Raw genomic sequence first — 230,686 nt, forward strand, 5'->3', positions numbered from 1 at the left:
AAGTGCCTCCAGAGTCAAATGATCGGGCAATATATCCGTTCGTTCCAGTGATATAGAGAACAGATGGAGCAAATAGGTAAAAGCCGGTAATTGCTTCGGAGGTCTGCGCAGGAACTGGAACCCAAGTCGTTCCTCCGTTTGATGTTCGAAACATTTTCCCTGAATAGGAACCCAGATAGCCAAAAGATGTATTCCAATAATCCATTCCCAGAATATCTACTTCTTCTGGAACAGGCCTATACACTAGGCTGCTGGCGCCATTGCTTGTAATATAATTTGCGCCTTTTTCACCAGAAATATGCCCTGCACGATCTGTTTTGAAATCTGTTCCACTGAAATCATTTCGAATTCCTGCCAGCCGCTGACTATAACTACTTCCGGCATTGGTAGAAGAAATAAGGTAACCATCCTGACCTACAGCAAACACCAAATTACTGCCTGGCTTGAAGGCCAAAGCTCGTAGGTTTCTACTATTTGTAGCTCCCAAATTTGCTTTGCCAAAAGAAGCAGCAGAATTAGTAGATCGTAGGGCAGTGGCCATATTTCCCACTATACTTACTATTCGAATGTCCACTGGACTAATGGCTACCTTTTGCAAGTCAGTGAGTACTGGAGAATTCTGTATAAGCCAAGTTTCACCACCATCCAGCGTTTTTATTATAGTTCCTCCCGCTCCTACAGCATAGCCAATTTCTGCGGTGGAAAAAGCTATTCCATTAAGATTTGTGGATAAACCTGCGTTCAAGGAGGTCCATTGATTCCCTCCATTATAGGTTCTCATAATCAAGCCTTGGTTTCCTGCCACATAAGCGGTGTCAGCATTCAAAAAAGTGATCTCATTCAAGCTTCGGCTTGTTCCAGAATTCAGCTTTGTCCAAGTCTCTCCTTGATTTGTAGAAAGCAAAATTTCTCCTCCATCCGATGTAGCCAGTATTTTATCTTTAGAAGAAATAGCTACGCTGGTCAAAGTATGGAGTGTTCCGGATGGTACTTGAGTCCAGCTAGCACCAGCATTTGTGGTTTTGAGGATTAGTCCATTTTCTCCTACCGCAATGCCTGCCTTATCGTCCCAAAAGCGAATATCCAGCAATTTCCCTTCAAAACTCACCTCAAGCTCTTCCCAACTGATTCCTCCATCTGAGCTGCGAATTATAAGGTTTTCGCCCACTGCGAATCCCAAATCTTCATCCAGCCAAGTGATTGATTCAAAGTCTAAGCCCCAGCTTTGCATCCTAGTCCAGGTTTGGGAGAAAAGCTGAGTGCTAAGCATCATCCCGAATAAAAATAGACCTAGTGTTTTTCGCATGAGCATAATTGAGATAAGCAAAAATAAGTTATTTCATCGCTTCTCAAAGGAGAAGCATGCAGGACCGCTGAATGAATTGCTTAGAATCGAAGAATCAACAGAGAATCTAAGCAATGATTTGTAGTTTTATATATTCCTTAATTCATAACCTCATGAAGCAACTAGTATCTTTTCTCATCCCAGCTTTACTATTGATGGCTTGTGGCTCCCGAGAGCGTATTTCAAAAGATGTTTTTGATCAGGTGAATAAATCTATGGAAGCAAAGAAACTTTCTGATGCTCAAATCATTCAGGAAGCAATGATCTGGGGAGATTCGATCAGCACCGAAGCACAGCAGCTACTTATGCAAAATCTTCACACAAAGGTGAACGAAAATGGCTATGCAGAGGCCTTAGAATTTTGTAATATCAATGCTGTACCTATTATAGAAGAGCTAGCAAATACATACGGAATATCAATTCGTAGAACTTCTACACGTGCTAGAAATCAAGCTAATTTACCTACCGCAGACGAAGTTCCGCTGCTGGAAGCATATCAATATAATGTGGAAAACAATATAAAAAATGAATCAAATATACAGGCTATAGCAGAGGGAGATGTATTACTGTATACTAAAGCGATTGTCATTTCCTCAGAATTTTGTTTGGCTTGCCATGGAGTTCCAACAAAGGATCTAGAAGTTGACGTTTTAAGTAAAATAGATTCTCTTTATCCGGAAGATTCAGCGAGAGATTTTGGTCTTGGAGATTTGCGAGGAATCTGGTCTTTGGAAATTCCAAAAAAAGCAGTGGTGAATAGACTATAGCAATCGATTGAAATGAGTAAAAACATCAATTTTTGCTAATTTATTTCCCAGCCTTCTTTTGATATAATCAAACAATTATCCATTTATTCTAAAAATAATACAAATGTGTGCGGTTATGATTATAGGTTTGTCCATGATACGTCAAAATACAGTCAATTTTATGCGATAAACAGTTTGCTTTTCTTAATGCATAGGGGGACATTAGAATGTTAAAATCTATTAAATAACAATAAACCCCTATGCCAATGAGAAACTTTACTCATTTAAAGCTATTCAGCATGACATTAATTTTTTGTCTAGGACTGATTAGCACAACATTCGCCCAGACCCAGGAGGTGTCTGGTGTCATAATTTCAGGAGAGGATAATTTGCCTCTGCCTGGTGCCTCCGTCCTTGTAAAAGGCACAACAAATGGTACCGTCACAGATATTGACGGTAAGTTTACCCTTAGCGTTTCTGGACCAGATGACGTATTAGTCATGTCATTTATTGGCTTCACGCCGATGGAAGTGACAGTTGGTTCGCAGACTAATTTTGAATTCACCTTGCTACCTGATACAAAATCTTTGGAAGAAGTAATTGTAGTAGGTTATGGTGAGCAGAAGAAGGAAACTATTACAGGTTCTGTTGCCACAGTAAAAGGTAAGGAACTAACCAAGTCTCCAGCTCTGAATTTATCAAACTCTATCGCTGGTCGTATGGCTGGTGTGGTTGCTGTAAACAGAGGTGGTGAGCCAGGTTATGATGGATCTGGAATTCGGATTCGTGGTTCCAATACATTGGGTAACAACTCAGCCTTGGTAGTAATCGACGGAATTCCTGACAGAGCAGGTGGTCTAGAAAGACTTAATCCAAATGATATCGAGAGTATTTCGGTATTGAAAGATGCATCAGCTGCTATCTACGGATCTAGAGCTGCAAACGGTGTAATTCTAGTAACTACCAAAAGAGGTGCTACCGGTGCTCCTGAACTGACTTTTCAAGCAAACTTAGGATGGGCTCAGCCAGCATTGCTTCCAAAACTGGCAAACGCACCTGAGTATGCAAATGCGCTGAATGAGTTAAATATCTACGAGCTTCCTACTGATGAGTGGGCTGCTGCAAATGAAGCGTACAAGCAGAACGGAGAATATGTTAGACCAAATGGTCAGATTAGATCTGCTCCCTACACACCAGAGGAAATTGAATTGTATAAAAACGGTTCTGATCCGTGGAACTACCCTGACACTGACTGGTATGGTGAAACACTTAAAAATTGGTCTCCTCAGAGTAGATACAATCTACAATTAGTAGGTGGTGGTGAGAATGTGAAGTACTTGACTTCCTTAGGTTACCAAGATCAGGATGCATACTATAAGGATGCCGCTACTGGATACCAACAGTATGACTTCCGAATCAACTTAGATGCGAATATCAATAAGTATATGAAAGTAGGCTTGGGTATTTTAGCTAGAGAAGAAGTAAGATCCTTCCCAACTCAATCTGCAGCTGCGATCTTCCGTATGTCGATGAGAGGTAAGCCAAACCAGCCTGCATACTGGCCAAATGGCAAGCCAGGTCCAGATATCGAAAACGGTCAAAACCCAGTAGTAATTACTACAAACCAAACTGGATACGATCGTGACAAGCGTGACTATATCCAGTCTACAGGTACATTGGAGATCAAAATTCCTGGAGTAGAAGGATTGAAATTCACTGGTACAGCCGCTATTGATAAATACATCAGAGCGACTAAAAGATGGCAAATTCCATGGACCTTGTATGAAAAAGGTAATGGTTTCGAGGATGATGGAGTTACTCCAGTATTGGTACCAAGTAAAAGAGGTCCTGCTGAACCAAACTTAAATGAGTCTACTAGCCAGCAATTGAATGTGCTTTTGGGTGGGGTTATTAATTACGATAAGACGTTTAATGATATCCATACACTAAATGTAGTAGCTGGTGTCAACAGAGAAACAATCGACGGAAATAATTTCAATGCCTATAGAAGATTCTTTATCTCTACTGCTATTGATCAAATGTTTGCTGGTGGTGATCTTCAAAAAGATAACGGTGGTGGAGCATTTAATAGAGCTCGTTTGAACTACTTCGGTAGAGTAGCTTATAACTACAAGGAGAAATATCTTGCAGAGTTCCTATGGAGATACGATGGTTCATATATCTTCCCTGAAGACACGAGATTTGGTTTCTTCCCAGGATTGATGTTAGGATGGGTTGTTTCTGAAGAAAATTTCTGGAAAAACTCACTTGGTAAAACCTTTGACTTCTTCAAAATCAGAGGTTCTTGGGGTCAGCTAGGTAATGATCAGATTGGTGAATACCAGTATCTTTCTACTTATGGCTTTAGCTCTTATATCGTTGGTGGAGCAGAAACAAAGACACTTTATGAAACAAGAGTTCCTAATGAAGCAATTACATGGGAAATTGCCAACAACTCTAACTTAGGTTTTGAAGGACAGTTCCTTGAAGGCAAAATATTCTTCGAGTTTGATTTGTTCTACAACAAGCGTACAAATATCCTTTGGCAGAGAAACGCTTCAGTGCCACAATCAACAGGTCTAAATCTACCAGCTGAAAATATTGGAGAAGTAGAAAACAAAGGCTTTGACTTGAATCTAGGCATAAGAGGTGGAAAAGGAGAATTCCAGTATTCTGCAAGTGTAAACGGAGGTTATGCCAAGAACAGTATTTTGTTCTGGGATGAAGCTCCAGGAGCTCCTGAGTGGCAGAGATCTACTGGCAGCCCTATGAATACAGGCTTAGTTTACCAGTATGATGGAGTATTCCCAGATCAGCAATCAATCGATGCTGAGACTATTGACTACTCAGCTATTACCAATAATTTACGTCCTGGTGATATGAAGTATAAGGATTACGATGGTGATGGAAAAATCACTCCTGATGATAGAGTACGTATGGACAATAACAACATCCCTCTATTCCAAGGTGGAATTAACTTAAACGCCAACTGGAAAGGATTCGACGTTTCTATCTTGTTTCAAGGATCATTGGGAGCAAGACAGTATATCAGTGCAGGTGAGTCAGGAAACATAGGTAATTATCTTTCTGATATCTATGACAACAGGTGGACTATCGATAACCCTAGCAGCACAGATCCAAGACTTGCTAATAGAAACGATCAGTATTATTCTTCAGGAAATACATATTGGTTCAGACCATCTGATTACATGAGATTGAAAAACTTAGAAATTGGATACAACATTCCAGCTCATATCACTGAGAAGATTGGAGTCAAAAATGCCCGTTTTTACGTAAACGGATTGAACTTGATCACTTGGAGTAAGACGAAGGTATATGATCCAGAGTCTGACGCTTCAACAGGTCAATATTACCCACAAGCAAGGGTAATCAACACTGGTCTTTCTGTTTCATTCTAAAAAACTCAAATAATGAAAAGAAATATAAAACACATAGTAATAATGCTTACAGCATGCTTTACCATTGCAAGCTGTAACAGTGATTTTCTAAATACAGAACCCCTAGGTGAGATATCGCAAGCTGCGGTATGGACTGACCCATCTTTAGCAGAAGCTTTCGTAATTGGGATTTATCAAGGATTTGGAAATGGTGGATTTGACGAGCAAATGCTCGCATCTCTCTCTGATGAGGCAATGTTTACACACCCAGGACGTGGTATTACCACAGTCACTGAGGCGAGAGTAAATGCAGCTGATTTAGGTTGGGTGAATAACACCTATAGCTGGGCTAACATGTACAGCTATATCCGTAGAGCTAATATTGCCATAGCAAACCTTTCAGACCCACAGTTTGAAAATGATGGGGGAATAGTAGACAAACTACTAGGTGAAGCAAAGTTCATGAGAGCTTACTATTATCATCAATTAGCTAGATACCATGGTGGAATTCCCTTGGTGGATAAGCCTTATGGATTGGGTGAAGATACTTATGACCTAGCCAGAGCTACATGGGAAGAGACCATCAACTTCATTGTAACAGATCTAAATGACGCAGCAGCTTTATTGGAAGGTAAGTCTAAGGTAGATGGTAGAGCTACAGATATTGCAGCTTTAGCCTTGAAAGCCAGAGTGCTATTGTATGCAGCAAGTGATTTGCATGATGGCCCTACTGCCAGTTCTAATTCTACGCTTTTGGCTTCTTATCCTAATCTTGATCTAGTAGCATATCCAAGTGGCAATAGAACTGAAAGATGGCAAAAAGCTCAAGATGCTGCGAGAGCAGTATTAGAAAAGGCAAGTGGAAATAATTTGGGTTTGTCTGAGCCTGTTTCACACGAGATAGGTATCCAGAATTACATCGACAACTCAATGGCCAGAAATGGTGGTGAGCAAGAGATTATTTTGGGTAGATATTTCATCAACATGAAGCAAGAAAATGGTGGTCGTCAAGGTCTTTTCAACGGACCAAATGGCTATAACAACTGGGCAGGTAACTCTCCAGTACAATTGCTAGTAGATGATTATGAGATGATGGATGGTACTAGATTCGACTGGTCCAACCCTGATCAAGCTTCTGCACCTTTTGAGAATAGAGATGCGCGTTTCTATGCTTCCATTCTGTATGACGGAGCTCAATGGAAACCAAGATCCACGGCCAACCAGCCTAAGGATCCATTGGGTCAAATTCAAGCTGGTACCTATGAAGTAACAGACGCTTCAGGAGCTAAAGTGACTCACTTTGGTTTGGATACTAGAAATAGTTCTATCGAGGATTGGAATGGTAGCTATACTGGATATTATACCAGAAAATTCGTAGACGCAGATCCTACTATTGTTGATCAGAATACTTGGCAAGAAGTGCCATGGCCTATTATTAGATTTACTGAAGTGGTTCTAAATTACGTAGAAGCTTCACTGGAATTAGGTCAGGAGGACGAAGCAAGATTCTGGTTGAATAAAATTAGATTCCGTGTTGGACAACCTGCTGTTACTGAGACTGGAGATGCTTTGGTAGCTCGATATAGAAATGAAAGACGTATCGAAATGGCCTATGAGGAGCAGAGATACCATGATACGCGCCGTTGGATGATTGCTGAGGAAACCCTAGGTCGTAAAGCAAACATCATCAACATTACCGGTACACTTAAGCCTGGTAAAACTCTATCTACCTATAGGTATGATACCGAGTACTACGACTATGAGTACAAGGTGCTTCCAATTGACCCAGGAAAAGAGAACAGAATTTGGTTAGATAAAATGTTCTTTGTGCCGATAGCTCGAAGTGAGATGAATCGTAATCCAGCTCTAGTCCAAAATCCTGGAATAGACTAAAAAATAATTTTCTTTTAATTTTTGATCTAAGCCATCTCATTTGGGATGGCTTAGATTATTTTAACATATGATCAACCGGAATTTCATAGCAGTTTTGGGGCTCAGTTTACTACTGTTCTCTTGTTCTGAACCAGACAACAGCAATCAGTCTGAAAATCCCTCAATTTCAAATACTCCTCCTCTCTTTCATCTTTTGGCCCCTGAACAAACAGGAATCACTTTTTCCAATAGAATAGAAGAGACTCTCAACCTCAATGTCCTCATGTACGAGTACCTCTACAATGGAGGTGGCGTGGCTGTGGGAGATCTGAATCAGGATGGACTGGAGGATATCTATTTTTCTGCCAATGTAAGTGGCAATATGCTTTACCTCAATCAAGGAGACCTTAAATTCACAGAAACAGCTCAAGCTTCTGGAGCTACCGGAAGATCAGGTCCTTGGAAAACTGGAGTTGTATTCGTCGACATCAACGGCGATAACAAACTAGACATTTATCAATGCTACTCAGGAAATTTGCCAACTGAGAAACGTACCAATGAACTTTTTGTAAATCAGGGAAATGATGAAAATGGAGTTCCTATTTTCAAAGAAATGGCTGAAGAATATGGCATAGCTTCTAATGCACCAAGCACTTCAGCTAGCTTTTTTGATTTTGATCTAGATGGAGATTTGGATCTTTTTATACTAAATCACAACACCAAATCCATCCAAAATCAGGATGTGAATTTGACTAAGGTACTACTCAAAGAAAAACACGAAGCTGGTTCTCAGCTATTCGAAAACAGAGATGGGAAGTTTATCGAGATCACTCAGAAAGCTGGTATTTCTAGCTCGAGCCTATCCTATGGACTGGGCGTAGCGGTTTCAGATATCAATCAAGATGGCTGGCCAGATATCTACATAGGCAATGATTATTCCATGCCTGATTATCTATATATCAATCAAAAAAACGGAACATTCAAGGATGAGATCCAAAGCCGTCTAGGACATACCTCTCATTTCTCTATGGGTAATGACATCGCTGATTTCAACAACGACGGCTTGCCTGATATTTTCACGCTAGACATGCTCCCTGAGGGCAATGAAAGACAAAAGCTTTTGCTCGCCCCAGATAATTTTGAATTATTTGAGCTGAATGTAAATAAAGGATTTCATCATCAATACATGCGAAATATGCTGCATGTAAATTCTGGCGATGGTACTTATCAGGAGATTGGACAGCTATCAGGAGTATCCAATACCGACTGGAGTTGGTCCTCACTTTTTGCTGATTTTGATAATGATGGCTGGAAAGACCTCTTCATTACCAATGGTTACTTGAGGGATTACAACAATCAGGACTTTCTGAAATACATGGACAATTACGTTCGTACTTCAGGTGGTCAGCTCAAGCGGGAGGATTTACTGAACATGGTCAAAAACATGCCTTCTTCGAATCTGACCAATTACATTTTCCAGAATACAGGTGAGTTGACCTTTGAAAATAAAACGAATGATTGGGGAATCAATCAAACTGCAAATAGTAGTGGAGCAGCTTACAGTGATCTTGATAATGACGGTGATCTTGACCTCATTGTCAACAACATCAACTCCCCAGCATTTATCTATGAGAATCAGACCAGCCAACTCAATAGCGGAAATTATCTGAATGTGAAGCTTATAGGATCTGCTAGCAATTCATCTGCATTTGGAGCCAAAGTTGAAATCTTCGCTGGAAATACTGTACAAGTTTTGGAACAGAATCCGTATCGTGGCTATCAGTCTTCCGTGTCTACTACATTGCATTTTGGCCTAGGTGAAATAAGCGAAATCGATTCTATCCAAGTCAGCTGGCCAGGTGGAAAAACCACCAAGGAATATGCCATAGCTGCCAACCAAAGCCTGGAGTTGAGCGAAGGTACTACTGGCAGTCCTACCAATAAAAAGCTGAGTTCTTCGAAAGTTTTCTTGACAGAAAAAGCAAAACTAAGTAATGAGAAGGGTAGGGATTTCAATGATTACAAGCGGCAGCCCTTATTGATTAATCCAGTTTCTGGAAACGGAAAGGCGTTGGTTTACGCTGATTTTACTGGTGATGGACGTGAGGATATATTTGTAGGAGCAGGCTCCAATGCCTCTGGCACACTTTATTCACAGACATCGAGCGGCTCTTTTGTCAAGATGAATTCTAGCATTTTTGCCGCTAATGCTGCTTCGGAAGATACTGACGCAATTGCGTTTGATGCAAATGGAGATGGTAGTTTGGACCTTTATGTAGCAAGTGGTGGAGTATATGATTTCAATGTAGGAGATGAAGTTTTGCGAGATCGACTCTACCTAAATGATGGAAAAGGTAATTTCAGCATATCTTCTCAGTCTTTACCTTCTGAAGCATTTCCGACAGGTACAGTGCAGGTGGTTGATTTGAATTTGGATGGTACTCCAGATTTATTTGTAGGAGCCAGAATCAATCCAGGTCAATTCCCAACCTCTCTTGGTGCTAGAATTTGGATCAATGATGGCAACGGAAACTTTAGCGACCAAACCAAACAACTTGCCCCTACTTTTGTCAATTTGGGGATGCTCACGGACGCTGGCATCGCAGATTTAGATCAGAATGGAAAGCCTGAATTGATAGTACTCGGAGAGGCTATGCCAATTCAGATTTTCTCTTTCCGAGACAATCAATGGATAGAAACTACCCTTGAATTCTTCGAGAAGCATGAATTTGGTTTTTGGAATGACTTGACCTTGGCTGATTGGGATGGAGATGGCAAGGTGGAGATATTGGCTGGAAACCTAGGGACAAACTCCCAGATCAAGGCAAGCAGCTCGGAGCCAGCGGAGATTTTATATAAGGATTTTGATGGAAATGGATCCACTGATGCCTTTTTGGGATATTATATCCAAGGAGAAAGATATCCAGCAGCAAGTCGCGATGAAATACTTGGTCAAGTACTGTTCCTAAAAAAGAGATACCTTGACTTTAAGTCTTTTTCTAATGTAAAAATGAGTGAGCTTTTCACCCCAGGAGAACGCCAAGGATCAGGTTCCATTTACATCAATCGACTAGAGACAAGCTATTTTGTCAGAAATGAAACAGGAAAATTTGAGGTAAAAGAATTACCTATTCAAGCTCAGTACTCACCAGTTTTTGCTTCAGAAGCTGTGGATGTGAATGGAGATGGAAATCTGGATATAATACTCGGTGGAAATATCGGCTATGGTAAATTGTACTTTGGTAAATATGATGCAAGCCAAGGCACTGTTTTACTTGGCAATGGAAAAGGTGATTTTACCAATGCTTCCAAATCCAAAAGCGGGCTGAACCTGAGTGGAAACATTCGCAAAATTATAGCGGACAAGAGCCTGTTGCTGATATATTTGGATGAATCTACGGTGAGCATCTATTCCCTCCATCCATCAAAAACGGACTAAATTGCAAATCCAATACTATTATATTTAATGCTAAAGATTTTTTCTTTGAACATGTTTAAAACAAACACAAAATACAGCTTAATTGGCGCATTGCTTCTGATGAGCTTTGATGTCAATGATTCCAATTTTGAATCCTACACGCAGAAAATCCCAGGAACTCAAGTCGCTTTTCAAATGGCGGCTATTCCAGAAGGAAGCTTTATGATGGGATCGGACAATTTCGCCGATGAAAAACCTGCTCATGAAGTGAAAATTGATGCTTTCTGGATGGGAACTCATGAAGTGACTTGGGATGCTTTTGAGCTTTTCCTAGACAAAAATTATGAGTTAGCCCTCTCCGAAGGACCAATTGGAGAAATCGTGGATGGACTGACCAGACCAAGTATGCCTTATCTGGATATGACATTTGGAATGGGAAAAGAAGGTAAGCCTGCCATAGGAATGACACAGTACGGTGCCATCCAGTTTTGCCACTGGCTGTACCTGAAAACAGGTGTTTTCTACCGACTTCCTACAGAAGCAGAATGGGAATATGCCGCCAAAGCTGGATCAGAAACAAGGTTCTTTTTCGGCGACGATCCATCCCAGCTTGGAGAATATGCCTGGACTAGAGAGAATTCTGAGGATACTACCCATCCCATTGGTGAGAAGAAAGCAAACCCTTGGGGACTTTATGATATTTATGGCAATGTGCTAGAATGGACTTCGGATCAATACGATTCAGAATTTTACGCAGCATCGCCTGCAGCCAATCCTTCCAATCCATCCACTGAGCTATATCCAAGAGTGGTACGTGGTGGAAGCTACGATACAGAAGCTTCAGAATTGAGTTCTACCAAGCGATTTGAAAGTTCTGCAGATTGGAAGCGAATAGATCCACAGATTCCTAAAAGCCAATGGTGGTTTCCAGAAGCACCATTCTTAGGATTAAGACTAGTGCGTCCCCTTATGCCACCTAGCGATGAAGAAATTATGGCTTACTATCAAGCCGCTCCTATAACTGATTATTAACCCTTAAAACCTATACTCATGAAAATCGAAAATTCACGTAGGGACTTCATCAAAACTTCCGCCTTGGTAACAGGTGGTTTGATGACCTCGCCGTTTGTATTGCCTGGGGCATACGCTGCTCCAGTCAATGAATTAAAACTTGCGCTAATTGGCTGTGGTGGTCGAGGAACTGGTGCTACTTTTCAAGCTTTAGCAACAGGACACAATATCAAGGTAGTGGCGATGGCAGATGCCTTCAAAGACCGACTAGATAATGCACACAAGGCGCTAAGTGAAAAATATGGAGACAAGCTTGCTGTAACAGAGGAAACGAAATTTGTCGGTTTTGATGCTTACAAGGAGGCTATTGCATTAGCAGATGTAGTGATTCTGGCTACACCTCCTGGTTTCCGTCCTATGCATTTCGAAGAAGCGGTGAAGCAGGGGAAACAGGTTTTTATGGAAAAGCCAGTAGCAGTAGATGCTGCAGGTATTAGAAAAGTATTGAAAGCTGCTGAAGAAGCAAAGGCTAAAAAACTCAACGTTGTGGTAGGTCTTCAGAGACATTACCAAGCAAACTATATAGAAACAATCAAGCGAATTCACAATGGTGATATTGGTGATATTATCAATGGCCAGGTGTATTGGAATGACGGTGGCGTATGGGTAAGAGAGCGTCAGCCAGGTCAGACTGAGATGGAATATCAAATGAGAAACTGGTACTACTTCAACTGGCTTTGTGGTGATCATATCAACGAACAGCACGTGCACAACATTGACGTAGCTAACTGGGTGAAGCAGGGTCCGCCGGTAAAAGCTGAAGGAACAGGCGGTCGCCTTATTCGTACAGGTAAGGATAATGGAGAAATCTTTGATCACCATGTTCTAACTTTTACCTACGCAGATGGATCGGTGATTCACAGTGAGTGTCGTCACTTCCCTGGCGCGCAGAACCGCGTAGATGAAAGCTTCCAAGGAACCAAAGGAACAGCCTACCTAAGTGCTGGTAATTATGGAACATTGAAAGATTGGAAAGGCAATGTCTTGTATGAGCATGATCGTAAGAATCAGCCAAATCCTTATCAGGTAGAGCATGATCAGCTTTGGGCTACCCTATTCAATGGAGAATATAAATTTGCTGATGCAGAAAATGCCGCCAATAGTACCATGACAGCCATCATGGGTAGATATGCTACCTATTCTGGTAAGCCGTTGACCTTCGATGAGGCTATTAATGGTACAGTAGATTTGATGCCCGATACTTTAGCTTGGGATGCTTTGCCTAAGGTATTACCTGGTGCAGATGGCTATTATCCTCATGCTATTCCTGGCAAAACTAAAGTAGTTTAATCATGGAAAGAAGAGGATTTATTAAGAAAGTTGGCTTAGGAAGCACCCTAATGGGTGTTTCTGGGGCTATGAGTATGCCTTCTTTTGCAGCAGGCAAGGCTGAGCCTACCTTCAATATGGATTTTGCTCCACACTTCGGAATGTTCAGAAATTCCGCTCCAGGTGGAATTGTAGATGAATTGAAATTCATGGCTGATCAGGGTTTTAGATCACTGGAGGACAATGGCATGCTCAAGCGCTCTGTAGAAGATCAAGCCCTTATTGGCAAAACCCTAGATTCCCTTGGAATGAGAATGGGTGTTTTTGTGATCGAAGGCGGGGATAACTGGAAAGTGTCTTTGACTACAGGCAAGCAGGAATTCATAGATACTTTCGTGGATACCTGTAAGAAATCCGTGGAAGTAGCGAAACGAGTTGGAGCCAAATGGATGACTGTAGTTCCAGGATACTTCGAAAGAAATCTTCCTATGGGCGTGCAGTCAGGCAATGTCATTGAGGCATTTAAGCGTGGAGCTGAAGTATTAGAGCCACATGGACTCGTGATGGTCATGGAGCCTTTGAGTGATAATCCTGATCTCTTCCTACGTCATGCTGACCAATCTTATATGATTTGCAAGGCTGTAGATAGCCCAGCTTGTAAGATTCTGTATGATATTTACCATATGCAAAGGAATGAGGGTAATCTCATTGCTACGATGCAGAAGACTTGGGATGAAATCGCTTACATTCAAATCGGAGATAATCCAGGTAGAAAGGAACCAGGAACTGGAGAAATCAATTATAGCAATGTATTCAAATTCATCCATGAACAAGGATTCAAAGGTGTAATGGGTATGGAGCATGGAAATGCCTCTCCAGGAGTAGCTGGGGAAAAAGCATTAATTCAAGCTTATAGAAAAGTTGATATAGTCTGATTTTAGAATAATATGATCAAAAGAAAATTACTAGCGCTATCATTATTGATAGCGCTTTTTTCCTGCAAAAATTCTGATGAAGAACTAGCCGATAAACCTAGCGGCTGGGAGATCCTTGAGACGCCAGTAGAGTCATCTCTAAGAGGTCTTTCCCCACTCACAAGTGAGATAGCATGGGCAAGTGGTAGTAATGGCGTCTGGCTGAGGACGATAGATGCTGGCAAGACTTGGGATCATGGCGTAATCGCAGGATTAGACTCAGTTGATTTCAGATCTATACATGCTTTTGATGCGATGACCGCCATCGTGGTCTCAGCAGGTCAGCCTGCAGTGATCTATAAAACACAGGATGGCGGACAAACTTGGGAACTAAAGCATCAGGAGAATGAATTCGCTTTCTTAGATGGGATAAGTTTTAGCTCAGCAAGTAGGGGATTTGTCGTAGGAGATCCTTTTGAAGGCAAATGGACAATCCTCCAAACTGCCAATCACGGGAAAAGCTGGTATTTGGTAGATTCCCTTCCTGCAGCTGCAGTGGGTGAAGCGGCCTTTGCTGCTAGTGCTACCTCTTTGCTAGCGGAAGGAAATGAACTTTGGCTAGGAACTGGTGGATCAGAGTCGAATCTCCATTATTCGAAAGATATGGGAGCAAGCTGGGAGAAATTTACAAGCCCATTTATCCAAGGAGAATCCTCTCAGGGCATATTCTCCATCACAAGTATGGGAGGTGGTGATATCGTCGGCGTAGGTGGAGATTATTTGAATGAAGAGATGCAGGAAAATATAGCTGGCATATATGTATCAAATAAAAAAGAATGGGTGCTCCCACAGAGTGGACCAGGTGGCTATCGCTCAGGGGTAGTATACTTCCACAAACAAAAATGGCTAATTGCAGTAGGCCCTTCTGGATCGGATTATTCCCTTGATGCGGGCATTACATGGCAGCCAATTTCTGAAGATGGTTTTCACGCAGTGAAAATAGGACACGCAGATGGCTCAGTATGGGCATCCGGTGCTAAAGGAAAAATAGCTAAATTAAAGTATTGAAATCCTAATCTTCTTGTCAGTCAGAACTCCTGAAAGCAAATTTCGTGTTTAATACTTACAAAAGATTTGCATATTGGATAAGAATAGAAACAAGATGCCAGTGAATCTTCAATCTGAATCTCATTTCCCAACATAAACCTGAATAGTATTAAGATGTTTGAAATTGTTCCTTCCATATGGCTAATCAATGGGAAATGTGTCCGACTGAAAAGGGGTGATTTTTCCACTGAAAAAGTGATATCTGATAACCCACTGGGGATTGCTCAGGATTTTGAATCCATTGGACTCAAGAGAGTTCATCTCGTAGATCTAGATGGAGCACGCAGAGGTGAACCAAAAAATTATCATATCCTAGAGGCTATTGCAGGATATACTGACTTGAAAGTTGATTTTACAGGTGGTATTTCTACCGATGGCGATGTAATCAAATGTTTTGAATTTGGTGCATCTACGATCACCGTGAGTTCCGCAGCGGCAAATCATCCAGAGCGTTTCGCTCAGTTTATACTTTCCTATGGAAGAGAAAAAATCAATTTGGCAGCTGACGTCAATCCAGATGATAATAAAATCAAAATCAAAGGTTGGTTAAAGAAAACACAAATTGACCTATTTGATCATATTGAGTTTTTCTATGAGCGCGGATTGAAGTACTTGAAATGTTCTGACGTCACTGGAGATGGGGTATTGGAAGGCCCGAACTTCTCACTGTTTCAAAGTATCAGAAACAAATTCCCAGACATTCATCTTGCAGCAAGTGGTGGTGTAAGAGGAGTTGATGATTTTAGGCAACTTCGAGACATGGGAGTATCAGCTGCAGTGTTTGGAAGAGCTTATTACGAAGGGATGATTAGTCTTCAAGACTTAGAGAAATTCTTAGCAGAAGGATAGTTTAATCTGCTTTGAATTTATCTACGATGTAGAGAAAAATATTAAAAGACAAGGTAGAAGGTGCTGGTTCAGCTTTTTTCCCTTCACCGCTAAAAGTGCTTTCCTTTTTTGGAGCTGGAGTCTTGACTGGTGCGACGTTGGTAGTGGAAGGAATATAGCTCTCTCGAACCTGAATATCAGGCTGATCAGACTGATTCTCTACCAAAGGTTTGTCAATAGGTTTCTCTCGTTCCATTTCTGACTTTTCCTGCTCATTTTGAGCCATAGAATCCCCTGCCCAAAAGCATATTCCCAATACAGCAATGCTGAAAATGGTTAGTTTTTTGAAGGAAAAGTCAGTTTTTATTTTCATAGTTGGAAATTGTAACCTTTGTCTTTTACTTAGGGTATTGTAAAAGATTCCTAAAATTAGGAAAAAAATCCACTATGCAAACGATTGATAGCAAAGAATTTGACAAAGTAGAATTACGTGTAGGCACTATTTTAAGTGTTGAGCCGTTTGGAAAAGCGCGAAAACCTGCTTATAAAATCTGGGTTGACCTCGGAGAGGAGATAGGTGTAAAGAAATCTTCAGCACAAATTACTGTCCATTACCAAGCCGAGGATTTAATAGGCAGACAGGTCATTTGTGTTTGCAATTTCGCTCCTAGACAGATTGCCGATTTTATGTCTGAAGTTTTGATCACAGGATTCAGTGATGAACAGGGTCATATCGTACTGACCTCTGTAGAGAGAGCTGTACCAAATGGCGCTCGCCTACACTAGACTTCTTTGGAATAGGGAAAGTCCAACGGATCTGGAAATTCAAATTCGAACCCCGAATCCAAAATCTTAGCTCCAGAAACTAAACGATCAACTCCTTCAGAAGCATTTTCATAGCTTCTGGGAGGCTCAAAACCCAAGTCGAGAGCATTACGCTCATAGACATCTTTGCGAACTGAGTGGATTGGAGCTACCCCATTATAGACCTCATTCCATAGATTCTGCTCAATGATCCAAGCCAGCATTCTTGCCGCATCATTTCTATAGATGAAGTTTACACGGCTATGCCCTTTTACATTCTCTCGGCCAGCCACATATTTTCCAGGAATCCGCTCATCTCCTAATAAGCCCCCAAATCTCACAATGGTAAGATCAAAATTTCTGTCCTTTTCAAACATCAACTCACTCTTGAAAATGGTCTCATTACCAGTAAGACTTTTGTCAAGAAAATCAGTTTCTGTATAAGCCTCTTTTCTATTTGCCTCAGGATATACCCCTGTGCTGGAAACGAATAACACTTTCTTGATGGAAGAGTTATCTACCATGCTCCGCAAAAACTTGATTTGCTCCAAGAATAATTCTCCGGAAGATGTCCGAGTTCTTGGAGGAATATTAACGACTAATACTTCAGCAGTAAAAAGTTCTTGGAAGCCTTTACCTTGAGGAAAAGGAACTAGTGCAAATTGAATGGCATTGATCCCCTCTTTTTGCAGGCTCTCTGCTTTCTCGGCTGTAGTGGTAGATCCACATACGGTGTGATTAGCACAGAGGATTTTTGCCAATGGCAGCCCAATCCAACCCAAACCGATTATTGATATTTTGCTCATAGAGTTCATAAAAAAACCTCCCAGAAATTAGGGAGGTTTATGCTGTTAGTCCTTTTTTGGAATAGTACCGAGGATATAATCCCAGAGTGGTGTACTCACACCAAATGCTACATCGGGATCTTTGTAATGGTGAATCGCGTGGTGCACCCAAAGTACTTTCATGAAATTCTTTGGAGGCTGGATCGCATGAACCAAATAGTGAATTCCAAGGTAAAGTGCATATCCCAACAAGAAACCTGGTAAGAAATAGAATGCTAGATCTCCCATGGTTAATTTGAATATTAGATACAAAATGGCAGCATAAGCAGCACTCACAAAAGGAGGCATAGCCAATCTGTCTTTGTCCTTAGGGTAATCGTGATGAACACCATGTACTGTGTACTGCAATTTATCTTTTATAGGAGTATTCGGTTCCATATGGAAAAAATGCTTGTGCATCATATACTCTACCAAGGTGAAACCAATATATCCTACCACAAATAATAAGATGGCAGTTCCAATTCCCACGCTAGTGGTTTTGATTCCGAAATATATGGAAACACCACCGAGAATGATAAACATTACGATAGGCATCCAAATAGGGGTACGGGTAATTCTCTCTAGAATAGGGTTGGAGAACATCTGGGCTGTGCCAAAATTGTCCGGCTTATCCAATCTTCCAATCTTTTTCATACGCTACTAAATAAAACTATTAATATTTTCTTGATGCTGAATCAGGAATTATCGTACAAAGATAATTCAAAACGAGCTTTTGTCACTGACAAAAATCATATTTTCATCAAACTTGTGCCATGGTTGATTCTATGGTCTTTTGATAATGAGAAACATACAAAGGTAATATTTTTGAAATATCGAACTCTTTAGCCCTTTGCAATGCGTTTCTTTTGAAGGTTAGGAGGTTTGCATCATCTAAGATGAACAGCGCCTTTTCCTTCATGTATTGGATATCTCCGATTTCTGAAACAAATCCTGTGACTCCATCTACATTCAATTCAGGAATCCCTCCTGCATTGGAAGAAAGAATAGGTACTTCGCAGGCCATTGCTTCTAGCGCGGCAAGTCCAAAACTTTCCTTTTCGGATGGCATCAAAAATAAATCTGCGACAGAAAGTACCTCTTCTACTGCTTCCAGCTTGCCAAGGAATCGCACATCGTCACAGACCCCAAGCTCTCTACACAAGCGTTCCATTTTATCACGCTCTGGGCCATCGCCTACTAGGAGTAGCTTACTTGGAATTTCCTTTCTAACCTCATAGAAGACTTGAATCACATCCTCCACTCGTTTTACCTTCCGGAAGTTGGATGTATGAACCAAGAGCTTTTCGTCATTTGGACAGATTGCCAATTTGAAATGCTCTTTCTTCAGTCTTTTGAATCGATCCAAATCAATAAAATTTGGAATCACTTCGATGTCTCTTTGGATATCAAAAAATGCGTAAGTCTCTTTTTTCAAATCTTCTGATACCGCAGTTACTCCATCAGATTGGTTAATACTAAAGGTTACTACTGGCTCATAACTGGGGTCTTTTCCTACCAAAGTGATATCTGTACCGTGCAGGGTAGTCACTATCGGAATTTGAATTCCTTGTGCTTTTAATATTTGCTTTGCCATATAAGCAGCTGAAGCATGAGGTATGGCATAATGAACATGCAGTAAATCCAATTTTTCATATTTCACCACACTTACCATCTTACTTGCCAAGGCCAGCTCGTAGGGTGCATGTTCGAAAAGCGGATAACTCTTGATATCTACTTCATGGTAAAAAAGATTCTCACTAAAAAAATCCAAGCGAGTAGGTTGCCTGTAGGTAATGAAGTGTACTTCATGCCCAATTTTGGCTAGACCTTTACCGAGTTCTGTTGCTACTACTCCGCTGCCTCCAAAGGTAGGATAGCAAACAATGCCGATTTTCATAATAAAATGTGCTGGTGAATTGACCTGCTTTTTAACACGCATTAACCTCTCTTTTGTTCAATTCCGAAGTTAATTCCCTCAATATTCGGAACTGAAAAGCAAAAGCTATTGAAAATCAATACAGTTACAAACTATTTTTAATAAAATTTACACACAAAAAAACCCTGAGAAGGATCTTTTCTCAAGGTTTTTTATATGTTCAACACAATTTTTAGCGCTATTTCTTACTTTCATTTACCGCATGATGTGCCGCTCTCGCAGCAAATGCCATATAGGTCAGCGTAGGATTCTGAGTAGAAGTAGAGGTCATACAAGCTCCATCAGTGACGTACACATTTGGTACGGCATGCAGCTGATGGTTTCCGTTGAGCATGGAAGTTTTAGGGTCTTTACCCATTCTTACTCCTCCCATCTCGTGAATATCCAAACCAGGCACACGATGATCATCTCGCACAGAAATATCCGTAAAACCTGCCTTGGAAAACATTTCTGAGATTTGCTCCTGATAATCAATGATCATTTTCTCATCGTTATCATCGTAATCCACATTGAATTTCAAGGTTGGAAGACCATAAGGATCAAGTTTATCTTTGTCCAAAGCAATGAAATTAGATTCTTTTGGAATCGTCTCCCCCATCATGTGAGAGCCTACTCTCCAAGGTCCATCTGGCGGTGTTGGGTTCAGCATACTATTTTTCAGATCCATACCCACTCTTGCATCTGCTACATAGCCTCCACCTCGGTAAGCACTGAATCCTCCAGCATATCCTCGAAGAAAATCGGTTTCCTGCTTTTTCACATTTCTGAATCTTGGGATATAACCACTCGTAGGACGTCCACCAGTAGTCGTATATTCTTTATATCCGTCATAGGAAGCACTTACGCCAGCTCTATAATTATGGAAAGCGAAGTATTTACCTAAAACTCCACTATCATTTCCAAGTCCATTAGGGAATCTAGCAGAAGTGGAATTCATCAAAATAGCATTAGAATTGACGGCGGCAGCATTGATGAAGATTACATCTGCATAGAATTCTTCCACCTCTTTGGTATGTGCATCTATGACTCGTACACCAGTTGCCTTGCCTTTTTCCTCATCATAAATCACGGAATGAACTACCGAATCGGGTCTCAAAGTCACGTTTCCGCTTTTCAGCGCCCATGGAATAGTCGAGGAATTACTACTGAAATATCCTCCAAAAGGACATCCTCTCTGGCATAGGTTTCTGTTTTGACAAGTTGCTCTTCCCTGCTCGGAAAATTCTGGTCTAGTCTCATGAATGTGTGCACATCGAGCAGAAATCATATGTCGATCACCATAGACTTCTTTCATCTTTTGAGCAAAATGCATCTCGACGATGTTTAAGTCATAGCCTGGCAAAAACTCGCCGTCGGGTAAGGTATCTAATCCATCAAGGTTGCCAGAAACACCAGCAAATTTCTCTACATGACTGTACCAAGGAGCCAGATCCTTGTAGCGAATTGGCCAATCTACAGCAAATCCATCTCGTGCAGGACCCTCGAAATCATAGTCAGACCAGCGCTGTACCTGTCTCGCCCATAAGAGGGATTTTCCTCCTACTTGATAGCCTCTGATCCAGTCAAATGGCTTATCCTGGATATACGGCTGCTCAGAATCTTTTGCAAAAAAGTGCTCGGAATCTTCACCATAGGCATAACACTTGGCTACGATGGGATTTTCGTCTAATACTTTCTGCGGAAGCTTCCCTCTATGTTTGAATTCATAAGGAAGCATATTGGTGGTAGGATAATCCTTGATATGTTTTACGTCTCTTCCTCTATCGAGCAGCAGTGTCTTCACTCCCAAGTCACCAAATTCCTTGGCTGCCCATCCACCGCTGGCACCTGAACCTACTATAATGGCTTGATATGTTCTCTCTTGTTTGTTTCTGATATTCAGATTAGCCATTGATTCTAGGTTTTTGGTTTTCTGAGATTAAAGCTGCTCCATTGTAGGGACCAGGGATAAGTGAATAAGGAATAATTTCTGTCTGAATGTACTCAGAGGCCATATAGCCTTGCATGGTAAGCTTCTTGGTAGTATTCAGGAAATACGAGATAGCCCTATCCTTTTCTCCTTCTGGAGTCTCAGCAGGCTGCAAATCTATTCCTCCTTGAATTAGATCTTCTTTCTCTCTAGAGCTGAGCTGGTCAAACTTTTTCCCCACAGTATTTTTGGCGTAAGCTGGGAAAGCTGCAAGTCCCGTACTGAAAAGCACTTGGTTTTCAGCCGTCATGCAATCATTTACCATTACCAAAATAAAATCAGGAACTTCTAATTCAAGTGCTCCTTTCAATTCTCCAGCAGGTATGATACTATCTGAGATTGCTCCCAAAAGTTGCTTTTGTGAAGTAGTAACTTTGAGATTCTCGTATGCGGCCAAGATGTCATCTGAACTGAAATCGCAGGAAGGAATAAGTGCTAATCCTCCGGAAATCAATGCAAGATGCCTTAGGGCGATTCTTCTATTCATGGTTATGTAGATTTTGGGTGATAAATCAGGACATTAATGTAGCCAAATCAATGATTAATTACCACTTAATTTTGAACGGTTGTCTAGAACTCCCTGTAGCCAATCCTCATGAAGGGTCAATAATTCAGCTGCTACTTCAGGATGCTCCAGTTTTAGATTTTTAGACTCGGTGCTGTCCTGAGACAGATTCACCAGGTAAATTTTATCCTCTTCTGTGAAAGTCAATTTCTTTGCAGAATCATGAGGATTGCCAAGCAGTTTCCAAGGACCTTTCCGCACTGCCCATGAGTTAGTCTTCACTTCAGGATTTCCAGTAGCCCAGTGCATCACATCATGTCCTGATGCTGCATTGTCATAGATCACATCTCGCAAACTGATGCCATCCACCTCAGCAGGATTTGGCACTTCTACCCCAGTTAGGTCGGCAAGTGTAGGATACCAATCCACACTTCCAGCCCACTGATTACGAACTTTTCCCTGAGGAAGATCGCCTTCTGGCCAAGAGATAATCGCTGGTACACGAATACCACCTTCAAGCATGCTAAACTTAGCCCCATTGAATGGTCCTGCATTTCCACCTCCATAATAAGCCCGCTGCTCGGTGCTATGACCATGATCTGATTGGAAAACAATGATCGTATTATCTAACTGGCCTGTTTGCTCCAAATGATCTAATACATTTCCTACCAATTCATCCACCGTAGAAATGAATGCCGCATATTCCTTCCTTGGAGATGGTAAATCTTTGTAATGCTCCAACCAACTAGGACGTCCTTGATACGGATAGTGAGGCATATTGATCGCCCAATAGACAAAGAATGGATCGGCAGTAGGCGCTGTGAAATGCTTCACTTCCTCCACCATTAGATCGCCAAAGAATTCGCCAGGTCTATAGATTTCCTTTTCGTTTTGATAGAGATCATGAAGATTAGGTCCAGCCCAAAAGAAAAAGTGTGAATAGTTATCAATACAGCCTCTTTGGTGACCAAAGAAATAATCGAAGCCTTGACCGTTAGGAAGTTTTTCGGGGCTATGACCTAAGTGCCATTTGCCGATGGTAGCCGTCCGATATCCACCAGTTTTAAACATCTCCGCCATCGTGATCTGCTCGGTTGGCATTCCATCTTTGTGCTCCGGGTCATTGTTAGGAATATCCACATTCCCAAAAAGCCCTGCATTGTAATTATACTTTCCAGTCAAAAGTCCCGCTCGGGAAGGAGAACATACAGGAGCCACGGCATAGAATTGGGTAAACCTTACACCCGAAGCTGCCAATCGATCAAGATTGGGTGTGGCCAAATCTGTGGACCCATAACTATTCAAATCCAAGGTGCCCTGATCATCAGAAAGGATTACGATGACATTGGGTTTTGAAGGAGTAGCAGTAGTTTTTGCTTGCTCTTGTTCACAGGAACTCAGAAGAATAACTGAGCCTATTAAAGCTAATAATTTGTTGTTCATATTGAATTTGAGAAAGAGTACTTTTCTCATTTTGGATAATTTTGGAAAGAGTTAACTTAACGAGTAAGAACGCCTACTTCAGCAAAGGTAGCCGCATTTCCATCCGCGGTTTTGCTAGCCTTCAATCGAATAAAACGTGCCTCAACTTCGTCAAAACGAATAATTTGCTCAATAGGACTGTTGACAATATTAGAGAATTCGCCTGCGGCTACTTGCTTCCAAGATTTACCATCAGTACTCACTTCAAATGCATAATTAGTGATAAATCCGCTAGGATATCTTGCCTGCATTGGCAAATAAGTAAATCCTTTGAGAGATACATTCTCACCTAGATCAAGGGTAAGTTTATTATCCTCAGCCATGAAATAGGAAGTTGGATTTTCATCTATTGCCTTGATGGATTTCTCAGTAGAGCCAAGCCAATGTGTTTTTGCCAAATCAACATCAGCTCGAAGAGACTCACTTTCCTTTCCAGATACTGGATCTACAGAAATAGCCTGTAAGGTACTACCTGCATTATCCATTAGGAAAGGCTCAACATATAGCTGACTTTCAGTACTTGGTTCTGATCCGTCCATGGTATAATAAACTTCCAAACCTTCATCCGGAGCGTTCAAGGCCACTTCACCTGATTTGATTCTAGAGTAAATAGGAGGAAGCAAAAGTTTTGGAGCATTGTAAATGCCAATTTCGGAGATCACTGGAATATCCTTTCCGTCAGTAAACCTAACGCGAACCTTACTCGCTAACACATCTGGAAATCTCAAAATTCTTTTATGCCCTACAGTTGTTCCTTCAGCAATTTTCTCCCAGTTTCCATCACTTTCCTTTTCAAGTACAAAAGATTTTACGCGCTGACCAAGAGGCGTATATTCTTGGATCAAAAGTCTGTTGAAGGTAGTCTCCGCGCCAAAATCAATTGTGATTTCGCCTGTATTTCCACCATCCGGAGTAGTCCAATAAGTTTCGTAATCCTCATCCTGTAAGTTTTCGGCTTCATATCCATTTCCACGATCCTTATTAGCACTTACACTTGCTTGCGCCACGAGGTTTACTTCAAAATCAGCTTTGACTTTTTCTCCAAATTTCAAAATTGCCTCCACGTCATTCTCATGTATTAAGCCGCGAGTATCTACTGGAAAATTGATTAACAATGAGCTATTTCTACCGATACTTTTATAGTATATCTCCATCAACTGGGGAAGTGTTCTGACCTTATGATCTTCGTATTTATGGTAGTACCAGCCTGGACGGATGGAAACATCTGCTTCTGCAGGTACCCAATGTGTGCCATTCTCTTGGCCAGAAGCATAAAGTTTGGGATAGTCGGGCATTCCAGCATAAACAGAATCGCGCATCAGATTTGACCAAGTGGATTCATAAGCAAAGCCATGCTCATTTCCTACCCAACGTACATCAGGGCCTCCATCAGAGAACATCATAGCGCCAGGCTGAAGCTCACGAACCAACTCATACATAGAAGGCCAGTCGTAATAGCTGAATTTATCCACTTTCCTAGCTTCATTTGCACCGCCGTAATAGCCATCTCCGCCATTTGCTCCATCGAACCAGACTTCGAAGATGTCTCCGTAATTTGTCAGTAACTCTGTAAGCTGATTTCTCATGTAGGTGATGTATTCTGGCTTGCCATAGTCAGGGTGATTTCTGTCCCAAGGGGAATAATAGATTCCGAATTTCAAGCCATATTCCTTACAAGCTTCGGCCAGTTCTTTGATCAAATCACCCTTTCCATCCTTCCAAGGACTATTTTTCACTGAATGCTCCGTGTAAGCCGAAGGCCAAAGTACAAAGCCATCATGGTGTTTCGCAGTAATGATCAGCCCTTTCATTCCCGCCTCTGAGGCTACTCTCGCCCACTGACGGGCATCCAATTCCGTAGGGTTAAACATTTCAGGTTTTTCATCTCCAAAACCCCACTCTCTATCTGAGAATGTATTCATATTGAAATGCACAAATCCATAATATTCCAATTCCTGCCAAGCGATCTGCTTTGCATCGGGAATAGGCAGAACAGGTGCCGGTGGACTTGCTTTTTCAGCGCAAAAAGAGAGGCATAGTAACAATGCCAACCAAAGTGTATTTTTCATTAGAAAGGGATTAAGCTAGAATATTAGGGCTTTTGGACGAGAAACGAAAGGAGAATGTGATTAGGAGTACCTTAGAATGACCTTTGGCAACTTTGCCTCACATTCTTCAGGATAAAGCATTTAATTTGTCTCATGAACAAAATTTTTACCTTTTTATTTCTACTCGTATCCACCCTGGCTCAAGCTCAGATCCAAATCAAAGTCATTGATACTGAGACACAGATTCCCTTGGAAAATGTAAGAATTCGCCCAGAAACAGGCAAATCCCAACTCAGCAATACCTCAGGAATTATCGCTTTTCCAGGATCGGAAAAGCAAACTTTTTCTTTCTCAAAAACTGGATATGAATCTTTCTCTGCAATATTAGGCGAGGGAGAGCACCTCATTCAATTAATTCCAAAATCGCTTAACCTATCCGAAATTACTGTTTCTGCTTTTGAATCGGAGCGGCCTCTTCTGGAGCAGTCCGCAGCGATCGCAGTAGTCTCAGAGCAGGACTTCAATCGCTTCAATGAAACTTCCCTAGTCAATTCCTTCAATACCAAAGCAGGTATCCGCATCGAAGAGCGAGCTCCGGCCAGCTATAGAATTTCCATTCGAGGCAGTTCTCTGCGTGCTCCCTTTGGCGTGCGCAATGTAAAAGTGTACTGGAATGAGGTTCCTTTTACTTCACCTGATGGGACGACTGCACTGAACTTATTGGATCTCTCCAATATCCGAACGGCTGAAATAATCAAAGGTCCCTCAGGATCTATCTATGGTGCTGGAAATGGTGGCGTAGTGAACCTATACAGTCCTGCAAGTCCTAATGGCGGAAGGGTCTCCGCTGATTTTATGATTGGGGATTTCGGAATGACTCGCTATAGATTGGGCGTTTCTCAGCAAGTTGGGAATGGAGGATTTGAGGCTTCTTATGTGAGCCAAAAGTCAGATGGATACAGAGAACAATCTGCCATGGATAGGCAGGTATTCCAATTAGGAGGTTTTTTCTCTGTCTCAGATAAGCAAGAAATCAGAACGCAGCTGTTGATCTCTGACCTGGATTATCAGATTCCCGGTGGACTTACTGCCGATCAGGTCGCTGAAGATCCTACGCAAGCTAGACCTGGATCAGTAAACCAAAACAGTTCTATTTCCCAGCAGTCTGTCTTCGCTTCAATCGGGCATTTGTATCGTTTTTCTTCGCAGATCAAGAACTCTACTACGCTTTATCTGAACGCCAATGATTTTGAAAATCCTTTCATTTTGGATTATAAAAAGGAATTGGGTTATGGAATAGGCGGAAGGACGAAGTTCACTTTTGATTGGAAATTGGCTGGAAAAGAGCTGAGAATTATTGCTGGTGGAGAGTACCAAATGAGTTTGAACGATGCGCAGAATTTTGGGAATAAGGCCGGGAAAGCCGATACGGTTAGATTTGCTGATCAACTGTTAGCAACTCAAGGGTTTTTGTTTCAACAAGCCGAATGGGAGTTAACAGAAGACCTGTTGTTGACAATTGGGCTGAGTGAGAACTTTTCGAAGCTGGAAGTAGATCGCCAAATAGATGCTTCTGGCGGTCCTACAGGTCTTCAGGTCAAGAAGTTTGACCCCATCCTCGTTCCTCGCTTCGCTTTGAATTACCAGCTCAATGATTATTCGGGAGTTTATGGAAGTATCAGCAGTGGTTTTTCTCCACCGACCATCGATGAGGTTCGTACCAATGAGGGAAGTCTCAATCTGGATTTAGAGGCTGAAAAGGGACTTAATTATGAGCTTGGCTATAGGCTAGGCAAGGAAAGGTTGAATTTAGAAGCAACAGTATTTTACTTCAAATTGGATCAAACTATAACTACTTATACCAATCCTCAAGGCGTAGTACTTTTCCGAAATGCAGGTTCCACGGATCAAAAGGGAATAGAAACAGCGATTGATTATGCCTTGATTAGAAATGGAGGGGGTTTTATTTCTGATCTGAAAATCGGAACAGCATTCACCGGGAATTATTTTACTTTCAACGATTACCAAAAAGGAGATAACGACTATTCAGGAAATGATCTTACAGGAGTACCTCCAAACACGCTTGTATCTCGATTGGATCTGCGAACTGCAGCAGGAATTTACTTGAACTTCACTCATCAATACGTAGATGAAATTCCGCTTAATGATGCCAATACAGTCTATCAGGATGCCTACAATTTAGTAAATATGCGATTTGGCTGGGCGAAAAGCTTTGCTGGAAAATGGGAGTTGGAAGCCTTTGCGGGTGTGGATAATTTGACCGATGAGCTTTATTCTTTAGGGAATGATCTCAATCCTTTCGGTGGAAGATATTATCAGCCAGCGCCTGAGAGAAACTGGTATGGTGGAGTGAAAGTGGCGTTTTTGTATTGAGTTTAGACTTTAGTAGCTAGACGTAAGACATTAGATTTTACGTCATTGCGAGTAAGAAAAATTACGAATTTACAAAAGAGGGATGACGGTGTCTGCCTGAGCGAAGTCGAAGGCTCCTTAAAATAAGTAAGTGATGTTATTGTCCTCGACTTCGCTCGGACTGACACGATTTGCGGTGAAAATTATAATCCGTCATTGGTAGAAGTGAGGTACGAACGACGAAGCATTCACATGAAGAGTAAGTTTTTATACTATATTCAACTTCCCTTGAATTCCTAACTCATTTATAATTGTAAAACCCAATCAATTGGACATCTCCTATAAAAAGTAGAATGGATTTATTGTTAATGCTTGCACTAATTGGATTCTCTGTCTTCTTATTTAATAAGGGACTTCAAGAAAAAGGAAAAGACGTGATTACTAAAAGTATAAAGATTAGATTTTTTGGAGTTGAAATTATGTGTTTAATGGTTGTCATAGGAATGATTATCCATAAGTTTAGCTAGGAAGTCCTTTGGGAAAATGATTCAAATTTAAGCAAATCCCCCTTGGACTTCAATTTAAATTTGGATTCGAAAAGTCAATTAAAGGGGGCAGGGGGATTTTAGAAAGTTGTAGTTTTAGAATTTAAAGACTCAACTCTCTTTTCTTTTTTAATAAAGATTGCTTCACTCCTGCGTCGCTACCAATGACGCGAAACCTTTACCTACTCTATCCCGTCCAACTCACTCAATTCCAACCAAGTCAATTCCAATTCTTCCAATTCTGAATCGATTTCTCCGATCCGGTTGGATTGCTTGATTAGTTCTTCGTGATCAGCTATTCCTGCAGCTATTTTATCAGTGATTTCTGCTTTTTCTTTCTCCAATTTGGCCATGGAAGCATTCACTTCCTTGAACTCATTCTTCTGCTTAAAGCTGGCTTTTACTTTCGCTGGAGCCGCATTAGAAACCACAGCTTTCTCCGTTTTAGTAGATTCAATGCTTCGGTCTTCCGTCTTCGGTCTTCTGTCTTTTTGCTCTTTTTCAGTCTCTCTAAACTCAGAATAATTACCAGGGAAATCAGAAATCTCGCCTTCTCCTTCGAATACAAACAAATGCTCCACCAAGCGATCCATAAAATATCTATCGTGGGATACGATGATCAAACAACCTGGGAAGGTATCCAAAAATTCTTCAAGCGTATTCAGCGTCATCAAATCCAGATCATTGGTGGGCTCATCGAGAATCAAAAAATTAGGATTCTTGATCAACACCATCAGCAGCTGCAATCTTCTACGCTCCCCACCGCTGAGTTTGGCGATTGGCGTATGTTGTTGCTTAGGAGGAAATCCAAACTGCGTCAAAAACTGTGAAACCGTGATCTCAGATCCTCCGGCGATAGTTACCACCTCTGCCACTTCCTTTACGATATCTATCAGACGTTTTTCCTCATCAAAACTACTTTCTTCCTGTCTGTAGTAACCAAAAGCTGTAGTCTGTCCGATAGCAACAGAACCAGAATCAGGAGCTAGTTGCCCTGTGATCATATTTAGGAAAGTAGTCTTTCCAGCACCATTGGGACCAACAATACCGACTCTGTCTTTCTTCTTAAAAGTATATGAGAAGTCGTTGACAAGGTTTTTGTCGCCAAAAGCCTTGTTCATTTTTTCAATCTCGATGATTTTATTCCCCAATCGCTGAGTCGTCACAGTCAACTGAATATCGCGTTCTTCACGCTTTTGAGAAGCTTTTTCTTTGGTGTCTTCGAAAGCATCCACGCGGTATTTTGCTTTGGTGCTTCTTGCTTTTGGTTGACGACGAATCCAATCCAATTCTTTCTTATATAGACTCTTGGCTTTTTCGAGTTCTATGTCCTCGATCTCCATTCGCTCTTCTTTCTTGTCTAGGAAGTAGCCATAGTTTCCTTGGTAGCGATGAATTTTGCCCTGATCGAGTTCTAATATCTCATTGGTTACTTTTTCTAAGAAATATCGATCGTGAGTTACCATGAAAAGTGCAAGGTTGGCTTTTGCCAAATAGTCTTCCAGCCATTCGATAGTTTCTAAGTCGAGGTGATTGGTAGGCTCATCAAGCAACAGCAAATCAGGTTTCTCAAGAATAGCTTTCGCCAAAGCAACTCGCTTACGCTGTCCACCGGAGAGTGTTCCTACAGGAAGGTCGGTATCATGAAGACCCAATTTTCCCAATACTTCTTTCACCTGATATTCAAAATCCCAGGCTTGGAAAGCATCCATTTTCTCAAAGAGGACAGACATCTTATCCGAGTTATCAATACCACGCTCCGCTTCCAGCATGGCCTTGTGATAATCCTCAATCACTTTTAGCACTTCAGAATTACTTTGATCAAAGATGGTCTGATAAATACTCATCGTGCCTTCAAAAACAGGGTTTTGATGCACGTAAGCCACTTTCACCTGCTGGTTAGTTCCTACTTGTCCTGTGTCAGGAATCTCCAAACCCATGATGATTTTCATCAGCGTGGACTTACCAGCGCCATTGATGCCGACGAGGGCGATTTTCTGACCTTGAGAAATGCCAAAAGAGATATTGGAAAAAAGCTTGCGCTCACCGAACGCTTTACTGAGGTTTTCGACCGAAAGGTAATTCATGCCGCAAAAGTAGGGAAAAGGCGGGCAAGAATTACGTTAATTACAATCATCTTGTTTTCAGCCAACACATTAAATGTCCTTTTGAAATTAGATCGGGTCATCATTCAAAGAAATACGGCTTAAAATCTAGAAGAAATAAGCCTAAGTAAAAAGTTACTTGCCTCAGTCAACAAATCGTTGCTTCGAGCAAAAGTAACTTGACTCTTGGTTCTTTTGTCTCAAATCTTGATACTCCAGTCTAGCTACTTGATACTCCGAAAAGTCTTACCTTTGCATCATGGAAGCAATTCAGAAAAAAGACATCCGTAAGCTATCTCTGGCGCAGTTGGAAGAATTCTTTTTGGCACAAGGAGATAAGAAATTCCGTGCAAAGCAGGTATATGAATGGCTGTGGAATAAGTCTCTGAAGAACTTTGACGAGATGAGCAATATCTCGCTGAGTACCCGAGAAATGCTCAAAACGCATTTTACAATCAACCACATTCAGGTCGATCTGATGCAGCATTCGAATGATGGGACCATCAAGAATGCCGTAAAACTCTACGATAATATGATTGTGGAGTCAGTTTTGATCCCTACGACTAAGCGGATTACGGCCTGTGTTTCTTCGCAGGTGGGTTGCAGCTTGGCCTGTAACTTTTGTGCCACAGGAAAACTGAAGCGCATGCGCAATCTAAATCCTGATGAGATCTATGATCAGGTGGTGGCAATCAAAGATGAAGGAGAAAAATATTTCCAGCGTCCGCTGACCAACATTGTTTTTATGGGAATGGGCGAGCCACTACTGAACTATGCGAATGTGCTAGAAGCGATCGATAAAATCACTTCACCAGAGGGACTTGGTATGGCTCCTAGAAGAATTACTGTTTCTACTGTGGGCGTTACCAAAATGATTCGTAAGCTCGCTGACGACGAAGTTCGCTTCAATCTGGCTGTTTCGCTTCACTCTGCAATCAATGAAACCAGATCTATGCTGATGCCTATCAATGACACCAACCCTGTAGAAGAATTGGGTGAATCTCTGAAGTATTGGTATGAAAAGACCAAGCGCAAAGTCACCTATGAATATGTGATCTGGGAAGGAATCAATGATGATGAACGACATGCCCGAGCTTTAGCAAAATTCTGTAAGCTTATTCCCTCCAAAGTCAATCTGATCCAGTACAATCCTATCGATGAAGGAGAATTCCGTCAGGCTAGCCAGGAATCAGTAGATATGTATGTTCGCGTATTGGAATCACAAGGAATCATTGCCAAAGTAAGAAAATCCCGTGGTCAGGATATCGATGCTGCCTGCGGACAATTGGCTAATAAAAACGAGGTTGCAGAGCTGAACGTGAGCTAATATTTGGTTTCTAATTATAGGGCAACTAATTTCTTGCAGAATTATAACAACCCCATTTTATGAAAAAGGCTTTACTGATTTTTTGCGCCACATTTATGCTCTCCTTTGTTGCCATGGCCCAATCCCAAGAACAAGGAAATGTGCGATTTCACGGTTATGGAACATTCGGTCTGCGCTATAATAACTTCGGAGCTGGGGCAGGACTAGAATATTTCTTTGTAGACAAATTTGCCCTGATGCCGAGTTTTACCTTTGTATTTCCAGATGTTGGGAAAGAGAGCAACTTCAGTGCAGACCTTCGTTATTATGTCTCAGAAGGGTCTTCTCAACTGTATTTCATGGCGGGCTACAGTCAGACTTGGCAAAACACACAGCCAGATGGAGCTGGTACCAGAAGAAATGAAAAAGGAGCAAATGTGGGCGTGGGTGCTTATATCCGATTGACAGATTTTATTGGTTTAAGCACGGAATTCAGATTCCAGAGTCCTTATCCTAGAGAAGTTGGATTTAGAGTTGGTTTAGCGATTCCATTGTAGAAAAAGGAGCAAGTATGTAGTATCAAGACAATAGCGTTAAAAGCAAGTTGCTAATGTTTTAAGTCTCGCTATTTGATCCTTTTTTTAGTTTTTCTCCATCACAAATACTCCCATAGCTCGCTGTCCATGTACCAAGACTGATTTGGGATGCTCCAGGAATATCAAGCCCATTTCCTGCAACTTATCCACATGAGATTTACTCAATAAAAACCTTTCTGATCCATCAGGAAGCAGGTATTTTCCACCTGCAAGTTCCTGGCTTTTTTCGTGAATACCTCCGAAAGCAGTAGTCATTCGAAACCACAAAACCCCTCCAGGCTTCAGAACTCGCAACATTTCACTAATCATCTGCCAGAAATGGGATTCATCCTTTGCAAAATGTAGCACCGCAGAACAAATAACTGCATCAAAGGCTGCTTGATGAAAGGGAATTTCTTCAAGGCCAGCTACTTGAAAACGATGAGCATCATAGCTCATGTCTAGGCTTTTTGCCATATAGCGACAATATTGGATTGCCGTTTCATTCTGATCGATGCCAAAGACTTGATAGCCTCCATTGATGAAGTAAACAGCATTTCTTCCTTCTCCACAGCCTGCATCAAGGATTTTCATATCGGTGGAAAACCTCCCTTTCAGAATCTGATCTAGCAGGTAGATGTCGATATTTCCCAGCAATTTATTTAACTCAGCTATTTTCATTTTCCCAGTTATCTAAAGCCTGAATAGCTTTTTCCCTACCTATTTCTATCAATTCTTCCGCACGGTGAAACTCCAATGTTCCAGCTTGATTTCTAGCAATTTGGATCGAAATATCCACCTCATATTTCTCAATCAATAAGGCAGAAAATCTATCCTGAAGCAAATCAAACGAGCGAGTCATCAAACTAATCGAACTGAGAGAAGCGGGCTTTTCCTCCTTTACCTGCTCAGGAAAATACTGTCGCATCTTAATACGATAGTCAGTCAGCCAGGAAGGAATGGACATAAAGCTTTTTCCCTTTGCACCCTTTTTTGGCGGAAGCACCAATTCTGTATCACCCGCATTGAGACCTACCACCACGATCATATTTTCATCTGCATGTCTCAAAAGTGAAAGCGGCACTGGATTCAATACTCCGCCATCTACCAATTCATAGCGATGATGACGTGCAGGTTGGAATACGGTAGGAATACTCCCAGAAGCGCGGATGGCGGCATACAAACTCCCTTCATTAAAAATCACCTCTTTCCCACTGATATAATCTACCGCATTGCAATAAAAAGGAATGTCAAAATCCTCTATTTGACAGTCTTTCACTACTTTTTTTAAGGCATTGTAGACCTTATCGCCCTTGATAAATCCACGCGTAGAAAAAGTAAAATCCATCAGAGAAAAGACATCCAATCTATCTAAGTGGCAAATCCAGTCCTTGAATTCCTCCATTTTGCCGGCTGCGTACATTCCTCCTACAAGCGCTCCGGCTGAGCAACCTGCGATTTCGGCAATGTGATAACCCCGCTTCACAAGCTCTTCGATCACTCCCACGTGCGCTAATCCTCGCGCTCCGCCGCTGCTCAAAACCAATGATACCGATTTACTTTTCTCCATAATAAATAGGGAATAATCCGCTAAATTGTCACCGAAAAACCCACAACGAAAGTACACATTATGAGCCAATTTAAACCCTTTCACCTGGCTTTCCCGATCAGGGATATTGCAGAAACTCGCGTATTTTATGGAGATCTCCTTGGTTGCGAGATCGGTAGAAGTACAGACAAATGGATAGATTTCAACTTCTTTGGTCATCAGCTTTCTGCACATATCAAACCAGAGGAATTAGCTTTAGCACATACCAATACAGTAGATGGTAAATATGTTCCTGTTCGGCATTTCGGAGCAATCTTGCCTTGGAGCGAATGGCATGAACTTGCAGATAAACTGAAAGCTCATGGAATTGAGTTTGTGATTGAGCCTTACATCAGATTCCAAGGTGAGGTAGGGGAGCAGGCCACCATGTTCTTCTTAGATCCCTGTGGAAATGCACTAGAGTTCAAATCCTTTCAGGACGAAACTCAGATATTCGCCAAATAAACTATCCCTTTGAAAAATCACTATCTAGACACAGGAATAGATCGAACGATAACTATAGACGGAAAAGAATGCCTGTATTTCAGTGGCACATCCTATCTAGGCATCGCTCAGGATTTAGATTTCTTAGATATTCTAGCAGACAACCTTTTTGAATTTGGCGCAAATCACGGGCAGAGTAGAGTCAATAATATTCGCCTCAATGTGTTTGACGATTTTGAGGAGTCATTTGCGTTCAAAGCTGGGGCTCCTGATGCTGCTGTGCTGAGCTCGGGATATCTGGCTGGAATAGCAGCTTGGAAATCAGTCTATAAAGAAGCTGATGAGATCTGGATAGCTCCAAATACCCACTCGGCAGTAGTTCCTGATGAGCTTTCCCCTTCTATCCAATTAAATTTTACACAATGGAAAAATCATTGTTTAGAGCAGTCTGATAGCTTATCTCCTAGAAAAATTCTGCTAATCGCAAATGCAGTTGATCCATTTGCCTGTGAAATTCATGACTACGATTGGGTGAAAACTATAGGAGCAAAGCATGAGTTAAGTCTTTTGATAGACGATTCTCATGCCTTTGGAGCTTTCGGAAATAGCATTTATGGCACTTACCAAAACTGGGCTGATCCTTCTATCAACTTACTGGTTTCGGGATCTCTGGGAAAAGGCTTGGGTTTGCCAGCAGGCATAATTTTAGGTGGAAAGGATCAAATCAGCAAAATAAAAGAAACTCCACTTTTTGGTGGAGCATCACCGGGATCTCCTGCACATCTGAAGACTTTTCTGGAAATGGAAGATTTATATATAACTAAAAAAAGCTGGCTAGAGGATGCTTGTGGGATATTTGCTCAGGAAACAGCCAACATTTCTCAAATCAAAGGCAGCAGGAATTTTCCAGCTTTTGTCTATAGCGATGTCTCTTGGGTAAAAGAATTTGAAAAGGCTGGAATTATTACCTCCTCTTTTCCATATCCAACAGCCAATAGCCCTCAAGTGAATAGAATCGTGATTTCAGCTTTTCATGAATTAGAAGATTTAATGTATCTCAATCAAATCATCCATGGTCTAGTCCAATGATGAAATATATAGCTCAACTAATCATAATTTCTCTTTTCCTATGCTCGTGTTCCCCCAAAGAGAAAGTACCCTTTGAAGATGGATTAGGGGATTATCCTGTCCTCAAGAACGTTCTTGAAAATGTGGATAAGTACCAGGTTCAGATTATCTACAGTCGAATCGAGCGCAATGAACATGGCAATGCCTTGATGACAGATTTCACTGTAAATCTTGATGACACTCGTTATTTCTATCCAGCATCAACAGTAAAACTTCCCGTTGCATTGCTCGCTTTGGAATGGCTGGAAGAGCAAAATATTGAAGGTTTGACAGCGGAAACGACTATGTTGACCGACTCTGTTCGCCCCTCGCAGATACCAGCTTTCGTAGATTACTCTGCCAAAGATTCCCTTCCAAGTATAGCGCACTACATCAAAAAGATCCTGCTAGTCTCAGATAACGATGCCTATAACCGATTGTACGAATTGCTGGGACAAGATTATATCAATCAAAAACTCGTGGAAAAAGGGTTGGGACATACGATTATTAATCATCGCTTGAGCTATGTTGCAAGTCCTGAGGAAAATAGAATTGTGAATCCAATTCGCTTTGTGGATTCCACAGGAAATGTGATTTTGGAACTGCCTGAGCGCAGGACTGAAACTACCTATTCAAATGTGGATAACCCTACAATTGGGAATGTATATTACGAAGGAGGTTCTCTTGTAAATCACAGTATGGACTTTACCTTTAAGAACAAACTGGCGCTTTCTGATCTACATGGAATAGTGAAGAGAACCATTTTTCCTATGTCATTTGTGGAGTTTGATCGCTTTGCTATCAATGAGGCTCACAGGAATTTCGTATTGAAATACATGAGCATGCTTCCTGCAGAGAGTGATTTTCCAAAGTATCCTAAATCAGAATATTGGGATAGGTATTCAAAATTTTACCTAGATGGAAATGACAAAAGTGATTTCCCAGCAAACATTCGTATTTTCAATAAAACAGGAGAAGCCTACGGGCACTTGATTGATGCGAGTTATTACGTTGATTTCGAAAAGGGAATTGAGTTTTTTGTGTCAGCAGTGATCTATGCCAATGAAGACGAAAGACTCAATGACAATCTATATGAGTACGATGAAATTGGCTTTCCTTTCTTTGCGGAATTAGGGGACTATCTCTACCAATTAGAATCTGAGCGGAAAAAGATGATTCCTAAGGATTTGAAAAAGTTTAAATTTGAGTATCAGGAAAATTAGGACTCATGGATCCAGAAAAAGGTAAGGAACGATTTATTAAAGGCTTCACGTCGTACTGCAAGTATTGGTGGAAGCTTACCCTGCCTGGGACTATTTTCTTTGCTTTTGGCATCCATTTCTTGGGGAATAGATCTTTATCTTGGGATTTTCTAGCAAGCGGGGAGTTCTATTTGAAATTTTGCATTTGCCTGATTTTTTACACAATTATGGATTACTATGTGATGTACAGACCTAATTTGAGACATCACCTTGGCCGAGATCGTGAACACATTTAACTTATTTGATTATGAACCAGAAGAAAATTCCCTATATCTATCGTTCACTGGCACATTTCTATTTAATCTACGTGCTACCTACCTCAGTATTGACAATATTCTTTGTTCAGCTGTTCAATGAAAAAACGTTCTCTCTGGATCAGCTTAAAACTCCGGGGCCTTGGATCGCTTTTCTCGTGTTTCAGATAATATTTGGGTCTTGTGTTTACTTTTGGGACTATAAGCCTCGATCTAAGAAATTTAGAGAGAACGCCTGATCAGAATACGGGCATTCAACTTCAAGTGTATCTATGAAAAACCAAGAAGACAACATTCCTTCCTTTAACAAGAAAGCTCCATTCCTATACCGTTCATTTTTCAACTTCTGGTTAGTCTATATCCTGCCTGCGAGTATAGTCACCATTATCATCACTGAACTTTTCAAAGGATCGATTAGCGGAGAATTCTTTAAGCTTCCCTCCACTTATGTCAAAATGTTGATTTTTCAGGTCATTTTTGGGCTTTGGATGTACTTTAGAGACTATAAGCCCAAATCGCAGAAATTCAAAGAAGGAGTCTGATCCAAATCGAACAGTCAAATTCCTACCTTATTATGAAAAAACACCAAGCCAAACCAGCCCTTCCCAAAAAGCCAACTCCATTTATTTATCGGTCATTTTTCAACTTTTGGTTGGCTATAGTGCTCCCTGCTACATTGACGGCATTGGTTGTTTCCAAATTGTATTATAACAATACAATCAATTTCGAACCTTTGAAACAGCCGAACACTTGGCTATATTTTGCCATTCTGCAAGTTTTTCTGAGCTTTTTCACTTACCTATGGGTTTACCGAATCAAATCGAAGGAGTATAAAAGTTAACAATTGGCTGGAATAATTATCTTAGGCGAAACAATAACCCAAGATGAAAAACCTACGCTATTTCTTATTCCTTTTGGCCTTTTTGCCAAGCCTTGCTTTTTCTCAAAACCTGGCCGAAAAGCTCGGATATTCCAGCGATACCAAACTTCTAATCATCCATGCCGACGATCTGGGCGTATCACATTCTGAAAATTCCGCCACTTTTGAAGCTCTGAAAAATGGACTTGTAAACTCCACCAGCATGATGGTGCCGGTAGCTTGGTCAGCAGAAGCAGCGGCCATGGCCCAGGAAATACCAGATTTGGATATTGGAATTCATATTACACTAACCAACGAATGGGAGGATTTCAACTGGGGACCAGAAGCTGGAAGGACAGCAGTTCCGGGCTTGGCTAATCAAATGGGTCATATGTATGCCGACTGTGGGCCAGTGGCTATAAATGCAAGTCCTGAAGAGGTGGAAATTGAAATCCGCGCGCAGATCAAAGCGGCAAATCAGATGGGGATAACACCTACTCACCTAGATTCTCATATGGGTTGTATTTTCTACGGCCGTCCAGAGTATTTGGCTTCTTACCTCAAGATCGCGCAGGAACTGAAAATCCCTGCTATGATCAATCAGCAAATGATAGACAATATCGTAAGCCCTAATAGCCTTTTATTCGCAGGATTAAATGTGGAAAATTTCCCTTTGGTCGATCAGCTTTTTATGGCAGAACCAAAAGATTACGAGGCAGGAATGGAGGCATACTATACAAATTCCCTCAATAATCTGACTTCAGGCTTGAATGTGATCCTGATCCACTTAGCATTCGACGACGAGGAAATGAATGCCGTAACCAAAGGACACGACACATATCATGCACCTTGGAGACAGGCAGACTATGACTTCTTCACCAGCGAAAAAGCCAGAGAACTATTAAAAAAGAATAAGGTGCAATTGGTGACTTGGCGAGAAGTAGGCAAAACGATGTAGTTTTGCAGGCAAAGTCAGTCACTATGAAGTATTCCTTTCTCACAATTCCAGTAGTTCTTTTTATCACTATTTCCTGCCAAGCTCCTCAATCCGAGGAAGCAATGCTATTTGATAGTTTGGAGAAATTGCCATCTGTTACAGTTAAGGAAGCTTCAAGCTTTTCTTTGGGAAATAGGAACATTTTAATCAGTGGTAAGGAGCAGGAAATATCCTTGGAAACTATCCAGTTATTCTCAGGCTTTAGCGCGGCTGTCAAAACTGAAACTGAATTGATCTGTTTAGACAACGCAGACAGCTTTACTAAATACCCTTTCGCAAGTAAACAGCATTTCCAGCTAGCCGAAGGAGCTTTGGAAGTAAATCAGCTCCAGTTTATCAGCAAGGACAAACTTGGAATCACGCTTCTGTACGCTATCAAGAATGTGGATAACTCATCTAAAAACATCCAGTTCCAGTTTCAACCAAGCTCAGATCTCAAGCCTAGTGTACTGATGGACAGTACTTTTGGTAGCAATGCTGTAGATCAGATAATTTTTGATGACCTGACAGGAATCTTCACCGCCAAAGACGAAGGAAATGACTGGTATGCTGTCTGGGGAACCTCCACAGATTTTAGGATGAGCCCCAATAATTCAGATTGTACTGCAGAAATATCAGAGCTTGGTGCTAGTGCAGGATTTGAAATCAGCTTGGAACTAGCTGCAAATGAAGAGCGAGTGATTCCCATTTTTATCGCTGGTTCTGATCAAGGTGAATTCACAGCTATTGAGACTTTCGCTGATCTCCGAGATGGATTATTTTCGGATTGGGATGAGAATTTTGCTTTGATAGATTCTCTTCAAAAAACTTCGAAAATCACGATTCCTGAACAAGAAATCCAAGAAGCATATGAATGGAGCAAATACAAATTTGATTTGTCCGCAGTAGGAAAGGACATAGATTATCGAAAGCAAATTGGAACAGGGTGGGAATATCAAATGCTGGACGATTATAGAATGCACTATATAGAAACGCTGGATAAAGATGTTTTCCTCAGTCAAAATGACGAATTAAGAATAGCTTACGAAGGTGTACAATCACTGCTTTTGGATTTGCTAGGGATTCGGGCTGATATTGAAAGCCGTGTGACCTACATTCGTCCAAACTTACCTAAGGAATGGAAAGAAGCCTCCATAGAAAATCTATGGATAGATGATAATAAAATAAACATTAGCATCAGCTCGGAAGCAGATCAAATCATCGTAGAAGTCACCCAAACCCAAAAGAAAGCCGGTTTGTCCATTGAGCTTCCAGAAGAATTCTCTTCCGTAAAAGTGCTAGGAAAGGAAGTTAGCAACGATACTAAAGATGGCTTTCGCAGGATATTGATGACTGGCGATCATGTGAAGATCGAGGCTAAAAAGTAATCGAAGAAATTTGATTTGGAGGCCAAGTAGCTCAATGCATGATTGATGTTCTGTATTCAGCTCGGGGATAATCCGACATTCTACTATTTTCTTTTTGTAATTCAACTAGGGCATTTTTTGCTATCCATTTTGCTGATTTAAGATCAATTTCTAATATCTGTTTAGCAACCTCAATTGCTTTTCTATTTAGATCGATATTTCTTTTCCCAATGTTCCGTAATGCCCAATTAACTGCTTTTTTAACATACAGTCTTTCATCCGTAGCCTCTCGTATTATTATTGGAAAAAATTTCTCAAATAATTCATTTTCTGAGGTTTTGTCTGCCATGCAAAACGAAGCTAAACAAGCAAAGCCTGCTCGTTTTTCAAATTCAGGTTCTCTACCGGTCCACTCAACTATTTTGGCAAAGGCAAAGTTGCTTTTAGAAAAAAGACCCATGCTGAAGCTGTCGCAAATTTCCCAATTATCAAAAGTCTTAACCCATTTTTCCATTAGTGCTTCGGTAACATCTTTGGGTTTGAGCATCATGCTACACAACAATCTACCTTCATAAATTCCACTATCAAAAAGTTGCAAGGCAAGTTCGTTATCATGCCCTAGCTCTGTGGCTATCATTTTTAACTCCTTGTGGTATATTCCTAAGGCATTATTTGAAACTATGCCAAACTTCCTCTCTTTGAAAATTACGTTTTCAGCATTTCTCAAATCATATAAACGCGCAATAGTATCGGAATAGGTCACTTTTCTAATTTACTCAGGATATCCAGGAGTTTTAATTTTTTCTTGATAAGATCAGTTTCTAAAAACTGCAATTTGTCTTTAATATCCTTTATATAAGCAGGCTTGGTAAATTTTGCGGCATACTTTTCAACCGTTTCATTGGTAAATAATCGCAATTCTTTTTTACAAGAATCGCATATAGAATACCCATGAAATTCTTGTCCTTTTCTTCCGCAATTAAAACAGTTCTTACTCATAAAATGTAATTTCAAGATAGGAAGACTGATCCCCTTTTGATGTTTTACATCCCATGTTAAACGTCAAGCGAGAATTTCAAACTTCCACCTAAACCTTCTCTTATAATTCTCATTAAAGTTGAAAGTCTAATATCACTTGCATTATTTTCGATTCTTGAAATATAATTTTTAGTGGTTCCCACTTTCTCAGCTAGCTGTTCTTGGGTTAGATTCTGTTTTTTTCTAGCCTCCTGAATAAGAATCCCAATTTTAAATGTTTCAAATTCTTCTTGAAATTTATCACGAGATTCAGTCCCAATTATGCCGTACTGCTCATTCAAATGATCATCAAATGATGTAATTCTTTTATCTGCTTTCATAATATTCCTTTTTCAATTTTTCTGCTTTTCTAATTTCATTTTGGGGCGTTTTCTGAGTTTTCTTTTGGAACCCACTTAAAAGAATAACTAGATTCGCCTTATCGAAAAAGCAGAAAATCCGGAAAATCCCATTTCCTGCTGATATCCGTACTTCCCAAAGCCCATTTGTATTCGTAAGATGCTTTAGAAATTTTTCTGGAACTATCCGAGTAGTTTTTATCAATAAAAGAGTCCAATCTATTTTCTTACGAACACTGGATGACTGTTTTAAATAGAAGTCCTTAAAGTGGCTTTCATAAAAACCTATTTCTCTTTTAAAATCGCTCAATAGTATTTGCTTTTCTAACTTCTTCAAAGTTACCTAAAAAGGTAACATTTCAAAATTACCCGCATTACTTCCTTAAGCATCCGAAGGATAGATTCACCCAAACCTTCCTCTTCTAAATATTCAGCCAATAATTTAGTTTTATAACCAATGAGCGCTGCTTGGGCAAAAAGTCACCTGGGAAATAATTATCAGTATAAACAATAAACATATCAGAAACTGGCGCATATCGCCACTGCAGCCGTGTATTGATATTTAAATTATCAATTTGACTATTGTACTGAACGAAGGTAGTCCAAAACAATTTCTTGGTAAATGTCAGATCTATTCTAGGGCCAACTAACAACAAATTAGCATCTGCTTGAGGCTCTGGTAATCTAATTTGGTTATAGCTGAAATTCATTGAAATGTTAGCCGTGTAACCTAAGCGGAGTGCCATTTCACTTTGAATCGATCTAATATTCCCAGTAAAATACTGGCCAAATTCACTTATCAAGGTTAAGTTAAAAGGCTTTCTTGGGTTAGTTTTCAACTCCAAGCCAAATGTATTGGTACTGTAATCCGTACCAGCTGACAAAGGCTCTCCACCTGTCCGGGTGGGATCAAATGCGCTAAAAAGATAAATATATCTATTTCGCTGCGTGATCGTTATTTGAGCTAAATTTTGGAAGTGTACCTCGTAGGTAAACTTCAAATCACGGTCAGTAGTGCCCAGCTTTTCATTGAACAACTGCTCGTAATCGACCTTAGGACCATGCCGATTGATTATCCGAGACTGTGGGAAAAACATATAGGATAAATCAGGATTGAATCGCTTGAAACCAACCCTCGGAGCATATCCTACTTGAGGATTGAAGCTCTCACCAATATCTAAATAGCTAACACTCCAACTCCAATGTAATGCATCATAATTGACGTAGGCATTGAAGGTTCCTGGGTTTTCACCCACATCTTTCTCAAAGGTTCTATGATAAAAAGCCTTACCCGTCCACTTATTGTCTGCCGAAGCCAGATTATACTCTAAGCCTACTAATCGATTATAAGCCGAGGGATCGAAAAGAGATTGGTACTCATCAAGTGCCAGAGATTCTCTATCTACGAAGATGAATCCAATATTTGATCGTGCAAAAATCTTCTTTTGAACCGCCAAAACAGAAAAATTCTTGCCTGATATACCTGCTTCCTCGTCACTAGCAGTCTGCATATTCATCAAACCCACTCGCCAATCATCAGTCACCTTACCCGATAGCCGAGCTCCATAGATAATCTTATTTTGAATATTCTGACCCGTGTTCTCATCCCGACCAACACCTATTCTTCTGGAGAAAAATGGTCTTGCCAGCGGATGACCAAAATTTGCAAACAGATCCCCATTCTCTAAAAAGAACTGCCTTCGCTCGGGAAAAAATATCTCGAATCGATCCAGATTAGTCACTTGCTCATCTACCTCCACCTGTGAGAAATCGGGATTAAAAGTCAAATCAAGATTCAATGCCGGACCAATGCCGATTTTGGCATCTCCACCCATAGCTGGAGTAGGTTTTTCTTGAGTTCCTTCTAAGTAGTTTTTCGAGGTCCGTGCAGCGATATAAGGAATAAGGGAAATGTTGGCTCCAGTCTTCTTAAGTGGTTCTTCAAAAATCAATTTGCGATTGAAGGCAAGTGAGATGATGGAAAATTGACGTGGAATAGGAGACCAGGTACTTCTTTCACCTTCATGACTATCTATTCTATAGAAATTCACATTCCAGTTTTGAGCACCATCCTTAAATCGCAAGGTGGAGAGTGGGATAATCGCTTCCACTACCCAGCTATCTTCCAGTATTACAGCTTCTGCAAACCACTTATTATCCCAAGCCAAGCTCAAATCCTCTGATTTGGAGCCACCATTTGAAAGCAAACCTTCACGCTGTACACCATAAGGATTTATCCCAAACTGAAAGGCATTGGTTTTATCGTTAAAAGTGTCAAAGACAAAAGTAATCCCATCATTTGCTTCGCCACGATAGTCCCTTCTGAGCGAGGTAGAAACATATTTCCGAGGCTCTAGATTTTCCATTACCGCGGCGAGGTAGAGATTATCATCATCAAAAGCGATTTTGGTCCTCGTCCTCACTTTAGCCTGAGAAGTATCAGAAGGAAAATACTGCGTAAAATTCTCGTTCCATCCCTCCGGCCCCCAAATAGCCTCATCCAGCACCCCGTCCAAGCTAATCGGCTCGCTCAGTCTGGATGCAAAGGCATTGGGCATCGATTGAGATTGGGTATAACCCTCATAACAAAGCGACACAAGTAGCCCAAACAGGATAAGATACTTTGACATAGATAGTTGACTATAAACAAAAATATCAGCCTAGCCGTCAATCTCAACTTATATTATATCAATGGTCACAAATTGGAGCAAATTACTTTTCCATAAACTCAATTTCCATAAGCCGTGAGAATCAAGCTTCTATTCCCTCCATTTCTACGGAATTCGCAAAGATAAATTCCCTGCCAAATTCCCATGTTGAGTTTTCCACCAGAAATGGGGATTTGAAGACTTGTGTCAAAAAAACTAGCTTTAATGTGCGCCGGCATATCATCTGGGCCTTCGTAAGTGTGGATAAACCGTGGATAAGATTCTGGAATTAACTCATTTACGAAGGTCTGAAAGTCTTTTCTAACTGTAGGGTCTGCATTTTCATTGATCGTCAAAGCAGCCGAAGTATGCTGGATAAATACCTGCAGAAATCCAGTTTTAATCTGAGCAATTTCCGGAATCGCATCTTCTATTTCCTCAGTGATCAAATGATATCCTGCCGGAAATGGCCGTAAACGAAGTTTGTGTTGGAAAAACTGAGTCATTTATTTTTTACTGCTTTTCGCTAGTGGATTATATGCCAATGCTTTTTCTACCCAAAAATCCCAATCCTCATCCAAATCAAAACCCTCAGGATAAACAAAAACAAAGCCTTTCATCGGTCTGCCCGTGAATTCCATCGCTCGACAGCCTGTCCGTTTCATACATAATTTTTGAGCAGCTTCCCCCACCCGTGCCATCATGCGATCTTCACCTGTTTTCTTATCACGATCTAGACCGATACACATCTTCTCATCTACCATATGTATGAGCCCTCCCATCATTTTCTTGACCGTAAAAGCAATATTCTTTTGCTTAAAGGTAGTTGCGAGGCGTTCCGCCAAAAACTCATCGTAGGCCATGGTTGATAAGGATAAATAGGTAATAATAGTTACTCAGATTTTCTCAATAACATTCTCTAATACTCCAATCTCATCTATTCCAATTCTAACTTTATCTCCAGCTTCCAGTGTAAAATCGTCTGGAACTATACCTGTACCTGTCATCAGAAAACAACCTATAGGGAAAGTATCTGCTCGGAAAAGCCAAGCAGCCAGTTCCTGTGGTTTACGCTTCAGTTGCGTCAAAGCAGTCTCACCTACAAAAGCCAAAACATCCCCTCGGAAGATTTCTAACCTGATCGTGGCAGTTTCTTCTATCGCTTTATCCGTAATGAAAAGACAAGGCCCAATCGCCGCACAACCTGCATAAACCTTCGCCTGAGGCAAATAGAGTGGATTTTCTCCCTCTATACTCCTGCTACTCATATCATTCCCACAGGTATATCCTTGGATTTTTCCAGCGGGGGAGATCACCAAGGTCAGCTCTGGTTCTGGCACATCCCAAGTAGAATCCTTACGGATATTCACGGCAGTTCCTGGCCCAGAAACTCTGCTAGCAGTCGCTTTGAAGAATAACTCAGGTCGATCAGCATTGTACACCTTATCGTAAAAATCTGCTCCACCAGCATCTTGAGATTCTTCCATTCGAGCAGTTCGGCTTCGGTAGTAGGTCACACCAGCCGCCCAGATTTCCTGATTTCCCATTGGGGCCAAAATGCCCTTTGCAAGGATTGCCTCAGCATCTCCAGATGAAATCAGCTGCCAAGATTTGGATTCAGCACTGAGGTAATTCTTCAGATTTTCTTTGGCTAGCAAAACGTCCCAATCTAATTCTGGGCCTAAAAATGCCTGATTTTCATTTTGCAAAAGTGTGCCCGAAGGCAGTTTGTAGATTTTCATAGGTTAATAGGGTTTGATTAGAAATTTAGGAAAAAGATTTGAGACATCGGTAATAGAGAAAGCAGGAATGGCTCCGGATAAACTGAACGAATGAGACTTGAAGAAAATAATTTTCTAATCGACAGATTTGCGAAGCAACTTTTCCCCATTACCTTTACTCAAAGATCATAGGGGGTGCCTTAACAAAACGGGCTGAGATCATACCCATACGACCTGATCCGGATAATGCCGGCGAAGGGAAATGAACAAGAGTAGTAAGAGACAAGATCAACGAACCGAAGTGGTACCCTTCTGGATTTTCGATTTTGCCATTGCTACAGGGTAAACAGATAACGAGGAGCTTCCCTAGAGCTTTCTCATGTTTCACTCAATCTCCTGAAAGGGAAAAAAAACACATGAAAAAAGTATTACTTGGCTTGGCTTTTTGCCTAGCCTCCATTTCAAGCTGGGCGCAGCAAAGCCTCTCTGGAAAAGTGCTAGACTCCTCAACTGGTGAAGCCTTAATAGGAGCCTCTGTCTGGGCAGAAAATCAAGGAAAAGGTGGTGTCACCGATGAAAAAGGCATTTTTACCATCAGCAAGTTACAAACCGGAACCTTAGAACTTCGAGTTTCCTACATCGGGTACAGCACGGTCAAACAGACTTTGGAATTACCCCATTCTGGTGAACTGACGATAAAACTTCATCCAACCGATCTGATGACAGAGGAATTTATCGTATCAGCAACTCGAGCTTCCCAAAGTACACCCACCACTTTTCAAGAGATAAGTAAGGAAGAGCTAGGAAAGCGAAACCTAGGTCAAGACATGCCTATTTTATTGAATTTCACCCCATCTGTGGTTACTTTCTCAGATGCTGGAGCCGGAATCGGCTATACTGGGATGAGAATCAGAGGATCGGATCAAAGTAGAATCAATGTGACGGTAAATGGTATTCCTATGAATGATTCAGAGTCACATGGTGTATTTTGGGTGAATATGCCGGATTTCGCCAGCTCCGTGGACAACCTGCAGATTCAACGTGGAGTTGGAACTTCCACCAATGGCGCAGCGACTTTTGGTGCAAGTCTAAACTTCCAGACTGATACCAGAAATGATGATGCTTATGCCCAGATTGATAATTCAGCAGGATCATTTAACTCATTCAAACATACTATAAAAGTGGGTTCTGGCCTGCTAAACAACCGATTTGCTGTAGATGCGAGGCTTTCGAAAATCACCTCGGATGGCTACGTAGATCGAGCTAGCTCAGATCTGAGCTCATACTTCGTCTCGGCTGGCTATTTTGGCGAAAACCAGGTGTTGAAATTGAATGTTTTTTCCGGAAAGGAAAAAACCTACCAAAGCTGGTATGGCCTTCCAGAATCAAAGCTTGAGGATGATAGAACTTACAACTATTACACCTATGACAATGAAACTGATAATTACAAGCAGGATCACTATCAGTTGATTTATGCTGGAAAGGTCGGAACCAATTGGAAAGTAAATGCTGCTCTTCATTACACCTACGGAAGGGGATATTATGAGCAATATAGGGAAGACGATCCTTATTCAGATTACAGATTACCAGATGTGACGATTGGAGATTCGATCATCACCAATACTGATATTATCCGAAGACTCTGGCTTGATAATGACTTCTTCGGAGGTGTCGCTTCACTTAATTACATTTCCAATAATGGTCGCTGGGATGTGGTTCTAGGTGGAGGAGTCAATCGCTACGATGGAGATCACTTTGGTGAAATTATCTGGGCAAGAATAGCCGGAGACACAGAAATACGTGATCATTATTATGACAATACCGCGGTAAAAGATGATAGAAACATCTATTTGAAAGCTACTCGTGAAGTCCTGGAGGGACTTAGCCTGTATGGTGACTTACAGTTACGCTCTATTGATTACACCTTCTCCGGAATTAATGAAGATGGTAGGATATTGGATGATGAGCAGAAATACAACTTCTTTAATCCAAAAGTGGGAATCAGTTACGAGAAATCCGGACGCGTTTGGTACGCAAGCTACGCTGTAGCAAATAGAGAACCGAAAAGAGCTGATTTCACAGACAATGAAATCACAGAAATACCTAAACCTGAGCGCTTGAACAATATTGAAGCTGGCTTAAGAGCCCAAAGCGGAAGCTTCACGTACAATGCAAACTTCTACCTCATGGATTATAAAGATCAACTGATCCCTACTGGGCAAATTAATAATGTGGGGGCTTATATACGTGAAAATGTGGCAGATTCCTACCGGGCAGGTATAGAACTGGATGCTGCCTATCAGCTTTCAAAAGCTTGGACTTTTGGAGGTAACCTTGCACTAAGTCAAAACAAAATCAAAGAATTCACAGAATACGTAGATGATTACAGTACACCTGAATTTACTCAGGATAGTTTTACCTATACTGATACCGATATCGCGCTCTCGCCAAATGTCGTAGCCTCAGCAATGATCGAATTTATGCCGGTGAAAAACCTATCGATAAACTGGCTGAGCAAATATGTGGGAAAGCAATACCTGGATAATAGCAGTAGTGACTCAAGATCCTTGGATGCTTTCTTCACCAATGACATCCGCATCAGCTACTCAGTTCAGCCACGTTTCTTCAAAAGCTTGGAGCTAAATCTATTGGTGAATAACATCTTCAATGAGATGTATGAGCCTAATGGCTATACCTTCAGCTACTTCGTGCCGGGAGAAAGCGAAAAGGAATTGGTGACTGAAAACTATTACTATCCCATGGCTGGAACCAACTTTATGCTTGGTTTGAGCTTGAGATTCTAAGGATTACAAATAGGTAGGGGCGAAAGATTTTTCGCCCCTACTTTTGTTTTTTCAAATCCCCAACCTCTCCTTAATTACCTCCAAGCCCGCAACCGCATCTTTTTCTGTCGCAAAATCAAGCGCTAAAAACTTGGTGCCATCCGCTAACAAGACTACTTTATAAATAGTGATTAGCCCATTGAATGTAGGAGTAATCCCATTTGGGATAAAAGAAGTACGATAAGTGTGGTGTATGATTTCTGCATGATTTATTTCTGGGAGCTCTACCCATTCTCCGGATTCAAACCAGAGAATCTTTTGATACTCTTTGAATTTTTTGTTTCGAAAGTCAAACAGAATTCCTGAGTTGATAGAGCTTAAGAATATTCCTAACACTAATGCCCCTCCGCCTACTAGCGCTATTTTGACAGGAGCTGTATCTAACTCCACAAAAAATGCGGTTAGAATCACCACTATCCCAGATGCCAGAAATATCTGTCCAAGTAGTCTAGGACCCTTGGTCCCATCATTTTGACTTTTGTATTTAAAATATTGCAAGCGAAGGAAATTTTATCTAGCTCAATAAAATAAACAATCTGTCAATTACATAGTATTTCAACCCTTAGTTGTATTTCTCTATCCACGAGCGTTCGATCCACCCAGCTCCCGCTATAGGCAATATCCCAATCAAAGCGATCTATTTCGATAATAGCAGTGAATCGATTTTTATGAGCTGTAGCTCTAAATGAAATTGTATTGGAAATTCCTTTTATCTCTAATTCACCCACTATATCCAATTCCCCGCTCTCATCTTTCATGACTTGAACAATCGTAAATCTTGAAAATGGAAACTTATCCACATCGAAAAAATCAGCACTTTTAAGGTGATTTGTGAGGTTTCGAATAGGAATTGGATCTGTAGCAGGAATATCTGTCACGCTGATGCTATTCATATCTATGATAATTTCTCCCCCAGTTAATTGCCCATTGGATTGCAATAGATATCCATTACGAATCGCTATTTCGCCTTCATGCTTTCCCAATCCCATCATTTTGGTGCCCTTCCAAAATATTTTGGATTCAACTATGTCAATTGCAAGAGTATCTGCCTCCACTGTAGAAATTGGCTCTAGGATATACTCGGAAGATTTAGAGTCTGAACCTACTACGCAACTAACCATTAACAGTCCAAAAATGAAGCTTTGGAACTCATTCATAATCTGGAATATTCAAGCCAAGAATAAGATCTCTGTGCACAGTCAACAATCCATGCGCTTTCACAGGTGTCACTATCCCAGAGCCTCCTCGGTTTGGTAAATTCTTTCGCTTTTCATCTGAAAGAAGTAGATCATCTTCAAACACAAATTCATCCAGATAGTAAGCAGATTTTCCTGGCTCTTTTACAGTGAGATGAATATGTTCTGGTTCATTACTACTAGGATAAGCTCCTGGCCGAAATGTGTAGAAAGTATAATTTCCCTCACTGTCAGTCCTTAACCATCCACGAATAAAGCCGTGCCGTTTAGCCCAAGCGACTTCATCTCCTTTGGTCTCGTAGATTCCTTCTCGATTGGTATGGTAGATATAAAGGACAACATCTGCAGCGGGTGTTTTACCATCCTTTTGAAGAACCTTTCCTGTGACTTTCAACTTAGGTTCGTTTTCCAAAAAGAGCGGAAGCGTATCTATGGCATTTAGCTTCTCGTCTCCAAATTCAAAAATTGCCTCACAGCCCTCGCAAGGGCCACCGACAATTTTGTCATTATTGGACCTTAATGATTGCCCTGTGCAGGAGCTGAAAATAAAAATCATCAGCCAGCCCATAATTAACTTATAGTTTTTCATTTCGCAGTTTTTCCAAAAGCTGCAAAGAAGTCTGCTGATCCAAAAATAAAATAGGCTATGCTGTGGAAAATCTAACTCAAGACGATGGGTACTTCGAAAGCTTCTGCTTGAAGTTATCCACATAATTTCGACTCAATCGGATTTCCTTCTGATTAGAAAGTTGCACATCGTAGTCTCCATTGAGACGGGATTTGTAGGAAATAACTTTAGTCAGATTAACAATAGTAGATTTATGGATCTGCACAAACTTCGCTGGATTCAGCTGCTCCAAAACAGATTTAAGTGTAGAAGTATGAAGGTGTTTTTTCGCATCTACATGAATTTCTATATAGGGTGAAGCAGCTCTGATGTACAAAATATCCTTGCAATGGATCGCAGTCTTTGTTCTTCCCGAACCCACAATCAGCTGCTCCAAAAATCTAGCTTTTTCAATTTTAGCAGGCTTCTTTTTCTTAATCAGCAACAAGGCTATTACCGAATAAATTAGCAAATACTTATATAAATCCTCAGATATGGTGTATCGAAGGTTTCGAATAAATCCAAAGGTATGCTCATAGAAACTCGCGGATATCAAATGCACCAAGCCAGCAAAAAGTAGCATGTGAGCTACAGTCGCTACAAGGACAAAAACGAAGCGTTGGACAAATAAATTTGGAAGCTTTTCACTGATAGAAACCTTCTGAAATAACCAATTCAATAGAAAAGCTACTGGCAGAATCAGTATCCAAAAGGTATTGAAAAGGAAAGATTCGGAAGCGTAGAATGGATACTCGTTAGTTCTGGAATGCAGGTAATCCTGCAAAATCGTCACCAACAATACCAGAATCAAGACAACGAGATACTTAAGCGTTGCTTTGATTCTGGGTTTCTTTTGTTGGTGCTTTGCATTCATTTTCCTTAAGATTTTGAAGTGAGCAGCGCATATAGCTTTTCGTTCACATAGTAATTTCCTGTGCCTAGTTTCTCTTTTCTCAGCACACCATCTTCTGCCAGCTTGTTGAGATAGTTAGCAGCAGTGATACGAGATACACCCAAGTCACGCACGATAAACTCAATCTTCGTGTATGGATGTTTGAACAGATTATTGAGTAATTCCTGAGAATAAAACTTATAATTATCTCGAAGCCGAATTTTCATTTCAGCCATCAAAACCTTCAACTTTTCGATCAGATCTATCGTCTCCCGGGCAGTATTTTCAACTCCTCTAATCATATAAGATAACCAACTTTCCCAATCTCTATTTTCACGCACTCCCTGAAGCAAGCGGTAATAGTCAGCTTTGTTGCGAATAATATGGCTACTCAGGTAAAGGATCGGAAGCTTTTGCAAGCCTGCCAAAATCAAGTATAAAATATTCAAAATCCTTCCTGTACGACCATTTCCATCATAGAATGGGTGAATGCTCTCAAACTGAAAATGAATAATAGCCATCTTCACCAGGGGATCTAGATCACTCAGTTCGGGACGATTGATAAACTGCTCCAGATTGGATATCAGTCTAAGTATCTCATCGGCATCTTGCGGTGGAAGATAAACAGTTTCACCAGTCTGTGTATTTTTAAGTGCGGTGCCTGGCAGTTTGCGAAAACCTGCATTATTCCCCTCCAAGATCTCCTGGATCTGAAGAATTATCTGATTGGTCAATACCCCTTGTGTCTCTACCAAATCAAATCCACTTTTCATCGCCGCCACGTAATTTTTCACTTCTTTGACCGCTGGAGACATAGACTCAAACTCCAAATCTGACTTGAAAAGCTCATCGTGGGTAGTGATTATATTCTCCACGGCTGAGCTATCCTTGGCTTCTTGAATCGCCAGCGTATTCAGCAAAATCTCATGATTGGGGATAGAATATACCAATCCTTTCAACTCTGCCAATGCCGCATGCGCAGTAGGAAGTTGCTTGAGAATTGTTCTTGTTTCCAATTCTAGGTCATAAGGCAAAGGAGTTAGATTCCAAGTCATATGTAAAGATTTTCCAATTTTCTTTACAAAGATAAAGCTATGTGCAAAGAAAAGCTATAGTTTCTTTACATACCAAAGGGTTTATGTAAAGGTTTTTCGATTTTCTTTACATATTAATAATGATATGTAACGCGGCTTTACATTAGGTGTTTAAAAAAATGTAGGGGCGAAAGATTTTTCGCACTGTTAGTATTGGAATTTTTGGACAAAAATTATTAGTCCCTACCATTCTGCGAAAATCTGCTTCAGTAATCAGCGTTCAACTACGGGGAAATCTAAATCAATCCGGAAAAACACTCTTATCCATCCCCGGTACAATTCGCAAGGCATTTTTGTAATACAATTTTTTCAGGACCTCATCAGATAGGCCCAAGCCATACATTGCCCAGAAAGCATGGTATTTTTTGTAGTAAGGGAAATACTCATCTTCTGTTTCCAGTACGCGGAAATAGGTATAATACTCTTCCTTATTGTAAGCATCTTTTCCAAACAGGACACGATCCTGATACTTCTCAAAAAACTCCTTTGCACGTCTCGGTTGACGACCAAACTCAGCGATCACAGCACCGATTCCAAAGTTCACGTTTGGATATTTCTCTAAGTGCGCACTTGCCTCATCTAGGTCATTGGCCATCCAACCCATATGCGCATTGATAAAAGTCGTTTCTGGGTGCTTGGCAAAGACATCGTGCTGCTCAGCCATAATCTGTTCAAATGGAGCTGGATCATCAGCACCACGCTTACGACGAGGGTGGGTTTTTAATTCTAGCCAGCGTTCGTTATTAGCATCCATAGGCTGCCAAAACTGCGCAGGATCTGCTGAGTGGATTATCACCGGAATACCCAATTCACCGGCTTTCGCCCAGACAGCGTCCAAATCTGGATGATTGACAGGGACTCGATTGCCAGCTACATCATTCACATTCAGTCCTAGACTTTTATAGATTTTCAATCCACTGGCTCCTGCAGCTACATCTTCTACCAATTCCTTTACCGCAAGCCTAGTCCAATCTTTATCCCCAAAACCTGCAAAATTCAGATTGGTAAACACCATAAATCTTCCTGGAGCGTGTGTATTGAACTCCTGGATCATATCCTTGATATAATCTTGCTGGGAATTGCTATTGCCACGCCCAAAACCTCTACCGCTAAGATTAACCAGCACTCCCATGTTAATCTCGTCCATTTCAGAAATCAGTTGATCTATTTTCTCTTCATTCACCCCACCCTGATGGCTGTGAATATCCACAAAAGGAAACTTTGCTCGCTTCACTGGATGCTCAGGGACTTTCAGGGTTGAGGGAGGATTGTACTCTTCGAAACTCATCTCTTGAGCAAAAGCGAAGTTTCCAACTATGAAAAATATAAACGCAATAAATAATTTGGTAGCCTGATTCATATACTAATTAGTAGAAAAGGTTTGGCTTGCTTACGCAAAATTTTGAGTAAATGTTAAGTCACAAAAAAATCCCGAGCCAAAACCCGGGATATAAAATTACTGGCCTTATCTCGCTGTTCCTCCATTGATCACCTGACCAAAGAAGATCGCATTCATATAGAGTTTGTTTGTGCCGAACCAAAATGCCCGGAAATTCATATTATCTGCAAAGGCAACGATTCGTCCTCTACCTACTCCAGAAACCTGAATCACCGATCCATTCTGAATACCTGGTAAGTTCACCGGATGAAGATACCCGGAAGCCAAAGGCTTATCTGTATAAACCAGAGGATTTGCATAGGGATTTTCCGAAGGCTCCATAAACAAATTATCATTTCTAAAGGTGTGAATAGCTGAATTGAGGTAACCATAGCCGATTGGATGAGTCAGATCGAGAGTAGCATTGAAAATGGCTCCACCCGTCACTCTAGCTCCTCTTTCGTTATTATAATCTGCATAAGATCTTTGAAGACCCTTGATAGGTTCAGCTCCATCACGAAACTTGAAATCCCCTATTTCATTTTGAGCGAGGAATTGAATTGCTCCTCCTTTTGCCAGTAGTGTTCCTCCACCTGAAATCCAAGATTTCAGCGCAGCAGCACCGGATTTCCCAAGACCATTATATCTACCATCAGGCATCAATAGCACATTATATCTATCCAGGGTACTACCACCGATCCTATCCATAGGCAGTAGGGTTATAGCCATTTCATAACGCTGATCTAGCAAATGCCAGATTTCGCCAGCTTCATAACTATCCACTCCGCCTTCCACAAGTAAGGCGATTTCCGGCTTTTCTAGTACTTGCATAGTAGGAGAACCGAGATTTAAGCCACCAGTATATCCAGTAGTCAATGCGTAGATATCTACCGTAGACTCCTTCGCTATTTCAGAAAGTTTATTGAAAAACGCCTGATCATCCAATCCACTTTGACCCTTATCTATCAGCAGTGTTCCTCTACCATATTCCTTTCCATCTGCAGTGGTGAATTCGCCAGTAGCTACTCGCACCAGAAAATCTGCCTCCATCAACATATTAGCGGCTTTTGGAGCATAATAATCTGTCCATTCCATCGCATATTGATAAGCTCCAGCTTCCCCAACCACTTTTCCAGCTGCTAATTCGATCGTGCTTTTTGTGACCTCATTTACACTTGCTAAATTCAATATCTGACTGTTCAGCGCCATGTAGTCCAAGTTGAAAGCCATAGGATAGGTCCATGCAGAAACATCATAAAACAAGCTATCCTTAAAAGTATTTCTTGTCTCAAACATTGCCTTAATTAACCTGTACTGAGGTTGATCAGCAGGAACGATGTATGAAGTCTCAGATTTGAACTCTGTTCCATTCACAGAGATATCATCATTCAGACTAAAGACTTTGATGTCGTGCTGCAAAATCAAATCCGCCAGATGGTAACTTCTCGCATCATCTTCTTGGCTACCAAAAATGTAAGCCTTGTTCACATCTGCATCCACTTCCTTTTTGATATCCTTATAAAAACCATTCATGAATTGGTTCAGCTCTTGACGCATTTCCTTAGCTGCCTCAAAAGAAGAAAGATTAGCAGTGAATTGGTTTCTGATCGTAAAAGGAAAGCTGAGCATTCCATTTACACTTTCTTGCAAGTGGCCCCTGGAGCTAGCCTGCTCAAACAAAATTCCGATTGAACCCTGAACATCTGGATAAGTAGAGCCTTTTCCATAGTAATAATCATCGTAACTCTCCTCACTGTAATACATTGAGCCAATCGCATCCAATGCCTTCGCATGATACGTCCCTATTTTTTTCGTCAGCTCAAAGTTCTTCTCTGGTGTAAGCGGGTGCATTCTCGCTGGAACTCCCGGCTGAAAAAAGAAGGTGCTGTTGGTGCCCATCTCGTGGAAATCCAAGTGAATATTTGGAAGCCATTCTTGAAACACGCGCACTCTATTTCTAGATTCAGGATGCTGTACAGGAAGCCAATCTCTATTTAGGTCAAACCAATAATGATTCGTTCTACCACGCGGCCAAGCCTCAGTGAATTCAATATTATTCGGATCACCGTTCATATTGTAGGACTTGTGCGTATTCACCCAAGAAGCGAAGCGATTTAATCCATCAGGATTGATAGCCGGGTCGAGAAGCAAAACCATATTATCTAGATCTGCTTCGATTTCATTGGCTGCCGCAAATTGGTAAGCAGCTAGAAGTGAAGCATTGGCGCCAGATGGCTCATTTCCATGAACCGAATAGCCCATATACATCACAACAGGCATATTCTCAATATCCGCGGAGGATCCTGCATCGCGAAGTTTTTTTCGATCGGCTTTGATCTGATCAATCTTGCTAAGATTCGCAGGAGAACTGATCGTCAGAAGAACCTGAGGTCTTTTTTCGTAAGTGCGGCCTGTTTCTTCGAAAGTCACACGGTCTGAGGCTTCAGCCACAGCTTTCATGTACATCACTAATTGGTCATGGCTCACATGCCATTCTCCCACTTCATATCCCAATACTTCCTTTGGTGTAGGAATGGATTGGTCATAGGTATATCCCGTTGGTAAATAATAGCTTAGGTCGACCTGAGCGTAGGTACACAGCGCAAAAAAGGACAAAAGCAGCGATAGCAGACTTTTTTTCATAGAGATTGGAGGTTTAACTTTTAGCTAAATTCATACTTTGATTCTTTAAAAAAAGCTAATTTGGTTCAATGGTTAAAATAATTGAAGAAAAGACATGGATTTAATAGCTCCCGGAGACGGGCAAACCTTTTGGCAAATTTCATTCCTTTTATCCCTAATCTATCTAGGTTTCTGGGCTTATGCCCTTTTTGACGCCTTGCGCTCTGAATTTAGAGCGGCACACAGCAAGTTTTTATGGGTGCTGGTTATTCTCTTTGCCCCATTTGTAGGAACCTTTCTTTACCTAGCTATGAATAGAACTGTCAGAAAAGACCGACGAAGTTTTAACCCTCATTTTCCAAAAAACACAACAGCTAACTAAATGACTCTATCTTTTATTCAAAACATGGGCGGTGGCTCCATTATTATCTTTCTTCTGTTTGGCCTGGTCTATGGCATCTTATGGATTTACTGTTTAGTCGATATCCTACGATCAGATTTTAAAGATTCAAATATGAAAATCATCTGGATCGTAGTTATTTTATTTGCTCAGCTTATCGGTCCCCTTGTTTACTTGGCGATGGGGAAAAGCACGAAAATCACAACTTACTCTTGATATGTTTGGACTTGGAATAATTGGCTTAGCTATTTATGCTTTTACGATTTACGACGTAGTCATCAGTGACTTCGCCAACCAAAACGATAAACTCATCTGGGTAATCATCGTGGTGTTAGTTCCACTGGTAGGTGCTGTACTTTGGTTTTTGGTCGGTAGAGGAAAGCGGATTTAAATTAGCTACTTTGCCTCATGGAACTTATAGGATTATATAAATGAGGCTACTTGCTTATGAGAGGCCTACTTCTTTATTATAAACAGATTCACAGTTTCAATATCCCATTTTCACTTGCTGTTGCCTTATTAGCTTATTCACAAGGCGGTAGTTTTGGCATGTATTTTTTCCTTACTCAATTAACCTTCGGCTATCTACTCGCTCTGTACTTGTTTGAAGTAAGGTATGCGAATTAATACTTTTTCTATTACAATTTAGGCCTCAGAAAAGTTAAGTTATTTGGTTTTTGCTTTGCTATAAATGCCGCCATAGCTTTGCTCTATTATCTTATTTTTCGCTAGATTATGGCAGAGCATATTTTAGAAGCTGACAGTATAATCAAAGGTTTTGGTTACAAAAATTTACTTACAGATATCTATCTGAAATGCACTACGGGAGAGGTTTTAGGTATTTTGGGGAGAAACGGAACAGGCAAATCCACACTACTACAAATTATATTTGGTTCACAAGAAGCGGAGAATAAAAGCATCAGGATAGATGGCCAATTCTATGAAAAACCTTTTACTTCTCGTGATAAAATTGCCTATCTACCTCAAGGTAGTTTTCTACCTAGTAACCTTACCGTTGCTTCAGTCATTCGGACATTTCTAATTTCAGAAATCAGCAGAAAAACAGTTGCTGAAAACGCACGAATTCAAGCTCTTCTCCTAAAAAAAGTCAATGCTTTATCAGGAGGTGAAAAGCGATACTTTGAAGTGCTTTTGATACTTAATCTCCCGACTTTATTTGCGCTGCTTGATGAACCTTTTGCACAGATAGAACCGCTCTATAGAACTGATATTGCAGAGCTGATCACTTCATATAAGAAAGAAAAAGGCATAATCATTTCTGATCACGACTATATAAATCTGATGGAAGTCAGTGACAAAACTTTTCTTCTCAAAGGTGGAACACTTAAACCAATACAGGATAGAAAACAGCTAATCGAATACAATTACTTGCCTCCTGAACTATCGTAATTTATTAGGAAAAAATCACTTGTGATAAATCTCCTTCAAAGCCCCATTGAGCTCAGGACATTCAAAGTCAAAGCCTGCTTTCTGAATTTTTTGCGAGGAAACTCGATTGCCCCCCAGCACCATCGCAGCCATTTCTCCTAAGATTATCCTTAGTACAAAGCCTGGCACTCCTATACCCACATAAGATTTTCCCTTGGCTTTTGCTGCTGCTTGAGTCAACTGCTGATTGGTGGCTGGATTTGGCCCCACAGCATTAAATACACCCTGAAGTGTGGTTTTTTCCAAGGCAAAGACGAACATTCTCGCCAAATCCTCAATTGATATCCAGCTCATCCACTGATCACCAGTTCCCAGAGGTGCAGCAATGGGTGGTTTCATCATTTCGCCAAGTGCTCCTCCATTTGCATCCAGCACTATACCTATTCTGAGCATCACTGTGCGTAGGTGAAGCTCCTCCATTTTCTTTACTTCACTTTCCCAGGCTAGCACCACCTCGGCTAGAAAATCCGAACCAGCCTTATTTGATTCGTCCATAAGTGCAGTCCCAGTATTGAAACCATAGTAGCCAACTGCGGAAGCAGCGATAAAAGCATTGGGTTTTTCGGTAGCTTTTTCCACAGCATCATAAAGCAAGCGTGTACTCTGAATCCTAGAATCCAAAATAAGTTTCTTGCGTTCTTCGGTCCAGCGCTTCTCCGCAACTCCAGCTCCGGCTAGGTGGATAATTGCATCTGCCCAGTCCATCGCCTCTGAGTCAATAGATTGCTTTTTCACATCCCAGAGAAAAGACTTTTGCTTTTGCTGAGATCTGCTGAGCCAAGCCACAGAATATCCTTTCAGTTCTAGCAGCTGAGTGATTTTTTGGCCAATAAGACCAGAACCTCCAGAAATAAGAATATTTTTCATAATTGGGTGATTTACAAAAAGAACCTTAAAATCTACATTTTAGTTGATCTTCTCACTAACTTTTAGCAAACGTTCTAATTCTTAAAATCCAATTTCTATTCCTAATTTGGGTCAATATTTATAAAAAGCTGATTTGAACACCCAAAAAATTTTAAAATATACTGGGCTCTGGATCGTTTTAGGTCTTTTGGTTGGCATACTTTCTGGCGCGGCATCAGCCATTTTCCTGATCACTTTGGATTGGGCAACAGCTTACCGTGAATCGCATTTTTGGATCATTGCATTATTGCCGATTGGCGGCTTCGTCATTGGCTGGACATATTATCGCTATGGAGAAAATTCGGTAAAAGGAAACAATCTTTTACTCGATGAGCTCTATAAAACTGAAAAGCCAATCCCGCTCAGAATGACACCTCTGGTGTTTATTGGGACGGTATTGACACATTTATTTGGTGGATCAGCTGGCCGTGAAGGTACTGCAGTACAGATGGGTGGATCACTGGCAGATCAGCTGACCAAGTATTTTCATCTCAATCCAGAGGATCGCAGGATCATCTTAATCGCTGGTGTTGCTGGTGGATTTGCTTCTGTTTTCGGAACTCCACTTGCGGGAGCCCTTTTTGCCTTAGAATGGATGCTTCACCGAGAAATTCGCTGGAAATCGCTGTTTCCAGCCTTGTGGACAGCATTCGTAGCCAACTGGGTATGTGCATCACTTTTTGGAGTGAGTCATACACATTATCTTATAGATCTCGTTCCTCAGCATACCTTGATTAATTTACTTTGGGTCATTCCGGCCGGAATAGCCTTTGGATTTTCCGGGAGATTATTTGCCCAAAGCACTCACTTTTTTTCTCATCAATTTTCCAAGTACATCGCATACCCGCCTCTTCGCCCGGTCATAGGCGGACTCCTGATCGCTGCATTTGTATATATTTCGGACAGTACCACCTATATTGGATTAGGCGTTCCGAGAATCGTCGAAGCATTTGAGACGCCGCTTCCTTGGTATGATTGGCTGGCAAAAACTGGCCTGACTAGCTTTACATTAGGTGCTGGGTTCAAAGGCGGGGAAGTGACTCCCTTATTCTTCATAGGAGCTACCTTAGGCAATGCACTTGCTACGTGGATTCCGCTACCACTAGCCTTGATGGCTGGGATAGGTTTCGTCGGTGTATTCTCTGGTGCTACTAATACTCCTCTGGCATGTACAGTAATGGGAATGGAACTGTTTGGATATGAGTCTGGAATATTTTTGGGTATTTCTTGCTTGATCGCGTACCTTTTCAGTGGAAGGTCAAGTATCTATTCCTCCCAAAATCTGAATAATAAATTTCATTTGTATCCTGCTGAAGGGCTTTTCACCCTTTCAAGGAATAAGTCCCAAAAGAATGATTGATATTGCTTCAAAGTCTATTTCTACCCTATGAGACTAAAGTTGAAATTTTTTGCTAACCCTGATCGAAACATCCTTTTCTTGAAAAAGGTGATCAAGGTGCAGGAGAAAGTGGTTCAGTTCAGCAGTATTTTCGCATTTGCAGTTTTGCTTTTCCACTTGGGCTATTCTATAAATCCCCAAGACCAAGTCACTACCTCATCGCTCTTCAACATCTCACTTATCCTTATCGGATTAGGCTACTTTGTCAGAGTTTTATTAGTAGAAAAATCTATTTTTCCAGCCCGAGTAATCCTCGAATTACTTCTTTCACTCACCCTCACCCTCACGGCGCTTATTCGCTGGAATGTGCTGGGGGATGAAATGACGAAACTTATTCTAGAATTCACTGCGCATTACCACCTGATCAATGCCCTGGTAATCATCCTCTTTTTCATAGAGCTTAGCAAGTTTAGCCTTACTGTAAATGAGCTCAAACTCAGTCCATCGCTGGTATTTATTCTTTCCTTTATCCTCCTGATCTTCGTAGGAACTGGACTTCTGAGCCTACCTGAGGCGACTACTAGAGATATAAGTTTCATTGATGCGTTGTTCACCGCCACTTCAGCAGTCTGCGTAACTGGTCTGATCGTGCTTGATACAGCAAAAGACTTCACCTTTTTTGGTCAGGTAGTGATCATGATTTTGTTCCAAATTGGCGGACTTGGAATCATGGTGTTCACCAGTTTCTTCGGCTTCTTCTTTAAGGGTAGTTATTCCATTCAAAACAGGCTCTTCATACGAGATTACATCAACGAAAACAATGTAAATGAGATTTACACCACCTTATTCAAGATCATCCTATTTACCGTTTTAGTAGAAGGTTTTTGTGCTTTTATGATTTATCATTTCACGGATGCAGCACAGTTTTCCGGTCGTGGAGATCAGTTGTTCTTTTCTCTTTTCCATGCTATTTCAGCCTTTTGTAATGCGGGATTTTCAACGCTGAGCAATGGCTTGTATCAAGAAGGATTCCGAGAAGCTTATAATATGCACTTAGCTATTGCCTTGGCAATTGTGCTGGGAGGAATCGGATTTCCAGTGGTTTTGAATTATTATTCTTACCTAAAGCATGTGATCGTAGGTAAGGTTAAGAGCATATTAGGTATTGAAAAATACCGACATACTCCTCGCGTGTCCAGTGTAAATACCAGATTAGTGATCTATACTACCGGCATTCTCCTGCTAGTAGGCATGATTGTATATGCGATCTCGGAGCAAGATGCTACGCTAAAAGGCCTTAGTCCCTATGGTAAATTTGTCACCACAGTTTTTGGGGCAGTGACACCCAGAACAGCAGGGTTCAACACCGTAGATATGCGGGAATTGGCAGTTCCAACCGTATTAATTTACCTCTTTCTGATGTGGATAGGAGCATCACCTGGATCCACAGGAGGTGGCTTGAAAACCAGTACTTTCGCCGTTGCGATGCTGAATACATTTAGTATTGCTTCAGGTAAGTCTAGAGTGGAAGTTTTCAGAAGACAGATCAGCAATGAAACACTGAAGAAAGCATTTGCGGTAATTTCCCTCTCAGTATTAGTCATTGGGCTCGGTGTATTACTTCTGATGATTTTTGATCCTGAACTCCCCATGATAGATGTCTCATTTGAAGTGTTCAGCGCATTCTCCACGGTGGGACTCACACTAGGAATCACCCCTCAATTGAGCACAGGTAGTAAAATAGTTTTAATGGCAATTATGCTCATAGGTAGAGTAGGTACACTCACTATCCTTATTGCAATCGTCCGCAAAATCGGTGAACAGCGATACAAATATCCTGAAGAAACCGTCTATATCACTTAATCAAACAAGCATGAAATACATAATCGTAGGCATAGGAAACTTTGGAGGCTATCTGGCCAAGCGTCTTACTAATCTAGGTCATGAGGTAATAGGCGTGGATTCTAGCGAAAGTAGAATTGAAATGATCAAGGATAGCATCACGCATTCGATTGTAATGGATGCTACAGATCAGGCTGCAGTCAAGAATCTTCCATTGAAGGAAACTGACGTCGTCATTATCGCCATAGGTGAAGATATCGGCGCATCGATCATGAGCACGGCTATTTTCAAACAACTCAAATCCAAGCGCATAATCGCCCGAGCTATTAATGATCTTCATGAGACGGTCATTCAAGCTATTGGAGTGGACGAAATCATCCATCCCGAAGAAGAAACAGCAGATCGCCTTTCCAAACGCCTGGAGATGAAAGGTGTGCTAGACTCTTTAGAAATCTCCGACGAGTATAATATAGTGGAAGTGAAGGTGCCAAAACGCTACCTAGACATGACGGTAGCTGATGCTGATATTCGAAAGGAATATTATCTCAATATTCTAACTATAATCAAAATTGAGCAAAAGAAGAATCTGCTAGGTATCAATACCCCACACAAAAACGTGATCGGAGTAGTGACACCTGATTATACCTTCGCAAATGAAGATATATTGCTACTTTTTGGAAAAATCAATAATATCCATGACTTCTTGAAACTCGGGGATTAAAACAGTTTTTCTCCACAGTTTTTGCAGTAATTATCTGTCAAATTAATCGGACTAAATCTGCATTTTGGACAACTGTTGTTAGCTTGTGCCTTTTCATCTTTTCTCTTTTGCGCAGCCATCTCCGAAGATACAATCCCCGTAGGAACGGCAATAATAGCATAGCCCAGCAACATGATCAATGAAGAAACCAACTGCCCGAGTGGAGTGACGGGGTAGATATCACCAAAACCCACCGTAGTCAAGGTCACAATGGCCCAATACATCCCGATAGGAATGCTCGTAAAGCCATGCTGTGGGCCTTCTATGATAAACATAAAAGTGCCCATAATAAGAACTACCGTCACCACAAATCCGATGAATAACAGAATTTTGTGAGAACTAGATCGAAGTGATTTAGTCAAATATTCTGCCTCCGCTACATAGCGTCCAAGTTTCAAAATTCGGATTACACGGAGCAATCGAAGAGCTCTCACTACAGTAAATAACTGCGAATTGAGAACAAAGAAACTCAGGTAGGAAGGTAAAATTGCCAGCAAATCTACCATACCAAAAAAACTGAAAATATAGCCCTTCGGCTCTCTGGACAGCCATACTCTCAAAAAATATTCGATCGTGAATAAGATGGTAAAGACCCATTCTAGAACGAAAAATATCTCTCCATACTTCGCTCTAAGGCTAGCAACGGAATCTAAAATTGCTATAAAAATACTTCCAAAAATCATACCCAAGAGCACGATATCGAAGGTCTTCGAAGCCCAGTCATCAGACTCAAATACAATATGAGCTAACCGCTTTTTTGTGATTATCATGATGGAATTTAGAAAAATTTAAAAGCCAAAACCAACCCTAGTCAAGGTAATATACACGCTTCACCCGAGTACTGATATTAGTCAGTAGCTCATAAGGGATAGTTCCTATCTGATCAGCAAGTTCTTTCAGCGAGATATTTTCCCCATAAATAATGGCTTCATCACCCTCCTTCACATCTATTCCACTCACATCCACCATACACATATCCATACAGACATTCCCGATGATGAATGCCTTCTGCCCATTGATCAGCACATAGCCTTTGCCATTGCTAAATCTACGGTCATAGCCATCTGCATATCCGATGGCAAGCGTGGCAATTTTGCCGCCTGAGGGCATAACTCCTCTTCGAGAATAGCCTATCGTCTCTCCCGATTCAAGCTCCTTGATCTGAGAAATAGTTGTTTTCAACGTACTAATCGCTCTCAATGCCAATTCATGCTTGCCCGTCACTTCCACCCCATATAGCCCAATTCCCAATCTCACCATGTCAAATTGAAATTCTGGAAAAGCTGCTATTCCAGCAGAATTGAGTACATGAATCAAAGGATTGTAGCGTAATACAGTCAGTACTTCGTTTTTCATTTCTTCGAAAGACTTCAATTGACTCAAAGAGAATTCACGGTGAATTTCTTCATCTGCCCCAACTAAGTGCGTATAAATCGAAGCAATTTCTACCTGAGGGTTTGATTGAATCAAGATTTTTAACTTGTCTAAATGCTTTCTCTCAAAACCCAATCGATGCATACCTGTATCTATGTCAAGATGGATTCTCATGCTTGTATGATGAACTGTACACCAGGAGGCAAGGCTTTCGAAAAACTCTGGACTGAAAACTACTGGCTCCAAATCAAACTCACTACAAAGTCCAAAGGACTCTTGCATAGCATTTAGAACCATAATTGGCAGCTTGATGCCCTGCTTTCGCAAAGCAACACCTTCATCCGAAAAAGCAACACCCAAGTAATCTGCACCCATGGTCTGGATCTGGTTGGCAATCTCCAGAGCGCCTCCACCGTAGGCAAAGGCCTTCACCATGACCATTACCTTGGTTTTAGGTGAAATGAGTGTTTTATAGAAATTATAATTGTGTGTAAGCGCATTGAGATTGATTTCCAGTGTAGTGCCATGAATTCGCTGTTGCAGTCGATTGACCACCTCCTCAAATCCAAAAACCCGTGCACCAGTTATCAAAATCATATCATTGGCAAAACTCTCCGGGTCTATGCTTTTCAACAGCTCTTCGGTAGAACCAAAGCCTTTGAATGATTCAGGGAATTCTTTTTCGAGACAGAAAATTTCTTTGCCTACGCCGTACAACTGATCAAACTGATATTTCTTGATGAGCTCGGCAACTTCCTCATAGATTTTCTCTGGCGATCCTTGCTGCAGCAAATCTGAAAGAATCAGGATTTTATGTCGCTTAGGTCTTTGCTGTCCCATAAAATCCAGCGCTACTTTCAAGCCGGCTAAATCATTATTATAGGTATCATCGATCAACAAGGAGTCATTAATTCCAGGTTTCAGCGTGAGTCGCATATCTACCGACTTGAGATGAGCAATTCCCTCTTGAATCGACTCTGCACTTTGCCCCAAAGTCATAGCTGCTACGATCACATGCGTAATATTTTCTAAGGAGGCCACATCCGTAAAAGGAACCTGAAAAGTATGGGTGCTAAGATCCGATTTCATCAAAATCAGGCGAGCTCCTTTTGGGTTGACCTTCACAGATCTAGTGAATTCATCTCCAGCTCGGTCCGACCATCCTATTAGTTTCTCAACAGGAAAAAGACTTGATATTTGCTCAGAAACTTCCTTTTGGTCGGCGCAGTATATCAAAAAATTAGAATCTGAAAAAAGCGATAACTTCTCTTTTAACTTTGATTCCAAACTTTCAAAACCCTCTTGATGAGCTGTTCCAAGGTTGGTGAATATTCCGAGATTCGGCTTGAGTATTTCTTCCAAAGCGGACATTTCACCTGCCTTAGATATTCCTGCTTCCAAAATCGCTACTTGATGGTAGGACTCGATTCCGAAGATGGAGAGAGGGACACCAACCTGAGAATTATAACTTTTTGGGCTTTTGGCCACAGCATATTTCTGCCCCAAAATCTGCCCTAACCATTCTTTTACAATTGTTTTACCATTACTTCCCGCTATGCTAACAAGAGGATTTTTGAAAAGAGATCGTTGAAATTTAGCTAACAATTGCAAAGCTCTCCGAGTATCTGAAACCTTTATTAAACAAAGATCTGGCAAAGCTAGCTCATCAAAATCATGATGAACCAGGAAGGACTTTACTCCTAGGTCAGCTAGTTGTGTGATAAAATCGGCCCCATCTGCCTTGGCTCCTCTGAGTGCTACAAAAAGGGTTTTTTCAGGATGAAGAATTTGTCTGGAGTCAATGGCAATTTGTGAAACCAGCAAGTCATCCTTTTCATTCAGAATGCTTCCATCAGTAATTTCCGCGATTTGTCCTTGACTAATTTCCTGAAACATCTTTCTCAGGATTTGTGGTCTTTTTCTTGAAAAACACTTGTTTGACCCATCTAGGAAGGAAAATCGCCCCTAATATCAAATATGGATAGTAGGATAGAAGTCTCCACAAAATACTTGTGATGAAGGTATAGCTTGTCAAGAATTCAGTAAAGAATTGGCCAAAGAAGAACTCCGCAGTTCCACTACTTCCTGGAGTAGGTGAGATCATCATCACAATCCACATAATCACTTGTCGCGCAAAAACGATTACATGCTCATGGGCTGCCAAAGGCACAAATGCAGAAATAAGTGCATTGAGCATCAAATACCTTGAGCTCCATATAAAAATCGTCGCTACAATAATAGGTAGCCAATAATTCCACTTTTTCCCAGAAAGCTCCTTGGAGGCTTCTATAATCTGGTTACCATATTCCTGCGCATCATGCTTCCATTTACGAAGCCATTTGATTGAAAATATTTTAATCAGCACCCACTTGAATACCCTTGGTCTGAAAAATAACGCTGCCGCCATGACCAAACTATAAGCTGCATATAAGGTATAACTGATCCAGAAGATAGCTTCCATGCTATTTTGCATCTGAGACTCCAGTACTTTGCTTTCAGGGAAAATATTGCCCTTGGCAAAGAAGAGTATTATAGGTGCGCCTATGACAAAGAAGAGATTGTCCAGAATAGCCGTCACCATCACATAAGCGATGGCTCTGCCCAGTTTAATTCCTTCTTTATTCAAAATAAAAATTGCCACAGCTGTACCACCCACTACGGAAGGGGTGACCGCCGAGGCAAATTCCCAAAGGATAATTACATATAATGATCGCTGCCAGGTAAGGCTTCGATCTGTGATCTCTCGAATTCGATAAACGTATCCTAAATCTCGAAACAAAATCACCACAATCGCCAAAATAATCCAAGGGACAGATGCATCAAAAATGCCACTTAACGAGTCCTTATTTACCGAAGGATCAAAGTAAAACATGCCAAAAACAATGGCCAAACCAATGATCACTGGCACCCAAATCTTATTCGGATTGAGAGTTTGAAAAATCTTTTTGTTATCCAATTTCATACGCTAGGCTGCAGCTATTGGCTCAGTCTTTTCCACCCAAAAGTTGTTAAAACCATCTCCTATAATTATGGTAACCATTGAGAGCTGAAGTAATTCTAAGATTGCAAGAAAGGTATAAATCACAAAAATTTTATCTGGTTTGTAGCTGATAAATTCAGCGAATGGCACTTTTTTCTTAAAACTTATTTTCTCCAAGACGAATTCCTTTTGCTGAGAAATAGTATAAGGGTATTGAATTACGGTGTGCTTTGTTTCATCTACTCGAGCGGCCATTTTGGCCATGCTACGTTGGAACACCTTTAATAATTTGTACAAATCCATATCCTGCATTTCTGCATCCACGTCATCCACCTTACTCAAAGCTTGCAATTCAGCTGCGATATTTCCTCGCTTTTGCTTAGTCATTTCTTCCCCTTCCATAGCGGAAAGCTCTTCAATAACTGATTTGTACTTCTTATATTCCAGTAGATTCCGGATCAATTCCTCCCTTGGATCTATTTCTTCTCCCTCATCATTTAGCTCTGGCCTAGGCAAAAGCATTCGTGATTTGATTTTCATCAAAGTTGCCGCAAAAAGGATAAAATCACTTGCTACCTCCATTTCCATCTGCTCCATCTGATGTACATAATCGAGGAAGTCATTGGTAATCTTGGAGATAGGAATATCATAAATATCCAGTTCATCACGCTCGATGAAGAAGAGCATTAGGTCAAAAGGACCTTCGAAGAGTGGTAATTTGATTTCGAAACTCAAAGGATATTTAAATTATTGGTTAATTTTGCCACCTTGTAGCCAAAGATATTCAATTAAGCTAAATTAATTGAAAACGGCAGGAGAAAGAGGCAATCGCCTTTAATCCAAATTTAATTGATTGGAAAAACAAAGAAGCACATTTATTGTTATTCTACTTTGACCACATTACCGCTTAAAATGCTGATTGAACCAGGAGAGTTATTAGCTCAAATAAATAGTCCCGCAGACCTTAAGAAATTTCCTAAGGAAAAATTGGTGCAAATCTGTGATGAACTTCGACAGTTCATTATAGATAATGTATCCGTATATGGGGGTCATTTTAGTGCTAGTCTTGGCGTAGTAGAGCTTACCGTTGCCCTTCATTATGTATTGAATACACCCGAAGACCAATTAGTCTGGGATGTAGGACATCAGGCTTATGGTCATAAAATCCTTACCGAAAGAAGAGCGCGTTTTCATACCAATCGACTATACGGCGGGCTTTCAGGTTTCCCAAAAAGAAAAGAAAGCAAGTACGATACCTTTGGTGTAGGACATTCAAGCACCTCTATTTCCGCTGCATTGGGTATGGCAGTAGCTTCCCAATACAAGGGACTTTCTCAAAAACAGCATGTGGCTGTGATCGGAGATGGATCTATGACAGGCGGCATGGCTTTCGAAGCTATGAACCATGCGGGTGTCAGTGATACAAACTTGATCATCATCCTCAATGATAATTGCATGGCCATCGATCCAAATGTCGGTGCGCTAAAAGATTACCTCACAGATATCACTACATCCAAGACCTACAACAAGGCTAAAGATGAGGTTTGGAAGATTTTGGGCAAACTGAGTAAGTTTGGAACAAGCGCTCAGGATGTCATATCTAAGGTAGAAGGCGGAATTAAATCCGCTCTACTCAATCAAAGCAATCTTTTCGAATCATTAAATCTTCGCTACTTCGGTCCAGTGGACGGGCATGATGTCAATCATCTGGCAGAAGTACTAAAAGATCTCAAAGATATTCCCGGTCCAAAAATCCTTCATTGTGTCACGATGAAAGGAAAGGGATACGCTCCAGCAGAAAAAGGAAATCAGACCACTTGGCATGCGCCAGGGGCATTTGACAAGGTCACTGGAGAAATATATAAGACCACTCCTAGTGCTCCACAAGCACCAAAGTATCAAGATGTTTTTGGAAATACCTTGGTGGAATTGGCTGAACTAGATGATAGAATCATGGGAGTGACGCCGGCGATGCCCTCTGGTTCATCTATGAATATCATGATGAAAGCAATGCCAAAGCGGGCTTTTGACGTGGGAATCGCAGAACAGCATGCCGTGACATTCTCTGCAGGATTGGCTACACAGGGACTCGTTCCTTTCTGCAACATCTATTCTACGTTCATGCAGCGGGCTTATGATCAAGTATTGCATGATGTCTGTATTCAAAACCTTCCTGTTGTTTTTTGCTTGGATAGGGCAGGATTTGCAGGAGCTGATGGTCCTACTCACCACGGAGCTTATGATATCGCTTTTTTCAGATGCATACCGAATTTGGTGGTATCGGCACCAATGAATGAGGAAGAACTTCGAAACTTGATGTATTCGGCCTCGATTCACAACGGACCATATTCTATTCGATACCCACGAGGTAAAGGTGTAATGCCCGAGTGGAAAACTCCATTTGAAGAAATTCCTGTTGGACAAGGTAGAATCATAAAAGAAGGAGAAGAGATCGCCATTCTCACGATTGGGCATATTGGTAATTATGCTGTAGAAGCTTGCAATAAACTTGAAAAAGAGGGTTTAAATCCTGCTCAGTACGATATGCGATTTGTGAAGCCTTTGGACGAGGAACTTCTTCATGAGATTTTTGGCAAATTCAAAAAGGTAATCACCGTAGAAGATGGCTGCCTGATGGGAGGATTTGGATCGGCAGTGATTGAGTGGATGATGGATAACGGCTATCAGGCACAAGTGAAGCGTCTGGGAATTCCTGATGCTATCATCGAGCATGGAGAACAACTAGATCTACATCGCGAGTGCGGATTTGATCCAGAAGGGATAGCTGAAGCCGTCAGAAATATGGCAGAGGTATCCAAAACAGTTTAAGTAAATGTCTGCTATTCATTTTTTTGAAAAAGGCCAAGGTCAGCCTGTGATTCTAATTCACGGATTCTGCGAAATCTCTGAAATGTGGCAAGATTTTGCAGAGGCACTTTCATCAGAATATAGAGTTATATGCCCCGATCTTCCCGGTTGTGGAAAATCCCCTTTGACACTATCTCAGAATAGTCTGGAAGAAGTAGCGGTACAGCTGGAAGATTGGATAGAAGAACAAAATATCCAAGACCCCATAGTTATTGGGCATTCTTTAGGAGGCTATGTGACCTTAGCTTTGCTAGCATTAATGGGCTCAAAGCTTAAAGCTGTTGGGCTTTTTCACTCAACTGCCTTTGCAGATGATACCGATAAAAAAGGAATGCGAGATCGAACAGTTGTATTTCTGAAAAAACACGGAGTAGATACCTTCGTTACCTCATTTGTTCCTCCACTTATTCCTGAGCACAAAAGAGATGATTTTCAAGCTGAAATTGCAGCAGCAATAGTGCAAGCCAAGCAATCCACCTTAGATGGACTAATTGCCTATACCAAAGCCATGCGAGATAGAGAAGATCGTTTTGAGGTATTTCAGAATTTCTCTGGACCAAAACTGATGATCGCAGGTACACTAGATAGCGCTGTCAAAATCGATGCAAGTCGTAAACACAAAGTAGCTGTCACAGACTATCACGAATTGGAAGGCGTTGGTCACCTAGGAATGATCGAGCAAAAAGAAACCTGTATGGAGATTCTGAGAGGGTTTTGTGGGAAGGCTATTGGATAAGCTTCTCTACTTCAGCAATTAAAGTTTTTACCTTTTCTAAATAGGCTAAGACTGTTTCTCTATCAAAGTCAAATAAATCATCATAGTCACCCTTTTGCCACCAAGTAAATAATTTGTTATTATCAGCCAAAAGCTGAGCATCATCAAAGGTTTCATGGGCTCGAGCTAATCGATAATTAACAAGATCTTTTTTGGAATTGCTCATCTAAGACGTATAGCATTTTTGGAAATACGTTCAAAAAGTAATGTATTTCTCCTAGTATTATTCCAGTTACTTTTTGAGTAGATAATAGGCGAGATAATAGCTCCAGTGCGAAGTTCTAACTCATAAAAATCATCCATAATTGCAATTTCCTTTGATAATGGAACCTTATCCAAGTCTAATAGTACAAGAATATCATAATCTGATAATCCCTTTGAAGTACCATTTGCTTGAGAGCCAAAAAGATATAATTCAGACTTAGGATATTTCCTAGAAGCCATATCCACAATATCCTTTACTATTTCCTCTTTATCAGACATATACAAAAATAGGATAAAAATTAAACTCGACGGAATGAATGAGCGAAAAGAGGAGAGTTTAGAGATTGTGAGAGGGATTTGTGAGAAGGCTGAGAATTCTTAAAGTTTAGCAGCTCTTAAGCTTGAAATTGGGAAAATCAGATCAAAATCATTCCAATTAATATTTCCTTCAATAATTTGAAAACTTCTGAAAAGGCCTAGATCTAAGTACTTCTTAATTTCAGGATGGCTAGATTTATTAAGAAAAGGAAGAAAATCTACAATGTTCTTAAGCCCATCAGAAAAACTGATTTCTAATTTATAGTCAGCCAAATATTTTGCGGATTCTACTCTCAAAATATCCTGCTGCTTTTCGCTATAATCAACTATTAGCTTCATTTGATCTTTCTTTGTATTTTTTCAAACTTAACAGACTTATGATACACAAAATAGTCTACCCACTTTGCTACAATTTTGTTTGAATATAGTGATAGAAAATTTTGAAAATCCTTTAAACTCTTTCCTATTAACGGGGTAGCTCCAGTTACATTTTTAATCCTAATTTCCTCTATTACTCCATCTATTATAATAAATTCCGCTTTACTCTCAAATTCACCTTTTCTTGCATGAACATGTATTGGTTCATGTTCATTCGAGTAGAAAAATAGTATTATCCCCATATACTCGAAAATCTTAGGCATATTCGATAGGTTTTATCCTTAAGATACTATTAATCTAATTTGAAATTACAACTGCTTACCCAGCAGCCCCATCAACTTCTCTAAATTCTCCTGATCTACTGAGTCAAAATCATCCAATTGATCTGAATCCACATCGAGAACCATGGCAACTAGTCCACCTTTGAAAACTGGAACTACGATCTCGGACCTGGAAGCAGAACTGCAAGCGATATGTCCTGGGAAAGCATCAACATCTGGAACAAGCATCGTTTTGCCTTCTTGCCATGCTGTACCACATACCCCTTTACCCATAGAAATCCTCGTACAGGCTATTGGACCTTGAAATGGACCCAATACTAACTGATTCTCTTTGGTCAGGTAAAAACCAACCCAGAAGAAGTCAAACGCTTCTTTCAGAGCCGCTGAGATATTGGCAAGATTCGCATAGAGATCAGGCTCGCCAGTGATCAAGGCTTCGATCTGTGGTAAAATCGCTTCATATTTCTCGGCTTTAGTTGCCGATTCTGGAATGTATAGACTATCAGACATGATGATATATTCTTAAGGTATCTTCCAAGATTTCTATGGTCTCGGATACTGGGGTAGGGGGAATAGGAGCTGCTATCCCAGATCCAAATTCATTACTGCTTGTAAACACCCGTGCCTCGTCCCAAAGTTCGGATGCTAAAAATTTATTCAATAAATAACTGCCTCCTTCTATAATTACACTTTGAATTTGGCGCTTGTGTAGTTCTTCCAACATATCCTTAACCAGAAATCCTGAGTTCAGTTTGACAAACTCTAAGGTTCCTCTCAACTCTGATTTCTGCGTGTTAAAGCAAATAGTCGGTACAGCCTCATCAAATAGTTTGAGTGAATTTGGGAGCTCTAACTTGTTATCCACTACAATTCTCAGCGGGTTTTTACCAACCCAATCTCTTACATTCAACGCTGGATCATCATATTTGGCAGTATTTTTTCCCACCATAATAGCATCTTCTTCAGCTCTCCACTTATGGACAAGTTGGCGGCTGGAAGCATTAGTGATCCATTTGGAAGAGAAATCTTCCCTAGCCACAAAACCATCAGCCGTTTGTGCCCATTTCAAAATAACGTAAGGGCGTTTCTCTTCGATCTGAGTGAAAAAGCGTTTGTTTTGGATACGAGCCTGTTTCTCCAAAACGCCAGTTTCAACCTCAATACCAGCCTCTTTTAAAATCTGAATGCCTTTTCCACCTACCAGAGGATTGGAATCGAAAGTAGCAATCACCACTTTCTTTACCTTTTTCTCCACCAGGAGATTCGCGCAAGGAGGTGTTTTGCCAAAGTGAGCGCAGGGCTCCAGCGTCACATAAACTGTCGATTCTGCAAGCAAGTCAGGATTTAAGACTGAATTAATAGCATTCACCTCAGCGTGCGCTTTACCGTATTCCTGATGATAACCTTCTCCGATAACCTTATCCTCATACACGATCACACACCCCACCATAGGATTTGGGCTTACTTTTCCTCGGCCAAACTCCGCGAGCTCAAGTGCCCTCTGCATGTATAAAAGATCCTTAGCCATTAAGGTTTCAGCTGAAAAGTAACATCCTCCAAGACGCTATCTGTACTAATAGTCATGTCTAACGTGAAAGAAATGTCCTCGTATTGCTCATCTTTAGGATCGAAATAAATCCTGTAAGAGCCTGGCGGAACTCGAAAATAATAATTGCCAGATTCATCAGTATGTGTAGTGAGAGTATCTTGATCCGTACTTAGATAAATGGCAGGATATAGACTAATCGGTTCCAACACACCACTTATATCAACTGTCCCAGCTCCTTTTATTAGGGTAAAAAAGGGGTTAAGTTCGTACGAAAGTGGGGATTCTGAAGTCTGAATTATAGATTTTTCTAAGTCAATATCTAATAATATATCATATGAAAATCCATTTTCAATTTCCAAAGGACTTTCTAAAACCATTTCAAAACTAGCATCATCCTCCAAGGGCAAAGGATATTCTTTTTCATCCAAATACATGGAATGATTATCGCCCAAAAGAATGGTAGTCTTGATGACCTGGCCTACTGGAAGTTCATTTCTACCCAAAAGCAGCGCATTTCCTGCAACCAAGTCACTCACTTTAATCCGCTTATCCCCATTTTTGTATTCGAAGAAAAAAGTCTGACTTTGAGTGTCTCTACCCTCAGCCAATACCTCTACGTTTACCCCATTGATTTCGACAAATACCGAATCCCAATGCGCTGGACTATCCACTAAGATCAAGTTGAGAAGTCCTCTAGGACTGGAATCTGTATCTTCACAGGAAGCGAAGCATAGCAGACAGACAATAGGAAGTAGAAATAAATGCAGTTTTTTCACAGAACAAATTTAGCCAAATCTTTTCAAAACGATGATTCTAGATAGGCTAGAACCAAAAAAGACCAGCAGCAACTGGTCTTTAACTTATTAATTCTGAAGTAATATTTGAGAATCCACCTTTGTGACTTTTCCATTTTCTACAGCAATTCCTTCTAGTACTAGAATACTAAAAAGATCATTAGGGGTAAATGTCAGTGTATAAATACCATCATCAAGTCCAGTGATAGTATAATTTCCGTTTGCATCAGCGAAAGTATTCATAGTATCCTCACCATCGAAAACAGTCACTTGAATAGGTCCCGCTTCAGAAGGAAGAACTTGCCCCATAATCCCAGTAGAAACCTCATCCAAATAAGCCCTCAATACTGGTTTAAGAATAATTTGTCCAGAATTCCCAGCCTCTACAATAGACTTCGCAGCATCAAAATCGATGATCAAATCATAAGACATTCCAGCTTGGATATCTTCATCTACCTTTATTTTCAAGCCACTCTGCTGAGCACTTGGTGTTTTCATATCATGACGTACCCCATTTTTAATTACATAATTGTCTTCGCCAAGAATCAATCTGATCTGATCGATTTCACCATTAGGGAAGTCTTCAGAACCTATCAAGGCTCTATTTCCACCAGTCAAAGCCAAAAGATTAATAGGTTGGCTTTCATTATATACAATCTCTACCCAAGAAGATTCATCATCATTCAAATCATCATCTACCCCATCCTCATCTACTTTGACCCGCAGCGCCAGTACTTCAATCCAAACTTCATCATAGGAAGCCGGCGCATCCACTAGATAAAAATTAACACGTGAGGCGCCTGAGCTTGGGGTATCACCGTCGGAGCTACAGGCCATTGCCAAAACGGCTAGGCCTGCTACCATGAGATAAGAAAATATATTTTTCATGCTAATAGAGTTTGGTTTAGTAATAGGTATAAGCCAATGACTATGCCAAGTCAAAAATGACAAATAGTAACCTAATGTCTGAAGAGCTTCTTATTTTTGGGGATGATGAAATGGGAACGCCTTTTATCCCGAGGCAGATTTGGGGACAAGCCGGGATTTATACCAACGCAAGTGGTTCGAAGTGAGTTTGAAGTAGATTATGATCGGATCATTTTTTCATCACCTTTTCGAAACCTTCAGGATAAAACACAGGTATTTCCTTTGCCTGAACAGGCATTTGTGCATACTCGGCTGACCCACAGCTTAGAAGTATCCAGTGTGGGTAGATCGCTAGGCAAAGCAGCTGGGGAAATGCTTTTGGAAAAGTACCCTCAATTGAGTAAAACTGCCATTACACCATTTGAAATCGGTGCAATTGTGGCTGCTGCAGCTTTGACACATGATATTGGAAATCCTCCCTTTGGACATGCTGGAGAAGAAGCAATTTCAGATTTTTTCAAATTTCACCCTTCGGGAAAATGCTGGGAATCTCATGTTCGTACAGAGCAATTGGCTGATTTGCACAATTTCGAAGGCAATGCTCAAGGATTCAGAATGCTAGTTTCTAAGCAATTTGGACTGAAACTTACCTATGCGACTTTAGCAGCCTTTTCTAAATACCCTCGACCAAGCATGATTGCACAGCGGGACATTGCCCGTAGAAGTCAAAAGAAATATGGCTTTTTTATAAACCAACTGGCTGATTTTGAGCAAATGGGAGCTGTACTTGGAATGGAGAAATCCAGTCCAGAATGTTGGTATCGACATCCTCTGGCATTCCTAGTGGAAGCCGCAGATGATATTTGCTACAGTATCATCGATCTGGAAGATGGATGCACACTGGGTTTGGTGAGTTTTGAAGAAACAGTGAAGCTTCTTGCACCGATTCTGAAAGATAAGTTTGATCCGAAAAAACTTAAAGAACCCCGAACAGTAGCTCAGAATTTGGGTGCCTTACGTGCTTTAGCCATTGGTGAGTTGATCAGTGAATGTGTAGAAGTATTCGCCAAGTATGAGGAAAGTATGTGCAAAGGGAATTTTGATAAAGCATTGACCGACATCATTCCTTCTGCTAAAGCACTGCAGAAAATCACCGATGTTTCCGTTCAAAAAATCTATCGTTCACAGGTCGTTTTAGAAAAGGAAGCTGCCGGATTTCAAGTACTAGAGGGATTATTGGAGGTCTTCTCAAAAGCTCTTTATCACCAGTTTTACGATACTGAAAACTTCTCTGGTCAGGACAAAAGTATCTTGAGGCTATTACCTGAAGACTTTCCTATGAAAGGTTGGGGCGCGGAAGTCAACCCGTACCCATTGCTACGATCACTGATCGATTTTATCTCTGGAATGACAGATAAATATGCGCTGAATCTCTACAGAAGAGTGAAGGGAATTTCATTCCCGGGATCTTAAATTGCAGATGTAATCCACCAGGTATTCCCGAATGGGTCCTTTATCCCGCCACTTCGGCCATAGGTCTGATTTGAAACTTCAAGAACCATCTCGGACCCCAGGTCCAAGGCAAGTTCAAAAGCTGCATCAGCATCTTTGACGTACACAAAAAGTCCTGCGTTTTGAGGTTCATAATCAGCAGTAGTCTCAGCTACCATCACCGTGCTATCGCCGATTTTGATTTCCGCATGCATGATTCTGTTTTCGTCACGCATTTCTTTCAAGGCTACTTTTGCATCGAAAACTTCCTCAGCAAATTTGATAAAAGCGGCTGCATCCTTAAGAATCAAATAGGGCATTACTGCCTGATAATTTTCTGGAACTTGAAGGTCCTTATTCATAGCTTTTCATTGAATGGGTTTATCTAAGTATTAAAATAAATCAAACAGTATTCCAATCCTAGGTGCATCTAGAAAACAAGACGGCTTAAATCTTGTTATTAATTAGACTCAAAAGGCTACCTCCTACGTATCTAAAAGCCTGTTCAGAATGAATCTGATTCTGGCAAAATCATCCATTTGTTTAATCAAACCCATATATGAAGAAGACACTGATCATTATTCTAGGTGTATTTATATTTCTGATAGTTGCAGCAGTAGCTGTCCCTTTCCTATTTAAAGACAAAATCGTTGCTCGAATCGACCGAGAAATTGCCCAATCAGTGAATGCAAAGGTGATTTACGACATTGACAATGTTAGCTTAAGTCTCTTCCGAAGATTCCCGAATGTCTCTGCCAGAATTAAGGATTTTGATATGGTAGGAAATGCTCCATTTGAGAATGACACCCTAGTTACACTACAAGAGCTCGCCATTGATTTTAATCTTAAATCAGTGCTTTTCGATGACTATCCTACACTTACTGGAGTGCATTTGAACGGTGGGAATCTTTACATCAAAGTCCTGGAGGATGGTACAGCCAATTATGACATTACTTTCCCTACAGAGGAAGTTGCGGCAGAATCTACCGAAAATAATTTCAAGATAGGAGTGGACGAGATGCAAATCAGCAATTTGAATGTAGTCTACGACGACAGACAACTCAATTATTTCATGGCTTTGGGCGCGATCAATGCCAAAGGAGCTGGGGAATTTACAGCTGATGTCTATGATCTCCCGATTGAGATAGAAGCGCTAATTGCAGATATTAGTTATGAGGACGTCAGCTACATCTCCAATAAAACTTTCAAAGGTGAAACCCTGCTGAACATTGATTTGGATAAAATGAAATTCACGCTGGGAGAAAGCAATTTCCAGTTGAATGATTTCCTCTTTGGACTAAGCGGATATCTCGCCATGCCTGGTGATGATATAGAAATGGATATCGTAATTGAAGGTGTTGACAATGAATTCAAAAGTCTATTATCCTTGGTTCCAGGTATTTACTCTGATAGTTTTTCCAACTTGAAAACATCTGGGACGATGGATTTCTCTGGGAAAATCAAAGGAGTTTACAATGAAGAGAAAATTCCAGCTTTTGATATTTCACTAAAAGTGGCAGATGGAATGTTCCAATATCCTGATTTGCCAAGGCCTGTGAAAAACGTAAACCTTGATCTTCAGGTTAAAAATGAGACGGACAATATTGACAATACTTCTGTCTCCATTCCAGCTTTCAATCTGGACTTTGGTAGCAACCCGATTTCTGGGAAACTGTATTTATCAGATTTGGTAAGCTATACCATTGATGCGGCTTTGAAAGGCAAACTAAACCTGGAAGAATTGACATCTATTTTCCCGATTGAGGGTATTGCTTTGAAAGGAAATCTGGATGTAGATGCCACCGCAAAAGGTAAATATGATTCTGTAGCAGGTATAATTCCTGCAATCAATGCCAAGCTACTTTTGGCAAATGGCTATGTGAAAAGTACTGATTATCCCGCGCCGATCGAGAAACTTAACCTCAATGCCTCTATCCAAAACCCGAGCGGAAGTATGACGGATTTCCTTGTTGACCTGAATCGTTTTGGTTTTGAACTTGAAGGTGAAGCAATCAATGGAAACATGAAAATCCGTGATTTCGACAAGTTGATATGGGATGGTGAGATCAAAGGTGGAGTAGATCTGAAGAAGATTCTGGCGATTTTCCCAATGGACGACATGAGCATGGAAGGTCGTATTCAAGCTGATATCAATACTAAGGGTTCTTACGCTGCCCTAGAAGCCAAGAAGTATAATCAGCTGGAAACTCGTGGGACCATGGATGTCAGCAATTTCAACTACAGTTCTACAGATGTGCCTCAGGGAATTCAGATCAATAAAGCCATCGCCGAATTTACCCCAGATCGTATTAATCTGACGGAATTCGATTCCAAAATTGGTGAAAGTCCACTTCAAGCTACGGGCTCACTTTCCAATTACATGGATTATTTCTTGGGTGAAAATGGTACGCTGAAAGGCCAACTGGCTATGAAAAGTAATCGATTCAATGTCAATGAGTGGATGAGTGAAGAGGCATCTGCTGACACTACAAGTAGCGAGCTTTCTGTCATTGAGCTTCCAAAGAATATAGATTTCAACATGACTGTGGTGGCAAATGAAGTGCTATATGATAATTTGAATCTCAAGGATGTAAAAGGTAATATGACTTTGAATGATGGGGTTCTGAGCTTTACGGATGCTTCCATGAAAACCATGGGTGGCACTATCGGCTTGTCAGGAAATTACGACCCAAGAGACCTCACCGCGCCAGCATTTAAATTCAATTTGAATATCGCTGAGCTCAGCATCGCAGAAGCCTTCAAATCTTTCAATACTGTAAAGGCTTTTGCACCGATTGCTCAAAACCTGACTGGCAAATTCAACTCCAATCTTAATTTCTCAGGAAAATTGGGTCAGAATATGATGCCGTTATTATCCAGTTTGGATGGAGAAGGTGTGCTAAAAGTGCTGGAAACTGCCCTGAAAGACAGCAAAATATTGGAAGGAATCACCAGTCTGACTAAGCTTAAGGACGTCAATACGCTTCAGATGAAAAACATTTCCATTCCCATTACTATCAATGATGGAATTATGGACGTGAAGCCATTTGATGTGAAACTATGGGATTATCAAGCCAAGGTACAGGGAACAGCCGGTTTTGACGGCTCTATAAATTACCTAGTAAATATGCTGATTCCCGCGGGCAAGTTTGGCTCTCAGGCAAATTCTCTATTGGCTAGCATCACTGGAACGGCGATGGATGAAAACTCCACCATTCCATTGGCATTGAATCTCTCGGGAACCTATAACTCGCCAAAAATATCCTTGGCTGGCGGAAATAGTATAGAGTCTTTACTTACCAATGCGCTAAAAGCAAGAGTAAGCGGCGAGGCTACTGGTCTACAGACTCAAGCCACAGAACAATTCAATGCATCACAGGATAGCATGAAGCAGGTGCTTAAAGCTAAGTCCGTTGTAGCTCAGGATAGTGCCAAAAAGGAACTTGAAAAACAGGTGGATGTAGCCAAAGATAAAGCTGTAGACGAAGCGAAGAAGTTATTGAAAGGCTTTTTCCCAACAAGTACTCCAGTTACAAACCCAGATACTACAACCGTGAAAAAGGATTAAGTTTAGCCTTATAGATCTTTTGAATAATTACTTTGACTTGCTCAACCTAAAACACGATCTGCCTATTTATAGAATTCCCTGCTAAACCCAATATTATCAACGATAACCACTCCTGAGGCACTTTGATCGAAGACAAAGGCTATGGTTTCTAATTGATCCAGGAGAAAGTCTGGGTTGAGTTTGGCTAGTTCGCCCAAATTGTAGGAGAAGGTCTGGAAGACATGTTCAGATTCTGATTCACCCTTTAAAAAATCAGATTTCCAGATAGTCACGTCGATTTCGCGCTGCAAAGCGGAGAATTCGCTCAATAGAAATTCGATGGATTGGCCAGCTGAATCGGTCAAATGTATACTGAAGTCCAAGGGTTTCTCTGCGATCTTTTCTTCAGGTTCTGTTTCTTCTTTATCAGGTTCATCAGTTGAAGTGTTCTGCTCAGCTTCTTGGCTGTTGGCATTGTTATCTTCCTTTTTGTTGTTAATCCATTTTCCAGAAGATTTGGGCTTAGTGTCTTCCCTTGATTCTGCCATAGAGAATTGTAACAGGCTGGTGGAATCAAGGGAAAATACAGTCGGATCAAATTTCAAACTGTAACTGGCAATCAAAGAATCAGATACATAAGCTTTCGCTTTTTCATCTTTCAAACTATCCTCAAGCTCATAATCCCATCCTAAAAATGCAGCACGAGAGCCTTTTTTACCCCATTTCAACTGAATTTCAGACTCCTTCCATACTGTTAAATTTTTGGACTGTATTCGGCCAGAATCTATAGATACCGTACTTACATTGAAATCCTCATCAAAGTTTGCGAGAGCCTTAAGATTGGAATCCTCAAATTGGTTTAGGTAAATAGTTTCAGGCAACCAGTTCTTCCCTTTTCTAGCATCTAAAAAAAGTGGTAAATATTCCTTTTTGTCCAATAAAGTAGCTTCAAGGAAAGCTGAAATGTAAACCTTGGCAATTTCTTGTTGACTTGATTCATCTAGCTGCTGCTTAAGATTTAAAAGGCCCACGAATGGATTTCCGCTATCATTATTCCCCCAGGAAGTATTGAATTGCCCATGGTTGGCTCCATAGACATAAAGTCCTGATTTGAAATGATAACTAGTATCCTGAAAACTAATTCGCTCAAATTGCATAGAGCCCGCAAAAGAAGTCACATCCGCATCCTGAGCTCCATGGATCGCAAAATAGTTGATGTCCTTGAGTGCAGTTTTGGTATTTCCTGCTTGATATTGCCCATCCACAGGAGCTATTGCGACGATCGACTCGATGTTGAAATGATAGCCTAACTCGACACTGGCATCATCAGGATAATAATCCATCTCATTGAGCATGGCAGCATGAGCTACGGCTTCTCCGCCACGTGAATGACCAATCAATGCAATCTTTGTCGTATCTATTCTATCATAAAAAGGATGGTCAATCTTCGCATTCCAATTATGCCAAAGCTTGAGATGTTCCAAAAGCAACCAGCCTCTAGCATCGTTTTCTTTTGCTAAGCCCTTGAATATATCTGTCCAAGAATAATTTATAAAGTTCTCATCAACAGATACCAAAATCATCCCTTTGGACGCGAGCAATTCACCTAGGTAATCGTAACCAGTATCAGAATAATCCTGCATACTATGGTTGCCATGAACGACGAGCACTAGAGGAAATGGTCCAAGTCCTTCTGGATACCATACGCGCCCATTAATGGGTAAGGACTTATCATCAAAGCCCCAATATTTTTCTCTCCACCAACCTGAAAAACCTTTCCAATTATCTAGAAAGGCTACTCCATTAACAGAATCTGTTAGAAAGTTGTACGTCACCTGCTTTTCAAACTCTGCCCTGTGCTTATCCTTTCCACTCCCATAAGTAAGAGTTTTAACAGCATAGCTACCAGGTTTTGCGGGCGAGTTGCCTGCAATTGGACTTATATTTTTGCTGGATAATAAGGCTGCATTTGCAATCGGATCTACATCCAATCCGCTCAGCGAATAATAGTATATCGAAGCTCCCAAGCCCAGAAGTCCTAGCAATAGACCAAGTGCAGCGACAATTTTTTTGGGAATTGACAGTCGGAAGAAACTAGATCTGAAAAAAACGAAATATACAGCGCCAAGTATTGAAAATAGTATCGCTAATCCTGCCGCCAGCTCCAATTGAAAGAACAGTATCATTGCCAGAAGTGGCAGACACATAAACAAGGCAAATTTATAGGGTCTTGGTATCTGATAGAGGAGTTTGATTATCCATACGCCTAGAACTGCGGCTAATGCCAAGGCAATAATGTTCAAAATCCCAAAAATTAAATAATAAGGATCGCCTATTTCAAAAGCGTATAAAAACGAATATAAAAGGGCCAAAAATATGGTCAGATAAATCAAACCCCGAGCGGCTCCTTTCATGGCATTTTCGCCTGGAGCAATCAACAAAACTTTTGACTTAATCCATAAAATTGTATTCTTAACCCTCTTTTTCATATTCAAAATGCAATTCCATTAATTTAGACACAAGCTAAATTAATAGAATTTAATAATCGAACCGTTTGTACAGCTTTTCAGACTGCTTAGACAATAGATGAGTTATCTAATAGCTTAAAGTCCTTGATTTCCTTGCCTTCCAAGTGATTTTGCCATCTATCAAGTACTGGTTGTTCTAGATGAGCTTCTCTATACTCATCCGGATTCATGATAGGAATACCTTTTATGATTGGATAAAGCCGAGTACATGTGGCGCAAGTCAGCCAGCCTTCAAGGATATTCTCTTTCTCATCTTTCAGGATAATTTTCAACTCTAGATCATCCTTATCAAAAGGACAACACAGTTTTTCTATAGTTTCTAATTTCATGTGTTTATGATTTTTTGTTAGCTACCACATGGAATCGTGCATGGGAAATAATCATCCCATCTTTTGACAGTTGGGTCATGCTCGATTTCATTTTTTTAGGTCGGTTAGTAATTGTTGATACTTCGTTATGGCTTTAGCAGGATCAGCAGCACTCATCACGCCAGATACGACAGCGATGCCGTCAAAATCTAGAGATTGCAGCTGAGCGATACTTTCCGTAGAGATCCCGCCGGCCAGGAATATTGGGATTGAGGTACTCATTCTTGTTTGTCTGACTATTTCAAAGTCTACCAAATCACAACTAGTGGCAGTGGATGATGGGAACATGGAACAGAATGAGAGATAGTCAACATCTGCTAGAATAGAATTTTGAATCAGCCCATATTCATTGTTTGTGGTGACTCCAATGAGTTTTCCCTGCTTCTTTAGCTTGGGAAAAGATGTAACATAATCTGAAGGTAATTCATCAAAATGCACTCCATCCAGACCAAACAGTTCGGCCCATTCAGGATGGTTATTCATTATAATAGGAATTTCTGAGCGGCTACAGATCAGTTTAATTTTACAGATCAGAGATGCCACTTGATCGTGGCAGGGAAAATTGTCCCAAATCTGAAGTGCACATGGCTTTGCTGAAATAGCCTTTTCCAAGGATTCTAAAAGCTGACTTTCTTCCATGGAAGGATCGATAACCAAGTATATTCCAGAGTTAATTTTCGCTTTTTCCTTCATTTCCATCCAGCTTTTAATGAATTAAAATAAGCCGCCCAATAGGGATCAGTTTCTTGATACACTAGGGGAGAGCTAGTCCCAGACTTTTGGATTTGAATCCCAGAAATACTTTCAGTTACTCTACCCACTTCAGTGCAGAGAATATCTTCCTCATCTAGTCTCTTGATCACCTCTGCAGATTTTCTCTGATCACAAGCAATGATCATAGAACCTGCGCCAACGCAGTAGCGAGGATCAAGACCAAACAAAGCTGAAATGGCAGTAGCTGTATTTCCAATAGGAATCAAATCATCATGGATCATTCCTCCTTTGTCGGATGCAACAAGCATTTCATAAATAGCTCCTAACACGCCACCTTCAGTGACGTCATGCATAGCATGGATTTCCGTGAATTTTTCATCCACACCAGCTGCTAATAATGCATCACTAAGTGAGGAAGTTTGGTAAAATTGCTCGCAAGCTGATAGGTAAATGTCCTTCCCAAGCTTTTGCTTGACCGTTTCAGGAAAACTCATTCCCAAAATCGCAGTTGCGGTCAAAGCGCAAGTCTTTGTCACCAAAATCACATCTCCTTCCTTCGCTCCGGTAGAACAAATCATCTCGGATTCCTTTGCAATGGTGATCAAGGTTCCGCCACCAGCGAAAGTCGAATTTTGTCCCTTTACAAATCCCGTATGGCCTCCTGTAATAGCAATACCGATTTCTTTACAATATCGATCAATATGTGCCCAATAAGTACTGAAATCGGCATTAGAGAGCGTCTCCGGCAGATTCAACACAAACTGGGCATATTGCGGAGCAAAGCCGGTCGTTGCCATATCGTTTGCCATCAGGTGCACACTCAGCCAGGCAGATTCCTGCAAACCCAAGGAAGGTATCAATGAAAGTGGATCGCTCGTAGCCGCCATCGCCAAACCTCCAGGAAGTGAAGTTATTGAAACGTCCACTCCAAATGCTGGCCCTTGCTTCACCTCTTTTCGAGAAGCACCCAGTTTTCCAGATAGCAGTTTTTGGTATCCTTCATGATTGATTTTGCCGATATCAGCCATCAGTCCACGTCATTCAATTTGACATATAATCCGAAAAAGTCTCCATAAGGAACACTCCATTGCTGTACAGGAAACCACTTTGGAAGACCTGTACACGACCACTCAATCGTGTAATCTCTTCCTTCTAGCGCTTCTTCTATGATCTTGATGAGCATCGCTGGAGTATAAAAAGTAGCAGTGACATAGAAGGGATTTTTACCAAAAACCTGCTGAACTCTTCGTCGAAGTACCTTCGGAGAATTGCGATTCATCATTCCCATCGCAATGCCGTATTTGGCCACTCGAGCAGATTCCCGAATCACTTTCACAGGATCTTTGTAATATTCAAATGTAGTGATGAAGGCCAAGGAATCGAACGTATGATCCTTAAATGGCATGTGGTGCGAATCCGCCATGACCAAGTCACCATCAAACAGATGGACTGCTTGGGAAAGCATCAGTGGTGAAATATCACCTCCAGTTGCTTTGATGCCAATTTCCTTCCACCAACGCGTAAATCGAGTCGTGCCACAGCCAAATTCCAAAAGTGATTTTACTCTTTTGTCTTTGGACACCAACTGCTCCATGACTTTCTTTTGCCATACTTCGGCGCGCTTGTATCTTCCTTCATACCAAAGTTCATAGGTGTCGGTGTGGGCACGGTTGAAAAACCATTCAGGACGATTTTGCCAGTTCTTCTGTGCCTCAGGTAATAATTCGAAATGCTTTTTCTCGAGTTCCATAGGGATTTTTAGGTTGCAAAAATGTTAACTGCATTTCCTGCGGTCAGACAACCAAGAGAAAACAAAGGCGTTTTCTAGCTCAAGCATCCCTACGTTGGCATGATCCAAATCAGGTAATTCGGGTATTTTCTCAGCCTCACCAATAGTAAGGCACCCCGTGCAATTGTTTCAAATATAGACTAAAAACTGTGGACAAAAAATCTATTCCTCAGTGAATAGGAAAAGATAATTAACTGTCTTTTTTCGAATTATATTTCTCCGTTTTCTTGTAAATCCACTCTATCAAAAAGCAAGAGCTTATTATCCCAAGTGCTATCAACACGCCCAGCATATTGGTGGCAAACTGTTGGATTATCAACACCACCGTAGCTACTCCACACAGAATTGCACCAATTAGAGTAATTGATTTTTTGCTTTTTACATCTGCTGAGCGCTTGAATCCTACCAGATTTACCATAGCAAAAATCAATAGAAAACCGATGCTCCCAGCAATGGAAATGCTTTCTAAATCTAGGGTGTTCGTGATAAGAAGAGTCAAAACAGCGGTGATCATCAAACCAATCGGTTGATTCCAAAACTGACTGGTGAGCTCATGTGGAAGTTCATCGTCTTCAGCGATTTCAAAGCTGACACGACTTCCTCCATATAGAGATGCATTGATTGCTGAAAAAGTAGAAATCAAGGCCGCAATAGTAATGATTGTAAAACCTATTTGCCCAAGCATAGGCTTAGCAGCTTCTGCCAAGACATAATCCTCGGCTTTGGCTATTTCCCCAAAAGGCAGTGAACCGACCGTGACAATAGCGATAATGATGTAAAGTAGAATCACGAAAATCACCGAATAGTAGTATGCTTTAGGAATATTTTTCTCTGGATCTTTAATATCAGGTGCAGCATTGGCTATCAATTCAAAGCCTTCATAAGCTACAAAAATCACCATTCCTCCAGTCAGCAATTGTACGGGACTTTCCCAATTGGAAAAGGAAAACTGAGCCAGGTTCTCATTCCCAATCAAACCATAAGCTCCAACTCCAACAAAACCCAACAGTATAATTAGCTTAATGATGACTGCATAGGATTCTATTGCCCCAACCACCTTTATGCTATAATAATTTATTGCCGTAGCGAAGATCACGACGGAGCTAGCGTAAATGTGAAAATCTAGCTGCTTGCTACCAGTCAGTTCGTATAAGTTTGGTGCATAAGAGCCAAAAGCAGAAGCGTAAAGTGACAGCATGATGATGTAACTTATCCACAGCAGGTTATTGATTCCTCCACTGAAAATCGTCTTTCCAAAGCCCTCGTTTATGAATTTGACTGTTCCACCACGATCTGGAAAAGCCAAAGAGAGTTTCACGTAGCTGTAAGAGGTAACTAAGGCCAAAATACCAGCAATCAAGAAAGCAACTGGTGTTCCGCCTTTGGCCAAGGAAACGGCAAGGCCAAGCACTGCAAAAATTCCTCCTCCCACCATACCGCCAATTCCGATAGAAATGGCTTCTTTTAAACTGACTTGATCAGACTGCTCTGTTGGCATAGTTTATAAAAATTGTTTGAAAACTTTCAAGTTAAAATAATCTTCATTCACACACATAAACTACTGTTCTTTTTGCTATCAAATAGTAATAAAAAAAACAGGAGATTTAGGCTCCTGTTTATTCTACTAAGGTTAACTGTTTTTCTTACTTTCTCTTTTAGCGGCCTTTTCAGCTCGCTTTTCTTTTAGTGTTTTGGTAGCCGCCGATTTATCATTCTTAGGTTTACCTTCTGGTTGTTTAGCCATAGTTCATAGGAGAAATGGTGTAACTGAATATCGTTAAGGTAGGGTGAATTCCGCAACTCCCAATCTCGCTAGCAATTTATTTTTCTAGAGATTATATGACTACAACTTTCAATTCACTGCAATAAAAATATCAACTTCAGAATTATCCCCCTGCTGGGATTTGGGGCCATAAACTTCAAAATCTGCTGTATATTTTCTACCCAAATCTGCGTCTTTAGCCCAGATTTCCTGCCAAGTTGTGACGATTGCTTCAGGCATATTTCCCTTAGCTACAAACTTGGTATACTTCCCTCCAGAGAATTCTCTAGCAACTAATCCTTCAGACACTTTTTCTAAACTATCTACCTGATAACCAATCAGACAAGTATACTCCCCTCTGTAGTCTGACTCATAATCTGTATAGATTGAGTAAATATCATCACTTACTTTTCCAGCTATTTTTTCCCCAATCTGCTCTGTAAAAAACCTTGCCCATAGTGCTCCCAATTCTTCTGCAGCATTTCCAGAAGTATTTGAAGATCTAACTGCAATTCCAATAAAATTAAATGGGGCTATACTGTGGTGCATTTTGTGTTTCGTCATGAATAAAAATTTTGTTCTTTAAAAGCTCACAAGTTAACTAAAATAGCCCCTACATCTAAACCGAAAAGTAAGTAGGTAAATTAAGTTGTAACCTTCGGATTCCCCTTAGCCTTCTTTGTGGTAAAAATCAAAAAAAGCCTCCGAACTCTTTCATTTCGGAGGCTTTGGTACTCAATCTATCACAACATTAAAATGGATACTTTCCCTGATCAATCATATAATCAGCGATTTGTCTTCTCAACTCTTTTGTATTGTATAATTCTGATTTGGTAAATCTCTTCAATCCCATCAGCATCACTTTTTGCTCGTCGCCTTTGGTAAAACTACCAATTGCTTCTTTTGCAGAAACGTTGATCTTGTCAACTGCCTCCGAAAGATAAATCTGAGCCATCGCAATTTGATTCTTGCAAGCTTCTTTTCCTTTCATAGAAACAAGCTTCTCTGTACGCAAAATCGCTGACTCACTCGCGTAAATCTCAATCATCACATCAGCAAGATTCATCATGATTTCCTGCTCATCTTCGATCTTATCCTGAAGCGTCATGGCAGCTTTGCCACCTACCATCAAGAAAACCTTCTTCAATTTTTTCAGCACTTCTTTTTCCGCTGCAAAAAGCTCAGAGGTATCAATTGTTTCAAATGATGGCACAGAAATCAGTTCTTTGGATACCGCCATTGCAGGATCGAAGATATTGATCTCACCTTTCATCGCACGTTTCAATAGCATTCCAACCATCAGCATGCGATTGATTTCATTCGTGCCCTCATAGATTCTAGATATCCTGGCATCACGATAGGCACGCTCCATCGGCGCATCGGCTGAGTAGCCCATACCTCCGTAGATCTGAACTCCTTGATCAACTACGTAATCTAACACTTCAGAACACTGTACTTTTGCAATAGCACACTCGATAGCGAATGCTTCTACACCTTTCAGTTTGGCTTCTGTAGCATCCATTCCATCAGCTTCCAGTGCATTGATTTTATTTTCAATATCCTGACCAGCTCTGTAGCACAATGCCTCTGCAGCGTAAGATTTGGTTGCCATCTCAGCAAGTTTGGACTTGATCGCTCCAAAGCTGCTGATGCTTACACCAAATTGTTTACGCTCATTGGCATAATTAACAGCATATGAGGTTACGGTACGTACTCCACCAAGAACTCCAGCACCTAGTTTTACTCTACCGATGTTTAGGATATTAACGGCGATTTTGAATCCATTCTGCCGATCCGAAAGCATATTCTCCACTGGCACGGGGCAATCGTTAAAGAAAACCTGACGAGTAGATGAGCCTTTGATTCCCATCTTTTTCTCTTCCTCGTTCATAGTGATTCCGCCAAAAGACTTCTCTACGATAAAACAAGTCAAGTTTTTATCATCTTCGATTTTGGCAAAAACGATGAACAAATCTGCGAATCCTGCATTTGAGATCCACATTTTCTGACCATTCAAAAGGTAGGTTTTTCCATCTTCAGAAAGAGTCGCTTTCGTTTTCCCACTATTGGCATCCGATCCTGCATCTGGTTCAGTCAGACAATAACATGCCGCCCATTCACCAGTAGCAAGCTTTGGAAGGTATTTTTTCTTCTGGTCTTCTGTGCCATAGTACAAAATTGGAAGCGTACCAATACCTGTATGAGCACCATAGGTAGTAGAGAAAGAACCAGCAGCACCGATGATATCTGCGATGAGCATGGACGTATTGAAACTCATACCCATCCCTCCATATTCTTCAGGAACAGTGATTCCCAAAAGGCCAAGATCTCCGGCTTTTTTGAAAATGGTTGGAACAAGCTCAGGGTCTTTCATGCTATCAATTTCTTGCACATGAGGTGTAATCTCCGTATCGATAAAATCCTGACAGGCCTGAGCCATCATTCGTTGTTCTTCGGTAAATTCTGCTGGGATAAAGATGTCTTGAGCATCTGTTTCCTTGATGAGGAATTCTCCTCCTTGGGTTGATTTTGTGGCCATGATTCTATTGTTATTATCAGCTTATTTTCTTCATTATTCAAAATTCGACGTTCATCATTGGATCTTAAAATTTCAAGAATTCAGAATATCGAATGTCGAATGCTGAATTTTGAATGATGAAGTACGCCGAAATTCCTATTTAAGCAATTCATACACTCCCGCTACGCCCTGACCACCACCAACGCAGGCAGTGACAAGTCCATACTTTTTATTCTGGCGACGAAGCTCATTGAACATTTGAATGGAAAGTTTAGCACCAGTACATCCCAGCGGGTGACCAAGGGCTACTGCTCCACCATTTACGTTGACAATATCTGGATTCATTTCCAGTGCTTTCATAACTGATAGACCTTGCGCAGCAAATGCTTCATTCAGCTCTATCAAATCAATGTCATTCAAGGTTAATCCTGCCTGCTTCAGTGCTTTTGGGACGGCCAGTTTAGGGCCAATACCCATGATTCTAGGATCAACTCCAGCAGCACTGTAAGACATCATTCTAGCAATTGGATCTAGGTTCAGTTCCTTCACCATTCGCTCAGACATTACTACCACGAAAGCCGCTCCATCGGAAGTTTGGGATGAATTACCCGCAGTGACTTGTCCACCATTTTTGAATGCTGGTTTCAATTTTGACAGCACCTCCATTGTAGTTCCTGGACGAGGTCCCTCATCGGTATCAACTACATATTTTCTGGTTTTCTTTTTACCTTTTTCATCGAGATAAGTCTCTTCCACTTCTACTGGTACGATCTCATCTTTGAATTTTCCAGCCGCTATAGCAGCTATGGCTTTCTCATGAGATTTGACAGAAAAAGCATCTGATTCTTCTCGAGTGATGCCGTATTCCTTAGCCAATTCCTCAGCAGTCAATCCCATAGAGATGTAATAGGAAGGATGCTCGGTGGCTATTTTATAATTCAAAACTGTTTTGTAGCCCATCATCGGAACCATGGACATGGATTCTGTCCCACCAGCAATGATGCAATCCGCCATTCCAGCTTTCACTTTTCCTACTGCCAAAGCAATAGCTTCGATCCCCGAACCGCAGTAGCGATTCACTATAAATCCTGGGTTTTCAACTCCTAAAGCAAGGAGAGAAATCATTCTGCCCATTTGCATTCCTTGTTCCGCCTCCGGAACAGCATTTCCTACGATCAAGTCATCCACCATTTTGGCTTCCAAACCTGGGGTATTTGCTACCAAATGCTTGATCACATCTGCAGCTAGATCATCCGGGCGATAAAATCTAAAGCCACCTTTTTTGGCTTTCCCTACCGCTGATCTATATCCATTTACTATATATGCTTCCATTATTGTTATATTTTATTAGTTATTTGGGATGAAACGAGATCCTAGAATCAAGATATTAGAGTCAAGAGGTTAAGAAGTAAGCGTTGCTTTAAAGCCAACTATCATCCTTTGTATTTCAGAAATATCAGCTTCTAAATCCTGAGCAATTTCATTTGAAATGAGACTTACTCTTTCTGCAATGATCATTTGTGTTTCTAATTCAAAGCTTTCACCTAAACTGATTTCAAGTGAATTAGAAAAGGATTTTGAAGAAGATTTTGCTGTTCCTTCAGCAATATTTGAAGGAATAGAAACACCTGCTCTACGCATCTGAGAAGTCATTCCAAACTTCTCTGAAGCTGGAAATTCAGAAGTAATCTGATATATTTTAACTGCCAGATCTACTGACTTTTGCCAAACTTTTAAATTCTTAAAATTATGCATGACAATTAATTTTAGGTTAAATCTTGGTTCTTAAATCTTGTCTCTTGGTTCTTCATTCTTGCTACTAATTTCTCAACGGTTTTCCTTTGAACAATATGCTATGTATTCTCTCCAGCGTCTTCTGTTCACCAGTAAGACTTAGGAAAGCTTCTCTTTCCAAATCCAGTAGGTATCGCTCCGAAACTTCTGTAGGTGAAGACAAATCACCACCTGACATCACCCAAGCTAATTTTCTAGCAATCTTCGCATCATGCTCTGAGATGTAGGCACCATATTGCATTCCAGTAATTCCCGCATCAAAAAGTGCTAGCGACTCTTTACCCAATACTTTGATATTTGTCTGCTCTATTGGCTGAGTGTATCCAGCTTCATGCATGGAAAGCACCTTTGATTTTGCTTCCGCTAATTGACGCTTTCTATTCAGCGTGATTCCATCTGATTTTCTCAAGTAACCAAGATTTCTAGCTTCTTCAGCAGAAGTGGAAACCTTAGCCATGGCGATATTCATGAAGTATTCTTGCAGCTGATTCAGCTCTACATCCCCGGCGTTTACACTATTGGAAAATCTCAAGGTCATCTCCTTGGTACCACCACCAGCTGGTATCAAACCAACTCCAACTTCCACTAGTCCCATGTACAATTCCGCATGTGCCTGAACGTGATCAGAGTGGAGCGAAAGCTCACATCCGCCACCCAAAGCCATATTATGTGGAGCAACTACCACAGGAACTGATGAAAAACGAGCTCTCATCATCGTGTTCTGGAACTGTGCAATCATCAAATTAATCTCATCAAAATCCTGATCGCCTGCGAACATAAAGAGCATCGCAAGATTCGCTCCTGCGGAGAAATTCGCTCCTTCATTTCCGATCACGAGTCCTTTATGTGACTTCTCAGCCATACCGATCGCAGTATTGATTCCTTCGATCACTTCTTGACCCATGGAATTCATTTTGGTGTGGAATTCCAAGCCGATCACATCATCGCCTAGATCATAGACAGAGGCTCCAGCATTATCCCAGATTTTCTTTCCAGCAGCTTTCAGCGTATCCAAAATGATGAATTCTTCTAAGCCTGGAATCTCTAGGTAGGATTTGCTTGGGATATCGTAATAGTGCTTCTTACCATTTTCAACTTTGTAGAATGAATCATTTCCAGCTTCAAGCATCTCATAAACCCAAGCGGCAGGCTTCTCACCAGCTGCTTCCATTTTGTCCACGGTTTCTTTGACACCAAGTACATCCCAAGTCTCGAAAGGTCCAAGTTCCCAACCGAAACCAGCCGAAACAGCCTGATCGATTCTATATAACTCGTCTGAAATCTCAGGAATACGATTTGAACAGTATCTGAACAAATCATAAAAAGAAGCGCGGTAAAACTCACCAGCTCGATCATCAAAATTCACTAAGAATTTGATTCGCTTTCTTAGGTCTTCAAATTCCTTGGCAGCTTCTAAAGCCTTAAACTTCGGCTTCTCTACGTCCTTATATTCGAAAGTTTCAAAATCAATTTCCTTCAGCTCTTTTCTGCCATCTTCATGACGGATCATTTTGAAGTAACCCTGACCTGTCTTATCTCCAAACCATTTATTGTTATAAAGTACCTCGACAATTTTTGGAAGCTTAAATTTCTCCCGAGACTCGTCATTCGGTAAAGCTTTGTAAAGGTTATTCGCTACGTTCACAGTAGTATCCAAGCCAACCACATCCATTGTTCTGAACGTAGCTGATTTGGCTCTTCCTATTAATGTTCCTGTTAATTTATCTACTTCAGATACTCCAAAGCCCATTTTTTCTATGGCATGCATCGCAGAGATAATAGCGTAAACACCAATTCTATTGGCAATAAACGCTGGAGTATCCTTACAAAGCACGGTTTCTTTTCCTAGGAATTTATCACCGTATTCCATCATGAATTCCACGATCTCAGGCTTAGTTTTAGGCCCAGGAATTATCTCCAAAAGCCTCAAATATCTTGGCGGATTGAAAAAGTGCGTGCCTACAAAATTCTCCTGAAAATCTTCAGATCTTCCCTCGCACATCATGTGCATCGGAATTCCAGAAGTATTGGAAGTGATCAGCGTACCTGGCTTACGGTGGTTTTCTACCTTTTCAAAAAGCGACTGCTTGATGTCTAATCTTTCTACTATTACCTCAATTACCCAATCGTAATCTTTGATTTTCGGTAGATCATCATCGAAATTTCCAGTGGTAATTCTAGAGGCAAATGCTTTATCATAAATAGCTGAAGGATTTGACTTCAGTGTACTTTGTAGGGCACCTGTTACTATTCGGTTTCTGACTATAGGATCTTCCTTGGTCAGTCCTTTTTTCTGTTCTTGCTCTGTGAGTTCAAAAGGTACTATATCCAGTAAAAGTACCTGTACGCCTATATTGGCGAAATGACAGGCAATTCTGGATCCCATAACTCCCGAACCTAAAACGGCAACTTTTTTAATGGTTCTGTTCATAATTTTGGGCTTTTGGTCTTTATTAACCTAGTGGCGGTTATTGGTTTATAATTCGAATATTGGTTTGTTGATATCTACTCCTTTATCAGTTTGCACCTGATCGATTACCAACTGTATCTTTTCAAATACGCTAAAAAAGCCATTTAGATCTTCTTCACTCACAACTTCGCGTACTTGCTCGTTAAATTCTCTGATGGTATTGATTGAAATCGCTTTTATTCTTTTTCCTTCCTCAGTAAGGTAAATCCGAACGGATCGCTTATCTACCAGATCAGGCTTTTTGAAAATCAATCCCTTTTCCTCCATCGTCTTCAACATACGGGTAAGACTTCTAGTCTCCAGACCAATCTGAGGAGCAATCTTAGTCGCTGGCGTTCCCTCTTTAGTATTGATGTTGATCAACACAAAGCCAATTGCAGTGGTAAATCCTTCTGCAGCGGCTTGCTGATTGTACATCCGAGAGATCGCATGCCAAGCACTTTTTATATGGTAATCAACTGTTTCTTCTCTCTTCATCTCTACGGATTGCTTCAATTATATTGATTTCTAAGGTACAAAAAATATTGTATGCATGCATACTATATTGAAAAAAAGTTATGCATGCATCATAAATAATACCTAGAAGGTACCTTCCAAAAACCAATGAGTAGGTGATTTGTAGTTGCGAGCTGAACTTGATCTAATCTTTGTAAAGATTATCTATCTGCTCCGCAAATTTCTGATGAATGATTTTTCTCTTCAATTTCATCGTAGGAGTTAATTCCCCTGATTCTATCGTCCAAGAGTTTTCCAAAAGTTTAAAACGTTTGATTTGCTCCCATTTTCCAAAAAACTTATTCAATCCTTCAATTTCTCGATTGAATTTATCTACTATCTCAGGTTTCTCGATCATTTCAGCATCTGATGTATAAGGAATTCCCTTATGCTGACAATAATCTTTCAAACCTTCGAAACTCGGTACAATTACCGCACTCGTATAATTCCTATTTTCTCCGACCACTAAAAGCTGATCGATTAAGCTTGACTCTTTGAATTTATTTTCCATTACCTGAGGTGCGATGTATTTGCCGCCAGAAGTTTTGAACATCTCCTTTTTTCGATCTGTGATTTTAAGGTACTCGCCGTCCATCTGTCCGATGTCACCTGTGTGGAACCAGCCATTTTGAAGTACCTCTGCGGTCAGTTCGGGTTGCTTGTAATAACCTTGCATAACATTAGGTCCTTTGACGAGGATTTCGCCATCTGAAGCAATTTTCACTTCCACATCTGCAACTAATTTCCCTACATATCCAATACGCATATCTTCTAAGGTGCAAATTGAGGCTGAAACTACCGGAGAAGTCTCCGTAAGCCCATATCCCTCACAAACTTTAATCCCTGCAGCCCAAAATACCCGAGCCAATCGTGGCTGTAAAGCTGATGCACCAGAGTTAATCTGCTGCACTTCTCCTCCCAGCGCTTCTCTCCATTTACTGAAAATAAGTTTATTGGCTAATTTGAGTTGAAAATCGTACCAAGCTCCCGCACTTGTATTAGGATTATATTTCAATCCTAGATCCAAAGCCCAAAAGAAAAGAGATTTTTTTATTCCTTTCAATTCGTAACCCTTTGCCACAATTTTATCATAGATCTTCTCAAGCAATCTAGGAACAGTATTGAATGCATGAGGCTTGACCTCCTTCATGTTCTCACCAATGGTATCCATATTCTCCGCATAGTAAATCGAGAATCCTATGTAGAAAAAGCAGAAAAATCCTGTGCGTTCATAAATATGACAAAGCGGAAGAAAACTTAAAACCCTAGAGCTGCCTTGATCAGGAGTCATTATATTAGCAATAGCCATAAGGTTTGAAAGCACATTAGCATGGGTAAGCATGACCCCTTTTGGGCGACCTGTGGTACCAGAAGTGTATATAATGGTAAATAGATCGCTGGCTTTAACCTGTTCTTTAGCATACTCTAAGCCCAGAATATCTTCATTGACGCCTATTGCTAGAAAATCTTCCCAAAAGATTGCACCTTTTAATTTTTCAAAACTGTAGATCAATCGATCTCCTGCAGCAGCTTTTGCTTTCTCATGGATTATTTCATCACCCACAAAAATCATTTTGACTTCTGCATGCTCAAAAATATATTCGTAATCAGCAGAAGTGATCGTTGGATACATAGGAACCGAAATAGCTCCAATCTGCTGTAAGGCTAAATCTATAAAATTCCATTCTGGGCAATTATGCGAAATGATTGCAACTTTCTCTCCAGGTAAAACTCCGACTTTGAGAAATGCCAAACTCAAATTATCTGCGATTTCTTTTACATCTCTAGAAGAAAAGGATTTCCATTTTCCATTCTCTTTTTTGGACAAAGCTATTTCCTTGTCGAACGTAGCAATTTGGTAAGGAATTAAATCAAAAAGTCTGGTCGGCTCCATGAGGTTCTATTTTGGGTTACCTATAATATTACCAAAATACCAGAGCATTACAAAGAGTTATCCACGCTCTCTTTTTATATTAATTGTAAAATAGATTTTTAAAAAAATTCTTTACTAAGGTTATTAGGACTGTGGATTTGTGGAAAAGAAGTCAAATTATTCTTCTCCACGTTTCTAATAAACAATAATATGTGTTACCCACGGCTTATCCCCGTTTTATCCACATGTAAGTTATTGTAAATGATCAGCCTAATTGATTTGCTTGATTTCTGTGGATGAAGGCTTGTTTATTTACTGTTGGAAATTTCTCTGTGGACAGAATGACTTTGAGTGGTGGATAAACCTGGGCTTTTCCCCAAAATTGATGCTCGGAGGAAAAGGGCGATGAGGGTAGGTGTATAAGTGTGGAGTTATCATTGCCTATTCTGTTTTTATCCACAGGTTATTTGGTACTTATCCACGTCTAATTTTGAATACTTTTCTGACCAGTTTTTGGACTAGATGTGATTATTAGGTCTTCTAAAGTCCAACCTCCTCTTATCGAAATATTCTTATTTCCTGTTTCTGGATCTATGTAATAAAAGATTCGTTCTGCGTATCTTTTTTCTTCGTAATTGGCAGGATCCCATCGGTGATTACCATTGGTATCCTCTATGATTCTTATTTGATAGGTTCCTGCTTCAATTAAATTGAATGAAAAATTATTTCCAGAATCAAAGTAAGCTTCTTGTTTTAAGTCCCCCTTGCTATCTAAAAGCTGTACGATGAATGGTCCTTCAGCATTTGCAATGGTTCCGGTGATAGCATCGGCTAATGTTTCTCGCTTGAGCTTTTTATAATTTGCAGAAAGTTTTTCTTCGTTGTATTGTCCTTCTATATCTATGAAGGTAGAATCAGCTGCTTTTACTGTGAAAATATCAAAAGGCAATGAATCAGCTACGCTAAGCTTGATATTAAGTATATCCCTTCTCAAAGAGTCTTTGAAGCTTAGCATTTCTGGTGTAATAGGAATTACTGAAGCTGTATCATAAGCTAGGTAGAGCGAATCGAAATTGATGCTTTTAAGAGGCTTATTGAAGGTTAATTCTACAGGTAGGTCTTGGTAAAAGCTTTTTCCTGAATTTGGCATAATAGTTAGCTTTTCTGGTCTTCTTTCTGACTCCTCAAATTTTGCCCAGATTAATGAATCAACTTGGTATCCTACCGAATCTTGTAATTGAATATTGAAAGCCAAACTGTCTTCAATAGGCTTTTCTGAGTATAGATTGATTCTTTTGTCTGTCAGGCTATAGAATATATCCTTACCAACCTGCTCATTTTCTAAGGTGATTTTGATAGGACTTTTGTTCAAAACTATGGAGTAGTGTGCTCCGGTAGGTGAAGATCTCAGTAATCTAATCGGGTTTTGATCTCCTTTTGAAAGGTTGAAATGAATACCTTCAATGTTTTGATTGATACTGATGGTGTCTTTGATAAAATCAAAAGCTTCGGACTTGTATTCTGCCTTTAAGCTGTTGTTATCGTCTTGCCAAGCATAAGCCAAGTATTGACCCGCTTTGATATTGGTAATATTAAATCTGCCAGCTGTATCCACCTGGGTCAAATAATAAGGAGGTGCTATAAATACATCTGTGGTATCATCTATAGGATATAATCCTACTATGGCATCTTCCAGCTTGTCATTTCTACCTGGAAAATAGTTATTGACTGATCCCGAGAATGTCAGGCTGTCGATGGTTTGTCCTGTGGAAAATACCAGTTTCAAATTTTCAGCTGGATTTCCTTCGGATAGATCTTGAATCGATTTTTGAAAGTTGAAAACGTAGGTTGTACTATCCTCTAGTTCCTGATTTAGTTCTATTACAAGTGTGTTTTTTAAAGCTGTGATGATTACCTCATCTTTGTTTATTCTAGGGGTGATGAGGATATTCTTGTTTGCATTATCAAGTTTGATGTATTCATCGAACGTGATAATAATTTCCTCTGGCTTGGTGTTTAGACTTTGGTTTTCAGGATTCATGTCCAAAACTATTGGAGGATCCTCATCTCTTGGACCTCCCATTGGTGCGCTTTGTTTAGCACATGAAAAAGCTAGTAAGCTTATTACTAAAAGTATGATTAGATTATTTTGTTTCACTTCTTTTTGAAAACGAATAAGTTACTAGAATAATTTCCTGCAGATTTTGATGCTTCTTTATTTGACTTTTTTCCTGATAAAATGGCTTTCCAATATTTTTGAATAATTGACTGCTGTGGGTTTTTGTATCCTTCCGAAAGTAAAGAAACGTAGTAGCTGTCGAAATTCATTGGCATCTTCTCCACTAGCTGTAAATCAAAAATCTCTGTGAAGCTTTCTATTGCGTGATGATTAAAATGATAAAGATGTCTTGGTACATCCCAGCCCGCCCAAGTTGTACCATATTTTTCAGCATCGTAACAATCTGGATTTGGAACTGCTATAAATATATAACCGTCTGATTTTAAGTGGTTTATGAGTTTTTTTATAGTTTTTCTTAAGGTATGTATATGTTCTAATACATGATATAGGCTAATGATGTCATATGAGCCTTTGGGTAGATCCTGTATTGTTTCATATACCTTTCCATCCAATTTGCTATTCGCTAAATTCCTTGCCTTTTCATTTGGTTCTATACCAGTTACTATCCAATCCTCTTCCTTTGCTTTGCATAAAAGCTCTGCTGTCCCGCAGCCGTAATCTAGGTATTTTCCCTTAAGAGGTTTGAGCTTATTTAGCTGCTTTACTTTTTGAGAAATAGCATATTTTCTAACTCCCTGATAGACAAATTGAGTTAGATTTTTTGCCTTATCATCATGGGAGAAATATTCGGGGAAATCATAATATGGAGCAATACTTTCTTCAGTTGGTCTGGGATTGGTAAACTTCAGACCACAGTTGGTACAGTTGCATATAATGAAAGTCTCCTGACTTACAGCAAAATCTTTTATCTCTTGAGAATTGAGGAAAAGCCCGCTTTTGCAAAGTGGACATTTAGTAAGTCTTTCGAGCATTTTATCTTCCAAGGTATACAGTGATTATAGATAAGTCTGCAGGTGTAACTCCAGATATTCTTGAAGCTTGGCCCATAGTCTCAGGTCTTATTTTCGTCAGCTTTTGTTTTCCTTCTGAAGAAAGTGCTGGAATGGCTAAGTAGTCAAATTTCACAGGAATCTTAAAGTTTTCCATACCACTTAACTTATCTACCATTTGCTGCTCCTTTTCTATATAACTATCGTATTTGATTTGTATTTCCGCTTGTTCTAGAACTTCAGCTGGATATTTGGATAAATACTCGTTTATTTCAGGATTGAAGGTTTTTAGAAGCTGAAGACCAATTTGAGGTCTTTTTAGGAGTTTCTCAGCTGTAATTTTTTCCTTGATAGCTGCTGTACCAGAATTTTCCAGTCCTTTATTTATACTTTCAGGAGAAAATTTCTTTTGCTTTAGATCATTGATAAGTTTAGCCGTTTCTTCCTTTTTAGTATTCATTTTGGCTAAGCGTTCGTCTGTAGCCAAACCTATATCAAATCCTTGCTGAGTCAGTCTTAAATCTGCATTATCTTGACGGAGTAATAGTCTGAATTCAGCTCTGGAGGTAAACATTCTATAGGGCTCCTCTGTGCCTTTATTGATCAAATCGTCAATTAAAACACCTATGTATGCGTCTGATCTTTTGAGTAAGAATGGATCTTTTTCTTGTGCTTTTAGACTTGCGTTGATTCCTGCTATTAAACCTTGACATGCTGCCTCTTCATATCCTGTTGTCCCATTGATTTGCCCGGCGAAATATAGGTTTTCTATCAATTGCGTCTCTAATGTGAGTTTCAATTGAGTTGGTGGGAAATAATCGTATTCTATAGCGTATCCAGGACGAAACATCTTCGCGTTTTCAAAACCTGTTATTTTCCGGATAGCTTTATACTGTACATCTTCTGGAAGTGATGTAGAAAAGCCATTGATATACATTTCTACTGTATTCCATCCTTCTGGTTCTACGAATATTTGATGTCTATCTCTTTCCGCAAAACGATTGATTTTATCTTCTATCGATGGACAATATCTTGGACCTAGGCCTTGTATTCTTCCATTGAACATAGGAGATCTATCGAATCCTTCTTCAAGTGTGGAGTGTACATCCTTATTAGTATAAGTAATCCAACATGTTCTTTGTTCTTTTAGGGGAGTCGTTTGGTCAGAATAGCTAAATTTTTCAGGGTTTTCATCTCCGTGTTGGACTTCCATTTTGGAATAGTCCAAACTTCTTCCATCCACTCTCGGTGGCGTCCCAGTCTTCATTCTACCGGACTCGAAGCCTAATTCAACCAGTTGTTCAGTAATTCCTCTTGCAGCAGCCTCTCCTGTTCTTCCTCCTCCAAATTGCTTTTCTCCAATATGGATTAAACCATTTAGGAAGGTTCCATTGGTTAATACCACTGATTTGGCTTGTATTTCTAATCCAATGCTTGTTCTTACTCCTTTAATATCTCCATTTTTCACTACTAAGCCAGTGATCATTTCCTGCCAAAAATCTACGTTTGGAGTTTGTTCGAGTGCTAATCTCCATTCCTCAGCGAATTTCATTCTATCATTTTGTGATCGTGGAGACCACATTGCAGGACCTTTTGACCTGTTTAGCATCCTAAACTGGATCATAGATTTGTCAGCAATTATTCCTGACAATCCTCCTAAAGCATCTATTTCTCTCACAATTTGCCCTTTTGCCACACCACCCATTGCTGGATTACAAGACATCTGAGCAATTGTATTCATATTCATAGTGCATAGCAATACTTTGGAGCCCATACTGGCTGCTGCATGCGCAGCTTCACAACCTGCGTGCCCTGCTCCTACTACTATAACATCATATATTGGAAACATTGTATTCTTTTTTGTTTACTGTTTCACGTGGAACATCTAGAGATTATTCTGCTACTCGAGAACTGTTTCACGTGGAACGTTTAAATCTTTTCGAATAAATTGATAGCAAATTCTTCTTTTGACCTCATTAGATTTGCTTCGGCTTTGGATTTATCCTTAAATCCTAGCAAGTGAAATAGACCGTGGCTTATAACTCTGCTTAGTTCTTTTTCTAGTGCTACTTTTTCTATTTCTGCGTTTTCTTTTACCCGATCTATACTAATGAATATATCCCCTTCTATTATCCCATCTTCTACAGAATTATCAAACGTGATAATATCTGTATAGTCATCGTGATCCAAATATTCTACATTAATGCTGTGTAGGTATTCGTCAGAACAGAAAATGTAATTGAGTTCGGAAATGGAGTGTTTTTCACTTTCTGCGATTTGTTTAAGCCAAGCTTTTCTTTTTCTCTTTTCTTTTAAGGAAAAGGAAACTTCTTCTGTAAAGAAATTAGTAGCCATGGCTTAATTCATGTAAAAGGATAACACCGTCTTGGTTCCGTTCTCTTCAAACTTTACATCATCAGAAAGATGTTTGATAAGGAAAATACCTCTTCCTCCGGTTTTTTCAATGTTTTCCGGTGCCGTAGGGTCTTTCAATTCATTGTAATCAAAACCAGCTCCTTCATCTTGAATAGTGAATAGCAGCAATTCTTCTTCAAGTGCTAATTCTAAATGAACAAGTTTATTTTTGTCACCTTGATTTCCATGAATAATTGCATTACTAATACATTCAGTTACAGAAATCATAATGTTACCATAGATATCATCATTGATCTCAAAGTTTTCACGAGCATTGTCGATGAAACTTTCAATTATTTTTATGTTCTCGATAAGAGAAGGAATAGAAATTTTTATGGTTTTCATCATAATAGTATTCAATGAGTAGTATCTACTAATTTTATTCGACTTCGATTAGAATTGGACAGTGATCAGAATGTTTTGCATCTGCTAAGATTATTGAGCTTTTGAGACGATCTTCCATTGGATTAGTTACCATATGATAATCTATTCTCCATCCCAGATTTTTTGGTCTTGAATTAGCTCTATAGCTCCACCAGGTATAATTATGTGGTTGGTCGTTGAACTTTCTGAAACTATCCACAAATCCTGTTTCTGTGAATTTATCCATCCATGCTCTTTCTTCCGGTAAGAATCCTGAAGTATTCTTATTAGATTTTGGATTATGAATATCTATTGCCTTGTGACAAATGTTGTAATCTCCACTTAGAATGAAATTAGGGTTATCCTTTTTCAAATCTTGAGTGTAACCGTATATATCGTCTAGGAATTCGTATTTGAAGGTTTGTCTAATGTCTCCAGTTGTGCCAGAAGGAAAATAGGCAGTTAGATAAGAAAAATCTTCAAAATCAAGTTGAAGTAATCTTCCTTCATCATCATATTTTGAGTATTCCATACCATACCTAACTGATTTTGGTTTTATTTTAGTTAGAATAGCTACCCCACTATATCCTTTTTTTACTGCTGGATACCAATATATTTCGTAACCTAAATCTTCAAAAATAGTAGCATCTATTTGATCAATATTCGCCTTAACTTCTTGTAAACCAATGACATCTGGGTTAACTAATTTAAGCCATTCTATAAAACCTTTATTCATTGCGGCACGAATGCCATTCACGTTGTACGATACTATTTTCACAATTTATTCGATTACTATTTCGTATTCCTTTTCAAAATATTCTAACACCTGTATTTTTAGTAATTTCTCCTGGTCTAATAGATCAAAATGTGGTAGCTCTTTGGTTAGTTTCCAATGTGGCCATCCGTCTTGATCAACATGATCAAGCTCATAAAATCCATCATAGCTCAAAACTTTACAGACTGCTATATGCATCAAGTCTTGCTTCTGCTCCTTACTAAATATCTTATTGCCTTGTCCAAGTTCTTGAACACCAATAAGAAAGAGTACGCCATTTAAGTCCGCAGGTTTTTTTCCTATGGTTTCTTTGAGGCCTTCTAATAATTTTGCCCAACGTTTTTCTAATTCCAGATCGCGCTTAAACATTATAAATTATTGATTATCAAGAAGTTCCCAGTATTCAGCCGCCCTTCTTAGGTGAGGTATTACTATAGTCCCTCCTATTAAGGTCGCAATGGAGAATACTTCAAATATTTGTGCTTTAGTCAATCCGACCTCATGGCATTTTCCTAAATGATACTTTACACAATCGTCACATCGTAACACCATAGAACAAGCTAGCCCAATCATTTCTTTGGACTTGGTATCTATTGATCCTTCTGCAAATGCGTTGGTATCTAGATTAAATATACGTTTGAGCACTTTATTGTCTTGAGCCAAGATCTTATCGTTCATTTGGCCTCTGTACTCGTTGAATTCCTCTATGAGATTCATTAACTTAACTGTTTAGGAAAGAATTAAGTAGCAAATATACCACTATTTGCCCTTGGCAGATAGGAACAAGCCTTTTTCCCAATGCGTTTATTTTTTGTAAAAGATTTTTTGGATTTGGTGTTTCCACGCAATTGTTTGCTCTGTGGGACTTCTCTCTATGACTATGAGAATAATCTCTGTACAATTTGCAAAGGATCACTTCCTGTAACTAGTTATCATTTGAGGCCAATGGATAATGATTTAGGTGATAAAGTAAAGGGTCTCAGTACTGTGGGAATGGTGATGTCTTATTTGAAATTCACTAAAGGCGGAAAAAGTCAAAAGCTTCTTCATCAGTTGAAGTATAGAAATAAGCCTCAGTTGGCTCATGAATTAGGATCCTTATACGGTAAAATCTTAAATGATCATGGCTTTGGGACTCAATGGGATATCATTGTTCCTGTGCCATTGCATCCTCTGAAACAGAGCCGCAGAGGATATAATCAAAGTGAACAATTTGGGCTTGGGCTGAGTGTAAGTCTTTCAGTGAAGCTGGAAAATAGCCTAGTTCGTGGAAAATTTACAGAGACACAAACTCAAAAATCTCGACTAGAGCGAATGTATAATGTAGATGATGTATTTGAGCTTGCCCCTCGAAATTCTATCACTAATAAATCTATTCTCCTCGTAGATGATGTAATGACTACTGGCGCTACTTTATGTGCCTGTGCGAATGTACTATTGGCTAATGGAGCAAATAATGTAGATTTGGTTACCATCGCAGCAGGAGGATAGAAAATATGATCGATATAGAATTACTAAAATACCCAATTGGAAAGTTTTTGAAGCCGGAGACTATTTCTGAACAAAACTTCAAAGAGGCTACTGCTTATTTACGAGTATTTCCACAATATTTGGAGGACAGTATTAGTGAATTTACAGAAGAGCAGTTTAATACTCCTTATCGTCCTGGAGGATGGACTGTGAAAGAACTAGTCCATCATTTAGCAGATAGTCATATGAATGCTCTGATACGCTTCAAACTGGCCCTCACGGAGGATAACCCCACCATCAAGCCTTATGACGAAGCTTCTTGGGCAAAAATGCCTGATTATATCTTACCGATTGAGACATCCCTAGCTTTGATAGCGGGAATTCATTTGAAATGGGCTGTGATACTTGAAAATATGAGTCCTACAAATTTTCAGAAGTGCTATTTCCATCCAGAATCTCAGACCTCTGTTCCTTTATCTGAGGTGACACTCATGTATCAGTGGCATTCACAACATCATTTGGCACATATTCAGCATTTGATGATTCGGGAAAAGTGGTGAGTATTATCCTTCTTATGGAAAACCTAAGGAAATATTGATTTTAGCCAGTATTTTCATGCATGAATATTTCCCTCAAAAATCAACGAATTCTTGTTACTGGAGCCTCTCGGGGCATTGGTAGAGCTATCGCAAAGCAACTCTCAGATTCCGGTGCTGAAGTGATTATTCATTTTAATAAGAATGCTGCCGAGGCAGAAAAACTCAAAAGTGAATTGATGAATCCAGCATTTGTTGAATCCTGTGATCTTTCAGATGTTAAGCAAGTGGTTGGATTTATTCCAAAATTGGTAGAAAAATATGGCCCGATCTCAGGCTTGGTAAATAATGCCGGAATCGCTAAATCTGCTTCTGATGATTTGCCAACAGAGGAATGGTTGAAAATCTGGCAAGAAACTGTACAAGTAAATACCACTTCACTTGCTATTCTTTGTAAGGAATTTGTGGAGCATGCTAAAAGCAATCAAAACGGGAGAATTGTTAACATCTCTTCTCGTGCTGCTTTCCGTGGAGATACAAGTGATTACATCGCCTATGCAGCCTCCAAAGGCGCTATTGTAAGCCTTACACGGTCGATTGCGAGACAGTACGGTAAACAAGGGATAAAGTCATTCTTGATCGCTCCTGGTTTTACTCGCACTGATATGGCAGATGAAATTCTGTCTGAATACGGTGAGGACTTTGCCCTAAATGATATCGCATTGAATGAACTGACAAAGCCTGAAGATATCGCTCCTATGGTGACGCTACTTTGCTCTGGACTAGCTGATCATGCGACAGGTGCTAGCATCGATATCAATGCAGGTTCGTATGTACATTGAGCCCAACTTGGATCTTTAAGCAAAATCCTCATGCCACAAAGGCAAAAGTCAGACGAAATCTTTACACCAGAACTCATCAAAATCATAAAGATTTTTGGTTTGATATCGGTAGGGCTGGTGATAGTGCTTTCATTTTTCAACACTAAGCGAGCTAATAATTCTGGTGAGGATCTCACTTTCCGGATGACTTCCTCCTCTCGTCTTTATTTTTTGAATGTAAAAGCTATCAAGTATGATATAGAGAGACGCTCAGATGCTGGGATGACTTTGTTTCGTCATGGGAAAAGAGAAGTTTCTGAAACCAATCCAAGTATAGACCTGGTTATAATCCTCAATACTGTAAAAGACGAAGCCTATTTGTATATAGAACCTGTCAACTTGGATTGGCCGCTAGAAATCTCTGCATCAAAGGATGGTAAGAAAGAAATATTTTCGTTTCAAAATGGCAATAATTCAGAATTGCTTTCTTATGCGAGACAGCTAGAGCCTTGGGTAAATAAGGATGCTAGTTTTGAGATTAGGAAAGACTCAATCTGGATACCTATTTGGACAGAGCCTAAAGAAAAAGCAGCCCTACAAACTATATTTGAAGACTATTTTAGATTGATAAATGAACGAGAATAATACCATGGAAAAACCGAACCAACCTTTAGATCAATTCAAGACGTTAATTGGGCAAAAACTAAATAAAATGCCCTCTATGGCTGGAAACTGGCTTGGAGGTACACTCCTGGAAATCGAGAAAGGGTCTATTAAAGTATCCTATACTGTAACTCCGGCAATGTCTAATCCTGCACGTATTCTGCACGGTGGTGTAGCCTCATTGATGATGGATGACGTGATCGGCATGGCAAACTTTGTGGCGGGCTCTGAATATCTGATGACCAGTATCAATTTGAATGTGGATTTTTTGTCTGCCGCACAGGTTGGAGAGAAATTAGAAGTATCTGCAAAATTAGTTCGCTCAGGTTCAAACCTAAATCATTGGGAATCCGTCATTATTAAAGATTCAGGTAAACTAGTAGCAAAAGCTAGCTCCAATATGATTAAAACACATATTAAGCTGAGTGAACTTGGGTTTTAATATTTTTCACAATCTAATTTCACACAAATGAAAAAAACTCTACTGATTGCCTGTTTTGGCCTATTTTCCCTAACTGCCTTTTCACAAACTACCATCACCTTTCATCAGAGCAACCTCCCTTTTATAGGTGTAAATTACCAATTTGGTGAGCGTTTTATTCCAGAATTTAGAGTTGGAACGGATAATTATTTTGAAGATTTGTCAGTAGAGCTTGTAGCCAATTATATTTTCAAGAAAACTGATCGTTTTGAATTCTATGGTGGAGCAGGTCCAAGAATTGGGAATTTTGCAGGTATTGCAATACCAGTAGGCTTGAATATTTATCCTTTTGAGCAAAAAGATTTTGGTTTTCAAATTGAGGGAGCACCGATAATTGGGTTTGATGATGATTCGATTTTCCGCGGTTCTTTTGGTCTTCGCTACAGATTTAATAAAAACTAAAACTGCTCCAATTTAACCATCAGGTCCCAAACTGCTATTCCTAGCGAAACAGAAATATTCAAGGAGTGTTTGGTGCCCAATTGCGGGATTTCCAAGACTGCATCACAGGCATTGAGCACTTCTTCTTCTACCCCAAAAACCTCATTTCCGAATACCAGAGCATATTTTTTACCTTTTTCAGGAGTAAAATCATTCAGCATCACAGAGCGATCTACTTGCTCCAACCCACAGATTTGATAGCCCTCAGCTTTCAGTTTCTCCATTGCCAGCATAGTATTCAGACAATATTCCCAGGCTACAGATTCGGTAGCACCCAAAGCTGTTTTCTGAATATCTCGGTGAGGAGGTGTACCAGTAATTCCGCAGAGGTAAATTTTTTCCACTCCAAAAGCATCTCCTGTTCGAAATGCAGAACCCACATTATTTAGGCTTCGAACATTGTCCAGAACGAGTACGATCGGCGATTTATCCATTTCTTTAAACTCCTCTACAGAGACTCTTTCGAGTTCTTCCATGCTTAATTTTTTCATCCTTTTTTGTTCTGCTTTATGAATGGCTTATTTTCGGGCATATTCCCTTCGAATATCCCTCCCAAAATTAGTATAAAAGTAAGCATACCCCCATGAGTAAGTCAAAAGACGGAAAAGAAACGCCCTTAATGAAGCAGTATAATGCGATAAAAGCCAAGCATCCAGGTGCCTTGCTGCTTTTTCGAGTTGGGGATTTTTATGAGACTTTTGGCGAAGACGCCGTTCGAGCTAGCAAAATACTGGATATCGTTTTGACTAAGCGAGCCAATGGTTCTGCTTCGCACATAGAACTGGCAGGCTTTCCGCATCATTCTTTGGATACCTATTTACCGAAATTAGTGCGGGCGGGGAATCGGGTAGCTATCTGCGATCAGTTGGAAGATCCTAAATCTGTCAAAGGGATTGTTAAACGAGGAGTAACGGAATTAGTGACTCCTGGACTTTCCTTTAATGATCAGGTACTGGACACGAAGAAAAATAATTATTTAGCTTCTATTTCTTTTGGCAAGGAAAAGCATGGGATTGCCTTTCTAGACCTTTCTACGGGGGAATTTATGTGTGCAGAAGGGACTTCATCCTATCTCGAAAAGCTGATTCAAAGCTTCGCACCTTCAGAAATTATTTATTCTAAAGCAGCAAAAAAGCAGGCTGCTGATATGCTGAAGAATGATTTTATCACTTTTCACTGTGAAGACTGGGTTTATCAATATGACTTTACTTACGAGAAACTTAAAACACATTTTGGTACAGCCAATCTGAAAGGATTTGGTATTGAAGAAATCGAAACTGGGATCATAGCAGCTGGTGCGATTTTATATTACTTGGAAGAAACTGAGCATAAAGAGATTCAGCATATTTCCTCGATTTCACGTATTGCTGAGGAGAAATATGTGTGGCTGGACAAATTCACCATTCGCAATTTGGAGCTCGTATTTCCCCAGCACGAGGGCGGAGTTCCTTTGATCAATATCCTGGATCAGACAGTGACTCCTATGGGTTCGAGGATGATGAAAAAGTGGATGGTTTTACCATTGAAGGAAAAATCTACAATAGAAGAGCGACTGAATGTGGTCGATTTCTTCTATCAAAATGAAGCGCTGATAGCCGAAATGGTAGATCCACTGAAGCATATTGGTGATCTGGAGCGATTGATTTCTAAGGTAGTGGTAGGACGTGCTAATCCGCGTGAGATCAATCAAATCAAACGTGCGCTGATCAATATTCAGCCCATTAAAGAACTTCTCAAAAATCAGAAGAATCCTACACTGAAGCGACTATCTGATCAGTTGCATCCATGTGAGTTTTTGCTGGATAAAATCGTCAAGGAGCTCAAAGAAGATGCTCCGATGCTCACTCATCAAGGTGGAATTATCAACGATGGAGTTGATGCGGAATTGGATGAATATCGTGGTTTAGCGAATTCAGGTAAGGATTTTCTGGTTCAAATCCAGCAACGAGAAGTTCAAAAAACAGGAATTACTTCACTCAAAATAGCTTTCAACAAGGTATTTGGATATTACTTGGAAGTGACTCATTCGCACAAAGACAAGGTGCCTGCGGAGTGGATACGTAAACAGACACTCGTCAACGCCGAGCGATACATTACCCCTGAGTTGAAAGAATACGAGGATAAAATCCTGAATGCTGAGGATAAAATGATTGCGATTGAGCAGCGATTTTTTCTGGCACTTGTCCAGGAGACAGCGCAATTTGTGACTCAAATCCAGCAGAACGCCAGAGTGCTCGGTACTTTAGATGTTTTGATTTCTTTTGCACAGGTAGCGATTTCAAATAACTACGCGAGACCTAAAATCTCTGAAACAGAAACTCTAGAAATCAAAGATGGTCGTCATCCTGTGATCGAGAGACAACTGCCTCCAGGAGAGGATTATGTACCGAATGATATTTACCTAGATCACGATTCTCAGCAGATCATGATTATCACAGGTCCCAATATGGCTGGTAAGTCTGCTCTCTTGCGTCAAACGGCTTTGACAGTACTTATGGCTCAGATGGGAAGCTTTGTGCCCGCATCCTTTGCGAGAATCGGTATTATTGATAAGGTTTTCACGCGAGTGGGAGCTTCGGATAATCTTTCCAAAGGCGAATCTACCTTTATGGTGGAGATGACCGAGACCGCCAGTATTTTGAACAACCTATCGGACAGAAGTTTGGTATTGATGGATGAGATTGGTCGAGGGACTTCTACTTATGATGGTATTTCTATCGCTTGGTCTATTGTGGAATACTTACACAATCATCCAACTTTCAGAGCTAAAACGCTTTTTGCTACGCATTACCATGAATTAAATCAACTTGCCAGCGATTTCCCAAAAATCAAAAACTTCAATGTTTCTGTGAAGGAAGTAGGAAACAAAGTGATTTTCATGCGTAAGCTAAAGCCAGGTGGTAGTGAGCATAGTTTCGGTATCCATGTGGCTCAAATGGCCGGAATGCCTAATCCAATTGTGTTGCGAGCAGCTGAGATTATGTCCCATTTGGAGAAAGATAAGGCGGTGGCTGAGCAGAAAGAAAATATTAAGTCTATTCCAAAAAATAACTATCAGCTCAGTATGTTTGAAATGGATCCTAAATTCCAAGAGGCGAAAGATTTGCTTGAAGGAATAGATATCAATGCGATTTCTCCGATTGAAGCATTGCTAAAACTGCATGAGATTAAGAAAAAAATCGAATAGAGGAGGAAAATCATCCATCTGATAAATATATTTATTTGTCTGTAGTGAGTTGAAAATCAATGAAATTGGAAGTTTTGGAAGGAAATACTAAAAAAATTAACAGGTGAATGCTTGTGAATTTATATCTGACCCTTACCTTTGCATCCACAATTCAACTGGATCACGTTTCAGTTAACAACAAAAGCGAGAGTAGCTCAGCTGGTAGAGCACGACCTTGCCAAGGTCGGGGTCGCGAGTTCGAATCTCGTCTCCCGCTCAAAAAGCCCTTGATTCAAGGGCTTTCTTGTTTCAGAATAAAGTAGCTCCGGAAAGTCGGAGTCAAACGGTGACAAAATCTATGTCTCTAGAGATAGATTAAGCCGGGATGGTGGAACTGGTAGACACGCAAGACTTAAAATCTTGTGACCGTAAGGTCGTGCGGGTTCGATTCCCGCTCCTGGTACATAAGCCTCGTAGAGATACGGGGCTTTTTGTGTTTATACAGTTTACTCCAAACTGGTAGAAGTATCGGATCCCAAAACTCCATTATCGCAAAGCCTTCAGTCTTGTAACATTTTTTGGTTTGAATTTATCTCTCCTCCATAAGTACTACTGACTTTTAATTTGGCTTTGCTAAGTCCTACTTACTTTATTTTGTGAAATATGACTCTAGGTACTTTGCTTTTAGTCAAATAACCAAGTTGATCTTCGGATACTAATTTTTTAAATAATTGATATTAAGTTTTTTACAAAAAATTGGCCGTAGTAATATGCATTAGCTCCTATTATATTTTGCATGAATTTTACATGATAAAACTTGCAAAATGAACTTGGTAATGGTAGAATTGTGTTACGGGAGTATTGCAATGAAAAAACTCAATGTATTAAAGCGACATTTAAGACCAGGAAGGGTCTATAGAAGGGATGATCTTATAAAGTGGTCAACCTCTGTGGATCGCCATTTGCAAGAATTAGTAGAAACTGGAACTCTTAAAAAGCTCGCTCAGGGTCTTTATCACTATCCTAGAAAAACTGTATTCGGGGACGCTCCGCCAGAAGAAGATGAATTACTTAAAAGCTTTCTCAAAGATGATCGTTTTCTAGTGACCACTCCCAATGCGTATAACAAATTAGGAGTTGGAACAACTCAACTCTACAATAAGCGTGTGGTGTATAATCACAAGCGCCATGGAGAATTTCAGCTTGGAGGGCGAAAGTTTGATTTTGTACAAAAATATAACTTTCCTAAAAAGGTAAGCCCTGAGTTTTTGGTTGTTGATCTGGTGAATAGCCTAGATAAGTTAGCGGAAGATAAAAACGCAGTTCTGGAGAGCGTATTTGAAAAATTAAAATCCATGGATGTTTCCAAGTTGAAAAAGTCAGTTACTGAGTACGGGAATACCCGCACTCAAAAGATCTTGCTTCCGAAACTACAAAACCTGGAAAGTGATGTTTATGCCTACTAATTACCTCCATGATCATCCTGCATTTAATGACCTGATAAGCATCACAGCAGATGAAAAAGTAATTGATCCTTATCTGATAGAAAAAGATTATTGGATCATGCATGTCCTTTTTGGACTAAAACAGCAAGCCTTCGAATTTGATCTTAAAGGCGGGACCTCTCTTTCCAAAGGGCACAGGATTATTCATCGCTTTTCTGAAGATATCGACATCTACATCAAACCAGATGAAAGCCTAATGGTCAATGAGACCAGTGAGAAGAAAAATGCCATCAAATCCCGATTGGAATTCTATGATCATTTAGCAAGCAGCATTCATATAGATGGTATTATTAAAGTTGAGCGAGATCATGAATTTGATGACACCGTAAAATATCGCAGTGGTGGGATTCGACTTTTTTATAATTCGGTTATAGGTAAGTCTGATGGCATTAAGGAGGGTATTCTATTAGAAGCCGGTTTTGATACTATTACACCAAATAGCCCTAAAACCATCAGCTCATGGGCATATGACAAAGCCTCAGAAACCAATAGCATAGAGTTTATTGATAATCGAGCAGTGGATATAAAATGCTATCACTCTGGATATACTTTTGTTGAAAAGCTTCAAACGGTCGTGACCAAATATCGACAGGAAATCGAAACAGGTGTTCAAAGGCAAAACCTAATGCGCCAATACTACGATCTGGCCAAGTTGCTCGGTCAGCAAGAAGTAAAAGAGTTTATTGGTACCTCAGAATATGAAGAGCATAAATTAGAAAGGTTCCCAAAAAAGGACCTAGAGATCCCCTTACAGAAAAGTGATGCATTGCTTCTCCCAGATGAAAAAATGGAAGAATTTGAAAAAAGATACATTGCTACCAAAGCTCTTTATTATGCTGGTCAGCCGCCCTTTAAAGAGCTTATTGATATTATCCAAAAATCAATAGGACGATTTTAAGCTATAAGGACTAACTAATTCTTAAATAGCCATCCTCCTCAAAAACAGCCCTTCATACTCCATTTAGCAAACCTATACGAACTTGCCAGCCTTGTTTAGGGCTTATTCTATAGAATAAATTTATATTTGGGGCTGAGGCTATTTCTCTTGTGGTGAAACCCATGACATACATTTGGGTTAATTGTTCACCCCTCCATTTCATCCAACAGACATTATTGATGCAAAACATTCCATTATTTATTGGCAATAAGCCATTTCCAGGAACAGGTAAGAAGTTTAACAATTACAATCCTGCAACTGGTGAAGTATTAAATGAAGTGTGCAGTGCTTCGCAAGAAGATTTCGAAAAAGCGATCGAATCCGCTAAAGAAGGATTTAAGACTTGGTCTGCCATGTCTCCTACTGAGCGAGGAAAAATTTTGCATAAAGCCTCTAGACTTTTACGTGAAAAGAATGATGAATTGGCGGTATTGGAATCTCAGGATGCGGGTAAGCCTATTCGTGAAGCACTAGAAGTGGATGTTGTTTCTGGAGCAGATTGTCTAGAATATTACGCTGGTATTGCTTCTTCCATGCATGGAGAGCATATTAATTTGGGTGATGATTTTGCCTATACACGTAGAGAGCCTTTAGGGATCTGTGCAGGCATAGGAGCCTGGAATTACCCAATTCAGATTGCTTGCTGGAAATCAGCTCCTGCCTTGGCATGTGGCAACGTGATGATTTTCAAACCGGCGGAACTTACACCCCTTACTGCCTATAAACTGGCGGAAGTATATAAAGAAGCTGGTTTGCCAGATGGAGTTTTCAATGTAGTACAAGGAGACGGAGAAGTAGGACAAATGATGACTTCGCATCCAGATATATCCAAGGTATCCATTACTGGAGAAGTAGGAACTGGTAAGAAAGTAATGGCTGCCGCAGCCGCTACCCTGAAGCATGTGACTTTGGAGTTAGGAGGTAAATCACCAATTATAGTGTTTGAAGATGCAGACCTAGAAGAAGCTGTGAATGGAGTTTTACTAGGCAATTTTTATACGCAAGGAGAAATCTGTAGCAATGGTACACGTGTATTTGTGCATGCTGCTATTCGTGAAAAATTCCTTGAAATACTCGTAGAGCGAACCAAAAATCTGAAAGTGGGCGATCCTGCTGATCCAACAACTCACATTGGCGCATTGATTAATCAAAATCATTTCGAAAAGGTGATGGGCTACATCACATTGGGGAAAGAGCAGGGAGCAGAATTGATCCATGGTGGCAACCAGGTAAATGTAGCTGGATGTGAAGGAGGCTATTTTGTAGAACCTACTATTTTCGCCAGTGCCCAGGATGAAGTACGAATCGTAGAAGAGGAAATCTTCGGTCCTGTGATGTCCATACTGACTTTTACAGGAGAGGAAGATGTTTTGCAACGTGCTAATAATACTCCTTTTGGACTTGCGGCTGGTGTATATACCCATGACCTAAGAAGGGCTCATCGCATGGTGGCCAAGTTGCAGGCGGGAATTTGTTGGGTAAATACCTTTAATATCACACCTGTGGAAATTCCTTTTGGGGGATACAAGCAGTCGGGAATTGGACGTGAAAACGGTTTGGCAGCGATTGAGCATTATTCTCAGCTCAAAACAGTTTATATCGCCATGAAAGATTTGGGAAATCCGTTCTAAATCATTTTGCCCCTTTAGCCCATAAAAGCTAAAGGGGCAAAATATTAATTACCCCATTTTTTTGAGTGCTAGTGGTGGACAGCTTTTCTGAGTTAATCGAGACACAACAAGGATGCTGATTAAGCCACATGCCATTGCTAATGTTCTGAAAGGGAAAAGAACCACTCCATCAGCCTGAGTCATTGGGTAAGGGATGATTGCTTCGATTCCAAAGACAGGTTCTCCAGCTCCAAATCGTAGAATAAAGGAAACAACTAATCCTGCTATCGCACCATAGCGATTGGCTTTCTTGTCGAAAAGCGCACAAACCAGTGGTGGGAAAAGAAGACAGTACACCAAATCACTACACAAAAACCAAAGTGCATAGACACTTTGCACCTGTAGCGCAATAAGCGTAGCAGCAATACCAATAATCCAGATTACTTTTTTGATAACCTTGGCAAGAGATTTAGAATCAATATTTGGTTTCAAAAGCTTCCGGTATAAATTCCATGAAGCCATAGATGAAGCCGATAGGATAGAAGAATCCACAGAAGACATCACTGCAGCGGCGATGGCACCAAGGCCAACAGTCGCTACAATAGGGTTGGTCAGATATCGAACTACATAAGGCAGAGTAAGTGCTGCATCCTCAGGTGGAGCTATTCCAAGCGCGTTCCAGTCCACCACATTTCCGATCACACCAATCATAATCGCCGGAATAGCAGCTACTAAGCATACAAAGCCTGCTATAATAGAAAGGCGCATTGCTACTTTTTCATTTTTGGAAGCCAAAACTCTCTGAAAGTAAACTTGCCATGGAATACCACCGAATATTAGCAGTAATGCTGAATCCCACCAGTTCCAATAGTAATCTCCCCAAAGTTCATTTTTCCAGCCATCTAGCGGAGGAAATAAATCAGCAAAAATTCCTTTATTTTCTTGATAGGTCGCCCAGGCATAATCCCATCCGCCGACTTTATCTAAAGCAAAAGGAATGACTAGAATAAGCCCTAGGAACAATAAAGCCATCTGTATGACATCTGTAAAAGCTACTGCCCACAATCCGCCAAGCGCTGTATAAGCAATGGCGATGGCTGCAGACAAGATAATAGAAGGGACAAAGTCCATTCCTAGCACCGTACCGAAAGTGGTACCCAATGCGGTAAGAATCGCAGAAGTCCAAAACAATTCTCCTGTGATCGCTGGTAGGCTTAAGGCTGCTGCTACATTTTTGCCAAATCGCTGCTCCAAGGGATCAATCATCGTTTTGAACTCATATCGGCGCATTTTCCGGGCAAAAAATAAGCCTCCAATGATGAGGCTTAGTGCATATCCCCAGGGTGCTTGTACCCAGGCGAGGCCAGAAGAATTTGTGTACTCTGCCGTCCCATTGATGTAGCCTCCTCCTACCCAAGTGGCACTCATGGTAAAGATGGCGACCCCTAGAGGCAGGGATCGTCCCGCCAGCATGACACTGTCCTCTGTGTCCTGACTTTTCATATTTGCTGCATAAGTTCCTATGTAGAAAATAGCGGCATAGAAAAACATCATAGCAATGAATCCTGGCCAGTAGACAGGTCTGCCCATCCAATGCATAATGGCACCGGCGAGCAATAAAACAAACATGATTATTAAGGAGGGAAATAACTTTTTAAGCATTGGGGGTGATTCTTTTCAACCTTGAATATTGACATGCAGATAGGTGTTGGATTTATTCAAGAAATAGAACCCAACAGAAAATAATATCCGCAAAGAGTGATTAGAGACATGCAAGCTACTATTTTTAATGGGAAGGGTCCCTGTAATCTGTGTTTTTCACGGAATTAGGACTTTTAGTGGAAGGATAGTGCTGTGTCTGGAAGCTTGAGCTTTTGAAAATAATAATCTCTACCATGAATTTTTTGTATTTTCGAACCCATGGAAGAATTGAAATTTCTATCAGCTGATTGGGCTACTGTAAAACATTGGCTGATCATAGCTGGCATAGCGATCGCCACTTTTTTGTTTTTTCTCTTTTTAGCTAGAAAGCTGCGAACACTATTGAGCAAGAGGCTAATCAAGAGGATGGACGATGATCTACTAGCGAATTTTCTAGCAGGTATTTTTGGATCAATAGTGCTTCTAATCGGTTTGCTAGTCGTGTTCCGTATCATTGGACTGACAGGAGTAATCTCAGGCATGCTTGCTGGAGCTGGGATATCTGCCTTTATCATCGGTTTTGCGCTGAAAGATATTGGAGAAAACTTCCTTGCTGGAATTATCTTGGCGTTCAAACGGCCATTTCGAGTAGGAGATGTGGTGGATATCAATGGAATCAGAGGTCAAGTCTTGACATTGAATCTTCGAGATACTCAGATCAAAACTGGTGATGGCAAAGATGTATTTATTCCCAACGGAATTATCTTGAAGAATCCATTGATCAATTTTACTATTGATGGATTTCTACGCTATGATTTTATTGTAGGACTGGATTACGGCTCTGATTATCAAGCTGCGATTGAAGTGATCAAATCGGCAATTGTGGAGGTTCCTGGTGTGTTGGATAGTTCCAAATTGCCCTCAGTGTGGGTGACTGAGATGGCAGAAAGTACACTGAATATTCAGGTCACTTTTTGGGTAGATACTTTTGAGCGTGCTATCTCAGATGCTGTGGTAAAAAGTTCGGCGATTCTCGCAGTGCTGGGGGCATTAGAAAAGGCCGACTTTAATATGCCGGCCCGAATTGTAGAGTTGAAGAATTATCAGGGGAAGGAATTGAAAACCTCCGTCCCTAATTCGTTATGATTTGATGATTCCAGCTAAATCAGCCGGTGAATAAGCTACTGATTTTAGTGTTTTTCGATCGCCTTCTCTGAATACCAAGAACAAATCGCCCTCTTTTTCATAGAAGCATTCCGTGCCTTTAGCATTGTAGTGGGCCACGGTTGCTTTGGCCTCATCTTCAGTTTTACAGGCTTTACTCATATTGGAGCGCTGCACTTCGTCGAAGAGGGTTTTGAATTTTTCCCCCAAACCAAATTCCAAAATTGCTCCAGAAAGCACGTATTGCAAATCACATAAGGCATCAGCCACTTCGACCAAGTCATTATTTGCGATCGCTTCTTCTAGTTCTTTCAGCTCCTCAGCCAACAGAGAGATTCGTAGATCACATCTTACTTTCTCAGGAATAACCGGAGAAGGCAAAACTGGGTGTTTGAAAGTTTCGTGAAATAAAGCGACGGAAGTAAGTGACTTAGGATCTTGCATTTTTTTGAGTTGTTGAAATCGAGCATGACTTCAAAGTCACACACCGGGATGATTATAACTTAGCGAGATTCCATGTGACCATTAAAAACAAATTATGAACACATGAAAGGCTGAAATAACTAAAAAACAGTGGATTTTCCGGCCTTTTTTGCGATGGAATTGGAATAAGATTCGTGGATGCTGCCTCAAATTGGTTCCGCAATGTTATTTCTTTCAGATCTATAATGTCCATTAATGGATTGTCATAAGTCTGCGATTACGTCCTCAGCTTACTTTATCCGGGTATGTGTACATATATTTTTTTAAAAAAGCGGGAGAAAGCAGGCTTTAACTGTCTTATTTGAAATTGAGAATCAGACAATAAGTCTGTTTTTGTGACAAGATGTTTAAGTTTGTGGTTCAGTAAGGGCTTGGATGGGTTTTTGTCCCGATGTTCACAACAATTTTCCATGGAAATTTCATTTTACAAATATCAAGGAACCGGCAATGACTTCGTCATGATCGATGATCGTGAGGAGAAGTTTGATGATTCGAATTTGAAACTAGTCTCTAAGCTATGCGATCGAAAGTTTGGTGTAGGCGCTGATGGCTTGATTTTGATCCGAAATCATAAGGATTTTGATTTCGAGATGATCTATTTCAATGCCGATGGATCTCAGAGTATGTGTGGTAATGGTGCCAGATGCGCAGTTGCCTTTTCGGCTTTTCTAGGAATTTTGGATGAAAAGACGAGTTTTCTAGCAATTGACGGAGCTCATGAGGCTATTCTGAAAGACGGATTGGTGCAATTGCTGATGGGCGATGTCGCTGGCATAGACGAGAAAGAAGCTGATTTCTTTGTCAATACAGGTTCGCCACATCACATTCGATTTGTAGAAGATGTTCAGAACTATCCCATTTTCGAAGAAGGAAAAAAAGTGCGCTACGATCAAATATATGCTCCTGCTGGAACCAATGTCAATTTCGTGGAAAAAGTAAGTGCCGATGAGATCTTCGTTCGAACCTATGAGAGAGGTGTTGAGGATGAGACGCTTTCTTGTGGAACTGGAGTAACCGCCGCTGCGATTGCTTTTGGCAAGGATCAAGCCGCTGCGACTATTAAAATAAAGACCCTTGGAGGTCAATTATCTGTGAAATTTAATGCTTCCGAAAATGGAGCCTTCAATAAAGTATGGCTAATAGGACCTGCGGAGCAGGTTTTTGCCGGGAAAATAAGTGTTTAACCAGCCAATGGAGCTCTACTCCGATGAACTGGTTTTATTATCAATTATAACAAAAAGGGCTTAATTTTGAAGCCCTAATAGAGAATAACAATAAGCTAGCATGTTAGATATTATAGCAAAAGGTATTGCAAAAGTATTTGGAACCAAGTCCGACAGAGATATCAAAGAACTTCTTCCGATCGTCACAAAGATCAATGAAGCTTTTTCTGGTTTAAAGAACCTCAGTGATGATCAATTGCGGGCAAAAACTGGAGAAATCAAGCTTGAAATCAACGCACATCTGAAGGAATTCGACGATAAGATCAGTACCATCAGATCACAGGTGGATGATTTGCCTTTGAAAGCAATCCATGAAAAAGATCAGCTTTTCAATCAGATCGATCAAATCGAAAAAGATCGAAATGAAGCCCTAGAAGTAGTTTTAGAGAAGGTTTTGCCAAAGGCTTTCGCAGTAGTAAAAGAAACCGCGAGACGCTTCAAGGAAAATGGTAAGCTAGTTGTGACGGCTAATGATCAGGATCGTGAACTCTCTGCAAGTAAGCAGAATGTAGAGATCCAAGGTGAAGAAGCTATCTGGCATAACAAGTGGATGGCCGCAGGTACTGAAGTAGTTTGGGACATGATCCATTACGATGTTCAGCTTATCGGTGGTATGGTGCTTCACAAAGGAAATATTGCCGAAATGGCGACTGGTGAAGGTAAAACATTGGTTTCTACCCTACCTGCTTATCTCAATGCACTTGCTGGTCGTGGTGTTCACATCGTAACAGTGAATGATTACCTGGCCAAGCGTGACTCCGAATGGAATGCGCCACTTTTTGAATTCCACGGATTGACAGTGGATTGTATTGATAAATATACCCCCAACTCAGCTGGACGTAAGAAAGCCTATAGATCGGATATCGTCTACGGTACCAATAACGAATTTGGTTTCGATTACCTAAGAGATAACATGGCTCGTGAAGCTGGTGATCTAGTTCAGGGCAAGCATCACTTTGCAATGATTGATGAGGTCGATTCCGTGTTGATTGATGACGCGAGAACACCATTGATTATCTCTGGACCTGTGCCTAAAGGTGATGTGCATGAGTTTGATGATATGAAGCCTCGAGTTTCTACCCTAGTAGATGAGCAGCGCAAGCTGGTACAGGGTTTCTTGAGCTCTGCAAAGAAAATGATTGCTGACGGCAATGATAAAGAAGGTGGAGTAGCGCTATTCCGTGCATTCCGTGGAATGCCGAAGTACAAGCCATTGATTAAATACCTTTCTGAACCAGGGGTTCGAGTGATCCTACAGAAGACTGAAAACCATTTCCTTCAGGACAATAAGCGTCAAATGCCAGAAGCAGATGAGCCGCTTTTGTTTACCATAGATGAAAAAACAAACGTAGTCGATTTGACCGATCGTGGTATCGAGACGATGACTACCAAGAATGAAAATACTGAATTCTTCATTCTTCCAGATATCGGAGTTTTGATCGCGGATTTGGAAAAAGAAGAAGGAGTCGACGATACTGAGAAGCTTGTTCGCAAGGAAGAAGCAATCAAAGATTATAGCGTAAAAGCACAACGAATTCACACTGTAAATCAATTGCTTAAGGCATATTGTATGTTTGAAAAAGACACCGAGTATATCTTGGTGGATGGCAAGGTAAAAATTGTCGATGAGCAAACTGGTCGTGTGATGGAAGGTCGTCGTTATTCTGACGGATTGCACCAGGCGATCGAGGCGAAGGAAAATGTGAAAGTGGAAGACGCTACACAAACCTACGCGACGATTACCCTTCAGAATTACTTCAGGATGTATCACAAGCTTGCTGGTATGACTGGTACTGCGGAGACTGAAGCAGGTGAATTCTGGGAGATCTACAAACTGGATGTAGTTGTAATTCCTACCAATAAGCCGATTATCAGAGCTGACCGTGATGATAAAGTTTACAAGACTGTTCGTGAGAAATTCAACGCTGTTGGTGATGAGATCAATGAACTAGTAGCTGCAGGAAGACCTGTTCTAGTGGGTACTACTTCGGTAGAAATCTCTGAGGTACTCAGTAGAATGTTGACACTGAAGAAAATTCCTCATCAAGTATTGAATGCGAAGCAGCATGCTAAAGAAGCGGATGTAGTGGCAATTGCTGGTCAGTCTGGCACAGTTACTATTGCTACCAACATGGCTGGTCGTGGTACAGATATTAAGCTTTCTCCAGAAGCCAAAAAAGCTGGTGGTTTGGCGATCATCGGTACAGAGCGTCACGAATCACGTCGTGTCGATAGACAGCTTCGAGGTAGATCTGGTCGTCAAGGAGACGTGGGTTCATCCCAATTCTTTGTGTCACTTGAGGATAGCTTGATGCGTCTTTTCGGTTCAGATCGTATCGCCAAGCTGATGGATAGAATGGGCCTTGAAGAAGGAGAAGTAATCCAGCACAGCATGATTTCTAAGTCTATCGAGCGTGCACAGCGTAAGGTGGAGGAAAATAACTTTGGTACGAGAAAGAGACTACTTGAATACGATGATGTGATGAACTCACAGCGTGAAGTGGTCTATAAGAGAAGAAGAAATGCACTGAAAGGGGAAAGATTAGAATTGGATATTTTGAACATACTTTACGATGTCTGCGAAGGCCTGGTAGATATGGGCAAATCCAATCCAGATCCTGAGGACTTCAGAATGAATGTGTTCACTACTTTAGGAGTGGATCATATTGTATCTGAAAATGATCTGAAGTCTAAAGATCCAGCTCAGATGACTCAGGAGCTTTATACCCTAGCTTTTGAAACTTATCAGAAGAAAAGTGAAGTGATGATGAGCACTGCACTTCCAATTTTCAAGCGAGTTCAAGAAGAAAGAGGAGCTACTGTGAAAGATATCATGGTACCTATTTCTGACGGAATCAAGCAAATTGGCGTAGTGGTGAACCTTGAGGATACCGTGAATTCTGAAGGTAGAGAATTGGTGAGAGCCATCGAGAAAAATGTATCGCTTGCCATTATTGATCAAAACTGGAAAGAGCATCTTAGAGATATGGATGACTTGAAGCAGTCGGTTCAAAATGCTGTGTATGAGCAAAAGGATCCTTTATTGATCTATAAGTTTGAAGCATTCGAGATGTTCAAGCGCTTCATTGGTAAGTTGAATGAAGATATGAGTACCTTCTTGACAAGGGCAGATTTGCCTAAGCAAGATCCTAATCAGGTACATGCTGCGGCTCCGCAAAAAACTGCCGAACCACAAGTGCAAGCGACCAAGGCTGATTCTGGAAGTACCCTAAATCCTGGTGCTAACCGTGCTGCAGTAGCTGCTTCCAATGCTGGAAGACCTGCTCCGCAAGTGGTGGCGCCAAGAAAATCTGACAAGGCTTACGGAAGAAATGACAAAGTTTCTGTGCAATACACTAATGGAACCACCAAAAAGGATGTGAAATACAAAAGTGTGGAACAAGATGTGCAGGAAGGTAAATGTGTGATCATTGATAATTAAAAATAGTATGAGGATATTCTGGATTTTAGGATTGGCATTGATATTAGCGAGTTGTAATACCTCGCGTAAAACGACGAGTTCTGCATCAAGCTATGCGAATTATCAGGAAAATTTGAATCCATCTCTACCCGTTTATCCAGATTATCGTGCACAGATGAATACAAAAGCATCATTTGAATCAGCAGAGTCTGCCGAGGCAATTGATGCACAACTAGCGCAAGTGCAAGCGAGCTTAATTAGCAAGAATAAGTCTGAGCCTTATTTCAGTGGATATTCAGTTTTAATTTATTCAGGGATTGATCGTGAAAAAGCTTTCAAAACCCGTGATGATTTGGCCATGAATTACCCTGATCTTACCCCAGAAATGCAATATGAGCAGCCAAGGTATCTTGTGAAAGTTGGAAAATTCACCCACAAAATAGAAGCTCAAAAGAGCTTTGCAGAAGTAAAATCAGAATTCCCAACAGCGAGGATAATTCAAGATCGCTTTCAGCGTGAAGAATTTAAAACGCTAAACGAACTCAATCAAGAAAATGCTGAAGGACAAAATTAAATCTCTGGCTAAGGCCTACAAAGAAGAAGTAATTGCAAATCGTCGCCATCTTCATGCAAATCCTGAGCTTTCTTACCAAGAGTTTAATACTGCTGAGTTTGTAAAGAAAAAGCTTCAAGAAATAGGAATAACTAATATCGAATCTAAGGCCGACACTGGATGGTCTGCTTTGATTGAGGGTAAAAACCCGAGTAAACGTGTTGTTGCCCTTCGTGCAGATATGGACGCATTGCCGATCATAGAGGCAAATGATGTTTCTTACAAATCTCAAAACCCAGGCGTCATGCATGCCTGCGGACATGATGCACATACCGCATCTTTACTAGGTGCCGCCAAAATACTAAATGAGGTAAAAGATCAATTCGAAGGAACGATCAAGTTGATTTTTCAACCTGGCGAAGAAGTGGCTCCTGGTGGGGCTTCTTTGATGATCGCTGATAAAGTACTCGAAAATCCTCGTCCAAATGGAATTATAGGCCAGCACGTGATGCCCTTTATCGAAGTAGGCAAAGTTGGTTTTCGTCCTGGTATTTATATGGCTAGTGCTGATGAAATCTACGTCACCGTAAAAGGTAAAGGTGGTCATGCGGCCATGCCTGAGACTTTGATTGATCCGGTGCTGATTGCTTCTCATATGATTGTTGCTTTGCAGCAAGTAGTGAGTAGAGCGGCCAGCCCAAAGATCCCATCTGTACTTTCTTTTGGTAGAGTGGAGGCATTAGGAGCTACCAATGTGATTCCTAATGAAGTGAAGATCCAAGGCACTTTCCGTACTCTTGATGAGGATTGGAGAGCGAAGGCTCATGAGAAGATGCTTTCTATTGCCAAAGGAATCGTAGAAGGAATGGGCGGAGAAGTTGACTTTGATATCCGAAAAGGCTATCCATTTTTGAAAAATGATCCTGAATTGACAGAAAGATCTCATCAGGCTGCAATAGCTTACCTAGGAGAGGAAAATGTACTCGATTTAGATATTTGGATGGCAGCAGAAGATTTTGCTTTCTATTCTCAGGAAGTGGAAGGTTGCTTCTACAGATTGGGAACTAGAAATGAAGCTAAAGGTATTACATCTGGGGTTCATACGCCTACTTTCGATATTGATGAAGATTCCTTGGAAATTGGAGCTGGTTTGATGGCTTTCTTGGCTGTGTCCGAGCTCGAAAAAGCCTAGATTTTCGATAACTTTCCTTTAGTCTTTTTTGCAGAAATTTTCCGCTTTCTTAGAGATTCCTAACATGAAAAAACTCCTTACTACCTCAGTTTTTGTTTTTCTAATAGCCACTCAAAGCTTCGCTTGGGGCCAACTGGGCCATTATTTGATTGGCTATATGGCAGAAATGCAATTGAAGCGATCAGTACGTAAAAAGGTGGAAAAAGTACTCTATCCTATGTCTATAGGCAGAAGTGGAACCTGGATGGATGAGATCAAATCTGACCGAGCATTTGATTATGCTAATCCTTGGCACTACATGACTAGCATTGCTGGAGAATACGATGAGTCTATTCAGGAGAAAGGTGGGAATGTCTATGCAGAAATCATTCGAATCAAGTCTGAGCTGAAAGCTGGAAATCTATCTCCAGAGAAAGAAGCTGAAATGCTGAAAATGCTCATCCACTTAGTCGAAGACATCCATCAGCCGTTGCACGTAGGAACTGGTGAGGACAGGGGTGGAAATGATGTGAAGCTTAGCTATTTTGGCCGATCCACCAATCTACATGCAGTATGGGATTCAAGCATAATAGAAGGCTGGAATATGAGTTATACCGAGATAGGAGATGAATTATCAGGTAGATTGAATAAAGACCTTATTGCAGGATATAGAGCCGGAGGTATAGATACCTGGCTTGCGGAAGCTGTAGCTGCAAGACCTTTGATTTATAATCTCCCAGAAAACAAGAAGCTCTCTTACAACTATGGTTTCGATACCAGAGCTACAATTGAAGAAAGATTGATTGCAGCCAGTATTCGTCTAGCTCAGATTTTAGAAGAGATATACGGGTAAGAGGAAAGTTTATTTTCACATAATGCCGTTGGGATATTGTTGACCAACGGCATTTGTGTTTTCTTGACTTACAGTTTGTAAACTCAGGCAAAATATCTTTCATCCATTTCTTCAATTGCAGTCCCTTATCAGGGAATTCGGGAGAAATTGTAGCAATGGCAAAAATTAAATCTACATCCCTTCGAACAAGCCACCGATTCCCTGAGAAGGCTTTATCTTCAAATGTTTATAAGCCAACTCTGTGGCCATACGACCCCGGGAAGTTCTCTTTAAATAGCCTTCTTGAATCAGAAAGGGTTCATATACTTCCTCAATAGTCTCTGCCTCTTCGCTACAAGCGGTGGCAATGGTACTCAGACCTACTGGACCTCCTTTGAACTTCTCAATGATGGTTAGGAGAATTCGGTTATCCATTTCGTCCAAGCCATTCACATCCACATCCAAAGCATCCAGCGCAATTTTTGATATTTCTAGGGTAATGGTTCCGTCACCCTTCACTTCTGCAAAATCTCGGGTTCTACGGAGTAGCATATTTGCAATTCTTGGCGTTCCTCGGCTTCTTCTTGCAATCTCATAGGCAGCTACTTCATCGATGGGAGTTTGTAGAATACCCGCAGAGCGTGTTACGATATCTGTCAATAGTTTGGCATCGTAATATTCCAATCGGGAATTGATGCCAAATCTGGCTCGGAGCGGAGAGGTCAACAAACCAGAGCGAGTAGTAGCTCCGATTAGTGTAAATGGACTTAGCGTAATTTGTACAGAGCGAGCATTTGGTCCCGAATCCAGCATAATATCTATCCGGAAATCTTCCATCGCCGAATACAAGTATTCCTCCACAATAGGATTGAGGCGGTGAATTTCATCTATAAAAAGTACATCCCCTTCTTCCAGATTGGTCAGTAAACCTGCCAGATCGGAAGGCTTATCTAGGACTGGACCCGAGGTGATTTTGATCCCAGCCTGAAGTTCGTTAGCTATTATGTGACTAAGTGTAGTTTTGCCTAAGCCTGGAGGTCCATGAAGAAGCACATGATCCAATGGCTCATTTCTATTCTTGGCTGCCAACACAAAAACTCGCAAATTCTCCACGATTTTGAACTGACCGGTAAAATCCTCAAAGCTTAAGGGTCTTAACGCTTTTTCATAATCTTTGTCCTTTGGGCTTAGACTTTCATCCTCCCCACTTAAATAATCTTCTCTCATAGTATATCCGTACGCACACAAATATAGAAAAATACGAATGCCTTCGCCTGCATTTTTGAATCCTTGGCTTTCCTTCGAAACTGGAAAATAAGCTTTAAATTTGCAGTCAAATTCAGAAAACCATGCGCCAAAACGCCAGAAAAAATATCATCTATTCTATCGTGTTACTTGTTGCCGTAATGCTGGTCTACTCCTGGCGAAATCGGGACAAGACGGAGACAACTGTCACCGAAACTCCTGTCAGCGTGGCAGGCAAGATGATTCTTTCTGGTAAAACCATGGGAACGACTTACAATATCACTTACCTAGATGAGGAAAGCCGTGATCTGCAAACTTCCATTGATTCACTGCTGGAAGTTTTCAACGAATCTCTTTCTACTTATATCCCCGACTCGGAACTGAGCCAATTCAACTTAGACGATACACTGGACTTCAAATTACCCTATTTGCTGCCTGTGCTAGAAGCTTCCAAGAAGGTCTATGATAATACCAATGGAGCTTTTGACCCAACAGTTGGACCACTAGTGAATATTTGGGGGTTTGGCCCTGGCGGACCAGAGCTTAAGGATAGTGTGGATATCAAAAATCTCTTAAAGACGGTAGGCTTCGACAAAATTGCATTTGATCAGAATCAGCTTCGCAAAAAAGTACAGGGAATCTATCTTGATTTTTCTGCTATTGCCAAAGGCTATGGTTCTGATGTAGTCGCAGATTATTTGAAGAATAAGGGAATTTCAAACTACCTGGTGGAAATCGGTGGAGAACTGGTAGCAAAGGGTCAAAATGAAAAAGGTGAGCTTTGGAAGGTAGGCGTGAATCGCCCGGAGGTATCTGCCAATGCATCTGCCCTATTAGGTATCATAGCCTTGAAAGATAAAGGAATGGCTACCTCAGGTAACTACCGCAATTTCTATGTGCGTGACTCTGTGAAAATCTCACACACCATCAATCCTGCCACTGGTTATCCTGTAAACCATACCTTGCTTAGTGCAACGGTTGTGGCGGATAATTGCATGATGGCTGATGCTTATGCTACTGCGATGATGGTGATGGGAAAAGATGAGGCAATCAGTTTGGATGAGAAATTAGATGAAATAGAAGTCTTTCTAATTTACGATGATGGTAATGGCGGATTTAAGACTTTTGCGAGTGAAAGCTTGAAGCCATTCTTATCTTTCCCACAAGCTAATTAATTTTAAATGCAACATTATTGAATTTTATTACCTTTGCCAGAGTTATAAGTTTCTCCTTTTCACCTGAAAAAAGAAAAGTAACTCAGTCCGATGGAAATCAAATTTTTACTTCTTTTTCTTACCGCCATGATCGCAGGATCATTGGTTTTTTTTGCACCCAATTTTAGAGAGAAGTACTTTCGCCTTGTACTGGTGTTTGCTGGGTCCTACCTCTTCTCGATTACGATACTCCATATTTTACCAGAGTTGTTTGACAGTGGATTTGATAGCAATAGAATGGGATTATACATTCTGATTGGGTTTCTACTGCAGCAATTACTGGAATTTTGGTCTAGTGGGATTGAGCACGGACATATTCATGCTCATGAACATCAGGGGAGTAAAGCCATGACCACGGTTATGCTGGGTCTGTTCATTCACGCTTTCCTAGAAGGGACTTTACTTTCGCATGGAGAATTGATGGATCAAGGAGAACATGTTCTTGGGCATGTACATAATAGCAAGACCGTATTGCTAGGAATTATTCTTCACAAAGGCCCAGCGGCATTTGCGCTGGCAGCGGTACTATCAAGCACATTAAGTAAGAAAACTACATTAATACTATTGACGCTCTTTGCCTTGGCATCACCGCTTGGTATGATGTCAAGCTCATTTTTGTTTGAAAGTGGAATTCTTGAAAAACAAGGCATAGGAATTCTATACGGATTGGTAGCAGGCGGATTTCTTCATATTTCCACCACCATATTTTTCGAAAGCAGCCCTCATCACAAGTTTCAGTTGAACAAGCTGATCGTAAGTTTTCTAGCAGCAGGTCTAGCCATACTATCTGAGTTTTTTATTAAATAATAGGTAAAGCATACAGCGCACATTTTTAGTTTTCTGATCGTTAGCTAAGCTCTGACCCAAAGAATCTCAGGCAATTTTCAGGGGTTACGGTAAAATTTCGATTATTTCATGGAAAACAGCTTGCATTCCTATGGATGCAATCGCTAGCTTCAAGGCTAGTTTTATTTTCTAAACATAAACCCTAACCTATGCCTGCCCAAAATGAAAAAATGAAAGCTTACTGGAGGAAAAACCTCCAAACACTTTTTATACTCTTAATCGTCTGGTTTATCGTTTCTTTCGGCTGCGGCATTCTTTTCGTCAATGAACTTAATGAATTTCGACTTGGCGGATACAAGCTTGGATTCTGGTTTGCCCAGCAGGGATCAATTTTCGCTTTTGTCATTCTGATTTTTGTCTATGTGGTACGAATGAACCGATTGGATAGGGAATTTGATGTGGACGAAGAATAACTTTTTGAGCTAACAAACTATGGAAATCTTAACCTGGACCTACATACTAGTAGGTATTTCATTCGCATTATATATAGGCATAGCCATCTGGTCCCGCGCTGGATCTACCCAAGAATTCTATGTCGCAGGTGGAGGCGTATCTCCACTAGCAAATGGCATGGCAACTGCCGCAGATTGGATGTCTGCAGCTTCCTTTATCTCCATGGCCGGAATTATTTCTTTTTCGGGATATGATGGCTCAGTCTACCTGATGGGTTGGACAGGAGGCTACGTTTTGCTCGCACTCTTGCTTGCTCCTTACCTTCGGAAATTTGGGAAATTCACTGTTCCTGACTTCGTAGGAGATCGTTATTACTCCAATACTGCGAAAGTGGTCGCGGTAATCTGCGCGCTATTTATCTCCTTTACTTACGTAGCTGGGCAGATGCGAGGGGTGGGAATTGTTTTCTCCAGATATTTGGAAGTTCCGATAGAATGGGGCGTGGTGATCGGGATGTGTATCGTGTTATTCTATGCTGTACTCGGTGGAATGAAAGGAATTACTTACACGCAAGTCGCGCAATACTGTGTCTTGATCTTCGCCTACATGGTTCCTGCGATATTCATTTCTATGCAGTTGACTGGGAATCCTGTTCCACAACTTGGATTAGGTGGATCAGTCGCTGATGGCACTCCCTTACTGGACAAGCTTGATGGAGTACTCGGAGAACTTGGTTTTGCGGCTTATACTTCCGGTAGGAAAAGCATTACGGATATGTTTATGATCACTTTGGCATTGATGGTAGGTACTGCTGGTTTGCCGCATGTGATCGTACGTTTTTTCACCGTACCTCGAGTGAAAGATGCTAGGCTTTCGGCTGGATATGCCTTGGTATTTATTGCTATTCTATATACGACTGCTCCTGCAATTGCAGCTTTTGGGATGTATAATGCTATAGAAAGTACTTCTGAAAAGAAGATTTCAGAGCTTCCTGCCTGGATTTCTACTTGGCAAAAAACAGGACTAATAGCGGTAGATGATAAAAATGACGATGGGAAAGTGCAGTACCTCGCAGATCCTACTGCCAATGAATTGAGCATAGACAGAGACATTATGGTCCTGGCAAGTCCAGAAATCGCGCAGCTTCCCAATTGGGTGGTTGGTCTAGTAGCTGCCGGTGGAATGGCCGCTGCACTTTCTACTGCTGCAGGACTATTATTGGTGATTTCTACTTCAGTGTCTAGAGATTTGTTCAAGACATTTAGACCCGACATTTCCGATAAGAAAGAATTGAGAATTGCTCGTATTGCGGCAGCAGGAGCAGTAATTTTAGCTGGTTATTTCGGTGTGAATCCCCCTGGTTTTGTAGCAGAGGTCGTTGCCTTTGCTTTTGGACTTGCAGCAGCCTCTTTCTTCCCAGTGATCATAATGGGTATTTTCTCTAGCCGAATAAACAAAGAAGGTGCTATCTCAGGAATGCTTACCGGCTTGATATTTACGCTGGGCTATATCGTTTATTTCAAGTTTATAAGTCCAGAATTAAACTCCGCCGAGCACTGGTGGTTTGGGGTTTCTCCAGAAGGAATCGGATCTATAGGAATGATACTTAACTTCATTGTATGTGTGACGGTCTCCAAATTTACCCCTGCTCCACCTCAAGCTGTGCAGGATATGGTGCAGGAAATAAGAATCCCACGTGGTGCTGGTAAAGCGCAGGATCATTAAATTAGAGCATATTTTACCCAAAATTGAAAACAATAAACCAAGATTATCATGAGTGACAGAATACATACCCTCAGCGGATACCTCTACGAATACCAAAAAAGTGTAACTCAGCCGGAAGAATTCTGGGCAAGGATTGCGGATTCATTTCATTGGAGAAAGCGCTGGTCTAAGGTATTGAAATGGAACTTTGATGAACCAGATATACAATGGTTTGTAGATGCTAAACTTAATATCACCGAAAACATATTTGAGCGTCATCTGTTTACCATAGGAGATCGCCCAGCTATCATTTGGGAAGCCAATGATCCAAATGAGGAAGGCAGGACACTTACTTACCGAGAGCTTTTTCACGAAGTGAACCGCTTTGCAAATGCCTTGAAAAGTAAGGGAATAGGTAAAGGGGATAAGGTAATCATCTATATGCCCATGGTGCCGGAATCAGCCATAGCCATGCTAGCCTGCGCCAGAATCGGCGCGATTCACTCGGTTGTTTTTGCTGGATTCTCTAGTTCAGCTCTAGCTGATCGAGTAATCGACTGTGAGGCAAAAGCAATTTTGACATCTGATGGGAATTTCCGAGGAAGCAAGAAGATCGCAGTAAAAGCTGTAGTGGATGAGGCTTTGGAAAAAAGCTCAGTGGAAACAGTGATTGTTTACGAGCGTACCAAACAGGATGTGACCATGAAAGAGGGTCGTGATCACTGGTGGCATGATGTGATCGCTGAAGAAGCTGATCTCTGTCCAGCTGAAGAAATGGATAGTGAGGACATGCTATTTATTCTTTACACCTCTGGCTCTACAGGCAAGCCAAAAGGTGTGGTTCACACCACAGGTGGATATATGGTTTATTCTCAGTATTCCTTTGACAATGTATTCCAATATTCCGAAGGTGATGTGTACTGGTGTACCGCCGATGTAGGCTGGATTACCGGTCACTCTTATATTGTTTATGGACCACTTTTGGCAGGAGCCACTACCCTGATGTTTGAAGGTGTTCCGACTTTTCCAGATGCTGGCAGGTTTTGGGCAGTAGTAGAAAAACATAAAGTAAATGTGTTCTACACCGCTCCTACAGCCATTAGAGCACTACAGGCCTACGGTACTGAGCCAATTAATAACTATGACCTAAGCTCTCTGAAAGTGTTGGGTTCAGTAGGTGAGCCGATCAATGAAGAAGCATGGCATTGGTATCACACACATATCGGGAAAAATAAATGCCCTATAGTAGATACTTGGTGGCAAACAGAAACTGGAGGAATCATGGTTTCTCCGATTGCTGGGATCACCCCTACCAAGCCTGCTTATGCGACTTTGCCACTTCCAGGTGTACAACTTTGTATTGTAGACCCTGAGGGCAAAGAACTCACAGGAAACTCTGTGGAAGGGAATCTCTGTATCAAGTTCCCTTGGCCTTCTATGATCCGAACGACTTATGGAGATCATGAGCGATGCAAGCAAACGTATTTCTCTACTTATAAGGGAATGTATTTCACGGGTGATGGTGTGAAGCGGGATCATGACGGATACTATAGAATCCTAGGGCGAGTAGATGATGTGATCAATGTATCAGGACATAGATTAGGTACTGCAGAAGTGGAAAACGCGATCAATGAGCATCCGAAAGTGATAGAATCTGCAGTGGTAGGTTATCCTCATGAAGTCAAAGGACAGGGAATCTATGCATATGTCATCTGTGATTTGACCAACCGAACAGAAGCTAACCTGGTCAACGAGATCAAAGAGATGGTTTCCCAAATCATTGGGCCAATTGCCAAACCAGATAAAATTCAGCTAGTCTCAGGATTGCCTAAAACTAGATCAGGAAAAATCATGCGCAGGATTTTGCGAAAAGTAGCTGAAGGATCTTTTGATAGCATGGGAGATACCAGCACCTTGCTTGATCCGGATGTGGTGACCAAGATTATTGAAGGGAAAAAGTAATATCCTTTTGAAGAATCAAAATACTAGAGCCAAGGTTTTCGATAAGAAGATCTTGGCTCTTTTATTCATTAGGTGCTGAATCATCTTCCTCCTCGTCCATTTGTATGGAAGAAACGATAGAATCAGGAGAGTCCATCTCCTGCTTGTAAAAATTGTGAATACCAACCATAAATGCCACTATCAATGACCACATGATACGTCTGATGTAACGAATGAGAGGGTGATAATTCATCATGCATTCTTCTTTACAAGAAATATTCCTTTTTTCATTATTGCCAGAATGTCAGATAATTAGCGTTTAAAGTTCTTTAGGGGTTTACTATAAAATGTCTGATTACGAATCGAATTTATTTTCAAAACTGTCAATTTTGATGGGTTTTCTATTTCCATTCTACATCCACTTCGCCAGCTGCTTTCATCTGGATTATCAAGCCAGTAGAGGTTGGATAAAAACCATCTGGAGCGACTTCTAAATCTGCGATTTTTAGATCTGCGATTGGTGTGCTAAGCCTTAGACGATCAGTGATACCTTCCAAACTCCCTTGCAAAACATTGCCTATTGGAAAAACAGCTTTGCTTTCAATCTGACGAATAATTTTACCTTTCTTCAATCCTACACTAGTCTGAGCTCCCAGATTGCCACTTTCCATTTTGAAATTGACATCTGTAAAAATTAGACTTTGAGTAGCTGCATCGTAGCTAGGTCTAGTGACTACGAAAAGTGTTCCTTGCAAGCTTTTTCCATTGGTTTGGACTGCGTCAAAGTCCATATTGATAGCCAATAAGTCACCGTATGCGCGGGTTTTTATGTTACTCGGAGTTAAAGTTGTCTTTTTATCAACTTTGATCAGCTTCCCTGCCACATTATTAGACAGGATCTGATCGAGCTGAGCATAACTTACAGCCAAAGGCATGATAAGATCTAGATGATTTTCCGACTGGTCATTGGGACTGAGTTTTGGCAGTGGAAAAGCCCTTGAAGGGGCGGCATCTACAGGATGTGTAATGATTTTGCCCTGCAAACCCAGCCAAACAGTTAGGTTTTCATTTTGGTCGAAAAAATTATGGAAGCGTACTTCGGTAGGTTGAATAGAAAAAGCAGTTGTGCCACCAAGCCAAGCCACTTCAAATGGCTTCCCAACCTGCGCCCAGGCTAAATCTACCAAAGTTTTCAAATCTGCAATAGATTTTCCATTGGTGAGATTTTTCTCTCCCCACTTGCTGATTTCCTTGCTCAGCAAGCCACTCAAATCTACCTGCATTCCTAAAATATCCAACTCCAAGCTTCCGCCTAAGTCAAGTAATTCAAAGTTGTCAACAGTAACCTTCCAATCGGAATTAATGGATGGATTCACGATAAAAACAGGACTGAACTCCTCATCGAGAGGTAGACGTGATTGAAATAAATTGCCCAAACCACGCTTCTTCAATCCTACCTCTCCTGCTATTTTCACAGGAACAGTCAACTGTATCCGCTGACTATCCAGCGCTGTCCAACTTATCTGACCATTTCTGCTCATGGTAAATTCACCTTCTATGCCACTGCCCATGTCCAGATTTTCCTCCGTTAGTAGAACTTGAGGGATTTGGCTGTTCATAAGTTTACTAAGAGTGTTTTTGGGAATTACCAGAGGCACATTCACAGCAGAAGTAGCTGCAGGCGGAGCTGTGGTAGGACCTGGGTCAAGCATTGGATTGACACTTTTGCAGGCAGATACCAACAGAATTGAAACAAGTAGCAAAGAGAAATATTTTGCGCTAGCAGGAATGAACTGTATTTTCATAAATGAAGTTTGGTTTGCAGTGGCGAATCTTTCTTCTGCAAGTATTGCCCCAAAAATATAAAATCACCAAAATGAATTGGAATAAACTAGATCAAGCTGAGCAAATACAGGAAATCAAAGCGCTAAGTAATGAAAAACCCGTCTTGATTTTCAAACATAGTACAAGATGCTCCATCAGCAGTATGTCATTAGATCGTTTGCTTAGAAAGTGGAAAGACTCGGACAGCGAGCAAGTGACACCTTATTTTTTGGATTTGATTTCACGTCGTGATTTGTCAGAATTAGTGGCAAAAGAGTTTCGGGTTCCTCACGAGTCCCCACAAGTATTGTTGATAAAAAATGGAGACGTTATTTATGATAATAGTCATTTTGGAATCTCCTATGCAGATATTATGGGCAAAATTTAGGCCTTCTGATATTTAAATGGTTTTTATACCATTTATCCAACCCAACATCCATTCTTATTTTTCCTCAGATGCAGAATAAACCTTTGACCTTGTTATTCGGTCAAAGAAGTAGAAATTTGCATAGACATGAAGAAAAACTACCACATTATACTACTGATTTTTAGCCTTTTAATAGGCACATCAGCATTTGGACAGCGACCAACAGGTCAAGATCGTCCTGAAAGAAAATTAAAAGGAACCGTCATGGACGGGAGCACCAAAACACCCATGGCTGGTGCCAATGTGCTTATCAAAACTGTTACAGATTCGCTTTTGGTCGGAACAGTTACAGATGGAAAAGGGAATTTTGAAATTGTAAGACCTAACATTCCTTCAGTAAAAATCGAAATCAAATTTATTGGTTACGAGACTATTTCTAAGACTCACTCAGGGAGAGATCCAATTGATCTTGGTGTATTGACGCTTGTAGAAGATGCACAAGTATTAGGTGAGGTGGTCATAGAGGGCCAAAACCCAATGGGTGAAATGAGAGGAGATACTACCTCATTCAATGCCAGCGCTTTTAAAACTAGGGAAAATGGCATGGCTGAAGACTTGATTGGTAAGATTCCAGGTGTTACCATCGCAAACGGTGAAGTTCAGGCTCAAGGTGAAGCTGTACAAAAGATTTTGGTAGACGGCCGTGAGTTTTTCGGTTCTGATCCTAATATTGCTTTGAAAAATCTGCCAGCAGAGTCAATAGATAGAGTAGAAATATTGGATCAAAAATCTGATCAAAGTAGATTGACTGGTTTCGATGACGGAACTTATACGAAGACTATCAATATCATTTTGAGAGAAGATCGAAAAAATGGCCAGTTCGGTAGAGTATATGGTGGATATGGTACAGATGAAAGGTATAATGCCGGTGGTAGTGTAAATTTTTTCAAAGGCGATAGAAGAGTTTCTGTCCTAGGATTGTTCAATAATATCAATCAACAAAATTTCTCCAGTGATGATCTTGCGGGAGTAAACGCCAACGCTTCTGGCGGTGGCGGAAGAGGACGTGGAGGTTTTGGTGGAGGCAATAGCAATTTCTATGGAGGCAATGATACTGGTATTATTACTTCCAATGCATTGGGACTTAACTATAGTGATAAGTTGGGCTCTAAGGTCAACTTTACAGGAAGTTACTTCTTCAACAATACACAGAATACCCTTCGCCAAATCACTAATAGACAAACCGTAATCAACGAAACTACTACGCAGAATTATCAAGAAAACTTGGTCAATTCTGTAGATAATTATAATCACCGTGCTAATGCCCGAATTGAAGCGGATCTGAATGATAAAAACTCCTTAATTATCACTCCGAATATTTCATTCCGTACAAGCAAAACCTTCTCTGATAGGGATGCCTTGACTTTAGCAAATGATACAGATTCACTTTCTTCACTGCGTTCTATTACGAATGCTGAGACCAACTCCTATAGCATCGCCAATAACCTGACATATCGCTATAAGTTTGACAAAAAAGGCAGAACTTTCTCTACAGATATAAATACCTCTTGGAGTAATAATGATCAAGATTCAGAGCTGGCTGGGGCTAGCAAGGATTATGGGAAAAACCAACTGGACACGACGCTGCAAGACACAGACTTACTGTCAAAGGGTTTCAACTATAGAATAAATGCTACTTTAACAGAACCTTTAAGTGAAAAATCCATTGCGACATTTGGCTATCAGATAGGAAACAACAAAACTGATTCAGATCAAAAAACAAGAGTATTAAACGATGAAAATATCCCGGTTTTAGATACTGCCTTGAGTAATGAATTTAACAACAAGTTTATCACGCAGAGATTGAGAACTGGCTATGCTTACAATAGTCAAGGCTGGAATTTGAGTGCTAATTTGGATTACCAATATGCTAAGTTGGATAATGAGGCTTTCTTCCCTACGGAAGGGGTATTTGTTCGTGATTTCAACAATATCTTGCCAAGCGCAAGCGTAAGCTATAGAAATAGAGAGTCTGGACTGAACTTCCGCTTAAGGTATAGAACAAGCACTGACGAACCTTCAGTAAGCCAGTTGCAAAATGTGGTGAATAACCAAAACCCATTGAGCCTAAGCGTGGGTAATCCAAATTTGGGTCAGAGTTTCCAAAACAGCATTTTTGCTAATATTGGTAAATTCAATATGGAGAAAAATCGTACCTTCTTCATATTTGCTAACATTGCTACAACCAAGGATTACATCGGTAGTAGCACCTACATTGCCGCTCAAGATACCTTGATCAATGGAGAGATTTTACTTCGTCCAGGAGGACAGATTTCTCAGCCTGTCAACTTGGATGGGAACTTTAGTAGCCGAATGTTTATGACTTATGGGGCTCCAATCAAAGGAATCAAAACTAATATCAATTTAAACACACGAGTTGGTTTCAGTAGATCTCCAGGACTTATCAACGGAGAGAAAAACATCAATGAGAATATTGATCTGGGTCAAGGAATTACCTTTACCTCTAATATTAGCAAGGATTTTGACTTTACGATCAGTACCACAGGTACCTACACGATTGTGAACTCAAGTTTGCAAGAGAATTTAAATAACAATTACTATATCCAAGAATCAAATCTTCGCTTATATTACTCTCCGAATGATGGAAAGCTATTTGTTGGAAATACGGTAAACAATAGCTTATACCGTGGACTTTCAGAAGGATTTGATCAGTCTGTATGGCTCTGGAACATGGAAGCCGGTTATAGATTCGCTAAGAACAATAAGGCAGAGCTAAAGTTAGTCATCTTCGATTTGCTTAATCAGAATAATAGCATCACCCGAACCATTTCAGATGTATCCGTGTCCGATGTTTATACCAATGTCTTGACCAGGTATGGTATGCTGACCTTCACTTACATTCTGGGTAATTTCAAACAGCCAGAACCGTCTGACCAACCTTGGCAAAGAAGAGGCCCTTCTAGAGGTGGAAGAACTTGGTAAAGTGTGATTTTCGCGTTTTGATTTAAGAATTACGAAATCTAAGAATCCTTATACCGACTGGAGAAATTCAGTCGGTTTTTTTATTATCATGAGAATCCTTTTTTTGACTCAGGTTAGATCAATCATCCAAATCGTAGTGAATGAAGAGACAAACGAAATCTATGGACTGACAACCGATGAAGATCCTGGGATTGCTGTATTTCAAATTCCCCAGGAGCTTTTCTGACAAAAAATTATTTGCCAATCATATCCCCAAAATTAGAGTAGAGAATTGTTAACCACCGGCTTTTGGAGAAGTAGGCTAACAAAATGAATTGTGTCCTCCGCGTAAAACTCTGCGTGCTTTGCGGTTAAAAAAATTCACACAAAAAAGCCGACCCCTTTCGGAGCCGGCTTAGCATTGGGCAACCAGCAACTATTACATTTTTGGTAGTAGTACGGTATCTACTGAGTGGATCACACCATTAGACTGCCATACATCCGCAATTGTAACTTTAGATTCTCCACCGTTTGCGTCAGTGATGTAAAGATCTTTTCCTTTCATCCAAGCAGTTAACTTTCCGCCTTGAACTGTTGTAAGTACAGCTTTACCGTCTCCTTTTTTGATGGCAGCAGCGATTTCTTTGGATCCCATTTTACCAGCTACCACGTGGTAAGTAAGAACTGCCTGAAGTGTAGTTTTGTTTTCCGGTTTCAAAAGAGTCTCTACCGTTCCTGCTGGAAGCTTCTCAAAAGCCATATTATCCGGTGCAAAAACCGTAAATGGTCCAGTTCCTTGAAGCGTTTCTACTAAACCCGCTGCTTTTACAGCCGCTACCAATGTGGTATGATCAGCAGAATTCACTGCATTTTCCACGATATTTTTTGATGGATACATTTCTGCTCCACCTACCATTTTTGTTTTTTCCATTTGAGCAAAAGCTATGTTTGCAGAAAGAAAAATAAAGGCTGCAAAAGCCAGTTTGAAGAAATTTTGAATTTTCATGATCTTGTTAGTTTCATGATTTTTTTTGGTTTCTTATTTGGAATGAGATACGGGAGATTACTAGTTTCTGGATTTACAGAGATTAAAAAATTTACGAATTGGGATGGTTGATTTACGAGATAATCAGAACTCCATCCTTTCATTACCCTTCAGGCCTTTTGATGGTAGATGTAGGACGATTTTCTGATCTTCTAGCTTTTCACAACCTAAAGTCAACCTTCATCCTTTCCAAAAGACCTCAAAAATGGTAGCTTTGTCACTCGAATAAATGGAGTCCAATGTATCAGGAGAAAATCGAATCTATCAAAGCAGCTATTTCAGCCGCCGACGCAACTAACCCAGAGGAGCTAGAAGCCTACAGAATGGAGTATATCTCCAAGAAATCTGTGGTGGGAGAGCTTTTTGCTGGCATGGGAAAAATCCCTAACGAGGAGAAAAAATCCTATGGTCAGCTGGTAAATGGCGTAAAGCAATTGGCGGAAGCGAAGTTTCAAGAATTGATTGAAAAAGTGAGCCAAGCCAACAAGAAGTCAAAATCAGCTGATATTGACTTGACGCTACCTCCTTCCAATCAAAGCCTTGGTGGGATTCATCCACTTACAGCTACACGTCAGCGCATCATCGAAATTTTCGAGCGAATAGGTTTCAACCTTTCCGAAGGTCCGGAGATCGAAGACGATTGGCATAACTTCACTGCCCTGAATTTCCCTGAAAATCACCCTGCTCGTGAGATGCAGGATACATTTTTCATAGAGAAAAACCCTGATATCGCGTTGAGAACACATACTTCCTCTGTGCAGGTTCGCGTGATGGAAAATCAAAAACCTCCGATTCGTACCCTTTCTCCAGGAAGAGTTTATAGAAATGAAGCGATCTCAGCTCGTGCACATTGTATTTTCCACCAAGTAGAAGGATTGTATGTAGATGAAAATGTAGGTTTCGCTGATTTGAAAAACACCTTGTATCACTTCGCCAAAGAGATGTTTGGTAAGGAAACCAAAGTACGCTTCAGACCATCATACTTCCCTTTTACAGAGCCAAGTGCAGAGATTGACATCACATGCTTGATTTGTGGTGGCAAGGGCTGTAATGTCTGTAAAGGCAGCGGTTGGGTAGAAATCGGTGGATCAGGAATGGTAGATCCGAATGTGTTGGAGAATTGCGGAATAGATTCTAAGAAATATACTGGCTTTGCCTTCGGTATGGGTATAGAGCGAATCGCCATGCTGAAATATCAGATCAAAGATCTTCGATTATTTACAGAGAATGACCTGAGGTTTCTGAAGCAGTTTAGGACAGTTTGATAAAACTTAGAAAGGCGTTGAGAAATCAGCGCCTTTTTTTTGAGTTTTTATAACCGTAGTGATTGCAGACTCTCGATATATATCTGGATCGCCGTGGGCGTACCTGGAATTTACTGTTATCCTGCTTCTCCAGAAGCTGGATAATGTAAAATTAGATTGCTTCCCCGACACATCTGGGCAGGCTGTGTCTACCAATGAAGCATTGTGTTTTTATAGGAATTAGTGCCAGTCAGAGCGAAGTCGAGGACAATAATTTTACTTGCTTTAAAGTAGGCTTCGACTTCGCTCAGCCCGACACAGTCATCTCCGTTTTATATATTCTTGGATTTTGAATACTTGCAATGACGTTACTCTGTGTTTTCTCTGCGAAATCCTGGCGCTCTTTGCGGTAAAAAGTACTACACCGCTTTTGCTGTTTCCATTTTATAGATAATATCCTCGTAGTCGAGCTTATTCCAGTTCTCCGTGATCAGTGGATCAGCCATTACGCGATCCATTATGGCCTCCTGAAGCTTCCCTTGAGTATAAGCTTCCGAATACCTCATATCTGTGAAAGTCACCATAGAATAGAGCGGAATCCAATCATTCGGATACAATTCGTACAGCTTGGCTTCAATCTTTTTGCGAAGCACAAACTTAGGATCTGCCACAGAATCTCTCATTTCTTCAAAATTCTCCATCGCCAATTGGCAGATTGCATCTGTATCTATTTTGCGAGTTTTTTGGAATTTTTCGAATACCAAATCCCATGAATTCGTCCCGAACTTATCAATCAAGCCATTCAAAATCGAGCAATCTTCAAAGCCACAATTCATACCCTGTCCATAGAACGGAACCATCGCATGACTAGCATCTCCCATCAGCAAACTCGTGCCTTGAACCCATGGGAAACATTCCACATTGATCAGAGCTGAAGTAGGATTGGTAAAAAACTCAGTCTTAAGATTTGGCATCAACTGATACGCATCGTCAAAATAATTGGAGAAAAGGATCTCAAGATCATTCTCATCATTGATTTTGTCAAAGCATATTTTGGATTTGCTGTGCGGCAAAAATAGCGTGCAAGTAAAAGTCTTATCAGGATTGGGAAGTGCGATCAGCATAAACTTGCCTCTTGGCCAAATATGCAGTGCATTTGGGTCCATCGCAAACTCTCCTTCTGCAGTTGCAGGGATCGTGAGCTCCTTATATTCGTGCGTGATATATTCTTGCTTGTAATTGAATCTGATCTGCTTTTGCATCGCCAATCTAAGCGAGGAATAAGCTCCATCTGATCCAAATAATACCGGTGCAAGCACTTTCTTTTCTCCTTCTGGAGTCTGGAAGTCAATTTCCTGAGTACGGAAATCCACGTCGGTACACTTGTATTCAAAATTAAAATGAACACCTAGACGCTCTCCTTCTTCTACCAGCAGTTGGTTGAATTTTCCTCTCGAAAGGGAATAAATCGCCTCATTCTCTTTACCGTAGGAAATAAAAGTAGTGCCTCCATGCTCATCATGAACCTTGCGGCCATACATCGGAATAGCCAAAGGCATCACTTTATCTTTTAATCCGACTTCCTCCAATGCTTTCCAGCCTCTATGACTCACTGCCATATTGATGGATCTTTTGCCTTCTTCGAAAGTGGATTTTCGCTTGTCAGGTCTCTTGTCATATACTTCGACCTCTAAGCCCTGTTGCTTTAGGTATATAGCCATTAGGGATCCAATTAATCCGGCTCCTAATACGGTAACTTGATTCTTTTCCATTTGGATTGTTTTATCCACGCTTCCTTTAAGCGAATTTCTTCAGAGATTGTTCCAAAATCTGTGCAAATCGGAACAGGTCTAGGAAGCTGTTATAGAGCGGTGTAGGTGCCAGACGAATCACATTTGGATTGCGCCAGTCGCCCACGACTCCCTGTTTATACCATTCATCGAATACAGCCTTGCCTCCGCGATGAATGTGCAAAGATAACTGACAGCCTCTTTCCGCAGGATTTTTAGGAGTAATAATTTCCAAAACCCCTGATTTTCCGCTGATTTCCTCAATTAAATAGGCCAAATATGCTGTCAACTGCTCAGATTTCTTTCTCATATTCGCCATTCCAGCTTCTTGGAAAATATCCAACGAAGCCTGATGAACGGCCAATCCAATGATATCGGAATTGGAAAGCTGCCAGCCATCTGCACCATGCATAGGCACAAAGCCCTTTTCCATCTTGAAGCGCTGCTCCTGATCATGTCCCCACCATCCTGCAAAGCGATTTAAGTCAGGTCGCTCCGCAAATCGCTCATGGATAAATACGCCTGAAACATTTCCAGGGCCTGAATTCATGTATTTATAGCTACACCAAGTAGCAAAATCCACATCCCAATCATGCAAACTTAATGGAGCATTTCCCGCTGCATGAGCCAAATCAAATCCTGCATAAGCTCCTACTTCATGGGCGGCTGCCGTAATGGCTTTCATATCAAAAACTTGGCCCGTATAGTATTGCAAACCAGCCATATTCACCATAGCCAGGGAATCACCCTGATTTCTTATTTCTGCCAAAATATCTTCCGTACGAAGCGTATGCTCGCCTTCTCTTGGCGTAAGTTCCACGATGGCTTCCTCCGGATCTAAGCCATGGAACTTCACCTGAGTTTCCAACATATATTGATCTGATGGAAAAGCACCTGCTTCTACGATGATTTTGTAACGCTCCTTGGTAGGCTTGTAAAACGAAACCATCAACAAATGAAGATTAACCGATAGATTATTCATCGCCACTACCTCGTGTTCATGAGCACCGACGATTTCGGCTAGGGCTGGCTTTGATTTCTGCTTCGCAAAAAACCAGGCATCTTCCCCATGAAAATGCCCATCTACAGCCATTTCAGCCCAGTTTTTCAATTCCTTTGCGATGTAATCTTTAGCCGATTTGGGCTGTAAACCCAGAGAATTTCCGCAAAGGTAAATCGCATCTTTTCCATCTACCTTAGGAAAAAGAAACCTATCCCGAAAATGTGAAAGAGTATCTTGCTCATCCATCTCCTGAGCGAATTCAGCTGAATATTGGTAGTTCATTTTTGAAATGTTTGGGTATATAAATTCTTTATAAGTTCGCGAAACAATGAAAGTGATCAAATAGGATATGGCGATTAAGATCCGAAGGATTGATACGATTAATGACCCTCGGCATAGCCGGGGGAAAAGGAAAAACTTGGTTAAGAAGCCCCGTAGGGGTGCTACTTTATAGTTTCGCCCATTCAGGGCTCAGAATGAGATCGATTCTATAACCCTGCACTTTGTACAGGGTTATGAATAGTTTTGCTCCTTCGGAGCTCGTCGTAGTATAATATGTGGCTTAAATGGTGAAATTCAAATATTATGCTGGTGATTTTGGTACCTGGCGAAAACCGTATAATCTCAGCTATTAAGTAAGACTCATTATCTACGCTTTAAAGCAAAAGCATCCTATACATTCAAGGCGCATCGGACATCGGTCACCCGGCATCCTGCCATTGCCTTAAACAAAACGCTATTTCTCCATTACCGTTCCGCAATTCTTACAAGTATGATTCTCTGGATTTCCCCAGAATCTCTCCTGTACTGGCGGTAGCTGTGTGACGATGTCAGTAACCTCGAAGAATTCCTCGTAGAGCTTTTCTCCGCAATTTTCACAGTGCCAGATAAATCCATCTTCCTCGCCAGCTCTTCTGTAGCGTTCGATCACCAAGCCAATAGTATTAGCTGGACGACGAGGAGAGTGAGGTACTTTGGCTGGAAGTAGAAAAATTTCCCCTTCACGGATATGAATGTCTTTTGGCTTTCCGTCTTCAATTACTTTCAGCACGATATCGCCTTCTAGCTGGTAGAAAAACTCTTCTCCCTCGTTGGAATGATAGTCTTTTCGGGAATTTGGCCCGCCTACAACCATCACAATGAAGTCATCATTCCCTTTATAAACCTGCTGATTCCCGATAGGTGGTTTCAATAGATGTCTGTTTTCATCTATCCATTTTTTGAAGTTGAAAGGTTGAGCTAAGGCCATATCGCTTAATATTCTGATAAAATTGAAAATCGATCCGAAGATTACTTAATTGTATTACTCCCTAAAAGTATTAAAAAACATAGGCTTTTTTGGCTTACTTTGTCTTAACCCCAAAAAATGATGAGCTACCCAATAATTGACATGCACTGTGATTTGTTGTCCTATTTGGCAAGAATCCCGGGAGCGAACCCGTATGCAAAAGGTGAAATTGCCTGTGCTATTCCTTGGTTACAAGCTGGAAAGGTGCGAATGCAGATTTTGGCGATATATACCGATGTAAAGCCAGAAAGCATGAGTTTGGCAACTAGACAGGCTCATATTTTCTCTGAATTATTGGAAAAAAATGAGAATGATCTTGCCTATGCGGATGCTGAATTCTTACAAAATTGGGACAAGCAAAACTGTGTCGGGATCAAAGCTTCCGTGGAAAATGCTGCTGGTTTTGGTAATGAATCGGCAAGTTGGAATGAGATCTATAGCCAGTTTGATGCTATTTTGCAAAAAGTAAAATCTCTCGCTTACATCAGCTTGACGCATCATACCGAAAATCGCTTTGGGGGCGGAAATTATACCAAAGGCATCGGTTTGAAGGACGATGGGAAAAAGCTGCTCGACTACATGGCTGGCAAAAGTATTCCAATTGATCTATCACATACTTCTGATTTGCTTGCTGAGGGAATTTTGAATCATATCGATAGCAATACCTTAGATATTCCAGTGATCGCAAGTCATTCCAATTTCAGAGAAATCTGGAATCATCCGCGAAATTTGACCGATGAGTTTGCCAAGGAAATCATCCATCGTGGAGGAATCATTGGAGTGAATTTTTTGAGAGCTTTCTTGGATCCTGAAGTTCCGGAGCGGCTATTTGAACATATTCTTCGTGGTTTTGAACTTGGAGGAGAAAAGTCCATCTGCTTTGGAGCTGATTATTTTTATACCAAGGATTTTGGTGATCCAGCACGCTTCCCATTCTATTTCCCACTAGTGGAGAATGCCGGAAAATATCCTTCATTAATCGAAAGCATGGAAGACAAATTAAGCGCAGCCGATTTAGAAGGTCTAGCTTATAGAAATTCACTGGAGTTCTACCGCAAAATCCAATCTTAATGTCTTCTCACCATTTCGTCAAAGATAAACAGGAGCCAGCTGTGATGATTTTGGAACTCGATCAAATCCGATTTGATCAGGTTTCACCTCTTCTAGAATGGGTTCCGACGGTACTTGTGAGTGAAAAAGTGCTAGATCAAGTTATGAGTTGGGGAATTAAAATAGATGTAATTCTAGCTTCAGAGGCTTTTCAAGCAGAAAATCAACATTTACTGGAAGAGCAATATCCAGTGAAATTCCTCAACACCTTAGATGAAAAATATCTGCAAACTGGACTTGATTATTTGGTCTCCACTGAGCACAAAGCAGTGCATTTGGTAGGCATTTCACATCTGAAAGCACTTGAGCTGCAGGACAAACTTGAGCTACTGAATCTTACAATTTTAGATGGTGATTGGAAATATTACCCTGTGAAATCGGGTGAATTCAAAAAATGGTTTGCAGAAAGCAATATCCATATCCATGGAAAAGAAGGAATGCCGGTGCAGATTCAAAATGAAAATGGAGAGTTGATCCTGCCAATTACCTATGCCACGATGCTGGAAGTGCCCGAGGGTATTACAGAGATTAAAGCACCTGGGATTTTTTGGATTGGGGAGCAGGTTTATTCATAAACTTTAGAAACACTAAGGTTCCAATAACATAACAAACCACATCCAATGGGTCTGCAGTGTAAGTCGTTGATTTAAATGGCAATAAAACTTCAAATACCAGAGAGAAATACACCAAGCCGATCATCACCTGCTTTGTGCTGAAAGTGAGTTCCCCGCCTGCTGGATGCCAGCATCTCATTAACTGAAGGCAAATCCCAAAGACCACAGGCATCGCCATCAGATCATCCCCATAGGAATGGTAAACAGGCAGGAATATACCTAGCGATTTTTCCAGGTATTGATTTACCCAAAAAGCGATGGAGGCAAAAATGAAAATTGGATTTTTGAACATACCCATCATCCCGGCAAAGCGGCTATAAACCACATAATAAAAGTCATGATAGCCATAAAGACGGTGTAAAACAGGTTACCGGATTTCTTAAAGAATTTTTTAAACCCAGAATCTTCGGGGTTGATGTAAAACATCCATCCCTTTTCTTGGCGATCTTGCTCCTGAATGAATTTTTCCTTCCGCTCAAGCTCTACGGGAGATAGAAACTCTCCGCAATGCTCACAACGATCCTCGTAATTATTTGTCCAAATCGACCATTCTCCGCAATGGGGACATTTTTTCTGGCTCATATGATTATGCTATTTCTTTGTCTGATTTACCTATTAAAACCTCAACAGGCAAACAAAGTTTTTCACTTAATCCACGAATCATATCAACAGTCAGGCTTCTTTTCCCCTTGAGAATTTTTGAAATGTTACCTTGATCACCCATTATGGGTTCCAGGTCTTTGTTCTTCAATCCCAAATCCTCCAATCGAATTTTTATTGCTTCTATCGGGTCAAGAGTTGGTAACTGAAAATTTTCTTGTTCATAGAGTTTGACTAGAGTTACTAATAATTCTAACTCATCACCTTCCTGTGTTCCTTGCTCAGCATCAAATATCTCATCTATTCTCGCTAGATAGTTTTGATACATCGCTTCATTTTGGATTATCTTAATCATTTGCTAAAGTATTTTCCGTAAGTACTTTCTGCATAGAATGAAGAGCATTGGTTGGTATATACTACGATTTCATTTTCCGCAATTTTATTCCAATGTTCTACAAGTTCCATTTCAATATTGTAACATTTCATCTTCCTTATTGTCAACCCTCCAATTGGTGGCGGGGGTGGAGAAGCAACGGTCTCAAAAATTTTATCTTCTTTATAAACTGCTTCACTGAAAGGGCGGAGGTTTTCAAATTTTTCTATTCGAGTACCAACTATGATATACTTTTCTCCAAACCTGAAGGCTTGAATGCAGTTGCCAGTTTCAAACTGATTGATAAAAACGAATTCAGTTTTTAAGTTTCCCTTATAAATCTTTTCTACTTTGAATTTTAAATCTATTCCAAACTTTTCGCTATCCAAAGTAGCTTTTATAGAGTCATTATGATGAACATTTTCAACAGCAGTGCCCAATAAAACATAGTCAGCATTCTTTGTGATTTTTTTTACATCTTTTTTAGTTAGGGACATGCAGGTGCAAGTCCATCCAATAGTCGGAAGACTTAGTAAGAAAAGGATGAGCATTATCCTTTTCAGATATGAAGCAAAATGATTTTGATGCATTTCAGTTTGTTGAATTTTTTCTATCATTATTACAATCTAATAACTTAATACTTAAGTCTAGTGTCTTTATACTCAAATCTAGCGTCTACCAATTGCAATTCTCTCCTTTCCATTCAGATCCTTCAAAACCTGAACTTCGGAATATCCCAAGTTCTGCATCAAGTCTGCAACTTCTTTCCCATACTTTTCATTTATTTCAAAATACAATTTACCACCTGACTTCAGTAACTGTTTTCCCTTTTCAGCTATTACTCGGTAAAAAATCAGCGGATCAGCATTGCTGACGAACAAGGCCAATTCAGGCTCAAAATCCAGCACATTTCTGTGCATTTCAGATTTTTCCAGCTCAGGAATGTAAGGGGGATTACTTACCAAAATATCCAACTCTGAGACTTCTGGAGTCTCAGTCAGAATATCACAGTTGGAAAAAGTAACTTTAGTACCTAGTGCTTCTGCGTTTTGAGCGGCTATTTCTAATGCTTCATCAGAAATATCTACTGCAAAAACTTCCAGATTTCTCATCTCCAATGCCAATGAAATAGGAATACAACCCGTTCCAGTGCCAATGTCTAATATCTTCAATCCTGCTTTGGGATTCTCTTTGATGATTAAATGAACCAATTCCTCAGTTTCATTTCTTGGAATCAAAGTAGCTGAGCTAACGAAAAACTCTCTGCCATAAAAAGGGCCTTTCCCCATGATATACTGAATAGGCTCCCCAGTTTTCAATCGCTCAAAGTCTTCAAATAGCTTTGGAGGAAAGGAGCTTTCATCAGCTTCATTCAAAATCTCCGTTCTCTTCCATCCTAGATGATGTTCAAAAAGCCAGCTCAGGATTGATTCAGCCTCTTGCTTCTCGTAGATCGAAAGTTTAGTAGCCCAGGAAGAAAAAACGTCTTGATAAGTAGGCATAGCGAAATGGCTTTTGGAGGATTGAATTGCAAAGGTATCAAAACCAAAATTTCTATTTCGTCACCAAGTTCACAATCTGAATACACAGTTTTTCAAGCCTTTTAAATCTCATTCTGACAGACTCAGAAAGAAAAACTACCTTTGTGCAGAATTTATTTCGCATGAAACTACACAACAACACCATCCGCGGAGTTCATACCGCACTTGCAGCCATTTTCGAAGAAGGTCAGTACGCTGATAAAGTGATCGAAAGAACACTGAAATCCAATCCAAAATGGGGTGCGCGTGACCGCTCTTTCATTGCAGAAACTACTTATGAAATGGTTCGTTGGTGGCGTCTAATCAATTTTTTGAGCCCGAGTAAGGACCCATACGATCTTTTTGGAACCTATTGGTTGATGCAGGGTCATAGCCTCCCACCATGGGAAGAATTTGCAAAAATCAATCCTGACAAGATCAAAGAAAAGTACGAGAAATTGGATGATCCAGCTAAGTTGGAATCTGTTCCCGATTGGCTTTTTGATCTAGGGAAAAAAGAATTGGGTGACAAATGGGAAGCTGAAATCCACAGTTTGAATCAGGAAGCACAGGTAGTTTTACGTGTCAATACGCTTAAAATCACTCGTGAGCAACTGAAAAACAGATTAGCTGAGGACAATATTCATACGCACATTATTAAGGGTTATCCAGATGCTTTGATCTTAGATGAAAGAACTAATGTGTTCCGTAATGCAGCTTTCAAAGAAGGGATGTTTGAAGTGCAGGATGCCTCTTCTCAATTGGTGGCTCAGGCATTAGCTGTAGAGCCTGGCATGCGAGTGATTGATGCCTGTGCAGGAGCTGGAGGAAAATCCCTTCACATAGCTGCCTTAATGCAAAATAAGGGTAAAGTTCTTTCTATGGATTTGCACGAATGGAAACTTCAGCAAACCAAGCTAAGAGCACGTCGTGATGGTGTTTCTATCATTGAGAGAAAAGTAATCGAAGGTTCCAAGACCATTAAAAGAATGAAAGAAACGGCTGATAGATTACTATTAGACGTTCCTTGTTCTGGTTTGGGAGTGCTTCGTAGAAATCCTGACACCAAGTGGAAACTTTCTGAGGAGTCCATTGCTCAAGTAATACAGACCCAACAAGAAATCCTTCAAAGCTATCCCTCCATGGTAAAGCCAGGTGGACAAATGGTCTATGCTACTTGTAGTATTTTGCCTTCTGAAAATCAGGATCAAATCGCCAAATTCTTAGCAAGCGAAGCAGGTAAAGACTTTACATTGATCGAGGATCAGAAAGTCCTAGCACAAGAGAGTGGCTTTGATGGCTTCTATATTGCAAGGCTCCAAAAGAAGTAGGTTTGATATCTATGATGTCTTAAGAGATGAAAATCAACAGGGAAAATTCAATTTCAAACTGAGAATTATTTATTTCTTCTAACCGTAAGTTTGGTTTGAGCAAGAAATAGAGCACTATTCCAAATTTATTTTGGACTGGATTAGTTTGGCATTGGATTTTGTTTGTAACTTTGACGCGCAAATAGGGTTACCTCCATACCAATATTTGCCATGAATAGAAATTCCGACAAGTTCCTTTACGAAGCACTCACCTACGACGACGTGCTTCTTGTCCCAGGTTATTCAGAAGTCCTTCCACGTGACACGAATACCTCTACCCAACTCACCAAGAAAATCAGGCTAAACATTCCTTTGGTTTCCGCTGCTATGGACACGGTAACAGAGGCTGAATTGGCTATTGCCATAGCCCTTGAAGGCGGCCTTGGGTTTGTTCACAAAAATATGTCCATAGAGCAGCAGGCGGCGCAAGTGCGCAAAGTAAAGCGTTCTCAGGCAGGTATGATCCTAGACCCTATCACTTTACATGTAGATGCCAAGGTGAAGGATGCCGAAAGCATCATGCGAGAATTTAATATTGGCGGCATTCCTGTAGTCGATGAAAATAAGGTTCTTACAGGTATCATCACCAATCGTGACCTGCGCTTCATCAAGGATCAGGATCGTCCTATTCGCGAGATCATGACAATCGAAAATCTCATTACCGCCAAATCTGGTGTATCGCTGGAGCAAGCAGAAGAGATTCTTCAAGAATATAAAATCGAGAAACTTCCGATTGTAGATGATGAATATAAGCTAACTGGCTTGATCACTTACAAGGATATTTTGAAGAGAAAAGACAAGCCAAATGCTTGTAAGGATGAATTTGGAAGACTACGCGTTGGTGCAGCTGTAGGTGTGACTGCAGATATTGTGGAGAGAGTTGAGGCATTGATGAATGCAGGTGTGGATGTAGTATCTATAGACACTGCTCATGGTCACTCCAAAGGAGTAATTGAAACTTGTAGAAGAATCAAAGATGCTTTCCCAGACTTAGAGGTAATCGTAGGGAATATAGCTACACCGGAAGCGGCTATCGCGCTGGCTGACGCTGGAGCTGATGCTGTCAAAGTCGGTGTAGGACCAGGGTCTATCTGTACAACTAGAATCATTGCTGGTGTAGGTGTTCCTCAACTATCAGCTGTGTTTGAATGCGCTGAGGCATTGAAAGGTCGCGGAGTTCCTATCATCGCAGATGGTGGTATTCGCTATTCTGGTGACTTGGTGAAAGCGATCGCTGCAGGTGGAAGTTCTATCATGATCGGATCTTTACTTGCTGGAACAGAAGAAGCCCCTGGGGAAATGATCATTTTCCAAGGAAGAAAATTCAAGTCTTACAGAGGCATGGGCTCTTTGGAAGCGATGGAATCTGGTTCCAAAGATCGTTACTTCCAAGATGCAGAAGACAATATCAAAAAATTGGTTCCAGAAGGAATCGTAGGTCGAGTTCCTTTCAAAGGCTTGGTTTCTGAGGTTCTTTACCAACTCGTAGGAGGTCTTCAAGCAGGAATGGGCTACTGCGGTACTCAGACCATCGAGGATCTTCAGACCAATGGCAAATTCGTGAAAATCACTGCTGCTGGCGTGAAAGAATCACATCCACACGATGTATCTGTAACTAGAGAAGCTCCTAACTACAGCCTCAAATCATAATTAACTCGGGTTTTTAACCCATTGACTAATACCAAAAAAGACCGGAAACCCCGGTCTTTTTTTGTTTCTCAGAAAATGAATTATGTATATCCACTTTTCTACCAGTGAAGAGGGAAAAGCAATTAAGAATATGTTCAAATTTATAATTGAGGTCATTCGGTCTTCGGTCATCGGTCTTCCGACCAGATAAGCAAAGAATCTAAGGCACCTGGCTTCATTGCGGATAATTACAAAATGAATCTTCCAATTTTAATTCCTCAAGAATTCACCTCAAAACTCACATCCCATTCCTCCAGAACTTTTACAGATTTTTGAAAATCAGGATGAAGAGGATTGATTAATACATTATGTTCGATTGGATAGCTTTTTAGAGGAATTCGGCAGGATGGGATTTTAAGAACAGGAGAAATCATCCCCTTTGCCCAAGCTGTACCAAACTCCTGAGTTGATCGAGGATGAGGTCTATTTTTCCAGTCAGACGGCAACAGTGAAGCATCTAATTCGGGAATTGGAGTTTGAATCTCTAGTACGACAAGCTTCCACTTGCTTTCAGTGACTACAGCTCCTTTGATACTTAGTAACTCTAGGAAATTAAGTGAAGAAATACTGCATCCGTAGATTATCGGTGTTCCGTATTGATTCCATCTTCCTGCTCCTAGACCAAAGCCAAGTGAACTTCTACCTGCAATATTTTCAATCAATCGAAAATATGTCACCACCTACAAAATAGCGCCCCAAGACATCGCCTCCATCGCCTCATCCACACGATCGACACCATACGGACTCTTCATCAGTAGGGATGGCTTTTGATCACCAAGAGATGTATTCTCAGTATGAAGCCATTGCGAAAGCAAGTCCTCCGTACCGAATATCCTGATACCCTTTGCAATCACCTGATCCATCTCCAAAATACTCTTCGTAAGCATCTTGGTAAGCTTTCTGTCTTCTTTGCGCCAGCGAGATAAGGTACTCGGATCTACTTCTAACATCTCCGAAACATCCTGCTGGGTAAAATCCAGAAAGTCAAAAATCTCTCCGGTATCGTGAAATGAAACAGCAACGTCATAAACAGCCGCTGGATCGCTTACCATGGATATAGTGTCCTGGAAGAAATAATAAGAATCATGACCGGTGCGTATGGTCTCAGCTCCAGTCTCGCCAAATGATATTTTCCAAGTGTGTGTCATAGCTATTCAATTAACCCACACTAAGTTACACATATTTACCGCAAATGCAATATCTTAATATTGCATTTGCTATATTTTGAAATCCCTCTAATCTAGGATCTGTTTGATTTCATAGTCTTGGAGGTGAGCATTCAGCCAGCCGGCTTCTAGCGTTGCACCATATTTTCTATAGAAATTGATTGCTGGCTCATTCCAGTCCAGTACTTGCCACATCATTCCTGTGCAGTTTTCTTCCAGGCCTTTTTGCATAATCCTATCAAAGAGCAATTTGCCAGCGCCATTTCCACGCTCTGATTGAGTCACTATCAGATCTTCCAAATAGATTCTTCGGCCCTTCCAAGTGCTGTAGCGATAATAATAAATTGCAAGGCCGACGATTTCAGATGTTTCCTCCTTCACACAGAGGAAGGTTCCAAAAACAGGATTTTCTCCAAATCCATCTTCCTCCATCATTGCAAGCGTATTCGTCACTTGCTCAGGCGCTTTCTCATACAAAGCTAGCTCATTTATCAATTCCATTACCCGAGGTAGATCCTCGATTTTTCCTTCTCTTAGTGTATACATGTCGAAAGTTTATAAATCCGTTTAATTTTGGGAAAGGCTAATTTAATCAAATCCGAGAAACAATGTTTTTAGCAATCGATGCAGGAAATTCAAATGTGGTTTTTGCACTGTATGATGAGGTCGATAAAAGCTGGAAGAATCACTTTCGGATTGAAACGCATTCGTCCAAATTTAGCGCTCAACTTCACAAAAAAGTCCCAATGTATTTTTTGGAGCATGGGATTAATCCGGGAGATATAAAAAGCATTGGCTTTAGCTCAGTTGTTCCTGAGATCAATGAGCAGATTCTTCATTTTTGCGAAAATTACTTTGGCACCCAGCCTTATCTCATTTCAGCTACTAGTTTTCCCAAACTGCCGATAAAAAGCCTAAGTCCAAATGAGATCGGAACGGATCTGATGTGTAATGTGATGGCGGGATATTCAAATTATGCCAAAGCCTTAATTGTGGTAGATTTTGGTACAGCACTTACCTTCACCGTCGTGGATGCTAATGGTGAAATCATGGGAGTAAATATCGTCCCAGGCTTGAAAACTGCCATTAAATCACTATTCACCAACACTTCCAAACTCCCAGATGTAGCGCTCAAACTCCCCAAATCTGCTCTTGGGAAAAATACCACTCATGCGATTCAAGCAGGAGTTTTATATGGCTACACGAGTTTGGTAAAAGGTATGCTAGAAACGATTGCGCAAGAAACAGAAATGGAATTTACTGTCATCGCTACGGGAGGATTGGTAGAGATCTTGACTCCCTTGGAAAAAGTTTTCGATAAAATAGACAGAAACCTAACCTTGGAAGGATTACGATTAATCACGGTAGCCAATTCCTAAAGGAGTTCGCTTCTCAAAATCAAATTGGGATCGGGACAAATTGCCTGATATTTCTCCACTTCTCGCTGCGAGCAAACACCCGGAAAATCACCCACATTTTCCATCAAATCCCAGATTAACTGAAAATGCAAATGTGGTGGCCAATCACCATTTTCCGGAAAAGGCCCTACATGAGCGATTAATTCACCAGTTTTTACTTCCTGGCCAATTTCTAATTCTGCAAGGTCAGATAAAAAAAGATGCCCGTAGAGAGAATAGAGTGTTTTCCCAAAAAGCTCATGTTCCAAAATAATAGTAGCTCCATAATTCCCAAAGCCAATATTGTCTTGAAGGTTGTGTACTCTACCATCCATGGGTGCAAAAATCGGAGCTCCAGCGGCTGTCCAGATATCTATTCCGAGGTGAATATTCCTGAAATCGGCTTCAGCTGTCGCAAAAACGGCACTTCTGCGATAAATAGCTCTTTGTTCCAAGTAGCCACCTACTCCATATTTACTCCCTGAAGATTTTAATTGATGAGTTACATATTCATCAAAGGCAGCAGTATCAGCCAGATCCAAAATCTCCAAATCTGGATTGCTCGGACTAAAATCCAATTTGCTTGTATTTTCTGCTGTTAACTTCTCACCCATGACTGGGAAAAAATCAATCTCATTCCAATTCATGTCGAAAGATAAATAATCATCTTAAAGTGCCTTAACTATTTCTTCATTCTCTAAATCTCCTTTCTCTTTTTTCCCTATTTTCAACTTATGAAATCGACTTTTCCTTCCCTCACTGACATTCAAACAGCACATGATCGCATTCAGCCTTTTATTCATCGTACGCCTATTTTGACTTCTTCAGCTATCAATGAAATCGCTGGATGTAAGATTTTTTTCAAGTGTGAAAACTTCCAGAAAGTTGGTGCTTTCAAAGCCAGAGGAGCTGCTAATGCGGTGATGAAACTTACCGATGCACAGAAAGCTAAGGGAGTAGCAACGCACAGCAGCGGAAATCATGCAGCAGCATTGGCAAGAGCAGCAAAGGTGGCTGGGATTCCAGCTTACATCGTCATGCCATCTAATGCACCCGAGATCAAAAAAAAGGCTGTAAATGGCTATGGTGGAGAGATAATAGAATGCGAACCAAACCTAAAATCTCGAGAAACCACTTTGGAAGAAGTTGTCAGGAAAACGGGTGCTACTTTTATTCCTCCATACGACTTTATGGATGTGATCGAGGGACAGGCTACTTGTGCGCTTGAGCTTATTGAAGACCAACCTGAGCTAGACATCATCTTGGTTCCAGTGGGTGGAGGAGGACTTTTGGGCGGAACTGCTCTGACTTCACATTACCTCAACTCATCTATTGAAATAATCGCCGCCGAACCACAGGGTGCTGACGATGCATTTCAGTCCTTCCACGCTGGAAAAATAATTCCCCAATCAGGTCCAAACACCATCGCAGATGGATTATTAACCTCGCTTGGGGTTTTGAATTTCGAACTGATTAAAGCTTACGTTTCTGATATTCTTTTAGCTACAGATCCGCAAATCATCGAAGCAATGAGATTGATTTATGAGCGGATGAAAATAGTTATTGAGCCTTCCTGCGCAGTACCCTTAGCTGCTTTGCTTGCAAATCAGGATAGATTTAGAGGTAAGAAAGTTGGAATTATTCTTTCAGGTGGAAATGTGGATTTAGGAAAATTGCCTTTTTAGAAAGACTATTTCTTCCCCATCGCCTCATAAATGATATCATGGATATCAGTACGAATTCCTTCACTTAGCAATTTTTTGTTCGTCGCGTCTGGATACACACGGTTGGAAAGGAATACATAGATCAGCTGATTATCTGGATCTGCCCATACACAGGTGCCTGTAAATCCCGTATGTCCAAAGGTTGATTTGGGTGCTAAATCCCCAGCTGAACCACCACTCCCTACTTCCGTATTGGGTTTGTCCCATCCCCATCCTCTACGGCTTTGGCGGGATTGGTTTTTGGTAAATTCCTCGATAGTCTCAGGACTGATCAGGTTAACATCACCATAAAAGCCTTTATTTAGCATCATCTGCATCATCACCGCCAGATCATTTGCAGTGCCAAAAAGCCCCGCATGCCCAGCTACTCCGCCGTACATAGCTGCTCCGGGATCGTGAACATATCCCTGCACTTGCCTTTTTCTGAAAGTGATATCATTTTCCGTCGGAGCAATATTATCTATAGGCATTTTTTGGGCAGGATTGAAGGTCATAGTACTTAGACCCAGGGGCGCATAGAAGTTCTGATCCAAGAAAGTCTCCATAGGCTGATTCACAATTCGCTCCACTACGGCTTGCATAAAATACATCGTCAGATCAGAGTACACATATTTATGTTTGCTTGCGCCTCTAGGAATTGGCGTTATTTTCGAGTCTACAGTCCAGTGCCAAATACTATCACGCAAGGCATCCATACCGTACATGTCATTGGAAACTGGCCTAGTAAAACCTAGTTCTGAGTTAGGTTTGTAGTAATCTGCGCGCCAGCTACCTGCTTCTACGCTATGTGCATAATAGGGAATAAAAGACACTAGTCCGGCCTCATGTGCCATCACATCGCTGAGTCGCAATCTTTCCTTATTTGTTCCATTCAACTCAGGCAGATAATCACCTAGGGTCTTTTTCATGTCGATCTCCCCACGACTTTCCAAAAACATGACTGCTTGGGTCGTAGCCAGTACTTTGGTAATAGAGGCTAAATCATACACAGTTTCAGAATTGACCTTAGGACTGCTTTTATATTCCAGTTTGCCATAGGATCTTTCGAAAATAACCTTCCCATCTTTTACCACTAGCACATTTGCTCCTGGAGTAGACTGAATTTTAATAGCTTTTTCGGCTACAGCATCGATTTTATCTAAAATCTTTCCATCCACACCCACGCTTTCGGGCGTTCCATATGAAAGCCGATTGCTTGGTGCCAAATAACCACCTACTCCTTGAGAAAATTGTTGATTTACCGTTACTGGCAGTATTCCTTTTGCAGCTCTAGCTCCAAATAAAATCTGAGGAGCCAATTCCTGAGTGGTCTCGTTGTTTTCATAAGCAAATACTACATTTCCTAAACCCTGCAATTGTTCGGAAGCATAGGCATTGCCGAATAGAACAGTCACTACTTTTTTCTTTTTTGCCAGATCTTTGATGAGTTGTACATCAGCAGCAGAGACACCAAAATTTCTTCTTGGACTATTTGTTACTCCCATCAAGCCTACTACGACCACATCGTAATCTTCCAGTTTCTTCTGCATACTGGAATGGATAGATCCTGTTCCACCTTTTTGCATATTGAAATGATCAAACTTGGTGTATTTGCTTAGGTACTTTTGAAAATCCTTACCATCATCGCCAATACTCAGGCTGGCAAAGGAATTCAAGTCCAATTGTTTGAAGGGGAGTAGATTATCTTTGTTGGTCGCTACAGTAATTGCATCTGCATATAGACTTTCGATGATTACGTCAGTCTCTGGAGTATCCAATCGCTCCACCAAGCCGAAGGTTTTGATAGGCTTATAGTTATTCAGGCCAGCCCAATACTTTGCCTTCAGGATTTTTTTGATTCTTCGATCAATTTCTTGCTCAGAAATCCTCCCATCAGCCACAGCCTGCTTGATCAGTTCTTTGGCTTTGGATACGTTCTGTGAATAGAGCAACACATCATTCCCTGCAAGCAGTGCCTTCAAATCAACTTCCCCAGGAGAGTTGGCAATGGCCACTCCTTTCATATTCAAGGCATCAGTGAAAACCAATCCTTGAAAGTTCATTCTATGCTGAAGTAAATCCGTCACCACTTTTTTGGAAAGACTGGTGGCCATATTATCCGAATCATCCAAGCTGGGTACATTCAAATGTGCGACCATCACCGACATGAGGTTTTCTTTGAAAAGCTCCTGGTAGGGATACAAATCTATGTCCCATATCCGCTGTTCTGGATTTTTGATCACCGGCAAAGTATAATGACTATCTGCTTCTGTGTCTCCATGTCCAGGAAAATGCTTGGCATTGGCTATCACGCCATGGTCTTGCAAGCCTTTCATGTATGAAACGGCATGTTGGGCTACTACTTTTTTTTCTCCCCCGAAAGCTCGGTATCCGATCACTGGATTGTCGGGATTAGAATTGACATCTACGACCGGAGCAAAATTGATATGCATTCCCAATTCTTTAAACTGACGAGCCATTTCCTTGCCCATGTTATACACCAACTGTTCATCTTGTATTGCTCCCAATGTCATGGCCTTTGGGAAATCTGGTATAGAGTCCAAACGCATACTTATGCCCCATTCGGCATCCATGGCTATAAAAAGCGGAGTTTTGGATTGAGCTTGGTAGAGATTGGTTAGGCGAGCTTGGCGATCAGGTCCTCCCTGAAAAAAAATCAATCCCCCAAGATTTTCAGTTTTGATCAAATTGGAAATCTGATTGACATGTGCCTGACCTTGATTAGAGTAGGCAGCTACCATAAAAAGCTGTCCCAAACGCTCATCAAAACTGAGGCTATTAAAGACCGAATCTACCCAATTCAGCTGAGCGATAGGATCTGAAGAAATCAGGGGATCTTCTACTGTTAAAGACTCGTCGAGCTTTCCAGACGAAAAAATAAGCGCTATAAAACCTATTGCTAAAACTCTATAAAGCTTGCTGCTCATTCTCAAGTAAATTTTTAATCCTTAACTTTTAAAATAAATTTGTATACACGATGGTTAGAGAAGGCAAAATTGGCTTTTCACATCGTTTTCCTTGTCCCAAGTTTACATCCTGTAGCTGGATGAAAAAACTTGAATAATGAAGTTACGCAAGATAAGGTAAGATCGAATCGCAATACCGGTTAAAAAGCTCATAAATTTGATATCTGGTCTATTGTCCGGAACTTATTCCCACTTTGTGACTTTACTTAAGCTGAGAATACTAATTAAAAAAGAAGCTCATGAAATCGAGCAATTGTAGGTCACATACTTGGAAGATTTAAATCCATGCGAGATTCACTATCCAACTGGTCTAAGCCGGGCGGGCATCTGAGTTCTTAAAGAAAATTATATACATATGAAATTCCCATCTATATTTCGTACTGCTGCTCCAATGAGATTTGATATCAAACCTAGGTATTATGATCCAGTTCGTGAGGAGATCGAGCAAAGAACCTCCCAAATCAAAAAAGACTTGGAAGCACAGGGGCTTTTGGAAAATACTGATGGGAATTCTCGGGACATTGGAGCCTATGGAGCTGGAATACGTGGATCATTTGCACAGCATAAAGGAATAAAAGAGCGCGATGGGGTTAATATGTTTGCTTCTACAGCAATGATCCGAACCTTCATTTTTTTATTCCTATTTGGGACCATATTCGGCTATGTGTACTTAGGCACAATGATATTTGAATTCTTGGCCTATGCAGGAGTTCTGTTGGCGGCGATTTATTTTTTCTTCAGGATAATTAAACCTAAGAAGAAATATGAGTGATGTCATCCAACTCCTTCCCGATGCGATAGCTAATCAAATCGCAGCAGGAGAAGTAGTTCAAAGACCAGCTTCCGCACTCAAAGAACTTCTCGAAAATGCGGTGGATGCTGGCGCTACCCAGGTGCAAGTGGTAGTGAAAGAATCAGGAAAACAGCTTATTCAAGTAATAGACAACGGTAAAGGTATGTCTGGCACTGATGCTCGTATGAGTTTTGAGCGACATGCTACCTCCAAAATCCGGAGTTCTTCGGATCTTTTTTCTATCAGAACTTTCGGATTTCGTGGTGAGGCTTTGGCATCTATAGCAGCAGTAGCTCAGGTAGAACTTAAAACCCGCCAAGCTGAAGCTGAATTGGGGACTTTGATCCAAATCGAAGGCTCGGAAGTGAAAAAACAAGAGCCTTTTGCAGGGAATGTAGGGACATCAGTTTCTATGAAGAATCTCTTTTATAACGTTCCTGCACGTAGAAATTTCCTAAAATCAAATCCTGTAGAAATGCGCCACATCGTGGATGAATTTCAGCGGGTAGCACTTTCATATCCTGAAATTGGTTTTTCCCTTTTTCAGCAAGATCTGGAGGTTTATAGCCTCACGCCAGGTAAACTCAGTCATAGAATTGTAGGGATTTTTGGTAAAAATTACCAAGGACAACTGGTGCCTTGTGAGGAACTTACTCCACATATCAATGTGAAAGGCTATATAGGTAAGCCTGAAAATGCCAAGAAAACCCGAGGTGAGCAGTTTTTCTTTGTGAACAATCGCTTCATCAAAAGTAGCTACCTCAATCATGCAGTAAGCACAGCTTTCGATGGACTGCTGCAACCGGATCAGCATCCATTCTATGTGCTTTTCTTAGAAATCGACCCTTCCCATATTGATATCAATGTTCATCCGACTAAGACCGAAATCAAGTTTGACGACGAGCGGACGATCTATGCTGTACTTCGATCTGCTGTAAAGCAAGCTCTGGGCGCGCATCATGTAGTGCCCTCATTGGATTTTAGTTTGGATGTGAATTTCAATGAAAAGTGGGATAAGGATCCAGAGAAAAAAGCACAGGTGGATAGAGAGTACAGCTACAAATCATTCAATACTCCAGAATTCAAGCAGGCTAGCACATCTGGCTGGGAAAAACTATTTGAAGGGGGTCAACAAACAAATAGAGAAATCAATCGATCTAGCCAAACTGAAGAAACAGAAGTATTAACTTTTGAAAGTAGGGCCAAGCCAGATGAAGCCACTGAGTTTATTCCTAGGCCCCGAGAGACCGAATCCACAGGAGCGACCTTTCAGGTAGAGTTGAGCTATGTGATTGCCCAGATGTCCACAGGTTTTCTGATCATAGACCAGCAGACAGCCCATGAGCGGATATTGTACGAGCGCTATTTGCGCCAGTTGACACTCGCTCAGGGCACTTCCCAGCAATGTCTTTTTCCCCCGACTATCAATCTCGGCCCATCTGACTTTGCTTTGGTGATGGATATCATGCCAGAGCTGCACAGTTTGGGATTTATGGTTTCTGAGTTTGGCAAAGACACCGTTATCATTCAGGGTGTGCCAGCTGATATTCCAGTCAAAAATGAAAAGGAGCTTTTCGAAGGGCTTCTAGAGCAATACAAACATTTCAAAAGTGAGCTTTCGCTCGACACTAGAGAAAATCTAGCGCGTTCTTTGGCGCGAAAATCGTCCTTGAAAAAAGGGCAAAAACTAAATTCACAAGAAATGGAAACTCTAGTTGGGCAGCTTTTTGCCTGTCAAACGCCAAATTACGGCTTGGGAGGAAACAAAACATTCGTGAAATTAGATTTAAGCAGTATTCATTCATTCTTCGGAAAATAGCATGTTTAGAAATATTACTCCAGTAGTCAAAAACCTACTTATTATCAATGTGGGACTGCTTATCGTCTCGCAGTTTATCTTTCCTCAGTTGAATGATTGGTTTGCGCTTTATTACATTCATAGCCCACACTTCAAGCCTTTTCAGTTTCTGACCTACATGTTTATGCATGCGGATTTCTGGCACTTGTTCGGCAATATGTTTGGGCTTTTAATCTTCGGGCCATTGCTAGAGCAGTTTTTGGGGCCAAAGAAATTGTTGATTCTATGGATGGTTTGTGGCGTAGGTTCAGGGGTTCTATACTCAGGATATACTGCTTACCGAATGAATAGTCTGGAGGAAAAAGTGGCGATGTTCCAAAACAACCCTGATCCAGATTCCTTCAATAAATTGGTGTTGGAAAACCGTGGCTTCTTCCAAAGTTCAGTATTTGATTTTGTAGATGCCTATAGTCGCAATCCAAATGATCCAAATAAAATCAGTCAGGCTAAGCAGACGCTGGATGCAATTCTGGAGATTCAAGGCAATGTTCCAATGGTGGGTGCCTCAGGCGCTCTATTCGGGGTTTTGATCGCATTTGCCATGCTTTTCCCCAATACGCAATTGTTCTTGCTCTTCCCGCCGATACCGATCAAGGCAAAATATATGGTGCTTTTCTATAGCCTTTATACTATATATAACGTATTTGTGAATAATCCGCTAGACAACGTAGCTCACTTTGCCCACCTCAGCGGATTGGTGATAGGCGGAGTGTTGGTTTATTTCTGGAAAAAAGACAGAAACAGTTTTTATTAATTATGTACGGTAACTTTTGGGACAATCTTCGGAACGCTTTTAAACACAGCGACAACAGCCTTTACAAGCTGATTGCAATCAACATCTTGGTGTTTTTTGTGGTGCTGGTGTTTAGGGTATTTATGACCATCGGCGGTTTGGGAGACTTATATTCCTCTGCTCTTTCCCTTTTGATGATGCCGGCATCTCTGCCAAGATTAGCATCCCAACCTTGGAGCATCTTTACTTACATGTTTTTGCACGAAGGGATACTACATATCCTCTTCAATATGCTTTTCTTATTCTGGTTTGGTCAGTTGATTCATCAGTTTTTGGGAAGCAGGAAACTTGCTAATCTCTATATTTTGGGAGGTTTATCAGGTGCGCTTTTTTACGTACTGATTTATAACTTATCTCCTTATTTCAACACCAATTTGGACTCCTCGCTGATGCTAGGAGCCAGCGCTGGAGTTTTCGCCATAGTGGTAGGAGCGGCGACACTTTCACCCAATACCACCTTCTTTTTGATTCTACTGGGTCCCGTAAAAATCAAGTACATCGCGATTTTCTATGTGATTTTATCCTTTGCCAATTCTGCTGGCGCAAATGCAGGGGGAGAGTTAGCACACTTAGGAGGAGCACTTTTAGGTTACTTATATGTTGTGCAGCTGCGCAAAGGAAATGATTGGGGAATACCTGTTCAGAAAGTTGGGATCTTCTTTGAGGATCTATTCTCGGGGCGAAAAAGTAACGTAAAAGTCTCCTATCGCAAATCTAAAACCTCCAGCGGAGGAGGCTTCTCTTCCTTCAAAAAGACTCCAAAATCAACCCCTGCATCTAATAGCACTGAGGAAGCAACTCAGGAGGAAATCGATAAGATCTTGGACAAAATAGCTGATCGAGGTTATGAGGCGCTGAATAAAGACGAAAAGAGAAAGCTATTTGAGTTTTCGAAGAAGTAATAAAGTATTAAGCAGTTAGACTTAAGATACTACTCACTTGCGGCTAATTATCTATGGGACTAAATACTTGTTTTACTAACCGATCCTAAATCTAGGTCTGAGTACCCATCCAATAATTAATTTTTAATTCGCCTCAATACCTGACTAGCGAACCGAAATAAAGTTGGATTTTTGCGGCTCGAAGTTTCTCGAAATTGATAACATGAATTCTTAGATGGATTTACAATACGGATTAGAACTAGTTGGGACTTTTGTGTTTGCGATCTCAGGGGCACTGGCGATACGTGAGCGAGAGCATGATATGTTTGGAGCGGGATTTACAGGCTTTATCACCGCGATTGGTGGAGGTACACTTAGAGATATTTTGCTGGATAGCTATCCATTAGTATGGGTTGATGATGTATGGTTCCTCTATGCAATTTTAGTAGGAGTTTTGGCGGCATTTACTTTTCCCAAATTTCTGAGCGAGCTCCGAAGGACCTTCTTCCTTTTTGATACGCTGGGAATAGCATTTTTCACTGTGCTAGGAGTAGAAAAAGCTCTTAATCTCGGTATGAGACCTGAGATAGCGGCGATCATGGGAATGTTTTCTGCCGTAATGGGCGGGGTGATTCGAGATACGCTGACCAACGAAATTCCGATTCTTTTCCGAAAAGAAGTCTATGCCTCAGCCTGCTTAGCAGGAGCAATCGTTTATTTAATTCTCAATTCTTACGAAGTCTCTAGAGATATCAATTTGTTGATTTCAATTGCTGTGATCATAGCAATTCGAATGCTTTCTATGAAGTATAAAATTAGCTTGCCGAGGTTGGACTAGCTCAATGTTAAATTGCCAAGACTAATCCTGGCTCAGGCCTACCATAACCTTGGAATCAGCGGAGGAACTTCAGTCTTGTATTTTTGATAGCTTTCGCCAAATTGATGAACTAGATTTTTTTCCTCAAAATATATCCCAAACGGTAAATAGAGCAATAGACAGCCTAGATGAACAGCAGAGCTCACTGATCCTGAAAAAAGAAAATAGCCTAGAAAAATCAAGATCAGTCCGGCGTACAGGGGATGACGTATCCTTGAATACAGGCCTGTAGTGACCAATTCCTCCGATACTTCTTGCTTGGGGATAAGTCCTAGAAAGTTTTTGAGCGAGTATTTTTTACTTGATTTGGTAGCGATGATCGTCCCGAATCCTGCAAACATATATCCTAGATAAGTCGTCAGCTCAGATTTCGGTATCAAAATCTCAGTTGGGATCAGCAGTGCCTGGATCATGATACCTAGAAAAAGCAGGATAGCAATCAATGTGTATGCTAAGCGATACCATTTGTAGGCATTTCCCAATTTTCCCTCCAGAATTCTTTTTAACTTGGATGCAGCCAGAAATGAATGAAGCGTGTAAAATATGATCCAGCTGAGCGCTAGCAAAACATAATTCATTGGGTATATTAAATTTCGGAGTAACTATAATTTACATGAAAATCGGAATAATCCGCGAAGGAAAAAACCCTCCTGACAAACGAGTTCCTTTTACACCAGAGCAGCTGAAAGCTATTCAGGAACAATATGTCGGCAAAATTGCTATTCAAGTACAATCCAGTCCATTTCGTGCCTATTCGGATCAGGAGTTTCTTGAAGCTGGAATTAATGTATTTGAAGATATTTCCGATTGTGATGTGCTTTTCGGAGTGAAAGAAGTGCCGGTGGATCAGTTGATACCAGGAAAGACCTATTTTTTCTTTTCGCATACGATCAAGAAACAAGCCTACAACAAGAAACTTCTTCGGGCGGTTTTGGACAAAAATATTCGATTGATAGATTACGAAGTCCTGAAGGATGAGGCAGGCAATCGCGTGGTCGCATTTGGAAGATGGGCAGGAATAATCGGCGCATATAATGCTTTTTGGACCTATGGAAAGAAGACCGATCTCTTTGATATAAAGCGGGCTAATGAATGTGTAGATCTACAAGATCTTCATTTAGAGCTTTCCAAAGTGCAGCTACCGCCTGTTAAAATTATCCTAACAGGCTCGGGTCGTGTAGGCAATGGGGCTATGGAGGTCCTGAAATCCTTGAAGATTCGCGAAGTTTCGGCTCATGATTTTTTGCATCTATATTATGATGAGCCAGTGTATGTGAAGTTGAGCTCTTCGGATTACAATCGTCGTAAGTCAGATGGAGGCTTCGATAGAGAGGAATTCTACGCCTCTCCAGAGCGATATGAAAGTCATTTTCAGAAATTTGCTGAAGCAGGGGAAATACTGATTTCAGGAGCTTATTGGGATCCTGATGCTCCACGTCTTTTTGACATAAAGGACATTGCTGCTGATGATTTTCAACTTTCGGTGATAGCGGATATCAGTTGCGATATAGCTGGATCTATTCCTACCACTCTGAGTTCATCCAGCATATCTGATCCAGTATATGACGTAGATCGGCAAAGCGGCAAAAAAATCCCAGCTTTTGGAAGTCAGACTAGTATCTCGGTTATGGCCATTGACAATTTGCCTTGCGAACTTCCACGTGAATCCAGCAGAGAGTTTGGAATTCAATTGACCAAATGGGTGATTCCAGCGCTTTTGGAAGAAAACTCCGGAATCCTAGAGCGTGCTACCATTGCTCGAGATGGAGATCTTACTATTGAGTTTATATACTTGACAGATTTTATAAACGAGCATGAATAAGTTAAATCGTTTTTTGGAATCCACGCTTTTGAAACCTACCATGACTGGTGCAGATGTGGATGTTCTGGTCAAAGAGGCTATTGAAGAGCAGTTTGTCGGGGTTTGCGTTCCTCCCTTTTGGCTCAAAAAAGTAAGGAGAGAGCTAGGTGAAGCTGATGTCCAGCTAGTGACTGTCATCGGATTTCCTTTTGGCTATACGGATACGGCTACCAAGGTATTTGAGACTCAAGAAGCAATCCGTCAAGGAGCAGACGAGTTGGATCTGGTTTGGTCACAGACGGCCTATCAGTCTGGGATGAACTGGCCAAAAATCGAAATTGCTCAAATCGCTAAGATTTGCCATGAAGAAGAGCGAATCTTGAAGGTTATTATTGAAACAGCCAATCTAGATGAAAAGCAACTTATAGAGGCTTGCTTGATCTGTGAAGATGCTGGAGCTGACTTTGTGAAAACTTCCACAGGTTATGCTGCTTCCGGTGCCAAGGTGGAAGATATCCAATTGATGCGTGAGAATTTGTCTTCTTCGGTTGGTATCAAAGCTAGTGGAGGGATCAAAACGCTGGATTTTGCGCTAGCCCTGATTAAAGCAGGAGCAGACCGAATTGGTACGAGTTCAGCCAAAGCATTGATGAATGCTTGGAGAAATTCTTAATCGTTGCTAAAGTAGATAAGCAAAAATGGAATGATAAAGAATGTCAACAGGATATAGGCGAAGCCCAAGAACCGACTTTTAACAGATGTTCTACCCATATACAAGGCCAAGGTCACCGGGATATTTCTCAATCTAGGAAATGGCAGAAAAATCATAGCCCCTATTAAATTGAAAAGGAAGTGAACTAGCGCTAGGGCTATTGCAGCCTCAGTTTTATAGATAGCAGCAATAGCAGCCGTGATGGTAGTACCGATATTGGCTCCGATGATAAAGGGGAAGGACTTTTTTACGGAGACCTTTTTGCTGGCGACTAAGGGCACTATGAGTGAGGTAGTGACAGTGCTGGATTGTACAGCAGCGGTGAAAAATGTCCCATAGATAAATGCCATGTAGGGATCTTTGAAAATCAACTTGTTGATATCTCGAAAACTATTTAATACAAATGCTTTGTAAACAGCTGTGGACAGGATTTTGATGGCAGCAAAAACTAGGAAGATCGAAAGTATCAGGGTCAGAAATGGAATATCAATCGTTGTAGTGATCCATTCTGTGATTGGTCTTGTAAACACCTTGTTGGAAACGATGGGACCAGAATAGCTATCACCCTTGATAAAAAGATGCGCAATTTTGATTGCTATATTAGAAAGGAAACCAAAATAGACCTCCAATGGTAACAAAACAATAACAGTGAAGATGTTAAAAATATCATGCAGCATGCCCGCGGAGAGTGCTCGCTTAAATTCTCTCTTGTTCATGATAAAGGAAAGTGAGACCAAAGTGGAAGTCAGCGTAGTTCCGATATTTGCGCCCATGACCATAGGTACTGCTTGTTCCAGACTGAGATGACCAGATGCGACGACAGCCACTACACTAGCAGTCACCGTGGAACTGCTCTGAATCAAGGCAGTCATCAACAATCCAATAAAAAGACTAACAAAGGGGTTTCTAGTAGCTAGAAGGATGTTTTCAGCTACCTCATTGTTCAGATGACTCATTGCCACCGTGAGTAAATCTATCGCGAAGATGAATAGCATAAGCGCCAAAAGCATCATCAGATAGCTTTTAGTCTTATTCTCTTTGTCTTTTTCCAGCTCTAAGCTTTCCATCTACTTGATTCAGAATTTATTCTATTTACTAAATATTTTATTGGAGGATTGAGCAATTAAAAAAAAGGCTGATCTATTCTAGAATCCAAATTTTTGATAAAATATTGAGCAAAATTTGAAATTTTTTTGCGAAAAACAAGACGAAACTATCTTTTAGAAGCTGAATTGTATTTACTTAACAATTTGATAATATGGAGAGAAACATATCTTCTTTAATTTTGCGCGACCGACCAACAGCCAAATCATGGCCAAGAAAAAAATAGACCAAAACATTAATCAGGATAAGCTCTCCAAAGGAGCCTACTCCCTGTTCGATTTTACCAAGAAGGAAAAATCATTTTTAGTTGTTATTTGTATCCTGATTTCAACCGCAGCTATCATTACTCCCTACACCTATGCTGCTATGTGGTTTGGCTTTGCTTTAGCTGCTTATTCTGCCATTGCCAACGATAGTATACAGACCATTGGTACATTCATAGCTTCGAATCATAACAAGAAGTGGTATTGGCTATGGTTATTTATGGGGTTGATTTTTGTTGGGACGGTTACTTATAGTTGGTTTACCTACAATGGTGATGTAAGTTACCAGCGCTTGAGTGTGCCAGGGCTGGACAAAGCTCCTTCTAACTTTGTTTTCCTTCAGCTTGCAGCTCCTATTGTGTTGCTTATTATGACCAGGCTGAGAATGCCTGTTTCTACTACCTTCCTTTTGCTGAACGTCTTTACCTATAAAGCAGGCACTATTGTCTCTGTGATGTTCAAGAGTTTTGTAGGATATCTGTTGGCATTTTCTATCGCAATTGCCGTATGGTTTGTGCTGGAGCGATTTGTCAAAAATTACCTAAAAGGTAAACCTGCTCCATACTGGATTTATCTACAATGGGTGACTTCGGGTACACTTTGGGCAGTTTGGATTATGCAGGATGCTGCTAATATTGCGGTGTTCCTTCCTAGACAGTTGAATGCCATAGAGTTTTCCGTTTATGCCGGCTTCGTGTTCATTGGCTTGGGCTTCCTTTTCTATATGAAAGGGGATAAGATCCAAGGCATTGTCAACGAGAAGACAAGCGTAACGGATGTACGAGCAGCTACGATTGTGGATTTTGTCTATGCGATTATCTTATTCTACTTCAAGCTGCATAGCCAAGTGCCGATGAGTACTACTTGGGTATTTATAGGTTTGCTAGGTGGTAGAGAAATAGCGATTGCTCTGGGTAAACATGCCAAGGCAGAGAAGCGGAATGCATGGCTTTTCAGGGCGGTTAGATTAGCTCGAAAAGATGTGTACAAGGCATTTATAGGCTTGGTGGTTTCACTGATTTTAGCCTTCATTATCAACGATGGCGTACGTAATGAAATTTTAGATTTTTTCTAGACCATTTTGGAAATCGAACTGTATAGTCACGAGTACTTCATGAATGAAGCTTTGAAGCAGGCGAAGTATGCTTTTGAAGAGGGGGAAATTCCGGTGGGAGCAGTAATAGTTTCCAAGAATAGAATCATCGCCAAAGCCTACAATCAAACCGAGAAGCTCAATGATGTCACAGCTCATGCGGAAATGCTTGCGATCACTTCTGCAGCAAATTATATGGGTGCAAAATACCTGAATGATTGTAAGCTCTATGTGACCCTTGAACCCTGTGTGATGTGCGGGGGAGCACTTTTTTGGTCACAAATAAATGAAATCCATTATGCTGCATCTGATCCTAAAAGAGGATATATGCAAAGTAATCCGGGGATATTACACCCCAAAACAAAAACCTTCTCGGGGACTCTTGGCTTAGAATCCGAACAGCTTTTATTGGAATTTTTCAAAAAACTGAGAAAATAAAAGGAAATTGGATTCATAAGAACCTTTTTCAATCTCCCTTGGTTGCTTAGGCAGATTATTTGTATGATTTTCAATCAATCTTTTAACCTTAAATAATAGACAAAATGGCTTTCGAACTTCCTTCTTTACCATATGCCGCTGCGGCATTGGAACCAAACATTGATGCAAGAACTATGGAGATCCACCATGGTAAGCACCACAATGGATATGTAACGAATCTTAACAACGCAATTGAAGGTACTGACCTAGCTGGCAAATCTCTAGAAGAATTGCTTCAGGTAGCAGGATCTAATACAGCAGTAAGAAATAACGGTGGTGGACATTACAACCACAGCCTATTCTGGAAAATCATGTCTCCAACCGGTGGAGGAGCTCCAACTGGTGATCTTGGAAATGCGATCAACGCTAAGTTTGGCAATTTTGATGCATTCAAAGATGTGTTCAACAAAGCAGCAGCTACTAGATTCGGTTCTGGTTGGGCTTGGTTGATTTTGACGGCAGCAGGTACCCTAGAGGTAGTTTCTACTGCCAATCAGGACAATCCATTGATGGATGTGGCTGAAATCAAAGGAACACCAATCATCGGACTTGATGTATGGGAGCATGCATACTACTTGAATTATCAGAATTTGCGTCCAAGCTACATTGCAGCTTTCTGGAATGTGATCAATTGGGATCAAGCAAATGCGAACTATGCTGAAGCATTGAAAAAGTAAGTTTCGCAATACAAATCATAAGATCCCTGGACTTAGGTTCAGGGATTTTTTTTGTCCAAAGCTGAAATATAACTGTACGATTTCGATACAGTCATTTTTTATTGAAGTTTAAAAAGAGGCTTCTAGTGCTTATTAGGGCTGATTTCAAGCCTTGGCATTTGATTTTCAATAGATGGCACAGAACGACACACAAAGTATTATTGAAATGAAAACGACCAACTTACTTTTTTTAACCTTTTTGACTTACCTCTTGGGTGTAAGTAATCTTGCTGCCCAAGATGTAAGTAAAATATCAGGAACAATCACTGATCAGAATGAGCAAGCTGTGCCCTATGCAAATGTAGCATTGATAGATGCAAGTAGTGGAAATCTAGTGGATGGAGCGGTATCTGATGAAGAAGGAGTTTTTCTAATCAAATCGACGAAAACTGCCCAAGTTAAATTGGTGGTTTCTTCTATTGGGTTTACGCCTTTCGAGTCAGAAGCTTTTGAGCTAAAACCAGGTTTGATCAAAGACTTCGGGTCAGTGGCCATCCAGGATGAAATGATGGGATTGGACCAGGTTACTGTCAAGTCTAGCCGACCAGAGATTATCATCGAGCCTGACAAGACAGTCATCAATGTAGAAGGAACGGTGATGGCTGAAGGAGCTAATGCCCTAGATGTAATCGGAAGATCTCCTGGAATCTATGTAGATCAGGATGGGATAATCAACTTGAATGGACGTACTGGCGCGACAGTGATGATCAATGATCGATTGACCTATATGAGTGCAACGGATCTTGCTAATTTCCTTCGCTCCATGCCAGCAGATAACATCAAGAGTATAGAAGTGATCAATAATCCATCTGCTCGATTCGATGCAGAAGGTTCTGCTGGTGTGATAAATATCAAGTTGAAAAAGAATACAGTAGATGGGATATTTGGAAATATTCAGGCTGGAGCCCTATATAATGGACAGTGGCTACCAAACACTGGAGTAGCACTGAATGTGAAGAAAGGAAAGTGGAGCACCAATGCCAATTTGAACTATAATTACTATGGTAATTTCAATGATTTGGAGATTAACCGAAATTTTGCTTTGCCAGAAGGAGTTTCCAATTTCAACCAAGACTCAAGAATAACGACTAGAAACAAAAATCTGTTTTTCAATGGAGCAGCCAATTATGAGATTAATGAGAATCAGAACATCGCTATAAATGTGCAGGCTTCAGACTCTAAGGATAGTGATGATAATAAGTCTTTGACCGATATCATCACACCGGGAATGTCAGATATCAGCTACTTGAATTCAGAGAATGATTCAAAAGGAACAGGAAGTAGGATTTTTGCCAATCTACACTACGATGCAAAGCTTGATACACTAGGAACCAAGATCAGTTCTGATGTTGACTTTACGAGAATGAATTCCGACAGCGAATCTCTGCTCACCAATAGACAATGGGTAGGAGAAAATACTTCACAAGCTATGAACAGTAAGATTTTGACGCTGAATGATATGTACTATAATATCTTCACTGCCAAAGTGGATTTTGTAAAACCTGTAGGAAAGGGGAATACAATCGAGACAGGTGTGAAAGGTAGCTGGGTCAAGTCGGATAATAATCTAGACCTAAGCAAATCTCAAGAGGAAGGACCGTTTGTGCCTGATTCAAGTAGCAATAGGTTTATTTACAATGAAAATGTGCTAGCTGCTTATGTTTCTTACAAAGGGAAATTTTCCGAAAAACTTTCATATCAAGTAGGCGTACGTGGAGAGCATTCAGATATCACTGGGAATTCCGTGACCCTTGACCAGGTGAATAAGCAGAAGTATTTCAACCTGTTCCCAAGTGCGTTTCTGCAACATAAAATCTCTGATAATTATCAGATCGTATATAATGTGAACCGTAGAATCACCAGACCGAACTATCGACTATTGAATCCTTTTGTGTATTACATCGATCCATTGACCACGGAAAGGGGTAACCCAAACCTGAAGCCTCAGTATTCCACCAATTTTGAGATGAGCCATGTGCTGAAAGGAATGTACCAATTCACTCTTGGCTATAGTGAGACTGAGGATGCTTTTATGCAGGTTTTCACACAGGATGAGGCAAGTCGCACAACGACTACCTACACGGATAATTTTGACAAGACCAGAAATGCCAATTTCAGAGCGATTATCCCTGTGGATATCAAAGAATGGTGGGCTACATCCAATATGGTGCAGGTGAATTATAATCAATATAAATCACAGATTGGAGATGATTACTTGAACAATTCAAACACTTCATTTATGATCCGATCCCAGCACAATCTTACCTTGCCTTTAGGTTTCAAAGTAGAAGTAATGGGAATTTATCTAGGTCCACAGATTTGGGGGCAAGGCGAAATCGCAGGATTTGGCTGGGTGGATGCTGGTCTGACCAAGTCTATCATGAAGGATAAAATCTCGCTTTCGGTTAACGGCACAGATTTATTCCGTACACAGGTAATCAAGGCGAATATAGATTTTGCGGATATCGATACTAACTTCCGTCAATATCGCAGCAATCAGGGCATCCGATTTACGCTGAAATATAACTTCAACAAAGGAGAAAGCTTCAAAGTAAAAAGTAGCTCAGGAAGCTCAGAAGAGCGAAATAGATTGGATTAAGAAAGTTGCTTAGCTTTCCTTTTGGAAACGAGCTACTTATGATCTTCCAGAATTAGGAGAAATGACACTCAAACAGGCTGCTGCTTCCATAGCCTTCAAGAGACAATTATCAAAAATAGCCAGCTGATCGCCTGGCTATTTTTGATTTAAAAGCTGCTTTATTTTACTTCTAACTTATAAAGGCTGTAGAAATCCTCTTCTATTTCAGGATTTGCTTTGCCCATAAACCATAGAGCTTCATCTCGGCTTACGAACACATCGCTTAGCTCTTCAGGAATTTCAGAATCGCTTAGCATTTTGCCGTCCAGATCTAGAACCTGGTAGCGAAGTTTATATTTCTTAGCTACTCGTGAATCAAACACTTCCCATTCATCGTCTGATTTTTTCTCATGGTATTGGAGAGCATCTAGCTCGTCATAGCCAGTATCATAAGTGAGTACTAACTTGTCTCCCAGGCTGACTAATTTATGAATGATGCCAAAAGAGGGGTCATAGCTTATTGCTCTGGGGTCTGCTTTTTTGGGGTCTTCTCCTGGATTTAGTCTATAGTTTTTGAGTTCAAGAGGAATTCGTTTGATTCTTGAATATGGCGGATTAAGTTCATAGACATTCAGAAACGGATCTATACCACTAATGACATAGAGCTGATCATTTACCACATCAAAGGAGGTAGAAAGAGTCGTCGGTTCATGGGACATATTGTTTTGGAAGATGCTCTCCGGATCAAGGTGTAAAAACTGCTCGTAGTTTCCAGTAGTTGGATCTGCCCACACTAACTGCAAAAACTGGTCGTAAAACTCCGGTTGAGTTTTGTTAAACTCACCACGTGCGACTGTGCCTGTTAGGAGAATTTTTCCATCTACAAATTGGATCTCCCGCTTAGCATCTATTCTTCCGCTGAAAGGCTTTATTTGATCTCTTGGAACTTTGGAGCTATTCAGCAAATTGCCGGCTATGTCGTATTCGAAAATGCCTGAGCTTGAAACTACCTGGATATTTTTGGAAGAGTTGAATTTGCCTGCGGCCATTGGGTAATAACCAAAACCATCTGGAGAATCCCTTTCTTTGCTGAATTCGCCCAAAATGTTTCCTTCAAAATCAGTACTGACAAATTTCATGTTCTGTGGATCAAACAATAGAATCCTCTCGAATTCTGGATTGACATCCATTAGGTTGAGTTTGCCAATGTAGGCTACACGGATCGAATCTGTAATCTCTAATTGTAAATCTTCAGATTCAGCACTAGTGGAAGAAGTGGGAGATTCGCAGGCATAAAAGGAGAATGCAAGTAGGATAAGAATGCAGTGAGGAAATTTCATTCAATTGGCGCTTAGTTCCAACTAATATATTTGCTCAAGCTATAATTACCTAATCGTTTTGCGAGTCTTTATCTATTTATTCAAAGACTTGGATATGATTTTCCAGAATGCATCCATAGAAAAAGTATTTTACTCGAAGTGATACAAGAAGATCAAAACTCCGGTAAAGGCCGGCTTCTTTTGATCCTTGATTTCGAGTTTCACGGATACTTCAGCTTTCACCGTACCTCGTAGGTTAGCTACGTTTTTCAGGGTTGCAACTAGACGAACTTCGCTATCTACCAGCACTGGGTTCGCAAATTTCAAGGATTCGATACCGTAGTTGATCATCATTTTCAGATTTCGAACATCTACGATTTGGTCCCAAAGATGCGGAACAATACTTAGCGTGAGGTATCCATGAGCGATGGTGTTGCCAAATGCTCCTTCAGCCTTGGCACGTTCAGGATTGGTGTGAATCCACTGATGATCATGCGTAGCTTCTGCGAAAATATTTATCTGTTCCTGGGTGATATGGAAATAATCAGATGTGCCTAGGCTTTGTCCGTTGTATTGTTCGAACTCTTCAAAACTACCAATGATTACAGGGGGCATGGTTTTTTTATTTGGTATAAAATCAAATTAGGGAAGATTTGATGAAAATTACAAGTGAATTAAAGGCAGCTGATGCATAAATATTGTTGCTCATTTTGCATGGAATATATTTTTTATGGCTTGTTGGTTTAAATAAAAAATATATTCTTTGTGAACAATTATCTTTGAATTCTATATGCAAATTTTGCTTGTAGTTGCTCATATGCTACTTGGTGTTCAAGCACATAATGACTCTACTTATAATAAAAATCCAACCCCTGTTTATTCTATTCTTTCAGAAAATCAGCGAATCGAAATTTCTGATTCGTATGAAGTAGTTCATAAAATCGAGCGAAAGTTCACTATTTTATCGTCTGAAGGTTTAGCCCACGCTTTTACCTCTGTTTTCTATGATAAGCTGAATGAAATAGAGAGCGTAGAGATAGAAATTACTGATCCGGTAAAAGGTAAAACTCTTGAAAGGGCAAAGACCAGGGATATGACAGATGCTGCCATCTATTCTACTAGTAGTATCTTCGATGATAATCGGCATAAGTATTATGAAGTACAAAGCAGCAAGTTTCCTGTTCAAGTTACTGTTAATATAGAGACTAAATCTTCTAGTAATTTCCAATTAAGTGATTGGGTGCCAGTTCATAGATATAATCAAAAAGTAACTAAGTCTACGCTCACTGTAGTCTATCCAGAGAAGATTGGCTTGAGATATAAAGCAGTGAATTTGCTTGGAGAGAAGTCTGAAAATAAAGTGGACAACAGAATAGAAATGACCTGGGTTGAAACTGATCTGCCTGTTCAAACACCTGATCTTAATAAAGAAGATGATCATAAATTACTATTAGCTCCAGTCGGTTTTGCAATGGGGGACTATGTTGGAAAAATGGAAGATTGGTCAGGACTCGCTGCTTGGCAATATAAACTAAATGAGGGGCGTAAAGTTCTTCCAGATGCTTTCAAAACCAAACTTGTTGGCATGGTAGCTAATGCAGATACTGACTATGAGAAGATCCAAATTCTCTACGAATACCTACAGAAAAACTACCGCTATGTTAGCATACAGCTAGGTATTGGCGGCTGGCAGACTATGCCTGCTGAAGATGTGGTGAAGTATGCATATGGAGATTGCAAAGGATTGACAAATCTGATGCAAACCATGCTTAAGGCAGTTGAGATTCCTTCAAATTATACATTGGTTCAAGCTGGTAAAGATGCTGATGATATAGAAACTGATCTCCCTTCCAATCAATTCAATCACGTGATTTTGCAAGTGCCCATGAAAGATGGGCAAAGTCCAGTTTGGCTAGAATGTACTTCTAATTCCCTTCCTGCAGGCTTTCTTGGGGACTTTACCAAAAACAGACACGTGTTGGTAATCGCTGAACAAGGTGGTTATCTGACCAAAACGCCATCCTATAGTTCCTTCGATTGGAATGCTATTCATAGCAAAAATGACGTGAAAATAGACAAGGATGGAAATGCCACCATTGCTACGAGGATGAAAGTTGATGGCAACTTTGCAGAAGATTTGTTGATGGTAAAGCAACACCTTGACACCAGACAGCAGCGGGATTATTTCAATCGCAATTCTCCTGTAGCAGGATTGATCATCAACCAATACGAGCTGAATGTGGATCATAAAGATTCCCTCCTAATAGCTGATCTTAGTTATGAAGGGTTTATTCAGAAGTTTGTCCAAAACACTGCAAAGCGAATGATCTTAAAGCCATTTCTTGGAAAAGTATCTGAAGAAATGCTCGTTAATAACTCTCTAAGCCAAATGGACGAATATCAGATTGAACTTCCGGAGGTGATGGAGGCTGAGAATTTATCAGAAAAACTGGTACTGGAAGAAGAAGGTATTACCGTGATTTTAAAAGCTTCTTTGGAAGGAAAAAATCTAAGTGTGAATAGAGAAATTAATCTATCACTGAAGGAAGACATTTCTGATGAAGACAAAACTGAACTAATCAAACGAATCAATGCCCTAGGTTCTACTAATTTCTATTTTATCAAAAACACAGCCGCACTAAGACATGAGTAAATCTTTACTAACATTTATTTTTTTATTCGTTTCCACACTTACTTTTTCTCAAACACATAAACTTGGAGATTTTGAGGACAGTGAAATTTCATTAAAAGAAGTGTCCTACGAGCCAGATGCTCCAGCAGTGATTTTAGTATCGCAAGGGTATTCAAGGTTCTTATCTGGATATTTGGAGACTAGCCATTTTGTACGCCTAAAAATACTTTCCGAGGCAGGGAAGGAGAATGCGGATGTTAGGATTCGCTATTACGCCGGAGATCAAAAAGTGGAAGATATTCTTGCGGTCAAAGCCCAGACCACAAACTTCGAAAATGGTAAGGCTGAAAGCATTAAGGTGTCAAAGGAAGGGATTTTTGAAGTTGATCTTGATGATGGCTACAAGGAGCTTAGGATATCCTTTCCGAATGTGCAAGTAGGGTCTATCATTGAGTATCAATACAAGAAAACAGATAAAAATCTCACATTTATTGACGGCTGGACCTTCCAAAATAAGTTACCTACACTTTATAGTAACTACGTAATCAAAATGCTTCCATCCTTAGAATATAGGACACTCGGTCAAGGCCAAAACTATTCAACTGGTGTAGAAAAGACAATCGAGAACGATAATTATGGATGGACTTTGAGAAATATTCATTCACTCAAAGAGGAGCCATACATGAAAAATTATCGGGACTACATCGACCGTATAGATTTCCAATTGTCGCGATACGAAGTGAGAGAAGATTATGGAACAAAATGGGAACATGTAATGAGCACTTGGGAAGTACTTGGAGATGAGGTGATCTCTATGTATTCACAAAAAGGGTTTTATAGAAGTAATCCAATTGAGAAAGAATTCTTGGATGTTGATTTGAAAGGTGAAACGCAGCTAGAAACTGCACAGAATGCCTATTACTATTTGAGAAATAACTTCAGGGTTGAAGGGGAGGATTGGATTTATCCCGAGCAAAATCTTAATCAGCTATTGAAATCCAAGGTAGGCAGTCCAGTAGAGCTTATGCTAGCACTTATGGGGGTATTGAAGTCTGAAGGGATAAGCTGCGAGCCTGTTTTGATCGGTAGTAAAGGCTATGGCCGAAGCGACATTGTTCCTTTTCCATTTCTTAATCAATTTGATGAAATATTATTACTTGCTGAACTAGACGGGAAACAGCAATTTTTGGATTTATCTCAAGTTGAAGCTCCTTTTGGCTATGTTGATCTAGATAAGCATGTGAAAGCAGGTCTGTACCTGCAGGAAGAACAGAGTAAGCTTGTACCAATTGATATTCAGCATAAATCCAACTCCACTTATTTCGGTCAAGTTGAAATGAATGAAGAAGGTCAATTAGTTATGTCGAATGCTCATAGAAATTACCGCTACAGAGGTCTTGGTTTGGCTAAGCAAATAGATGGAATTCAAGCAAGAAATGAATCCTTGGAGAAGTTATTCGAAATAGAGGAAGGTGTGGTTTTTGATAATTTTAAGGTAAATAATGCGCTGGAAGATAAGGATATGCTGACCTTAAGTTTCGAAATGAAATTTCAAGAGATAGTGGACCAAGATATGATTCTATTTAGTCCACTGAAGTTTTCATCCTTTGCTGAAAATCCATTTACGCAAGAATACCGAATGTTTCCAGTCGATTTTGGATATGCATTTTCAGAAACATATAACACCGTAGTGTCTGTTCCTGAAGGGTATGAAATAGATGATTACCCATTAGAGGCGGGTTATACGATAGATGGAGGATATGTTGTATTTATATACTCTCCTACTATAATCGACGGTAACCTTAAAATCTCGGCTAAATTTATGGTGAACGCTCCGCTTATTCCAGCAAGTCAATATGAAAACCTAAAGTATTTCATGGAAAGTGTGGCCACTAAACTGTCTGAGCCTGTGATCCTAACAAAGAAATCTAATCTCTGATTGAACTGTTAGTAAATAATCGAGTATCATTTTCTTAGCACGAGAAGTTGAGTAAGGATGAATAGTCAGGATTTTTATAATGCATTATTTCTCAAAAGCGGTAAAATTTTCAAAATTGGCGATCATGCCCATTTCAGAAAATCCAGAATAAATAATGCCTGCAGAAGAAAAATTACTACACAGTAATTTATGAGATTAGCTACTGAGAGACTTCTGAGTTAATCTCTATTAGTCCTTTGCATATCCTATCAATTTTAAAAAATACAGATTCGATTGATGATTAGCCTGAGAGCGAACTGATCATACATACTCCACAAGGATTAGATTTTATAACAACTGATAAAGTATTGTTTCAAAATTATCAGAGCCAACTCTTTTAAAGAAACTCTAACTCAGTAGTTCAATCATTTTATTGGTAATTTCGAGAAATCTTCCCGCAGATGGCAGCATATTTACACGGATTTATTCCAGAGGAACAACAACGATTAATTGATCAGGCAGGAGTTCTGGAGTCTCTTATTTATCCTCGTATTGATTTCACCGGCTGTAAGAAGCTCCTCGAAATCGGTTCGGGCGTAGGTGCGCAGACGGCGACTTTGCTGAGATTATTTCCAGAGCTAGAGATTACTTGTGTAGATTATTCGCAGAGTCAACTTGATCGAGCCAAGGAGAATTTAGCCTTTGCTAGCGATCGGGTCAGGTTTGTTTGTCAAGACGCGAAGAAGCTTAGTTTGGATGAAAAATTCGATTCAGTATTCATCTGCTGGGCATTGGAGCATATTCCTGATGCCCATGAAGTATTGGAAGGAATCAAAGCTTACCTCCTTCCAAATTCAAAACTTTGGTTTACCGAGGTATTTAATTCTAGTTTTTACTTCAATCCAGCTCTTCCAGGATTGACCAAATATTACGATGCTTATAATGAATTCCAGCGTTCTCTCGGGGGAAATCCTGACATTGGCGCAAATCTTGGTAATCTATTGCTGCGAGCTGGCTACAAGCAAATCGAATTGTACCATGGCGGTTTTCATCTAGACCAGCGCAATGCAGAAGATCTTAGAAACATTTGTCAATATTGGAAGGGTTTGATGAAAAGTGCTACGGCAGGTATGCGCGAAGCGAAATTGGTTAGCTCAGCTGATGTTTTGGCGATGGAAAGGGATCTTGATGCTATTTTTAAAGACGAGAATGCGGTCTTTTTCTATCATTTTGTACAGGTGAGTGCTACAGTTTAAGTTGATTTTATGAAGATATTTAGATGGTTATGGCGATTGATATGGAAGACCTTACTCTGGTTTTTTGTGCTTTCTATTGGTCTTACCTTGCTTTATCGCTTTGTGCCAGTTCCGATCACCCCCTTGATGGTAATTCGAGTTTTCGAGCAAGCGTTTGATTCAGAGAAGGAAGTTCGACTAAGCAAAGACTGGGTGCCCATTAGTGAGATTTCGAAACATGCCCCTCAAGCTGTCTATGCTTCAGAGGATCAGAAGTTTTTGGATCATCATGGCTTTGATTTCGAGGCGATGGAAAAAGCTTGGGAAAACAATAAGAAAGATAAACGGGTGAAAGGAGCAAGTACCATTACACAGCAGACGGTCAAGAATGTGTTTTTGTGGCAGTCGAGGACTTATCTGCGAAAAGGCCTTGAGGCTTACTTCACAGTATTGGTTGAGCTGATGTGGCCCAAAGAACGTATTATGGAAGTATATCTGAATGTGATAGAAATGGGTGATGGTATCTATGGAATTGAAGCAGCTTCTCAGGAATACTTTACTAAGCCGGCAGCCAAACTTTCTCGTAATCAGGCTGCGCTGATCGCTGCTGTACTTCCCAATCCGAGAAGATGGTCACCGGCTAAACCTACTCCATATATTATTGGCCGTCAGGCTTGGATACTCAGACAAATGAACAACTTAGCACCTATTGGTATGGGGATTGAACCCTAGGATTTGCACTGTTAAAATTGGATTATTTGGTGGTAAAATACGAAAGATTTTAATAAGGTGTTTTTGGAGAGAATTTAATTTTCGATTTAGGATCAGGCAAAAGCTGCTCACAAAATATTCTTTTAGAACTTGGCGAAAATGGCAATTTATACGGCTTGTAATTTTAATTGCTTTGAATAATAAATTATCTCCAAAACCTTAGCTCAGAGCCTCTATTTAAGGTTTAAAAAATGCAAGTATTTTTTATCCACATTTTCAATAATTTATCCACACTTCTAGATTTACCCGTTCTAATACTCAATAAATCAGATAGTTATAGGTGTAATTTTAAAGGTAATTTTGTGGATAAAGAAGGCTAACTTAAAAAGTTCTGTATAAAGTGGGGTGCAAAAAAGTGGATAAATCCGGCTTCCAAATATTATTCTTAATTCGATTAATCTTGCTTTTGTTTAATCAAGCGTTTTCTATAGGCATTGAAGATTCTGGACTTAGAAACGAAGCCCAAATATTTGCCATCTTCGATGACAGGTAGATTCCAAGCTCCAGATAACTCAAATTTTTCCATCGCTTTTTGCATATTCTCAGTAGCCAATAGGATTTCTGGGGGACTATGCATGAGCTCTTTCACAAGAACCACATCTTGCTTTTCACGATCAAACATGATGTCCCTGATATCATCCAAGGTAACTATGCCACGCAAGGCTTTATGCTGATCTACAACAGGGAAAATATTTCGTTTGGAAATTTTCACCAAAGAAATCAAATCCTTTAGTTTTGAATCAGGATGAATTGGAAGAAGGTCACGTTCGATTACATTGGTAATGGTGATAAGTTCTAGCAACTCCTGATCCTTTGATTCGGGAAGGTGTCTTCCTTTTTCCTTCAGCTGTATCATATAGATACTGTCCTTTTGGTAGGCCGTTTTAGTCACATACGAGATCGCAGACACAAACATTAGTGGAACAAAGAGTTCATAACCGCCAGTGATTTCTGCTATCAAGAAGATTGCGGAAAGTGGTGCATGTTGAGCTCCGGCCATTACACCACACATTGCTACTAAGGTAAAATGTGCCAGTGGAAGAGGAATAGTGAAATTAAAAAGGTTGCTAGAATAGGCGAATAAGAAACCCAAAATACCTCCAACATACAGAGATGGAGCAAAAATACCGCCACTGCCACCCGCGCCGAGCGTAACCGCAGCAGCTATTGGTTTCACTAGGATAATAAAGGCTAGAAAAATAATGATCAAATAGGGGTTCTCAATCACTGAAAAGAAGGGGCTTTTTTCTAGCAACTGACTGGAATTACCATCGATTAAGGTATTCAAGGTGTCATACCCCTCTCCATAGATAGGGGGCAGAAAGAAGACCATGATGCCCAAAATCGCACCACCGTAGAGGATACGTAGCAGTTGGCTATCTAGGCTCTCCATAAGCGATTCTGTCTTTCTCACAGCTTGGCTGAAATAGAGAGAAACTAGACCACATACTATTCCCAAAAGGAGGTAATAAGGCATGTGTGAAGCTTCGAAGTTCTCTGTCAATTTGAAATTGAAAACAGAGTCTTTCCCAATTAGAATCATGGAGGTTAGAGAACCTGTCACACTGGCTATTAGCAGAGGGATGAAACTTGCTGTACTGATTTCCATCATGATTACCTCGATAGCGAAAATCACTCCACCGATAGGAGCACCGAAAATTGATGAAATCGCTGCAGCAGCCCCACAACCTATCAATAGCGTACGCTTTTTTGCATTGAGATGCACTAAGGAACCTACATTGGAACCTATAGCTGAGCCTGTGACCAGCATAGGAGCTTCCAATCCTACAGATCCTCCAAAACCAACAGTTATCGCGGAAGTAAAAACCCTGCTATAGGTTTTCACTCGTTTAATGATGCTTTGTTTTTTGGAAATGGTGAACAGAATATCGGGAACACCGTGTCCCCCTGTATCCTTGAAAATAAACTTGCCTAGAATAAAAGCCGCTGAAATACCTATCAGCGGGTATATGATATATAGAAAATTAGCATACTCCTTATAAAATCCCTCTGTAAGAAAATTCTGTATGACATGTACACCTTGTTTAAGAATTACAGCTGCCAAGCCAGAGAAAACACCTATTATCCCACTTAGAATTAGGATAAAGGTTTGGTTGCTCATGTGTCTGAGCCTCCATATCAAGAGCTTGGTGATAAAATCTGTTTTAGGCAAAATATCGCGTTAGTAGCGTGCTTTAAATTCTAAATTAAATAAGATGTTGTTCAATGAAAAGAATATCACTTACTCTTTGATCAATTCTGCATCTAGTGCTAAGGTACACTTCAAGATAAGATTGACCGCATTGACATAGAATTGCTGATCAATATTTTCAAAAGAATCCCCTGGTTTGTGATAATCAGGATGATCTTCTACGCCAAAATATATATGTGGCACCTTCACATCAAAGAAAGCTCCATGATCGGATGATTTGGTCCAGTTGTCTCTACCGGTATTTGGCTCATCGTGACCAAATAGCAATTTTGGCGTAGAGCCAGCAGCGGCGGTTTCCAAAATAGTCTTAAGATTTGGGTTGTAATAAGTACCAGAAGCGTACAATTCTCCTTTTTCATTTCTGGAAATCATATCCATATTGATATTCAATACAACCTGATCCATCGGGAAAGGGAAGTCTTTAACTAGTGCTTTTGCACCTTGCAAGCCCATTTCTTCACCATCCAAAGCCGCAAAAATCATGGAGTGCTCAGGTCTATTTTCCTTGAAATACTTTGCTAGCTCGATCAAAGCAGCAGTGCCTGAGGCATTGTCATCGGCACCATTATAGATAGAATCACCTTCCGCACTTGGCCTGCCCACTCCCACGTGATCATAATGTGCTGTGATCACGATCAATTTCTTCGTAGAGCTGCCCGCGACAAAGCCTACGACATTTACTGCATCTACATAGGCTTTATTATCCCGACGATTTTCAAAACTAAATTTCTGCTGATAATCAGGAAAGTGTGTCTCAAGTCCAATACTTTTGAATTGATCTAGAATAAAGTTACGTGCCACTACATTTCCTTCAGATCCAGTTTTTCTACCTTTGAGTTCATCCGAAGACAAAAACTTTATATTTTCAAGGAGCGTTTTGCTAGCAATACTTTGCCCGTTGGCTTGGAGAAAAACAAGAAATAATAAACAACTTAGGGCATTTTTGATTGAGAGTTGCATCAAGGAAAGTATTTTACGTTACGTATATTGGCAAAATTAATCAGCTTAGTGGTTCACTCCTCTGAATTCATGAAATATTATATTCTACTTATTTTTATTCTTTTAATTAATCTCCACTTGGTTTCTGCTCAAGGGAGTTTACCTCAGTCATTTTTTGATGGGAAATCTGTGGTTTTTATCTCTGCTGATCCTGCTGCTAAACCTGTGATGACCTGGACAGAGGTAGCAGATAGCGTGCATCATTCACTGGTAAAGGCTGGAGGAGACCCTGTGGCTTATTTTGAGTTGGAAAAAGTGGCACTATCGGAAGCTGTTCAGGCAGATTATGCCAAGTCATTTCAGCAAAGGCTTGTGAAAAATATTATTCTGGTGACACGCAAAAAGAATCAGATGAGCATTCATGTAGCTCCTTTTACTGAAACTGGACAAATCATTCCATCTACGGCTTTATTTGGGGTAACTGGTGGAGATATCGGGGCGGCTACAAATCAGTTTGGTTTGATAGGTGAGAATCAGGTTTCACAAAATCTTTTGGTTTTGGACGTTCCAGAATTTCTGAATATCAGCACTACAGAAACTACTTCAAATGAGAGGTTTTTGGCAAGTAACCCGCTTAATCTGGATGTGTTCAAATTGGGAATTACTATAGAGGGCTCATCTGCTGAAACTGGACTGCTAAGTTATTTTAGGTACGATATGTACGGCAAATCTCAAGAGGCTATTTTGGCGGAGCAGGCAGCACAGAAGGCAGGAATAGAGCAGGTACTAAAGCAGGAATATCCCTATCAGATAGCTTGGCTTACTGAAGCAAAATCTGTTCAAGAATTGATTCAGGATAGAGTACAATTCCTACTAGTGAAAGTGGAGGGAAGAGAAGCCGATTTGATGAGCAGTATGGGGCTAGAGCCTAAGACTGGTCCATCTTCTTCAGCTATAGTGGTCAAATATTACATCAAACTTTTGGTGCGCGATGAACTATATATTGGTCCTGAATGGGATGCTGACCCTGATTGGCGAGTTGCATTAGATAATTTCTTGAAGAACTTAAAAAAATAGACCTCTCGAAGGAGAGGTCTATAGCTACTTAATGATAGGGGTGATTTAAGCAACTTCTACTACTGCTGATCTCTTCATCCCGTTTGGAATATTCCGTACGGTTAGGATAAATCAAAGTTTTAAATTTCAATTATTCAATAATACTCATTTTTTGTCTTATTAAAAGAGACTTAGGTAAAAAAATTATAAAAAGCAGGACATTTAATATAAGGCTTCATTTAAAAAAGGAATCAAGGCCAATATAATTGCTTGATTATAATAGGTTTGTCTAGTTAGCACGCCGTGAGTTAGAATTCCTACAGATCCTCCATTTTGTTTAGAGTTTTCCTGAGCAAAAAACGCATCATCGGCTGCTCCTAGTTCCATGCCATCATGGACTAGTTTGGCGATGGCTTCAGGAAGATAAAATGTCCCTGTTTTCGCTTTGCCATGAAGACCTGATTTGTTTTCGATATAGATCCAGGCAAAGGCATACATTCCTGCAGCGTCTTCTCCGATTCCTCCTTCTATGCCTACCCAATAATCTGCCTCGGGAAAAGTTTTTTTGGCATTGACTACACGGTTTCTAGCTCCCAAATATGTTTCTTCATCACCCTTGGGTTGATCAGATACTTGTGATGCAGCAGTGATTCCATTTACGACAAATCCTTTGTGAAATGCTTCTGTAAATGCGGATTCGGTGCTGGCGACTTTTACTGGATTTTTACTGCCGACGATTATTAGTGGCTTTTCGGAAACTTGAAAATTTTGTCTTTTTGGGAAATTCATAGAATAAAAAAACCTAGGCGGATGCCTAGGCCATGTTGGTGAAAATTTGGTTTACGTCATCATCATCTTCCATTTTTTCTATCATTTTATTGATAATCTCTTCTTGCTCTTCGTCAAGCTCAGTAAGAGTAGTTGGAAAGCGTTGAAAATCAGCGCTGATTACGTCAATATTTTTTTCTTCAAGGGCTTTTTGCATGGTACCGAAGTCTTCAAATTCGGTATAAACGAAGATCTCACCTTCGTTTTCATCGATGTCAACTAATCCATAATCTATTAATTCGAATTCAAGCTCTTCTAAGTCAAACTCACCTTTTGCGAATCTGAAAACTGCCTTTCGATCAAACATAAAAACTACCGAGCCAGAAGTACCTAATGAGCCACCAGCTTTGGAGAAACAGCTTCTCACATTTGCTACGGTTCTATTGATATTATCCGTGGAGGTTTCTACTACTACTGCGATACCAAAGGGTCCATAACCTTCGTAAACTACTTCTTCGTAATCTTTTTCATCCTTATTTGATGCCCGCTTGATCGCTGCTTCGATTCTGTCTTTGGGCATTTGAGCGCCCTTGGCATTTTGGATTATTGTACGAAGTCTGGGGTTTGAAGCGGGATCGGGACCTCCCGATTTCACCGCCATTACGATTTCTTTTCCTAGACGCGTAAATACTTTGGACATTTTGTCCCAACGCTTGAATTTTCTCTCTTTTCTGAATTCAAATGCTCTTCCCATGATTATATACTATTAGGGAAGTAAAATTAGCAATTCTTTTCGTTTGGCTAGAATAGAACTATTCTATGTCAAGAATTTGTTTGAAAGTGTGCCATTTTTGAAGTGACATTTTTCCAATTCAAGACGACTAAAATAAAGTATAACCATGTCGGAATTTCTCTCAACTCCTCTTCCCAATATTCCTAAATCAGATTTACCAAAAGTAGTAATTGTAGGTGCTGGCTTTGGAGGACTCAAACTTGCCATGAAGCTGATGAATAAGAAGTTTCAGGTGATCTTGCTGGACAAGCATAACTATCATCAGTTTCAGCCCCTATTCTATCAGGTGGCCACAGCTGGACTAGAGCCTAGTGCGATCTCTTTTCCTCTTCGTAAAATTTTCCATGGATCAAAAAATGTCACCTTCCGCATGGCTCAGGTGGATCATTTTGATCCTAAGCTTAAAAGGATCTATACAGATGTGGGCTACATAGATTACAGCTATCTAGTGATGGCAATGGGAGCAGACACCAATTATTTTGGCTCTAAAACCATAGAAGAGTCTGCTTCACCAATGAAAACAGTCTCGGAAGCACTTTATATCCGAAATAAAATAATTTCGAATTATGAGCGAGCGATTAATATTGAGAAAGCAGAGGATCGTAAATCTCTGATGAATGTGGTGATCGTGGGCGGGGGACCTACAGGAGTGGAACTGGCTGGGGCAATGGCAGATCTGAGAAATACTGTATTGCCAAAGGATTATCCAGAGCTCAATTTCCATAACATGAAGATTGTACTTATAGAAGCTGGACCGGAGTTGCTCGGGCCTATGTCTAATGAGTCTAAAGAAAGTGCCTTGAAATATCTGCAGGATCTTGGCGTGGATGTAATGCTGAATACTATGGTGAAAGACTACGATGGTAATGAAGTAATACTTGCCGAGAAGGAATCTATTCAGACGCAGACTTTACTTTGGGCGGCGGGTATTAAACCAAATAGGATTGGAGGATTAGAGGCTGATAATTATGCCTCAAATGGAAGAATAATGGTGGATGATTTTTCAGAGATTAAAGGATGTCCTGATGTCTATGCACTTGGTGATATTAGTTTGATGACTCAGAAAGGATATCCTAAAGGTCATCCACAAGTAGCACAGGTAGCCATTCAACAAGCAGTTTGTCTGGCTCATAATCTCCACAAGATTGTAGAAGGAAAGGACAAGAAAGTTTTTAAATATAAAGATCTAGGATCCATGGCCACAGTAGGTAGAAAGCTCGCTGTGGTAGATTTACCTTTTATCAAGTTTCAGGGTATTTTGGCTTGGTTTACTTGGCTATTTGTTCACCTGATGGCTATTCTGGGAGTGAAAAATAAGGTATTTATTTTCCTTGATTGGTCTTGGAACTATCTGAGCTTTGACCCTAGTCTGAGACTGCTGATCAAGCCAAAAGCAGTAAGACCATCTGAACAGAAGGAACTGACAGAGGAGAGATGAGACTTAGTGTTTTTAGTGCTGTAATGTTTGTAACTGTTAAGAGGAACAAGCAGCATAAGCAAATTTTTACTGGAGCTAGTAGAAATGGCGTATTTAGATTTGTTAACAAAAACTCTTTTGGCTTAGATTAAACTGCAATCCATAACCTTGGTCTAATCCATGTAACTAAACACCAGAACACATGAAAAAATGGATTTTCGCTACAGGCTTGATGGTAATGATCAGTCTTAGCACATTTGCGCAGAGAAATGGAGGAGGAGAAAGACCAAGCGCTGAAGAAAGAGCTAAAAGGAATACTGAGCGTATGGCTGAAGAACTTCAGCTAACGGATGCTCAAAAAAAGCAGATTTTGGATATCAATCTAGAATATGCAAAAAAGAATGAGGCTGAGATGGCTGAGCGAAAAGCTAAAGCTGATGCCAATAAAGATGCCGCGGAAGCGAGAAAGGCTGAAATGAAGGAGCAGGATGACAAAATCCAAGCGGTTTTGAATGATGAGCAAAAAGCAAAATGGGCTGAATACAAAGCCAAAAACCAGAATGGTCAAAGAGGGAGAAATGGCGGTGGTCCTCCAAGAGGTGGCGGGAATTAATTCGCCAATTAACCCCCACAAGACAAAAAGCCATCCTGAATCAACTCGGGATGGCTTTTTGTTATGTTATGGAAAATGAACTTAGTCTAATCCTTCGACTTCCTGTTCTACTTGGAAGAATGACTCATCTTTCTGTGGTAGAGCAGATTCACCCATAAGGAATTCATCTACTTTTACAGCAGCCTCCCTTCCTTCAGAGATTGCCCATACGACCAATGACTGGCCACGGCGCATATCTCCAGCTAGGAATACTTTAGAGTTTGTGCTTTGGTAATTTTTAGACTTTGGAAGCGTGTTCTCCATGGTAGCTACCCCGAATGCTTCAAGCAATCCATTTTGGGCAGGACCTGTGTAGCCGATAGCCAAGAATGCCAAATCACACGGAACAGTACGTTCTGTACCTGCGATTTCTTCAAAGACCATACGACCATCTTTGTGTACCCATTCTAGGTCTACTAGATTCAATCCAGTTACTTGACCTTCTTCATTTACAGTGAATTCTTTCGTAAGCACAGAGAATACTCGCTCGGCTCCCTCTTCATGTGAACTAGATGTTCGCAGAGTCATCGGCCATTCCGGCCATGGATTAAGCGTGTTTCTTTGCTGTGGAGGCTTAGGCAAAAGCTCAAGTTGTGTGATGGAGGCTGCTCCATGTCTATTGGATGTTCCTATACAATCACTTCCTGTATCACCACCACCGATCACGATGACATGTTTTCCTTTGGCAGAAATCGGATTTTCTTCGATCTCATCTGATACTACCTTATTCTGCTGACCTAGAAATTCCATAGCAAAATGAACCCCATTGGCTTGTGAGCCTTTGATATTCAATCCTCTAGGTTGTCCTGCTCCAGTGGAAAGTACAACAGCATCGAAGTTTTTCAGAATATTTTCTGCTTTGATATTGAAGCCTACCTCCGTGTTACAAGTGAAGATTACACCTTCTTGCTTCATGAAATCGATACGACGATCAATAACCCATTTTTCCAACTTGAAGTCAGGGATACCAAACCGAAGTAATCCTCCAGGCTTGGAGTCTTTTTCGAATAGAGTCACCTCATGTCCTGCTTGGTTAAGCTGATCTGCCGCGGCAAGTCCTGCAGGTCCTGAGCCAATAACGGCTACAGACTTTCCAGTTCTTGTTTTTGGCGGATTAGCTTTGATCAAGCCTAGTTCATAAGCTTTTTCTGCTATACTCTTTTCTATCAGTTCAATCGTAACTGGATCCTTATTGATCCCAAGTACGCAGCTCGCTTCGCAGGGAGCTGGACAAATTCTTCCTGTAAACTCAGGAAAGTTATTGGTACTTCTTAGAATCTTGATTGCATCTTCCCACTCATTATTGTAAACCGCATCATTGAAGTCTGGAATTACATTTCCAAGTGGACAGCCATTGTGGCAAAAGGGCACCCCACAATCCATGCAGCGAGCTGCCTGATTGTTGAGTTTTTCTTCTGCAAAATCCTCATATATTTCCTTGAAGTCACTGACACGTGCTTTTGCATCGCGACTGCTAGGTGTTTCTCTACTAAATTTTAAAAATCCGTCTTTCGCTGCCATCTTACACCAATGATTTTGATTGTTCTAATGCTCTTTTCTCTAAAACTGCCTTGTAATCTCTAGGGATTACCTTGATAAACTTCTTTTTGGAAGTATCCCAATCTTCTAGGAATCTTATTCCCAGTTCCGATTTGGTCAGTTTTACGTGTCTTTTCAGGAAGGTTTTTATCGTGCTGAAATCTTCCTCATTTAGATTATCTATATCTACTAATTCTGGATTGATTTCAGTGATGTAGTCCTTGAGAATATAGGCTATTCCACCGCTCATACCTGCAGCGAAGTTTCTTCCGATTTCTCCAAGATTCACTACCAGTCCACCAGTCATGTATTCACAACCGTGATCTCCGATACCTTCTACTACGGTTTGTACGCCTGAATTTCGTACACAGAATCTCTCACCGCCTTTTCCGTTAATGTATGCCTCTCCAGAAGTAGCGCCATAGAATGCTACGTTGCCGATGATGATGTTATCTTCATGTTTGAATTTGGCATTTCTGCTAGGATAGATAATTAATTTCCCACCTGATAACCCTTTGCCAAAGTAATCATTGGCTTCACCTTCTAGTTCGAAGTTGATGCCCTTGGTAAGGAATCCACCGTAGGTCTGACCTGCAGAACCTGTGAATTTGAAATTGATCGTATCCTCAGGCAGACCTGGACTTCCATATATTTTGGAAACCTCATTGGACAACATCGCCCCAACGGATCTGTCAATATTTTTGATCTGGAAACTTCCAGATGAAGCCATAGCTTGTTCTAGCGAAGGAAGCGCAGCTTTGATCAACTGCCGATCCAATACTCTTTTCAGCTCAAAATCTTGATCAATTTGCTTATGTATTCCTACATGATCCGGAACCTCTACTTTGTGGAAAATAGGACTCAAGTCCACTTTATCCCATTTCCAGTGGTTCAAATGACCCGTAGATTGAAGGACGTTACTTTGTCCTACCATCTCGTCTATAGTACGGAATCCGAGGGATGCCATGATCTCTCTGAGGTCTTGAACAAGGAATTGGAAGAAATTCACTACATGATCAGGATCACCAGTAAATAGTTTTCTCAAGTCTGGATTCTGAGTTGCAATACCCACTGGACAAGTGTTCAGGTGGCATTTTCTCATCATAATACATCCTTCTACCACCAAAGCGGCAGTGGAGATTCCCCATTCTTCAGCTCCTAAAAGTGTCGCAATCGCAAGATCACGACCCGTTCTTAGCTGACCATCGGTCTGAAGTACCACACGGCTACGAAGGTTATTTTTCACCAAAGTCTGATGAGCTTCAGAAAGCCCAAGTTCCCATGGTAAGCCTGCGTGACGGATTGAACTCAATGGAGATGCTCCAGTTCCTCCGTCAGCACCGGAGATTAGAATCACATCAGCCATGGCTTTTGCCACACCTGCTGCTACTGTTCCTACTCCAGCCTGAGAAACAAGTTTCACATTGATTCTTGCCTTTCTATTCGCATTTTTCAAATCGTAGATCAGCTGAGCTAAATCTTCAATTGAATAAATATCGTGGTGAGGTGGAGGGGATATCAATCCTACTCCAGGAGTAGAATGTCTTACTCTACCGATCCAATCATCTACTTTATGACCAGGAAGCTGTCCACCTTCTCCAGGCTTAGCACCTTGTGCCATCTTGATTTGAAGTTCGGCAGCATTTGCAAGGTAATTACTCGTAACACCGAATCTACCAGAAGCTACTTGCTTGATTGCAGAGCGCTCCCAGTCCCCATTTTCTTTTTTGGCAAATCGTACCTCATCTTCTCCTCCTTCACCAGAGTTACTTTTAGCTCCTATTCTATTCATGGCTATCGCCAAAGTAGAGTGTGCTTCGTGAGAAATAGAACCAAAGGACATCGCTCCAGTAGCAAATCTTCGCATGATGGAAGAGGCTGGCTCTACTTCGTCGATTGGAACAGAGATTCTCTTTTTGAATTCAAATAAGCCTCTTAAAGTCAAGGCATCTTTGCTTTGCTCATTTATTTTGGATGCAAATTTCTTATACAATCCATAATCATTTAAGCGAGTTGATTTCTGAAGCAGGTGAATTGTTTCAGGGTTGAACAAGTGTTTCTCACCTCTTCTTTTCCACTGATAAACGCCTCCTTGCTCTAGTATCGGCGATTCTGTCTCGTAAGCAGCTCTATGTCGAATCAAGACTTCCTCAGCTAATTCATTAAATGAAATGCCAGATATTCTAGAAATAGTCCCTTTGAAACATCTATCAATCACATCTGGGCCTAAGCCTAATGCCTCAAATATTTGGGCACTTTGATACGATTGAAGCGTACTAATTCCCATTTTAGAAAGAACTTTCAATAGTCCTTTTCCTATCGCAGATTGATAGTTTGAAAAAACTGTCTTCTGGTCTTTTGCATTTGGAAGCTCAGACTTTTCAAACATATTCAACAGTGATTCCAAAGCCATGTATGGATTGATGGCAGAGGCTCCATAACCAATCGCAGTAGCGAAATGATGTGTCTCTCGAATATCTCCAGATTCTAATACCAAGCCGGCACTAGTTCTGATTTTCTTTCTGACCAAATGATGGTGAACAGCTCCGATCGCTAATAGAGAAGGGATAGGTGCATATTCTACCGTGCTGTTTCGATCGGAGATAATGATAACATTTTTCCCTTCATTGATCGCTTTTTCCGCTTCATCACAAAGTTGGTCTAAGGCTTCTAATAGCCTTCCAGGCTTGTGATCAGCTATGAAATGACTAGTAAGCGTGGCACATCTATAGCCTTGGCCTTCCATATTTTTGACCTTTTCCAAATCTTCATTCAGAAGAACTGGCTGGGAAATATGAATTTGGCGTGTATGCTTAGGACTTTCTTCCAAGATATTTTGTCCTACACCCAGACGGGTAAATAGAGACATTACCAATCGCTCACGGATAGGATCAATCGGCGGATTACTTACTTGAGCGAATAGCTGTTTGAAGTAATTGGAAATATGTTGACTTTCTTTGGATAGGACTGCGAGCGGAGTATCTGCTCCCATTGATCCGATAGGCTCATATGCAGTATTTCCCATAGGGCTTAATACTACCTTGAGCTCTTCAGATGTGTATCCAAATATGGTTTGTTGCTTTTTGATATTCTCTGTAGAATATGGATGTGTCAGCGTGACAGGAGCATCTTCGAGACGTAGCTTGATGCGCTGATCTGCCACCCATTGTTCGTATGGCTGCTTCACGCATATTTCTCCTTTTACCTCCTCGTCAAATACGACACGACCTTTTTCCAAGTCTGCCCAGATCATTCTTCCTGGACTGATTCTACCTTTTTCTAGGATAGTAGCTTCGCGAATAGGCAAAGCTCCCGCCTCAGAAGAAAGTATAAGTCGCTGATCTTTGGTGATAAAATATCTTAGTGGACGGAGACCGTTTCTATCCAAGGTAGCACCTACGGATTTTCCATCTGTAAATAGCAATGCTGCAGGTCCATCCCAAGGCTCTACTAGTGATGCGTGGAATTTGTAGAAAGACTTCCTATCTCGATCCATGACCTCATTATCCTGCCAAGCTTCTGGCACAAGCATCATCATCGCATGTGGAAGAGATCTACCGCTTAAAGTCAGAAGTTCTACCATAGCATCAAGATTGGCCGAATCCGACTTGTGTTTGTCGGTGATTGGCATCAGTCTGGAAAGCTCTTCATCAGTGAAATACTTAGACTTCATGAGATTTTCCTTCGACTTCATCTTATTCAGATTTCCCTTGATCGTATTGATCTCACCATTGTGAGAAAGAAAACGGAAAGGCTGTGCTAGTCTCCAGTTAGGAAAAGTATTAGTAGAGAATCGTGAGTGGACGATCGCAAAAGCAGATTCGATTTTCGAGTTCTGAAGATCCTTGTAAAAGGCCAAAACCTGATCCGTTCGCAACTGACCCTTATATATAAGTGTCTGACTACTCAAACTCGCAAAATAGAACGACTGATTCACTCCAGGAATCTTAGTATTGATTTCTGAAGTGGAGTAATTTCTCAGGACATAGAGTTTACGCTCCAACTCTATTCCGGTAAGTCCTTTTTTGTGCTTGACAAAGAGCTGCTCAATATTCGGCATTACTTCCAGTGCTCCAGAACCTGGCACTGTTTCATCCACGGGTACTGATCTATAGCCGATCAATTCAAAATCCAACTCTTCAATCAGCTGATTTAAGAGTTCTTTTGAGCGATGAAATAATTGCTTATTCTTTGGGAAAAAGGTCATACCTACACCGTAAGAACCAGCTTCTGGAAGCTCAATTTCTGTGCGTGCAGTAATATCCTTGAGGAACTGATGAGGTACCTGAATTAATACGCCAGCGCCATCGCCAGTCTTAGGATCAGATCCACGACCACCACGGTGCTCCATATTGCTTAGCATGTATAAGGCATCGCTAATCGTCTCATGTGAGGGAACTGCACTCAGATCGACAACCGCACCTATACCGCAGGAGTCATGCTCAAACTCCGATCGATACAAACCTTCTTGCATTTTAATAGAATTTATTAGGTTCAAAATTTCCAAAAATTACAGAAAAAAAATGTCCTATTAAAATTTCGGCAACAAAATGGCTGCTTTAGTGCCTTATTATTTATGGATTTTGACTTTATTAATATTTTGACAATTAGCCTTTAGGTATGAAAAAATGAACTGAGACATTAAATTTTTGTCAGTATTTGAAGAAATAGGCTGCTTTTTTATTCAATTATGAAAATTAGTATGAGAATCTCTCGATTCAAATATGTGGAAAAATAAAGTTGAAAATAAAAAAATTATTTTTCGTGAAATCTGCTTTCAGCTTGGGATTGCTCTTTTCAGAGAAATTTGTCCAATATATTATTTCGAAAAATAGGGGAAACTACAAATTATTGTAATAAGCTGATTTTCAGTCTGTATGTGGACCAAGTGTTTCTTTGTCTAAGGAATTGATATGAACCTTAATTTTTTTGATTTTTCGGGAATCCACCGCCAGGATGGTAAATTCGAAATCTTCAAACTTGATCTTCGTGCCATTCTTTGGCAATTTGGAATTCAGCTCAAGAAGCAGGCCTCCCAGAGATTCACTTTCACCTTTGACTTCTTCGAATATCTGCGAGTCTAATTCTAGTTTTTTACAGAAATCATTGAGCGAGACTTTGCCTTCAAAAATATAGGTGGCTGGATCAATCTCACGAAAGAAAATATCATCATGATCGTCAAATTCATCGTTGATTTCTCCGATTATTTCTTCAATCAAATCTTCTAAAGTTACCAAGCCAGAAGTTCCTCCATATTCATCCACCACGATGGCCATATGCACACGCTTCAGCTGAAAATCCTTGAGGAGCGTGTCCACCTTCTTGTTTTCAGGCACAAAGAGACTTTTGCGGATCAGCTCATTCCATTTGAAGTCTTCTTCCTGCTCTATATAGGGCAAAAGATCCTTGATATAAAGTATGCCTTGGATCTTATCGATGGTCTCTTCATACACAGGGATTCTAGAATAACCACTCTTGTTGATTTTATCCATCAATTCGTGGAAATCCATTTCCATATCCACCGCGGTGATATCCATACGGCTTTGCATGACTTGCTTCACAGTGAGCGTGCCGAAGTTTACGATGCCTCGTAGAATCTCCCGTTCTTCATTCGGAGCATCTTCCGTTGTCAAATCCAAGGCTTGGTTTAGCTCATTTACAGAAAGTGAATAGCCTTTCTTTTCGATACGTTTTTCCAGAAGATTACTAAAAGCCATCAAAAATAGAGAGATGGGTTTGAGTACTGTGGAGAAAAAACCGATGGTAGGAGCCATGACCATGCTAAATTCCACCTTGGCCTTATTGGCGTAGACTTTTGGGACTATTTCTCCAAAGAAGACTATTGCAAAGGTGATACCTACTGTCTGAACCAAGATGATGACAATGCCGGAGGCGTTGGTGCCAAATATGGACCAAGTCACGAAAGTAGTTAAGGTCACTATCCCAATATTGATAAGATTGTTGAGTATAAGGATAGTGCTGAGAAGATGCTTGGGGGAATCAACTAGGCTGATTACTTTTTTTCCACGTGGGGTGTTTTCTTCTTCAATATTTCCTAAGTCTTCATTGCTTAGGGAAAAAAATGCCACCTCTGAACCAGAAACTAGGGCAGAGCCTATTAATAGTAGTATAAAAAGCAACCCATTTAGAATCAGATAGCCTACCGAGGGTGAGCTAATCTGAGCGAGTAAATGGTAACTCGGATAGGGATCGTCCATGTATTAAACCGCAAAGGTTAATGCAAAATTAAAAAATTCCCCTGAAAATTGCTTCCAGGGGAATGAATAATTAAAATGGCAAGTCATCATCTGCATTGTCTGCTACTGTTTCTTGAGGTTTTGGTGCTGCAGTAGGTGCCGCCGAAGCTGGTCTTTGTTGTGTGGATTGCTGAGGAGCACTAGGGCTTCCTGTTCCATCCGGTTTTGGACCGAGCATAGTGAAACTCAACACTCTGATTTTGGTTCGGTAGCGATTTTGTCCCTGCTCATCTTGCCACTTGTCAGTTTTAATTTTGCCGTCTACATAGATCTGACTGCCTTTTTTGAGGTATTGCTCAGCTATTTTAGCTTGAGCTCCCCAGATTTCTAGGTCATGCCATTCTGTTTGTTCTACTCTTTCGCCGTTTCGGTTTTTGTAAGCTTCTGTGGTTGCCAAACTTACATTTGCCACTACATTATCACCTTCTAGATATTTCACTTCTGGGTCTGCGCCGAGATTTCCTACTAAGATTACTTTATTTACTCCTGCCATAATTTGTTTGATTTAAGATTGAAAAAATCTAATACTTGAAGGTACTTAAATCCCTTGATCGTTCAAAAAGTTCACGATCAACTTTGGTTTGGCCAAATATTCGATTCGGCTTTCTTCTACGAGCATAAAACCTTCTTCTTCACACCAGTTTTCAAGTTTTGACAAGTTTTCTTCAGCAATTTCGACTTCTGAGAAAACGGCATTTAATCGTTGGTGTGACAGGATGTGTCTGTATTTCTTGGGCAAGTGCTGAGTTTCTTCGGCTGAACTGGAGGGAATCTCCATCGCAGGAGCTATATCTCCTGTGCCTGATTCTACCTGAGGAAAATCAAAAAGGCCTTCCCAGATATCTCCTGAAGTTCGTTTTTTCCATACCCAGTTTTTTCCACACTTGATGACATAATAGTGTAAGTGACGCTCCTTGATTTTGATTTTATTGACCTTCACAGGAAGATCCGACACCATATTATGTAGCAATGCAAAACAGGAGTCTTTTAATGGACAGGATTCACAGCCTGGATTTTTGGGAGTGCAAAGTCTAGCGCCGAAGTCCATCATCGCCTGATTGAACTCCCCGGGCTGATCCTTTGGGATAATCTGATTGGCTAATGCTTCAAATTCCTTCTTGGCTGGAGAGCTGGCGATGTCGGTATCAATCCCGAAGTAGCGAGCCAGCACCCGAAATACATTGCCATCTACCACAGCTTTGACTTCAGCATAAGCAAAACTTGCAATTGCGGAGGCCGTGTAGCTGCCAACTCCTTTTAGTTTGAGGAGTTCATCGTATGTGTTGGGAAACTCACCGCCCATTTCAAACCAGATACTTTTTGCGCAAGCATGGAGATTTCTCGCTCGGCTATAATATCCCAATCCCTGCCAGAGGCGGAGGACTTCTTCTTCGGGTGCCAAAGCAAGATCTTTTACCGTAGGGTAAGTCTCCACAAAAGCATAATAATAAGGTAAGCCCTGAGCGACTCGAGTTTGCTGAAGAATGATCTCAGAGAGCCAAATTTTGTATGGATCAACGATTCCTCGCCATGGTAAATCTCTTGGATTTTCACGATACCAAGTTAGTATTTGATGCGAAAAAGCCTGATATTCAGTGGTTTTGTGGGCCATAGTCAATTAGTGTCTATCATACAAATCACGGTAATTTTTGTGAATATGTTTTTTAATTGCAATCGTTCTCGTACATTTGCAGTCCCAAAAACACTTGGTTAATAGGTTGTTAAGCTTATTTCGTAATTTCTAAATTAATATTACAGTGACTAAAGCAGAAGTAATCACTAAGATTTCGGACAAGACAGGTATCCAAAAGGATGATGTAACACAAGCCATTGAGGCGTTCTTCAAAGTAGTGAAGGATTCAATGTCCGAAGGAGACAACATCTACGTGAGAGGATTTGGTAGCTTCATCAATAAGAAGAGAGCTAAAAAAATCGCCCGAAACATCTCCAAAAACACAGCGATCGTTATCGACGAGCACTACATTCCGGCATTCAAGCCGTCTAAGGTGTTTGTAGAGAAGATCAAAAACAGTAAAAAAATCAAGGAACTAGCTCTTCAAGACTAAATCTTAAGGGTTTTTACCATGAAAAGATCTCAACTCATACTTATTGCATTAGGGGTCATCACAATCGGAGGATTGTATGTACTACCTACTGTGGTCGTGGACAATGAAAGTAAGGCAGATTCAGTTTCGCAAGAAAATGACTCCGCTGCCACTTCATCCACCGATCCAGTAGCGATGCATGAGGCTGAGTTAAGTCCTGATCAGAGACTTCAGATAAATACACTGAAACTTCAAATCGCTGAAAATGCTTCGAAAGAAGTCGTAAAATCTTCCACGGAAGAAATTGCTGCGATTTATCAGGAACTTGGGAAGTACGATAGTGCAGGATATTACTTAAGTTTGGCAGCTGATCAGCAGTCAGACATGGAGCTAGCAGAAGAAGCAGGAAACGCCTATTATGAGGCATTCAGCTTTGCACTAGATCCAGAAAAGGTATCTTACACTGCCGAACAGACCCGAAAGTATTTAAATCAGGTGTTGGATAATGATCCCACCCGTTTGGATTTGAAAACAAAGATAGCGATGACTTATGTGTCCTCGTCCAACCCAATGCAGGGAATCACGATGCTGAGAGAAGTCTTGGCTGAGGACCCTAGCAATGAGGATGGGCTGTTCAACATGGGTGTACTATCTATGCAATCAGGCCAGTACAAGCGTGCCACTGAGCGATTCGAAGAATTGATCCAATATCACCCGGATAATCTTCAGGGGCAGTTTTACTTGGCAGTGAGCTATTTCGAAGCCAAACAAAACAACAAAGCGAAAGCTCAGTTTGAGAAAGTTAAAGCGATGACCGAGGATGAAATGATCCTAGGATCCGTCGAAAGCTATCTCGAAAAGCTATAATTTATTTGTATCACTACTAAATCCAAAGACTATGCCTTGCGGAAAGAAAAGAAAAAGACATAAGATCGCTACGCACAAGCGTAAGAAGAGACTAAGAAAAAACAGACATAAGAAGAAGTAATACACTTCTTCTTATTGTCATGTGAGTAAACGTTCATTTACATAATATAATAAGACGAGATTTTGAGTACGGAATTGTTAATCGATTCTGCTCAAAACGGAAGTCGAATTGCCCTCCTTCAAGACAAGAGCCTGGTTGAGTTGCATTCCGAAGGAATGGACAATCAGTTCAAAGTTGGAGATATTTATCTCGGTACGGTCCGCAAAATCGTCAATGGGCTCAATGCAGCTTTCATTGACGTAGGTTATGAGAAAGACGCCTTTCTTCATTACCAGGACCTCGGGGCAAATTTCAACAGCCTGACGAAGTTCACCAAAATGGTTCGCAACAACAACTACGGCAATTACAATTTGAAGGGTTTTGAAAACGAACCTGAAATCGACAAGATTGGAAAAATCTCCGGTCCGCTGTCCAAAAATCAACAGATTTTAGTTCAGGTCGTCAAAGAACCCATCTCTACGAAGGGGCCTCGACTATCCTGTGAGCTCTCTCTACCAGGTCGCTACCTCGTGCTAGTACCTTTTTCGGATTCGGTCAACGTATCCAAGAAGATCCGAAGCAATGAGGAAAGAAAACGTCTCCTGAGACTCATCAATTCTATTAAGCCAGCCAATTTCGGAGTAATTATCCGTACCGTGGCAGAAGGTCAGTCCGTTAGTGACTTAGATAAAGACCTTCGCAATCTTCTCAACAACTGGGAAGAAGGCATGGCCAAATTGATGAAAGCCAAGAGTCGCGACAAAATTATCGGAGAGATGAGTATGGCCTCCTCACTTGTGAGAGACCTGCTCAATGAATCATTCGACGCAATCACCGTAGAAGAAGAATCTACTTACGATCAGATCAGATCCTACATCAGGAATATAGCTCCTGAAAAAGAAAAAATTGTCAAGCTTTACAACGGTAAAGCCAAGCTATTTGAAAATTTTGGAATAGAAAAACAGATCAAAAGCCTGTTTGGACAGACGGTCAGCCTTCCGCAAGGAGGGTATGTGATCATCGAGCATACAGAAGCCCTGCATGTCATTGACGTGAACAGTGGTAATAAATCCAATCAGGAAAGTAACCAGGAAGCAACGGCCTTGCAAACCAATCTGGTTGCCGCTAAAGAAATTGGCAGACAGCTCCGCCTCCGAGACATGGGAGGAATCATCGTAGTCGATTTTATCGATATGAAAAAGGCCGAGAACAAAAAGGCCATATTCGAAGCGATGAAAGAGGAGCTTAAGTTTGACAGGTCTAAGCATACTATTTTGCCACTGAGCAAATTTGGGCTCATGCAGATCACCAGACAGCGAGTAAGACCCGAAGTCAATATTGTGACTAAGGAGACTTGCCCGTCTTGCAACGGCACCGGCAAAATCCAGGCTTCTATCCTGGTAGCTGATAAGCTGGAAAAGGACCTGGATCACATTGCTACTATCCAGAATGTGAGTAAAATACAAATTGGGCTGCATCCCTACCTGCACGCATACTTTACTACCGGAGTAATTAGCCGAAGAGTGAAGTGGTTTTTCAAGTATAATAAGTGGATAAAACTGATCAAAGATTCTTCCCTACCCGTGACGGAATACAGATTCTTAGATGAATCTGGAGAGGAAATCGAACTACAAGTAAAAAGCGAGACTGATTAGTCTCGCTTTTTTTTATGGGGATTTTTGTAAGGCTTTCAACCGCGGAGGTCATAAAGTTTACCTGTAGTTGCAGCGTTTTATTTGAATTGTGAATTAGTCTAGATTTTTGTTTCCTATTTGGTGTCGGTTTTCGCTTCATTGATTTTAGAGAAATCTATTATTGCGAATGCTGTTACATCATCTGTAGTTTCGGAATATAGACTAAGCGCATAGCCTTTGGGTGTATTGAATCCATACATTCCTAATTCCTTTTTGTCAAATTCTAGTTCTGCCTCTCGATTCAACTTCTCATCGAAAACTAATAAGCGATTCCTTTCTTGTGCCATATTCTCCAAAGTAGGGCCTTTTACTCTAATCCAACGTAGAATCTTGTTAGCATGTGTATCATAATCTAGACCATTGTATTTGCTACTTGAATGATCAGGTTGGAAGACAATATATTCCCCGCTTGGCACAGTTGTACCTTTTTTATATTCTAGCGATTCGGATGTCCCTGCCCATTTCCAGGTCTGCTTCCCATTTTTCACCACAGCTATCGAGTCTGATATCGCAAAACTTATCAGATGTTCTTTGGTGGATGGAATATAAACATGACTAAAAAGCCCCAATTGATCGTCGTTTGTGAACTCTATTATGGTCTTCGGATAGCGGAAATTAAAATTAGAAAAACTGTGCGACTCGGTATTGAAAAGCATACCCCACTGATCATAATCCTCAAACCCATCTATAAAAACATAAGGAATATCTACGAAGGAGAGCTCATTTCCAGACTTTCGAATTCTGTTAAATCCTGCTGTGGAATAATTAGCATATTTTCTGGCTTCACTTACTTTAGGAAGATCCCATCTATGAATCACTTTTCCGTCGAAATCACACTGAATCAATTCTTTCTGTTGAGAAAGCACGTATAGACTATTCTCATCTACAAATGCACCTGTAATGAAGGAGCCTATTCCATCTGGCCCCTCTATCTCATAGTGTTGTTTTTTCTGCTGCTTTCCTTCAGGATAGCTATACACCCGTAGTTGATGGCTCAAAAAAGTAACTAATACCTCTCCTGAATCAGTTTCATAATAGCTGAAATTGTCACTCAAATCTTTGGTCAAAGTATCCTTCTCCAAATACAAAGTATCCACGATCAAATCCTTCAAATCGAGGATTGGTATTTCCTTTTGGGGCTTAGTGGAGCAGGAAACTCCAAGAATCAAAAGGACAAAGAAACTGAGTAAAGTAAATTTTCTCATGGGATATGGTTCAAATTTGTCTCTTAAATTAAATAATTCGGTACAAAAAAAAACTCACCGTTTTATAAATTCAAAATGTGCCCAGTTCTTCAATTGAATAAGTTCAGCATGATTGTCTATAAATCCATATTCCAGCAACAGCTTTTCAACTCGAATGGTATGAACTCCTTTCTTTAAAGATGAGATATCTATTCCTGTCTGATAAATTTTCTGATTTGTATTCCTAAGTCGATGCTTGCTCCACGAATCGATAGGAATCTCTTGCTCATCTATAAATATTCTGTGCAGATCAGCAGTTTCGTCTAGATTTTTCCAGGCTAAAGATTTCAAATCATTCCTAAAATCTGATTTCAGTTCGTTAATGATTTTGGTATCCCCTTCGTAGCGGGCTATACCTAGTCTTAGTAAGTCATCATTGACTTCCTCTGTAGAAATAAAAGCTCTTGGAAAACGAGTGTTAGGCTCATGCTCATTTTCAAAGTGTAGGTGTTTTGCAGGCCATTCTATTTCTTTCTCTTTAATATTTCGATCATTTCTGAACATTGAGAAATCTACCGTATCAGCATAAATGAGAGGCATGGATAGCACAAAAATGGATATGCCATAGAACAATGCAGTCCATTTGCCGAGATTGCTTTGGTAAATGGCCGAGACTGAACTTAGCATGCTTTCCGAATACCAAGCTTTGAATTTTGTTCTCTTTTTGGAGAGCATCATTACCCCCAAAAGAACGAGACTTAACACAAAAACTATAGAAATTATAAATAAGTTGAGGTTAAGCCAAACGTATATCCCAATGAGAAGGCCTAAGTAAACGGTAAGAACTAAAAAGATCAATACGAGAGAAACTGGGTAAGCAAAGGTCATACTACAGATCTTTTCCAACTTCAATACCATTTCTGATGGGTTTTGATATTGATACTTTTGACCCATTTTGAAGAGGTTTTTATTAATCACCCCATGCGGGTAGGCATAGCTCAGACCCAGCAATCCAGCCCAGACAAATCGTAAACACAAATGCACCACAAAGAATATCTTGAAAACAGAAATAATGGTGGTGAGGTAAAATAGAATCAACATGCTTGGCAGGTAAGCGATGCCTAGTTCTTGAACTAAAGATGCTGAGAATAGATAAATCTTAGCAGGGAAAGCAAATAAAAATGCCAAGGTAATACCAGAGATAATTACTTCCGGTTCCCAGCTATTTCGTTGGAGATTTTCAAGCCAAGTGAGTTCTTCTTGCTTGCGTTGATAGTCATTGCTTTTATTCATCTTCCAAAAAATACATTAGAATTTCGGTTTATCTAAATTATTGGTCCAGCCAGTTTTTGAAATCAGTTACTTTTTCACGACTTATTAGAATGTCTGGATCAGCACAGTTTTTCAAGGTCACCTTAAGACGACTATTGGAATAAGAAAAAATTCCATCTATAGCCTCCATACTACAGAGGTATTTGCGATTGATTCGAAAAAAATTGGCTGGATTTACATGTGATTCTGTTTGTTCCAAGGTGCTTTCGAGAACATATTTTTTTCCTTCCTTAGTTTGTAAAAAAGTGACTTTTTCTTCGCTGCTGAAATAAGAAATATCTGCTATTGGTATGCTTTGAATTTTCTCTCCGTAGCGTACCAAAAATCTAGATTTGAAGCTTGTTTTACTCGGATTAAGGAGGCCTTTCAGCACATCTAGTTCGATGGTTGATCTAATCTGGTTTTCTTGATACTTATCCACAGCCCTAGCTAGATCTTTGGTATCTATTGGTTTCAAAATATAGTCAATGGCGTTTACTTGAAAAGCCTTTATGGCGTATTGGTCAAAAGCTGTTGTGAAAATTATTGGTGTTGATAACTTGACCTTTTCAAAAATTTCAAAGCTTATACCATCTGCCAATTGAACATCACAAAAAATCAAATCTGGATCTTGATTTTGTTGAAACCAAGCAATACTTTTTGAAATGCTATCTAGATTTCCAAAAATCTCAGCCTCAGGAAAATATTGCTTAATTTGCTTGATAAGTAAATTAGCAGCAGGTTTTTCATCTTCTATGATCAGTATTCTCATGTGGATAAGTCTAAAATTGGAAGTTGAACCAGAAACTCATCTTCAGTCTGAATGACCTCAATGTTTCTGTTAGAAAGAAGTTGATATCTTGATTTAATATTGTTCAATCCAACGCCAGTAGATGGTTCTGTTTGAGAGGTTTTGGGTTGAAATGTATTGCTAATCCATAGATTATTTTCCTTTCTGAAAATGTGGATAAATAGCGGATTATCCTCGCTTACAATGTTATGTTTTATAGCGTTTTCTAGCAGAAGTTGAAGAGAGAGTGGAGGAATATTGCCTGTGCGATCTCCGATTTCTATAGAAAACTTCAAGCTTTCTTCAAATCTGATCTTTTGAAGCTCCAAGTAATTTTCTGCGAAGTCTATCTCTTTTTCTAAGGATATTAATTCCTCTTTTTGAGCCTCTAATACGTAGCGGTATATGCGCGATAACTTCTGGATAAATGCTGCTGATTTATCTGCATTTTCATAGACGAGACCCGAAAGGACATTCAAAGAATTGAATAAAAAATGTGGGTTGAGCTGATCTTTCAAAGACTGATATTGACTGGCCAGTTTTTCGTTTCGTAGAATTTCAGCTTCGAGTGCTGACTTTCTCCATTCCAACAACCAAGAGCGAGTGGTGAACAAGGCCATAAATCCTAAAGCAATGCCCATTGGCATCAAGGAATAGTTGAAAAGCAACTTCCACGGTATACTTTCAAGGGTAAATCCACCTCTCCACCACGAATATATTCCTACTATAATGAACGCGACTAAGAACGCGTAGCTCAAATAGGTGATACTGGTAAAAATGAATCGTTTTACGGGATGGTGAATCCACGAAATTCTTTTGTCGAAGTAGCTCTCTACAGCTGTTCCACCCAAACTCATGGCTGCAGTGATGGCGAATGAAAAAATGAAATCCGGCACCATGCTCTTGATTCCTTCCCAGGTTAAAAAGCAGCTAGGGCAGAAAAACAACATTAGAATCATCACAATTCCAAAGTTGATAATCAGAAAGCTCGGAAGACTTTTCCAAATTCCTCCTTTGGTGTTGCAGCTTCTTAATTCGTTTACTTCTGGCATAGCTGGAAATTAAGTAAAATGAGGCAATTCCTTTCTCCCAAAACTGAAAGAAAGGAATGCCTAATTAAGTATCTATTAATCACATTTAGCAGTAACCTGCTCTGCTACCGTTTTTCCCCAGGTAGGTAGGATGTATTCATCAGTGATTTTAGCCTCTTCTTTTGTGTATAGTTCCAAACTCATTCTTGCCATTCCACAGGCTTTTTCTGGCCCTGTTCCGAAGAATTGCGCCATTCCCAATTCCATTTGTGACATCAGCGTAACTGCCCTTGGGTTCTCACGATCCAAATCAATTGCTTTTCCAAAAAGCTGCATCGCCTGTGGACTCATGGTTTGTCCACGACCTGCAGGGTCCAAACTTATTTTTCCCATCAAAATGTAGCCATTCAAGGCTGTGATCTCAGAGTTTCCGGGAGCAATTTTGTCTGCCTTTTTCACAAGTTCTAAAGCCTCGTCTAAGCTTTTATCTTTATCTATTTCGAAGCGAAAAGCAGCTTCTGTTTTTAGTAGAGCGGCATAATAGTAAGGAAGCCATTCAGTTTCGGAAGCATCAGCAATCCTTAAAAAACCATTAGTCACCGTTTGGGATTGCTCATAGGTTGCGATTGTCTTTTTCGCATCCAATTGCTTTTGCATGGCGGCGATGAAAGCTGGATCAGATGCTTGCGCAAAAGCTATCCATACTAAAGAGAGAGCGAGGGTTAAGATGTACTTTTTCATAATTATAAGTTGTTTAAGTTATTTGCTGTTTTGTCTTTAGAAAGCGTGAGGAAAATCCCCAAGAATAGGAATCTAGGTGCTGGCTGTCCAGTGGGAAGTGACTCGAATACTCCTTGTTCATTGGGTTTGCTTGCATAGGAATAGCCGAATATATTTTCTCTGCCGAATACATTTTGCACTGCGAAATGAATGATAAGATTTGGCTTTGGCAAGTAGCTCCAAGAGAGGCTAAGGCTTTGGTAACTTTTGGTTTTAGAGTTCATTTCACCAGATTGGTTAGGGTCTGTATACTTGTACCCATCATTGAAGGAGTATGTAGTCCCAAGCTGGGATTTGAGTGTCGGAATGAAATGCTTTACGACCAATGAGAAATTGTGCTTTGGGGCGAAATCAGGCTGAACTTTCGTCTCATACTGGTTATAGATTCTTTTGCTATCTACGAAACTGTATGATATCCAGTAGTCCGTATTTTTGATGCTATTTCGATCCCTAAGGAAAACATCAAGCCCCCGAGCATAGCCCGAGCCTGCATTCTGTAGCTGGCTTGGGTTGTTAGTATTTCCTTTAAATGTAATCAGGTCTTCATAGCTTTTGTAGAAAGTCTCTGCTCTAAACGTAATACCATCTTTCTGGTACTGGTAGTTTAAGATTAGATGTTTTGACTTCGAATTGCCAATGCTTGGGTCAATTACTCGGAAATTCTCAATCGGTAATTGATGATACTGACCAGTGGCTAGAGATACTTGACCAAATTCTGAGATTTGATAGGCTAGCGAAATACGAGGATCTACCCAAGTCTGTTTTGCCAATTGGCTGTTTCCCGCTCGCAATCCACCTCTAAGCACTAATTTTTTGCTCAGATACCAATCCCATTCCGTAAAGAGATAAGTTTCCCCTTCTTCAAAACTTCTTTCCTGCTTCTCTAATTGGAGTTTTTCGGAGTAGTTATGGATGAAATACTCGGTGCCAACTTTCATTGAGATACGATCCGAGAAATCTTTGATTGCAGTGAATTTGGCATGTGAAAGCAGATTTTTTCTTTCTAGTGGAATGGAATCAATGATCAGATCATCTTTATTGGAAGAGACTGAAAGACCTCCAAACAAGGACCAGCCATTCTCGTAGGAATTCCTCCAATTGCTCTGTGCGTATGAATACTTGTTATGAAGATTTACAAACATTCCCCGCCCATCTTCTCCAGGCTGAGCTTGCCAAAGCTGCATTCCCCCAGCTTCAGTTCGGGCCAGAACTTTCACGAGACCGCCCTTCTTTAGCTTTTGCTGCGCAGACAATTCCACATCCCAGCCATAAGGAGCTCTTTCCCAGTCAAAATCTTGCTTTACTAGTTTTTGGTAAGGTTTTAGGTCAAAATAATTTGCGGTAAGCGAGATACTTTGATTGTCATTGGCAAGGGTTTGGGAATAGCCACCACCTACCGACATGATGGAAAGATCACCTTGAGTTCTCAAGGAATGGTCTTTGGTATTCAGCGACAAAGCAGATGAAAGCGCCTGACCATATTCTGCGGAGTATCCACCTGTACTGAAAAATGTCCCTTTGAAAATATTTGGGTTAAAGCGAGTTCTGGTAGGCACATTTGCCGTGGTGCTTCCATAGGCATTTCCTACACGTAGTCCATCGATGTAGATTCCAACTTCGCTGGCGTCACCTCCGCGTACAAAAAGACGGCCGTCATTGCCCACAGTGCTTGTGCCTGGTAAAGTTTGCAAAGCTCCTACAATGTCGCCCATCGCACCTGATGTGGTGACGATATCCAGTGGTCTCAGCACTACAGATTTTTTCTCATCCGAAGCCTCCATGGCTCCTGCGGTGATCGTCACGGAATTCATTTCGGTGATTTCTTCGATCAATTTGACTAGTGGGATTTGTAGAGAATTAGTGTCGAGACTTATCGACAGTTCTTGGGTTTTGAAGCCAAGAAACTTGAAAACCAACACCTGAGATCCTGTCGCTGAAGTCTCAAATTGGAAGCTGCCATCTTGCTCACTAGTCGCACCATCATAACTTCCTTTGATCTGCACATTCGCTCCTGGAAGAGGCATGCCCCTCTCGTCTAGCACTTGGCCATGGAGACTTGTTTGGGCAAAAGCTTGAGTTTGCAACAGGAGAAAAGTGATAAAAAGTAGCTGTCGTGGATTCATTTCGATTCAGATTTGAATCAAATGTGCAGGACTAAAGCTCCTCAAAAAATTAAAGCTTACTGAAATGTAGAAATCCGCTACTGAACTGTAAAAAAGTGAAACTGGGCAAAATCAGAGAAATGCGATTGCTAGCAAAATCAAACAATAATCTCAATCCAATTGCCTTCTGGATCTTCAATTACACTTTCAAAATATCTCTCTTTTATAGATGCCTATCCGGACTAATTGTTTTTTGCCTTTCGTTCAGCTTTTTTCTCAGCTTTAATTTCCTTTTTATCCTTCTTTTCTTCTTGCTTCTCTGCCTTACTTTCTTTGGAATGAGGCAAGAGCTTTTGCACTACCTTGGACGGAATAGTTGCCATCAGACCATCTTTTGCACTCAACCAAATTAAGTTTATCGGTCCCTTGTAGATGTCGCGAGTAGTGGAATAAGTCAATTCCTGATAATTCTTGTCACCTGGTAGATGTTGCTTGTGAATAGCAAGATTAGCTACCGAACTCATAAAGCCTTTTTTGTGATCATCAGGATTGATAAGTTCCATTTTCAAATCTTTGTACTGCATCAGAAAATGGTTGTCCGAAGCTGTAGCAGTAGCTTCCATTTTCATATGGAGTTTTTGCAGGTCTCCAGTTACTATTGAAATACCCGCTAGGTGATTTACGGTCTGGTTCAATTGCTTCATGTCCATGGCTTCCAATGTGAGATCAGCAACCCATTTTCTTTCGAAGTAATTTTCTGTGACGTTGAGATTTAGTTTTCCGGATCCATCGAAAATTGCCGAAATAGCTATCAGCAAAGGTTTTTCTTTCTCCACTGCGTCGATTGATGATACATTCTGAATTAATCCATTGACTTCAGATAGAGTGATTGTACCCGCTTTTGTCTTTCCTGATTCAATTTCGGAATAGGTTATTTTGGAATTCTTGATGAGCAAAGAGTCTATGGCTACAGGGAAAGATAACTCCTCTAGCATATTCGAAAAATCCTTTTTTGCCACCTGCGGAGGCAAGGGTCTATTTTTATCTTTTGAGACATGCAGATCTAAACTATCTATCTCCAGTGATTGACTGATCACCATCAGTGAATCATAGAACTGGCTTTCACTGCTCAATCCTCTTAATGCTAGATGGCCAATATCAAATGACATGATACCCTTCTGCACAGGTTGGGTTTTAGCATATTCCTCCCATGTGGAGTTTAGCTTCATGCTTAATGCTTCCAAATCCATCTGCCCTTTTTCTAGGTCAAAATCAAATGCGCCTAAGCTCAATGTCTGCCCATCAGTAGTCAGGTAGGAGAAATTTTTGAGACTGATGGTTATATTTTCTAGTTTGAAAGGAATCGCTCTTCCTACCTGAACCGAATCAGTAACCAAGCCTGTAGCGATGATTTCAAGTCCTTCAAAAGATCCGATTTTTTGCAGCGTATCCTTTTGATATAACAATTCAGCTTTTCCGCCTAGTAGCGAAAAGTTTTTGATCTCACCTCTAGAAATAATGTCTTTGAAAAGACTTTGGAATGGCTTGGTAGTAGTGGTTGACTTTTTGGGAAAATCACTGTGGATTACTGTAAAGTCTGGAGTTAAAAAACTCAATTTTTGAATTTTGATCGCTTTGGCGGTAATAAATGAAAGAAAGCTTATTCCATCTAATTCAGCCTTTTCTACTGTTCCAGTAATAACAGAGGGCAGGCTGTCTGTGTTTAAGGGGGTGATTTTCAGATTGTCCAATTCAATATTTCCCGCAAGAATACTTATAGTAAAATTCTCATAGTTTAGATCATATTTTCGATCTGGGTTGGAGTTTAGCCTACTTTCAAAATTGTTTTGAACCCAATACTTCAGTCCAGTGATACCTATAGCGAGCAAAAAAATAATCGATCCGAGTATAATAAACAATTTTTTCATCCAATGGAATTTTAGATTAGTACTCTAAATTTAAAAAAAATACTGTCACTAAAACTATTCAGTAGAATGCAGAGGTCTAAAATATTTACGAAGCAATATTAAATAGAGCCAAATTATATAAGGAAAAGACTTTAAAAGCAGCGTTTTTTTGGGGATTTTCACCTTCCCTAACTATTGTTTAACTCATCAAATTAATAGTTACCACTCTCTGCCAACCGGAATTACTTTCCAGTTTTGATCGAAGTAAGGAGTTTGCTTATAAAACCAGGAATAGATTGCTCGTGGAGACTTGGCGAATTCTGCATTTGAAGTTTTTTCTGCCTCAAATCTCTGCTTCAAATCAACATCTTCAGACAGCATTTTAGCAATCAAAGGTTCCATGATATAGGTTTCCATATATTCCGTTTGGGATAAAATAGAATTGAAATATCCCCACTGGAAAAAGCTATCGATGGACTCAGGCTCCATCAGAATCACTAGAAGTTCTGCAAGTGGTTGATCGGTACTGATCCGAGCCGAACCTGGTTGCAGGCTGACAGTTCTGTCTAATTTCTCCAGATCAAATGATTGGAAGCGCATCAATCCTTCATAGGGCTGATTATTCATTTTGAAGTCTCCGACTTTGGAAAATTCCAATTTCAGTTCTTTCTCCTGCTGCAAAATCTCCATTTCAATACCATGAGCCTTCATTTTTTGGATGACTATGCTCCATTCTGCTGGAATCCAATAGGCCTTGGGAACCTTTACATTTTCTACTGGTCTATCCATCAAAAGGCTTGGTACGATCTGGGTGATCTCCTTTCCTTCCCAAACAACGTATTCTCTTCCGGTGATTTCGGATGTTTCTTTTTTCGAAGCGATTCCTAAAAACTCCATTGAATCTGCCGGAGTTTCTCTGAAAGCAAATTTCACGGTGATCTCACTCGGCTTTTGGTTTCTATCGGATTTCACTGCCGATTGTAGCTCCGCAAAATGTTCGCTAACTGATTTGATTGCCTGTTCTAAGAACACATAAGTGCCTAGGACGCGTTGCTCGAAGGGTTTCAAAGAATGATTCTCTATCAAAATAGAAGGAACATGCTTGATGTCTCCATAGGTATGAGAGAATCTTGGACTAAATGAAAAAGCTACATTGCCCTGGGAGAAATCATTTCCATTTGCAGCAAATAACAATGGGCCAGGAATATGACCTTTATTTTTTAAAGCTTGATCTACTTCCGGTTTGAAGCTAGTGGCTAGCCAAGTTGAAATTTCTGGAGAGTAGCCTCCTGTTTCCACAAAACCATAGGTAATATCGTATTGGTAATCGGCACCATCTGTGACATGAATATCGACATAGAGATCAGGATCGTAGCTGTTGATAACTTTGGCTACCGCTTGGATTCCTGCAGTCTCCAATTTGGTGTAATCTCTGTTTAAATTTAGGTTTTGAGCATTAGTTCTCCAGCCCATTTCTTTTGGACCTCGCTGATTTACTCTGCCGAATTCGCTTCTTCTTTCATGCCCATCCACATTTAGAATTGGGATAAAAAGTAGGTTAGCATCATCCAGAAGGGCTAATTTATTCCCTTGGGAAATATCTCGTAGTAGCATCATGCCAGCATCTTTGCCATCGATCTCTCCTGCATGGATTCCTGCCTGGAAGAAAATAGCCGGTTTTTTGGATGTGGATAACTCTTCAGGGGAGAAGCCTTTATCTTTTGACGCAATCACCATATTTATTGCTCTTCCTTGTTCACTAGTTCCAATAGTGACGATTTCTAGGTAGTCAGAATTAGCTACTAATTTCTCAATCCAGTCCATAGTCTCCGCATAGGTAGGCGACTCCAAACCATCAGAAAGCTCAAAAGGAGTTACCCATTTGTCTGACTTATCCACAAGTAATTCTGTGCTTTGACCATTCCAAGGAATAGCGGGAGGCATGATGTCTTGGGCAAGCAGTAAAGTTGGAAATGTAAGTATGAGAAGGCTTGACAGAAAGGAAGATAGGAATTTCATTTTTCGAGATCGTTTGCTCTAATATCGCAAGTACTTTGTGACTTGTGAATCATTTTTAGATAAACAGGCAATTGCTCATTTAAAAGCACAAAAGCCCAGTCTGAAAATGGACTTGGCTTTAGATTCATAGCTAAGCAAATATTAGCTTTTGTACATGATTTCATAGTATTCCCGCGCCATACGATTACTTTCAAATTTGTCATTCACATCTTTCATTCCCTGCTGAGTGATTTTTCGCCAAGCGTTTTTGTCAGTATAGTAGGCAGGAACAATCTCGTTTTCGAGTACTTGAAATAGGTTTTTAAGATCAAAAGCATCTTGGTCATGGATGCTCATATTGTGATAATCTGCCGCTGGCACGATAAAGCTATTTTTGCCGTGCTCCGCAAATTCACAGATCCAGCCATCGTATGTACTGAAATTCACCGCTCCGTTCATTGCCGCAGTCATTCCTGAAGTACCACTGGCTTCTCGAGGGACACGTGGATTGTTGAGCCAGACATCAGAAGCCTGTTTGAGACGCTTGCTTAGTGCTAATTCATAGCTCGTGCAGACAGCAACATTTGTGTATTTTTTGCTTAGATGTACGAGTTGATTGAAAGTGGAAATAGCGCCATAGTCGCTAGGGTATGGCTTCCCTGCCCAGATTACTTGTACAGGCATGTCAGGATTGTTGATTAGTGCTTCGAATCGCTGTAGATCTCTGGTGATCAGCTCAGGTCTCTTATATCCCGCAAACCTCCTTGCCCAGACAATGGTGAGGACATCTGGATCTAGCAACTGACCTGTCTGATCTGCTACGATTTCGAAGGCTCGCTTTTTCAAAAAACGCTTACGATCATCGAATTTCTCCACATCATCTTCATTCATGAAAGTATAGAGCTGTTTATCTGCCCAATAGTTGAAGTTCTGTGAATTGGTGATGGAGGTTATCTCTGGGATATTGTCGTAGGATTCCCACATATGCCTACTCACTTCTCCATGCAGTTTGCTTACGCCATTTGCCTTGCGTGCAAATCTAAATGCTGCCAAACTGTGATTGAATAGATCTCCATCCATTCCCGTCAAAGCTCTCACCTCGTCTAAAGAATAGCCATTGAAGTAGCCCATTTCCTCACAGAGGTAGATGTCGTGCTTCTCGTTGCCAGCTTCTTCTGGTGTATGGGTAGTGAAAACCAAACGTTTTTTCACCTCCTCCTTGGATCCAAATTTGCGCATCAGATGGAACACCGAACTTACCCCATGAGCTTCATTGAGGTGATAGACATCCGGATTGAAATTCAATTCGTCCAGCAACCTAACTCCACCTATGCCTAGCATGATGAACTGAGCAACTTTGGCAGCAGTATCAGAATCATACAGTCGATGTGTGATGGTTTGGCTTAGATAATCGTTCTCAGGCAAGTCTGTGCTCAACAAGAATAATGGCGCACTTTCAAAGGTTTGTGGAGCCAAATACCATGCTTTAATCCAAACAGGATTGCCGTGGATGGTGATTTGATATTTGATCCCAGTGTCTTCCAAGAAACTGTAGATTTTTTCATACCACTCCGCTTTCATGGTTTGATCCTGATTTCTACTTTGATCGTAATAGCCGTATTTCCAGAGAATACCGATACCGATCAGATTTTGCTTGAGTTCGTAGGCGCTGCGCAAATGAGATCCCGATAGAAATCCTAGTCCACCAGAGTAGATTTTAAGTGGCTGATGGACGGCAAACTCCATGGAAAAATAGGCTACACTTTCGGAGTATTCCTGCGAAGTTTGGTAGGGAACTTTGTAATTTCTAAAATCAGTCATAGTTGAGAAGTTAATGCTGTAATTTAATAGAAATCAGAAGATTGCTAACAAAAAATAGTTTAGAGAATCATAAAGAATTTTGGATGATTACGAACTGGTCAATTTGCCCATTCCTTTGCACCAAGTGCAGTGTATTAGCCCCTCAACAATTCTTTAATAGCGGCTTCCTCCTTTGAGTCCTCCAGCATGATCATCAGGTTGTCTCCCTCCATCAATTCAGTGTGACCATTTGGCGTGATAAACTTTTTGTCACGCTTCACTACTACTACCAGTGAACTTGCCGGAAAGCCAATTTCCAGAATTTTTTTCCCATTTGCGGCACAATCCTTTTCAAGACGAATTTCCATAACCGCATTTTTGAAATCATCTGATAATTCCAAATCCAAGAGTGTTTTTCGCTTGAGTTCGGCAGGAAGTGCTAAACCTAAAAGCTTGGCTGCCAAAGGTAGTGTTGGTGCTTGAATGGCTACAGAAGTCAATACAATGAAAAATACTATATGAAAAATCGTCCAAGACATTTCTATTCCTGCAATCAATGGCAGTGTGGCAAATACAATCGGTACAGCTCCTCGTAAGCCTACCCAGGAGATAAAGGTCTTTTCTTTTAGGCTAAATTTGAAAAAGGAAAGTGCCAGAAATACGCCCAGCGGTCTGGCGATAAAAATCAGAAACATTGCAGCTGATAATGCGATGCCTGCAACAGGGAAAAGTTGCTTTGGAAACACCAGTAGCCCTAAGGTGATAAACATCACCACCTGCATCAGCCAAGCCACTCCGTCGAAGAACTTCATCAGACTTTTCTTATGGGCCATATTAGCATTGCCGACTGTGATCGCAGCGATATAAACTGCCAGGAATCCGTTGCCATAGCAAAGATCTACAACGGTGTAGGTGATCAGCACCATCGCCAGCAACATTACTGGATAAAGGCCTTCGAAATCCAGCTTGACCTTGTTGATGAGTAGCACAATTGCTCGCCCAAAAAGCCATCCCAGAAGTCCACCTACTAGCATTTGGACGATAAATAGGGGGATGATTTCCCAAATAGAACCTGTCTCGAGGGTAATGAATCCAAGTATAGAAATAGTCAAGAAATAGGCCATGGGGTCATTACTTCCACTTTCGAGCTCCAGTAGTGGCCTTAGGTTTCCTTTTAGGCCTAGGCTTCTTGCCCGTAAAACTGAGAATACTGCCGCCGCATCTGTCGATGAAACAATAGATCCTAAAAGCAAACTTTCTAGAATTGACAGATCAGTAATCCAATAGACAAAACCACCTAGAGAGACACTTGTAAGTAGCACTCCTATAGTGGATAGCGACACTCCCGCCCATAGCACTGGTTTAATACTTGGCCACTTGGTGTCCATACCACCTGAAAAAAGAATGTAGGTCAATGCTATAATTCCGAGAAGCTGCGTGATCGCTGGGTTGTCAAATTTGATCCCGCCTATGCCATCCGAACCCGCCAGCATCCCCACTCCCAAGAAAATCAATAGCAAAGGTATGCCTGTCTTTCCGGAAGTTCGGCTTGCTAAAACTCCAGCTAGAAGTAAAAGTGAACTGAGTAAAAGTATGTTTTGCGCTGTAAAGACCATGAAAGAATAAGTGGTATGATAAAACTAGGCACGTAAGGGAATGCCTAAAAGTTATGCATATTCCTGGAAAAGGCTAAGATTTTTTGAATCAGTTGTGCTGAAGTGGATTAACCAGCAAAAAGACCGACTACTTCTCAGCAGTCGGTCTTGAAAGTTAAATTTATTTTAGGTTCTTGAATCTAATCTCTTGAGCCTGATTTACTGTCCGACCATAAAGATCGCATTGCTCAAAATCAACTTTCCAGACTCCCAGAACCCCCTGAAGATCGGGTCATCTACGAAGTAAACGATCTCGCCTCTGCCTGTATTTTCAACGCCTATCACCATGGATTCGCCCATGGAAGATTTGACCTTGTAGCCAATGTAGCCCGTACGGTGAGCATCATTGGATGAAATTACACCAGCATTTACGCCATTGTCTAGGTAGGCATATCTGCTCGCATTGTTTTTCAAAGTGTAATATTTTCCACCCGTACCATAGCCAAGTGGATGAGTGACGTCCATATCTACTTGATAGATAGCGCCAGCTGCACCGCCGGAAATTGCTACTCGCTCGCCTTCTTGGTAAGGAGCAAGACGTTCAGCTTTAGCTAGAGAATCTGCTGATTTTTTAGCAGCCTTCTTCTCATCATCTGTATCAAAAGTCTTCAATGAAAAACCTTCTTTGTTTGCAAACATATTCAATGCTCCATCAATTGCTATCAATTTTCCACCTGCACGAACCCAGTCCATTAAACTCTTTTGTCCACCTTCATCCAATGCTCTTCCTCTGGTGGAAGGCATGATGATTACATCGTACTTGCTCAGATCATAGCGAGACATATTTCCAGTCTCTAGATTGCTGAGGGGATAGTTGAGTTCTTTTTCGAAGAAATGCCAAATCGCTCCGTAATTCAGGGAATTTGTGCCATCTCCTCCTATCAGAGCTACTTTTGGAGCTTGTAGAACACGGATGTCTGGAGAACCAAAATCCTTCCCTTTGTCCACATATCCGCTCATGGTAGTAGCAAGTGTAACACCGAATTTATTGGCGATGTCTACCATTTTTTGATCAAAATTCTGAACGTATTCGTTACCACCCTTGGTGATCATTAGAGATCCTGCGGGGAAGCTTTTTCCTTCTACTTCAAAACCAAATTCGTTGAACTTCACTCGGATTCCTTCATTCAAAAGTGCGGACAAGAAAGCAACATCACGCGTGCCCTGCCATGCTGCTATGTAAGCCACAGGAGTTTTGCCTGCTTGGTTTGCTGTAAAAGTTGGCTTCTCATAGGCGGATGCCGGTTCGAGCTTGGTTTCCACTGCGAAAGCTTCCAAACCGTAAGCATAAGGCATAGACCAGCTAGTGATATCATAGGTGATACTGTCGTGTAAGGCAGGATTTGGTTCAAAAAAAACCTGTGTCAAGACAGATTTTGGCTGGTGGGCACTGATAATGATATCCTTATCTGTGGTGGCGAAAGACTCGCTCTTGCCAGTTCCATAAGCAAAGCCTTTAAGCCCTGATTTCGAACCTGCTTTGCCGTAGCGAATACCATTTTTGTCCAGTAATTCTAGCAGTTTGGATACTTGAGCCGGGTTGCTTTCACCTTTGATGATAAAGCTCTTGTACTGGCCTTTTGGATTAGTAGAGTTGTCTTTGTAGAATTTTGCAAACTCAGAAAGCAATCGCTCAGCATTTTTGCTCGTCACTTCAGCAGCAGACATAGCGGCTGTATAATGCCCTTCGATTCTATAGCTGAGGGTGACTGTATCGCCCACGGCATTAAATCCACCGATACCAGCCTGACCGCCGCCACCTTGCTCGATGGTCATGCCGATAGCTCCGTTAAACATCGGATAAGAATCCCCATACGATGGATAAAGCAAATCGAAGCGCTCTTTCGTAAAGTAAAATCTTCCAGCCTCATCGAAGTATTTAGCGGTATTTCTACCAAAAATATCCTGAAACTCATGCTGAAATGGGCTTAACTGCTCATGAAGAGGCTCTGCAGCGGGTGCCATGTAGAATGGGTTATTGATACCCTGCTCATGGAAATCCAAGTGTAACTGAGGCATCCATTCTTGATAGACTTTCATTCTCTGCTGAGACTCCACTTGCACTTGCCAAGCCCAATCACGGTTTAGATCAAACAAATAGTGATTAGCACGACCACCTGGCCAAGGCTCGTTATGCTCCACCGATTGTAGATCGGGCTGAAGCGTAGTATTCATTTTCTGGTTGTACCAGTTCGAATAGCGGTCACGACCATCTGGGTTGATCGCTGGATCGATAATTACAATTTGGTTTTTCAGCCATTCTTGAGATGTAGCATTTTCTGGGTTTGCCAAGGTATAAAAGGAAGAAATCGCCGCTTCCATTCCTACCGATTCATTTCCATGGACATTGAAAGACATCCAGTTGATCGGAATGGAAGTGGAAGGAGATCCCTCAATCAAACCTGCTCTTTTCAGATTGTCAGTCCGGATCTGCTCTAGATTCGCCATGTTTTCGGAGCTGGAAAGGATAGCGATAATCAGTGGACGTTTCTCATTGGTTTCTCCGTATTGGATGAGTTTGACATTTGGATTGTTTGCTGCGACATGCTCAAAGTAATCGACCATGCGATGATGCGGCGTAAATCGATCACCGGGTTTGTAACCCAAAAATTGCTCTGGAGTCTGAATCTGCGCCCAAGAGCTGATGGTGAGCGAAAAAACGAATAATGATAAGAATAGGAGTTTTTTCATAAGATGGTGGTATAAAATGCTATCCTGAAAGTTAAAAGGATTTGTCTTTTCCTTTCACACCGATTAAAAAAAAGCTTGGGGATAATTTTGTATAAAAAGGAAGAAGGTAAATTTTGCTTTCAGAAGCTCTATGTGACAAAAGTTGCAGTTTGCGAAAGTAGGAGGCACGACATTGCAGTCATAAAATTTATCAGAGCTAACTAATACGTATAAGACATGGGCTTTTTCTCAGCAATTTTCGGAAAGAAAGATAATACTAAGTTGATTGAAGCGATCAGGGATGGAGCATTTCTAGTGGATGTTCGTTCTTCTAGTGAGTTTGCTTCTGGGAGCGTGAAAGGAGCGGCCAATATTCCATTGGATAAGATTGGCAGCCAAACCTCCAAGTTTAAGGGAAAGAAGAGTATCGTAGTGTTTTGCCAATCTGGCAACAGAAGTAATCAGGCGAAAAGCATTTTGGAACAGAAAGGAATTCAGAATGTCATCAACGGAGGTACATGGCGTAGTGTGACTAAGTGCCTAGAATAATTCTGAAAACAAAATTTACCATGAAAATCGTAAATCTAACCTTCGATTTTCATGGTAAAAATAGTTGGAATCTTAATACAACTTAAATGGCTCAAGTCTGAAGACTGCAACGAAGAAAGCGTAAGCCTGCCAGCTACAGGCAGATATGGAGGCTTGCGCTAATAAGTTCTGTGCTAGTTGGGATTGCTTCGCTTTGCTCGCAATGACGTAGAATATTTGCGAGATGCCTTAAACAAAAGCCTCTCTCAGATACTTCGCAGTATAATTCCCTTCTTCTTTCATCATATCCTCTGGTGTCCCTTCGAAAGTCAGATATCCTCCCTTATTTCCGCCTTCTGGGCCCAAGTCGATTACCCAATCTGCAGATTTGATCACTTCGGTATTGTGCTCGATGATGATCACAGAATGACCCTGATCGATCAGGGCATTGATGGAATGCAAGAGTTTTTTGATGTCGTGGAAATGAAGTCCAGTCGTCGGTTCATCGAAGATAAAGAGGATATGATCTCCAGCTTTGGTACCTCCTTTTCCTAGGAAAGACGCCAATTTCACCCGTTGAGCTTCACCTCCAGAAAGGGTATTGGAGCTTTGTCCCATGCCAATATAACCCAAACCAACTTCCTGAAGTGGCTGCAGTTTGTTGATGATCTGAGTTTTGCCTTGGAAGAATTCCAAAGCTTCGTCGATGGTCATTCCAAGTACATCCGAGATGTCTTTTTCCTTGTATTTGACATCCAAGATCTCATTCTTAAATCGCTTGCCTTTGCAGGACTCGCATGTCAAGTGGATGTCTGCCATGAACTGCATCTCGACTGTAGTGATTCCTTCGCCCGCACAGTTTTCACAGCGTCCACCATCCACGTTGAAGGAGAAAAATGCTGGTTTGTAGCCTCGCTGCTTAGAAATAGCTTGCTCAGAGTATAATAATCGGATCGCATCGTAAGCCTTCACATAAGTCACCGGGTTGGAGCGTGAAGATTTTCCGATTGGATTTTGATCTACAAATTCCACTTGAGAAATAGATTTGTAATCGCCTTCGATCTTGTCGTATTTTCCACTTTCGTCGATGACAGTTCCCAGCATTTTGCCTAAGGCAGGATAAAGCACTTTTTTGATCAAAGTAGATTTTCCTGAGCCAGAAACACCAGTTATACAGGTCAGTGTGTTGAGCGGGAATTTGACAGATATATTTTTGAGGTTATTCTCTCTAGCTCCTTTTACTAGAATGGAATCTTTCCACTTTCTATTGCCATCTTTTTTGAAGATTTGCTCTTCCCCACGAAGATACTTTGCAGTGTGAGTTTGTGCAGAAGTAATCAACTCTTCGATTGAGCCTTGGAAAAGCAATTCTCCACCATGCACACCAGCATCTGGTCCGATGTCGATGATCTGATCGGCAGCTTTCATCACTTTTTCCTCATGCTCCACCACGATCACAGTATTTCCCATGTCTCTAAGTGATTTCAGTACATCTACTAATCGATCTGTGTCTCTAGGATGAAGACCAATGCTTGGTTCATCCAAAATGTACATCGATCCGACCAAGGCAGAACCCAAAGAAGTGGCGAGTTTGATACGCTGAAATTCCCCTCCAGATAGTGAGGCAGTCAAGCGATTTAAAGTTAAATATCCCAAACCAACCTGAGCCATGTATTCCAATCGACTCTGCACTTCTTTCAGAAGACGATTTGCAATCTTCGCTTGATGTGGAGGAAGTTCCAGGTTAGCGAAAAATGGCAATGCCTCATCAATCGGCATCAGGACAATGTCAATGATGGATTTGTCTGCGATTTTGACATAAGAAGCATCTTTGCGCAAGCGAGTCCCTTTGCAATCTGGGCAAGTCGTGCGACCGCGAAAACGCGAAAGCATCACACGGTATTGAATTTTGTGTGTTTTGGTTTCTAGGTCTTTGAAAAATGCGTCTAAGCCTTTGAAATACTTGTTTCCAGTCCAAAGCAACGCTTTTTCTTTTTCATTCAGATCTTCATAAGCACGGTGAATAGGGAAATCAAACTCTATCCCTTTTTTCAAAAGAGGTTCCACCCAAACTCTGGAAGATTCTCCACGCCAAGGAGCGATGGCACCCTCGTATACAGAAAGATCTTTTTCGGGTATTACCAGATCTGGATCTATTCCGAGCACATTTCCGAAGCCTTCGCAGGTCCGACAAGCTCCAAAGGGATTGTTGAATGAGAAAAAGTTGACTGATGGGAGCTCGAATTGCATTCCATCCAATTCAAATCTATCTGAAAAGCTCTTTGTCTCTTTCCCAGGAATAGTGATTTTACAATCTCCATGACCTTCGAAAAGTGCCGTTTGTACAGAATCTGCAATTCGAAACTGATTGTCTTCATCTTCCTTATGAACTGCTACACGATCAATCAGGATTTCATAGGTGCCTTTTTGGATCTTTTTTTCCTGAAGCAAATCTTCCACGAAATAGGCTTCATCATCGATTAGAATCCGAGTGTATCCTTTTTGCAAAAGCAATTCTAGTTCTTGGTTGATCTTTCTCCCACGCTCGATTTGTAGCGGACAGGAAATCATGACTTTCGATCCTTCTTCGAAAGACTGAACGTAATCCACGATATCCGTGACGGTGTGGTGCTTTACTTCTTTGCCAGAAATCGGCGAGATCGTTTTTCCCACTCTGGAGAAAAGCAACTTCAGGTAATCGTAGATTTCCGTGGTCGTTCCGACAGTGGATCTAGGGTTTTTGGTGTTGACTTTTTGCTGGATTGCGATGGCCGGAGCCACGCCTTTGATGTATTCCACATCAGGTTTTTCCATCCTTCCGAGGAACTGACGCGCATAAGAACTTAGGCTTTCCACATACATTCGCTGGCCTTCGGCAAAAAGTGTATCAAATGCCAAGGAAGATTTTCCTGAACCCGAAAGTCCCGTTACGACCACAAATTTATTTCGTGGAATAGCGACGCTCAGGCTTTTCAGGTTGTTCACCCGGGCGTTTTTGATGATAATAAATTCCTTGGGATCGAGAGAATCGATGTCTGTAGTAGCGGATAAAGTGCTCAAAGTCATAGCTGGCAAAGTTAGCAATCAAACAGAGTAAGTCAGGAAAAAGTTGGGAAGCTTGTGAGTAAATGTTGTCATAATTCTGTCAGGTCATTATTATTATATCCACTTAACAAAGCAAAATGGAAGCTAATGACTGCGAGTTTAACTGAGATTAGGAGCATTATTTACCTTATAAAACACAAATTAGCCATAACTTTATCACTCAAATAATTCAATGCATTTTGTACTTTACGAAGATACATCTGCTAAATTGTACTATCATTTTCAATAGATGCGCCAACTTCCTTGTTTAAAAAATCCCCGTACTTTTTAAATGTCTGATCTTAGATTTAACATACTCGATAAGGTTAGAGAGAACTCCAGATACATCGTTTATAAAGCGAATCGGGTCTTGGATTCTAAACCTGTAACTATTCAGACCTTTCGTTCTGCCTATCCTACTTTTCGTGATTTGAATCACATGAAGCAGGAATTTGCCATCCTTTCCAAGCTTTCGCATCCCAATATTGTACAACCAATTGGTTTGGAGCATTTGGAAAATCTCCCGATTCTTGTCAACGAAGATGTCATAGGAGAAACGCTTGCAGAATGTTTGAAAAGAGGGAAACTGGACTTGTTAGAATTCCTGAAAATAGCCATGGGAATCACCAAGGCGGTACTTTATCTGCATAGCAAGAATATTATCCATAAAAACATCAACCCTAATAATATCATAGTCGATCCTTATGGTGATATCAAGGTTTGGGGTTTTGACTTTGCAATTGAGCGAGGGAGGGATTTGAACTATTCTAATGTGAACGAGGCGCTAGAGCTTGGTCTGCATTACATTTCTCCCGAACAAACTGGCCGGATGAACCGACCGATTGATCACAGGACGGATCTATATTCTATAGGAGCGGTTCTATATGAAATGATCACAGGACGTCCCCTTTTCAATCTTACCGACCCTGTAGAGCTGATGCACGCGCATTTGGCACTTTTACCGGAGTCTCCTCGCAAATTCCGAGACGATATTCCGGAGGTTTTGGAAAAGATAATTCTCAAGCTCCTGAGAAAAAATACGGAGGAAAGATACCAAGGCTGTCAGGGCTTGTTAAATGATTTGCAGCAGTGTCTAGATCGACTGTTGGATGTCAATGAGATTTCTGATTTCAAACTCGGTACTCAAGATCACTTAGATCAGTTTCAGATTTCATCCAAAATCTACGGAAGAGATCAGGAACTGGCGCAGATGGATGAGATTTTCAAGCGAACCAAGAATCAAAAAGCTGAATTGGTGCTCGTCAGCGGTTATTCGGGTGTGGGGAAATCAAGTTTTGTACGTGAATTTCAGAAGAAAATAGATCTCGAAGGTGGTTTTTTCATCTCGGGCAAGTTTGAGCAATACAAGATGAATCCGCCGCTAAGCTCACTTTTGCTAGCGCTAAATGATCTGATCGATCAGATTATGATTCGTGGAGATGAGCAGCGGGAATATTGGAAAAACAGTGTCCTTCAGGCAGTAGGAAACTCTGGGCAATTGATCATCGAAATCATGCCCGATTTGGAGCTATTGATAGGTCCACAGCCGGAAGTGCCTAAGCTTCCTATGACCGAATCCAAAAACCGATTTAATCAGGTTTTTAATAGTTTCATCCGCTCATTTGCCAGTCAGGATCATCCTATGTGTATTTTCTTGGATGATTTGCAGTGGCTGGATTCGACTACCAGAAGATGGCTGGAAACTACACTTCAGGATAAAAGCTTAAAACATCTACTGATCATCTGCGCCTATCGGGAAAATGAGGTTTCGCCTTCACATCCGCTGATGCTGATGCTCGATAGGCTGAAAGCTTATAATATTATTTCTACACTGATCGACCTAAAACCACTTGATCAGAACTCAGTAGCAGAAATTGTCTCAGATTCGCTGTCCATTTCATTGGAGAAAAGTGAGGATTTGGCACAAATTATCTTCAGAAAGACACTTGGTAATCCATTTTTCATCCGTCAGTGTCTGCTCACACTTTACGAAAGCGGGGCGATTTATTTATCCCAAAACACCCAGCATTGGACCTATAGCGCAGAGAATGCTTATCGCGTAAAAATCTCTGATAACGTCATTGATTTGATGGCTGAATTGTTTTTCAGACTTCCAAAAGAAGTTCAGGTAACACTGAAATATGCTTCTTGTATTGGAAATACGTTTTCTATAGAGATTCTAAGTGGATTGATTTATATCAGTGAAGAGGAGCTGGATATGCAGCTTAAGCTTGCTGAGAAGCTATGTATCATCGAAAATATCAAAACCAAGGAGCGGTCTGGAGATGATGATTATGGTTTTCAGCACGATAAAATTCAACAGGCTGCTCTGGGCATGCTACCAGACGATGAGAAGCAGAAGGTGCGCTTTGCTATCGCAAAAAGCATCATGGCCAAATTAGGCAATATTGAAAATTCGGATCACATCTATACGGTCACCGATCACTTCAATTTTGCGCTAAGTCTGCTTACTGATGAGAAAATTCTAAATCAATTGGTCTCGCTGAATATAGCTGCAAGTATACGTGCGAAACATGCAAACGCCTATGAATCAGGCCTGTCTTATATCAAGACGGCCATGGATATTGTGGAGGGAAAAAACCTCGACTTGTCTAAGAAAATGCTACGTGACCTGAATTGGCAGCGGGCAGAATCGGAACATCTCGTGGGAAATAATGAGGTGGTGGAAGCATTTTTTGATAAAGCGCTGAGCTATACCGATGATGTACTAGACAGGGCTAAAGTCACTATCCGGAAAATCCAGTTTTTCAATAACATTAGAAATTTCCAAGCTGCATATGACGCTTGTAGAGAAGTCACTGCTGAATTGGGTGTGAGAATTCCCGCGAATTTCTCTCCACCTAGTTTGGTAATAGAGTTTGTGAAATATAAGAGTTTGATGGGCAACCGTGACGTAGATGATCTGATCAATCTGCCAGAAATGCAGGATGAGAAGCTAAAAACGGCGATTTTGGTGATGGCAGCCGCAGCGCAGTCCGCATTTCAGATTCGACCAGAGCTATGTGTATTGGTGAGTGCTATCATGGTAAATCTATGCTTGAGGCATGGGAATGCTGAAGGTGGATTTATTGGGTTTCTGGGTTTTGGGCCAGTATTTCACAGTGGGATTCTAGGTTTCCGCACTACTGGCTATAAAATCGGGCAGCTTACTTTGGCACTGGTAGAAAAATACCAAAGCTTTGGCGCTAGGGCTGAAGCTAATTTTGTGACGGGATATTTTGCTATTCCATGGCGAAAGCCAGCGCTGGAAATGGAGACCTACTGGCAAACTGCTTACGAATCAGGATTGGAAGTTGGCGATCTTTTTCATGCGAGTTGCGCGAGCTGTGCAATGATCCAAAGTCATTTTATGCGTGGTGTTCAGTTTGATGCAATCTTGGATTCAAGTGCAGCTTATCTGGATTTTCTCAATAGAATTCAGCTGAAAGAAGCTATTCTTACTATTGCTGCCGTAAATCAAGCTATCAAAAACCTTAAAGGTGAGACTGATAGTGTTCTTTCATTTTCAGATCAGCATTTTGACGAAGAGCAGTATATCCAGCAGCTAGCAGGATTTAACTCTAGACATTTTGCACATTTTTACTACATCAATAAGATGCAATCGCTTTATCTCTGGGAGGAGTATGAGGCAGCTTATCAGGTTTCTTTGATCTCCGATCAATATTTGAAGGATTCCCCAGGAATGCTTCACACAGCAGAGCATTATTTCTACAAAGGGTTAATTCTTGCTGCGAAAATTCCTTCTGCAGGAGCTGTTGACAGCTTCAAATGGAAACGGAAATTGAGCCGGATTGTGGATAAGTTTAAGAAGTATACCCTCCATAGCCCAAGTAATTTTGAACATAAGTATGAACTACTAGCCGGAGAACTTGAGAAGGTAAAGGGATCTATAGACGGTGCCCAAAGGCATTATTATCGTGCCTTGGAGGCAGCCGAAAATGATGAATACCTTCAAATTCAGGCTTTGGCCAATCGGCGATTATTTGAGCTGCATCTGAATGGTGACAAGAAGAAAATCGCAGCGATTCACTTGAGCGATGCGGAATTCACCTATGAATTGCTTGGCGCAAAAGGAATTGCGGAATTGATGGTTTCCAAGAGAAGCACGAGCAACTTTTCGCAGAAAGAATCCAGATTTGGACAGCGAGGAGAAGATAAAAGTACTTCTGAGAAAGTTTCTAATCAGGATCTAGATCTAAAGTCGGTCATGAAATCATCCGAGGCTATTTCTAAGGAAATTCGGCTAAAAGATCTGTTGACTATTTTGATGAGAATCATCATCGAGAATGCAGGTGCGCAGCGGATGGTTTTGCTTCTGAAAAATGAAGATGGTTTCAACGTGCAATCAGAAGCCTGTACCAAGTTTCCAGAACCAAAACTTTTTGAAAATCTTCCTTTGAAAGACTTTGACTCCATTGCAAGGGAGGTTATTTACCAGGTTGCGAAAACGAATGAAACCTTGATTTTGGAGAATGCTTTTCAGGATTCTCGCTTTGCCAAGGATGCTTACATTCAGCAGGAGCAGTTGAAGTCGCTTATGTGTATCCCATTGATCAAGCATGCTGAAGTCACGGGAATTATTTATCTGGAGAATAATCTGATCGAAGGAGCATTTACTGAAGAGCGACTTACGCTGATCAATATTCTTTCCAGTCAAATGGCGATTTCCCTTGAAAATGCCCTTCTCTATCAAAACATGGAGGATAAAATCCATTTGAGAACTAAGCAGCTCAATGAGGAAAAGGAAAAAGCAGACAATTTGCTGTTGAATATTTTGCCTCCTGAGATAGCCATTGAATTGAAAAATCATGGATCGTCCAAAGCTCGGCAATTCAATAATGTCAGCGTCATGTTCACTGATATTGTAAATTTCTCTGGGCTCTGTGAGAAGCTTTCGGCGGAAGAACTTGTAGCTGAATTGAACTACTTCTATTGTGAGTTTGACAGGATTGTGGAGAAGTTTGGTGTGGAAAAAATCAAGACAGTTGGAGATAGTTATATGTGTGCTGGAGGATTGAATCTGCAGAAGGAATTTGATGCTGCAAATATCATCTTGGCGGCTTTTGAGATCAATAATTTTATTCAGGCTCAACAGCAATCAAAAATTGCCGAAGGAAAACCAGTGATAAGCATGCGGATTGGAATTCACACAGGCCCAGTGATCGCCGGAATAGTTGGTTTGAAGAAATTCGCTTATGACATCTGGGGCGACACCGTGAATATTGCTTCCAGAATGGAAACCGCCGGTGAGGCTAGTAAGATTAACATCAGCGGTTACACCTATGAGTTGATCAAAGATAAGTTCGCTTGTTCGTCACGTGGAAAAATAGAAGTGAAGAACAAGGGACTTGTGGAGATGTATTTTGTAGAGAGTAAGATTTGATCCATGCTTTTCGTTTGGGTCAATGGAGTGATAAAATAAATTGTTCATTTTAAGCCCAATTTTATGAGTTATCTGTCCTATCCCAGGATCAATTTTTACGGTAGATTTTTTACTGATCCATCCACCGTGAATAATGATCCTACCCATTATGAAGTGGAGAATACCGTCCCTTCTCCCTGGCAAAACCCTAATGGTTTGCACCGTTTTCAGCTAAAAGAATGCACCGTTGTCTCCACTATTGGAGCAAATGGGGAGGTCTCTGATCCATTGGTAAACCTTCCTTTTGTCACCACTGATAAGCCATCCTCGGCCAAAATTGTCGACATCGATGTGTATCAGCAAGGCGTGCCGACGATCTATGGTATGCAGCTTAGCATCCCTATTTCTGATGGAGTGAGTCTAACTGGCTTGGTTGATCCAGCCGTTTTGAATCAAATCTGGTGGCTCGCTGTCTTGGCGACTCGTAGCTGGCAGGATTCGGATTATGTGATGGATAGTTTTGGTGGAGATATGAATGCCTGTGGTGTTTTTCAGACAGTCATTCGTGTGCCTCAAGCTACTTGGCCAGCGGATTCAGTTTCACCCGTTCTCGCTTTGCTCAAAAGCCAGACTACGCTTGAAGATGGAAATTACCTGATCTCCATGCGCTTTGTGGTAGATGGCTATCGCAATGTGCCTGAGGACATGAATTATCAAACTGGCAGAATCACAGGTTCTCTGGGTCCAGTGATTGGTACTGAGCCTCGATATAATCCAGGTGCAAGAATATTGGCTGGAAGAACACAAGATAAAAGTAATCCATGGAACTGGCCAATGTTTAACAATTGTCCTTTTGTCATCGATCAAAACCGAAAGCTTCTTATCCTTGATTTGGCGAATGGAATCTGTCGACAAAATGCTGGTGGCGCTCCAGTAGATTTAGGAACTTTGACAGCTTGGGTCACACAGGAAGATGGTTTAGAGGCTTCTTTAGGCAATGTTGATTATTCAGAGTTTTGCTACAATCTCTACTCTCACATTATTGAGTTGCCTTTGACAGATGCACAGATGGCGCAGGCGCTAGCAGGTTCTATCAGTCTAAAGATGTCAAGAACGGATATTGGTCCTGTAGAAGTTTTCCAAGAAGACATTACTCAGACGAATATAGAGGTGGAGGTTAGACCGATTCGGATCTCAGGTTTTCCCGGAACAACGACTACGACGAGTGTCTATGTAAGCAAGCTACAGCAACCATTGGTAGGAAAACAACTGCAAGTGGATGTGGTGAGTGTGCATGGTAATACTCCCGGAGCGACAGTTCCACCTAGCAATCCTGGAAATACTCCACAGGCTGATGGCGCAGTTGAAGCGGCTATTTCACCGACTGATGCCAATGGATTTGCTACCGTGACTATCAACGTACTTTCCGATCCCGGCTCACGTACGCCACAGCTAGATGGACAGTTGTATTTTATCAACATTTCCGATCCTGATCAGTTGGTCTCTGAGCCTATTTCTCAAAGTGCGATGATCTCTCTTCTGGTGTGGTCAGCATACACGATCAATGAAAATCCTACGTGGCCGGAAATCCAGGAGATATTCGCTGGCTATGCGAAGTTGTTTCCGGGCATGACTGAGAAGATCAATCTAATAGATTATAATTCCTTCCAGACTTTTGCCTTGAATCCACCATTTGGATTATTTCAAGCACCTCCAGGTCCTCTGGGAATAGATAGAGGGGCCATTCCTTTTTTCATGAGCAGGGAAGTAACAGATCCTAGATATATGCCTGTGACGCGAGATTTGTCTCCTGAGCGAACCATGACGGTTTTACATTTTATCAAGAATATGCAAGACAGTCCAATTACTCCCCCTACATCATGAAACGACTTCAATTAATACAGCTGTCACTGATTGGATTTAGTATTATCGCTTTTTCCAGTTGCTCGACTACACAGAAAACAGAGGAAACTACTACTCCTGAAGTCTTGGTTTCAAGCTCTGTTTTGGATTCCAATATTGTTGCTGATGCTTTGCCTTTTACTATAGAATTTGTGGAGCAAAACTATGGGTCTAAACCTGCATTGCCGAGTTTGCAATCCTATGTGAGTGCAATGAATCAAGCTGGGGAAATTTTCGTAGCCGGTGGAAGAAGACAAGGCTTGCACACCTTTAATCCTGCTCCAGCTACTAATTTTGAGAAGGACAGTGCCAATAATTTTCTATTTATTATCGATCCTGTGGCAGGCGATCAGTGGTCTTTTGATGTGAACCAGCTGGGTGATGAGCTTTCAGCTCCTCTTCAGGCTAACAACCTTCAATCATATCATGACGAAGCTTCTGACTTCATGTATATCGTGGGAGGCTATGGATGGAAAGCTGACGGTTCAGACATGGTGACATTTGGTACCGTGATTCGTTTTAAGCTCGAAGATATATCTGCGGCAATCAAATCGGGCGCTCCGGCTAGTAGTGTTAAAGCCTTGATGCAGATTGGCAATGACGACAGGTTGGCGATCACAGGAGGAGAGTTGTTTATGCTAAATGGCAGCTTCTACTTGGTTTTTGGGCAAAGATTCGATGGGCAATACAGAGCTTTTGGAGGGACAGATTTCACGCAGGAATATTCCAATGCATTCAGAGTTTTCCGACTGGATCCTCAAACTCTAAAAATCACAGCTTATGGAGCTACTCAAAATTCTGGAGCAGATAAGCCTTTTCACCGTAGAGATGGTAACATATTTGAAAGTATAGATCCAGCTACGGGAATGGCAAATATTACAGCTTTGGGTGGTGTTTTCAAACCAGGAATTATCGGCGGATATGACTATCCAATTTTCATTTCAAGCCCATCAGGTGTGGTGATGGACTCCACTGTTCATCAGCGATTCAGTCAGTATGAATGCCCTGTAATCACGATTTACAATGAAACAGCTCAAGATACCTCTTTGTATCACACCATGTTTGGGGGAATAAGTATGTATTACTATTCTCAAACTCCAGATCAGCGGGCGGTATTTGATTCTGCCACTATGCAAGGC

At 40.7% G+C, this 230,686-nt stretch carries 196 protein-coding genes, 2 tRNA genes and 2 riboswitches (2 of these 200 only partly in view); of the genes, 91 read left to right on the forward strand and 107 right to left on the reverse strand.

What is annotated here, in order from left to right:
* On the reverse strand, positions 1 to 1,306 hold the 5' end (the start) of the coding sequence (locus LV85_RS00240) for a YCF48-related protein (RefSeq protein ID WP_158531112.1). It extends 1,505 nt beyond the left edge of the window; 1,306 of the gene's 2,811 nt are visible here — the first part of the coding sequence; the start codon lies at positions 1,304 to 1,306; its stop codon lies beyond the left edge, outside the window.
* A gap of 152 nt (positions 1,307 to 1,458) precedes the next feature.
* Between LV85_RS00240 and LV85_RS00245 the strand changes: the two genes are divergently transcribed.
* The 9 genes from LV85_RS00245 to LV85_RS00285 all read left to right on the forward strand — a co-directional run bounded on the left by LV85_RS00245 (position 1,459) and on the right by LV85_RS00285 (position 15,989).
* Positions 1,459 to 2,112 carry a Tll0287-like domain-containing protein gene (locus LV85_RS00245; RefSeq protein WP_245942067.1) on the forward strand — a complete coding sequence of 218 codons (654 nt, stop codon included), beginning with the start codon at positions 1,459 to 1,461 and terminating at the stop codon, positions 2,110 to 2,112.
* A gap of 278 nt (positions 2,113 to 2,390) precedes the next feature.
* Complete coding sequence (locus LV85_RS00250; protein WP_245942069.1) at positions 2,391 to 5,510, forward strand: SusC/RagA family TonB-linked outer membrane protein; 3,120 nt, start codon at positions 2,391 to 2,393, stop codon at positions 5,508 to 5,510.
* A 12-nt stretch (positions 5,511 to 5,522) separates the two neighbouring features.
* Positions 5,523 to 7,382 carry a RagB/SusD family nutrient uptake outer membrane protein gene (locus LV85_RS00255; RefSeq protein ID WP_111316181.1) on the forward strand — a complete coding sequence of 620 codons (1,860 nt, stop codon included), beginning with the start codon at positions 5,523 to 5,525 and terminating at the stop codon, positions 7,380 to 7,382.
* A gap of 262 nt (positions 7,383 to 7,644) precedes the next feature.
* Positions 7,645 to 10,800 carry a VCBS repeat-containing protein gene (locus LV85_RS00260; protein WP_245942071.1) on the forward strand — a complete coding sequence of 1,052 codons (3,156 nt, stop codon included), beginning with the start codon at positions 7,645 to 7,647 and terminating at the stop codon, positions 10,798 to 10,800.
* Between the two features lie 51 nt (positions 10,801 to 10,851).
* Positions 10,852 to 11,811, forward strand: coding sequence for a formylglycine-generating enzyme family protein (locus tag LV85_RS00265; protein ID WP_111316183.1), 960 nt, complete (start codon positions 10,852 to 10,854; stop codon positions 11,809 to 11,811).
* Between the two features lie 18 nt (positions 11,812 to 11,829).
* On the forward strand, positions 11,830 to 13,140 hold the full coding sequence (locus LV85_RS00270) for a Gfo/Idh/MocA family protein (protein ID WP_111316184.1): 1,311 nt from the start codon (positions 11,830 to 11,832) through the stop codon (positions 13,138 to 13,140).
* A 2-nt stretch (positions 13,141 to 13,142) separates the two neighbouring features.
* Positions 13,143 to 14,054, forward strand: coding sequence for a hydroxypyruvate isomerase family protein (locus LV85_RS00275; RefSeq protein ID WP_111316185.1), 912 nt, complete (start codon positions 13,143 to 13,145; stop codon positions 14,052 to 14,054).
* Between the two features lie 12 nt (positions 14,055 to 14,066).
* On the forward strand, positions 14,067 to 15,101 hold the full coding sequence (locus LV85_RS00280) for a WD40/YVTN/BNR-like repeat-containing protein (protein WP_111316186.1): 1,035 nt from the start codon (positions 14,067 to 14,069) through the stop codon (positions 15,099 to 15,101).
* 153 nt (positions 15,102 to 15,254) lie between these two features.
* On the forward strand, positions 15,255 to 15,989 hold the full coding sequence (locus LV85_RS00285; protein ID WP_111316187.1) for a 1-(5-phosphoribosyl)-5-[(5-phosphoribosylamino)methylideneamino]imidazole-4-carboxamide isomerase: 735 nt from the start codon (positions 15,255 to 15,257) through the stop codon (positions 15,987 to 15,989).
* 1 nt (position 15,990) lies between these two features.
* On the opposite strand, the gene LV85_RS00290 is transcribed toward LV85_RS00285, so the two are convergent.
* A complete protein-coding gene (locus LV85_RS00290) occupies positions 15,991 to 16,341 on the reverse strand; it encodes a hypothetical protein (protein ID WP_111316188.1) in 351 nt (116 codons plus the stop codon).
* 74 nt (positions 16,342 to 16,415) lie between these two features.
* Here LV85_RS00290 and LV85_RS00295 point away from each other — a divergent pair, with 74 nt between their 5' ends.
* Complete coding sequence (locus LV85_RS00295; RefSeq protein ID WP_111316492.1) at positions 16,416 to 16,754, forward strand: tRNA-binding protein; 339 nt, start codon at positions 16,416 to 16,418, stop codon at positions 16,752 to 16,754.
* Here LV85_RS00295 and LV85_RS00300 read toward each other — a convergent pair.
* The 7 genes from LV85_RS00300 to LV85_RS00330 all read right to left on the reverse strand — a co-directional run bounded on the left by LV85_RS00300 (position 16,751) and on the right by LV85_RS00330 (position 25,557).
* Positions 16,751 to 17,578 carry a Rossmann-fold NAD(P)-binding domain-containing protein gene (locus LV85_RS00300; RefSeq protein ID WP_111316189.1) on the reverse strand — a complete coding sequence of 276 codons (828 nt, stop codon included), beginning with the start codon at positions 17,576 to 17,578 and terminating at the stop codon, positions 16,751 to 16,753. The genes LV85_RS00295 and LV85_RS00300 overlap by 4 nt on opposite strands.
* 45 nt (positions 17,579 to 17,623) lie before the next feature.
* Entirely contained in the window at positions 17,624 to 18,250 is a 627-nt protein-coding gene (locus LV85_RS00305; RefSeq protein WP_111316190.1) for a sterol desaturase family protein, read from the reverse strand.
* A 106-nt stretch (positions 18,251 to 18,356) separates the two neighbouring features.
* Complete coding sequence (bshA, locus tag LV85_RS00310; protein ID WP_111316191.1) at positions 18,357 to 19,493, reverse strand: N-acetyl-alpha-D-glucosaminyl L-malate synthase BshA; 1,137 nt, start codon at positions 19,491 to 19,493, stop codon at positions 18,357 to 18,359.
* Positions 19,494 to 19,710: 217 nt separating this feature from the next.
* Positions 19,711 to 21,423 (reverse strand): GMC oxidoreductase, encoded by a 1,713-nt coding sequence (locus LV85_RS00315; RefSeq protein ID WP_111316192.1) that lies wholly within the window; start codon positions 21,421 to 21,423, stop codon positions 19,711 to 19,713.
* Positions 21,416 to 21,988 (reverse strand): gluconate 2-dehydrogenase subunit 3 family protein, encoded by a 573-nt coding sequence (locus tag LV85_RS00320; protein ID WP_111316193.1) that lies wholly within the window; start codon positions 21,986 to 21,988, stop codon positions 21,416 to 21,418. Before LV85_RS00320 ends, LV85_RS00315 begins: the two co-directional genes overlap by 8 nt.
* A 54-nt stretch (positions 21,989 to 22,042) precedes the next feature.
* Entirely contained in the window at positions 22,043 to 23,479 is a 1,437-nt protein-coding gene (locus LV85_RS00325) for a sulfatase-like hydrolase/transferase (RefSeq protein WP_245942073.1), read from the reverse strand.
* A 26-nt stretch (positions 23,480 to 23,505) separates the two neighbouring features.
* The gene (locus LV85_RS00330) at positions 23,506 to 25,557 is read right to left on the reverse strand and encodes an alpha-L-fucosidase (protein WP_111316194.1); all 2,052 of its coding nucleotides are present in this window, start codon (positions 25,555 to 25,557) and stop codon (positions 23,506 to 23,508) included.
* Positions 25,558 to 25,689: 132 nt separating this feature from the next.
* Here LV85_RS00330 and LV85_RS00335 point away from each other — a divergent pair, with 132 nt between their 5' ends.
* Complete coding sequence (locus LV85_RS00335; protein WP_111316195.1) at positions 25,690 to 27,930, forward strand: TonB-dependent receptor family protein; 2,241 nt, start codon at positions 25,690 to 25,692, stop codon at positions 27,928 to 27,930.
* Between the two features lie 706 nt (positions 27,931 to 28,636).
* On the opposite strand, the gene LV85_RS00340 is transcribed toward LV85_RS00335, so the two are convergent.
* The gene (locus LV85_RS00340; RefSeq protein WP_111316196.1) at positions 28,637 to 30,541 is read right to left on the reverse strand and encodes an ABC-F family ATP-binding cassette domain-containing protein; all 1,905 of its coding nucleotides are present in this window, start codon (positions 30,539 to 30,541) and stop codon (positions 28,637 to 28,639) included.
* Between the two features lie 277 nt (positions 30,542 to 30,818).
* Here LV85_RS00340 and rlmN point away from each other — a divergent pair, with 277 nt between their 5' ends.
* Both rlmN and LV85_RS00350 read left to right on the forward strand, forming a co-directional pair.
* Positions 30,819 to 31,886, forward strand: coding sequence for a 23S rRNA (adenine(2503)-C(2))-methyltransferase RlmN (gene rlmN, locus LV85_RS00345; RefSeq protein ID WP_111316197.1), 1,068 nt, complete (start codon positions 30,819 to 30,821; stop codon positions 31,884 to 31,886).
* A 59-nt stretch (positions 31,887 to 31,945) separates the two neighbouring features.
* Entirely contained in the window at positions 31,946 to 32,422 is a 477-nt protein-coding gene (locus LV85_RS00350; RefSeq protein ID WP_245942075.1) for an outer membrane beta-barrel protein, read from the forward strand.
* An 84-nt stretch (positions 32,423 to 32,506) separates the two neighbouring features.
* On the opposite strand, the gene LV85_RS00355 is transcribed toward LV85_RS00350, so the two are convergent.
* Positions 32,507 to 33,121 carry a class I SAM-dependent methyltransferase gene (locus LV85_RS00355; protein ID WP_111316199.1) on the reverse strand — a complete coding sequence of 205 codons (615 nt, stop codon included), beginning with the start codon at positions 33,119 to 33,121 and terminating at the stop codon, positions 32,507 to 32,509.
* A complete protein-coding gene (locus LV85_RS00360) occupies positions 33,108 to 34,010 on the reverse strand; it encodes a patatin-like phospholipase family protein (RefSeq protein ID WP_111316200.1) in 903 nt (300 codons plus the stop codon). The genes LV85_RS00355 and LV85_RS00360 overlap by 14 nt, the downstream gene beginning before the upstream one ends.
* Before the next feature lie 60 nt (positions 34,011 to 34,070).
* On the opposite strand from LV85_RS00360, the gene LV85_RS00365 reads away from it, so the two are divergent.
* The 7 genes from LV85_RS00365 (at position 34,071) to LV85_RS00405 (ending at position 40,318) form a co-directional block, all read left to right on the forward strand.
* On the forward strand, positions 34,071 to 34,493 hold the full coding sequence (locus tag LV85_RS00365) for a VOC family protein (RefSeq protein WP_111316201.1): 423 nt from the start codon (positions 34,071 to 34,073) through the stop codon (positions 34,491 to 34,493).
* Between the two features lie 9 nt (positions 34,494 to 34,502).
* Positions 34,503 to 35,561: an aminotransferase class I/II-fold pyridoxal phosphate-dependent enzyme gene (locus LV85_RS00370; RefSeq protein ID WP_158531113.1), complete on the forward strand. Its 1,059-nt coding sequence runs from the start codon at positions 34,503 to 34,505 to the stop codon at positions 35,559 to 35,561.
* A complete protein-coding gene (locus tag LV85_RS00375; RefSeq protein WP_245942078.1) occupies positions 35,558 to 36,802 on the forward strand; it encodes a serine hydrolase in 1,245 nt (414 codons plus the stop codon). The genes LV85_RS00370 and LV85_RS00375 overlap by 4 nt, the downstream gene beginning before the upstream one ends.
* Before the next feature lie 565 nt (positions 36,803 to 37,367).
* Positions 37,368 to 37,637, forward strand: a complete 270-nt coding sequence (locus tag LV85_RS00390; protein ID WP_111316205.1) for a hypothetical protein — start codon at positions 37,368 to 37,370, stop codon at positions 37,635 to 37,637.
* A gap of 32 nt (positions 37,638 to 37,669) precedes the next feature.
* Entirely contained in the window at positions 37,670 to 37,936 is a 267-nt protein-coding gene (locus tag LV85_RS00395; RefSeq protein ID WP_111316206.1) for a hypothetical protein, read from the forward strand.
* Between the two features lie 43 nt (positions 37,937 to 37,979).
* The gene (locus LV85_RS00400; RefSeq protein ID WP_111316207.1) at positions 37,980 to 38,912 is read left to right on the forward strand and encodes a polysaccharide deacetylase family protein; all 933 of its coding nucleotides are present in this window, start codon (positions 37,980 to 37,982) and stop codon (positions 38,910 to 38,912) included.
* A 23-nt stretch (positions 38,913 to 38,935) separates the two neighbouring features.
* Positions 38,936 to 40,318 (forward strand): hypothetical protein, encoded by a 1,383-nt coding sequence (locus tag LV85_RS00405; protein ID WP_111316208.1) that lies wholly within the window; start codon positions 38,936 to 38,938, stop codon positions 40,316 to 40,318.
* A gap of 31 nt (positions 40,319 to 40,349) precedes the next feature.
* On the opposite strand, the gene LV85_RS00410 is transcribed toward LV85_RS00405, so the two are convergent.
* The 8 genes from LV85_RS00410 to LV85_RS00445 form a co-directional block, all read right to left on the reverse strand.
* Positions 40,350 to 41,060 (reverse strand): DNA alkylation repair protein, encoded by a 711-nt coding sequence (locus LV85_RS00410; protein WP_111316209.1) that lies wholly within the window; start codon positions 41,058 to 41,060, stop codon positions 40,350 to 40,352.
* Positions 41,057 to 41,296, reverse strand: coding sequence for a hypothetical protein (locus LV85_RS00415; protein ID WP_111316210.1), 240 nt, complete (start codon positions 41,294 to 41,296; stop codon positions 41,057 to 41,059). Before LV85_RS00415 ends, LV85_RS00410 begins: the two co-directional genes overlap by 4 nt.
* 56 nt (positions 41,297 to 41,352) lie before the next feature.
* Positions 41,353 to 41,655 carry a helix-turn-helix domain-containing protein gene (locus LV85_RS00420; protein WP_111316211.1) on the reverse strand — a complete coding sequence of 101 codons (303 nt, stop codon included), beginning with the start codon at positions 41,653 to 41,655 and terminating at the stop codon, positions 41,353 to 41,355.
* Complete coding sequence (locus LV85_RS00425) at positions 41,642 to 42,010, reverse strand: type II toxin-antitoxin system RelE/ParE family toxin (RefSeq protein WP_317046422.1); 369 nt, start codon at positions 42,008 to 42,010, stop codon at positions 41,642 to 41,644. The genes LV85_RS00420 and LV85_RS00425 overlap by 14 nt, the downstream gene beginning before the upstream one ends.
* Before the next feature lie 85 nt (positions 42,011 to 42,095).
* Positions 42,096 to 44,303, reverse strand: coding sequence for a carbohydrate binding family 9 domain-containing protein (locus LV85_RS00430; protein ID WP_111316212.1), 2,208 nt, complete (start codon positions 44,301 to 44,303; stop codon positions 42,096 to 42,098).
* 98 nt (positions 44,304 to 44,401) lie between these two features.
* Complete coding sequence (locus LV85_RS00435) at positions 44,402 to 44,827, reverse strand: secondary thiamine-phosphate synthase enzyme YjbQ (protein WP_111316213.1); 426 nt, start codon at positions 44,825 to 44,827, stop codon at positions 44,402 to 44,404.
* Complete coding sequence (locus tag LV85_RS00440; protein WP_111316214.1) at positions 44,828 to 45,184, reverse strand: TfoX/Sxy family protein; 357 nt, start codon at positions 45,182 to 45,184, stop codon at positions 44,828 to 44,830.
* 33 nt (positions 45,185 to 45,217) lie between these two features.
* A complete protein-coding gene (locus tag LV85_RS00445) occupies positions 45,218 to 46,063 on the reverse strand; it encodes a fumarylacetoacetate hydrolase family protein (RefSeq protein ID WP_111316215.1) in 846 nt (281 codons plus the stop codon).
* 160 nt (positions 46,064 to 46,223) lie between these two features.
* Positions 46,224 to 46,320: riboswitch (TPP riboswitch) on the forward strand.
* A gap of 138 nt (positions 46,321 to 46,458) precedes the next feature.
* On the opposite strand from LV85_RS00445, the gene LV85_RS00450 reads away from it, so the two are divergent.
* A complete protein-coding gene (locus LV85_RS00450; RefSeq protein ID WP_111316216.1) occupies positions 46,459 to 48,846 on the forward strand; it encodes a TonB-dependent receptor in 2,388 nt (795 codons plus the stop codon).
* Between the two features lie 51 nt (positions 48,847 to 48,897).
* Here LV85_RS00450 and LV85_RS00455 read toward each other — a convergent pair whose 3' ends face one another.
* The 7 genes from LV85_RS00455 to LV85_RS00485 all read right to left on the reverse strand — a co-directional run bounded on the left by LV85_RS00455 (position 48,898) and on the right by LV85_RS00485 (position 56,695).
* Positions 48,898 to 49,383: a hypothetical protein gene (locus LV85_RS00455; RefSeq protein WP_111316217.1), complete on the reverse strand. Its 486-nt coding sequence runs from the start codon at positions 49,381 to 49,383 to the stop codon at positions 48,898 to 48,900.
* Positions 49,384 to 49,424: 41 nt separating this feature from the next.
* Entirely contained in the window at positions 49,425 to 50,042 is a 618-nt protein-coding gene (locus LV85_RS00460) for a YceI family protein (protein ID WP_111316218.1), read from the reverse strand.
* Positions 50,035 to 50,670 carry a dioxygenase family protein gene (locus LV85_RS00465; protein ID WP_111316219.1) on the reverse strand — a complete coding sequence of 212 codons (636 nt, stop codon included), beginning with the start codon at positions 50,668 to 50,670 and terminating at the stop codon, positions 50,035 to 50,037. The genes LV85_RS00460 and LV85_RS00465 overlap by 8 nt, the downstream gene beginning before the upstream one ends.
* 76 nt (positions 50,671 to 50,746) lie before the next feature.
* A complete protein-coding gene (locus tag LV85_RS00470) occupies positions 50,747 to 51,562 on the reverse strand; it encodes a LytTR family DNA-binding domain-containing protein (RefSeq protein WP_111316220.1) in 816 nt (271 codons plus the stop codon).
* A 5-nt stretch (positions 51,563 to 51,567) separates the two neighbouring features.
* Entirely contained in the window at positions 51,568 to 52,635 is a 1,068-nt protein-coding gene (locus LV85_RS00475) for a Fic family protein (protein ID WP_111316221.1), read from the reverse strand.
* A gap of 280 nt (positions 52,636 to 52,915) precedes the next feature.
* On the reverse strand, positions 52,916 to 54,034 hold the full coding sequence (locus tag LV85_RS00480; protein ID WP_111316222.1) for an amidohydrolase family protein: 1,119 nt from the start codon (positions 54,032 to 54,034) through the stop codon (positions 52,916 to 52,918).
* Between the two features lie 105 nt (positions 54,035 to 54,139).
* Positions 54,140 to 56,695, reverse strand: a complete 2,556-nt coding sequence (locus tag LV85_RS00485) for a M14 family zinc carboxypeptidase (protein ID WP_111316223.1) — start codon at positions 56,693 to 56,695, stop codon at positions 54,140 to 54,142.
* Between the two features lie 94 nt (positions 56,696 to 56,789).
* Here LV85_RS00485 and LV85_RS22430 point away from each other — a divergent pair, with 94 nt between their 5' ends.
* The 4 genes from LV85_RS22430 to LV85_RS00505 all read left to right on the forward strand — a co-directional run bounded on the left by LV85_RS22430 (position 56,790) and on the right by LV85_RS00505 (position 58,484).
* On the forward strand, positions 56,790 to 57,056 hold the full coding sequence (locus LV85_RS22430; protein WP_111316224.1) for a PLD nuclease N-terminal domain-containing protein: 267 nt from the start codon (positions 56,790 to 56,792) through the stop codon (positions 57,054 to 57,056).
* A 24-nt stretch (positions 57,057 to 57,080) separates the two neighbouring features.
* The gene (locus LV85_RS22360) at positions 57,081 to 57,290 is read left to right on the forward strand and encodes a PLDc N-terminal domain-containing protein (RefSeq protein ID WP_111316496.1); all 210 of its coding nucleotides are present in this window, start codon (positions 57,081 to 57,083) and stop codon (positions 57,288 to 57,290) included.
* A gap of 1 nt (position 57,291) precedes the next feature.
* Entirely contained in the window at positions 57,292 to 57,465 is a 174-nt protein-coding gene (locus tag LV85_RS00500; RefSeq protein WP_111316225.1) for a PLDc N-terminal domain-containing protein, read from the forward strand.
* A 344-nt stretch (positions 57,466 to 57,809) separates the two neighbouring features.
* A complete protein-coding gene (locus LV85_RS00505; RefSeq protein ID WP_111316226.1) occupies positions 57,810 to 58,484 on the forward strand; it encodes an ATP-binding cassette domain-containing protein in 675 nt (224 codons plus the stop codon).
* Positions 58,485 to 58,499: 15 nt separating this feature from the next.
* Here the strand turns inward: LV85_RS00505 and LV85_RS00510 are convergent, their stop codons facing one another.
* Entirely contained in the window at positions 58,500 to 59,390 is an 891-nt protein-coding gene (locus tag LV85_RS00510) for a TIGR01777 family oxidoreductase (RefSeq protein WP_111316227.1), read from the reverse strand.
* Between the two features lie 133 nt (positions 59,391 to 59,523).
* On the opposite strand from LV85_RS00510, the gene LV85_RS00515 reads away from it, so the two are divergent.
* From LV85_RS00515 to LV85_RS00525, 3 genes are read left to right on the forward strand one after another with little or no spacing between them, the layout of a single operon-like run.
* Entirely contained in the window at positions 59,524 to 60,789 is a 1,266-nt protein-coding gene (locus LV85_RS00515; protein ID WP_111316228.1) for a voltage-gated chloride channel family protein, read from the forward strand.
* Between the two features lie 27 nt (positions 60,790 to 60,816).
* Positions 60,817 to 62,631 (forward strand): TrkH family potassium uptake protein, encoded by a 1,815-nt coding sequence (locus tag LV85_RS00520; protein ID WP_111316229.1) that lies wholly within the window; start codon positions 60,817 to 60,819, stop codon positions 62,629 to 62,631.
* 10 nt (positions 62,632 to 62,641) lie between these two features.
* Positions 62,642 to 63,331, forward strand: a complete 690-nt coding sequence (locus tag LV85_RS00525; RefSeq protein ID WP_111316230.1) for a potassium channel family protein — start codon at positions 62,642 to 62,644, stop codon at positions 63,329 to 63,331.
* On the opposite strand, the gene LV85_RS00530 is transcribed toward LV85_RS00525, so the two are convergent.
* Genes LV85_RS00530 through LV85_RS00545 form a run of 4 tightly spaced genes read right to left on the reverse strand, consistent with a single transcriptional unit; the run spans position 63,328 to position 68,459 of the window.
* Positions 63,328 to 64,140, reverse strand: coding sequence for an ion transporter (locus LV85_RS00530; RefSeq protein WP_111316231.1), 813 nt, complete (start codon positions 64,138 to 64,140; stop codon positions 63,328 to 63,330). The two genes, LV85_RS00525 and LV85_RS00530, sit on opposite strands and share 4 nt — an antisense overlap.
* Positions 64,141 to 64,177: 37 nt before the next feature.
* Complete coding sequence (locus LV85_RS00535; RefSeq protein ID WP_111316232.1) at positions 64,178 to 66,640, reverse strand: bifunctional UDP-N-acetylmuramoyl-tripeptide:D-alanyl-D-alanine ligase/alanine racemase; 2,463 nt, start codon at positions 66,638 to 66,640, stop codon at positions 64,178 to 64,180.
* Positions 66,624 to 67,706 carry a lysylphosphatidylglycerol synthase transmembrane domain-containing protein gene (locus LV85_RS00540; protein ID WP_111316233.1) on the reverse strand — a complete coding sequence of 361 codons (1,083 nt, stop codon included), beginning with the start codon at positions 67,704 to 67,706 and terminating at the stop codon, positions 66,624 to 66,626. Before LV85_RS00540 ends, LV85_RS00535 begins: the two co-directional genes overlap by 17 nt.
* 3 nt (positions 67,707 to 67,709) lie before the next feature.
* Entirely contained in the window at positions 67,710 to 68,459 is a 750-nt protein-coding gene (locus LV85_RS00545; RefSeq protein ID WP_111316234.1) for a segregation and condensation protein A, read from the reverse strand.
* A 177-nt stretch (positions 68,460 to 68,636) separates the two neighbouring features.
* On the opposite strand from LV85_RS00545, the gene dxs reads away from it, so the two are divergent.
* Together dxs and LV85_RS00555 are read left to right on the forward strand one after the other, a co-directional pair.
* A complete protein-coding gene (gene dxs / locus LV85_RS00550) occupies positions 68,637 to 70,553 on the forward strand; it encodes a 1-deoxy-D-xylulose-5-phosphate synthase (protein WP_111316235.1) in 1,917 nt (638 codons plus the stop codon).
* A 4-nt stretch (positions 70,554 to 70,557) separates the two neighbouring features.
* Positions 70,558 to 71,328: an alpha/beta fold hydrolase gene (locus LV85_RS00555; RefSeq protein WP_111316236.1), complete on the forward strand. Its 771-nt coding sequence runs from the start codon at positions 70,558 to 70,560 to the stop codon at positions 71,326 to 71,328.
* Here LV85_RS00555 and LV85_RS00560 read toward each other — a convergent pair.
* The 8 genes from LV85_RS00560 to LV85_RS00595 all read right to left on the reverse strand — a co-directional run bounded on the left by LV85_RS00560 (position 71,318) and on the right by LV85_RS00595 (position 75,779).
* Positions 71,318 to 71,533 carry a hypothetical protein gene (locus tag LV85_RS00560; RefSeq protein ID WP_111316237.1) on the reverse strand — a complete coding sequence of 72 codons (216 nt, stop codon included), beginning with the start codon at positions 71,531 to 71,533 and terminating at the stop codon, positions 71,318 to 71,320. The two genes, LV85_RS00555 and LV85_RS00560, sit on opposite strands and share 11 nt — an antisense overlap.
* Positions 71,530 to 71,850 (reverse strand): nucleotidyltransferase domain-containing protein, encoded by a 321-nt coding sequence (locus tag LV85_RS00565; RefSeq protein ID WP_211318352.1) that lies wholly within the window; start codon positions 71,848 to 71,850, stop codon positions 71,530 to 71,532. Before LV85_RS00565 ends, LV85_RS00560 begins: the two co-directional genes overlap by 4 nt.
* Before the next feature lie 99 nt (positions 71,851 to 71,949).
* Positions 71,950 to 72,228 carry a DUF2442 domain-containing protein gene (locus LV85_RS00570; protein WP_111316238.1) on the reverse strand — a complete coding sequence of 93 codons (279 nt, stop codon included), beginning with the start codon at positions 72,226 to 72,228 and terminating at the stop codon, positions 71,950 to 71,952.
* Complete coding sequence (locus tag LV85_RS00575) at positions 72,225 to 72,530, reverse strand: DUF4160 domain-containing protein (protein WP_111316239.1); 306 nt, start codon at positions 72,528 to 72,530, stop codon at positions 72,225 to 72,227. The genes LV85_RS00570 and LV85_RS00575 overlap by 4 nt, the downstream gene beginning before the upstream one ends.
* A 45-nt stretch (positions 72,531 to 72,575) precedes the next feature.
* On the reverse strand, positions 72,576 to 73,058 hold the full coding sequence (locus tag LV85_RS00580) for a GAF domain-containing protein (protein ID WP_111316240.1): 483 nt from the start codon (positions 73,056 to 73,058) through the stop codon (positions 72,576 to 72,578).
* Positions 73,051 to 74,076, reverse strand: a complete 1,026-nt coding sequence (gene ribD / locus LV85_RS00585) for a bifunctional diaminohydroxyphosphoribosylaminopyrimidine deaminase/5-amino-6-(5-phosphoribosylamino)uracil reductase RibD (RefSeq protein ID WP_245942080.1) — start codon at positions 74,074 to 74,076, stop codon at positions 73,051 to 73,053. The genes LV85_RS00580 and ribD overlap by 8 nt, the downstream gene beginning before the upstream one ends.
* A complete protein-coding gene (locus tag LV85_RS00590) occupies positions 74,076 to 74,873 on the reverse strand; it encodes a DUF4382 domain-containing protein (RefSeq protein WP_158531114.1) in 798 nt (265 codons plus the stop codon). Before LV85_RS00590 ends, ribD begins: the two co-directional genes overlap by 1 nt.
* 87 nt (positions 74,874 to 74,960) lie before the next feature.
* Complete coding sequence (locus tag LV85_RS00595; protein ID WP_111316242.1) at positions 74,961 to 75,779, reverse strand: DUF4382 domain-containing protein; 819 nt, start codon at positions 75,777 to 75,779, stop codon at positions 74,961 to 74,963.
* A gap of 105 nt (positions 75,780 to 75,884) precedes the next feature.
* Here LV85_RS00595 and dgt point away from each other — a divergent pair, with 105 nt between their 5' ends.
* Complete coding sequence (gene dgt, locus LV85_RS00600; protein ID WP_111316499.1) at positions 75,885 to 77,231, forward strand: dGTP triphosphohydrolase; 1,347 nt, start codon at positions 75,885 to 75,887, stop codon at positions 77,229 to 77,231.
* On the opposite strand, the gene LV85_RS00605 is transcribed toward dgt, so the two are convergent.
* Positions 77,228 to 77,611 (reverse strand): VOC family protein, encoded by a 384-nt coding sequence (locus LV85_RS00605; RefSeq protein ID WP_111316243.1) that lies wholly within the window; start codon positions 77,609 to 77,611, stop codon positions 77,228 to 77,230. The two genes, dgt and LV85_RS00605, sit on opposite strands and share 4 nt — an antisense overlap.
* Before the next feature lie 197 nt (positions 77,612 to 77,808).
* Here LV85_RS00605 and LV85_RS00610 point away from each other — a divergent pair, with 197 nt between their 5' ends.
* A complete protein-coding gene (locus LV85_RS00610; protein ID WP_111316244.1) occupies positions 77,809 to 80,817 on the forward strand; it encodes an AsmA-like C-terminal region-containing protein in 3,009 nt (1,002 codons plus the stop codon).
* A gap of 62 nt (positions 80,818 to 80,879) precedes the next feature.
* Here the strand turns inward: LV85_RS00610 and LV85_RS00615 are convergent, their stop codons facing one another.
* The 21 genes from LV85_RS00615 to LV85_RS00715 form a co-directional block, all read right to left on the reverse strand.
* On the reverse strand, positions 80,880 to 83,285 hold the full coding sequence (locus tag LV85_RS00615; RefSeq protein ID WP_111316245.1) for an alpha/beta hydrolase family protein: 2,406 nt from the start codon (positions 83,283 to 83,285) through the stop codon (positions 80,880 to 80,882).
* A gap of 86 nt (positions 83,286 to 83,371) precedes the next feature.
* Positions 83,372 to 83,653: a Trm112 family protein gene (locus LV85_RS00620; RefSeq protein WP_111316246.1), complete on the reverse strand. Its 282-nt coding sequence runs from the start codon at positions 83,651 to 83,653 to the stop codon at positions 83,372 to 83,374.
* Positions 83,654 to 83,740: 87 nt separating this feature from the next.
* Positions 83,741 to 84,391: a thiamine phosphate synthase gene (locus LV85_RS00625; RefSeq protein ID WP_111316247.1), complete on the reverse strand. Its 651-nt coding sequence runs from the start codon at positions 84,389 to 84,391 to the stop codon at positions 83,741 to 83,743.
* Entirely contained in the window at positions 84,382 to 85,434 is a 1,053-nt protein-coding gene (locus LV85_RS00630; RefSeq protein ID WP_211318353.1) for an AIR synthase family protein, read from the reverse strand. Before LV85_RS00630 ends, LV85_RS00625 begins: the two co-directional genes overlap by 10 nt.
* Entirely contained in the window at positions 85,434 to 86,156 is a 723-nt protein-coding gene (locus LV85_RS00635) for a class I SAM-dependent methyltransferase (RefSeq protein WP_111316249.1), read from the reverse strand. The genes LV85_RS00630 and LV85_RS00635 overlap by 1 nt, the downstream gene beginning before the upstream one ends.
* Before the next feature lie 69 nt (positions 86,157 to 86,225).
* A riboswitch (TPP riboswitch) is annotated at positions 86,226 to 86,324 on the reverse strand.
* A 61-nt stretch (positions 86,325 to 86,385) separates the two neighbouring features.
* The gene (locus LV85_RS00640; RefSeq protein WP_111316250.1) at positions 86,386 to 87,693 is read right to left on the reverse strand and encodes an APC family permease; all 1,308 of its coding nucleotides are present in this window, start codon (positions 87,691 to 87,693) and stop codon (positions 86,386 to 86,388) included.
* A gap of 354 nt (positions 87,694 to 88,047) precedes the next feature.
* Complete coding sequence (locus LV85_RS00645; RefSeq protein ID WP_211318354.1) at positions 88,048 to 88,521, reverse strand: GyrI-like domain-containing protein; 474 nt, start codon at positions 88,519 to 88,521, stop codon at positions 88,048 to 88,050.
* 187 nt (positions 88,522 to 88,708) lie between these two features.
* Positions 88,709 to 90,496: an acyl-CoA dehydrogenase family protein gene (locus LV85_RS00650; protein WP_111316252.1), complete on the reverse strand. Its 1,788-nt coding sequence runs from the start codon at positions 90,494 to 90,496 to the stop codon at positions 88,709 to 88,711.
* A 135-nt stretch (positions 90,497 to 90,631) separates the two neighbouring features.
* On the reverse strand, positions 90,632 to 91,807 hold the full coding sequence (locus LV85_RS00655) for a thiolase family protein (RefSeq protein ID WP_111316253.1): 1,176 nt from the start codon (positions 91,805 to 91,807) through the stop codon (positions 90,632 to 90,634).
* A 69-nt stretch (positions 91,808 to 91,876) separates the two neighbouring features.
* A complete protein-coding gene (locus LV85_RS00660) occupies positions 91,877 to 92,230 on the reverse strand; it encodes a four helix bundle protein (RefSeq protein ID WP_111316254.1) in 354 nt (117 codons plus the stop codon).
* A 64-nt stretch (positions 92,231 to 92,294) separates the two neighbouring features.
* Positions 92,295 to 94,700: a 3-hydroxyacyl-CoA dehydrogenase/enoyl-CoA hydratase family protein gene (locus LV85_RS00665; protein ID WP_111316255.1), complete on the reverse strand. Its 2,406-nt coding sequence runs from the start codon at positions 94,698 to 94,700 to the stop codon at positions 92,295 to 92,297.
* Between the two features lie 45 nt (positions 94,701 to 94,745).
* On the reverse strand, positions 94,746 to 95,216 hold the full coding sequence (locus LV85_RS00670; protein ID WP_111316500.1) for a MarR family winged helix-turn-helix transcriptional regulator: 471 nt from the start codon (positions 95,214 to 95,216) through the stop codon (positions 94,746 to 94,748).
* Positions 95,217 to 95,379: 163 nt separating this feature from the next.
* A complete protein-coding gene (locus tag LV85_RS00675; RefSeq protein WP_111316256.1) occupies positions 95,380 to 97,128 on the reverse strand; it encodes an AMP-dependent synthetase/ligase in 1,749 nt (582 codons plus the stop codon).
* Positions 97,129 to 97,591: 463 nt separating this feature from the next.
* On the reverse strand, positions 97,592 to 99,190 hold the full coding sequence (locus LV85_RS00680) for an Ig-like domain-containing domain (RefSeq protein WP_245942082.1): 1,599 nt from the start codon (positions 99,188 to 99,190) through the stop codon (positions 97,592 to 97,594).
* Between the two features lie 71 nt (positions 99,191 to 99,261).
* The gene (locus LV85_RS00685) at positions 99,262 to 100,158 is read right to left on the reverse strand and encodes a class I SAM-dependent methyltransferase (RefSeq protein WP_111316258.1); all 897 of its coding nucleotides are present in this window, start codon (positions 100,156 to 100,158) and stop codon (positions 99,262 to 99,264) included.
* A gap of 1 nt (position 100,159) precedes the next feature.
* Entirely contained in the window at positions 100,160 to 102,025 is a 1,866-nt protein-coding gene (mnmG, locus tag LV85_RS00690; protein WP_111316259.1) for a tRNA uridine-5-carboxymethylaminomethyl(34) synthesis enzyme MnmG, read from the reverse strand.
* Between the two features lie 80 nt (positions 102,026 to 102,105).
* Positions 102,106 to 102,531 (reverse strand): rRNA maturation RNase YbeY, encoded by a 426-nt coding sequence (gene ybeY / locus LV85_RS00695; RefSeq protein ID WP_111316260.1) that lies wholly within the window; start codon positions 102,529 to 102,531, stop codon positions 102,106 to 102,108.
* 3 nt (positions 102,532 to 102,534) lie between these two features.
* Positions 102,535 to 102,936: an ATP-binding protein gene (locus LV85_RS00700; protein ID WP_111316501.1), complete on the reverse strand. Its 402-nt coding sequence runs from the start codon at positions 102,934 to 102,936 to the stop codon at positions 102,535 to 102,537.
* 34 nt (positions 102,937 to 102,970) lie between these two features.
* Positions 102,971 to 103,732, reverse strand: coding sequence for an exodeoxyribonuclease III (locus LV85_RS00705; RefSeq protein ID WP_111316261.1), 762 nt, complete (start codon positions 103,730 to 103,732; stop codon positions 102,971 to 102,973).
* Positions 103,733 to 103,735: 3 nt separating this feature from the next.
* Positions 103,736 to 104,098 carry a hypothetical protein gene (locus tag LV85_RS00710; protein WP_111316262.1) on the reverse strand — a complete coding sequence of 121 codons (363 nt, stop codon included), beginning with the start codon at positions 104,096 to 104,098 and terminating at the stop codon, positions 103,736 to 103,738.
* 6 nt (positions 104,099 to 104,104) lie between these two features.
* Positions 104,105 to 104,446 carry a carboxymuconolactone decarboxylase family protein gene (locus LV85_RS00715; protein WP_111316263.1) on the reverse strand — a complete coding sequence of 114 codons (342 nt, stop codon included), beginning with the start codon at positions 104,444 to 104,446 and terminating at the stop codon, positions 104,105 to 104,107.
* 81 nt (positions 104,447 to 104,527) lie between these two features.
* Here LV85_RS00715 and LV85_RS00720 point away from each other — a divergent pair, with 81 nt between their 5' ends.
* From LV85_RS00720 to LV85_RS00745, 6 genes are all read left to right on the forward strand, one after another.
* On the forward strand, positions 104,528 to 105,220 hold the full coding sequence (locus LV85_RS00720; RefSeq protein ID WP_111316264.1) for a ComF family protein: 693 nt from the start codon (positions 104,528 to 104,530) through the stop codon (positions 105,218 to 105,220).
* A 5-nt stretch (positions 105,221 to 105,225) separates the two neighbouring features.
* The gene (locus LV85_RS00725) at positions 105,226 to 105,759 is read left to right on the forward strand and encodes a YfiT family bacillithiol transferase (protein WP_111316265.1); all 534 of its coding nucleotides are present in this window, start codon (positions 105,226 to 105,228) and stop codon (positions 105,757 to 105,759) included.
* 59 nt (positions 105,760 to 105,818) lie between these two features.
* Positions 105,819 to 106,577 (forward strand): SDR family NAD(P)-dependent oxidoreductase, encoded by a 759-nt coding sequence (locus LV85_RS00730; RefSeq protein ID WP_111316266.1) that lies wholly within the window; start codon positions 105,819 to 105,821, stop codon positions 106,575 to 106,577.
* A 30-nt stretch (positions 106,578 to 106,607) separates the two neighbouring features.
* A complete protein-coding gene (locus LV85_RS00735; protein WP_111316267.1) occupies positions 106,608 to 107,201 on the forward strand; it encodes a hypothetical protein in 594 nt (197 codons plus the stop codon).
* A 76-nt stretch (positions 107,202 to 107,277) separates the two neighbouring features.
* On the forward strand, positions 107,278 to 107,661 hold the full coding sequence (locus LV85_RS00740) for a PaaI family thioesterase (protein WP_158531115.1): 384 nt from the start codon (positions 107,278 to 107,280) through the stop codon (positions 107,659 to 107,661).
* Between the two features lie 27 nt (positions 107,662 to 107,688).
* The gene (locus tag LV85_RS00745) at positions 107,689 to 108,102 is read left to right on the forward strand and encodes a hypothetical protein (protein ID WP_111316269.1); all 414 of its coding nucleotides are present in this window, start codon (positions 107,689 to 107,691) and stop codon (positions 108,100 to 108,102) included.
* Here the strand turns inward: LV85_RS00745 and LV85_RS00750 are convergent.
* The gene (locus tag LV85_RS00750; RefSeq protein WP_111316270.1) at positions 108,099 to 108,632 is read right to left on the reverse strand and encodes an RNA methyltransferase; all 534 of its coding nucleotides are present in this window, start codon (positions 108,630 to 108,632) and stop codon (positions 108,099 to 108,101) included. The two genes, LV85_RS00745 and LV85_RS00750, sit on opposite strands and share 4 nt — an antisense overlap.
* Positions 108,633 to 108,724: 92 nt before the next feature.
* On the opposite strand from LV85_RS00750, the gene mutS reads away from it, so the two are divergent.
* From mutS to betB, 6 genes are all read left to right on the forward strand, one after another.
* The gene (gene mutS, locus LV85_RS00755) at positions 108,725 to 111,328 is read left to right on the forward strand and encodes a DNA mismatch repair protein MutS (protein ID WP_111316271.1); all 2,604 of its coding nucleotides are present in this window, start codon (positions 108,725 to 108,727) and stop codon (positions 111,326 to 111,328) included.
* A 183-nt stretch (positions 111,329 to 111,511) separates the two neighbouring features.
* Positions 111,512 to 111,584 (forward strand) — tRNA-Gly (locus tag LV85_RS00760).
* Positions 111,585 to 111,686: 102 nt separating this feature from the next.
* Positions 111,687 to 111,770 (forward strand) — tRNA-Leu (locus LV85_RS00765).
* A gap of 361 nt (positions 111,771 to 112,131) precedes the next feature.
* On the forward strand, positions 112,132 to 112,773 hold the full coding sequence (locus tag LV85_RS00770; protein WP_245942084.1) for a DUF6088 family protein: 642 nt from the start codon (positions 112,132 to 112,134) through the stop codon (positions 112,771 to 112,773).
* Positions 112,763 to 113,710 (forward strand): nucleotidyl transferase AbiEii/AbiGii toxin family protein, encoded by a 948-nt coding sequence (locus LV85_RS00775; RefSeq protein ID WP_111316503.1) that lies wholly within the window; start codon positions 112,763 to 112,765, stop codon positions 113,708 to 113,710. Before LV85_RS00770 ends, LV85_RS00775 begins: the two co-directional genes overlap by 11 nt.
* A 218-nt stretch (positions 113,711 to 113,928) precedes the next feature.
* Positions 113,929 to 115,380 carry a betaine-aldehyde dehydrogenase gene (betB, locus tag LV85_RS00780; RefSeq protein WP_111316272.1) on the forward strand — a complete coding sequence of 484 codons (1,452 nt, stop codon included), beginning with the start codon at positions 113,929 to 113,931 and terminating at the stop codon, positions 115,378 to 115,380.
* A 48-nt stretch (positions 115,381 to 115,428) separates the two neighbouring features.
* Here the strand turns inward: betB and LV85_RS00785 are convergent, their stop codons facing one another.
* Positions 115,429 to 116,988, reverse strand: a complete 1,560-nt coding sequence (locus LV85_RS00785) for a sodium:solute symporter family protein (RefSeq protein WP_245942086.1) — start codon at positions 116,986 to 116,988, stop codon at positions 115,429 to 115,431.
* Between the two features lie 291 nt (positions 116,989 to 117,279).
* Between LV85_RS00785 and LV85_RS00790 the strand changes: the two genes are divergently transcribed.
* Entirely contained in the window at positions 117,280 to 118,146 is an 867-nt protein-coding gene (locus LV85_RS00790) for a mechanosensitive ion channel family protein (protein ID WP_111316274.1), read from the forward strand.
* Here the strand turns inward: LV85_RS00790 and LV85_RS00795 are convergent.
* A complete protein-coding gene (locus LV85_RS00795; protein WP_111316275.1) occupies positions 118,141 to 118,608 on the reverse strand; it encodes a pyrophosphohydrolase domain-containing protein in 468 nt (155 codons plus the stop codon). The genes LV85_RS00790 and LV85_RS00795 overlap by 6 nt on opposite strands.
* A gap of 449 nt (positions 118,609 to 119,057) precedes the next feature.
* Here LV85_RS00795 and dapF point away from each other — a divergent pair, with 449 nt between their 5' ends.
* The 5 genes from dapF to LV85_RS00820 all read left to right on the forward strand — a co-directional run bounded on the left by dapF (position 119,058) and on the right by LV85_RS00820 (position 125,868).
* Positions 119,058 to 119,831, forward strand: coding sequence for a diaminopimelate epimerase (dapF, locus tag LV85_RS00800; protein ID WP_111316276.1), 774 nt, complete (start codon positions 119,058 to 119,060; stop codon positions 119,829 to 119,831).
* A 100-nt stretch (positions 119,832 to 119,931) separates the two neighbouring features.
* Positions 119,932 to 123,312 (forward strand): preprotein translocase subunit SecA, encoded by a 3,381-nt coding sequence (secA, locus tag LV85_RS00805; protein ID WP_111316277.1) that lies wholly within the window; start codon positions 119,932 to 119,934, stop codon positions 123,310 to 123,312.
* 7 nt (positions 123,313 to 123,319) lie between these two features.
* Complete coding sequence (locus LV85_RS00810; protein ID WP_111316278.1) at positions 123,320 to 123,865, forward strand: hypothetical protein; 546 nt, start codon at positions 123,320 to 123,322, stop codon at positions 123,863 to 123,865.
* The gene (locus tag LV85_RS00815; protein WP_111316279.1) at positions 123,846 to 125,036 is read left to right on the forward strand and encodes a M20 metallopeptidase family protein; all 1,191 of its coding nucleotides are present in this window, start codon (positions 123,846 to 123,848) and stop codon (positions 125,034 to 125,036) included. The genes LV85_RS00810 and LV85_RS00815 overlap by 20 nt, the downstream gene beginning before the upstream one ends.
* A 64-nt stretch (positions 125,037 to 125,100) precedes the next feature.
* Positions 125,101 to 125,868 carry a S1/P1 nuclease gene (locus LV85_RS00820; RefSeq protein WP_111316280.1) on the forward strand — a complete coding sequence of 256 codons (768 nt, stop codon included), beginning with the start codon at positions 125,101 to 125,103 and terminating at the stop codon, positions 125,866 to 125,868.
* A gap of 171 nt (positions 125,869 to 126,039) precedes the next feature.
* Here the strand turns inward: LV85_RS00820 and ruvB are convergent, their stop codons facing one another.
* A complete protein-coding gene (gene ruvB, locus LV85_RS00825; RefSeq protein WP_111316281.1) occupies positions 126,040 to 127,074 on the reverse strand; it encodes a Holliday junction branch migration DNA helicase RuvB in 1,035 nt (344 codons plus the stop codon).
* Positions 127,075 to 127,196: 122 nt separating this feature from the next.
* Here ruvB and LV85_RS00830 point away from each other — a divergent pair, with 122 nt between their 5' ends.
* From LV85_RS00830 to acs, 5 genes are all read left to right on the forward strand, one after another.
* The gene (locus LV85_RS00830) at positions 127,197 to 128,267 is read left to right on the forward strand and encodes an FAD:protein FMN transferase (protein WP_111316282.1); all 1,071 of its coding nucleotides are present in this window, start codon (positions 127,197 to 127,199) and stop codon (positions 128,265 to 128,267) included.
* A gap of 90 nt (positions 128,268 to 128,357) precedes the next feature.
* Positions 128,358 to 129,113, forward strand: a complete 756-nt coding sequence (locus LV85_RS00835) for a ZIP family metal transporter (protein WP_111316283.1) — start codon at positions 128,358 to 128,360, stop codon at positions 129,111 to 129,113.
* Positions 129,114 to 129,301: 188 nt separating this feature from the next.
* Entirely contained in the window at positions 129,302 to 129,565 is a 264-nt protein-coding gene (locus tag LV85_RS00840; protein ID WP_111316284.1) for a DUF4212 domain-containing protein, read from the forward strand.
* 19 nt (positions 129,566 to 129,584) lie between these two features.
* Positions 129,585 to 131,270, forward strand: coding sequence for a sodium:solute symporter family protein (locus tag LV85_RS00845; protein WP_111316285.1), 1,686 nt, complete (start codon positions 129,585 to 129,587; stop codon positions 131,268 to 131,270).
* A gap of 48 nt (positions 131,271 to 131,318) precedes the next feature.
* The gene (acs, locus tag LV85_RS00850; protein ID WP_111316286.1) at positions 131,319 to 133,211 is read left to right on the forward strand and encodes an acetate--CoA ligase; all 1,893 of its coding nucleotides are present in this window, start codon (positions 131,319 to 131,321) and stop codon (positions 133,209 to 133,211) included.
* Positions 133,212 to 133,272: 61 nt separating this feature from the next.
* On the opposite strand, the gene LV85_RS21995 is transcribed toward acs, so the two are convergent.
* Together LV85_RS21995 and LV85_RS00855 are read right to left on the reverse strand one after the other, a co-directional pair.
* A complete protein-coding gene (locus LV85_RS21995) occupies positions 133,273 to 133,446 on the reverse strand; it encodes a hypothetical protein (RefSeq protein ID WP_158531116.1) in 174 nt (57 codons plus the stop codon).
* Positions 133,447 to 133,591: 145 nt separating this feature from the next.
* Entirely contained in the window at positions 133,592 to 134,809 is a 1,218-nt protein-coding gene (locus LV85_RS00855) for a DUF4403 family protein (RefSeq protein WP_245942088.1), read from the reverse strand.
* Positions 134,810 to 134,828: 19 nt separating this feature from the next.
* On the opposite strand from LV85_RS00855, the gene LV85_RS22290 reads away from it, so the two are divergent.
* The 4 genes from LV85_RS22290 (at position 134,829) to LV85_RS22000 (ending at position 138,610) form a co-directional block, all read left to right on the forward strand.
* A complete protein-coding gene (locus tag LV85_RS22290) occupies positions 134,829 to 135,056 on the forward strand; it encodes a hypothetical protein (RefSeq protein ID WP_245942090.1) in 228 nt (75 codons plus the stop codon).
* 10 nt (positions 135,057 to 135,066) lie between these two features.
* The gene (gene ytxJ / locus LV85_RS00860) at positions 135,067 to 135,402 is read left to right on the forward strand and encodes a bacillithiol system redox-active protein YtxJ (protein ID WP_111316504.1); all 336 of its coding nucleotides are present in this window, start codon (positions 135,067 to 135,069) and stop codon (positions 135,400 to 135,402) included.
* 126 nt (positions 135,403 to 135,528) lie between these two features.
* On the forward strand, positions 135,529 to 138,384 hold the full coding sequence (locus LV85_RS00865; protein WP_111316288.1) for a TonB-dependent receptor: 2,856 nt from the start codon (positions 135,529 to 135,531) through the stop codon (positions 138,382 to 138,384).
* 88 nt (positions 138,385 to 138,472) lie between these two features.
* Positions 138,473 to 138,610 (forward strand): hypothetical protein, encoded by a 138-nt coding sequence (locus tag LV85_RS22000; RefSeq protein ID WP_158531117.1) that lies wholly within the window; start codon positions 138,473 to 138,475, stop codon positions 138,608 to 138,610.
* Positions 138,611 to 138,802: 192 nt separating this feature from the next.
* Here LV85_RS22000 and LV85_RS00870 read toward each other — a convergent pair whose 3' ends face one another.
* Positions 138,803 to 139,369, reverse strand: a complete 567-nt coding sequence (locus LV85_RS00870; RefSeq protein ID WP_111316289.1) for a fasciclin domain-containing protein — start codon at positions 139,367 to 139,369, stop codon at positions 138,803 to 138,805.
* Between the two features lie 278 nt (positions 139,370 to 139,647).
* On the opposite strand from LV85_RS00870, the gene LV85_RS00875 reads away from it, so the two are divergent.
* A complete protein-coding gene (locus LV85_RS00875) occupies positions 139,648 to 140,673 on the forward strand; it encodes a phenylalanine--tRNA ligase subunit alpha (RefSeq protein WP_111316290.1) in 1,026 nt (341 codons plus the stop codon).
* Between the two features lie 398 nt (positions 140,674 to 141,071).
* Here LV85_RS00875 and LV85_RS00880 read toward each other — a convergent pair whose 3' ends face one another.
* The 3 genes from LV85_RS00880 to LV85_RS00890 form a co-directional block, all read right to left on the reverse strand.
* The gene (locus LV85_RS00880; RefSeq protein ID WP_111316505.1) at positions 141,072 to 142,424 is read right to left on the reverse strand and encodes an FAD-dependent oxidoreductase; all 1,353 of its coding nucleotides are present in this window, start codon (positions 142,422 to 142,424) and stop codon (positions 141,072 to 141,074) included.
* 25 nt (positions 142,425 to 142,449) lie between these two features.
* On the reverse strand, positions 142,450 to 143,727 hold the full coding sequence (kynU, locus tag LV85_RS00885) for a kynureninase (RefSeq protein WP_211318355.1): 1,278 nt from the start codon (positions 143,725 to 143,727) through the stop codon (positions 142,450 to 142,452).
* 454 nt (positions 143,728 to 144,181) lie between these two features.
* Positions 144,182 to 144,694 carry a 3-hydroxyanthranilate 3,4-dioxygenase gene (locus tag LV85_RS00890; RefSeq protein WP_111316291.1) on the reverse strand — a complete coding sequence of 171 codons (513 nt, stop codon included), beginning with the start codon at positions 144,692 to 144,694 and terminating at the stop codon, positions 144,182 to 144,184.
* Between the two features lie 117 nt (positions 144,695 to 144,811).
* Here LV85_RS00890 and LV85_RS00895 point away from each other — a divergent pair, with 117 nt between their 5' ends.
* Both LV85_RS00895 and LV85_RS00900 read left to right on the forward strand, forming a co-directional pair.
* Positions 144,812 to 145,804, forward strand: coding sequence for a dipeptidase (locus tag LV85_RS00895; RefSeq protein WP_317046423.1), 993 nt, complete (start codon positions 144,812 to 144,814; stop codon positions 145,802 to 145,804).
* Entirely contained in the window at positions 145,804 to 146,418 is a 615-nt protein-coding gene (locus LV85_RS00900) for a thiamine pyrophosphokinase (protein ID WP_111316292.1), read from the forward strand. Before LV85_RS00895 ends, LV85_RS00900 begins: the two co-directional genes overlap by 1 nt.
* Here the strand turns inward: LV85_RS00900 and LV85_RS00905 are convergent.
* From LV85_RS00905 to prmC, 5 genes are all read right to left on the reverse strand, one after another.
* Complete coding sequence (locus tag LV85_RS00905) at positions 146,372 to 146,782, reverse strand: magnesium citrate secondary transporter (RefSeq protein WP_245942092.1); 411 nt, start codon at positions 146,780 to 146,782, stop codon at positions 146,372 to 146,374. The two genes, LV85_RS00900 and LV85_RS00905, sit on opposite strands and share 47 nt — an antisense overlap.
* Positions 146,755 to 147,039 carry a class I tRNA ligase family protein gene (locus LV85_RS00910; RefSeq protein WP_111316294.1) on the reverse strand — a complete coding sequence of 95 codons (285 nt, stop codon included), beginning with the start codon at positions 147,037 to 147,039 and terminating at the stop codon, positions 146,755 to 146,757. The genes LV85_RS00905 and LV85_RS00910 overlap by 28 nt, the downstream gene beginning before the upstream one ends.
* Before the next feature lie 4 nt (positions 147,040 to 147,043).
* Positions 147,044 to 147,412, reverse strand: a complete 369-nt coding sequence (locus tag LV85_RS00915) for a helix-turn-helix domain-containing protein (RefSeq protein WP_111316295.1) — start codon at positions 147,410 to 147,412, stop codon at positions 147,044 to 147,046.
* A complete protein-coding gene (locus LV85_RS00920) occupies positions 147,409 to 147,927 on the reverse strand; it encodes a hypothetical protein (protein ID WP_146260405.1) in 519 nt (172 codons plus the stop codon). Before LV85_RS00920 ends, LV85_RS00915 begins: the two co-directional genes overlap by 4 nt.
* Before the next feature lie 171 nt (positions 147,928 to 148,098).
* Positions 148,099 to 148,932, reverse strand: a complete 834-nt coding sequence (gene prmC / locus LV85_RS00925) for a peptide chain release factor N(5)-glutamine methyltransferase (RefSeq protein ID WP_111316297.1) — start codon at positions 148,930 to 148,932, stop codon at positions 148,099 to 148,101.
* Positions 148,933 to 149,093: 161 nt separating this feature from the next.
* Between prmC and LV85_RS00930 the strand changes: the two genes are divergently transcribed.
* Entirely contained in the window at positions 149,094 to 150,281 is a 1,188-nt protein-coding gene (locus LV85_RS00930) for a methyltransferase domain-containing protein (RefSeq protein ID WP_111316298.1), read from the forward strand.
* Between the two features lie 210 nt (positions 150,282 to 150,491).
* Positions 150,492 to 151,970 carry an IMP dehydrogenase gene (gene guaB / locus LV85_RS00935; RefSeq protein ID WP_111316299.1) on the forward strand — a complete coding sequence of 493 codons (1,479 nt, stop codon included), beginning with the start codon at positions 150,492 to 150,494 and terminating at the stop codon, positions 151,968 to 151,970.
* Positions 151,971 to 152,227: 257 nt separating this feature from the next.
* On the opposite strand, the gene LV85_RS00940 is transcribed toward guaB, so the two are convergent.
* The 3 genes from LV85_RS00940 to LV85_RS00950 all read right to left on the reverse strand — a co-directional run bounded on the left by LV85_RS00940 (position 152,228) and on the right by LV85_RS00950 (position 153,721).
* Positions 152,228 to 152,686, reverse strand: coding sequence for an RES family NAD+ phosphorylase (locus LV85_RS00940; protein ID WP_111316508.1), 459 nt, complete (start codon positions 152,684 to 152,686; stop codon positions 152,228 to 152,230).
* A gap of 3 nt (positions 152,687 to 152,689) precedes the next feature.
* Positions 152,690 to 153,157, reverse strand: coding sequence for an MbcA/ParS/Xre antitoxin family protein (locus LV85_RS00945; protein WP_111316300.1), 468 nt, complete (start codon positions 153,155 to 153,157; stop codon positions 152,690 to 152,692).
* An 87-nt stretch (positions 153,158 to 153,244) separates the two neighbouring features.
* A complete protein-coding gene (locus LV85_RS00950; protein WP_111316301.1) occupies positions 153,245 to 153,721 on the reverse strand; it encodes a GNAT family N-acetyltransferase in 477 nt (158 codons plus the stop codon).
* A 62-nt stretch (positions 153,722 to 153,783) separates the two neighbouring features.
* Here LV85_RS00950 and LV85_RS00955 point away from each other — a divergent pair, with 62 nt between their 5' ends.
* Positions 153,784 to 154,554, forward strand: coding sequence for a type III pantothenate kinase (locus tag LV85_RS00955; protein WP_111316302.1), 771 nt, complete (start codon positions 153,784 to 153,786; stop codon positions 154,552 to 154,554).
* Here the strand turns inward: LV85_RS00955 and LV85_RS00960 are convergent.
* Positions 154,551 to 155,219 carry a peptidoglycan DD-metalloendopeptidase family protein gene (locus tag LV85_RS00960; RefSeq protein WP_111316303.1) on the reverse strand — a complete coding sequence of 223 codons (669 nt, stop codon included), beginning with the start codon at positions 155,217 to 155,219 and terminating at the stop codon, positions 154,551 to 154,553. The two genes, LV85_RS00955 and LV85_RS00960, sit on opposite strands and share 4 nt — an antisense overlap.
* A gap of 87 nt (positions 155,220 to 155,306) precedes the next feature.
* On the opposite strand from LV85_RS00960, the gene LV85_RS00965 reads away from it, so the two are divergent.
* A complete protein-coding gene (locus tag LV85_RS00965) occupies positions 155,307 to 156,257 on the forward strand; it encodes a pyridoxal-phosphate dependent enzyme (protein WP_111316304.1) in 951 nt (316 codons plus the stop codon).
* 5 nt (positions 156,258 to 156,262) lie between these two features.
* Here LV85_RS00965 and LV85_RS00970 read toward each other — a convergent pair whose 3' ends face one another.
* Positions 156,263 to 159,223 (reverse strand): glycoside hydrolase family 3 N-terminal domain-containing protein, encoded by a 2,961-nt coding sequence (locus tag LV85_RS00970; protein WP_111316305.1) that lies wholly within the window; start codon positions 159,221 to 159,223, stop codon positions 156,263 to 156,265.
* A gap of 394 nt (positions 159,224 to 159,617) precedes the next feature.
* On the opposite strand from LV85_RS00970, the gene LV85_RS00975 reads away from it, so the two are divergent.
* From LV85_RS00975 to LV85_RS00995, 5 genes are all read left to right on the forward strand, one after another.
* Positions 159,618 to 160,034, forward strand: coding sequence for a hypothetical protein (locus tag LV85_RS00975; protein WP_111316306.1), 417 nt, complete (start codon positions 159,618 to 159,620; stop codon positions 160,032 to 160,034).
* On the forward strand, positions 160,027 to 161,874 hold the full coding sequence (gene mutL / locus LV85_RS00980) for a DNA mismatch repair endonuclease MutL (protein WP_111316307.1): 1,848 nt from the start codon (positions 160,027 to 160,029) through the stop codon (positions 161,872 to 161,874). The genes LV85_RS00975 and mutL overlap by 8 nt, the downstream gene beginning before the upstream one ends.
* Before the next feature lies 1 nt (position 161,875).
* The gene (locus tag LV85_RS00985) at positions 161,876 to 162,667 is read left to right on the forward strand and encodes a rhomboid family intramembrane serine protease (RefSeq protein WP_111316308.1); all 792 of its coding nucleotides are present in this window, start codon (positions 161,876 to 161,878) and stop codon (positions 162,665 to 162,667) included.
* A 2-nt stretch (positions 162,668 to 162,669) separates the two neighbouring features.
* Positions 162,670 to 163,608 carry a rhomboid family protein gene (locus LV85_RS00990; RefSeq protein ID WP_111316309.1) on the forward strand — a complete coding sequence of 313 codons (939 nt, stop codon included), beginning with the start codon at positions 162,670 to 162,672 and terminating at the stop codon, positions 163,606 to 163,608.
* A 214-nt stretch (positions 163,609 to 163,822) separates the two neighbouring features.
* The gene (locus LV85_RS00995) at positions 163,823 to 164,425 is read left to right on the forward strand and encodes a trimeric intracellular cation channel family protein (protein ID WP_111316310.1); all 603 of its coding nucleotides are present in this window, start codon (positions 163,823 to 163,825) and stop codon (positions 164,423 to 164,425) included.
* A gap of 38 nt (positions 164,426 to 164,463) precedes the next feature.
* Here LV85_RS00995 and LV85_RS01000 read toward each other — a convergent pair whose 3' ends face one another.
* Entirely contained in the window at positions 164,464 to 165,042 is a 579-nt protein-coding gene (locus LV85_RS01000) for a methyltransferase family protein (RefSeq protein ID WP_111316311.1), read from the reverse strand.
* A gap of 35 nt (positions 165,043 to 165,077) precedes the next feature.
* Here LV85_RS01000 and LV85_RS01005 point away from each other — a divergent pair, with 35 nt between their 5' ends.
* Together LV85_RS01005 and deoC are read left to right on the forward strand one after the other, a co-directional pair.
* Entirely contained in the window at positions 165,078 to 166,286 is a 1,209-nt protein-coding gene (locus LV85_RS01005; RefSeq protein WP_111316312.1) for an NAD(P)-dependent oxidoreductase, read from the forward strand.
* Complete coding sequence (gene deoC, locus LV85_RS01010) at positions 166,279 to 166,938, forward strand: deoxyribose-phosphate aldolase (protein ID WP_111316313.1); 660 nt, start codon at positions 166,279 to 166,281, stop codon at positions 166,936 to 166,938. Before LV85_RS01005 ends, deoC begins: the two co-directional genes overlap by 8 nt.
* On the opposite strand, the gene LV85_RS01015 is transcribed toward deoC, so the two are convergent.
* On the reverse strand, positions 166,935 to 168,044 hold the full coding sequence (locus LV85_RS01015; protein ID WP_111316314.1) for a Na/Pi symporter: 1,110 nt from the start codon (positions 168,042 to 168,044) through the stop codon (positions 166,935 to 166,937). The genes deoC and LV85_RS01015 overlap by 4 nt on opposite strands.
* A gap of 244 nt (positions 168,045 to 168,288) precedes the next feature.
* On the opposite strand from LV85_RS01015, the gene LV85_RS01020 reads away from it, so the two are divergent.
* The 4 genes from LV85_RS01020 (at position 168,289) to LV85_RS01035 (ending at position 173,229) form a co-directional block, all read left to right on the forward strand.
* On the forward strand, positions 168,289 to 169,419 hold the full coding sequence (locus tag LV85_RS01020; RefSeq protein WP_111316315.1) for a hypothetical protein: 1,131 nt from the start codon (positions 168,289 to 168,291) through the stop codon (positions 169,417 to 169,419).
* 12 nt (positions 169,420 to 169,431) lie between these two features.
* Complete coding sequence (locus tag LV85_RS01025) at positions 169,432 to 169,875, forward strand: nucleoside deaminase (protein ID WP_111316509.1); 444 nt, start codon at positions 169,432 to 169,434, stop codon at positions 169,873 to 169,875.
* A 104-nt stretch (positions 169,876 to 169,979) separates the two neighbouring features.
* Positions 169,980 to 170,591: a superoxide dismutase gene (locus LV85_RS01030; RefSeq protein ID WP_111316316.1), complete on the forward strand. Its 612-nt coding sequence runs from the start codon at positions 169,980 to 169,982 to the stop codon at positions 170,589 to 170,591.
* Between the two features lie 205 nt (positions 170,592 to 170,796).
* A complete protein-coding gene (locus tag LV85_RS01035) occupies positions 170,797 to 173,229 on the forward strand; it encodes a TonB-dependent receptor domain-containing protein (protein WP_111316510.1) in 2,433 nt (810 codons plus the stop codon).
* A gap of 158 nt (positions 173,230 to 173,387) precedes the next feature.
* On the opposite strand, the gene LV85_RS01040 is transcribed toward LV85_RS01035, so the two are convergent.
* Positions 173,388 to 174,548: a hypothetical protein gene (locus LV85_RS01040; protein WP_111316317.1), complete on the reverse strand. Its 1,161-nt coding sequence runs from the start codon at positions 174,546 to 174,548 to the stop codon at positions 173,388 to 173,390.
* A 129-nt stretch (positions 174,549 to 174,677) separates the two neighbouring features.
* Positions 174,678 to 175,142, reverse strand: a complete 465-nt coding sequence (locus LV85_RS01045) for a MaoC family dehydratase (protein ID WP_111316318.1) — start codon at positions 175,140 to 175,142, stop codon at positions 174,678 to 174,680.
* Positions 175,143 to 175,317: 175 nt separating this feature from the next.
* Here LV85_RS01045 and LV85_RS01050 point away from each other — a divergent pair, with 175 nt between their 5' ends.
* From LV85_RS01050 to mtgA, 4 genes are all read left to right on the forward strand, one after another.
* On the forward strand, positions 175,318 to 177,180 hold the full coding sequence (locus tag LV85_RS01050; RefSeq protein WP_111316319.1) for a transglutaminase-like domain-containing protein: 1,863 nt from the start codon (positions 175,318 to 175,320) through the stop codon (positions 177,178 to 177,180).
* Positions 177,173 to 179,098, forward strand: coding sequence for a DUF3857 domain-containing protein (locus LV85_RS01055; RefSeq protein ID WP_111316320.1), 1,926 nt, complete (start codon positions 177,173 to 177,175; stop codon positions 179,096 to 179,098). Before LV85_RS01050 ends, LV85_RS01055 begins: the two co-directional genes overlap by 8 nt.
* 440 nt (positions 179,099 to 179,538) lie before the next feature.
* A complete protein-coding gene (locus LV85_RS01060; RefSeq protein ID WP_111316321.1) occupies positions 179,539 to 180,333 on the forward strand; it encodes a class I SAM-dependent methyltransferase in 795 nt (264 codons plus the stop codon).
* Positions 180,334 to 180,342: 9 nt separating this feature from the next.
* Positions 180,343 to 181,044, forward strand: a complete 702-nt coding sequence (gene mtgA, locus LV85_RS01065; RefSeq protein WP_111316322.1) for a monofunctional biosynthetic peptidoglycan transglycosylase — start codon at positions 180,343 to 180,345, stop codon at positions 181,042 to 181,044.
* A gap of 433 nt (positions 181,045 to 181,477) precedes the next feature.
* Here the strand turns inward: mtgA and LV85_RS01070 are convergent, their stop codons facing one another.
* Both LV85_RS01070 and LV85_RS01075 read right to left on the reverse strand, forming a co-directional pair.
* Positions 181,478 to 183,205 carry a chloride channel protein gene (locus LV85_RS01070; protein ID WP_111316323.1) on the reverse strand — a complete coding sequence of 576 codons (1,728 nt, stop codon included), beginning with the start codon at positions 183,203 to 183,205 and terminating at the stop codon, positions 181,478 to 181,480.
* A gap of 120 nt (positions 183,206 to 183,325) precedes the next feature.
* Positions 183,326 to 184,255: a M28 family peptidase gene (locus tag LV85_RS01075; protein ID WP_111316324.1), complete on the reverse strand. Its 930-nt coding sequence runs from the start codon at positions 184,253 to 184,255 to the stop codon at positions 183,326 to 183,328.
* 69 nt (positions 184,256 to 184,324) lie between these two features.
* On the opposite strand from LV85_RS01075, the gene LV85_RS01080 reads away from it, so the two are divergent.
* Positions 184,325 to 185,311: an NTPase gene (locus LV85_RS01080; RefSeq protein ID WP_111316511.1), complete on the forward strand. Its 987-nt coding sequence runs from the start codon at positions 184,325 to 184,327 to the stop codon at positions 185,309 to 185,311.
* Between the two features lie 201 nt (positions 185,312 to 185,512).
* Here the strand turns inward: LV85_RS01080 and yjjX are convergent, their stop codons facing one another.
* Both yjjX and LV85_RS01090 read right to left on the reverse strand, forming a co-directional pair.
* Positions 185,513 to 186,079, reverse strand: coding sequence for an inosine/xanthosine triphosphatase (gene yjjX, locus LV85_RS01085; RefSeq protein WP_111316325.1), 567 nt, complete (start codon positions 186,077 to 186,079; stop codon positions 185,513 to 185,515).
* A gap of 25 nt (positions 186,080 to 186,104) precedes the next feature.
* Positions 186,105 to 186,812: a YebC/PmpR family DNA-binding transcriptional regulator gene (locus LV85_RS01090; protein ID WP_111316326.1), complete on the reverse strand. Its 708-nt coding sequence runs from the start codon at positions 186,810 to 186,812 to the stop codon at positions 186,105 to 186,107.
* A gap of 145 nt (positions 186,813 to 186,957) precedes the next feature.
* Between LV85_RS01090 and LV85_RS01095 the strand changes: the two genes are divergently transcribed.
* Both LV85_RS01095 and LV85_RS01100 read left to right on the forward strand, forming a co-directional pair.
* On the forward strand, positions 186,958 to 188,289 hold the full coding sequence (locus LV85_RS01095; RefSeq protein ID WP_111316327.1) for an NAD(P)/FAD-dependent oxidoreductase: 1,332 nt from the start codon (positions 186,958 to 186,960) through the stop codon (positions 188,287 to 188,289).
* Between the two features lie 181 nt (positions 188,290 to 188,470).
* Positions 188,471 to 188,881 (forward strand): DUF4890 domain-containing protein, encoded by a 411-nt coding sequence (locus tag LV85_RS01100; RefSeq protein WP_111316328.1) that lies wholly within the window; start codon positions 188,471 to 188,473, stop codon positions 188,879 to 188,881.
* 81 nt (positions 188,882 to 188,962) lie between these two features.
* Here LV85_RS01100 and LV85_RS01105 read toward each other — a convergent pair whose 3' ends face one another.
* From LV85_RS01105 to mutY, 5 genes are all read right to left on the reverse strand, one after another.
* Positions 188,963 to 190,441 carry a glutamate synthase subunit beta gene (locus LV85_RS01105; protein WP_111316329.1) on the reverse strand — a complete coding sequence of 493 codons (1,479 nt, stop codon included), beginning with the start codon at positions 190,439 to 190,441 and terminating at the stop codon, positions 188,963 to 188,965.
* Between the two features lies 1 nt (position 190,442).
* Positions 190,443 to 194,933 (reverse strand): glutamate synthase large subunit, encoded by a 4,491-nt coding sequence (gene gltB / locus LV85_RS01110; protein ID WP_111316330.1) that lies wholly within the window; start codon positions 194,931 to 194,933, stop codon positions 190,443 to 190,445.
* 394 nt (positions 194,934 to 195,327) lie between these two features.
* A complete protein-coding gene (gene gldE, locus LV85_RS01115) occupies positions 195,328 to 196,677 on the reverse strand; it encodes a gliding motility-associated protein GldE (protein WP_111316331.1) in 1,350 nt (449 codons plus the stop codon).
* A gap of 70 nt (positions 196,678 to 196,747) precedes the next feature.
* Positions 196,748 to 197,209 carry a single-stranded DNA-binding protein gene (locus LV85_RS01120; RefSeq protein WP_111316332.1) on the reverse strand — a complete coding sequence of 154 codons (462 nt, stop codon included), beginning with the start codon at positions 197,207 to 197,209 and terminating at the stop codon, positions 196,748 to 196,750.
* A gap of 45 nt (positions 197,210 to 197,254) precedes the next feature.
* The gene (gene mutY / locus LV85_RS01125; protein ID WP_111316333.1) at positions 197,255 to 198,328 is read right to left on the reverse strand and encodes an A/G-specific adenine glycosylase; all 1,074 of its coding nucleotides are present in this window, start codon (positions 198,326 to 198,328) and stop codon (positions 197,255 to 197,257) included.
* Between the two features lie 145 nt (positions 198,329 to 198,473).
* On the opposite strand from mutY, the gene LV85_RS01130 reads away from it, so the two are divergent.
* The 3 genes from LV85_RS01130 to LV85_RS01140 all read left to right on the forward strand — a co-directional run bounded on the left by LV85_RS01130 (position 198,474) and on the right by LV85_RS01140 (position 201,383).
* Positions 198,474 to 198,782: an HU family DNA-binding protein gene (locus tag LV85_RS01130; protein ID WP_111316334.1), complete on the forward strand. Its 309-nt coding sequence runs from the start codon at positions 198,474 to 198,476 to the stop codon at positions 198,780 to 198,782.
* An 18-nt stretch (positions 198,783 to 198,800) separates the two neighbouring features.
* Entirely contained in the window at positions 198,801 to 199,628 is an 828-nt protein-coding gene (locus LV85_RS01135) for a tetratricopeptide repeat protein (RefSeq protein WP_111316335.1), read from the forward strand.
* Between the two features lie 183 nt (positions 199,629 to 199,811).
* Positions 199,812 to 201,383 (forward strand): Rne/Rng family ribonuclease, encoded by a 1,572-nt coding sequence (locus tag LV85_RS01140; protein ID WP_111316336.1) that lies wholly within the window; start codon positions 199,812 to 199,814, stop codon positions 201,381 to 201,383.
* Positions 201,384 to 201,496: 113 nt separating this feature from the next.
* On the opposite strand, the gene LV85_RS01145 is transcribed toward LV85_RS01140, so the two are convergent.
* From LV85_RS01145 to LV85_RS01195, 11 genes are all read right to left on the reverse strand, one after another.
* Positions 201,497 to 202,627 (reverse strand): DUF4221 family protein, encoded by a 1,131-nt coding sequence (locus LV85_RS01145; RefSeq protein WP_111316337.1) that lies wholly within the window; start codon positions 202,625 to 202,627, stop codon positions 201,497 to 201,499.
* 54 nt (positions 202,628 to 202,681) lie between these two features.
* A complete protein-coding gene (locus tag LV85_RS22135) occupies positions 202,682 to 203,899 on the reverse strand; it encodes a hypothetical protein (protein ID WP_170125592.1) in 1,218 nt (405 codons plus the stop codon).
* A gap of 37 nt (positions 203,900 to 203,936) precedes the next feature.
* Positions 203,937 to 204,689 carry a LytR/AlgR family response regulator transcription factor gene (locus LV85_RS01155; protein WP_111316338.1) on the reverse strand — a complete coding sequence of 251 codons (753 nt, stop codon included), beginning with the start codon at positions 204,687 to 204,689 and terminating at the stop codon, positions 203,937 to 203,939.
* Positions 204,686 to 205,759: a sensor histidine kinase gene (locus LV85_RS01160; RefSeq protein ID WP_111316339.1), complete on the reverse strand. Its 1,074-nt coding sequence runs from the start codon at positions 205,757 to 205,759 to the stop codon at positions 204,686 to 204,688. The genes LV85_RS01155 and LV85_RS01160 overlap by 4 nt, the downstream gene beginning before the upstream one ends.
* 75 nt (positions 205,760 to 205,834) lie before the next feature.
* Complete coding sequence (locus tag LV85_RS01165) at positions 205,835 to 206,479, reverse strand: hypothetical protein (RefSeq protein ID WP_111316340.1); 645 nt, start codon at positions 206,477 to 206,479, stop codon at positions 205,835 to 205,837.
* A 2-nt stretch (positions 206,480 to 206,481) separates the two neighbouring features.
* Positions 206,482 to 208,641: a TonB-dependent receptor gene (locus LV85_RS01170; RefSeq protein ID WP_111316341.1), complete on the reverse strand. Its 2,160-nt coding sequence runs from the start codon at positions 208,639 to 208,641 to the stop codon at positions 206,482 to 206,484.
* A 221-nt stretch (positions 208,642 to 208,862) separates the two neighbouring features.
* Positions 208,863 to 210,548 carry an AsmA family protein gene (locus LV85_RS01175; RefSeq protein ID WP_111316342.1) on the reverse strand — a complete coding sequence of 562 codons (1,686 nt, stop codon included), beginning with the start codon at positions 210,546 to 210,548 and terminating at the stop codon, positions 208,863 to 208,865.
* 198 nt (positions 210,549 to 210,746) lie between these two features.
* Positions 210,747 to 212,546 carry a M14 family metallopeptidase gene (locus LV85_RS01180; protein ID WP_111316343.1) on the reverse strand — a complete coding sequence of 600 codons (1,800 nt, stop codon included), beginning with the start codon at positions 212,544 to 212,546 and terminating at the stop codon, positions 210,747 to 210,749.
* A 141-nt stretch (positions 212,547 to 212,687) separates the two neighbouring features.
* Complete coding sequence (glgP, locus tag LV85_RS01185; protein WP_111316344.1) at positions 212,688 to 214,346, reverse strand: alpha-glucan family phosphorylase; 1,659 nt, start codon at positions 214,344 to 214,346, stop codon at positions 212,688 to 212,690.
* Between the two features lie 134 nt (positions 214,347 to 214,480).
* Positions 214,481 to 215,941, reverse strand: a complete 1,461-nt coding sequence (locus LV85_RS01190) for a potassium/proton antiporter (RefSeq protein ID WP_111316345.1) — start codon at positions 215,939 to 215,941, stop codon at positions 214,481 to 214,483.
* A gap of 198 nt (positions 215,942 to 216,139) precedes the next feature.
* A complete protein-coding gene (locus LV85_RS01195; RefSeq protein ID WP_111316346.1) occupies positions 216,140 to 218,671 on the reverse strand; it encodes a M14 family zinc carboxypeptidase in 2,532 nt (843 codons plus the stop codon).
* Positions 218,672 to 218,887: 216 nt separating this feature from the next.
* Here LV85_RS01195 and LV85_RS01200 point away from each other — a divergent pair, with 216 nt between their 5' ends.
* On the forward strand, positions 218,888 to 219,199 hold the full coding sequence (locus LV85_RS01200) for a rhodanese-like domain-containing protein (RefSeq protein ID WP_111316347.1): 312 nt from the start codon (positions 218,888 to 218,890) through the stop codon (positions 219,197 to 219,199).
* Between the two features lie 228 nt (positions 219,200 to 219,427).
* Here LV85_RS01200 and uvrA read toward each other — a convergent pair whose 3' ends face one another.
* Complete coding sequence (uvrA, locus tag LV85_RS01205) at positions 219,428 to 222,244, reverse strand: excinuclease ABC subunit UvrA (protein WP_111316348.1); 2,817 nt, start codon at positions 222,242 to 222,244, stop codon at positions 219,428 to 219,430.
* 310 nt (positions 222,245 to 222,554) lie between these two features.
* Here uvrA and LV85_RS01210 point away from each other — a divergent pair, with 310 nt between their 5' ends.
* From LV85_RS01210 to LV85_RS01220, 3 genes are all read left to right on the forward strand, one after another.
* On the forward strand, positions 222,555 to 227,666 hold the full coding sequence (locus LV85_RS01210; protein WP_111316349.1) for an adenylate/guanylate cyclase domain-containing protein: 5,112 nt from the start codon (positions 222,555 to 222,557) through the stop codon (positions 227,664 to 227,666).
* Positions 227,667 to 227,729: 63 nt separating this feature from the next.
* Positions 227,730 to 229,529 carry a hypothetical protein gene (locus LV85_RS01215; protein WP_111316350.1) on the forward strand — a complete coding sequence of 600 codons (1,800 nt, stop codon included), beginning with the start codon at positions 227,730 to 227,732 and terminating at the stop codon, positions 229,527 to 229,529.
* Positions 229,526 to 230,686: the 5' portion of a hypothetical protein gene (locus tag LV85_RS01220; RefSeq protein WP_111316351.1), read on the forward strand. The gene runs 402 nt beyond the window's last position; 1,161 of the gene's 1,563 nt are visible here — the first part of the coding sequence; it begins with the start codon at positions 229,526 to 229,528; its stop codon lies off the right edge, out of view. Before LV85_RS01215 ends, LV85_RS01220 begins: the two co-directional genes overlap by 4 nt.

Origin of the sequence: Algoriphagus chordae (assembly GCF_003254055.1) — a bacterium.
GTDB classification, from domain to species: domain Bacteria; phylum Bacteroidota; class Bacteroidia; order Cytophagales; family Cyclobacteriaceae; genus Algoriphagus; species Algoriphagus chordae.

What these genes read in the sequence shown, in the direction of transcription:
- LV85_RS00245 (WP_245942067.1), top strand. Translation starts at nt 1,459, where the DNA reads ATGAAGCAACTAGTATCTTTTCTCATCCCAGCTTTACTATTGATGGCT.
- LV85_RS00250 (WP_245942069.1), top strand. Translation starts at nt 2,391, where the DNA reads ATGACATTAATTTTTTGTCTAGGACTGATTAGCACAACATTCGCCCAG.
- LV85_RS00255 (WP_111316181.1), top strand. Translation starts at nt 5,523, where the DNA reads ATGAAAAGAAATATAAAACACATAGTAATAATGCTTACAGCATGCTTT.
- LV85_RS00260 (WP_245942071.1), top strand. Translation starts at nt 7,645, where the DNA reads ATGTACGAGTACCTCTACAATGGAGGTGGCGTGGCTGTGGGAGATCTG.
- LV85_RS00265 (WP_111316183.1), top strand. Translation starts at nt 10,852, where the DNA reads ATGTTTAAAACAAACACAAAATACAGCTTAATTGGCGCATTGCTTCTG.
- LV85_RS00270 (WP_111316184.1), top strand. Translation starts at nt 11,830, where the DNA reads ATGAAAATCGAAAATTCACGTAGGGACTTCATCAAAACTTCCGCCTTG.
- LV85_RS00275 (WP_111316185.1), top strand. Translation starts at nt 13,143, where the DNA reads ATGGAAAGAAGAGGATTTATTAAGAAAGTTGGCTTAGGAAGCACCCTA.
- LV85_RS00280 (WP_111316186.1), top strand. Translation starts at nt 14,067, where the DNA reads ATGATCAAAAGAAAATTACTAGCGCTATCATTATTGATAGCGCTTTTT.
- LV85_RS00285 (WP_111316187.1), top strand. Translation starts at nt 15,255, where the DNA reads ATGTTTGAAATTGTTCCTTCCATATGGCTAATCAATGGGAAATGTGTC.
- LV85_RS00290 (WP_111316188.1), bottom strand. Translation starts at nt 16,341, where the DNA reads ATGAAAATAAAAACTGACTTTTCCTTCAAAAAACTAACCATTTTCAGC.
- LV85_RS00295 (WP_111316492.1), top strand. Translation starts at nt 16,416, where the DNA reads ATGCAAACGATTGATAGCAAAGAATTTGACAAAGTAGAATTACGTGTA.
- LV85_RS00300 (WP_111316189.1), bottom strand. Translation starts at nt 17,578, where the DNA reads ATGAGCAAAATATCAATAATCGGTTTGGGTTGGATTGGGCTGCCATTG.
- LV85_RS00305 (WP_111316190.1), bottom strand. Translation starts at nt 18,250, where the DNA reads ATGAAAAAGATTGGAAGATTGGATAAGCCGGACAATTTTGGCACAGCC.
- bshA (WP_111316191.1), bottom strand. Translation starts at nt 19,493, where the DNA reads ATGAAAATCGGCATTGTTTGCTATCCTACCTTTGGAGGCAGCGGAGTA.
- LV85_RS00315 (WP_111316192.1), bottom strand. Translation starts at nt 21,423, where the DNA reads ATGGCTAATCTGAATATCAGAAACAAACAAGAGAGAACATATCAAGCC.
- LV85_RS00320 (WP_111316193.1), bottom strand. Translation starts at nt 21,988, where the DNA reads ATGAATAGAAGAATCGCCCTAAGGCATCTTGCATTGATTTCCGGAGGA.
- LV85_RS00325 (WP_245942073.1), bottom strand. Translation starts at nt 23,479, where the DNA reads ATGAGAAAAGTACTCTTTCTCAAATTCAATATGAACAACAAATTATTA.
- LV85_RS00330 (WP_111316194.1), bottom strand. Translation starts at nt 25,557, where the DNA reads ATGAAAAATACACTTTGGTTGGCATTGTTACTATGCCTCTCTTTTTGC.
- LV85_RS00335 (WP_111316195.1), top strand. Translation starts at nt 25,690, where the DNA reads ATGAACAAAATTTTTACCTTTTTATTTCTACTCGTATCCACCCTGGCT.
- LV85_RS00340 (WP_111316196.1), bottom strand. Translation starts at nt 30,541, where the DNA reads ATGAATTACCTTTCGGTCGAAAACCTCAGTAAAGCGTTCGGTGAGCGC.
- rlmN (WP_111316197.1), top strand. Translation starts at nt 30,819, where the DNA reads ATGGAAGCAATTCAGAAAAAAGACATCCGTAAGCTATCTCTGGCGCAG.
- LV85_RS00350 (WP_245942075.1), top strand. Translation starts at nt 31,946, where the DNA reads ATGAAAAAGGCTTTACTGATTTTTTGCGCCACATTTATGCTCTCCTTT.
- LV85_RS00355 (WP_111316199.1), bottom strand. Translation starts at nt 33,121, where the DNA reads ATGAAAATAGCTGAGTTAAATAAATTGCTGGGAAATATCGACATCTAC.
- LV85_RS00360 (WP_111316200.1), bottom strand. Translation starts at nt 34,010, where the DNA reads ATGGAGAAAAGTAAATCGGTATCATTGGTTTTGAGCAGCGGCGGAGCG.
- LV85_RS00365 (WP_111316201.1), top strand. Translation starts at nt 34,071, where the DNA reads ATGAGCCAATTTAAACCCTTTCACCTGGCTTTCCCGATCAGGGATATT.
- LV85_RS00375 (WP_245942078.1), top strand. Translation starts at nt 35,558, where the DNA reads ATGATGAAATATATAGCTCAACTAATCATAATTTCTCTTTTCCTATGC.
- LV85_RS00390 (WP_111316205.1), top strand. Translation starts at nt 37,368, where the DNA reads ATGAAAAACCAAGAAGACAACATTCCTTCCTTTAACAAGAAAGCTCCA.
- LV85_RS00395 (WP_111316206.1), top strand. Translation starts at nt 37,670, where the DNA reads ATGAAAAAACACCAAGCCAAACCAGCCCTTCCCAAAAAGCCAACTCCA.
- LV85_RS00400 (WP_111316207.1), top strand. Translation starts at nt 37,980, where the DNA reads ATGAAAAACCTACGCTATTTCTTATTCCTTTTGGCCTTTTTGCCAAGC.
- LV85_RS00405 (WP_111316208.1), top strand. Translation starts at nt 38,936, where the DNA reads ATGAAGTATTCCTTTCTCACAATTCCAGTAGTTCTTTTTATCACTATT.
- LV85_RS00415 (WP_111316210.1), bottom strand. Translation starts at nt 41,296, where the DNA reads ATGAGTAAGAACTGTTTTAATTGCGGAAGAAAAGGACAAGAATTTCAT.
- LV85_RS00420 (WP_111316211.1), bottom strand. Translation starts at nt 41,655, where the DNA reads ATGAAAGCAGATAAAAGAATTACATCATTTGATGATCATTTGAATGAG.
- LV85_RS00430 (WP_111316212.1), bottom strand. Translation starts at nt 44,303, where the DNA reads ATGTCAAAGTATCTTATCCTGTTTGGGCTACTTGTGTCGCTTTGTTAT.
- LV85_RS00435 (WP_111316213.1), bottom strand. Translation starts at nt 44,827, where the DNA reads ATGACTCAGTTTTTCCAACACAAACTTCGTTTACGGCCATTTCCGGCA.
- LV85_RS00440 (WP_111316214.1), bottom strand. Translation starts at nt 45,184, where the DNA reads ATGGCCTACGATGAGTTTTTGGCGGAACGCCTCGCAACTACCTTTAAG.
- LV85_RS00445 (WP_111316215.1), bottom strand. Translation starts at nt 46,063, where the DNA reads ATGAAAATCTACAAACTGCCTTCGGGCACACTTTTGCAAAATGAAAAT.
- LV85_RS00450 (WP_111316216.1), top strand. Translation starts at nt 46,459, where the DNA reads ATGAAAAAAGTATTACTTGGCTTGGCTTTTTGCCTAGCCTCCATTTCA.
- LV85_RS00460 (WP_111316218.1), bottom strand. Translation starts at nt 50,042, where the DNA reads ATGAATGAGTTCCAAAGCTTCATTTTTGGACTGTTAATGGTTAGTTGC.
- LV85_RS00465 (WP_111316219.1), bottom strand. Translation starts at nt 50,670, where the DNA reads ATGAAAAACTATAAGTTAATTATGGGCTGGCTGATGATTTTTATTTTC.
- LV85_RS00470 (WP_111316220.1), bottom strand. Translation starts at nt 51,562, where the DNA reads ATGAATGCAAAGCACCAACAAAAGAAACCCAGAATCAAAGCAACGCTT.
- LV85_RS00475 (WP_111316221.1), bottom strand. Translation starts at nt 52,635, where the DNA reads ATGACTTGGAATCTAACTCCTTTGCCTTATGACCTAGAATTGGAAACA.
- LV85_RS00480 (WP_111316222.1), bottom strand. Translation starts at nt 54,034, where the DNA reads ATGAATCAGGCTACCAAATTATTTATTGCGTTTATATTTTTCATAGTT.
- LV85_RS00485 (WP_111316223.1), bottom strand. Translation starts at nt 56,695, where the DNA reads ATGAAAAAAAGTCTGCTATCGCTGCTTTTGTCCTTTTTTGCGCTGTGT.
- LV85_RS22430 (WP_111316224.1), top strand. Translation starts at nt 56,790, where the DNA reads ATGGATTTAATAGCTCCCGGAGACGGGCAAACCTTTTGGCAAATTTCA.
- LV85_RS22360 (WP_111316496.1), top strand. Translation starts at nt 57,081, where the DNA reads ATGGGCGGTGGCTCCATTATTATCTTTCTTCTGTTTGGCCTGGTCTAT.
- LV85_RS00500 (WP_111316225.1), top strand. Translation starts at nt 57,292, where the DNA reads ATGTTTGGACTTGGAATAATTGGCTTAGCTATTTATGCTTTTACGATT.
- LV85_RS00505 (WP_111316226.1), top strand. Translation starts at nt 57,810, where the DNA reads ATGGCAGAGCATATTTTAGAAGCTGACAGTATAATCAAAGGTTTTGGT.
- LV85_RS00510 (WP_111316227.1), bottom strand. Translation starts at nt 59,390, where the DNA reads ATGAAAAATATTCTTATTTCTGGAGGTTCTGGTCTTATTGGCCAAAAA.
- LV85_RS00520 (WP_111316229.1), top strand. Translation starts at nt 60,817, where the DNA reads ATGAGACTAAAGTTGAAATTTTTTGCTAACCCTGATCGAAACATCCTT.
- LV85_RS00525 (WP_111316230.1), top strand. Translation starts at nt 62,642, where the DNA reads ATGAAATACATAATCGTAGGCATAGGAAACTTTGGAGGCTATCTGGCC.
- LV85_RS00530 (WP_111316231.1), bottom strand. Translation starts at nt 64,140, where the DNA reads ATGATAATCACAAAAAAGCGGTTAGCTCATATTGTATTTGAGTCTGAT.
- LV85_RS00535 (WP_111316232.1), bottom strand. Translation starts at nt 66,640, where the DNA reads ATGTTTCAGGAAATTAGTCAAGGACAAATCGCGGAAATTACTGATGGA.
- LV85_RS00540 (WP_111316233.1), bottom strand. Translation starts at nt 67,706, where the DNA reads ATGAAATTGGATAACAAAAAGATTTTTCAAACTCTCAATCCGAATAAG.
- dxs (WP_111316235.1), top strand. Translation starts at nt 68,637, where the DNA reads ATGCTGATTGAACCAGGAGAGTTATTAGCTCAAATAAATAGTCCCGCA.
- LV85_RS00555 (WP_111316236.1), top strand. Translation starts at nt 70,558, where the DNA reads ATGTCTGCTATTCATTTTTTTGAAAAAGGCCAAGGTCAGCCTGTGATT.
- LV85_RS00560 (WP_111316237.1), bottom strand. Translation starts at nt 71,533, where the DNA reads ATGAGCAATTCCAAAAAAGATCTTGTTAATTATCGATTAGCTCGAGCC.
- LV85_RS00565 (WP_211318352.1), bottom strand. Translation starts at nt 71,850, where the DNA reads ATGTCTGATAAAGAGGAAATAGTAAAGGATATTGTGGATATGGCTTCT.
- LV85_RS00570 (WP_111316238.1), bottom strand. Translation starts at nt 72,228, where the DNA reads ATGAAGCTAATAGTTGATTATAGCGAAAAGCAGCAGGATATTTTGAGA.
- LV85_RS00575 (WP_111316239.1), bottom strand. Translation starts at nt 72,530, where the DNA reads ATGCCTAAGATTTTCGAGTATATGGGGATAATACTATTTTTCTACTCG.
- LV85_RS00580 (WP_111316240.1), bottom strand. Translation starts at nt 73,058, where the DNA reads ATGTCTGATAGTCTATACATTCCAGAATCGGCAACTAAAGCCGAGAAA.
- ribD (WP_245942080.1), bottom strand. Translation starts at nt 74,076, where the DNA reads ATGGCTAAGGATCTTTTATACATGCAGAGGGCACTTGAGCTCGCGGAG.
- LV85_RS00595 (WP_111316242.1), bottom strand. Translation starts at nt 75,779, where the DNA reads ATGAAAAATATATTTTCTTATCTCATGGTAGCAGGCCTAGCCGTTTTG.
- dgt (WP_111316499.1), top strand. Translation starts at nt 75,885, where the DNA reads ATGAAATGGGAACGCCTTTTATCCCGAGGCAGATTTGGGGACAAGCCG.
- LV85_RS00605 (WP_111316243.1), bottom strand. Translation starts at nt 77,611, where the DNA reads ATGAATAAGGACCTTCAAGTTCCAGAAAATTATCAGGCAGTAATGCCC.
- LV85_RS00610 (WP_111316244.1), top strand. Translation starts at nt 77,809, where the DNA reads ATGAAGAAGACACTGATCATTATTCTAGGTGTATTTATATTTCTGATA.
- LV85_RS00615 (WP_111316245.1), bottom strand. Translation starts at nt 83,285, where the DNA reads ATGAAAAAGAGGGTTAAGAATACAATTTTATGGATTAAGTCAAAAGTT.
- LV85_RS00620 (WP_111316246.1), bottom strand. Translation starts at nt 83,653, where the DNA reads ATGAAATTAGAAACTATAGAAAAACTGTGTTGTCCTTTTGATAAGGAT.
- LV85_RS00625 (WP_111316247.1), bottom strand. Translation starts at nt 84,391, where the DNA reads ATGGAAATGAAGGAAAAAGCGAAAATTAACTCTGGAATATACTTGGTT.
- LV85_RS00630 (WP_211318353.1), bottom strand. Translation starts at nt 85,434, where the DNA reads ATGGCTGATATCGGCAAAATCAATCATGAAGGATACCAAAAACTGCTA.
- LV85_RS00635 (WP_111316249.1), bottom strand. Translation starts at nt 86,156, where the DNA reads ATGGAACTCGAGAAAAAGCATTTCGAATTATTACCTGAGGCACAGAAG.
- LV85_RS00640 (WP_111316250.1), bottom strand. Translation starts at nt 87,693, where the DNA reads ATGCCAACAGAGCAGTCTGATCAAGTCAGTTTAAAAGAAGCCATTTCT.
- LV85_RS00645 (WP_211318354.1), bottom strand. Translation starts at nt 88,521, where the DNA reads ATGACGAAACACAAAATGCACCACAGTATAGCCCCATTTAATTTTATT.
- LV85_RS00650 (WP_111316252.1), bottom strand. Translation starts at nt 90,496, where the DNA reads ATGGCCACAAAATCAACCCAAGGAGGAGAATTCCTCATCAAGGAAACA.
- LV85_RS00655 (WP_111316253.1), bottom strand. Translation starts at nt 91,807, where the DNA reads ATGGAAGCATATATAGTAAATGGATATAGATCAGCGGTAGGGAAAGCC.
- LV85_RS00660 (WP_111316254.1), bottom strand. Translation starts at nt 92,230, where the DNA reads ATGCATAATTTTAAGAATTTAAAAGTTTGGCAAAAGTCAGTAGATCTG.
- LV85_RS00665 (WP_111316255.1), bottom strand. Translation starts at nt 94,700, where the DNA reads ATGAACAGAACCATTAAAAAAGTTGCCGTTTTAGGTTCGGGAGTTATG.
- LV85_RS00670 (WP_111316500.1), bottom strand. Translation starts at nt 95,216, where the DNA reads ATGAAGAGAGAAGAAACAGTTGATTACCATATAAAAAGTGCTTGGCAT.
- LV85_RS00675 (WP_111316256.1), bottom strand. Translation starts at nt 97,128, where the DNA reads ATGGAGCCGACCAGACTTTTTGATTTAATTCCTTACCAAATTGCTACG.
- LV85_RS00680 (WP_245942082.1), bottom strand. Translation starts at nt 99,190, where the DNA reads ATGGGAGGTCCAAGAGATGAGGATCCTCCAATAGTTTTGGACATGAAT.
- LV85_RS00685 (WP_111316258.1), bottom strand. Translation starts at nt 100,158, where the DNA reads ATGCTCGAAAGACTTACTAAATGTCCACTTTGCAAAAGCGGGCTTTTC.
- mnmG (WP_111316259.1), bottom strand. Translation starts at nt 102,025, where the DNA reads ATGTTTCCAATATATGATGTTATAGTAGTAGGAGCAGGGCACGCAGGT.
- ybeY (WP_111316260.1), bottom strand. Translation starts at nt 102,531, where the DNA reads ATGGCTACTAATTTCTTTACAGAAGAAGTTTCCTTTTCCTTAAAAGAA.
- LV85_RS00700 (WP_111316501.1), bottom strand. Translation starts at nt 102,936, where the DNA reads ATGAAAACCATAAAAATTTCTATTCCTTCTCTTATCGAGAACATAAAA.
- LV85_RS00710 (WP_111316262.1), bottom strand. Translation starts at nt 104,098, where the DNA reads ATGTTTAAGCGCGATCTGGAATTAGAAAAACGTTGGGCAAAATTATTA.
- LV85_RS00715 (WP_111316263.1), bottom strand. Translation starts at nt 104,446, where the DNA reads ATGAATCTCATAGAGGAATTCAACGAGTACAGAGGCCAAATGAACGAT.
- LV85_RS00720 (WP_111316264.1), top strand. Translation starts at nt 104,528, where the DNA reads ATGCGTTTATTTTTTGTAAAAGATTTTTTGGATTTGGTGTTTCCACGC.
- LV85_RS00725 (WP_111316265.1), top strand. Translation starts at nt 105,226, where the DNA reads ATGATCGATATAGAATTACTAAAATACCCAATTGGAAAGTTTTTGAAG.
- LV85_RS00730 (WP_111316266.1), top strand. Translation starts at nt 105,819, where the DNA reads ATGAATATTTCCCTCAAAAATCAACGAATTCTTGTTACTGGAGCCTCT.
- LV85_RS00735 (WP_111316267.1), top strand. Translation starts at nt 106,608, where the DNA reads ATGCCACAAAGGCAAAAGTCAGACGAAATCTTTACACCAGAACTCATC.
- LV85_RS00740 (WP_158531115.1), top strand. Translation starts at nt 107,278, where the DNA reads ATGGCTGGAAACTGGCTTGGAGGTACACTCCTGGAAATCGAGAAAGGG.
- LV85_RS00745 (WP_111316269.1), top strand. Translation starts at nt 107,689, where the DNA reads ATGAAAAAAACTCTACTGATTGCCTGTTTTGGCCTATTTTCCCTAACT.
- LV85_RS00750 (WP_111316270.1), bottom strand. Translation starts at nt 108,632, where the DNA reads ATGAAAAAATTAAGCATGGAAGAACTCGAAAGAGTCTCTGTAGAGGAG.
- mutS (WP_111316271.1), top strand. Translation starts at nt 108,725, where the DNA reads ATGAGTAAGTCAAAAGACGGAAAAGAAACGCCCTTAATGAAGCAGTAT.
- LV85_RS00770 (WP_245942084.1), top strand. Translation starts at nt 112,132, where the DNA reads ATGAACTTGGTAATGGTAGAATTGTGTTACGGGAGTATTGCAATGAAA.
- LV85_RS00775 (WP_111316503.1), top strand. Translation starts at nt 112,763, where the DNA reads ATGCCTACTAATTACCTCCATGATCATCCTGCATTTAATGACCTGATA.
- betB (WP_111316272.1), top strand. Translation starts at nt 113,929, where the DNA reads ATGCAAAACATTCCATTATTTATTGGCAATAAGCCATTTCCAGGAACA.
- LV85_RS00785 (WP_245942086.1), bottom strand. Translation starts at nt 116,988, where the DNA reads ATGTTTGTTTTATTGCTCGCCGGTGCCATTATGCATTGGATGGGCAGA.
- LV85_RS00790 (WP_111316274.1), top strand. Translation starts at nt 117,280, where the DNA reads ATGGAAGAATTGAAATTTCTATCAGCTGATTGGGCTACTGTAAAACAT.
- LV85_RS00795 (WP_111316275.1), bottom strand. Translation starts at nt 118,608, where the DNA reads ATGCAAGATCCTAAGTCACTTACTTCCGTCGCTTTATTTCACGAAACT.
- dapF (WP_111316276.1), top strand. Translation starts at nt 119,058, where the DNA reads ATGGAAATTTCATTTTACAAATATCAAGGAACCGGCAATGACTTCGTC.
- secA (WP_111316277.1), top strand. Translation starts at nt 119,932, where the DNA reads ATGTTAGATATTATAGCAAAAGGTATTGCAAAAGTATTTGGAACCAAG.
- LV85_RS00810 (WP_111316278.1), top strand. Translation starts at nt 123,320, where the DNA reads ATGAGGATATTCTGGATTTTAGGATTGGCATTGATATTAGCGAGTTGT.
- LV85_RS00815 (WP_111316279.1), top strand. Translation starts at nt 123,846, where the DNA reads ATGCTGAAGGACAAAATTAAATCTCTGGCTAAGGCCTACAAAGAAGAA.
- LV85_RS00820 (WP_111316280.1), top strand. Translation starts at nt 125,101, where the DNA reads ATGAAAAAACTCCTTACTACCTCAGTTTTTGTTTTTCTAATAGCCACT.
- ruvB (WP_111316281.1), bottom strand. Translation starts at nt 127,074, where the DNA reads ATGAGAGAAGATTATTTAAGTGGGGAGGATGAAAGTCTAAGCCCAAAG.
- LV85_RS00830 (WP_111316282.1), top strand. Translation starts at nt 127,197, where the DNA reads ATGCGCCAAAACGCCAGAAAAAATATCATCTATTCTATCGTGTTACTT.
- LV85_RS00835 (WP_111316283.1), top strand. Translation starts at nt 128,358, where the DNA reads ATGGAAATCAAATTTTTACTTCTTTTTCTTACCGCCATGATCGCAGGA.
- LV85_RS00840 (WP_111316284.1), top strand. Translation starts at nt 129,302, where the DNA reads ATGCCTGCCCAAAATGAAAAAATGAAAGCTTACTGGAGGAAAAACCTC.
- LV85_RS00845 (WP_111316285.1), top strand. Translation starts at nt 129,585, where the DNA reads ATGGAAATCTTAACCTGGACCTACATACTAGTAGGTATTTCATTCGCA.
- acs (WP_111316286.1), top strand. Translation starts at nt 131,319, where the DNA reads ATGAGTGACAGAATACATACCCTCAGCGGATACCTCTACGAATACCAA.
- LV85_RS21995 (WP_158531116.1), bottom strand. Translation starts at nt 133,446, where the DNA reads ATGATGAATTATCACCCTCTCATTCGTTACATCAGACGTATCATGTGG.
- LV85_RS00855 (WP_245942088.1), bottom strand. Translation starts at nt 134,809, where the DNA reads ATGAACAGCCAAATCCCTCAAGTTCTACTAACGGAGGAAAATCTGGAC.
- ytxJ (WP_111316504.1), top strand. Translation starts at nt 135,067, where the DNA reads ATGAATTGGAATAAACTAGATCAAGCTGAGCAAATACAGGAAATCAAA.
- LV85_RS00865 (WP_111316288.1), top strand. Translation starts at nt 135,529, where the DNA reads ATGAAGAAAAACTACCACATTATACTACTGATTTTTAGCCTTTTAATA.
- LV85_RS22000 (WP_158531117.1), top strand. Translation starts at nt 138,473, where the DNA reads ATGAGAATCCTTTTTTTGACTCAGGTTAGATCAATCATCCAAATCGTA.
- LV85_RS00870 (WP_111316289.1), bottom strand. Translation starts at nt 139,369, where the DNA reads ATGAAAATTCAAAATTTCTTCAAACTGGCTTTTGCAGCCTTTATTTTT.
- LV85_RS00875 (WP_111316290.1), top strand. Translation starts at nt 139,648, where the DNA reads ATGTATCAGGAGAAAATCGAATCTATCAAAGCAGCTATTTCAGCCGCC.
- LV85_RS00880 (WP_111316505.1), bottom strand. Translation starts at nt 142,424, where the DNA reads ATGGAAAAGAATCAAGTTACCGTATTAGGAGCCGGATTAATTGGATCC.
- kynU (WP_211318355.1), bottom strand. Translation starts at nt 143,727, where the DNA reads ATGAACTACCAATATTCAGCTGAATTCGCTCAGGAGATGGATGAGCAA.
- LV85_RS00890 (WP_111316291.1), bottom strand. Translation starts at nt 144,694, where the DNA reads ATGGCCTTAGCTCAACCTTTCAACTTCAAAAAATGGATAGATGAAAAC.
- LV85_RS00895 (WP_317046423.1), top strand. Translation starts at nt 144,812, where the DNA reads ATGATGAGCTACCCAATAATTGACATGCACTGTGATTTGTTGTCCTAT.
- LV85_RS00900 (WP_111316292.1), top strand. Translation starts at nt 145,804, where the DNA reads ATGTCTTCTCACCATTTCGTCAAAGATAAACAGGAGCCAGCTGTGATG.
- LV85_RS00910 (WP_111316294.1), bottom strand. Translation starts at nt 147,039, where the DNA reads ATGAGCCAGAAAAAATGTCCCCATTGCGGAGAATGGTCGATTTGGACA.
- LV85_RS00915 (WP_111316295.1), bottom strand. Translation starts at nt 147,412, where the DNA reads ATGATTAAGATAATCCAAAATGAAGCGATGTATCAAAACTATCTAGCG.
- LV85_RS00920 (WP_146260405.1), bottom strand. Translation starts at nt 147,927, where the DNA reads ATGTCCCTAACTAAAAAAGATGTAAAAAAAATCACAAAGAATGCTGAC.
- prmC (WP_111316297.1), bottom strand. Translation starts at nt 148,932, where the DNA reads ATGCCTACTTATCAAGACGTTTTTTCTTCCTGGGCTACTAAACTTTCG.
- LV85_RS00930 (WP_111316298.1), top strand. Translation starts at nt 149,094, where the DNA reads ATGAAACTACACAACAACACCATCCGCGGAGTTCATACCGCACTTGCA.
- guaB (WP_111316299.1), top strand. Translation starts at nt 150,492, where the DNA reads ATGAATAGAAATTCCGACAAGTTCCTTTACGAAGCACTCACCTACGAC.
- LV85_RS00945 (WP_111316300.1), bottom strand. Translation starts at nt 153,157, where the DNA reads ATGACACACACTTGGAAAATATCATTTGGCGAGACTGGAGCTGAGACC.
- LV85_RS00950 (WP_111316301.1), bottom strand. Translation starts at nt 153,721, where the DNA reads ATGTATACACTAAGAGAAGGAAAAATCGAGGATCTACCTCGGGTAATG.
- LV85_RS00955 (WP_111316302.1), top strand. Translation starts at nt 153,784, where the DNA reads ATGTTTTTAGCAATCGATGCAGGAAATTCAAATGTGGTTTTTGCACTG.
- LV85_RS00960 (WP_111316303.1), bottom strand. Translation starts at nt 155,219, where the DNA reads ATGAATTGGAATGAGATTGATTTTTTCCCAGTCATGGGTGAGAAGTTA.
- LV85_RS00965 (WP_111316304.1), top strand. Translation starts at nt 155,307, where the DNA reads ATGAAATCGACTTTTCCTTCCCTCACTGACATTCAAACAGCACATGAT.
- LV85_RS00970 (WP_111316305.1), bottom strand. Translation starts at nt 159,223, where the DNA reads ATGAGCAGCAAGCTTTATAGAGTTTTAGCAATAGGTTTTATAGCGCTT.
- LV85_RS00975 (WP_111316306.1), top strand. Translation starts at nt 159,618, where the DNA reads ATGAAATTCCCATCTATATTTCGTACTGCTGCTCCAATGAGATTTGAT.
- mutL (WP_111316307.1), top strand. Translation starts at nt 160,027, where the DNA reads ATGAGTGATGTCATCCAACTCCTTCCCGATGCGATAGCTAATCAAATC.
- LV85_RS00985 (WP_111316308.1), top strand. Translation starts at nt 161,876, where the DNA reads ATGTTTAGAAATATTACTCCAGTAGTCAAAAACCTACTTATTATCAAT.
- LV85_RS00990 (WP_111316309.1), top strand. Translation starts at nt 162,670, where the DNA reads ATGTACGGTAACTTTTGGGACAATCTTCGGAACGCTTTTAAACACAGC.
- LV85_RS00995 (WP_111316310.1), top strand. Translation starts at nt 163,823, where the DNA reads ATGGATTTACAATACGGATTAGAACTAGTTGGGACTTTTGTGTTTGCG.
- LV85_RS01000 (WP_111316311.1), bottom strand. Translation starts at nt 165,042, where the DNA reads ATGAATTATGTTTTGCTAGCGCTCAGCTGGATCATATTTTACACGCTT.
- LV85_RS01005 (WP_111316312.1), top strand. Translation starts at nt 165,078, where the DNA reads ATGAAAATCGGAATAATCCGCGAAGGAAAAAACCCTCCTGACAAACGA.
- deoC (WP_111316313.1), top strand. Translation starts at nt 166,279, where the DNA reads ATGAATAAGTTAAATCGTTTTTTGGAATCCACGCTTTTGAAACCTACC.
- LV85_RS01015 (WP_111316314.1), bottom strand. Translation starts at nt 168,044, where the DNA reads ATGGAAAGCTTAGAGCTGGAAAAAGACAAAGAGAATAAGACTAAAAGC.
- LV85_RS01020 (WP_111316315.1), top strand. Translation starts at nt 168,289, where the DNA reads ATGGCCAAGAAAAAAATAGACCAAAACATTAATCAGGATAAGCTCTCC.
- LV85_RS01030 (WP_111316316.1), top strand. Translation starts at nt 169,980, where the DNA reads ATGGCTTTCGAACTTCCTTCTTTACCATATGCCGCTGCGGCATTGGAA.
- LV85_RS01035 (WP_111316510.1), top strand. Translation starts at nt 170,797, where the DNA reads ATGAAAACGACCAACTTACTTTTTTTAACCTTTTTGACTTACCTCTTG.
- LV85_RS01040 (WP_111316317.1), bottom strand. Translation starts at nt 174,548, where the DNA reads ATGAAATTTCCTCACTGCATTCTTATCCTACTTGCATTCTCCTTTTAT.
- LV85_RS01045 (WP_111316318.1), bottom strand. Translation starts at nt 175,142, where the DNA reads ATGCCCCCTGTAATCATTGGTAGTTTTGAAGAGTTCGAACAATACAAC.
- LV85_RS01050 (WP_111316319.1), top strand. Translation starts at nt 175,318, where the DNA reads ATGCAAATTTTGCTTGTAGTTGCTCATATGCTACTTGGTGTTCAAGCA.
- LV85_RS01055 (WP_111316320.1), top strand. Translation starts at nt 177,173, where the DNA reads ATGAGTAAATCTTTACTAACATTTATTTTTTTATTCGTTTCCACACTT.
- LV85_RS01060 (WP_111316321.1), top strand. Translation starts at nt 179,539, where the DNA reads ATGGCAGCATATTTACACGGATTTATTCCAGAGGAACAACAACGATTA.
- mtgA (WP_111316322.1), top strand. Translation starts at nt 180,343, where the DNA reads ATGAAGATATTTAGATGGTTATGGCGATTGATATGGAAGACCTTACTC.
- LV85_RS01070 (WP_111316323.1), bottom strand. Translation starts at nt 183,205, where the DNA reads ATGAGCAACCAAACCTTTATCCTAATTCTAAGTGGGATAATAGGTGTT.
- LV85_RS01075 (WP_111316324.1), bottom strand. Translation starts at nt 184,255, where the DNA reads ATGCAACTCTCAATCAAAAATGCCCTAAGTTGTTTATTATTTCTTGTT.
- LV85_RS01080 (WP_111316511.1), top strand. Translation starts at nt 184,325, where the DNA reads ATGAAATATTATATTCTACTTATTTTTATTCTTTTAATTAATCTCCAC.
- yjjX (WP_111316325.1), bottom strand. Translation starts at nt 186,079, where the DNA reads ATGAATTTCCCAAAAAGACAAAATTTTCAAGTTTCCGAAAAGCCACTA.
- LV85_RS01090 (WP_111316326.1), bottom strand. Translation starts at nt 186,812, where the DNA reads ATGGGAAGAGCATTTGAATTCAGAAAAGAGAGAAAATTCAAGCGTTGG.
- LV85_RS01095 (WP_111316327.1), top strand. Translation starts at nt 186,958, where the DNA reads ATGTCGGAATTTCTCTCAACTCCTCTTCCCAATATTCCTAAATCAGAT.
- LV85_RS01100 (WP_111316328.1), top strand. Translation starts at nt 188,471, where the DNA reads ATGAAAAAATGGATTTTCGCTACAGGCTTGATGGTAATGATCAGTCTT.
- LV85_RS01105 (WP_111316329.1), bottom strand. Translation starts at nt 190,441, where the DNA reads ATGGCAGCGAAAGACGGATTTTTAAAATTTAGTAGAGAAACACCTAGC.
- gltB (WP_111316330.1), bottom strand. Translation starts at nt 194,933, where the DNA reads ATGCAAGAAGGTTTGTATCGATCGGAGTTTGAGCATGACTCCTGCGGT.
- gldE (WP_111316331.1), bottom strand. Translation starts at nt 196,677, where the DNA reads ATGGACGATCCCTATCCGAGTTACCATTTACTCGCTCAGATTAGCTCA.
- LV85_RS01120 (WP_111316332.1), bottom strand. Translation starts at nt 197,209, where the DNA reads ATGGCAGGAGTAAATAAAGTAATCTTAGTAGGAAATCTCGGCGCAGAC.
- mutY (WP_111316333.1), bottom strand. Translation starts at nt 198,328, where the DNA reads ATGGCCCACAAAACCACTGAATATCAGGCTTTTTCGCATCAAATACTA.
- LV85_RS01135 (WP_111316335.1), top strand. Translation starts at nt 198,801, where the DNA reads ATGAAAAGATCTCAACTCATACTTATTGCATTAGGGGTCATCACAATC.
- LV85_RS01145 (WP_111316337.1), bottom strand. Translation starts at nt 202,627, where the DNA reads ATGAGAAAATTTACTTTACTCAGTTTCTTTGTCCTTTTGATTCTTGGA.
- LV85_RS22135 (WP_170125592.1), bottom strand. Translation starts at nt 203,899, where the DNA reads ATGAATAAAAGCAATGACTATCAACGCAAGCAAGAAGAACTCACTTGG.
- LV85_RS01155 (WP_111316338.1), bottom strand. Translation starts at nt 204,689, where the DNA reads ATGAGAATACTGATCATAGAAGATGAAAAACCTGCTGCTAATTTACTT.
- LV85_RS01160 (WP_111316339.1), bottom strand. Translation starts at nt 205,759, where the DNA reads ATGCCAGAAGTAAACGAATTAAGAAGCTGCAACACCAAAGGAGGAATT.
- LV85_RS01165 (WP_111316340.1), bottom strand. Translation starts at nt 206,479, where the DNA reads ATGAAAAAGTACATCTTAACCCTCGCTCTCTCTTTAGTATGGATAGCT.
- LV85_RS01170 (WP_111316341.1), bottom strand. Translation starts at nt 208,641, where the DNA reads ATGAATCCACGACAGCTACTTTTTATCACTTTTCTCCTGTTGCAAACT.
- LV85_RS01175 (WP_111316342.1), bottom strand. Translation starts at nt 210,548, where the DNA reads ATGAAAAAATTGTTTATTATACTCGGATCGATTATTTTTTTGCTCGCT.
- LV85_RS01180 (WP_111316343.1), bottom strand. Translation starts at nt 212,546, where the DNA reads ATGAAATTCCTATCTTCCTTTCTGTCAAGCCTTCTCATACTTACATTT.
- glgP (WP_111316344.1), bottom strand. Translation starts at nt 214,346, where the DNA reads ATGACTGATTTTAGAAATTACAAAGTTCCCTACCAAACTTCGCAGGAA.
- LV85_RS01190 (WP_111316345.1), bottom strand. Translation starts at nt 215,941, where the DNA reads ATGGTCTTTACAGCGCAAAACATACTTTTACTCAGTTCACTTTTACTT.
- LV85_RS01195 (WP_111316346.1), bottom strand. Translation starts at nt 218,671, where the DNA reads ATGAAAAAACTCCTATTCTTATCATTATTCGTTTTTTCGCTCACCATC.
- LV85_RS01200 (WP_111316347.1), top strand. Translation starts at nt 218,888, where the DNA reads ATGGGCTTTTTCTCAGCAATTTTCGGAAAGAAAGATAATACTAAGTTG.
- uvrA (WP_111316348.1), bottom strand. Translation starts at nt 222,244, where the DNA reads ATGACTTTGAGCACTTTATCCGCTACTACAGACATCGATTCTCTCGAT.
- LV85_RS01210 (WP_111316349.1), top strand. Translation starts at nt 222,555, where the DNA reads ATGTCTGATCTTAGATTTAACATACTCGATAAGGTTAGAGAGAACTCC.
- LV85_RS01215 (WP_111316350.1), top strand. Translation starts at nt 227,730, where the DNA reads ATGAGTTATCTGTCCTATCCCAGGATCAATTTTTACGGTAGATTTTTT.